This window comes from Limnohabitans sp. TEGF005 (genome assembly GCF_055394835.1).
In genome coordinates this window covers 1,366,552-1,589,668 of the sequence record NZ_AP029226.1, presented here as the reverse complement: position 1 = coordinate 1,589,668, position 223,117 = coordinate 1,366,552, and the positions used below count along the sequence as shown (strand labels likewise).

Here is a 223,117-nt window from a genome sequence, read left to right as displayed (position 1 = left end):
CCCCGTTTTCAGGGCCACCTTCGTGGGGCTGAATGGTGGGCTGTTTGCCATGTCAGTCATGCGCTGCGTTGACCCCGAGACGCTGTTTTAGAAACTGGGCAAAACCGGCATCAATGTAAGCGTCAGGGGGCAATTCATCGGTGAGCAAGGCCGAGTCGGTCGCCGCCATTTCGGAGGTGATGTTGTCTTGTTGTACCCATTGAATCGCCATCAAGCCGACCACCAAGGCCAGCAAGGGCAGAGCCGAACCCAGAATGCTCCAAAGGTTCAAGCCTTCGTCAGAGGGGCCGGTCAGCGTGCCGTTGTGGTTGATCTGGGCGTTTTTAACCAAACGCGATTGCACCAATGGCTTGCGTTGTGCCATTGCCAAATGACGTGCGACGCGGAGACGTTCGGTGATGTCATGGGGCAAGCCCGGTGTTGCCAGTGTTAATTGGCTAGAAAAGTACTGTCCCAAGCGGTCGACATCTTGCTCGGTCGGTGTGTTTGGGTGTTTCATGGTCTGATTCCTTGTGTTCCCAATGTTTTACTCAGGGCTTGAATGGCCCTTGAACAATGGGTTTTGACGCTGCCTTCTGAGCAGCCCATCACTGCAGCGGTTTCTGCAACATCCAGCTCCTCAGAGTAACGCAGCAGGAAGGCTTCTCGTTGACGTGGGGGCAAAGCCATCACGGCAGTTTCGATGTGTTCTAAAGTCTGAAGTCGATCCACCCATTGTTCTGCGCTTTCCGAGCTTGCATCGCCGGAGGTGTAGGCTGTGACTTCCAATAAATCAAAATCGCCATCCCCGTCGCCCGAGTTGAAGTCACTCAAATTGGTGAACAGTGCATTTCTTGTTTTTTGCCTGCGAAACCAGTCCAGCATGGTGTTGGACAGGATGCGCTGAAACAGCAGCGGCAGCTCGGCAACAGGCTTGTCTGCGTAGTTGGTGCACAGCTTGATCATGCTGTCTTGCAAGATATCAAGGGCCGCATCTTCGTTCCGGACATGGTAATAAGCGCGTTTGAACGCCTTTTTTTCCATGTTTTTCAGAAATTCTGAGAGTTCAGAGTCGGATGCCAACTTTTTTCAGCGCTCGCATCAGCGGTGCTTTTGCCTGTATTTGAGGGGGTGAACTCGTTAGCCGCAGGGCTGAAGTTCGAACGGTGAGAATTATGGCATCAGTGGCTTGGTCCGAATCTGTTTTGAAAGTGCTTTTTACAAATGCGATAATGCGCGATTGCAATTGAAAAAAAGCAAACGGATCACCGTCCGGCACTTTTACAGTTTGGTGCCCATGTCTGTGGTCTTAAGTCCCAAAGCCACTCCATAAGAGTCGAGCCCAGGGGCACCCAAGGTTTTTCGTTAGAGAAATTCACAAAGGTTGAATATGGAAATGAACAAAGCCGAATCGGCATCTACACCTGCGGGCGCTCAAGAATTGCGCGGTGCAGAAATCCTTGTCAAAGCGCTTCAGGCTGAAAACGTGCAGTACATCTGGGGTTACCCCGGTGGTGCCGTTCTGCACATTTACGACGCTTTCTACAAGCAAGACACCATTCAGCACGTTTTGGTGCGCCATGAGCAGGCCGCTGTGCATGCGGCCGACGGTTTTGCCCGAGCCACAGGCGAAGTGGGCGTGGCGCTGGTCACTTCTGGCCCCGGTCTGACCAACGCCGTGACCGGTATTGCGACGGCCTACATGGACAGCATCCCGATGGTCATCATCAGCGGGCAGGTGCCCACTGCGGCCATCGGTCTGGATGCGTTCCAGGAGTGCGATGCCGTAGGCATTACCCGCCCGATCGTGAAGCACAACTTCTTGGTCAAAGATGCCAAAGACATGGCCGAGGTCATGAAAAAGGCTTTCCACATTGCCCGCAGCGGCCGCCCTGGCCCTGTGGTGGTGGACATTCCTAAAGACGTTTCTTTCAACAAGGCGCTTTACACGGGCTATCCCGACTCGGTTGAGATGCGCTCCTACAACCCCGTGCGCAAAGGCCACGGCGGTCAGATCCGCAAGGCTTTGCAGCTGTTGATGGCGGCCAAGCGCCCTTATATCTACACCGGTGGTGGTGTGTTGATGAGCGAAGCCAGCGGCGAATTACGCGCTTTGGTGGACATGCTCAATTACCCGGTGACCAACACCTTGATGGGCCTGGGCGCTTTTCCGGCCAACGACCGCCGATTCCTTGGCATGCTGGGCATGCACGGCACGCTTGAAGCCAACAACGCCATGCAAAACTGCGATGTGCTGCTGGCTGTGGGTGCCCGTTTTGACGACCGTGTGATTGGCAATCCCAAGCACTTTGCCTCTGTGGACCGCAAAATCATCCACATCGACATCGATCCGTCCAGCATTTCCAAGCGCGTGAAAGTTGACGTGCCGATCGTGGGCGATGTCAAGGATGTATTGACCGAGCTCATGGGCATGATCCGCGAGTCGGGCCTCAAGCCTGACGCGCAGGCCCTCGGCCAGTGGTGGGAGACCATCGAAGCCTGGCGCAGCCGCGATTGCATGAAATACGACAACAGCAACAGCTTGGTCATCAAGCCCCAGAAAGTCATTGAGACTTTGTGGGACATGACCAAGGATGCCGATGCGTACATCACGTCCGACGTGGGCCAGCACCAGATGTGGGCAGCCCAGTACTACAAGTTCAACGAACCACGCCGTTGGATCAACTCCGGTGGCTTGGGCACCATGGGCGTGGGCATTCCCTACGCCATGGGCATCAAGCTGGCCAAGCCCGACAGTGAAGTGTTCTGCGTGACGGGCGAAGGCTCGGTGCAGATGTGCATTCAGGAACTGTCGACCTGCCTGCAATACAACACCCCCATCAAGATCGTGGCGCTGAACAACCGCTACTTGGGCATGGTGCGACAGTGGCAAGAGATTGAATACTCGGGTCGCTACAGCCACAGCTACATGGACGCTTTGCCCAATTTTGTGAAGCTGGCCGAAGCCTATGGCCACGTCGGCATCTTGGTTGAAAAACCCGAAGATGTGGAGCCCGCGCTGCGTGAATCACGTCGGCTCAAGGACCGCACGGTGTTTCTGGACATCCGCACCGACCCCACGGAGAACGTGTTCCCCATGGTGAAGGCGGGTAAGGGCATCACCGAGATGCTGCTGGGCTCGGAGGATCTGTAATCATGAAACACATCATTGCTGTACTGATTGAAAACGAAGCGGGTGCTTTGTCCCGTGTGGTGGGTTTGTTCTCGGCCCGTGGCTACAACATCGAGTCACTGACCGTTGCCCCGACCGAAGACCCAAGCCTGTCTCGCATGACCATCCAGACCGCTGGCTCTGACGATGTGATCGAGCAGATCACGAAACACCTGAACCGCCTGATCGAGGTGGTGAAAGTGGTGGACCTGACCGAAGGTGCTTACACCGAACGCGAGCTGATGCTGGTGAAGGTGCGTGCCGTGGGCAAGGAACGCGAAGAAATGAAACGCATGGCCGACATTTTCCGTGGCCGTGTGATTGATGTGACCGACAAGAGCTACACCATTGAGCTCACCGGTGACCAGTCCAAGAACGACGCCTTTTTGGAGGCGATCGACCGCAGCGCCATCTTGGAGACCGTGCGCACGGGTGCGTGCGGTATCGGGCGCGGCGAGCGCATCCTGCGCGTCTAAACCCACTCATTGAACCTGTTTATTCCTAAGGAGAACCCTGTGAAAGTTTTTTACGACAAAGATTGCGATCTGAGCGTCATCAAGGGCAAGACTGTTGCCATCATTGGTTACGGCTCGCAAGGCCACGCACACGCCCAGAACCTGAACGACAGCGGCGTCAAAGTGGTCGTCGGTCTGCGCAAAGGCGGCGCATCGTGGGACAAAGTCGGCAAAGCCGGTTTGACCGTGATGGAAGTCAATGACGCTGTCAAAGCCGCCGACGTGGTCATGATCTTGTTGCCCGACGAGCAAATTGCCGACGTGTACAACAACAACGTCGCTCCCAACATCAAGCCCGGCGCATCGCTGGCGTTTGCCCACGGTTTTAACGTGCATTACAACCAGGTCGTTCCTCGCGAAGACCTGGACGTGTGGATGGTCGCGCCCAAGGCCCCTGGCCACACCGTGCGCAACACTTACACCCAAGGCGGCGGCGTGCCCCACTTGGTGGCGATTCATCAGGACAAGAGCGGCAAGGCCCGTGCTTTGGCCCTGAGCTACGCCATGGCCAACGGTGGCGGCAAAGCCGGCATCATCGAAACCAACTTCAAAGAAGAGACTGAAACCGACTTGTTCGGCGAGCAGGCTGTTCTGTGCGGTGGTGCGGTCGAACTGATCAAAATGGGTTATGAGACTTTGGTCGAAGCCGGTTACGCCCCTGAAATGGCTTACTTCGAGTGCTTGCACGAGCTGAAGCTGATCGTTGACCTGATCTACGAAGGTGGCATCGGCAACATGAACTACTCGATCTCGAACAACGCTGAGTACGGCGAATACGTGACAGGTCCTGAAGTCATCAACGAGCAAAGCCGTGAAGCCATGCGCAATGCCTTGAAGCGCATTCAGACTGGTGAATACGCCAAGATGTTCATCCTGGAAGGCAAGACCAACTACCCAAGCATGACCGCTCGTCGTCGCTTGACATCCGAGCACTCCATTGAAGTGGTGGGCGCTCAATTGCGCGCCATGATGCCTTGGATTGCCAAAAACAAGCTGGTTGACAAGACCCGCAACTGATCTCGCCTTGTCAGGTGATTTCAAAAAAGGCCACTGCGGTGGCCTTTTTCAATGGGCGCTCACACTGGCTTAAACTCGTGTGATCGAGGTTTGAGCAGTGCCCCCCCTTACAGGAACAGAAGATGAACAACGACAGCGAAAAATCTGAAGACATGGATGCACCCATGCCTGCGCGCAAGCCCTCCAAGGGCATTTACATGTTGCCCAACATGATCACCTTGGCCGCCTTGTTTGCCGGGTTTTACGCCGTGGTCATGGCGATTAACGGTCGTTTTGATCTCGCCACGGTCGGCATCTTTTGCGCCATGGTGCTGGACAGTCTGGATGGCCGTGTGGCCCGCATGACGAACACCCAAAGCGCGTTTGGTGAGCAGATGGATTCGCTGTCCGATATGGTTTCGTTTGGCGCTGCGCCCGCATTGATCGCATATGTCTGGACGCTCAAAGAGCTGGGTCGTTGGGGTTGGATTGCTGCTTTCGTTTATTGCGCTTGCGCAGCCTTGCGTTTGGCCCGTTTCAATGTCAATACTGCCGTGGTGGACAAGCGTTATTTTCAGGGCCTCCCATCACCCGCAGCAGCAGCCTTGGTGATGGGCTTTGTGTGGATCATGTTTGAAAACGCGGTCTCTGCCAAAACAGTGGCTTGGGGCATGTTTGCGGTGTGCCTGTTTGCAGGCTTGACCATGGTGACCAATGTGCCGTTTTACAGCTTCAAGGACATGCACATGAAAAAGAGTGTGCCTTTTGCAACTTTGGTGCTGGTGGCTTTGGGGATTGCCGTGGTCAACATCGATCCACCCACAGTGCTTTTCGCGGTCTTCGTGGGCTACGGTTTAAGCGGTTATGTGATCTATATCTGGCGCAAAGCCAAAGGCCAACCCACCAGCATGATCAGCACATCCACCGATGAGCCGGAAGAGCGCGGGCTGCACCAGTGACGTCACGCACAAGACAAAGTCGGTTTTGAACTGTGCTACAGTATTTCTATGAAATTTTCTTTGTTTGCGCTACTGCTACTGCCCAACGGGCGGGATGTGTAGCGCACGCAAACATTTTCCCAAAAGGCCCGTATGCCATCCGCAACGGGCCTTTTGCATTTTTGCTTGGACTTGCGGGTTTTTGACCAGGAGTGAATATGACTGACAAACTGATTATTTTCGACACCACCTTGCGTGACGGCGAGCAGTCGCCGGGCGCATCCATGACCCGCGACGAGAAGCTGCGCATTGCACGGCAACTGGAGCGTCTGCGCGTGGACGTGATCGAAGCCGGTTTTGCGGCCAGCTCCAATGGCGACTTTGAGGCAGTGAAGTCGATTGCCGATGCGATCAAGGACTCCACCATTTGCTCGTTGTCCCGCGCCAATGACCGTGATATTTCACGGGCTGCTGAAGCGCTCAAAGGGGCTAACAGCGGCCGTATTCATACTTTCATCGCGACATCACCCTTGCACATGGAGAAGAAGCTGCGCATGACACCCGACCAGGTGTTCGAGCAGGCCAAGCAGTCTGTGCGTTTTGCGCGCAATCTGGTGGGCGATGTCGAGTTCAGCCCGGAGGACGGTTACCGCAGTGACATGGACTTTCTGTGCCGCGTGCTGGAAGCCGTGATCGCCGAAGGGGCCACCACCATCAACGTGCCCGATACCGTGGGTTATGCGGTGCCGGAGTTGTATGGCCAGTTCATCAAAACCTTGCGCGAGCGCATCCCCAACTCCGACAAAGCCATCTGGTCCGTGCATTGCCACAACGACTTGGGCATGGCGGTGGCCAACTCATTGGCGGGTGTCAAGATTGGCGGCGCACGTCAGGTCGAGTGCACGATCAATGGTTTGGGCGAACGTGCGGGCAACTGTTCGCTGGAAGAGGTGGTCATGGCGGTTAAAACACGCCGCGACTATTTTGGTTTGGATGTGGGCATCGACACCAGCCACATCGTGGCGGCCAGTCGCATGGTCAGCCAAACTACCGGCTTTGTGGTTCAGCCCAACAAAGCGGTGGTCGGGGCTAATGCCTTCGCCCACGCTTCTGGCATCCACCAAGATGGCGTACTCAAGGCTCGCGACACCTACGAGATCATGCGTGCCGAGGACGTGGGCTGGACCACTAACAAAATTGTGCTCGGCAAACTCAGTGGCCGCAATGCCTTCAAGCAGCGTTTGCAGGACTTGGGCGTCACCTTGGACAGCGAAACCGAAATCAACAACGCATTTGCCAAATTCAAGGAACTGGCCGACCGCAAGAGCGAGATTTTTGACGAAGACATTTTGGCCCTGGTGGGTGATGAAAGTGTCACCGTTGAGAAAGAGCAATACGGTTTTGTGTCGATGGCTCAGCACAGTGAGACCGGCGAACGACCTCATGCTGCGGTCGTCTTCACTGTCGGTGGCAAGGAGGTTCGCGCTGAGTCGGATGGCAATGGCCCGGTGGATGCCTCGTTGAAGGCCATTGAGTCGCATGTCAAAAGTGGCGCGGAAATGGTGCTTTATTCCGTCAACGCCATCAGTGGCTCGACCGAGAGCCAAGGCGAAGTAACCGTGCGCTTGCAAAACAGCGGCCGTGTCGTCAATGGTGTGGGGTCCGACCCGGATATCGTGGTCGCATCAGCCAAGGCCTATCTGAGTGCACTCAATAAATTGCAGAGCAAAGCGGATCGGGTCGCTGCACAAGGCTGAAATTAGCCATTTGGTTGTAATATCTGGCTTCAATAAAGTCACGCAAGTCATTGTTCTTGCGTGACTTTTTTTATTTGAGTACACTTGGCGACAATTTACCAAATCAGTGACTCAAGATGTCTTTAATGCGATTCGTTTCCTTGCTCCCTTTGCAAGTTTCTGGCCGATGGGCTCAAGGACTTGTAACCGCCTTGACCGCAGGCGCGTTGTTTGCTGTATCCGCTTCGCCTACCGCCGCTTGGGCACAGAACAAAACCGCAGCAGCCAGCAAGCGGCCAGCCGCATCGGCGGTCAAAACCGTTCATAAGACCAAGGCCAGCGTCAAAAAAACGACCAAGAAACGGGTGCTTGTGTCGGCACAAACAGCAGTTCCCATGCGTGCTTCTTACGGACAGATGGCGGGTCTTCATGCCGCATCTGACCCCTTGGACTTGCGATCCAGCGTGGCGTTGGTCATTGATCAAGACACGCGCGAAGTGCTGTTTCGTAAAAATGACCACGCTGTGCTGCCTATTGCCTCGCTGACTAAATTGATGACCGGTTTGGTCATTTCTGAAGCGCATTTGTCCATGTCCGAGATGATTGCCATCACTCAAGCTGATGTCGACACTGAAAAGGGCAGCTCCTCTCGTTTGGCTGTGGGCACTGTGCTCAGCCGTGGAGATTTGCTGCACTTGGCCTTGATGTCCAGTGAAAACCGTGCTGCTCATGCGTTGGGCCGCAGCTTCCCTGGTGGGCTAGACACCTTTGTGTCGCGCATGAACGCACGGGCCCAGGCTTTGGGCATGTCCGATACACGCTATGTGGAGCCCACAGGGTTGTCCAGCCGCAACCAATCCAGCGCCAGTGATCTGGCCGTTTTGGTCGGTGCCGCCTACAAAGAGCCAGTGCTGCGGGAATTGTCCACTTCGCACGGTCGCGAGATCGAAGTGGGCCGCCGCACCCTGCAATACAACAACACCAACCGCTTGGTGAAAAGTGCCGAGTGGGACATTGGCTTGCAAAAAACCGGCTACATCTCCGAAGCTGGGCAATGCCTTGTCATGCAAGCGCAAGTGGCCGGACGCAAGCTGATCATGGTGTTCCTTGACTCTGCAGGCAAACTCAGCCGCATTGCCGACGCAGAACGTGTCCGCCGTTGGGTTGAAAAATCATCCGGAGCGCCGGGCGTCAGACATTCGGCTTTGGCCGATCGGTTGCCCGGTTGACGCGGCGGGTGACACCCTAAAAAAAAGGCCTCAACGAGGCCTTTTTTTATGACTGCATTGAATCAATGGTCGCCGTGATAACCCAGCGTTTTGGAGATATCGAGTGCGGTGGCCTGCAGTTTGGGAAGCCAGGCTTCGTCAAGACGGTCTGCCGGGGCAGAGATGGACAGACCTGCCAATAATTTGCCTTGGTCGTCGTAGATGCCTGCCGCAATGCAACGCACGCCCATTTCAAGCTCTTCATTGTCCCGAGCAATACCGTATTGCTTGACGCGAGCCAGTTCTCTTTCCAAGACTTGTTGTTGCGTGATGCTGTTGCGTGTCTGGCCTACCAAACCCGTGCGGGTGGCATAGGAGCGAACGCGCAAAGGGTCGTCTGCCGCCAAGAAAAGCTTGCCCACCGAGGTCAGGTGCAAAGGCGCTCGCCCACCGATGGCCCGTACCACTTGCATGCCGGAACGTTCGCTGTAGGCGCGTTCGATGTAAACGATTTCGTCGCCTTGTCGCATGCTGAGGTTCACGGGCTGCTGAATGAGCTTGTGCAGTTCGCGCATGGGTGTCAGCGCCGCATCGCGCACGTTCAAGCGCCCTTTGACCAGATTGCCCAGTTCCAGAAGTCGCATGCCCAAACGGTAGTTGCCTGCTTCTGGACGGTCTACAAATCGGCCTGTGGCCAAGTCATTCAAGATGCGGTGTGCTGTTGAGGGATGCAGGCCCGTTTTCTGGCTGATTTCTTTCAGGGAGATGGCTTCTTCTCGGGAAGCGAGCACATCAATCAGCGAGAACATGCGCTCAATGACCTGGATCGTGGGCGTCGGCGTGAGGGCAGGGTCTTTTTTCATGGTGTCCGTGAGCAATCGATAAATTTTACACTGTGAAAATTGTAAGGTTGTTCATGTCAAGGTTTGCCATTGGCCCTGTACCCGTATTTCGCAAGGGCTGAACCTTGATTTGTAGTTCATTTTGGGGCTGCTCTCGATCCAGTAACCCAGGTAAACATACGGCAACTCGAGCTTTGCAGCTTGTTGAATTTGCCACAGAACGCCATAAGTGCCGAAGCTGGCCTTGTCTTCTGGCTCGTAAAAAGTGTAGACCGCCGACAAGCCATGGTTCAAGACATCCACAATGCTGATCATTTTCAGAGACCCCAAAGTCCCCTCTGATGATGGCATTCGAAACTCGATGATGCGGGAGTTGACCCGGCTTTGCAGCAAAAATTGGTTGTATTGGTCCACGCTGTCGTGGTCCATGCCGCCACCCGGGTGGCGACTTGTTTGGTAGCGCAAATACAAGGCGTAATGATCGGGGTCGAATTGCAAGTCGAGTACACGAACCTGCAAGTCCTGATGACTGCGCCAAGCGCGGCGTTGGCTGTGGTTTGGCTTGAACTCTGCAACTTTGACACGCAAAGGTTGACAGGCTTGGCAGCCATCGCAATAAGGGCGATAAGTGAACACGCCGCTGCGCCGAAAGCCCTGTTCCACCAGGTCGGAGTAGACCTCGTTTTGAATCAGGTGGCTGGGTGTCGCAACCTGTGAGCGCGCTGAGCGGTCAGGCAGATAGCTGCATGCGTAGGGTGCCGTGGCATAAAACTGCAAGGCCTGGATGGGGAGGTCTTTGAGATGGGTCATGCCGCGCTGTCCAAAGTCGTTAACGCATCCCAAGACAAAGATTGCTGCGCCCAGGCAATGGGGGGCTTTTGGCGTGCCTGCTTGAGCTGCGCCAAAAAGTCAGTGCGCGGTATTTCTTGAGCGCCCAGCGAGGCCAAATGCCGGGTGTTTTGCTGACAGTCGATGACCTCAACGCCGTGTTGCAGGCAAACACTGACCAAGCTGGCCAAGGCCATTTTGGAGCCATCTGTCACGGTGGTGAACATCGACTCCCCGAACACGGCATGGCCCAAGGCCACGAAGTAAAGGCCTGCGACCAACACGCCGTCTTGCCAGACTTCGGCACTGTGTGCATGACCTGCACGGTGCAGGTCTTCGTAGGCCCCGACCATGGCCGGCACAATCCAGGTGCCGCTTTGCCCGGGCCTGGGTGAAGCACTGCACCGTCGCATGACTTGGCTGAAGTCGCGGTCAAAAGTCAATGAAAAACCAGGCTGGCGCAAGCAGCGTTTCAGTGTTTGACGCAATGAGCGGTGGAACCGAAAACGCGCCACATGCAACACCATGCGGGGATCAGGACTCCACCAGAGCACGGGTTGGCCAGCACTGAACCAGGGAAAAATACCTTCGCTGTACGAAGCCTGCAGCCTTGCGGCAGACAAATCATGGCTGGCCGCCAGCAAGCCTGGGGCGGGTGATTCTGCACCCCAGGCCAGGTGCGCTGGGGGCAGGTGTTCGTCAGCTTCGATCCAGCGCAGGTCGGGTGTTTGGGCGGCACGTGGCATGGGTGCATTACACATGAAAAGCGAGCTGCTGCGGCTGGCTGGGGGCGCGTGTCGGGCGGTTTTTAGGTTTATCCTCAAATCCATCACACCTGTCCCGCAGTTTTCTGCGGGGCCTTCAATGGACATGCCCGCCCTATGACTTCGCCCTTTCACAATGGACTTCGACCTGTCTGGCCCGCGCCTCCCCAAGTGCAAGCCTTGATGACCGATCGCCATGGCGGCGTGTCTCAGGCCCCTTGGGACAGCATGAATTTGGGCGACCATGTGGGGGATTCTCCGCAAAGCACACAGGTCAACCGTCAGCGCCTGCACGACACCTTGGGCACTCGGCCCGTTTTTTTAAAACAAGTTCATGGCGTTCAATCCGTTTTGCTGGACAACGCCAGCGAAGACGGCGCAGAAGCCGACGCGTGCATTTCGGTCGCCCCAGGGGTGGCTTGCACCATCATGGTGGCTGATTGTTTACCGGTTTTGATGTGCGACGCCTCCGGGCGCTGGGTGGCTGCTGCGCATGCGGGCTGGCGCGGACTTGCCGGCGATACAGGCCATGGGGTACTTGAGGCCTTGCTGGCCGCCTCGCCCCTGTGCGACACAGAACCTGACGGTATTTTGGTGTGGCTTGGCCCCTGTATTGGCCCTCAGGCTTTTGAAGTGGGGGCGGAGGTGGTGGCGGCTTTTTGTGACTGCGATCCGGCAGCAGCCGGCTTGTTTAAGCCTTTGCCGAATAACAAGTGGTTGGCTGATTTGGCGGGTTTGGCCAGGTTGCGCTTGCACAGCCTGGGCGTGACGCGTGTTTATGGCAACGACGGTGATGCTGCGTGGTGCACCGTGACTCAGGCGTCAACGTTCTTTTCCCACAGACGAGACAGTCCTGTCTTCGGGCACTCCGGACGCATGGCTGCTTGCATCTGGCTCGGGTCGTGATGCGGGGGGGGATGCGGGTGGTGCGGCTTCAGGCGCTGTCATCTCTTCGGCTTGTCGCCGTGCTTTCCGGCGCAAGGGCGTTCCCATCAAGTAAACCACCAAGGACATGGGCAGCACGCCGTATAAAAGAAAGGTAATGATGGCCCCTAAAACGCTGCCTTGGGTGCTGAAGGCTTCGGCCAGACCCATCAGCAAAGTCACATAAAGCCAGGCGATCACGATCAGGTACATTTTTTGGTCTTTGTAATTTAGGTGACATCAATTTGACAGATACTCGAGGTAATCGATATCAAAAAAACAATTTTCAGGAGACAAGGCATGAGTTCATCCAAGCCGGAATTTTGGGCCCAAATGAGTGAAGGGTTTCAGCAAAATCTGTCCAAAAGCTGGGGGCAGGCCATGCAGCACTTTCAGTCCATCGATCTGGGTGGTCTCAAGCCTGGCGCCGATCCGGCTGGCCCGCAACTCAAATTCTCGCCTGAAAAGCTCCAAACGCTGCAAGGGCAATACTTTAAAGACGCCTCAGACCTGTGGAATCAGAGCTTGCACAACAGCTTGCAGGTCAAGGACCGTCGGTTTTCAAGTGAAGCCTGGGCGTCCAACCCGGTAGCCGCCTTCAATGCGGCCACGTATTTGCTGAATGCCCGCACGATGATGGGCTTGGCCGATGCGGTGGAGGCCGATGAAAAATCCCGGACCCGAATCCGTTTTGCCATCGAGCAATGGGTGGCCGCCGCTGCGCCCAGTAATTTCCTGGCTTTCAATGCCGAAGCGCAAAAGAAAGCCGTCGATACCCAAGGTGAAAGCATTGCCAAAGGGTTGAAAAACCTGATGCACGACATGCAGCAGGGGCATGTCTCAATGACCGATGAAAGCCTTTTCGAGGTGGGTAAAAACGTTGCCACCACCGAAGGTGCCGTGGTGTTTGAAAATGAGTTTTTTCAGCTGATTGAGTACAAACCGCTGACCGCAAAAGTCTATGAAAAGCCATTTTTGCTGGTGCCACCCTGCATCAACAAGTTTTATATCCTCGATCTTCAGCCTGAAAATTCGCTGATCCGCTATGCGGTCAGCCAAGGTCACCGCACGTTTGTGGTGAGCTGGCGCAACCCCGATGAATCGATGGCCCAAAAGACCTGGGACGACTACATTGAGCATGCAGCGATCCAAGCCATCCACACGGTGCAGGGCATCACCGGTGCACCCAAGATCAATGCCTTGGGTTTTTGTGTGGGCGGCACGATCCTGTCTACTGCGCTTGCCGTGTTGGCCGCGCGTGGCGAAAAGCCGGTGGCCAGTGCCACCTTCCTGACCACGCTGATCAACTTCACCGACACTGGCATTCTGGATGTGTTCATTGACGACAACTTCGTCAAATTCCGTGAAATGCAAATGGGTCAGGGCGGTTTGCTCAAAGGGCAAGACTTGGCCTCCACCTTCAGCTTTTTGCGTCCAAACGACCTGGTTTGGAACTACGTTGTGGGCAATTACCTCAAGGGTGAAACCCCCCCGCCGTTCGATCTGCTTTACTGGAACAGCGATTCGACCAATCTGCCAGGTCCGTTTTACGCTTGGTATCTGCGCAACACCTACCTGCAAAACGACTTGGTCAAACCGGGCAAAGTCACGGTCTGCGGCGAGAAAATTGACTTGGGCAAGGTCGACATGCCGGTCTATATTTATGGTTCACGCGAAGACCACATCGTGCCGATTGGCGGCGCTTACGCCAGCACACAGGTGTTGCCGGGCAAGAAGCGTTTTGTCATGGGCGCCTCAGGGCACATTGCCGGTGTGATCAACCCACCTGCGGCCAAGAAACGGAGCCATTGGTTGAATGACGGCAGCAAATTCCCGGTCGATGTGAACGAATGGATTGCCAGCGCCCAAGAAATGCCTGGCAGCTGGTGGACAGATTGGTCGGACTGGCTCAAGGGCCATGCCGGCAAGCAAATCACTGCACCCAAAACCTATGGCAAGGGCACTCAGTTCAAAGCCATCGAAGCGGCGCCAGGCCGGTATGTGAAAGCCAAAGCCTGATTTTTATTCACACAACGGAGACCTAGAAAATGGAAGACATCGTTATCGTTTCGGCTGCTCGCACTGCGGTGGGCAAGTTTGGTGGCTCACTGGCCAAAACCCCTGCCACCGAGCTGGGCAGCATTGTCATCAAGGCCCTGCTTGAGCGCAGTGGCTTGCCCATGGACGCCATTGGTGAAGTCATCATGGGCCAGGTTTTGGCCGCAGGCGTGGGTCAAAACCCAGCCCGTCAGGCCATGATGAAAGCCGGTCTGGCCAAGGAGACGCCAGCGTTGACCATCAACGCTGTGTGTGGTTCGGGCCTGAAAGCCGTGATGTTGGCTGCGCAGGCCGTGGCCTGGGGCGACAGCGAAATCGTGATCGCCGGTGGCCAGGAAAACATGAGTGCCAGCCCGCATGTGTTGAACGGCAGCCGTGATGGCCAGCGCATGGGCGACTGGAAGATGACCGACACCATGATCGTGGACGGTTTGTGGGACGTATACAACCAATACCACATGGGCATCACCGCCGAAAACGTGGCCAAGGCCCAGGGCATCACCCGCGAAATGCAAGACGCTTTGGCCGCTGGCAGCCAGCGCAAGGCGGCTGCCGCTCAGGATGCGGGCAAGTTCAAGGACGAAATCGTGGACGTGCTGATTCCTCAGCGCAAAGGTGACGCGCTGGTGTTCAACACCGACGAATTCATCAACAAGAAAACAAGCGCCGAAGTGTTGGCCGGACTGCGCCCTGCTTTTGACAAGGCGGGCAGCGTCACAGCAGGCAATGCCTCGGGTCTCAATGACGGTGCTGCTGCTGTGATGGTCATGACGGCCAAAAAAGCCGCAGCTTTGGGCCTCAAGCCTTTGGCCAGAATCGCCGCTTTTGGTACCAGCGGTCTGGACCCCGCCCACATGGGCATGGGCCCTGTGCCTGCTTCGCAAAAAGCACTGGCCCGTGCAGGCTGGAAGGCCCAGGACGTGGATTTGTTCGAACTGAACGAAGCCTTTGCCGCACAAGCTTGCGCCGTGAACCAAGCGCTGGACATCGATCCGGCCAAGGTCAACGTCAACGGCGGTGCGATTGCCATCGGTCACCCCATTGGGGCATCCGGTTGCCGCATTTTGGTCACCTTGCTGCACGAGATGCAACGCACTCAGGCCCAGAAAGGACTGGCCGCGCTGTGCATTGGCGGCGGCATGGGCGTGTCGCTGGCCGTTGAGCGCATGTAAAACCCCCCAACCACTCAAACGGCGTGTCCTGGCGCACTGCTTAACGTATAAAAGCAGCCAATCATCACCGGTTGAGTGGGTTTTAATGATTTCACTTCACTCATAACAAGGAGACAAACCATGAGTCAAAAAGTAGCTTACGTCACAGGTGGCATGGGCGGTATCGGTACCGCTATTTGCCAGCGCCTTCACCAAGAGGGCTTCAAGGTCATCGCCGGTTGCGGCCCGACCCGCGACTTCACCAAATGGCTGGACGAGCAAAAAGCCCTGGGCTTCACGTTTTATGCCTCGGTTGGCAACGTCGGTGACTGGGATTCCACCGTGGAAGCCTTCAGCAAGACCAAAGCCGAACACGGCAGCATTGATGTGTTGGTCAACAACGCCGGCATCACCAAGGACCGCATGTTCTTGAAGATGAGTCGCGACGACTGGGATGCCGTGATGAACACCAACCTGGACTCCATGTTCAACGTGACCAAGCAAGTGGTCGCCGACATGGTGGAAAAAGGCTGGGGCCGCATCATCAACATCAGCTCGGTCAACGGCGAAAAAGGCCAAGCAGGTCAGACCAATTACTCGGCTGCCAAGGCTGGCATGCACGGCTTCTCGATGGCTTTGGCACAAGAGTTGGCCACCAAGGGCGTGACGGTGAACACCGTGTCACCCGGCTACATCGGCACCGACATGGTCAACGCCATTCGTCCTGATGTGTTGGAAAAGATCGTCGCCACCGTGCCCGTCAAGCGTTTGGGCAAACCCAGCGAAATCGCCTCCATCATTGCCTGGCTGGCCAGCGAAGAGGGCGGTTACGCCACTGGCGCTGACTTTTCCGTCAACGGCGGCTTGCACATGGGCTGATGCTTTGGCATCAACCCCCCCAAAAAAACCCGCCTCGGCGGGTTTTTTTTGCGCCCGCACACTGTGCAGGCCTTGGCCAATGCGGTCAGTTGCCGACTTGCTTGCCTGTTCCCACCATCTGCATGGCCGATGCGATCAGGCCAGAGACTTCGCTCATATTGCCCGGCACGATCAGCGTGGTCTTGGCATCTTGTGCAACTTTGCCGTAGGCCTGCACGGCTTGCTCAGCCACTTTGAGCTGCACCGCCTGCTCGCCGCCGGGTTGGCGGATGGCTGCGGCAATGCGCTCAATCGCTTGAGCGGTGGCGTTGGCCATTTCGGTGATGGCGGCGGCATCGCCTTGGGCTTTGTTGATGGCGGCTTGCTTTTCGCCTTCAGAGCGGGCAATGAAGGCCTCGCGCTCACCCGTGGCGATGTTGATTTGCTCTTGGCGACGACCTTCAGAGGCCGCGATCAAGGCGCGTTTTTCGCGTTCTGCCGTGATCTGCGATTGCATGGCGTGCAGGATTTCGCTGGGCGGGGTCAGGTCTTTGATCTCGTAGCGCAGCACCTTAACGCCCCAGTTCAAGGCGGCCTCATCGATGGCCGCAACCACCTGGGCGTTGATGATGTCGCGCTCTTCAAAGGTCTTGTCCAGCTCCAGTTTGCCAATCACGCTGCGCAGACTGGTTTGGGCCAACTGGGTCACAGCCACGATGTAATTGGACGAGCCGTAGCTGGCCAGTTTGGGGTCGGTCACCTGAAAGTACAGAATGCCATCGACCTGCAACTGCGTGTTGTCGCGCGTGATGCAGATCTGACTGGGCACGTCCAGGGGAATTTCTTTGAGGCTGTGCTTTTGGATCACGTTGTCCACAAACGGCACCACAAAATTCAGACCCGGTGTGAGGCTGGCGTGGTATTTGCCCAGCCGCTCAACCACCCAAGCGTGCTGTTGTGGCACGACCTTGACGGTCTTGATGATGAACAGGACGGCAATGACCAGGAAAAGAATGGCGATTTCCATGTGAAGACTCCCTTTTTGATAAATCAGTGATCAGATTTTTTCGAGCACCAGACGGTTGCCCTGAATCGCCTGAATGCGGTGCAAGCCTGGCGATGGTTTTGATGGGGGCGTGTTCACCGCTGTCCAGTTGGCGCCCCGGTGTTTGACTTGCGCCAGGCCTTGCGCATCCCACGCATCGACCTGAACCGTTTCACCCACATCCAGGTGCTGCGCCGTTTCGCGGGCGGCCGGTGGTTCAGTTTGGCGCTGGCGGTAGGCGTTCCACACCACCACGGCCAAGCCACCCACGGCGGCAGCCACAACCACTTGCACTGTGAAACTTGCCCCCGCATGCGCGACCACGGCCCCAGCCGCTGCGCCAAGGGCCAGCATCAGCAGATAAAAAGTACCGGTCGTCAGCTCCAGGGCAACCAAGGCACCGGCCACGAGCCACCAGATCGTCGGGTTGTTCATCGTCGAATTCCTTCTTGTTGAAAGCGTTTGGCATCATGCTACCTTTTGTTCGCGTTCGGGTACGCCTTGGCCGTGTCAAGCCAAGGATAATCAAGCCCATGCAATTTCCCGATATTCAACGCTGGCGCCTGTCGGTGGCCCCCATGATGGACTGGACAGACCGTCACTGTCGTTTCTTTCACCGCCTGCTGACCCGTCACACCTTGCTCTACACCGAGATGGTGACCATCGGCGCTTTGCGCCACGGCAGTGTTCAGAGACACCTGCGCTTCAATGCCGAAGAACACCCTGTTGCCTTGCAGCTGGGTGGCAGCGATGCGGGCGATCTGGCCCATGCGGCCAAGTTGGGACAAGAGTGGGGTTATGACGAGATCAACCTCAACTGCGGTTGCCCTTCCGACCGTGTGCAACGCGGCGCATTTGGCGCGTGCCTGATGAACGAGCCGCGCACGGTGGCCGATGGCGTCAAGGCCATGCTCGATGTGGTCGATGTGCCCGTGACCGTCAAGCACCGCATTGGCATTGACCGCATTGAAAGCTACGACTTTGTGCGCGATTTTGTGGGCACCGTCAGCGATGCGGGTTGCAAGGTGTTCATCGTGCACGCCCGCAATGCCTGGCTCGATGGCCTGAGCCCCAAAGAGAACCGCGAGATTCCGCCGCTGCGCTATGAACTGGCGTACCAGCTCAAAAAAGACTTTCCGGGTCTGGTCATTGCCGTGAACGGCGGCATCAAGACCAACCCAGAAATCGCGCTGCACCTGCAAGATGCCGATGGCGTGATGGTTGGGCGTGAAGCGTATTACAACCCCTGGCTGCTGGGCAGCTGGGACGCCGAGTTCTACGGCGATAACCACGAGGTGCCCAGTCGCGAAGCGGTTGAAGAAGCGATGGTGGCCTACATGGAACGGGCGTTTGCCGAAGATGCTTGCCCTTGGTACGCGATTGCCCGCCACATGCTGGGGCTTTACCACGGACAACGGGGTGGGCGTTTGTGGCGGCAGGTCTGGAGTGACCACAAGCTGAAGCCCCTGCCTCCGCGCGAAGTCTGGCAGTTGGCCCGCGCTGCGTTGGCGCGGGGTGCGGTCATCACCGACTGACTTATTGCGCGGCCTGCAAGCCGTTCATGAAGTGGGCTGACATGCGCTGTGCAGCCAGCTCGGGCTGACGGCTCGTCAAGGCCTGAACAATGGCGGCGTGTTCGGCCAGCGACTGCTCGATCCGGCCCTCTTTGAACAGCGAGCTGTGCCGGTTGAGCTTCATCACCTTGCGCAGGTCGGCCACCATCTGGTCGCGCCAGCGGTTGTCGGCCAACTCCAACAGCAGCATGTGGAAGGCTTCGTTGATCTCGAAAAAGCGGTCACGGTCTGCCGTGGCGTTTTCCAGATCCTGGTGCAAGGCGCTGATTTGGGCCATCTGTTCGTCGCTGGCGCTTTGGGCCACCACGCGGGCGGCGTCTGACTCCAACAAGGCCAGCAGGTGGTAGACATCGCGCAGGTCTTTTTCGCTGACCTCGGTGACATAGGCGCCTCGACGCACCTTCATGGTCACCAGTCCCTCAGCGGCCAGCACTTTCAGGGCTTCACGCAAAGGCGTGCGGCTGATGCCAAGGGCCTCAGCGATGCGCAACTCATCAATCCAGCTACCGGGCTCGAGTTCACGCGCAAAAATCCGCTGCCGCAAGAGTTCGGCAACTTCTTCGTACAGAGCACGGGGGGCGAGTGACAAGGCAGACATGGCGTGATGGGGCAGGGCGTTAATCAGCGGGGGGCGGGCGTTTCAGATGCTGAATTGTAAGCCGGTTAAAATATTTTGCATCAATAATTATGAATCACGGTATTTGTAAGCCGGTCGGCAGCCTGTAGCTGCCAAAATCTGAGCAAGTCACTTTTGTCCCGAAAGCACAGCGCCATGACGTCCAAATCCTTTGAATTCAACGCTTCCAACTTGGAAGCCTGGCAAAAAGCAGCGGTCAAATCCGCCCCCGGTGGCGATGTGAACGCCCTGAACTGGAAGACCCCCGACGGTATCGTCGTGAAGCCGCTCTACACAGCAGAAGACACGCAGCACTTGGCGTACGTCAACACGCTGCCGGGTTTTGAGCCTTTCTTGCGCGGGCCGCAAGCCACCATGTACGCGGTGCGCCCCTGGACGATTCGTCAGTACGCTGGTTTTTCTACCGCCGAAGAATCCAACGCGTTTTACCGCAAGGCTTTGGCCGCAGGCGGGCAGGGCGTCTCGGTCGCGTTTGATTTGGCCACGCACCGCGGATACGACTCCGACCACCCCCGCGTGACAGGCGATGTGGGCAAGGCCGGTGTGGCCATTGATTCGGTCGAGGACATGAAGATCCTGTTCAACGAGATCCCGCTCGACAAAGTGTCCGTCTCGATGACCATGAACGGCGCGGTGCTGCCCGTGTTGGCGGGCTACGTGGTGGCTGCCGAAGAGCAAGGCGTGTCACAAGACAAACTGAGCGGCACCATTCAGAACGACATTCTGAAAGAGTTCATGGTGCGCAACACCTACATCTACCCGCCTGAGCCGTCGATGAAGATCATCGGCGACATCATCGAGTACACGGCCCAGAACATGCCGAAGTTCAACTCGATCTCGATCTCGGGCTACCACATGCAAGAAGCCGGGGCCAACCAGGCACTCGAGATGGCCTTCACCCTGGCCGACGGCAAAGAGTATGTGAAAACCGCCATTGCCAAAGGCATGGACGTGGACGGTTTTGCCGGTCGTCTGTCCTTTTTCTGGGCGGTCGGCATGAACTTTTATCTGGAAATCGCCAAGATGCGTGCGGCCCGCCTGCTGTGGTGCCGCATCATGAAGGGCTTTGACGCCAAGAACCCCAAGAGCCTCATGTTGCGCACGCACAGCCAGACTTCGGGCTGGTCGCTCACCGAGCAAGATCCTTACAACAACGTGGTGCGCACCACGATTGAAGCCATGGCGGCCGTGTTTGGCGGCACGCAGTCGCTGCACACCAACTCGTTCGACGAAGCGATTGCGCTGCCCACAGAATTCAGCTCACGCATTGCGCGCAATACCCAGCTCATCATTCAAGAAGAAACCCACATCACCAACGTGATCGACCCTTGGGCTGGCAGCTACATGATGGAGAGCCTGACACAAGAGATGGCCGACAAGGCCTGGGCCATCATCGAAGAAGTCGAAGCCATGGGCGGCATGACCAAAGCCGTGGGCAGCGGCTGGGCCAAGCTCAAGATCGAAGCCGCCGCTGCTGAAAAGCAGGCCCGCATCGACTCGGGCAAAGACGTCATCGTGGGCGTCAACAAATACAAGCTGGCCAAGGAAGACCCGATCGAGACTTTGTCGATCGACAACGTCAAAGTGCGTGATGGCCAGATCGAGCGTTTGAAGCAAATCCGCGCGACCCGCGACAGCGCCAAAGTGCAAGCTGCTTTGGACGCCTTGACCGCCTCAGCCGAATCGGGCCAAGGGAATTTGCTCGATTTGTCGATTCAGGCTGTGCGCCTGCGTGCCACTGTGGGTGAAATTTCCGATGCACTTGAAAAAGTGTTTGGCCGTCACCGCGCCGACACCCAAAAGGTGACGGGCGTTTACGCAGCCGCCTACGACGACGGCGAAAACGTGGGAGACACCATGGAATATTGGAACCAGCTCAAAGCCGATATCGCCGAATTCGCCGAACAACAAGGTCGCCGTCCTCGCGTGATGATTTCGAAGTTGGGCCAGGACGGTCACGACCGGGGTGCCAAAGTGGTTGCCACCGCGTTTGCCGATTTGGGTTACGACGTTGACATGGGCCCCTTGTTCCAAACGCCAGAAGAGTGCGCACGTCAGGCCATTGAAAACGATGTGCATGCCGTGGGCGTGTCCACCTTGGCGGCAGGCCACAAAACCTTGGTGCCCGCCATCATTGCCGAGCTGAAAAAGCAGGGCGCCGATGACATCATCGTGTTCGTGGGCGGGGTCATTCCACGCCAAGACTACGACATGTTGTACGAAGCGGGTGTCAAGGGCATCTACGGCCCTGGCACACCGATCCCGGTCAGTGCCAAAGACGTTCTGGAGCAGATCAAGAAGGCGCTCGGGTGAACCCAGACCAGTTGCTTGAAGGCTTGTTGCATGGCAACGCTGCCATGCAGCGCCGCGCCATGGCCAAAGCCATTACGCTGCTCGAATCAACCCGTTCGGACCACCGAGGGCTGGCAGATGAGCTGCTCACGGCCATGCTGCCGTACACCGGCAAGTCTTTTCGCCTGGGGATCAGCGGTGTGCCGGGCGTGGGCAAGTCCACCTTCATCGAAGCGCTGGGGCTGCATTTGATCGGCCAAGGCCATCGCGTGGCTGTGTTGGCGGTAGACCCGTCCAGCACCGTTTCAGGCGGCTCCATCTTGGGTGACAAGACCCGCATGGAATTTTTGAGCGTGCACGACCAAGCCTACATTCGTCCCAGTCCGAGCAGCGGCACCTTGGGCGGTGTGGCCGAAAAAACCCGCGAATCCATGCTGGTGTGTGAGGCCGCAGGCTACGACGTGGTGATTGTTGAAACCGTGGGTGTGGGCCAGTCCGAGACCGCCGTGGCCAACATGACCGACATGTTTGTGCTGATGCAATTGCCCAATGCAGGCGACGATTTGCAGGCCATCAAAAAAGGCGTGATGGAGATCGCCGATCTGGTGGTCATCAACAAGGCCGACATCGACGCCATCGCCGCCACCCGCGCCCAGCTGCAGATCACCAGCGCTTTACAGCTCTTGGGCATGCACGGTGGCTCGGGCCACGCGCATGCAGACGACACGCTGTGGCATCCCAAGGTGGTGCAGATCAGCGCCTTGCTGGGCCAGGGCGTGGACAGTTTCTGGGCTGCCGTCAGCGAGTTCAAAGACCTGCAAACCCGCAACGGCCGCTTGGCCTCACGCCGCCAACACCAAGCCCTGTCGTGGATGTGGGAACGCATCGATGCGGGCCTGAAACAAACCTTTCGGGCGCAGCCGTGTGTGCAAACGCTGCTGCCCCAACTCAGCCAACAAGTCGCAGCGGGCCAACTGGCCGCGTCGACGGCTGCCCGTCAACTGCTCGGCGCTTACCAAGCGCAGGGTTAATTTGAAATCTTCCTGGAGAAAAGAGAGCCACCATGCAAGACATCATTGAACAACTGGAAAAAAAGCGCGCTGCGGCCCGCTTGGGCGGCGGGCAAAAGCGCATTGACGCGCAACACGCCAAAGGCAAGCTCACCGCCCGCGAGCGCATTGAGGTGTTGCTGGACGAAGGCACCTTTGAAGAGTGGGACATGTTTGTCGAACACCGTTGCACCGACTTCGGCATGCAAGACAACAAGATTCCTGGCGATGGTGTGGTCACCGGCTACGGCATGATCAACGGCCGTTTGGTGTTTGTCTTCAGCCAAGACTTCACCGTGTACGGGGGGGCTTTGTCTGAAACGCACGCCGAGAAGATTTGCAAAATCATGGACCAGGCCATGAAGGTGGGTGCACCTGTCATCGGCCTGAACGATTCGGGCGGTGCCCGCATTCAAGAAGGTGTGGCCTCGCTTGGCGGTTATGCCGACGTGTTCCAGCGCAACGTGATGGCCAGTGGCGTGGTGCCGCAGATCAGCATGATCATGGGGCCATCGGCCGGTGGCGCGGTGTATTCGCCAGCGCTGACCGACTTCATCTTCATGGTCAAAGACACCTCTTACATGTTTGTGACCGGCCCTGAGGTGGTCAAAACCGTGACGCACGAAGAAGTGACCGCCGAAGAGTTGGGCGGCGCTTTGACGCACACCACCAAGAGCGGTGTGGCCGACATGGCGTTTGAAAACGATGTCGAAGCGCTGCTGATGCTGCGCCGCTTGTACAACTACCTGCCTTTGAACAACCGCGAAAAAGCGCCTGTTCGAGCCAGTGGCGACCCATCCAGCCGCTTGGACATGAGCTTGGACACCTTGGTGCCCGAGAACCCCAACAAAGCCTATGACATGAAAGAGCTCATCGTCAAAACTGTGGACGATGGGGACTTTTTTGAGCTGCAGCCCGACTACGCCAAAAACATCTTGATCGGCTTTGCCCGTATGGAAGGCCAAACTGTGGGCATCGTGGCCAACCAGCCGCTGGTGCTGGCCGGATGCCTCGACATCAAGAGCTCCATCAAGGCCGCCCGCTTTGTGCGCTTTTGCGATGCCTTCAACATCCCTGTGATCACCTTTGTCGATGTGCCCGGCTTCATGCCCGGCACCAGCCAAGAGTTTGGCGGCATCATCAAACACGGTGCCAAGTTGCTGTACGCGTACGCCGAGTGCACCGTGCCGAAAATCACCGTCATCACGCGCAAGGCCTATGGCGGTGCGTATGACGTGATGGCTTCTAAGCACCTGCGTGGCGACGTCAACTTCGCCTGGCCCAATGCCGAAATCGCGGTGATGGGTGCCAAGGGCGCGGTGGAGATCATCTTCCGCGAAGACAAGGGCGATCCCGAAAAGCTGGCCGCCAAAGAAGCCGAATACAAAGCCCGTTTTGCCAACCCCTTTGTGGCGGGCGCACGCGGCTTCATCGACGACGTGATTCAGCCGCACGAAACCCGCAAGCGCATCTGCCGCTCGCTGGTCATGCTCAAAGACAAGAAGATTGAAAACCCATGGCGCAAGCACGGGAACATTCCACTGTGATTGCCAAGGAGAAGAACAAGATGTTTACCAAAATCCTGATTGCCAACCGTGGCGAAATCGCCTGCCGCGTCATCGCCACTGCCCAAAAGATGGGCATCCAAACCGTGGCGGTTTACTCTGAAGCCGACAAAGAAGCGCGCCATGTCATGCTGGCCGATGAGGCCGTTTTGATTGGCCCTGCCGCATCGCGCGAGTCGTATTTGGTGGCCGACAAAATCATCGCCGCGGCCAAAGCCACCGGCGCACAAGCGATTCACCCCGGCTATGGTTTTTTGAGCGAGAACGCCGAGTTCTCCAAGCGCTGCGAAGACGAAGGCATTGCCTTCATCGGTCCACGCCACTTCTCGATTGCCGCCATGGGCGACAAGATCGAGTCGAAAAAGCTCGCGGGTGCGGCGGGTGTGAACTGCATTCCCGGTGTCAATGACGCGATTGAAACCGCCGAAAAAGCGGTCGAAATTGCCAAGGGCATTGGCTACCCCGTCATGATCAAAGCATCGGCGGGCGGCGGTGGCAAAGGCCTGCGCGTGGCCTTCAACGACAAGGAAGCTTTTGAAGGCTTCACCTCTTGCCGCAACGAAGCACGCAACAGCTTCGGTGACGACCGTGTGTTCATCGAAAAATTCGTTGAAGAGCCGCGCCACATCGAGATCCAGGTGCTGGGCGACAGCCACGGCAACGTCATCTATTTGAACGAACGCGAGTGCTCGATCCAGCGCCGTCACCAAAAAGTGATCGAAGAGGCGCCATCGCCCTTCATCAGCGACGCCACCCGCAAAGCCATGGGTGAGCAGGCTGTGCAATTGGCCAAGGCCGTGAAATACCAAAGTGCGGGTACGGTCGAGTTTGTGGTCGGCAAAGACCAGAGCTTTTACTTCCTGGAGATGAACACCCGCTTGCAGGTGGAACACCCTGTGACCGAAGCCATCACGGGCCTCGATTTGGTGGAGCAAATGATCCGCGTTGCGGCCGGTGAAAAGCTCACGCTGACCCAAGCCGATGTGAAACGCGACGGCTGGGCCATTGAATGCCGCATCAACGCCGAAGACCCGTTCCGCAATTTCTTGCCATCGACAGGTCGCTTGGTGCGTTTCCAAACGCCCAAACAAACCATGTTCCAAGCCAACACCGCTGACTTGCTGGGTGTGCGCGTGGACACCGGCGTGCAAGACGGCGGCGAGATTCCGATGTTTTACGACTCGATGATCGCCAAGCTCATCGTGCATGGCAAAGACCGCAACGATGCGATTGCCAAAATGCGCGAAGCCTTGAACGGTTTTGTCATTCGGGGCATCAGCTCCAACATCCCCTTCCAAGCGGCCTTGTTGGCGCACCCGCGCTTTGTGTCGGGCGACTTCAACACCGGCTTCATTGCCGAGCAGTACAGCAAAGGCTTCCGCGCTGAAGACGTGCCGCACGACGATCACGACTTTTTGGCCGCACTGGCGGCCTTTGTGCGCCGCAAGTCACGCCAACGTGCCGCCAACCTCAGCGGTCAATTGCCGGGCTACGACGTCAAGGTTGGCCAAGACTATGCCGTGGTTGAGTTGGGGCAGGGCGGCAACAACCGCTATGTGTCGGTGCATGTGGACGAATTCACCGGCAAACCGGGTGTGGCGCAAATCACCGTGGATGGCAAAACCTATGCCATCGAAAGCAATTCCCGTTTGAACGACATCCGCATCGAAGGCACTTGCAACGGCAAGCCTTTTACAGCGCAGGTCGAGCGTGGCACGCTCAAAAACCCCTTGGCCTTGCAAGTGCAGCACAACGGCACCCGCATCGAAGCACTGGTGATGTCGCCCCGCATGGCGGAGTTGCACAAGCTCATGCCTTACAAGGCGCCACCTGATCTGAGCCGCTTTGTCTTGTCGCCCATGCCCGGCTTGCTGGTCGAGGTGTCGGTGCAACCGGGCCAGAAAGTGCAGGCCGGTGAGCGTGTGGCTGTGATCGAAGCCATGAAGATGGAAAACGTGTTGTTTGCTGCGCAAGACGGCGTGGTCAAACAGGTGGTTGCCGCCAAGGGCGAGTCGCTCACGGTGGACCAGATGATCGTGGAGTTTGAATAAATGACGCGCCCCTTCAAAGTGCTGGGCGTTCAGCAAATCGCCATTGGCGGGCCTGACAAAGCGCGCCTGCAAAAGCTCTGGGTTGACATGTTCGGCCTCGAAGTGACCGGCACCTTCAAAAGCGAACGCGAAAACGTGGACGAAGACATCTGCGCCATCGGCACCGGCCCGTTCAAGGTCGAGGTCGACTTGATGCAACCGCTGGACCTCGATAAAAAACCCGCCGTGCACACCACACCGCTCAACCACATTGGTTTGTGGATAGACGATCTGCCGGTGGCGGTCGAATGGCTCACGTCGCAAGGCGTGCGCTTTGCGCCCGGCGGCATCCGCAAGGGCGCGGCCGGCTTCGACATCACCTTTTTGCACCCCAAGGCGAACGAAGAGTTCCCCATCGGTGGCGAGGGCGTGTTGATCGAGTTGGTGCAGGCCCCTGCCGAGGTGGTCAAGGCATTTGCAGCTTTGGCGGCCAACGCGCACTGACGAGTTGTCTGCGCTGAAACTTCGAGCGCACAAGAGGGCCTAGAGGGCCTAGAGGGTCTAGAGGGTCTAGAGGGCCATACCAACCCGCCAGCTAAACCCCGCTGCCCTGTCATGCCCGCGCACGCGGGCATCCATGAGTGCCGAAGGCACGAACTCCGATGAAGTCGAGGGGACGCTCGAAGGCATGTATCCCGATGAAGTCCAGGTGACGGTTGAATGCATGGACCCCCGATCGAGGCGGGGGTGACAGTCGTCTGTCATACCGCCTTGTTGCAACACCACCTTGCCAGTGAAAGCCCACAGACCTGTCATGCCCGCGCACGCGGGCATCCATGAGTGCCGAAGGCATGGGCTCCGATGAAGTCGAGGGGACGCTCGAAGGCCTGTATCCCGATGAAATCCAGGTGACGGGCGAAGGCATGGACCCCCGATCGAGTCGGGGGTGACTGTCGTCTGTCATACCGCCTTGTTGCAACACCACCTTGCCAGTGAAAGCCCACAGCCCTGTCATGCCCGCGCACGCGGGCATCCATGAGTGCCGAAGGCATGGACCCCCGATCGAGTCGGGGGTGACCGATGCTGGTCAGTCGCACCCTCTTGTCAGCTGCGGCCTCTTGTCAGCTGCGGCCTCTTGTCAGGCGAGGTTTTGGCGGGCTTTGGCTTTGGCGAGTGCCGCTTCGATGATGGCGCGTTTGCGCTCTGCTTCGGGGGCGTTTTCAGTGCCTTTGGTGTGCTCTGCCAAGTCGGCCAATTTGTGCTCGGCCTTGGCTTGCTGTTGGCGTTGATGGGCGGCTTCTTCTTGGACCAAGCGGTGCTGGCGCGATTCGAAGCGTGAGCGCGCAGTTTGCGCCAGTGACGGTGACCAAGCGGCCCAGCCGGTTTGGGCACCCGTGACGTTTTCCAATGCAATGCAGTCCACCGGGCAAACGGGAATACACAGTTCGCAACCAGTGCACCAGGGCTCAATCACGGTGTGCATGAGCTTGTTGGCCCCCAAAATCGCATCGGTCGGGCAGGCCTTGATGCACAGCGTACAACCAATGCACCACGCCTCATCAATGAGGGCCACATGGCGTGGCCCCTCGGTGCCATGCTCCGGGTTGAGTGGCATGACGGCTTGGCCTGTCAGGGCCGCCAATCGCTCGATGCCCGCTTGGCCTCCGGGTGGGCATTGGTTGATGGGCGCCAGCCCCTCGGCCATGGCCTGGGCGTAACTGGCGCAGTCGGGGAAGCCGCAACGCGTGCACTGCGTTTGGGGCAGGGCGTTGTTTAGCAATAGAAAAAGCGCCTGGGTCTCAGGCGCTGTTCGTGGCAAAGCGGGCATGGGCCTTAGGCTTTTTTCTTCGGATCAACCCAAGTGGTTTTAACCGAGGTGCTGGGCACAGCTTTCGCCGTGACCTTGTTGGGCGCTTTGGTGCTGGCCTTGGCAACCGCCTTGACCGGGGCTTTCACGGCCGCTTTGTTGGCGACTTTGGCCGCGGGCTTGGCCGCAACTGACACCGGTTTGGCCGCAACCAGGTTGGCCGCAACCGGGGTCATGACCTTGGGCGTCGCCACGGTCTTGGCCTCGGCCACTGCAGCCACCACAGCGGCTTTGGCCTTTGCTTTGGGGGCATGGCTCAGGATGAACTTGACCAGTTGCGGGTAGACCACATCGCGCCAGCGGCGGCCGCTGAAGATGCCGTAGTGGCCCGCACCAGGCACTTCCAAATGCAGGCGCTCGCTTGCGGGCACGCCGCTGCACAAGTCTTGCGCGGCGCGTGTCTGGCCGGAGCCGGAGATGTCGTCCAGCTCGCCTTCCACGGTCATCAGGGCCGTGCCCTTGATGTCTTGCGGGCGCACGCGTTCGACTTTGCCGTCCACGCCTTTCACATCCCAAGTGCCGTTGACCAGTTTGAAGTCCTGGAACACGGTTTGGATGGTTTCCAGGTAGTAGTCGGCGTCCATGTCGAGCACGGCGTTGTACTCGTCGTAAAACTTGCGGTGCGCTTCGGTGCTGGCGTCGTCACCTTTGATCAAGTCTTTGAAGTAGTCGTAATGGCTGGTGGCGTGGCGATCGGGGTTCATGGCCACAAAGCCGGTGTACTGCAAGAAGCCTGGGTAGACGCGGCGACCAGCGCCTGGGAAGGACGCGGGCACGCGGTAGATCACGTTGTTCTCAAACCACTCAAAACTCTTGTTGGTGGCCAGGTTGTTCACCGAAGTGGGCGACTTTCGGGCATCGATCGGGCCGCCCATCATGGTCATGGTCAGCGGGGTTTTTTCGCCACGGCTGGCCATCAAGGACACCGCAGCCAGAACAGGTACGGTCGGCTGGCAAACGCTGACCACATGGCAGTTGCCGTAAATGGATTGCAGGTGGCGAATGAATTCCTGCACATAGTTGATGTAGTCGTCCAGGTGGAATTCACCGTCCGCCAAGGGCACCAGACGGGCGTTTTTCCAGTCGGTGATGTAGACCTTGTGGTCTTGCAACATGGTTTTGACGGTGTCACGCAGCAAGGTGGCGTAGTGGCCCGACAAAGGTGCCACGATCAGCACGGTGGGTTGGGCCTTGAGCTGGGTAAGTGTGGCGGTATCGTCAGAGAATCGTTTGAAACGACGCAACTCACAGAAAGGCTTGTCGATTTCGATGCGCTCGTGCACAGCGACATCGGTTTTGTTGACCTTGATGGTGCGGATGCCGAACTCTGGCTTTTCGTAGTCCTTGCCCAGGCGGTGCATGAGGGCATAGCCAGCCGAAGCCCGTTGGGCCATGGGCGTTTGAGAAATCGGGTTCAGTGGGTTGCTGTACAGCTTGGCTGCAGCTTGTGCCAGATCGGAAAAAGGCTCCATGATCGAGCGTTGTGTTTCAAAAATCTGATAAAGCATGTGACAGTTTCCCTTGCAACAAAATGGTGCGCTGCAGCAATACTACAGGAGACCACCCGGTATTTTTTGAGTTTGGCCCCTAATCGGCAGTCACCTTCCGGACCGCCCAAAAAGAAACCGCCCCGTCAGGGGCGGTTGCAAGCCGGATGTCAGTCTTGCTGACCGTCAATTCAGACGACTTTGGCGATCGATGCGCAGACGTAGTCGATGTTTTTGCTGTTGAGCGCAGCCACACACATGCGACCGGTGTCGGTGCCGTACACGCCAAACTCGTTGCGCAGGCGCACCATCTGGTCTTTGGTCAGGCCTGAGTAGCTGAACATGCCGATTTGGGTGGTGATGAAGCTCATGTCTTGCTGCACGCCTGCGGCTTTGAGGCTGTCCACCAGTTTTTGGCGCATGGCCTTGATGCGCACGCGCATTTCAGCCAATTCGCTTTCCCACTGAGCACGCAGTTCGGGGTTGTTCAAGACCGCGGCCACGACCGCACCACCGTGGATGGGTGGGTTGGAGTAGTTGGTTCGGATGGCGATCTTCAATTGCGACAGCACGCGCGAGGCTTCTTCTTTGTCAGAGGCCACGACCGACAGGGCGCCCACGCGCTCGCCGTACAGGCTGAAGCTCTTGGAAAACGAGGTGGACACAAAGATGTTCAGGCCCGCAGCCACGAATTTGCCGATCACAGCACCGTCTTCGGCGATGCCATGGCCAAAGCCTTGGTAGGCCATGTCGAGGAAGGCGGTCAAGCCCTTGGCCTTGACCACGGTGATCACTTGGTCCCACTGCGCATCGGTGATGTCATAGCCGGTGGGGTTATGACAGCAAGCGTGCAGCACCACGATGGTGCCCGCAGCGGCGGCATTCAGGCTGGCCAGCATGCCCTCGAAGTCCACGCCACGCTTGGCCGCGTCGTAATAGGCGTAGGTGTCGACTTCAAAACCGGCGTTCACAAAGATGGCGCGGTGGTTTTCCCAGCTGGGGTCCGAAATCAAGACTTTGGCATTGGGGCTGACTTTCTTCAAGAAATCGGCACCGATTTTCAGTCCGCCAGTGCCGCCAATGGCTTGCACGGTGGACACTCGGCCAGACTTGACCACATCGGAGTCAGCGCCAAACACCAGCGCCTTGACGGCGTTGTCATAGGCCACGATGCCGTCAATCGGCAAGTAACCGCGGGCGGTTGGGGTGGCCATCATGGTTTTTTCGGCCGCTTGCACGCACTGCAGCAAAGGCAGTTTGCCGTTGTCGTCGAAATACACGCCCACACCCAGGTTGACCTTGTTGGGGTTGGTGTCTGCGTTGAATTGTTCGTTCAGACCCAAGATCGGGTCGCGGGGGGCCATTTCGACGGCGGAAAACAGAGACATGAAGGTTTCCTGTAAAACGAGGTAAGCGCAGAACGCGAAGGTGTCGATTTTACAGGCCCCAAGCCACTGAAAAGCGCTTCGTCTGCATTCGAAGCAAGTTCATAAAAAGGATTTTGCGCATAAAATATGCGCATATTTGATGGAGTTTTGCATGTTGCGCTTTGAAGATGCCCCTAAAAAACCAGCCAATTTGTCGCTCAATGCCGAGGTGCTGGCCATGGCCCGTGAATTGGGCATGAATGTTTCCAAAACCGTAGATGCTTTGCTGACCGAAGAGGTCAAGCGCCAGTATTGGGCGCGTTGGCAGTTGCAAAATCAGGATGCGATTGCCAGCTACAACGCTCGGATTGAGCAAGAGGGCTTGCCCTTGGATGCTTTTCGGAGCTTCTGATTCATGGCCCAATTTGATGTTTATGCCCACCCTGATGCCAGGATGCGCGAGCGCACGCCGTATTTGCTGGATGTGCAAAACACCTTTCTGGACCGCATTGCCACACGTGTGGTGATCCCTTTGCGTGGTGTCGAATTTGCACCTTTGCCCATGCGTGATCTCAACCCTATTTGCACGGTAGAAGGGCAAGCTGTTGTTCTCGACACTGCCGCACTCGCCGCTGTACCTTTGCGGTGGTTGGGCGCGCCGCTTTTGAATTTGCGTGCACAGTCCCCCGAGGTGGTCAATGCTCTCGATATCCTGTTTGGCGGCTATTGACGACAGGTTTTTTGATGCTTGCGCACGCACGGTGTTTAACCCACCTGGCCTTTCCACCTGAAACGAGTTCCCATGTCTGAAATCATCCCTCTGGCAGAAGTGGCGGCAATTGCGCCCTCTGGACAGTTCGTCAGCTATCCAGGCTCGCCCTTCGAGCTGTACCAACCTTATCCGCCCGCAGGCGATCAACCTGTGGCCATCGAGCAATTGGTCGAGGGCGTGCACGACGGCGAGGTGTTCCAAACCCTGCTGGGCGTGACGGGCTCGGGCAAGACCTTCACCATGGCCAATGTGATCGCGCAGCTCGGGCGGCCGGCCATTGTGTTTGCGCCCAACAAAACGCTGGCGGCGCAGCTGTACAGCGAGTTCCGTGAGTTTTTCCCGAAAAACGCGGTCGAATATTTCGTCAGTTATTACGACTATTACCAGCCCGAGGCCTATGTGCCTCAGCGTGATTTGTTCATCGAGAAAGACTCGGCGATCAACGAGCACATCGAGCAAATGCGCCTGTCTTGCACCAAAAGCATCATGGAGCGGCGCGATGTGGTGATTGTGGCCACGGTGTCGGCCATTTACGGCATTGGCGAGCCCGAGAGCTACCACCGCATGATCATGACGCTGCGCACGGGGGACAAGCTGGGTCAGCGCGACGTGATCGCGCAGCTGATCCGTATGCAGTACCAGCGCAACGACATGGAGTTTTCGCGCGGCAAGTTCCGGGTGCGGGGAGACACGATTGACGTTTTCCCGGCGGAGCATTCCGAGTTGGCCATCCGCATTGAGTTGTTTGATGACGAGATTGAAAGCCTGCAATTGTTTGACCCCTTGACGGGCCGCATCCGCCAGAAGATCCCGCGTTTCACGGTGTATCCCTCCAGCCATTACGTCACGCCGCGAGACAAGGTCTTGGCCGCCGTGGAAACCATCAAGGTCGAGCTGGCACAGCGTCTGAAAGAGTTGGTGGGCATGGGCAAGTTGGTCGAGGCCCAGCGCCTGGAGCAGCGCACCCGTTTTGACCTGGAAATGTTGTCTGAAGTGGGCCACTGCAAAGGCATTGAAAACTACACCCGGCATTTGTCGGGCGCAGCCCCCGGCGACCCGCCCAGCACCTTGACCGATTACATGCCGCCCGATGCGATCATGTTTTTGGACGAGAGTCACCAGATGATTGGCCAGCTCAACGCCATGTACAACGGCGACAAAGCCCGCAAGACCACGCTGGTGGAATACGGCTTTCGGCTGCCCAGTGCGTTGGACAATCGGCCGCTCAAGTTTGAAGAGTTTGAAAAGCGCATGCGCCAATGCATCTTCGTATCGGCCACACCCGCCGACTACGAAAAGACCCACGCTGGCAAGGTGGTCGAGCAAGTGGTGCGCCCCACCGGCTTGGTCGATCCGCAAGTTGAAGTGCGCCCGGCCACCCACCAGGTGGACGATGTGCTGCAGGAAATCCGCATCCGGGTCGAAAAGAACGAGCGTGTCCTCATCACCACCTTGACCAAGCGCATGGCCGAGCAGTTGACGGATTACATGAGTGACAACGGCGTCAAGGTGCGCTACCTGCACAGCGATGTGGACACGGTGGAGCGGGTGGAAATCCTGCGTGATCTGCGCCTGGGCGCTTTCGACGTGCTGATCGGCATCAACTTGCTGCGCGAGGGATTGGACATTCCCGAGGTGTCGCTGGTCGCCATTTTGGATGCCGACAAAGAAGGCTTCCTGCGTGCCGAGCGCAGCCTGATCCAGACCATTGGCCGTGCCGCGCGTAATTTGAATGGCCGGGCGATTTTGTACGCCGACCGCATCACCGAGTCGATGAAAAAAGCCATGGGCGAGACCGAGCGCCGCCGCATCAAGCAATTGGCACACAACGAGGCCATGGGCATCACGCCCAAGAGCATCGTCAAAAAGGTGAAGGACCTGATCGACGGCGTTTACAGCGAAAAGTCGGGCAAAGAAGCCGAGCGCCTAGAGCAGGCTGCTTTGCAGCGGGCAAAGGTCGAGGACATGACCGAAAAAGACATCGCACGCGCCATCAAGCAGCTTGAAAAGCAAATGATGGAGCACGCCCGTAACCTGGAGTTCGAAAAAGCCGCGCAAGTCCGCGACCAGCTGGGCATCTTGAAAGAGCAGGCCTTTGGTGCCACAGGTGGCGACAACATCGTGCCTTTGATTCGGGCTTGAATAACCCTATAACCTGAGTGATTTGATCGGGATTGGGCTATACTTGACTCGTTTAGTCGGGAACCTGCTCAGGCAGGCCACAGACCGAGTCCCCATCCACATCAGGAGTCTGCCATGCGTTTAACCACCAAAGGCCGTTTTGCCGTCACCGCCATGATCGATTTGGCTTTGCGTCAAGACGCAGGCCCTGTGACTTTGGCTGCGATCAGTCAGCGTCAACAAATTTCACTGTCCTATCTGGAGCAGTTGTTCGGCAAACTGCGCCGCCACAACCTGGTCGAATCCACGCGTGGCCCTGGCGGCGGTTACACCTTGGGGCGCAAATCCACAGAGATCACGGTGGCTGACATCATTTTGTCGGTGGATGAGCCCATCGACGCCACCCATTGCGGTGGCAAAGAGAACTGCAATGGCGGCGATGGCCGCTGCATGACGCACGACCTGTGGGCGTCGCTTAATTCCAAAATGGTTGAGTTTTTGGACTCCGTTTCACTGCAAAAGTTGGTGGACGACCAATTGGCCAAAGGCCTTGTGGTGGAGTCCAAACCCAATATCAAACGTGCCATTTCTCCCATGCCGGTCGTTAAACCGATCCGTGTGAATGTGCCCAACTCGGTTTTCGACCTGGGCAATATGTTCGCCAAATCCTGATCCTTGAAGAAGTACAGACCATGACCACACCCCACTTTCCCATTTACCTCGACTACGGCGCGACCAACCCTTGCGATCCTCGCGTGGTGGACGCCATCGTGCCCTGGTTGCGTGAGCACTTTGGCAACCCTGCATCGCGCACCCATGCTTGGGGCTGGGAAGCCGAAGCGGCGGTTGAAAAAGCCCGTGAACAAGTGGCCGACTTGATCGGAGCCGATTCCCGCGAAATCGTCTGGACCAGCGGTGCCACCGAATCCAACAACCTCGCCATCAAGGGTGCAGCGCACTTCTACAAGTCGCGTGGCAAGCACCTGATCACGGCCAAGACCGAGCACAAAGCGGTGCTCGACACCATGCGCGAACTGGAGCGCCAAGGCTTTGAAGTCACTTACCTCGACGTGCAGGCCGATGGTCTGCTGAACATGGACGCACTCAAGGCCGCGATTCGCCCTGACACCATTTTGATCAGTGTGATGTTCGTGAACAACGAAATTGGCGTGATCCAGGACGTGACCGCGATTGGTAACTTGTGCCGTGAAAAAGGCATTATTTTCCATGTTGATGCAGCGCAAGCCACGGGCAAGGTCGAGATCGATATGACCCAGCTGCCCATCGACCTGATGAGCTTGGCCTCCCACAAAACCTACGGCCCTAAAGGCATTGGTGCCTTGTATGTGCGCCGCAAGCCCCGCATTCGCCTGGAAGCGCAAATGCATGGCGGCGGTCATGAGCGCGGCATGCGCTCGGGCACTTTGCCCACGCACCAATGCGTTGGCATGGGCGAGGCTTTTCGCATCGCCAAGCTGGAAATGGCCCAGGACAACGCCAAGGCGCGTGCCTTGCACGACCGTCTGATGAACGGCCTGAGCGATATGGAGCAGGTGTTTCTGAACGGTCACGCCACTCAGCGCGTGCCGCACAACATCAACATGAGCTTCAACTTCGTTGAAGGCGAATCGCTCATCATGGGCATCAAGGGCCTGGCCGTGTCGTCCGGCTCGGCTTGCACCTCGGCCAGCCTGGAGCCCAGCTATGTACTGCGTGCCTTGGGTCGCAGCGACGAACTCGCTCACAGCAGCCTGCGCATGACGATTGGTCGCTGGACCACCGAAGAAGACATCGACTACGCGATCAAAACCATTCGCGAGAACGTGGCCAAGTTGCGCGAACTCAGCCCTCTTTGGGAAATGCACCAAGACGGCATTGACTTGAGCACCATCCAGTGGGCCGCTCACTGATTCGAACACCTTCAATCGCACATTGAACTGAATACGGAGAAACACCATGGCTTATTCTGAAAAAGTGGTTGACCACTACGAAAACCCCCGCAACGTCGGCTCGTTCGACAAGGGCGACGACAGCGTGGGCACCGGCATGGTCGGCGCCCCGGCTTGTGGCGACGTCATGAAATTGCAGATCAAGGTCAACCCGCAAACCGGGGTGATCGAAGACGCTCGCTTCAAGACTTACGGCTGCGGCTCGGCCATTGCTTCCAGCTCGCTCGTGACCGAATGGGTCAAGGGCAAAACGCTCGACGAAGCAGCGGCTTTGAAAAACAGCCAGATTGCCGAAGAGCTGGCACTGCCGCCCGTCAAGATCCATTGCTCCATCCTGGCCGAAGACGCCATCAAGGCGGCTGTGGACGACTACAAAAAGAAACACCTGAACTGACATGGCCATCTCACTGTCTGCCGCTGCTGCGCGGCATGTGACCCGGTATCTGGCCAAACGTGGCTCGGGCGTGGGTGTGCGTTTGGGCGTCAAAACCACCGGCTGCTCTGGCCTGGCCTACAAGCTCGAATACGTGGACGAAATTGCCCCGGAAGACGTGGTGTTTGAAGGCCACGGCGTCAAGGTGCTGGTAGACCCCAAAAGTCTGGCCTACATCGACGGCACCGAGTTGGATTTCGTGCGTGAGGGCCTTAACGAGGGCTTTCGCTTCAACAACCCCAACGAGCGTGACCGCTGCGGTTGCGGCGAATCGTTCCGCGTGTGATCTCCCTCCAAGCCAACGACTTCGAGCTGTTTGATGTGCCTGTGCAGTTTGCACAGGACCGCGCACAACTGGACGCCCGCTGGAAAGCTTTGCAACGCGAAGCCCACCCTGACCGTTTTGCTGCCGAAGGGGCGGCGGCGCAACGCATCGCGATGCAATGGTCGGTGCGCATCAATGAGGCCTATCAGCGCCTGAAAGACCCGCTCAAACGGGCTGCTTATTTGTGTGAATTGCAAGGCGCGCCTGTGCAGGCCGAGAACAACACGGCGATGCCCGCAGCCTTTCTGATGCAGCAAATGGAATGGCGCGAAAACCTCGAAGACACCGACAGCGCCCAAGGCCTGGAAGCCTTGGCCAATGAAGTGGCTGCTGAACAACGCCGTGTGCTGCAAGAGCTGGCCCGACTGCTGGACGAGTCCAAGGATCCCGCGCAAGCCGTGGGGCAGGTGAGGGCGCTCATGTTCATAGAGCGCTTCACCCAAGAAGTGGACGCTAAACTTGACCGATTGACTTGAATCTCCCTGATTGACCATGGCGTTACTGCAAATTTCTGAACCGGGCCAGTCGCCCGACCCCCACCAGCGCCGCATTGCCGTGGGCATTGATCTGGGCACCACTCACTCGCTGGTGGCTTCGGTGCGCAACGGCGTGTCTGAATGTTTGCCTGACGACGATGGCCGGGTGATCCTGCCGTCGGTGGTGCGCTTCATGCCCGGGCAGGGTCGTCAGATCGGTTTTGACGCGGTGCACTCTGCTGCTGCCGATCCGGTCAACACCATCGCCTCGGTTAAGCGCTTCATGGGGCGCGGTCTGAACGACATCGCAGACCGCAGCAAATTGCCCTACGAGTTCACCGCCAGCGAACAAGGGATGCTCAGCATCCAGACCGTGCAAGGCCCTAAATCCCCGGTCGAAGTCAGTGCCGAAATTCTCGCCACCCTTCGTTACCGCGCCGAAGACACTTTCAACGACGATCTGTACGGTGCGGTCATCACCGTGCCCGCCTACTTTGACGACGCTCAACGCCAAGCCACCAAAGATGCGGCCCAGCTGGCCGGGCTGAACGTGTTGCGTCTGATCAACGAACCCACAGCGGCGGCCATTGCCTATGGCTTGGACAACGCCAGCGAAGGCGTTTACGCCGTGTTCGATCTGGGCGGTGGCACCTTTGACATCTCCATCCTTCGCTTGACGCAAGGCGTCTTCGAGGTGCTGTCCACGGGCGGCGATTCTGCTTTGGGCGGTGACGATTACGACCGGGCGCTGGCTGATGCCGCATTGGCCAAGCAACCTGGCTTGCAAGTGGTCACAGCCGAGGACAAAACTTTGCTCAAGGCGGCAGCCCGCGCTGCCAAAGAAGCCTTGACGAGCAAAGACACAAGCAGCTTGACTGTGGCGCTTTCGACGGGCCCCTTGTCGGTGCAAGTCAGCCGCACTGACTTCGAGCAAGCCACACAGGCGCTGACGGCTCGCTGCATCACTGCCGTGCGCAAAGCGCTGCGCGATGCGAAATTGGCCAAAGACGATGTGCAAGGCGTGGTCATGGTGGGTGGCTCCACCCGCATGCCGCAAATTCAGCAGGCCGTGGCTGACTTTTTTGGTCAAGCCCCTCTCAACAACCTCAACCCCGACGAAGTTGTCGCTTTGGGCGCGGCCATTCAGGCCAACCAGTTGGCAGGCAATAACGCCGCTGGTGAATTGCTTTTGCTCGATGTGATCCCGTTGTCGCTGGGCATCGAGACCATGGGCGGCTTGGTCGAGCGCATCATCCCGCGCAACCAGACCATCCCAACCGCCATGGCGCAAGATTTCACCACCTACCAAGATGGCCAAACCGCGCTGGCGCTGCATGTGGTGCAGGGCGAACGCGATCTGGTGCAAGACTGCCGCAGCTTGGCCCGCTTTGAGCTGCGCGGCATTCCGCCCATGGCTGCTGGCGCTGCCCGCATCCGTGTCACCTTCACGGTGGATGCCGATGGGCTGCTGAGTGTGGGGGCCAAAGAACAAATCAGCGGTGTCGAAGCGCGCATCGACGTCAAGCCTTCATATGGCTTAAGCGACGAGCAGATCGCCACCATGCTGCAAGAAAGCTTCACCACCGCGCAAGCCGACATGAAGGCGCGCGCCTTGGTCGAAGCGCGGGTGGATGCCGACCGCATGCTGTTGGCCACACGCAGTGCCTTGAATGCCGACGGTCAGTTGCTGCAAGCCAACGAGCGAAGCGCCATCGACGCCTTGATGGCCACATTGCAAACTGCAGTGCAAACCGAGCAAGACGCCAAAGCACTTGAAGACTGCACTCAGGCCCTGGCCAAAGGCACTGAAGCTTTTGCCGCTGAACGCATGAACCACAGCATCCAAAAAGCTTTGACTGGCCAAAACATCCAGACCCTGTAAAAGTACGACACGCCCTCAGTTCAAAGACACCTATGCCCGTCATCAAAATCCTGCCCCACCCCGAGTACTGTCCCAACGGCGCAGAAATCACTGCGCCTGCAGGCACCAGCATCTGCGAAGCGCTGCTCGACAACAAGATCAACATCGAGCACGCTTGCGACATGAGCGCAGCTTGCACCACTTGCCATGTGGTGGTACGCGATGGCTTCAAAAGCCTCAATGAGATCGAAGAAACCGAAGAAGACCTGCTTGACCGAGCCTGGGGTCTCGAGCCCAACTCACGCCTGAGCTGCCAGGCCTTTGTGGCCAAGCAGGATCTGGTGATCGAGATTCCGCGCTACACCATCAACCACGCCAAAGAACTGCACTGATCGGGAGAGCGGCCATGCGCCAAATTGTTCTGGACACCGAAACCACAGGCCTGTCGGCCGAAGGCGGTGACCGCATCATTGAACTCGGCTGTGTGGAGCTGTATGCCCGCAAGCTGACCGGTAACAACCTGCACTTTTACTTCAACCCTGAGCGTGATAGCCATGAAGACGCGCTCAAGGTCCACGGCATCAGCAATGAGTTTTTGCGCGACAAGCCCAAGTTTGCAGAGTTGACCGAAGAAATTCTGGCCTACCTGAGCGACGCTGAAATCATCATCCACAACGCCGCGTTTGACGTGGGTTTTTTGAACAAAGAGCTCGAACGTGTCGGTAAAAAACCGTTCAAGACCCATGTCAGCAGCGTGATCGACACTTTGGCCATGGCCAAGGAAATGTTCCCGGGCAAGCGCAACAGCCTAGATGCGCTGTGTGACCGTCTGGAGGTCGACAACTCAGGCCGTACCCTGCACGGCGCCTTGCTTGATGCCGAATTGCTGGCCGACGTGTACATCAACATGACGCGCGGCCAGGAAGCCCTGCTGATTGATGCGGGTGATGCGCCAAGCAATGTGCAAACCATTGTGGTGCCGGTGGACTTAAGCACCTTTGTGCTGCCCGTGTTGCCAGCCAACGCGCAAGAGTTGGCCGCCCATGCCGATGTGTTGAGTCAGCTCGATAAATCCAGTGGCGGCAAAACCATTTGGCGACACACCGAAGTCGCTTGAATTTCATGCAGTACGGTGCATGATTTTTCGTGAGGCGTTCTGAATAGGGCATTTTTTTATGCCATAATTCAAGTCTTCGCTGCAAAGCGATAGGGCGGTTAGCTCAGGGGTAGAGCACTGCATTCACACTGCAGGGGTCGCAAGTTCGAAACTTGCACTGCCCACCAATAAATACCCAATTGAATCAAGCACTTAGAGGAAACTCTAGGTGCTTTTTCTTTGGTTCAAAGTAGTACGGGCCGGGTTGACGCCCAGCTACTCAGCCCAGCGAACCCGACTGAAAATGCGCTATTGGCTTTTTTGATGCCCGCACGGGTGCCGTCAAAACTGCGTTAGCTGTGCAACTGGGTTGCAGGGAGTCAGGCGATGATTTTGAAAATCAATTCCGATAGCGGCTGTTCGTTGCCAAGAAATGATGCTTGCATCACTGGGTAAAGCGCAGCTTGATCCAAAGCTGAAAAATCCAAAGAGTAGCCTGCGTGCTCAGCTACTTGTGAAATGAAAAGTCGTTGTACTCGACCATTGCCTTCGCGAAAAGCATGGATCGCATTGATCTCTGACAAGTAGTGGGCCAATCTGCTGGCAAAAACTTTGGGCGCCAATTCGAGCAAATATTTTTCTGCAGCCAGGGCACTGAAAACGGTGTTCGAGTAAGACTGGATTTGGCGCACATTGCAAAACCGACTGTCTCCCCTGATGATGTCCACGCTCCTGACTTCACCCGCCCAATCGTAGACATCCTGAAAAAGATACTGATGAATTTTGCACAGATGCGCTAAGTCAAAAAAGCCCTCGACTGGGTCTTGCGTGAGCTCCAAAAGGCGAATAGCTGTGAAGTCACCTTCATACTCATCAAGCAGGTCTTGATCTGTTATTCCAGCTTTGTTTTTGAGAACTGCCGTACCAGGGATGCAATAGACATCATCCGCGTCGTAGCGCGACATATTTGGCCCGAACTTCGTTGAGCAAATCAGCAGTTGTTTTTTGCCCATTCACATATGCCTGCAGCGAAGGCTTGAGACTTTCACTTGGGCTGAGCTTTTCAATTCGCAGTGTAGCCAGCATATTTGCAACGTTTTTCTGGCGCGCAGACTGATTCAGAGCCGGATTTGTCATGGCAAGTCCCGTTTAATTTGGTTCGCATTTTAACTTTCCAGAGCCTATTTGTCACCGTTATTCCACCGACTTGGCAGCGGGGTTCAGTGGGGCTTTGGCCCCGATTGGAGCCCCCCAAAAGTAGCTTGTAGATTGAAAAAATTCAGCTGTGAAAAAATTTGGCGGAATAATTTTGCGTTGATCAATTTTACGATCAACCCCTGTTTTCGCCAATCCACTGACTTCGTCCGTTGACCTTGAGCCTGACTGATGCTTTGTATGGCAGGTTTGCAGTGCCCTTTTCAGGGCCATTTCCCCTTTGCATCACCTTGAACGGTCAAATTTGACGGTTATGATGGTTTGAATCGAGGAAAACACCATGGCGCTGGCAATTGAAACTCTAAAAATAAGAACCAAACTGACATTGTTGGTTATGCCTTTGTTGGTATCTTTGTGTGCTTTGTCATTGGCCAAAGTCTGGGTATTTTGGGCAGAAAAAAATCAATATGCGTTGAGCGCTTCTGTGGTGTCCGAAGTGGCCACACTGGGTCAATTGGTGCATGAGTTGCAGTCAGAACGGGGCATGACGGCAGGCTTTGTGGCCTCACGCGGCAGCGAAGCCACGGCAACGGCTCTCAAAAGCCAGCGCACCAAAACCGATGGCATGTTGACGCAGGCCACTGAGTCGGTGATCCACTTGATCGATACGGCCTCCAGCCGTGGATCTTCGGATGCAAGCATGGCCTCATTGCGCCAAGCATTGACCGCCAAACGCCAAGAAATTGATGCTTTAACTTTGTCCGGTGGCGCTGCTGTTCAGTGGTACTCCGGCAGGATCAGCGGCCTCATCGACACCATTGACACTGCAGTGGCTGACGCGCCCTCCGTGGATTTCGCACAACGTATTCGCGCTTATGCCTATTTGGTCAGTTACAAAGAGTTCGCGGGTCGTGAACGTGCAGCCATCAATGCAACCTTGACCGCCAACAAACCGCTCGGTGCCGAGCCCCTGGCGCAATTGATCGGCAACATCGCACGCCAAGAAAATTTTGACAAACTTTACCGTCAAACAGCCAGTGAGGCCGATGTGCAAGCCCTGACGCAGGCGCTTGACAAGCCCGCAGTGAAAGAAGCCTTGTCGATGCGCAACGAGGTTTTGAAACAAGCGGCGGACGGTGATTTTGGCATCGCTCCATCCGCTTGGTGGGCTGCGGTTTCCGAGAAGATGAACATTCTCAAATCTCAAGACGACTTGCTGACGAAGCAGCTCAGTGAGCATTCGCGCTCGTTGTCAGATCAAGCGGCATTGAGCTTTTTGTTGGCCAGTGTGCTGATGACAGTTTTGACCGTGTTGTTTTTGGCGATGACGTTTTGGATCACGCGCAGCATTCAAAAGCCGCTGCAATCGCTGCAAAGCTCCATGAACCAGATCGCTGAAACTTTTGACTTGTCGCACAGAGTCAGTGTTCGCGGTTCTGATGAAATCGCGATGACTTCGGCATCGTTCAACCGCATGATGCAAGTGATTGGCGATGCTTTGGTTGAGGTGAACACTGTCATGGCTTCGTTGGCGCAAGGTGATTTTTCCAATCCGGTGAGAGCCTCTCTCACGGGTGATATGGACAAACTCAAAACCTCGGTGAACACCAGTTTGGCCCAAGTGGAGTCGACCATCGCCACCATGAATCAGGTCATGCAAGCCTTGTATGCGGGCAATTTTGCCTATGCGGTTGAAGTCAATGCGCAGGGCGAATACGGCAAAGCGCTCAACAACGCTCAGCGCGCCATGTCCTCTTTGGAAGGCATGTTGGGCGACATTGGCCAAGTCATGCGCCAAGTCGCGAACGGTGACTTGAGCCACCGCGTCAATGCCGATGGTTTGGGTGACTTGTTGGTCTTGCGTGAGAACATCAATGCGTCCTTGGATGCGCTTGTGAAGTCCATGCGTGAGATCAGCCTCAATACCCGTCAGCTTGCAAGTGCGTCCAAGGAAACCGCGGAAGCGATCAGCCAAATTGCGGATGGTGCCCAAAACCAGACCCACGCCATCAGTCAAGTTGCGGTCGCCGTGAAGCAATCGAGTCAGGCCATCGTGGATGTCTCTAAAAGCACCGAAATGGCCTCTGAAAAATCGCGTGAATCCGTGCTGCGTGTTCAGGCCGGGGTTGAAAAAATGGAGATGATGGTTCAGGTTGTGACCGCGATCGCCAGCAACTCAGAAAAGATCAGCAAGATCACCGAGGTGATTGAAAAGATCGCTAACAAAACCAATTTGTTGTCTCTGAACGCCGCTATCGAAGCCGCCCGTGCTGGCGAGCATGGCAAAGGCTTTGCAGTGGTTGCCGATGAGGTGGGCAAGCTGGCCGTGAGCAGTGCCGCCAGCTCTCAAGAAATTGCGCTCCTGGTGCAGGCTGCGTCGGGCGAAACGGCTAAAGCGGTGTCCGCTGTTAACGAGGTCAGCCGCGACATGGTGGCCGTGGGCGAGATGTCTAAATTGACAGACAGCTTGCTGCAGCGCATATCTTCTTCATTGGAACAGCAAGCCAGTGCCGTTGAGGAAATCAATGCCAACCTCTCTGGTTTAAACCACATTGCCAACAGCAATGCGGCGGCATCAGAGGAGATGACGGCCAGTGTCATCTCGCTGTCCAGCAGCGCAGACGCCACACGCCAAGAGGTTGCACGCTTCAAATTTTGAGGAACCCGGTCAATAAGGTCATAGGCCGACAAGCCTTGGTGTCGGGATCGGGAAAGTTGCAGTAAGCTACAAGGTTTCCCACGTAACTTGTTGTCGTTCATGGACAGTCCGCTTCCTTCCATTCCAGCCAAACGCTACTTCACCATTGGTGAAGTGGGTGAATTGTGTGGTGTCAAGCCACACGTTCTGCGCTATTGGGAACAGGAATTCACCCAGCTTCGGCCTGTCAAGCGCCGAGGCAATCGCCGTTATTACCAGCACCATGAAGTGCTGATGATCCGGCGCATTCGTGATCTGCTTTATGACCAGGGCTTTACCATCAGCGGCGCGCGCAACAGGCTGCAAGAGTTGGTGCAGACCAACAGGCAATTGCAACGAGGTGAATCCGATGGGGTTGATTCAGACGATGCCTCGTCGATCCAGGGCGACCCCTCTGAACACATGGCGCTAGCCGATGTCGAATGGGGCGGTCATGGGGGAAATGTTCCGTCGCTAAAAAATGAGTTGATTGAAATTCGCGCCTTACTCACTCTTTGAACACGAATTTCTGCGGTTATAATTTGAAGCTTGTCGGCGTGTAGCGCAGCCTGGTAGCGCACTTGCATGGGGTGCAAGGGGTCGCGAGTTCGAATCCCGCCACGCCGACCATTTGATCTGATAAAGGCTTCTAGCTAGTGATAGTTAGAAGCCTTTTTCTTTGTCGATCAATGGCTTGGCTTCTAACCCACTTGTATTTTTTCAATGAACCCACCCACTAGCGGTCATGTCTATGTTGTCGATGACAACCCGGACATCCGTTTTTATTTGACCGATTTGTTGCGGCAAATGGGTTACAGCATTGAAAGCTTTGAAAGCGCGCACGCGTTTTTGCAGCAGTCTTTCGACCTCTTTCCGGCCGTGCTGGTGCTGGATGTGCGCATGCCCAACATGTCCGGCATTGAGTTGCAGGAAAAGCTGCGGGCACTTGGCCGTCACACCCCCATCATCTTCATCAGCGGGGAGAGTCAATCCGAAGAAATCATCCGAGCTATGAAGGGCCAGCCCATTGAGTTTTTATGGAAGCCCTTTCAGATTCAGGCGCTGATCGATGCCATCGAACGTGGCTTGGCCGTAGATGCTCTCAACAGGCAAGTCTTCATTCAAAAAAACGAGATACGCCGCAAATGGCTCACCTTGAGTTCGCGCGAGCGTGATGTGTGTGCCTTGATGCTGGAAGGGCACACCAACAAAGGCATTTCTGAGCGACTGGACATACTGCCTGTTGCCGCCGACCGAAAACTGACCATCTAAACCTAGGAGTGCCGACTCAAAATTGACCAGGGTGTTCAACTGGCCTGCTGAAATATTCAGCAGGAGAGATAGAAGGTGATCACCATGGAAATGATAGGTAAGGTCAGGCGCATGAAGTTGCGCGAGCAACTCTCCAACAGCGAGATTGCCAAGCGCACGGGACTGTCGCGCAACACGGTCAAAAAATGGCTCAAAGCCCCTGGCGACCAGGCTCCCAAGTACAAAAGGCAAAGCGGATTCACCAAGCTCAGCGCGTTTGAGGCGACGTTGGTGCAGGCACTCAAAGCCGATTCCCATCGACCCAAACATGCCCGGCGCAGTGCGCGGGCGCTGTTGGCGCAGTTGCAGGCGCAGGGCTATCGGGGCGGCTACAGCCGATTGACGGATTTCATTCGGGGTTGGCGCGAGCAAGAGGGCAAGGCGGCATCCAAGGCGTATGTGCCTTTGAGTTTCGAGCTGGGCGAGGCGTTTCAGTTTGACTGGAGCGAGGAAGGGTTGCTCATTGGCGGGGTGTACCACCACATGCAGGTCTCACATCTCAAGCTGTGCGCCAGCCGGGCGTTCTGGGTGGTGGCTTACCCCAGCCAGGGACACGAGATGTTGTTTGACGCGCACACCCGCAGTTTTGCGGCGCTGGGCGGTGTGGCGCGCCGGGGCATTTACGACAACATGAAGACGGCGGTGGACAAGGTCAAGAAAGGCAAAGGTCGCATCGTCAATGCCCGCTTCAATGCGCTGTGCAGCCACTACCTGTTCGAGCCGGACTTTTGCAACGTGGCCTCGGGTTGGGAGAAAGGGGTGGTGGAGAAGAACGTGCAGGACAGCCGCAGGCGTATCTGGATAGAGGCTGGCACCAAGCGGTTTGGCTCGTTTGCTGAGCTCAATGCTTGGTTGGCTGAGCGCTGCCGCTCGATCTGGGCCGAAACACCGCACCCTGAGCAAAAGCAGTTCACGCTGGCCGAGATGCTGGATTTGGAGCATGAGCACTTGATGAGCATGCCCGAGCCGTTTGATGGGTATGTGGAGAATCCGGCCCGGGTGAGCAGCACCTGTTTGGTCAATGTGGCGCGCAACAAATATTCGGTGCCGTGCGAGTGGGCTGGGCAGATGGTCAGTACAAGGCTGTATCCGGGCCGAGTCGATGTGGTGGCCCAAGACGCCATCGTGGCCAGTCACGCAAGGCTGACCAACCGGGCGCAAATCAGCTACGACTGGCAGCATTACATCGACCTGGTGCAACGCAAGCCGGGGGCGCTGAGGAATGGCACACCGTTTCTGGACTTGCCGCCTGCGCTGTTGAAGCTGCGGCAATCGCTGATGCGCCATGCTGGAGGTGACCGGGTGATGGCCCAGGTGCTGGCCGTGGTGCCGCAAGCGGGGCTGGACGCTGTATTGGTGGCGGTGGAGGTTTTGCTGGAAGGCGCCACCCCCAACGGTGGCATCAGCGTGGAGCATGTGCGCAACGTGTTGGCGCGCTTGAGCAGTCCACCGATGCCGCAGCAAGCCGAAACATCGCTGCAGCTCAGTGAGGTGCCGATGGCCAACACGGCGCGCTACGACGGCCTGCGGTCCAGCGTGGAGGTGACGCATGACTGAGTACAAGCCAACACAGCGGGACATCCAGGCCGAACTTAAAGGGCTCAGACTGAGCGGCATGGCCATGGCATGGGCGGATCTGGTGGAGCAAGGTGGCAATGCCGAGCTGCAGGCATCTCGCTGGCTGATCGAGCACTTGCTGCAAGCCGAAGCAGTCAACCGCCATATGCGATCGATTGCGCATCAAACCAAGGCCGCGCGGTTCCCGGTGCACCGGGATTTGGCGGGCTTCAACTTTGAGGCGTCACAAGTGGACCGGGCATTGGTGCACAAACTGGCCGATCTGTCGTTCACGCAGGATGCGCAAAACGTGGTGCTCATAGGGGGGCCGGGGACGGGCAAAACGCACCTGGCCACGGCGCTGGGCATCTCGGGGCTGACGCAACACGGCAAAAAGGTCAGGTTCTACTCGACGGTGGACCTGGTCAACGCGCTGGAACAAGAGAAGGCTCAAGGCAAGGCAGGTCGGCTTGCGTTGAGTTTGTCGCGCATGGACTTGGTGGTACTCGATGAGTTGGGGTATTTGCCGTTCAGCCAAGCCGGAGGGGCACTGCTGTTTCACTTGCTGTCCAAGCTGTATGAACGGGTGAGCGTGCTGATCACGACGAACCTGACGTTTGCCGAATGGTCTAGCGTGTTTGGGGATGCCAAGATGACGACGGCGCTGCTGGACCGGTTGACGCACCACTGCCACATTGTGGAAACGGGCAATGAGTCCTACCGATTCAGGCACAGCTCCAATGAGGCGAGGGGCCGAATTAAAGCCAGGGAGCAGGCAAGAAAAGCGGAGAGAAAGGGGATGCGGGACGACAATTAAACTTATAGTTATCCACAGCCAGCGGAGATAAAAGCTGGCTCAAGCCCCTGGTCAAAATTCAATCGGCACAGGTGGTCAATATTGGATCGGCGTCAACACTTAGGCAAAGCGCTCGTCAGGAGAATGAACCCGCTCACTATATTTGTACTACTTGCTATGAAAGCGGTAGAAAGTCGATCTTGGGGCTTCACATTCTTGAGCGTGGCGGCTATTCAATGTGGATCTGCCCAGTCTGCAAGACAGCTGTTTCTACTGGGACTAGGGGATCGCCTACTGCTGAGCTAGCAGTGGAATAAAAATTTAAACAATCTTTAAGATGAAAAGTAACAAACTCATTACAAAGCGTTCGCTTCTCTATTCACTGATTGCACTTAGTGTCATCTCAACTCTTGGCTGCAAGGATCGCTATCAAGAGGGATACGACGCAGGTTATGCCGAAGGGTTCTCGCAGGCAAAGATCGGTGTTGAAAAACGCTGCGAGGAACGTCTTGATGAAGAGAAAAAATCTTGCCGAGATAGAAGCTACTCATCAGGCTATTCAAGCGGATATTCGACTGAAGTTTGTGGCGGCGCTGGCGTTACTGCAAACGGTAAACACTATGAGGGCGGCAAAACTGGCTGCGTTCGTGTTCACAGCGATGGTCGTGTAGTCAGGTACTAACTAAACCACTAAACTTTCGACTTTAGTGGTGGCGCAAAGAAAAAGGGGCTACGTTTTCACGTAACCCCTTGATTTCATTAGCCTATTTGGCTCCTCGACCTGGGCTCGAACCAGGGACCTACGGATTAACAGTCCGGCGCTCTACCGACTGAGCTATCGAGGAATAGCTTCGAATTATAGAGGTGTTTTTGGCCTGTTTTGAGAGGGGCGGCAAGATTTTTTAAGATTGTCGCGAATCACGTATCAATTCGCTCAAGTAACGTGCTGCATCCATGGGATGGCTGCTGCCGGTGATGGCCCTGACCACGGCTATTGAGCCCACCCCGCTTTGCATGACCCGTGGAATGCGCACCTCATCGATGCCGCCAATCGCAACCAAGGGCGTGTGTTGCATGAGCTTGGCGTAGGCCTGTAAACGCCCTAGGCCTTGCGGTGCCGTTTGCATGCGCTTGAGGGTGGTGGGGAATACGGCGCCCAAGGCGATGTAGCTGGGGCTGACCGCATCGGCGCGCAACATCTCGGCATAGCCGTGGGTGCTCAAGCCCAGCCGCAGGCCAGCTTCACGTATTTTTTCAAGGGGCGCTTCGTCCATGTCTTCTTGGCCGAGGTGTACGCCGTAAGCGCCTTCGTCGATGGCGATTTGCCAATGGTCGTTGATGAACAGCAGCGCACCCGTGCCCTGCACGGCTTGCACGGCGGCCCTGACTTCTTGGCGAATGGCCTCTGTATCGTCTGACTTGAAGCGCAACTGCACCGTGGGCACCCCTGCACTGGCCATGCGGCCCACCCATTGCGCGTCGGGCAACACGGCGTAGAGGCCGAGTGCATCAGGGCATGCAGCGAAAGCATGTGCCCGGGGCGTAGCCGCGATGCCGAAATCTGATGGGTGGCAGGGCCAATCGTTGGCTGAAAACTGGCCTGTACGTTGCGTTTGTGCAGTCCATGCTTGTGCCACACATTGCGCGTCATGCTCTAAAAATCCGAGCATGCGGCAGCCTTGCAAAACGCCTGCGGTCTCTGGACTCAGGGCAGCATCGTGGGTATGAACTGCTTGCGCGTAGGGCAAAGCATCTCCCGCCAGCATGGCCGCGTGTTGTGTGGCCAAGGCGTGGGCGATGTGTTGTGGTGTTTGCAGAGGGGGGCTCATGCGTGGTTCCAGAACGGTGTGCCCAGCACCGGTGTGCTGGGTTGGGCGTTGTCCTGCGCTTGCATGGCGCCCGAGCGGTAGGCTGCTCGCCCCGCGTTGACGGCATCTGAAAATGCCTTGGCCATGCTGACCGGGTCTTGTGCCAAAGCCACTGCGGTGTTGAGCAGAACGGCATCAAAGCCCCATTCCATGACCTGGCAAGCGTGTGAGGGCAGGCCCAAACCGGCGTCCACGATCATGGGCACATCCAGGCGTTCGCGCAGGGTGCGCAGGGCGTGTGGGTTGATGGGGCCTTTGCCTGTGCCGATAGGAGCCGCCCACGGCATGACAGCTTGGCAACCCACATCGACCAAGCGCTGGCACAGTACCAAATCGTCGGTGGTGTAAGGCAGCACCTTGAAGCCCGCTTGGATCAAACGGCTGGCGGCCTCGGGCAAGTTCAGTGTGTCGGGTTGCAGCGTGTAGTCGTCACCAATGAGTTCGAGCTTGATCCAGTCGGTTTCAAAGACCTCACGCGCCATCTCGGCCGTAGTGATGGCTTCTTGCATGCTGTGGCACCCTGCGGTGTTGGGCAGCACGGGCACGTTAGCTTGGCGCAGCAGGTTCCAAAAGCTTTGCGAAGCCTCACCGCCGCTGCCGGTTTGGCGGCGCAGCGAGGCGGTCAGCATGGCGGGTTGCGAGCGTTCGATGGCTTGCAACAGCACGCTGGGTGATGGGTAACGCGATGTGCCCAGCATCAAACGGCTGTGAAAGGTTTCGCCGTACAGCGTGAGGGGGTTAGCAGGGAGTGTGTGGGTGGTCATGGTGTTGCCGGAGGGTTGCCAGAGTGTTGTCAGGTTGTGGACATGGGGTGCTTAGCCGCCGGTGATGGGCGAAATCAGCTCGATTCGGTCATCGTGGGCCAGGGCGTGCGCGGCGTATTGGCCGCGGGGCACAAATTGCAAATTCACAGCGGCCGCAAAAGGGGGCTGAACACCAGCAAGCGCCACGGCATCGGCCAGGGTTGCGCCTTGCGGCAGGGTGTAGGGTGCTTGGTTGATCAGCACTTGAATGGGGGTGTCAGACATGTTCAAACTTGAGTTGGAATTGTGTGGCCAAGGTGGTGGTGTGGTGTTGAACCCACTCGATCACCACGTCGAGCATGGCCGGTGAGATCAAAAAACCATGGCGGTACAGGCCGTTGATTTGCACGGTGCGCTCGCCCAAACAGCGAATGGCGGGCAAATTGTCGGTCAGGGTGGGACGCGCCTGTGTGCTGACCTCCAGGATTCGAGCTTCGGCAAAGCCGCTGTGTACGGTGTAGGCGGCGCTGAGCAATTCCAGCGTCGAGCGCACGCTGGCGGGCGACAGGTCTTCGGTTTCTATCTCGGTCGCGCCAATCACGAACACATGCTCTTCTTTGGGCGCAATGTAGATCGGGTAACGCGGGTGAATCAAGCGGGTGGGGCGTTGCAGCGTGACGGCGGGGGCGTGCAAGCGAATGACTTCGCCGCGCACGCCGCGCAGTTGTGACCACTCGGTGCGAGCGCCCAAGCCTCGGCAGTCAAACACCCAGTCGGGTTGACCTGATTGACCTGGCTGAAAGTCTTCGGGTTGGCGTGGACTGTTCCAGTGCAGGGCGACTTTTTGCTGCTCCAAGCTTTTGAGCAAAGCGGCCAGCAGTTGGCGGTTGTCGAGCTGGCCTTCGCCCGGCAAGTACAGGGCTTGTGCAAAGCGGTTTTCCAATGCAGGCTCGTGTTGTCGCAACCCTTCGGGGTTCAAGGTTTGAGCTGCAGCCAGGGTGGGCAGTTGCTGGCTTGTGCGGTGTATCAATTGTTCAAAGCGTTTGGCCTCGGCTGCATCTTGGCGGTGCCACAGCACCAGCGTGCCGTTTTGTTGAAAAAACACGGGTTCTGACAAGGGGGCAATCAACTCGGGCCAGCGCTTGAGGGCATGTTGCCCCATCTGCACCACGGGCAGTTCGGTGATGGCCGATTCGGCCAACGGTGCCAACATGGCCGCTGCCACACGGGCTGCCGCGCCTTGTGCATCGGGGCCTTGGGCTTCGAACACCGTGACGTGGTGGCCAAGTTGCGCCAATCTGTGAGCCAGCAAGCGGCCCATCAGGCCCGCACCCAGCACCACGCTTGAAATCTGTGTGCTCATTGAACGAGGTCCTTTGCAATTTGCGGATAATGCCGCCCATGAACCATTCTTACCGCTATGCACGCGTGCTCACCATTGCTGGCTCGGACAGCGGCGGTGGTGCCGGCATTCAAGCCGACCTGAAAACTTTTGCGGCCTTGGGCTGCTATGGCACCAGCGCCATCACGGCCTTGACTGCGCAAAACACCGTGGGCGTGCAAGGCATTCATGCCGTGCCGGCCGAGTTTTTGAAAGCGCAAATCCAGTCCGTGTTGGACGACATCGGTGTCGATGCGGTCAAGATCGGCATGTTGCATGCACCCGGCATTGTCGAAGTGGTGGCCTGGGCCATCGACCATTACCAATTGACCAACGTGGTGCTGGACCCTGTGATGGTGGCCACCAGCGGTGACCGTTTGATTGCCAGCGAGACCGTGCAAGTGTTGGTGCATGAGTTGTTTCCCCGCGTGAGCGTAATCACGCCGAATTTGGACGAGGCTGCGCTGCTTTTGGGGCGTGATATTCCCAATGCCGAGGCCTTGGACATCGCTGCGCAAGATTTGTTGGCGATGGGCGCTCGCGCTGTGTTGCTCAAGGGCGGGCACTTGGCGGGCGATGAGGTGGTGGATTTGCTGGCCGATGCCAGCGGCCCTTTGCAGCGCTTGGCGTCCCGGCGCATTGCCAGTCGCAATGTGCACGGCACGGGTTGCACCTTGTCGTCGGCTATCGCGGCGCATTTGGCCTTGGGCCATGGTTTGAGCGAGGCGGTGAGCCTGGCACGTGCCTTTATTTTGGGGGCCATTGCGCAAGGCGCAGACGTGACCACGGGCCAGGGTCACGGCCCGTTGAATCATGGGTTTGCGCCTGTGCCGCTTCATCGCATTACCAAACCACCGTCGACCGTCAACACCTGACCGGTGACAAAGCGGCTCCAGTCGGACGCCAAAAAAAGCACCGGCCCTGCCACATCGTCGGGGGTGGCTAAACGGCCCAGCGGGGTCTGTGCGATCAGCGCCTCTTTGACGGACTCTTTGGTGGCGCGGCTGGAGTCGGTTGGGCTGACCAGACCGGGTGCCACGCAATTGACACGAATGCCCAATGGCCCCAATTCGGCAGCCAAGTTGCGGCTGAACCCTACCAACGCCGCTTTGGCCGTGGTGTAGTCGTGGTATGCGATGCTGGGGCGGTCCACTAAGTCGCTGGTGAGGTTGACGATGCTGCCTTGCCCGCGCTGCTTGAAATGTGGCAACACCGCTTGGCAGGTGTTGTAGGCCGCAAGCACCGCGCCATCGAATTGCGTTTGATAAGCCTGCCAGGGCAAATCCCCAAAGCGTGTGCGGTGGTCGGGGTCGAACGTGTAAGGGCTGAAGGCGTTGTTCACCACCGCATCAATGCGACCGGTTTCGCGCAAGGCTTGCGCCACCATCGCGTTTACGGCTTCAGCAGAGCGCACGTCGGCTGACAGGGCCCACGCATCGCCGCCGAGTTGTTGACACCGCGACACCACGTCTTGCGCGGCATCGTGGTTGCTGAGGTAGTTGACCAGCACCATGGCGCCCTGACGTGCAAACGCCTGGGCAATGCCAGCGCCAATGCCGCGGCTGGCACCGGTGACCAAGATCACTTGGCCTGCAAAGTGGCGTGGGGTGGCGTTCATTTTTTGGTGGTGGTTCTTGTGGTGGTTTTTGCACCTAGGGTGAACGTAGGCAATAAATCCTGACTGACCACATCGCTGATTCGGATGTCGCGTTGAATCACGCCAAAGGCTTTGTAGGCGTTGGCTCCTTTTTGCAGGCCAGCCATGTCGAAGGCACCCAAGCCACGTTGCTCGGTGATGGCCGACACGCTGGATTCGTTACGCAGTCGAATGATGTCCAGATTCATGCTGATGTTCTGGCCGTCGATGGCGTATTTCACGGCCAGTTTGGCCGCTTCTTCGGGCGACTGCATCATCCATTTGGCGCTGTCTTGGTAGGCGTGCAGAAAACGTTTGAGAACGTCTTTTTTCTGTTGGTAGGTGTCTTCACGCACCACAAAAAAGTCGCTGGAGATATTGAGGTGGTTTTTGATTTCCATCACATTCACACCGCCCAGGCCTTTTTGGCGGCCCACCAAAAGACCGGTGTCGGTGGCGGCTGTCGCGTCTACTTGACCTTGCATCAGCGGGGCGAAGTTGAGCAAGCCCGTCACAACCACAGTCACGTCGGCTTCAGTCAGGCCCGCCTGGTTCAAAAGCACTTGCAGGTTTTGACGGGTGCCGCTGGACAAGCTGTAAACGCCAATGCGTTTGCCCTTGAGGTCTGCAGGTTTGAGGATGTTTTGTGTTTTGAGCGACACCACGTTGAAGACGTTTTGTGGATAGATGTCGTAGATGGCGCGCAGCTTTGCACCCTTGTCCAGGGCGGTGAAAAACGAGCCGGGGTCGGTGAAGGCGACATCGGCTTGGCCACTGAGAATGTTGCGCAGCGCATCGCCACCCCCTGCACCCGGCACGTAGCCGAGCTCAATGCCACGGGCTTTGAAAAACCCCTTGTCCTCTTCAACCAGCAAATTGGTGATTTCGGTGATGGGCTTGCTCCAGCCGGCCACGACCACTTTTTCAAGCTGGGGTGCGGTTTGTGCCCAGCTCACGGCAGGTGCCGCGAGCGCCATGGCGCAGCTGACGGCGAGGTGAGCGATTTTGCGCGTCCAAGGGTTTGAGGTGAGGCAATTCATTAAGGCGTCCTGGTTGAAAAATCGGAAGAAGGGTTGAGCAAATAGCGCTCTAACCCTTCGCAAGCTTTGTAAAACGCGAGCCCGCACACGGTGATCACCGTGAGCACCGCAAACATCAGTGGGGTGTCCATAGAACCCTGTGCTGCAATGATCAATGCGCCCAAGCCCCGGCTGGCGCCAATGAACTCGCCCACCACTGCGCCCACCCAGGCCAGCACTGCCGCCACGCGCACACCCGCCATGATGTTGGGCAAACCGGCGGGCAGTTTTAACCGCCACAAGGTTTGCCAAGGGCTGGCGCGCAGCATGCGAAACAATTCCAGCTTGTTCGCGTCGACCTCTTGCACGCAGGTGGCGGTGTTCTCGAGCAGCGGGAAAAAGCAGATCAAGGCGGTCATCACCACCGTGGGCAAGGTGCCAAAACCAAACCACACAATGAACAGTGGGGCCAGTGCCAGCTTGGGCACCACTTGGCTGATCACCACATAAGGCATGAGCACGCCACGCAGCCGTGCCGATTCGCCCAGCGCCACGCCGCCGGCAAAGCCCATGCTGGCCCCGAGCAGCAAGCCCAGCACCACCTCGGTCAGCGTGTGTGCGATGTGCGGCCACAGGTAGCCGCTGCTGAGCCCTTGCCAAAGCGACCGTGCCACCACCGACGGTGCAGGCAGCACCAAAGGCGAGGTGTGGCCCACTCGCACGGCCACTTCCCAGGTGGCCAAGCAGGCCAAGCCCAAAAGTGTGGCAAAGAGGGCATCGCGTTTCATGACAGCGTGGCGTCCATGGCGTGTCGCAGCTGTTCGCAAAGCGCGTTGAAAACGGGGGTGTAGCGCATGGCCGTTTGGCGTGGACGTGGCAAATCGATGTGCAAGGGCGCATGCATGCGCCCTGCATGCATGAGGCTGACTTGGTCGGCCAGATACACGGCCTCGGCCATGTCGTGTGTGACAAACAGCACGGCGGTGCCGTGCTGATGGCACAGCGCCAAAAAGTCGCGCTGCAGCTCATCGCGCGTGATGGCGTCGAGCGCGGCAAACGGCTCGTCCATGAACAACACGGCCGGGCGAGTGATCAATGCCCGGGCAATCGCCACGCGGCTTTGTTGTCCGCCCGAGAGTTGCTGGGGTTTGTCGTCCCGCAGGGCGGCCAGGCCCATTTGCGCCAGCAGTTGTTCGCCATGGGCCCGCTGATCGGCGGTGACAAGCCCGTGCAAGCTGTGCGGCAAAAGCACGTTGTCTAAGACACTGAGCCAATGCAGTAGGGTGGGGGACTGGAACACAAAGCCCATGTCCGATGTGGGTTGCTGCACAGTGCAGCCCTTGAGCTGAACCTGCCCTTGCTGGGGGGTGAGCAAGCCAGCCGCGAGTTTGAGCACCGTGGTTTTGCCGCAGCCGCTGCGACCAATCAGGCAATGGATTTCGCCAGGTGCGAGTTGCAGGCAAACGTCACGCACCACCTCGCCCCGATCAGGGTAGGCAAAGTGCAGGGCCTCGAGTTGCAAAAAGGGCATGGTCAACATGTTCAATGCCTCAAACCTCGTAGGGTGTGAAGCGCTCGGCCGCCAGTTCGGTGGAAGCGTCGATGTCCACCATGCGCACCAGATCGAGCAGACTGAAGCGGCCATCGTGGTGCCAGCCTGCTTGCGGCGCAGTCATGGCACCTAAAGCACACAGGCGTGTCACACCGGCTTGCCCCAGGCATTCGCCCAAATGCAGCAGTTCTTCAGGCGCGACAGCCAGACCCACAGTTTGCAGAAAATCGCGCTGTGCTGCGATCAAGGGCATGACTTCGTCCAGCGTTTCCACAGCCACCACCAGGACATGGCGGTTCAGGGGGCCCGCCGTGAGCGGCAATGGTTTGTTGCTGAACACCACTCTGCTGGCGTATTGACCTGCGCCGCTGCCCAATACGGTGTGGGTGGCGTCGTTCAGTGCGGTGAGCTCATGCACCTCACACCAAGCGCCGGCTTGGGCGGCTTCTTCGAGCGAAAGCATGCGGCGTGGCAGTTTTTGCTGCAAGCCGGACAGTTCGTGCGCCAGGTGCTGCGCAAAGTCTTTTGGTGTGACGGGCGCTCCGCTTTGGACGTAAAAAACATGGGGTGAATAGCAGCCTTGCTGGTCGTAGCGCGCCACATCCAGCGAAGCCTGACGCGCTACGCCAGGCCCTTTGAGCACCGACAGTGCTGCGGCCGACACCATGCCAAAGCTGAGTTTGTGGCCATGTGGCAAAAAGCGGGCGGTGACCGGCACTTGGGCCTGCATGGCCTGCAAGGCCGCGTTGCCACCGTAGGCCAGCACCACGTCGGCCAATGCGAAGGCGGTGTGCTCGTGCGAAGCCCCGCTGGGCCACCACACCACGGCAAAGCAATCGGCCCAACGCGGTTCAACCTCTGCCAGCAGGCGCGCAAACAGGGTGGCAAAAACCGGCTCGGCACTGGAGACCTTGCCAATGGAGCCCGCCTTGACCAAGAGGCCCGAGACAAAACTCCACATCGGCAAGGCGGGCACATTGCCTGCCCACACATGCACTAAAAGCTCTGGCCCAAAGGCCCGAGCCCAACCGCCGGCTGTGCGGGGTTGAAACTCGTCCAGCACTTTGGGGTTGGCGAAGTCTTCGGCCACAAAACGTTGCAACTGCAAACCCCGGAAAGTTTGCAGATAAGCGTTCAAGTTCAAACGCAGCATCTCGGCGTCAAAGCCAGTGGCTTGGGGCAGCAGGCGTTCGAGCTGTTGTCGGTAGGGGTCTTGGCTGTCGAGCAGGCGTGCGGTGGCTTTGTCCAGCACGCACACGATGTCCGAGACGGTCATGGTTTTCAAATGCAGGCGGCTGGCGTGCTGCACACGCTGTGCCAACGCGGTGATTTGTCCGGGGCTGAGTTGCGGCAACTCGACCCACAAGGGTGCCTGGGGGGTGCCCAGGCTCAGGCGATGCCATGTGACTTCGGCATCGTCGAGACCCGGTAAATAACCTGCTTTGAACACCGGGCCGTTCATGCTGTTGCCACTCTTAAAAATTGGTCTACCGCCATTGAGCAGCCTTTGGCTTGTGCGCCTTGGGCTCGGCCTAGCAAGACAAACCCATCGTCGCTGGCTTGCCCCACGTCTTCTGTCAGGATGGTGACCACTGAATTGAAGTTGGCCAAATCGGTATGGGCCAAGATGCCGCGTTCGCCAGAGGGGACATCTTGCCCTGTCAGCGGGTCGACCAAGCGCGAACGAATCCAGTGTGAGCCACGTTTAACAGCGGGCAAGCTGTGGTTTCCCGCGTCGTAAAACTGGGTGCTCAATTCGGTCATGCCGTACATGTTGATGCACTGCTCACGGCGCACGCCAAAGGTGGTGCTGAGTTGGTCGTAAAAAGACGCCATTGGCACTTCGCGCGATTGGCCTTTGAAGCCACCGGTGTCGAGCAAGCGGCTGCCTTTGGGCAAGCCAAATGTTGTGCCTCGCTCTTGCAGTGCGTCCATCAAATGCACAAAGCTGTAGCTGGCGCCCAGCAGTGCAAAGGGCTGACCCGAGTCATGAGCTTGTTGCAGTGCCTCGCACAAAGCATCGGTGCGCAGGCCGTTGGCGTCCAGGTAGTACGCGCTGTCGGGCGTGCCAAAGTGCTTGATCGCCAGCGCCAGGTAGTGTGCCAGCGAGGAGTTAGGCATCAGGTCTTCGGTCGGAAACAAGATGCCCATGCGCAGCTTGGCATCGCCTTGCATGAAGTGCCGTGAAAAGTTGTGCAGCATGGAGGCGTCGTACACCGCCACAGTGGGGTGAAAGTGGCGACCCTTCACATCGCCACGCGTGGTGCCGCTGGTCATAAAGGTGCGTGCACAGGTGTCGGGCGGCACACAGCTCAGCGTCAAATCTTTGAATGCGTTGATGGGCACAGCCGGAATGTCTTGCCAGCGTTTGACCACCCGCGGGGTTTTGCCGCGTCCTTGGCAAAACTTCTGGAACGGACGGTTGTGTTCAAACTGGTGGGCAAACAATTTCAGTGCGAGCGCATTGAAGTCGTCGTCGCTCGCCGTTGGCCGTGCAATGAATGCCAGCAATTCTGTGATCAGGGCGTTCATGCGATGGCAGGCAGCTTGGGCGCACTGGTTTCGAGGGACTGCAGCCAGAATGAGGCTAGAGCAGGGGAGAGTGGTGTCTGTGTGGTGTTTGCCATTGCTTTTATCAAGTAAATGGCAGTTCGGCGAGGCCTGTGCAACCGCCATCAATGGGGTTGCCCTGTCTAGGCCAGCTTCCCTGCGCGAGGATTACCTCAATCAGGTTCAAAGGGACTTTCTCAGTCGAAGACCTCACGGCCCCCAACACCCCTAGCGAATGCGCCGCAGTTTTGCGGCGCATTTGGATTCTATGCGATGCCCAGCCGCTGGTGCAGCAAGGTGGACGTTGTCGTGTATTGCAGCAGTGTCTTTTCGGCGGGCCTAAGCAGAGCGACCGCACCAAATGCGGCCAGCGTGGCTTCGTGGAAGCCGCAGAGGATGAGCTTCTTTTTGCCGGGGTAGGTGTTGATGTCACCGACCGCAAAAATGCCCGTTTCGGACGTGCCAAAATTTTCGGTGTTGACCACCAGTTGCTTGCGTTCCATGGCCAGGCCCCATTGCGCCACCGGCCCCAACTTGGGCGACAGGCCCAGACAGGTTTGCAGCACATCCAGGCTGAGCCATTCGGTGTCGCCTTGTGGGTTGAGCAGCTCCAGTGCTTGGAGGTGGCCGTTGGCCGTGCGCAAGCCCGTGGGTTGGCCGGCCACAAAGCGCATGCTGCTCTCGGCGCAGGCTTGGCGCATCTGCGCAATCAGATCGGGGGCGGCGCTGAATTGGTCACGACGGTGCAGCAGCGTGACGCTGGCCGCAGCTTGTGGGCCTTCGATGGCGCTCAGGCAGGTTTGCAAGGCCGCGTCGCCTTCACCGGCCACGACCAGATGCTGGCTGGCCCAGCGCTCGGGGGCGGGGTGTTCGGCAAAGACTTGGCTGCCTTCAAAGGCGCTCAGGCCATCGAGCAGCATGCGGCGCGGCACAAATGCACCGACGCCTGCGGCGATGAACAAGGTGTTTGTGTGGAATGTGCAGCCCGAACCGGTGCTGACTTTGAGGCGCTGATCGGGCAGGTGCTCGATGCTGTCAACTTGCTGGCCCAAGTGCAGCGTGGGTTTGAAGGGCGCAATTTGCTGTTGCAAGCGTTCGACCAACTCGCTGCCGGTACAAAAGGGGATGCCCGGTATGTCGTAAATGGGTTTGCCCGCATACAGCTCAGCGCATTGGCCGCCCACATGAGGCAGTGCGTCCACCACATGACAGTGGATGCCTTGCAGGCCGAGCTGGAAGACCTGAAACAGGCCCACGGGGCCTGCGCCAATGACCAACGCTTCGGTATCGATGGGGGCGGTCATGGGGCAAAGTTCACAAAAAAGCCGGACAAAAGACCAAGTGGCTTGGCCTTTGAGGCTCAGCGAATCAGTTGTGAGAGTTTGCCGGTCTTGTCTTTCCAAGCGTCGGCTTCGGCCATAGGGGCCTTGCGCTTGGTGATGCTTTTCCAGCCGGGCAACAAAGCCAATTCGGCGTTCAACTTGGTCATGTGCTGCTGGTCGGCGGGCAGGTCTTCTTCGGCATAAATCGCGTTGACAGGGCACTCGGGGATGCACACGGCGCAGTCGATGCACTCATCGGGGTCGATGGTCAGGAAGTTGGGGCCTTCACGGAAGCAGTCCACAGGGCAAACGTCCACACAGTCGGTGTATTTGCACTGGATACAGGATTCGGAAACAACGTGGGTCATGATGGACTCGAAAAATGAGACCGCGCCTTCAGGAGGGCGCGAAAACGTGGATTTTAATGGAGATCAGTTCACCAACACCGCGCCTGAGGTCTTGTGGCTGGCCGTGTCCACCAGCACCAGAGCACCCAGGGTGCGCGACTGGGCAAAGGGCAGGGTGACCAAGGGTTCTTGCAAAGCCAAGGTGACGTGGCCGATGGCGTTGGGGGCCAACTCGGTGGCTTCTTCTTCGGCCAGGGTGTTCACATTCAGGCGGTGCACCACGCGCTGCACCTTGACTTTGACCCAGCGGTGGCCGTGCAGCGCCCAATACAGGCGACCTGCGACCAAGGGTTCATCGTCCATCCAGGCGATGGTGGTGCTCAATTGGCGCAGGCCTTCGGGCGAACCTTCTGCGGCCAAGAGCCAGTCGCCACGCGAGACATCCACCTCGCGGTCGAGCACGATGCCTGCGCTGTGGCCTGCGGCCTTGCCCTGCGGCTGGCGGGTGGCCGACAGCACTTGAGAGACCACGGCGGTCTGCCCGCTTGGGAAAACCTTGACGGTCTGGCCCGGCTCGATGCTGCCGGTGGCCACGCGGCCCCAGAACACACGGCGGCCCTGAGTGGTCACGCCGGAGTCGTGGAATTTTTCGACCCATTGCACCGGGAAGCTGAAGGCCACTTCGGTCTCGGCGGGAGTGGCAGGCAGGTCTTCGAGGATGCTGAGCAGGCTGGGGCCGGTGTAGCCGCACCAGTCGCTTTGGCCATGGTTCTCTTTGTCCACCACGTTCCAGCCCTTGAGCGCCGACACGGGGACCATGGCGGTCACGGTGATGCCAGCTTCTTTGGCGAACTTGTTCAAAGCGCCCGCGATGTTGTTGTAGGCCACAGTGGCATCGGCCACGGCGTCGAGCTTGTTGATCGCAAACACGATGGAGGGCACGCGCAGCAGCTTGACCAGCAGCGAGTGGCGGCGGGTTTGTGGCAGCAGTTGCAGATCGGGGTTGGCCCAGTCGAGCTTGATGGCGTCGACCAAGACCACGGCGGCGTCAGCGCTGGATGCGGCGGTGACCATGTTGCGGGTGTACTGCTCGTGGCCGGGCGCATCCCCAATGATGAATTTGCGTGCTTCGGTGTTGAAGTAGCGGTAGGCCACGTCGATCGTGATGCCTTGCTCGCGCTCGGCGCTCAAGCCATCGGTCAGCAGGGCCAAGTCGGTTTCACCCGAGCGCTGCACACCCGCCAAGTGGTCTTGCAGCACGGCCTTGGTGTCCACCAGCAGGCGGCCGATCAGCGTGCTCTTGCCGTCGTCGACCGAGCCGCAGGTGATGAACTTGAGGGCTGAAAAGTGTTGGTTGTTGCTCATGAATGTGTGTTCCCGCGTGATCAGAAATAGCCGTCTTTTTTGCGCTTCTCCATCGAAGCTTCGGACGTCTTGTCGTCCATGCGCGTAGCGCCGCGCTCACTCACATCAGCGGCCAGTGTCTCGATCACGATTTGCTCAGGTGTGGCGGCATCGCTTTCGACCGGGCAGGTGCAGGTGATGTCGCCCACGGTGCGGAAACGCACATCACGCACCACCACTTCTTCACCGTCTTTGGGCGGTGTCAGCTCGGTCACCGGCACCAAGAGGCCACGGCGGTCCACCACCTCGCGCTTGTGCGTGTAGTAAATCGTGGGCAGTGCGATTTTTTCGCGGGCAATGTATTGCCACACGTCCAGCTCGGTCCAGTTGCTGATCGGGAAAACGCGAAAGTGCTCGCCCGGCTGCAACTTGTGGTTGAACAGCGTCCACAGCTCGGGGCGTTGGGCTTTGGGTTGCCACTGGCCAAAGCTGTCGCGGTGGCTGAAGATGCGTTCTTTGGCGCGGGCCTTTTCTTCGTCGCGGCGGGCGCCACCGATCAGCGCGTCAAAGCGGAACTCTTCAATCGCCTCCAGCAAGGTCACCGATTGGTGCACATTGCGGCTCTCGCCCGGATGGGCCAGGCGCACGGTGCCGCGTTTCATCGAGTCTTCGACATTTCGCACGATGAGCTCGGCACCCAACTCTTTGGCTCGCGAGTCGCGAAAGTCGGTCACTTCCTTGAAGTTGTGGCCGGTGTCGATCATCAAGAGCGGATAAGGTATGCGCCCTGCGCCAAAAGCCTTCTCGGCGCACCGGAGCATGACCAGCGAATCTTTGCCGCCCGAAAACAGCAAGGTGGGGCGCTCGAAAGCGGCGGCGACTTCGCGCAGGATGAAGATGGTTTCTTCTTCCAACGCGTCCAGGTGGCTGTTGCTCAGGGTGTGCAACTCGGTTTGTGTGATGGCTGTCATATGGTTTTGAAGTTTTTTGACCCGTCATTCCCGCGAATGCGGGGATCCAGAAGTCGGAGGCATGGATCCCCGCATTCGCGGGGATGACAGCTGTGTGACGGGTTGGCAATTCAGTGACGGGTTGGCAATTCAGTGACGGGTTGGCAATTCAGTGGCGGGTTGGCTGTTCAGTGGCAGGTTTGGCAATTCAGTTGAAGGTTGGCTGTTCAGTCAGGGGATTCATTTCTTGACGTGCAAGCCGCACTCTTTGGCGGTTTCGTCTTCCCACCACCAGCGACCAGCGCGGAACTCTTCGCCCAGGCTGATGGCCCGTGTGCAGGGGGCGCAGCCGATGCTGGGGAAGAACTGATCGTGCAGTGGGTTGTAGTCCACTTGGTTTTCAGCGATGTAGTGCCAAACGTCGCCCCAGGTCCAGTTGGCCAAAGGGTTGAACTTGGACAGGCCCACGGCGGCGTTTGTGCTGCCGTTCTCAGAGGCCTTGGCGACTTCGCTGTCGTCTTGCAGTGGCACCTCGGCGCGGGCGGTTGATTGTTCCTGGCGCAAGCCGGTGATCCAGGCGCGTTGGCCTTTCAGGGCGCGGCCCAGTGGCTCCATCTTGCGCACGCCGCAGCAGGCTTTTCGCAAGTCCATGCTTTGGTAAATCGCGTCTTGGCCTTTGTCGCGTACGAACTGGATGACCGATTCGGTCACTGGGCGAAAGACGTTGATGGGCGCGCGTGAATGGGCCTGGGTGCGCTCGAGCAAGGCCAGCGTCTCGGTGTGCAAGGCACCGGTTTCGAGCACAAAGACCGGAATGTCGAGCTGCAGGCTGTTGATGAGGTGGGTGATCACCACGTCTTCGGCACCTAAGCTGGAGGCTTGGGTCACGGGCGTGAATTCGGTGGCCGCGCGTTGCAGCAAGGCTTGGGTTTCGGCCAGCTTGGCGGCGAACTGTGGGCTGGCTTTGGCGTTTTGCTCGGTGGCTTTGGCCGGGGCCTTGCGGGACGATATGAGGCTTGAAGTCATGGTTTCATCAGGCCATTTCTGCAAAATGGGGTTGTGTACCGACAGCAGAGCCTTGGTAGAACCCGGCAAAGCGGTCGAACTGGCGTTGTGCAGCCGAGGCATCGAGGCCTTCGCGCAGCACGGCCACGTCAAAACCGGTGCGCTGCATTTGCACCAGTTGGTCGATCAGCACGTCGCCTGTGGCACGCAGTTCACCAGCAAAGCCCAAACGGCGGCGCAGCAAAAAGGCTTGGCTGTAAGCGCGGCCATCGGTGAATTTGGGAAACTGCATGTCGATGCGCGTCACGCCGTTCAAATCGAGCGTGCGCGGGTCCACGTCGTTGGCCAGCGTCAGGACGGCAGGCGATTCAAGGGCTTGGTGTTCTTGGGCGGTGATGATTTTCATGGTCTGTTTTCCCGTGTTCAGGCGGTCTGGGCATCGGCAGCGGGATGACGCGCTGCATTGGCCGCAGCCTTGAACGGGTCTTGGCCCACACGGCGCAGGGTTTCAATGAAGTATTCGTCGCGACCTTGCTCGGGCTGGCGCAGTGCTTTGTAGGTGTTGAGGATCGCTTCGATCACGTCGGGCACTTCGAACGACGAGAACGACGGGCCAACCACTTTGCCAGCGCCTGTGGGGCCTGACAGTGCTTTGCCATCCGAGCCACCCAGCGTGACCTGGTACCACTCCTTGCCGTCTTTGTCCACGCCCAAGATGCCGATGTGGCCGCTGTGGTGGTGACCGCAAGAGTTGATGCAGCCGCTGATGTGGAAGTCGATGTGGCCCAGGTCATCGAGCTCGTCAAGGTCTTGGTAGCGCTCGGTGATGGCCGCAGCCAGTGGCAGCGAACGGGCATTGGCCAGTGCGCAATAGTCACCGCCGGGGCAGGCGATCATGTCGGTCAGCAGGCCGATGTTGGGCTGGGCGAGCCCCAACGCCTTGGCTTCGAGCCACAGTGCGTGCAGCTGGTCCAGGCGCACCCAGGGCAGCACCAGGTTTTGGGTGTGCGTGACGCGTGCTTCGCCAGCGGAGTACTTGGCCACCAAAGCGGCAGAGGCCTCCAGCTGGTCGGCGGTGGCGTCGCCGGGGGCTTGGCCCATGCGCTTGTAAGACAGCGTCACAGCGCGCAGGGCTGGGTTTTGGTGGGGCTGGACGTTTTGCGCGATCCAGCGGGCAAAGGCGGGCGTTTTGGCTGCTTCGATGCTGACGTCGGCTTCGGCCTTTGCGATCCAGTCATCCGCCTGCTCGGCCTTGTCAGTGGGCAGGTTCAGGGCAGGGGCCACGAAGCAGGCGGCGACGCGGTCGAACTCGGCTTGCGGGATGGTGTGCAGGCCGCCGTCCTTGACCAAAATGTCCTGGTACTCAGACGCCACTTCGTCAAAGTAGCGCTGGCCTTCGGCCTTGACCAAAATCTTGATGCGGGCCTTGTACAGGTTGTCGCGGCGGCCCCAGCGGTTGTAGACGCGGATCACGGCTTCGAGGTAATTCATGATCTGGTTCCAGGGCAGGAACTCGCAGATCACGGTGCCTACCACGGGCGTGCGGCCCATACCGCCCCCCACCAGCACTTTGAAGCCCACTTCGCCAGCGGCGTTTTTGACCATCTGCAGGCCCACGTCGTGCCAGCCGATGGCGGCGCGGTCTTCGGCAGCGCCGGTGATGGCGATCTTGAACTTGCGCGGCAAAAAGGCGAACTCGGGGTGCAGCGTGCTCCACTGTCGGATCAGCTCGGCATAGGGGCGTGGATCGACCACTTCGTCCACGGCCACACCGGCCAGCGCATCGGTGGTGGTGTTGCGGATGCAGTTGCCGCTGGTCTGGATGCCATGCAGGTTCACACTCGCCAAGAGGTCCATCACATCGGCGGACCGGGCCAACGGAATCCAGTTGAACTGCACGTTTTGGCGGGTGGTGAAGTGACCGTAGTTGGTGGTCAGCTTGGGTGCCAGGCCAGCGATTTTGTCTTGCGTGGCTTGGGCTTCGGCCAGCAGAGCGGCGTCGGGCGTGTCGTAGTCGCGGGCGATTTGGGCCAGCACTTTCAGTTGAGGTGCCGAAATTTCGCCATAAGGCACCGCCACGCGCAGCATGGGGGCGTAGCGCTGCACGTACCAGCCGTTTTGCAGGCGCAGAGGCTTGAATTCATCGCCCGTGAGTTGGCCGGCCTGAAAGCGCTCCAGTTGGTCGCGGTGTTGTGCGGCGCGGGCGCGAACGAACTGTTTGTCAAATTCGGTGTATTGGTACATGGTGTAACGACAGGTCAGAAGAGATTCAGATCAAAACCAGTTTGGTGCCAGCCCAGGCCAGCAAAACGGAAAGCAGGGAACGGATCACACGGTCTGGTGTGTGGTGCGTCAGGCGCGAGCCCAGCCAGATGCCGGGCAAAGAGCCCGCCAGCAGCTTGGCCAGCAAAGGCCAGTCCACCGAGCCCAGCGATGCGTGGCCAAGGCCTGCAACCAGAGTCAAAGGCACGGCATAGGCAATGTCTGCCGCCACGATGCGGGGCAGTGGCAGCATGGGGTAGAGCAAAAGCAAAACAGTGACGCCAATGGCCCCCGCGCCGACCGAGGTGAGCGTGACCAAAGTGCCGATCAGAGCGCCAAACAGCACAGGCAGGCTCCAGTGGCGAGGTGTGCTGGCCAGGGCTTCGTCTTGTGCGGCCAAATGCCGCGGCACTTGTTTGCCGCGCACGGCTTTGTAGAGCATGGCCGCCGCAGTGAGCAACAAGGCCACGCCCAAGGTGGTGGTCATCAAGGCTTGCACTTTGGGATCGGCAGGGCCCACCCAATGCAAAAAGCCCAAAGTCGCCAGGCAAGCCGGGATGCTGCCCGCGCTGAGCAAACCCACCACGCGCCAAGGCACGATACGCTGACGCGCAAAGCTGATGGTGCCGCCCAGCTTGGTGAAAGCCGCAAAGAGCAAATCGGTGCCCACGGCCATATAGGGCTTCACGCCAAAGAAAAAGATCAACAGCGGCGTCATCAACGAGCCGCCACCCACCCCCGTCAAGCCCACGATGGTGCCCACGAAGAAACCTGCAAAGACATAAGCCAAATCAACCATGGAGGCGACTGTAAGGGCTCTTTATGCCCAAACAAACGATTTTTTAGTTGGTTATATATGCCGGTTGCTTATAAGAAGTGCGGGCATGACAAACATCTGTCACCCCAGCCTGTCATACCAACCCTGCCCGTCATACCCGGCTTGACCGGGTATCCATCCAAACCGAAGGCATGGACCCCCGATCAGGTCGGGGGTGACAGGTCGGGGTGGGTATGACAGGCTGGGGTGGGCATGACGGGCCGGGGTGGATATGGCGGCTGGGGTGGGTATGACAGGCGACAGTTCAAGTCATTCATGACAGGTGTTTTGTGTGTCAACTCCGCGACAGGCCAAAAACTGGCTGGTACAGTCACGGTTTTGACCGTAGCCTGAGGACTCATTTTATGAACCGCCTTATTGCCACTGGCCTGCTGACAGCCGCCGCCGTGGTCCCTGTATTTGCCCAAAGCCCGATCAAGATCGGTGAGATCAACAGCTATTCCGCCATTCCCCAATTCACCCAGCCTTACAAACAAGGCTGGCAGTTGGCGGTCGAAGAGGTCAATGCCCAGGGCGGTTTGCTGGGCCGCAAGGTCGAAGTCATTGCCCGAGACGACGCGGGCAAGCCTGAAGAGGCGTTGCGCCACGCCATCGAGCTGACGTCCAAAGAAAAGGTCGATGTGCTGGCCGGGGGCTTTTTGTCCAACATCGGCTTGGCACTGGCAGACCATGCCCACAAAAACAAGCGTCTGTTTGTGGCGAGCGAGCCATTGACCGATGCCATCGTCTGGGACAAAGGCAACCGCTACACCTTCCGCCTGCGCCCCAGCACCTATATGCAGGCGGCCATGTTGGTTGAAGAGGCGGCCAAGTTGCCCGCCAAGCGCTGGGCCACGATCGCACCCAACTACGAATACGGTCAAAGCGCCGTCGCCAGTTTCAAGGAACTGCTCAAGGCCAAGCGCCCCGATGTGGAGTTTGTCAGCGAGCAGTGGCCAGCCCAAGGCAAGATCGACGCGGGCAGCACGCTCACGGCCACCATGGCCAGCAAGCCCGACGCCATTTTCAACGTGACCTTTGGGGCCGATTTGGCCAAGCTGGTGCGCGAAGGCAACCAGCGCAATGTTTTTCCCAAGACGCCAGTCGTCTCGCTCCTGTCGGGTGAGCCCGAGTACCTGGAAGTGCTGAAAGACGAAACCCCCAAGGGCTGGATCGTGACGGGCTACCCTTGGGACCAGCTCGACAACAAAGAGCACGCCAGTTTTGCGGCCAACTATTACAAAAAGTTCAATGAGAACCCCAAGGTCGGCTCGGTGGTGGGCTATGCCACCATGCAGGCGATTTTTGCGGGCATCAAAAAAGCCAATTCGACCGACAACGAGAAGCTGGTCATCGCCATGCGCGGCCTCAAGTTCAGCACGCCTTTTGGCCCGGCCGAGTTCCGCGCGATTGACCAACAGTCCACCATGGGCGCTTATGTGGGCAAGCTTGACCAGCGCGGTGGCAAAGGCACCATGGTGCAGTGGCGCTATGCCGACGGCAAGGCTTACCAGCCCACCGACGCGTATGTGAAGTCGCGCCGCCCGGCCGAGGCGATGAAATAAACGGGCCGCTCACAGCGGCTCAAGCGCTGGCCAAACCCCATTGTTGGGCACTGCTGCCTTCCCAGAAATCGGCAAAAGGACTGGGCAGGGGGGGCTTGCTGCCTTGGGGTGACAGCAACTGGTCCGGTGCCAAGGTGTCCACCATGCTGGCCAAGCTGCGTGCTTGGCCTTGACCGTTGCGCACCATCAGGTGCTGAGGGCTGATCTCGCTGGGGCTTTGGAGTCCGGCGGCGCCCAGCAAGTCGGCCAAGGCGTGCATGGTGTTGGCATGAAAGTAAAACACCCGCTCGGCTTTGTCGGTGACCACAATCGCGCGCTGGCGCACCGGGTCTTGCGTGGCCACGCCGGTGGGGCAGTGGTCGGTGTGGCAACTGCGTGACTGGATGCAACCGAGCGCAAACATGAAGCCACGGCCCGCGTTGCACCAATCGGCCCCCAGGGCCAGGCAACGCGCCATGTCAAACGCAGAGATCACCTTGCCCGAGGCCCCGATCTTGATGCGGTCACGCAAACCGGCCCCGACCAAACTGTTGTGCACCAAACGCAGACCGTCGCGCAAAGGCATGCCCACATGGTCCGCAAATTCGATGGGTGCAGCGCCTGTGCCGCCTTCGCCCCCGTCCACCACCACAAAGTCCGGTGTTTGCTGGGTCTGAACCATCGCTTTGACCAGAGAAAACCATTCAGCCGGGTGGCCCACGCACAACTTGATGCCCACCGGTTTGCCGCCCGACAACTGGCGCAATTGCGTCACAAACGCCAACAACTCCAGCGGGCTGGCAAAGGCCGAGTGCCGAGCCGGAGAGACGCAGTCTTGGCCCATGGGCACGCCCCGGGCTTCGGCGATTTCAGCGCTGACCTTGGCCTTGGGCAACACGCCACCGTGGCCGGGCTTGGCCCCTTGTGAGAGTTTCACCTCGATCATCTTGACCTGAGGCGACTTCGCCTGCAGCGAAAAGCGCTCGGGGTCAAAGCGGCCATCGGCTGTGCGACAACCAAAATAGCCCGAGGCAATTTGCCAAATCAGGTCGCCCCCATGCTGGCGGTGGTGCACCGAGATGCTGCCTTCACCGGTGTCGTGCGCAAATTGGCCCATAGCCGCCCCCCGGTTGAGCGCCTGGATGGCATTGGGTGACAGCGCCCCAAAGCTCATGCCCGAAATATTGAGCAGTGACAAGCCATAGGGCTGTGTGCACTGCGCTGCGCCCACCTGGATGCGAAACGAGGCCGGGTCGGGTTGCACGGGCAGCAAAGAGTGTGCAAGCCATTCCGTGTCTGTGCTGTACATGTCCTTGACGCTGCCAAAACCGCGTTTGTCGTTTTGCATTTTGGAGCGGGCATAAACCATGGCCCGCTGGTTGCGCGAAAACGGCAGTTTTTCCTCGTCATCCTCTAAAAAGTATTGGCGCAATTCGGGGCGAATGTATTCGAGCCCATAACGCAGTCGGCCAGTCAAGGGGTAGTTGCGGCGCACCGCCTGTTTGGTTTGGGTGAAGTCGATCCAGCCCAGCACAAAGAGCACCGCAAAGCAGGCGCTGGCCCACGCCGAAACTGGCCAGGCCACGATGGCTGCAGGTGCTGTGACCAGCCAGGGCAGATAGCGGGAGAAAGACTGACGGGCCATGAACTGCACTCCCAAAAACACCCATCGTAGATGGTGTTGGTGATTTTGGTGGATTTTTATGCGTGAATGTAGCGTTCTGCTGCCAGATGTTTGGCCAGTGACGGGGCCAAAGGCAAGGGCGTTTTGCACAACCACGCGGCGGTGAGTTCACCGCACAACACGGCCAGGCTGATGCCGCGTGCGCCCATGCCCGAGCAGAGCCACAGACCCGGCAGACGTTGGCTGTCGATGGGCCCCACGGCAGGCAGGCGGTTGGGCAGGGTGCAGCGCAAGCCGGCCCAGCCATGGATGTGGGCCGGGCCAAACTGCTGCTGCATGGCCGCACCCAAGTCGGGCAGCAGGGTGGCCAGGCGCAATTGGTTGGCGGCGTGGTCTTCTTCGCGCACGGGCGCTTGTTCGCAGTTGCGCTCAAAAGTAGAGCCGATGAACCAGCCCGACTGGCCGTCTGGCGTGGGCACACCGCTGATAAAACTGCCGTGACCGTTGACCGGAAAGGGCGGCAGCAGCTGGCGCTGGGCGTCGTTCAAATCGTGCATATGGCCAAAACTGACTTGCCCACGCAAAGGGTTCAAGGGCACTGCAAAACCGGGCAGGGGTTGCAGCAAAGCCAGGCTGTCAAAGGCGCTGGCCACCACCAGCAAGGGGGCTTGGCCCAAGGTCTGGCCTTGGGCATCGGTCACGGTCCACAGGTTGTCGCGCCGTTCAATGGTTTGGGCTTTGTGCTGCCAAAGGACCTGCACACCCGGTGTTTGCAGTTGCGCCGCCACCAGTTGGCGGGGCCTGATCCAGCCCGCTTGTTCATGCCAGAGCGCAGGCGTTCCGAGGGGCAGACCCGCTGCCGCGACTTGTTCAGCGCTGGCCTGCGTGCTGCCTTCGTGGGTGCTTTCAGGGGTGCTGTCTTGGGTGTTGTGGTGATCGAGTTTGGCGGTGGGCAGCCTGCGTTTGCCTGCCAGGTTGTGTTCCAAAACGCCTGTCGGGGCCCAGTCTGTGCCGCGTTGCAGCAGCGTTTGAGCACGTTGCAGCGTGGCCTGAACCCCCGCCCGCGTGATGCGCGAGAGCACGTTGTCGTCGGGCGAGACATGGGGGGCGGCCAAACCCGCAGGCAGACCCGATGCGCCAGCGCCAATCCCTTTTGCCTGGTCGATCACTGTGACCGCCCAGCCGCGCAAGGCCAAGCTGTGTGCCACAGCCGAACCTGACAGGCCTGCACCGATCACCAGGGCTTGGCGCGGCCCGAGCCCGGCAGGGGTGGAGCCGGGATGCAAAAGGGGTGGAATCAAACTCAGCTGGCAGAAGGCGGCACGTAGCCTTGGGCGGCGTCAGCGCCGGAGCCAAAGAAGTGGTTTTCCATCTGGCGGGCCAGGTATTGGCGGGCACGCAAATCGGCCAGGTTCAAGCGGTTTTCATTGACCAGCATGGTCTGGTGCTTGAGCCAGTCGGCCCAGGCTTGCTTGCTCACACTTTCCCAAATGCGCTTGCCCAAATCGCCGGGGTAGGGCGGAAAGTCCAGGCCTTCTGCTTCGGTGCCGAGTTTGATGCATTGAACGGTGCGTGCCATGGTGTCTTTCAGCCTTGATCTGTCTTAAGAAGCACTGGTTATACGGATATAAAATTTCAGTATTTCCAGTTTGAAGCGGTTCACATGAAAATACGGGCTGTTTTGCGACAGAGACGATTTTCTTGTGGTCTTTGAGGCCGCAACTGTAGCAAGCTTTCTGTATCCCCTCAGTGGCGACGGGGCTCATGTCCCTGCCAAAACACCTAAAAATCAAATGAGTGCTTTTCTTGAAGAACGCGTTTTGAGCGTTCACCACTGGACTGACCGTCTGTTCAGCTTCACCACCACACGCGATCAGGCCCTGCGTTTTTCAAACGGGCACTTCACCATGATCGGTTTGCGCGGCGACAACGGCAAACCACTGTTGCGTGCTTATTCGATTGCCAGTGCCAATTACGAAGAGCACCTGGAGTTTTTGAGCATCAAGGTGCCCGACGGTCCGCTGACCTCCAAGTTGCAACACATCCAGGTGGGCGACACCATTGTGGTCGGCCGCAAGCCCACAGGCACCTTGCTGTGCGACTACCTCTTGCCCGGCAAAAACCTGTACCTCATGTCCACCGGCACGGGTCTGGCGCCGTTCATGAGCATCATCCGCGACCCCGAAACCTATGAGCGTTTTGAGAAGGTCATCCTGGTGCACGGCGTCCGGCAAGTGAATGAATTGGCGTACCACGACTACATCACACAAGAACTCCCGGCCAACGAGTTTCTGGGCGAGATGGTCAGTAAGCAACTGCTTTACTACCCCACCGTGACCCGCGAGCCCTACAAAAACCAGGGCCGCCTGACCGATTTGATCGAAAACGGCAAGCTGTTCTCTGACTTGGGTTTGTCCAAGCTCGACCCCGAAACCGATCGTGTGATGATCTGCGGCAGCCCCGGCATGCTCAAAGACCTCAAGCGCATTTGCGAAGAGCACGGCCTGAAAGAAGGCAATACCAGCACCCCCGGCGCGTTCGTCATCGAGCGCGCATTTGCCGAATCCTGACCATGAACCTGAACTCACTGACCCACTCGCGCCTTCTGGTCCTGATCGCTTTGTCGGGCACCGGCATGTTGGTCTTTGGGCTCTATTTGCAGCATGTGGTGGGCCTGAACCCTTGCCCCATGTGCATCGTGCAGCGCTATGCGCTGATTGGCGTGGTGGTGTTCGGCGCGATGGGTTGGCGCCTGCGTGGCTGGGGGCTGACAGTGGCGGCTTTGTTGCTGGCGATGACGGCCGGCTTTGGTGGCTTTACGGCAGCACGCCAAAGCTGGCTGCAGTGGTACCCGCCTGAAGTCGTCACCTGTGGGCGCGACTTTTACGGCATGGTCGAAAACTTCCCCATCAACCGCGCCATCCCCATGATCTTCAAAGGCAGCGGCGACTGCACCAAGGTCGACTGGACCTTTTTGGGGGGCTCCATTGCCAACTGGTCGTTCGTGGCGTTTGTGGTGTTTGCGCTGGCGGGCTTGTTGATCGCACTCAAGTCACGTAAGTGAGTGGCATTGCCGTGGTGAACTTGAGTTCTTCCATGGCGAAACTGGAGCTGACGTCGGACAAGGGCACCTGCTGAATCAGCTGTTTGTAAACCAGGTCGTAAGCGGCAATGTCGGGCACCACCACCTTGAGCAGGTAGTCCACATCCCCGCTCATGCGGTAAACCTCGACGATTTCCCCAATGCCCTGCACTGCAGCGCGAAACCTCTCCAGCCAAGGCACGTCATGGTCGCGGGTGCGAATGGCCACGAACACCGTCACGCCCAAGTTCACCTTTTGCCTGTCCACCAAGGCCACCTGTCGGGCCAGAATGCCCAACTCCTTGAGCCGCTGAACGCGCCGCCAGCATGGCGTCGGTGTCAGGTGCACGGCGGCCGCCAATTCGTTGATGGGCCAGTCGCTTTGGGTTTGCAACAATTCCAGAATCTTGCGATCTATGGCATCCAGTTTCTTCTTCATGGCTGTATTGTAGAAAAATATGCCTCGAATCAAGCATTTGATGCATCACATTGCAATTTCATGCTTCAAATTTGGTGGCAAACTTCTGTCATCAATCCGCAGAGTCGCACAACATGAAAAAAATCGGTCTGATCGGTGGCATGAGCTGGGAGTCCACGGCCCTTTACTACCAAAACATCAACCGCGAAGTGGCGCGGCGTCTAGGTGGTTTGCGCTCGGCGCGGGTGCACCTCGTCAGCCTGGACTTTCAGGAAATCGCCGATCTGCAAAAGCAGGGCGACTGGCTCCGCATGACAGAAATCTTGCAAACGGCCGCCCGCCAATTGGAAAGCAGCGGGGCAGAAGTCTTGCTGATCTGCACCAACACCATGCACCGCATCGCGCCTGAGGTTCAATCGGTGACCTCGCTGCCCTTGCTGCACATTGCCGACGCCACGGCCGATGCGGTTCTTGCTGCCGGGCTGCATAAGGTCGGTTTGCTGGGCACCCGATTCACCATGGAACAAGCTTTCATGCGCGACCATCTGGCCGCACGCGGGATCGCGTGTCTGGTGCCCGATGAAGCAGGCCGGGCCGAGGTGCACCGGATCATTTTTGAAGAGCTGTGTCGAAGCGTGGTGCTGGAAAGTTCACGTCAAAAATTGATCGCGCTGGTGCAGCAGCTGGTCGCACAGGGCGCGCAAGGGGTCATTTTGGGATGCACCGAATTGACCATGATCCTGCAGCCCGATGATGCTGGCGTGCCCAGCTTTGACACCACCGCGCTGCACGCCATGGCGGCAGTTGATTTTTCTTTGTCCTGAGACACACCATGTGCCAATTGATGGGCATGAGCTGCAACAACCAGGCAGCCACTACTTTTTCTTTCACCGGGTTTTCGGCACGCGGAGGCCTGACATCGGACCACGTAGACGGCTGGGGCATTGCTTTTTATGACGGCAAAGGCTGTCGCGTGTTTCAAGACGACATGCCCGCCAGCGCATCGCCGCTGGCCGATTACGTGCGAGAGCACCCCATCAAATCCAAGGTGGTGGTGGCGCATGTGCGCAAAGCGACGCAGGGCGATGTGCAGTCGGCCAACTGCCACCCGTTTCAACGCGAATGGTTGGGGCGTACTTGGGTGTTTGCACACAACGGTGACTTGCGCAATTTTGAGGTGCCAGTGGGATGTCAGGACACCCCCGTGGGCACGACCGACAGCGAGCGGGCCTTTTGCACCCTCATGAGCCGTTTGCGCAATCACTTCAAGGACCGGCAAGAGTCACCCGAATGGCCCGAACTGGCACCGATCTTGGCCAACATCAGCGCTGAGTTGGCTGGGTACGGCAACTTCAACATGTTGCTCAGCGATGGGCATGCCGTGTTTGCGCATTGCTCCACGCATTTGCATCAATTGACCCGGTGCCATCCTTTTCCCCATGCGCGTTTGGTCGACCGTGAAATGAGCCTGGACCTGGGGCCACTCAATGCCGAAGGCGACGTCATGACCTTGCTGGCCACCGAGCCCCTGACGTTGAACGAGCCCTGGCAGGCCCTGCAGACAGGCGAGTTCCGCGTTTATGTGGACGGCCGTGAGGCCTGGCGCGAAGTGAACCCCCAAACCCGAGCCTTCGCCGCAGCCGTGTCCGACCCGAACTTGTCGCACCCGACCTAAGTCGTCATACCCGCGCATGCGGGTATCCATGGCAGTCGAAGGCCGGACCCCCGATCTGGTCGGGGGTGACGGGTTCAGAATGCATGGACCCCCGATCTGGTCGGGGGTGATATTTCTTCCGATCCACTCGGGATGACGTTCTCGCTCAGAGCTTTTTCACCAGCACCTGGCTCTTGCGGTCCCAGTTGTATTTGCGTTTGCGGGCTTCGGGCAGCCAGTCGGGGTCCACTTGCACAAAACCGCGTTTGATGAACCAGTGCATGGTGCGGGTGGTGAGCACAAAGATGCTTTTGAGGCCCATGGCGCGGGCGCGTTGCTCTACGCGCTTGAGCACTTTCTCGCCATCGCCCTGACCTTGTGACTGGGGCGACACGGTGAGCGCGGCCATCTCGGCCGTTTTGGCTTCTGGGTAGGGGTAGAGCGCCGCGCAGGCAAAGATCACGCCGTCGTGGTCGATGATGGTGTAGTGGTCCACATCGCGCTCGATCTCGGTGCGGTCGCGCTTGACCAGGGTGCCGTCTTTCTCGAATGGCTCGATCAGCTGCAAAATGCCGCCCACATCGTCGGCTGTGGCCTCGCGCAGCTCTTCGAGTTTTTCGTCCACGATCATGGTGCCGATGCCGTCGTGCACATACACCTCCAGCAGCAGCGCACCGTCTACAGCAAAGGGCAAGATGTGTGAGCGCTCTACGCCTTCTTCGCAGGCTTTGACGCAGTGCTGCAGGTAAAAGCCGATGTCGGTCGGCTCGGTGGGGTTGGGTAATGAGGCCAGCAACTGCTTGGCGGCGGCCAAGGGCAATTCGGTGTCAATGGGGTTGTCATCGCTGGCCGGGGCGTGCGGCTCGATGCGGATGCCCGGGATTTCAGTCACAAAAATCAGCTTGTCGGCCTGCAGTTCGGCGGCCACGCTGGTGGCCACTTCTTCCATGGTCAGGTTGAAGGCCTCGCCGGTGGGCGAAAAACCAAACGGCGACAGCAGCACCATCGCGCCCATGTCCAGGGTGCGCATGATGCCGTCCACATCGACCTTGCGCACCAGACCCGAGTGGATGAAATCCACGCCGTCCACAATGCCCACCGGGCGGGCTGTGATGAAGTTGCCCGAAATCACCCGCACCGTGGAGCCCGCCATGGGCGTGTTGGGCAAACCTTGGCTGAAGGCCGCTTCGATCTCGTAGCGCAGCTGGCCAGCGGCCTCTTGCGCACAGTCCAGCGCCACGCTGTCGGTGATTCGTATGCCGTGGGAGTATTGGGGGTTGTGGCCTTTGGCGGCCAGTTGTTCGTTGACCTGCGGGCGAAAGCCGTGCACCAGCACGATCTTGACGCCCATGCTTTGGATGAGTGCCAGGTCTTGCGCCAAGTTGTGCAGCTTGCCCGCCGCAATGGCCTCGCCCGCAATGCCCACCACAAAGGTCTTGCCCCGGTGCATGTGGATATAGGGCGCCACCGACCGGAACCAGGGCACAAAGGTGAAGTTGAATACAGTGGACATGGGCAATCTGGGTGCGGCAAAGGTGGCAGGGCGTCGGGCTGGGATAATCCCGGGCTGTTCTTGCATTGATTTTCACAGAAGTTTCCGCCTTGTCTGACACCCCCCTCCAAATCGAGTTCCCCGAAGGCCTGCCGGTCTCGGCCCGCCGTGACGAAATCATGGCCGCCATGGACCAGCACCAGGTCATCATCGTCTGTGGTGAAACCGGCTCGGGCAAGACCACGCAGCTGCCCAAAATTGCCTTGGCGCTGGGGCGGGGCAAGCTCAACGCCAAGCCCGGCGAACGCGCCCGCATGATCGGCCACACCCAGCCCCGGCGCATTGCGGCCAGCTCGGTGGCCAAGCGCATCGCTGAAGAACTCAAGACGCCGCTGGGCGAGGTGGTGGGCTTTAAGGTGCGGTTTCAAGACCGTTTGAGCAAGAACGCGTCGGTCAAACTCATGACCGACGGCATCTTGCTGGCCGAAACGCAGACCGACCCGCTGCTGCAGGCCTACGACACCATCATCATCGACGAGGCGCACGAACGCAGCCTGAACATCGACTTTTTGCTGGGCTACCTGCGCCAGATCCTGCCGCGTCGGCCAGACCTGAAGATCGTGGTCACCTCGGCCACGATCGACGCCGACCGTTTTGCCAAGCACTTTGCGTCTCGCAACGGCCCAGCCCCGGTCATCATGGTGTCCGGTCGCACCTTTCCGGTTGAGCAGCGCTACCGGCCGTTCGAAGAATCGCGCGACTACGGCCTGAACGATGCGATTGCTGACGGCGTGGACGAACTTTGGCAAGGTGGGGCAGGGGGCGACCTCCTGATCTTTTTGCCCGGTGAGCGCGAAATCCGCGAAGCTGCCGACCACCTGCGCAAACACCTGGCGCACCAGCCCCTGACGCGCAATGCCGAAGTGCTGCCGCTGTTTGCCCGCTTGTCGCAAGCCGAGCAAGACCAGATTTTTGAAGCCTCCAATGGCCGCCGCATCGTGCTGGCCACCAACGTGGCCGAAACCTCGCTCACAGTGCCCGGTATCCGTTATGTGATCGACGCCGGTACCGCCCGCGTCAAGCGCTACAGCCTGCGCAGCAAGGTCGAGCAGCTCATGGTCGAGCCCATCAGCCAGGCCGCTGCCAACCAGCGTGCGGGCCGTTGTGGCCGAGTGGCCAATGGCATCTGTATTCGTCTGTACGACGACAAAGACTTTGCCGGTCGCCCGCGCTTTACCGACCCAGAAATCCTGCGTTCGTCTTTGGCGGGCGTCATCTTGCGCATGAAGTCGCTGCACCTGGGTGTGGTGGAAGACTTTCCCTTCATCGAAGCGCCGTCTAAACGCGCCATCACCGACGGCTATCAACTGTTGGCCGAACTGGGCGCGGTGGACGACGACAACGAACTCACCCCCATCGGCAAAGAGCTGGCCCGCCTGCCGCTGGACCCGCGTGTGGGCCGCATGATTTTGGAAGCGCGTGGCCGCGAAGCGCTCGACGAAGTGCTGGTGATCGCCAGCGCCATGAGCGTGCAAGACGTGCGCGACCGCCCCATGGACGCCCAAGCCCAGGCCGACCAGCAACATGCCAAGTTCGACGACGACAAGAGCGAGTTCACGGGTTACCTGAAACTGTGGAAATGGATTCACGATGCCCGTGGCGGCCCAACGGCCCATGGACACCCGGTCAAGCCGGGTGTGACAAATAGGGGGCAGCTGGGTGTGACCAAAGGCGCGGGCTTGCCTGCAACCTCTGGCATGCCCGCCCCCTCTGTCATGCCCGCGAACGCGGGTATCCATGCCCCCGCTTCCACCCACAAACTCAGCAACCGCCAATACGAGCAACTGCTGCGTCAGAACTTCATCAACATCCGCCGCGTGCGCGAGTGGCGCGACACGCACACCCAGCTGCTCACCGTGGTGGCCGAGCACAAGTGGCGCATCAACACGCAGCCTGCCAGTTACGAGCAATTGCACCTGTCCATGCTGGCGGGCCTGCTGGGCAACGTGGGCTACAAGCTCGAAGACGAAGAAGCCTATTTGGGCGCACGCGGCATCAAGTTCCACAAGCACCCCGGCGCGCACTTGAGTAAAAAACCGGGCCGCTGGATCGTGGTGGCCGAGCTGGTGGAAACCACGCGCCTGTTTGGCCGGGGTATTGCGGCGATTGAGCCGCAGTGGCTGGAGCAAGTTGGGGCGCACCTTCTGCGCAAACAAGTGCTCGACCCGCATTGGGAAAAGAAGTCGGCCGAAGTGGTGGCGCTGGAGCGGGCCACGCTGTATGGCCTGGTCGTCTACAGCGGGCGGCGCACGGCTTACAGCCGGGTGGACTTGCACGGCGCACGCGAGATTTTCATCCGCGAAGCGCTGGTGGGCGACCAGTGGGAGACCAAGCTGCCTTTCCTGGCCGCCAACCACAAGATGATCGCCAAGGTCGAAGAGCTGGAGCACAAGTCGCGCCGCCAAGACGTGCTGGTGGACGACGAGCTGATCTACGCCTTTTACGACCAGCAAATCCCGCCCGAGGTGTGCAGTGGCCGCCTGCTCGAAGACTGGTACCGGACCGAGATCGCCAAGCAGCCGCGCTTGCTGTTGCTGACCCGTGAAGAGCTGATGCGCCACGAAGCCGCAGGCATCACCACGCTGGCCTTTCCCAAGCAAATCCGTTTGGGCGGCACCGACTGCCAGGCCTCGTATCTGCACGAGCCGGGCGACGCCCGCGACGGCGTGACCGTGACGGTGCCTTTGTTTGTGCTCAACCAAGTGAGCGAAGACCGCTGCGAATGGCTGGTGCCCGGCTTGCTCAAAGACAAAATTCAGGCCCTGCTCAAAAGCCTGCCCCAGCGCCCGCGCAGCCGCTTTGTGCCACTGCCCGAATCGGCCACGCGCCTCGCCGCCGAGTTGTCGGTGCCCGAGCTGTTTGGCAGTGGCTCGCTCACCGATGTGTTGCTCAAAAAAGTGCGCGACGAAACCAGCCTGGACGTGAAGCGAGGCGATTTCAAACTCGACATGCTCAGCCCGCACCTGTTCATGAACCTGTGCGTGGTCGACGAGCATGGACGCCAGTTGGGCATGGGCCGCAACCTGGGCGCACTCAAAGGCGAGCTGGGTGCCAAAGCGCGTGGCGCCTTCCAGGCGCTGGCGCAGTTGAAGGTGGCTTCTTCTGTCATGCCCGCCTCCAATGTCATACCCGCCTCCAATGTCATACCCGCGAACGCGGGTATCCACTCCCCAGATGGAGACCCGATCAAGTCGGGTGTGACAAAAGAATTTGTCATACCCGCGAACGCGGGTATCCATGCCCGCACAGGCACAGCGCCCGCCAAAGCCACAGCACCGCCCAAGCCCCTGGCCCCCCAGCGCTACACCAGCTGGACCTTCGGCGAACTCCCCGAGTTGATGGAAATCAGCAAAGGCGGGCAGACCCTGATCGGATTCCCCGCGCTGGTGGACATGCAAGACGCCGTGACCATCGAAGTGTTTGACGAGCCCGACGTCGCCGCCCACAAAAACCGAGCGGGCCTGCGCCGCCTGTTTGCGCTGCAGATCAAAGACGCGCTCAAGTACCTTGAGAAAAACATCCCCGACCTGCAAAAAATGGCCGTGGCGTACATGCAAGTCGGGCGGTCGCCTGACGGGGCAGGCGGTGGCACGGCAGACGAGTTGAAAGCCCAAATCATCGATGTGGCACTCGACCGCGCCTTCTTACTCGACCCACTGCCCAACGACGAAGCCACCTTCAAGCGCCGCATCGAAGAAGGCCGGGGCCGCTTGACCCTGATTGCCAACGAAGTTGCCCGACTGGCGGGCAGCATCTTGCTGGAGTTTGGCGCGGCCACCCGCAAGATCAAGGACACCAAAAACGCCCCTGATGCCACGGCAGACTGCGCCCAGCAACTGCAACGCCTGATGCCCAAAAACTTCATGGCCGCCACCCCATGGCCGCAGCTGCAGCACTACGCACGCTACCTCAAGGCCATCACCCTGCGCCTGGACAAATACCGCGCCGACCCCGCCCGCGACGCCCAGCGCCTGACCGAGCTGAAACCGCAAGAACAACGCTATTGGCGCTTGGTGGCCGAGCGCAAAGGCGCACAAGACACCCGCATGCTGGAGTTCCGCTGGCTACTGGAAGAGCTGCGCGTGAGCTTCTTCGCGCAAGAGTTGCGCACCCCGCAGCCGGTGAGCATCAAGCGGCTGGAGAAGGCTTGGGGGCAGTTGACTTATTGAGATTGCGCACGTTTAGTCATTCACAGATAAACATGGTTTTCAAGAACACTTTTGAGAGTGCAGGTTAGAAATCGTGATTGATGAATTTTTCAGGTGTATCAGTTGTCGTGCAGGTGTTAATAAAGTCGGTTATTTTTTGGCCACTTTATTTCCATCAGCCGCGAAAAAATGGATCCGAAGGTGCCTCGGCTTCATTTGTGTGGCTGCTTAAACCTGCATTGGCTGCGCCACCAGCTTCACTCCCAGTGCTGTGCAGACGCGGGCAATCGTGTCAAAGCGCGGGTGCGATGTGGGGCGCAGGGCTTTGTAGAGGGCTTCGCGGGTCAGGCCCGAGGCGCGGGCCACTTCGGTCATGCCGCGTGCGCGTGCAATGGTGCCCAGCGCGTGGGTCAGCTCGGCAGGATCGTTTTCTTCCAGCACCAGCGTCAGGTAGTTGGCCACGTCCTCGTCGGTCTTGAGGTATTCGGCCATGTCGAAGTCGGGCAGGTCGGCGGCTTTGATTTTTTGGGTCATGGTCAGTCACTCCGTGAGGGTTTGGCTCAATGCAATGGCTCGGACAATGTCGTCAGACTGCGTGGACTTGTCGCCACCGCCCAGCATCACGATCAGCATGCCGTTTCGCTCGATGTAATACATGCGCCAGCCGGGTCCAAAGAATTCCCGCATTTCGCTGACGCCTTCGCCTACAGGGGCCACATCGCCCAGTAAGCCACGCTGGACTTTTTCGAGCCGTCGGGTCAGTCGGATGCGTGTCATGCCGTCCCTAAGCTCGGCTAACCACTCATCAAACTCGGGCATGCGCTTGATCGTGTACATTGTGATTGTAATCAGTTGTTCACACTTTGCAAGTGTACTGGAGACAGCAGTGTTTCAATGGGGTGATTTGCATCTGCGGACCTTAAAGGGTTGGCAGGTGTTGCACTTCACTTTTGAATCCGCCCCGTTTTGTTGCAGCCACTTGATGATTTTTTCTGGTCTGCGCGGATGAGTCGGTTGGAGGCCAATTTTAGTGGGGATGGGGAGTCAAGCGCACTGCCGAATAACGCGGGTTTGCACCGCTCAGGCACACTACACACCATTTTTCACATCCCCAGCTGCTGGGGTGCCGCCATTCCCAGGGACCACCGCATGGAAATCAAAGTCAATTTTCTCGACAAACTGCGCCTAGAGGCCAAGTTTGACGACTTCACCTTGCTGGCCGATCAGCCCATTCGTTACAAGGGCGATGGCTCTGCGCCGGGGCCGTTTGATTATTTTTTGGCCTCGTCGGCTTTGTGTGCGGCGTATTTTGTGAAGCTGTATTGCGAGACGCGTGGCATCTCCACCGAGCACATCCGCCTGTCGCAAAACAACATCGTCGACCCTGACAACCGCTATCTGCAGACCATCAAGATTCAGGTGGAGTTGCCAGCGGACATGTCCGACAAAGACCGCCAAGGCATTTTGCGGTCCATCGACCGCTGCACGGTGAAAAAAGCGGTGCAAACCGGGCCGATCTTTGTGGTGGAGGCGGTGGACAACCTGGACGCCGACGCACAGGCCTTGCTCACGCTCAAGCCCGATGCGCTCACGCAGACCCGCATCGCGGGCAAGGACCTGCCACTGGAGCAGACCATCGCCAACATGACGGCGGTGTTGGCCAATTTGGGCATCAAGATCGAGATCGCATCGTGGCGCAACTTGGTGCCCAACGTCTGGTCGCTGCACATCCGCGACGCGCATTCACCGATGTGCTTCACCAACGGCAAAGGCTCCAGCAAAGAAAGCGCCTTGGCCTCGGCGCTGGGCGAATACATTGAGCGGCTGAACAACAACCACTTTTACGCGGGCGTGTTTTTTGGCGAAGACCTCGCGCAGGCCGACTTTGTGCACGACCCCCAGGAGCGCTGGTTCCAGCCGGGCAAGCGCGATGCGCTGCCCAAGGGCTTGTTGGACGCGCATTGCTTGCGCATTTACAACCCCGATGGCGAGCTCAAGGCCTCGCACCTGTTCGACACCAATTCGGGCAACACCGAGCGCGGCATTTGTGCGCTGCCCTATGTGCGCCAGTCCGACGGTGAGGTGGTGTATTTCCCGTCCAACTTGGTGGAAAACCTGTTTGTCAGCAATGGCATGAGCGCGGGCAACACGCTGGTCGAAGCGCAGGTGCAGTGCCTGTCAGAAATTTTTGAGCGGGCCGTCAAGCGCGAGATCTTGGAAGGCGAAATGGCTTTGCCCGATGTGCCAGCTGCCGTGTTGGCCCAATACCCCGGCATCGTGGCAGGCATCGAGGCCTTGGAGGCGCAGGGCTTTCCGGTCTTGGTCAAAGACGCTTCGCTGGGCGGTGTGTACCCGGTGATGTGCGTGACCCTGATGAACCCGCGCACGGGCGGTGTGTTCGCTTCATTTGGCGCACACCCCCGTATGGAGGTGGCGCTGGAGCGCAGCCTGACCGAGCTGCTGCAGGGCCGCAGTTTTGAAGGGCTGAACGACTTGCCTGCGCCTACCTTCATCAGCAACGCCGTGACCGAGCCCAACAACTTTGTCGAGCACTTCATCGACTCCAGCGGCATCGTGTCGTGGCGCTTTTTCAGCGCCCAAGCCGACCACGATTTTGTGGCGTGGGACTTTTCTGCGCAGGGCAACGATGCCACCGCCAAGGAGGCCGCCACGTTGTTTGGCATCTTGCAGTCCATGGGCAAAGAAGCCTATGTGGCGGTGCACGACCAACTCGGCGCTACCGCCTGCCGCATCTTGGTGCCGGGCTATTCCGAGGTCTATCCGGTCGATGACCTGATTTGGGACAACACCAACAAAGCGCTCTTGTTCCGCGCCGATGTGCTGAACCTGCACCGCTTGGACGACGAGGCCCTAGAGGCCTTGTTGGACCGCTTGGAGAACAACGAGCTGGACGACTACCTCGATGTTGCCACCCTGATCGGCATCGAGTTTGACGACAACACGGTGTGGGGCCAGTTGACGGTGATGGAGCTCAAGCTTTTGATTCACCTGGCTTTGCAGCAGTTGGAAGAGGCCCACGAACTGGTGGGTGCGTTCTTGCAATACAACGACAACACGGTGGAGCGCCGTTTGTTTTACCAAGCCTTGAACGTGGTGCTGGAGGTGAAGCTGGGCGAGGACTTGGCTTTGGCGGATTACGCCGTCAACTTTCGGCGCATGTTTGGCGACGAGCGCATGGATGCGGCCATCGGCTCGGTCGACGGCAGCGTGCGCTTTCATGGCCTCACGCCCACCAGCCTCCAGTTGGAAACGCTGGACCGGCACCAGCGCTTGCTGGACAGCTACAAAAAACTGCACGCCGCGCGTGCGCAGGCGGCAGCAAAGCGGGCTTTGGCTTAAACCAGCGCACCGGCCCAGCGGGCAGCCATGCTTGGCCGAAGTGGCCAAATTGGCCGCCCATGAGAAAGGCACCCGAGGGTGCCTTTCTTTGGTGTTGGCCTTGGCCGGGTGGCGGCGCAAGCCTGCTCACTTGCCAAACAACTTCATCAAGTGCTGCCACCCGCGCAGCAACAGGCCCGAGCGTTCCACTTCGGTTTGTGCCACCAGCGGGGCTTCGCCCACGGGTTTGCCGTTGGCCGTGGCGATCACTTTGCCGATCACCGCGCCTTTGGCCACAGGCGCTTGCAGGTCGGCAATCAGTTCCACCGTGGTTTGCACGGTCTGGCCGCGCGGCACTGTCAGCATCCACGGTGCGCCCAGCACGGCGGGGGCGCTGTCGGCTTTGCCAAAGCTGATTTTGGCCGTGCCCACGACTGCCCCAGGCTGGATGGGGGTGGTCTTTTCAAAGCTGCCAAAGCCCCAGCCCAGCAAGGTGCGCGATTGGTCTGCGCGTGCTTGGGGGCTGTGCGTGTTGAGGATGACGGTGATCAAGCGCATGTCGTTGCGCTTGGACGAGGTGACCAGGCAGTAGCCCGCTTCTGCGGTGTGGCCGGTTTTCAGGCCGTCCACGCTGGGGTCGGTGTAGAGCAGGGCGTTGCGGTTGCCTTGTTTGATGCCGTTGTATTTGAATTCGCGTTCGGCGTAGATGGGGTAGTACTCGGCACCGTCGCGGATGATGGCGCGGGCCAAGATGGCCAGGTCTCGCGCAGACGATTTGTGTGCTGGGTCGGGCAGGCCGGTGGGGTTGGCGAAGGTGGTGTGCGTCATGCCTAAGCGTTGGGCTTCGGCGTTCATGAGCTTGGCAAAGCCCGCCTCGGAGCCCGCCATGTGTTCGGCAATGGCTTTAGAGGCATCGTTGCCCGACTGGATGATGATGCCGCGCAAGATGTCGATGACCGTGGCCTGGCTGTTCAGGGGCAGGTACATGCACGACTCGGCGCTGGTGCCTCGGCACCAAGCGTTTTCGCTGACGGTGACCAGGTCGGTGGGCTTGAGTTTGCCCGAGCGCAGCGCTTGTTCGACGATGTAGCTGGTCATCATCTTGGTCAGCGATGCGGGGGGCAGTGCTTCGTTGGCGTTGGCCGAGGCGAGCACTTGGCCGGAGTCGTAGTCCATCAGCAGCCAGGCTTTGGCGGGCAGCGCGGGGGCGTTGTCGGCCAATGCGGTGTCTGCGGCCAGTGGCGGCAGCGCGTTCACAGCAGCCGCAGCTTTTTTAGGAGGCGTGGCCTTTTTAGAGGGCACAGCCTTTTTGTGAGGCGCGGGCTTGGTGGCTTTGGGGCCAGCCGCAAAGGACGAGGCACTGGGCGCCAGAGCGCCTGCAGCGATGGCGAAGAGGACAGGAAGGAAATAGGAGATTTTGATTTGCATGGGGTTTATACCGACAGAGCGCCGATTGTCGCCGATGGGTGTTGCTGATTTACCAGGCGCTTTAGCCCTGCGCACCCATCAAATAGTCCACCTTGCCCACGTCCACGCCGTTGTGGCGGAGGATGGTGTAGGCCGTGGTGATGTGGAAGTACATGTTGGGCAGCATCCAGCTGGTCAGGTAGTCCTGACCTTTCAGGGTGCGGGTTTTGCCCGGACCTGCGGGGAAGGTGATCTCTTTGTCTTCGGTGCCGTCCAGCGCGGCAGCGGGCACGGTGGCTATGAAGGCCAGGGTTTTTTGGATGCGCTCTTGCAGTTGTGCCAAGGTGGTTTCGGTGTCATCAAACTTGGGCGCTTCGATGCCACTCAAACGGGCCACACCGTTTTTGACCGCATCGCAAGCGATCAGCACTTGGCGCGTGAACGGAAACATGTCCGGGGCCAGACGGTAGGTGGTCAGTGCCATGGGGTCGATCTTTTTGGTTTCGACGAACTGCTCGGCTTTGGCCAAGATGTGGCTCAGGTTGGTGAGCATGCGGGTGCAAACGGGCAAGCTCGCGCTGGACATGGAAAGGGTCATGAGGTGTCTCCGGATTGGAATCAATGAGGTTCGGGCGAAAGGCCCGAGCGCTCTTTTTGGTATTGGTCGTAAGGGGGCAGCTTGTTGTCAGGCGTGGTGCCGCTGCCCACGGCTTTGGCTTTTTGCTGGGCACGGATTTCTTCGTACACGGCTTGCGTTGACACCAGACCACAACCAGACAGGGCCGTCAGCAGCGCCAATGCCAAGAGGGGCTTGCAGGTCGATGGCATGGGGACTCTAGACAGGTTGCAGCGCTCAGCTCTGACTGCGGCCATCAGCCGATTTCGGCGATCAGTTCGATCTCGACACAGGCACCCATCGGGATTTGTGCGACGCCAAAAGCGCTGCGGGCATGGGCGCCAGCTTGTGGGCCAAACACCTGGCCCAGCAGCTCGCTGCAGCCGTTGGTGACCAAGTGCTGCTCGGTGAAGTCGCCGGTCGAGTTGACCAGGCTCATCACTTTGACGATGCGTTTGACTTTGTTCAGGTCGCCGACGGCGGCGTGCAGCGTGCCCATCAGGTCAATCGCCACGGCGCGGGCGGCTTGTTGGCCTTCTGCGGTGCTGATGTCTTTGCCCAGTTGACCGGCCCAGACTTTGCCGTCTTTTTTGGCGATGTGGCCCGACAAAAAGACCAGATTGCCCGTTTGCACAAAGGGCACATACGCCGCTGCGGGGACAGCCACGGGAGGCAATTCGATGTTGAGGGATTTCAGGGTGTCGTAAACGCTCATGGTCGTGCTTTGTGTTGTGGGGATGGGTTCCTGCGTTCGCAGGAATGACAGATCAGCGGGAATTGTCGCTGAATTCAAGCGCTGAGGTGAGCTCGCATCGGCCAGTCCGAATCAGTGAGTCGCTGTTCGCCTTTGGGAAGCCCGCATGCGCGAGGCGGTGCTCATTCGTCCAGTGGTGCCACCGTCACGGCCACTTCGAGTGTGTGCGCCCCGCCGCCTTGCAGCACGCCGCGAAGAGGTGACACATCGGCAAAGTCGCGGCCCACGGCCAAGCGCACATAGTCTTCACCGGGACTGGCCAAGCCGGTGCGGTCATTGGTCGGGTCCAGGTCCAGCCAGCCCTGGCAGGCGTGGCTGGCCAATTCGGGCAAATAGACCGAAGCCCAAGCGTGCGAGGCGTCGCTGCCCACCAAGCGAGGTTGGCCTGGTGGAGGCTGGGTCAGCAGGTAGCCGCTCACGTAGCGGGCGGGCAAGCCCAGCGAGCGCAGGCAGGCCAACATGATGTGGGCAAAGTCCTGGCACACGCCGCGCTTTTCGGCCAGCGCTTCGAGCGCCGGGGTGTTGATGTCGGTGCTTTCCGATTCGTAGCGGAAGTCGCGGTGCATGCGTGCCGTGAGTTCTTGGGCGGCTTGCACCAAGGAGCGGCCGGGCGTGAAGCTGCTTTGCGCGTAGGCCAAAAACGCTTCGTGTACCGGCGCATGGTGCGAGCCGAAGACAAAACCGCTGTGCACATCGCCCGGCTGCCCGCCCCGGTAGCGGAAATGCTCGCGCACCGATTCCCAGCTTTGGCGGGCGTTCGTGGCGCTGGTGGTCCCCGTGGCGATCGCCGAGGTGATGATTTCGCTGTGCGCCCGAACCATGAGGCCATCGTGCGGCTTGGTCAGCGCCCAATACGAGCGGTGGTTCAAAAAAGCGTCGATGTTGTGTTGCACCGAGGCCGCTGGCTCTACCTGCATCCAGTGGCTGATGACTTTTTGGCAAGGGGTGTCAGCCGGTTGCAGGTGGGCCACATGCTGCGCGGTTTGCACCTGCGGGCTGTAGTGGTAGCGGGTCTCGTGGGTGATGGCCAGGCGCATGGTGGGTCAGTCGGTTCAAGCGCCAACGCTGTAGCGGGCTTCGCCGCTGTGCGTGAAAAACAGGCCGCACAGCTGGTCTGACACATCGCGGGCTGCCGTTTGGCAATGCGCCAGTGCGGTGTGCAGCGGCAAAGGGCTGTCGGCTTGGATGGGTTGACGGCTCGCCAGGCTGGTCAGCGGCCACAACGCCTCGGGTGTCAGCTCGATCAGGTGCGGCACCAGCTCAGCCAGGGGCAAAGTGGCACCGTCGGCCAGCTGGCCCATGCGCCGCAAGCGTGAGCGCAGGGTGTGCGCCACCCAGCCGAGGGATCGGGGGTTGTCGGAGTTGGTGACCAACAAATCCATCAAGGCCTGGGGCGTGCGGCTTTGCTGGTACTGAGCATGGAAGCTGATGGTGCTGTCAAACAGGTCGAGCACGGCGTCAAACCCGGCTTGCTCGCCGATCAGGCCCAGTTGGACAGCCTCGCTCAAGGCGCTGGACAAAAATTCCAGCCGTTCGATGTGGCGGCCAATTGAGAGCAAACGCCAGCCGTCGTCGCGGCTCATGCGGTCGGTTTGCGCCCCGGTCAGGGCGGCCAGCATCTGGCTGGTGTCGGCCAGCAGGCGCTGCACTGCCACGGTGTCGGGCGTGCTTGGGGCGCTGGACTCGGCGTCCGTGCGGTCCTGGGCAGGCTTGAAGAAACGCGATTCGGCTTGTTCGAGCAAGCGCCAGTGTTCGGGCGACAGGCGTTCGCGCACCGACGCAGCTGCCAGCCGCACCGCACGCAAATTGAAGCCGACGCTGGTGGCCAGTTCTTTGTCCCACAAGCCCGCGATCAATGAGCGCTCAAACACCCGGTGTGCTTGTGATGCGGCAGGCACGCCTGCCCGCACCAGACCATGGCGCGTGGCCATGCGGGTGATGAAGTTCAGCAGGCAAGGCAGGTTCTGGTTTTCGCTGCCCAAAATTTCCAGGCTCAATCGCACCAGGCGCATGGTGTTTTCGGTGCGCTCGGTGTAGCGGCCCATCCAGAACAGGTTTTCTGCTGCGCGGCTGGTCACCAGCCGCTGGCGCTGCGACGACGTGTCGCCCGTCAAAGGGCTTTGGCTGGGGGATGGGGGCGGGCTTGTCGACTGAGATTGAGACTGGTTTTGTGATTGAGACTGACTTTGTGACTGTGACTGTGACTGTGACTGTGACTGCGCGGGCGATTGCACCCAGACATCGGCGCTGCTGCCCCCGCGCTGCATCGAGGCAATCCCTTCGCGGGTGCCCAGTCGTGCCAAGCCGCCGGGCAACACTTGCCAGCCACCTTGCGCGTTGGCCACAGCAAACACCCGCAGCACCACAGGACGCGACTGGATGGCGCCCGCAGCCTCAGCGCCACTTGCGCTGTCGGCGGTGTTGGTGGTGTTGGTGGTGTTGGGGCCAGCTTGCCAAGTGGGCTGGTGCGACAGCGGCAACCAGGATTGCAGGGTGTGGGCGTCGGGGTCGCGCAAGATGCGACCCGCCCATTCGTTTTGTTCTTGCCGCGACAAAGCATGGCCCAGCACGGGCTCAAAGCTTTGGCGGTCGGTGTTGTAAGGGTAGGTGGGCTTGATCACGCAGCTTTGGATGCGTGGCAACACGTCTTGCAGTGCAGCCGCTTCGCCACACCACCAGCTCGGGATGGCGGGCAGCTGCAGGGCTTGCCCCAGCAGATCTCGCGCCAATGCCGGCATGAAACCCAGCAAGGCGTTCGATTCGAGAAAGCCCGAGCCCGGTGTGTTGGCCACCAGCACATGGCCGCTGCGCACCGCTTGCAACAAGCCGGGCACGCCCAGCGTGGAGTCGGCACGCATTTCCAGCGGGTCGAGCCAGTCGTCGTCCACGCGTTTGAGCAAGCCGTGCACGGGCTGCAGGCCTTGCAGCGTTTTGAGGTACAGCTTCTCGTCACGTACGGTCAGGTCGTTGCCTTGAACCAAGCTCAGGCCCAAATAACGGGCCAGATAGGCGTGCTCAAAATAGGTTTCGTTGTAAGGGCCGGGCGTGAGCAGCGCGATGTGCGCACCAGCGCCTGCCGGGCTGCGGGCCTTGATGCCGTCGATCAAGGTGCGGTAGGTCTCGGCCAGACGCTGGACCGGAAAGGCCTCGAAGGCCTGCGGGAACTGGCGCGACACAATTTGCCGGTTTTCCAGCAAATAGCCCAGACCCGAGGGCGCCTGCGTGCGCTGCGACAACAACCACCAGCAGCCGTCAGGGCCGCGCGCCAAATCGAAGGCCGCCAAAGACAAATAGCGGCCTCCCACGGGCGGCACGCCATGCATGGCGGGCAAATAAGCGGGGTGGCCTTGCACCAGCGCAGCGGGCAATTGCCCATTGAGCACCAATTGCTGAGGCCCATAGGCATCGGCCATGATGCGTTCGAGCAGCTGCATGCGCTGCATCACACCCGCCTCGATTTGTTGCCAGTCGGCGTGTCCCAGCATGAGCGGAAACAGGTCGAGCGACCAAGGCCGCTGCGGTTGGTCAGAGGCGGCATACACGTTGTAGGTGATGCCGTTGTCGCGCACTTGGCGCTGCAGGTTGGCCATGCGGGTGTTCAGCTCGGCTGTGCCCGGTGTGGCGGCTGTGTTTTGCTGCTCAATGAAGGTGAGCCATGCGGCGCTGAGCGTGGCGGGTTTTTCGGTGCGCGCGCTGGCGTTTGCCGCCGATGTCGTGCCCTGACCTGAAACCGCCCCGCGCAGTTCGTCCCAATGCCCGTCAGGCGCACGCTCTTGCTGAAGCGCCGCCCATTTCATGGCGTGCGCTTGCGTTGTGCTGTCAGCTTGGGACGATGGCTCATTCATCCGGTCAATTGTCGCTGATCACACCCGCCTCAAATCCAGCGTGTACGGGAACTCGGGGCTGGCGTGCAGTGTGGCGTTGGGGCCGAGTGCAGCCAGTTGTTTCATCGCGCCGGGGGTGTGCCCCATGCGGAAGAAGCGGGCCATGCGGCGGCTTTCGGCCTCGTAGGCGTTGACCGGGAAGCCCTCGTAGCTGCGGCCGCCAGGGTGAACCACATGGTATTGGCAACCGCCCAAAGAGCGCTTCATCCAGGTGTCCACCAAGTCCACGGTCAGCGGGGCGTGCATGCCAATGCTGGGGTGCAGCGACGAGGGCGGGTTCCAGGCCTTGTAGCGCACGCTGGCCACGTATTCGCCCACCACGCCCGTGGGCTGCAAGGGCAGGGGCTTGCCGTTGACCGTCACGGTGTGGCGGCTGGGGTTCATGCCCGTCACATGCACCTCGATGCGTTCGAGCGACGAGTCCACATAACGGGCCGTGCCGCCTGCACTGTTTTCTTCGCCCATGACGTGCCATGGCTCCAGCGCATTGCGCAGGGTGAGCACCGCGCCATCGACACGCAGCTCGCCCACCAGCGGAAAGCGGAACTCGAAATGGGGCGCAAACCAACCTGGATCGAAGTGAAAACCCGCATCGCCCAGCTCGGTGAGCACGTCGTCAAAGTCTTTGTGAATCCAGTGCGGCAGCATGAAGCGGTCGTGCAGCTCGGTGCCCCAACGGGTCACGGGGGCCACATAAGGCTCGTCCCAGAAACGGGCCACCAGCGCACGCAGCAGCAGCTGCTGCACGATGCTCATGCGGGCGTGTGGCGGCATCTCAAAGGCCCGCAACTCCAGCAGACCCAAGCGGCCTGTGCTGCTGTCGGGTGAGTACATCTTGTCGATGCAAAACTCACTGCGGTGGGTGTTGCCGGTCACGTCCACCAGGATGTTGCGCAGGGTGCGGTCGACGATCCAGGGGGGCATGTCGGTGCCGTATTTCTGCCGGTTTTTCAGTATTTCGCGCAGCGCGATTTCGAGTTCGTAGACCTGGTCGTTGCGTGCTTCGTCCACGCGCGGGGCTTGGCTGGTGGGGCCGATGAACATGCCGCTGAACAAATAGCTCAGGCTCGGGTGGTTATGCCAATAAAGGATCAGGCTGGCCAGCAATTCGGGACGGCGCAAAAACGGGCTGTCTGCTGGCGTTGCCCCGCCCATCACCATGTGGTTGCCACCGCCGGTGCCGGTGTGGCGGCCGTCGGTCATGAACTTTTCGGCCGACAGGCGCGTCTCGAAAGCCGCTTGGTACAAAAACTCGGTGTGGTCCACCAGCTCGGTCCAGTTGTGGGCCGGGTGGATGTTGACCTCGATCACGCCGGGGTCGGGCGTGACCTGCAAAAGTTTGAGGCGCGGGTCACGCGGTGGCGGGTAGCCTTCCATGACGATTTTCATGCCCAGCGTTCTGGCCGTGGCTTCGACGGCGCTGACCAAGGCCAAGTAGTCTTCGAGTCGCGCCAAGGGCGGCATGAAGACGTACAACACGCCAGATTTCTCACCTTGTTGTTGCGCCTCGGCCTCGGCCTCGGCCTTGGGGCCATTGGCACGGCGCGGGTCACGCACTTCCACGCACAGGGCGGTGCGCACCACGGAGGCATCGGACTCGAACTTGGCTGCAGGTGCTGCTGGAGCCGTTGCCGGAGGCTTTTGGGCGTGGCGCGGCTGCATCGTCACCGGGGCGGCAGCTGGCAAGGCGCTGCGGGGCGAAAACGGGTCTTGCTCGATCATGTGCCAGCGGTCGGTCGGTGCGGCCCAGGGCAAGGAGTCGAGTGGCAATCGCCAGCCCATGCTGGAGTCGCCGGGCATCAGGTACATGCGCTCGTCGCGCAGGAACCAGCGGCCGGTTTGCCAGGCTGCCGCGCTCAGATCGGGGGCCTTTGACGAGGTGGCTTCCTCAACGGCTGGTTCAGCAGGTTGCAGAGGCAGCACATAACCCACAGGCTGGTCCAGCCCTTGGCTGAAGATGCGGCGCAAACGGATGCGCTCCATCTCGTCGTCCAGCTTCGCGTCAAACGGGTCCACGTTCACGGGCAGGCGGCGTTCGCGCCACAGGTAATACCAAGTGTCCTCGTAGCCGGGTAGCACGGTGTCGCTGGGCAGGCCCAGCTGCGCGGTCAGCCCTTGCATGAAGCGTTGGGCATCGGCGCTGGTGTAGTGGCTGGGTTCGTGCTCGTCGGCAAACACATCGGGGTCTTGCCAGCAAGGCGTGCCGTCGGCACGCCAGTAAATGCTGAGCGCCCAGCGCGGCAGTTGTTCGCCCGGGTACCACTTGCCTTGGCCAAAATGCAAGAAACCGCCTTGGCCGTATTGCTGGCGCAGTTTGTGAACCAACTCGGTGGCCAGGCCCCGTTTCGTGGGTCCCAATGCATCGGTGTTCCACTCGGCACCGTCACGGTCATGGGTGGACACAAAGGTCGGCTCGCCGCCCATGGTCAGGCGCACGTCTTGCGCCACCAATTGCGCGTCCACCTGGTTGCCCAGGGTCAGCACATCGGCCCATTGTTCTTCGCTGTAGGGCTTGGTCACACGGGGTGATTCGTGGATGCGCGTGACGCTCATCTCGTGGTGAAACTCGACCTCGGCCTTGTCCATCACGCCCTCGATGGGGGCGGCGGCTGAGGGTTGCGGTGTGCAGGCCAGCGGGATGTGGCCTTCACCGGCCAAGAGGCCCGAGGTCGGGTCGAGCCCGACCCAGCCTGCGCCGGGCAAATACACCTCACACCAGGCGTGCAGGTCGGTGAAATCGACTTCGGTGCCGCTGGGGCCATCGAGCGATTTCACATCGGGGGCCAGCTGGATCAGGTAGCCCGAGACAAAGCGGGCCGCGATGTTCATGTGCCTGAAAAGTTGCACCAACAGCCAAGCCGTGTCACGACAGGAGCCGCTTTGGAGGGTCAGGGTTTCTTCGGCGGTTTGCACGCCGGGTTCCATGCGGATGGTGTAGCGGATGTCCTGGTGCAGGCGTTGGTTGATCTGCACCAAAAAATCAATGGTGCGCTGGCGCTTGCGGTCCATGCTGGCCAGGTATTTTTTAAACAGCGGTGTTTTATGGTCTTTGTCCAGATAGGACTGAAGCTCTTCCTTGACCATGTCCGAGTACTTGAAGGGCACTTCTTCGGCCGAAGGCTCTAGAAAGAAGTCAAAGGGGTTGAACACCGCCATCTCGGTGACCACGTCCACGGTGACTTTGAAAGCCGTGGTCTTTTTGGGGAAGACCAGCCTGGCTTGGTAATTGGCAAAGGCGTCTTGCTGCCAGTTGATGAAATGTTCGGCGGGCTCGACCTTGAGGCTGTACGACAGGATGCGGCTGCGGCTGTGCGGGGCCGGACGCAAGCGGATGACTTGCGGGCCGAGTTGCACGGGGCGGTCGTATTCGTAATGGGTAACGTGGTGCAGGGCAACGTGTATCGACATATTTCTAACTGCGCAACAGGGGCTGCACGCATGACAAATGCAGCTTGGGCGGTTACAACTAGCAAGACACGCGCCAGGATGCGGACCCGGTCGAGCCAGCCAGTGGGCGTGGTCGATTGCAAGGCCCGAATTAAAAGAGCGCCAAAGCGACTGTTCAGAAAACCGGCCAAATCAGGGAGGCTGTCATGAAGCGATGCTGCACGCAGGGTGCTGGCCGGGCGCAAGCGTGTGCCATGCGGAGCCGCCCATGCTGTCCATGACATGGGCCCGTGGCCTGGGCTTGGGGCTGTTGGCCTGGTGTGCGGGGGTGGCGCTGCAATTGCAACAAGAGGCGCTGTGGCCGCTGGGGGCTTATGCGGGCTTGTGGGTGTTGGCGCTGGTTTTGGCGTTGTCGCTAAGTGGTCTCTTGCTTCGCTTTGGGGTTTGGCCTGTCGGGTGGCGCGGCCTCACTTGGCGCTTGGTTTAGGGCCCTGTTTTGTGCACTGCTTGGTGCACTGTTTGGTTTGTGCTGGCGTTTGCTGCCACTGGTTTGCATGCCTGGTCACGGTCTGACGCCATCGACCCGGCGCTGGAGGGCCAAGACCTGGATGTGGTGGGCGTGGTGCAGGCCATGCCGCAGCGTCAAGACCTGGGTTGGCGCTTTCGCTTTGAGCTGGAACAAGCCTGGCGGGTCGACAAGGTGGGCGAATGGCATGCTGTAGATTTGCCTCAATCCGTGCCCTCGCAGGTTTATCTGGGTTGGTACGGGCAAGACGGCACACACGACAGCGGCTGGAACACCTCGCCCTTGCCTGAGCCCGTGAAAGCGGGTGAGCGCTGGCGCTTGCGGGTGCGCCTGAAGGCCCCGCATGGCAACCTGAACCCACGGGGTTTTGACTATGAGTTGTGGCTTTGGGAGCAGGGCATTCGCGCCACGGGCTATGTGCGCACGGGGGCCAAAGACCCCATCCCGGTGCGCGTGGGCACCACCTGGGCGCACCCGATTGAGGGCTGGCGGCAGTCGGTGCGCGACCGTTTGCTGACCCATTTGTCGGCGCAGAGCAGCACTGCAGATGCCGTCTCGGCCAAACAAGTGGGTCAATGGGCGGGTGTGTTGGCGGCTTTGGTCACGGGCGACCAGGCCGCGATCGACCGCAGCGACTGGGACGTGTTTCGGGCCACAGGCGTGGCGCACTTGATGAGCATTTCGGGGCTGCATGTGACGATGTTTGCCTGGCTGGCTTCGGCCTTGGTGGCGTGGTGCTGGCGAAAGTCCGCTTTGTGGGGCTTTGCGGGCGCTTTGCGCTGGCCTGCTGTGCATGTTGGGTCGGTGTCTGGCTTGATGTTGGCGTGGTTTTATGCCTTGTTCAGCGGTTGGGGCGTGCCAGCGCAGCGCACGCTCTGGATGCTGTTGGTGGTGGTGTTGCTCAAAATCTCGGCCCGTCAATGGCATGGGGCCTTGGTCTGGCTGCTGGCTGGTGCGGTGGTGTTGGCGCTGGACCCTTGGGCTGTGTTGCAAGCGGGCTTTTGGTTGAGCTTTGTGGCCGTTGGGGTGTTGATGGCCTCCCAGCGACGCACCGACTTGGTGCTCAAAGGGCTGCCGCACCGATCGGGTGCGAAAAAAGTTCCCATTTGGGGAATTTCCGCACTGCATGCTGCTTGGGGTTTGCTGCGCGAACAAGCCGTCATCACTTTGGCCTTGGCACCGCTGACCTTGCTGTTTTTTGGCCAAGTGTCTGTGGTGGGCCTGCTGGCCAATATGCTGGCGATTCCATGGGTGACTTTGGTGGTGACTCCGCTGGCCTTGCTGGGGGTGGCTTGGTCCGGAGCCTGGGACCTGGCGCTCTGGGCGCTGCAGCCCATGACGGCCTGGCTCGGCTGGCTGTCAACGTGGCCCTTGGCCAGCGTGTCCACCGCCATGCCGCCTTGGGGTCTGGCCATGCTGGCGCTGGTCGGTGCCGTGGGCTTGGTGCTCAGGCTGCCGTTGTCCTTCAAAGTGTTGTGCCTGCCGCTTTTGTGGCCCGTGTTGTTTTGGACGCACCCGCGCCCGCCAGTGGGCGCTTTCGAGCTGTTGGCGGCCGATGTGGGGCAGGGCAATGCGGTGCTGGTGCGCACCGCCACGCACAGCCTGCTGTACGACGCGGGGCCGCGCTATTCGGCCGAAAGCGACGCTGGGCACCGGGTGCTGGTGCCCCTGCTGGCACAAATGGGCGAGCGCCTTGATGTGCTGATGCTCAGCCACCGTGACAGCGACCACACGGGCGGCGCAGCGGCGGTGTTGGCCATGCAACCCGAGGCGGCTTTGTGGTCCTCGCTGGAAGATGAACACGCTTTGCACGCCTTGCGGCCCGGCTGGACGCGTTGCCAAAGCGGGCAGTCCTGGGTGTGGGATGGTGTGCTTTTTGAGGTGCTGCACCCGCCTGGCAGTACGCAAATTCTTGGCGCAGCGCCTTCTTCTTCTTCTTCTTCTTCTTCTTCTTCGGGGCCATTTGGCCCACGAGAAGCCTCTAAAAAGCCTAAACCGAATGAAGTCAGTTGTGTCTTGCGCATCGGCAACAGGCAGGCTTCGGCCTTGTTGACGGGCGACATCGAGGCGGCCCAAGAGCTGGTTTTGGTGCGCGCGGGCCTGGCACCTGTCGATGTGCTCTTGGTGCCGCATCACGGCAGCAAAACCTCGTCGACGCTGCCTTTTATACAGGCGCTGCAACCCCGGCTGGCGCTGGTGCAGGCGGGTTACCGCAACCGCTATGGGCACCCGGCAGAACCGGTACTCGATCGCTACCGCGCCGAGGGCATTGCATTGGCGGAGTCCGCCCGCTGCGGCGCCGCTCGCTGGCACAGTGCTGCACCCGCGCAGGTGCAATGTGAACGGGTCCTGTCCAAGCGCTATTGGCACCACGTCATCGCGCCTTGATGCATCTGTCCTATCCGGCACATTTGTCATGCCCAGCACATTTGTCATATCCGGCACATTTGTCATGCCCGGCTTGACCGGGTATCCATGGCCGTCGAAGGCATGGACCCCCGATCGAGTCGGGGGTGACAGCGTTTTGGTCATGCCCAGCACCTTTGTCATACCCAGCACATTTGTCATACCCGGCTTGACCGGGTATCCAAGGCCGTCGAAGGCATGGACCCCCGATCGAGTCGGGGGTGATAGCTTTTTGGTCATGCCCAGCACCTTTGTCATGCCCGGCACATTTGTCATACCCGGCTTGACCGGGTATCCATGGCCGTCGAAGGCATGGACCCCCGATCGAGTCGGGGGTGACAGCGTTTTGGTCATGCCCAGCACCTTTGTCATACCCAGCACATTTGTCATGCCCGGCTTGACCGGGTATCCAAGGCCGTCGAAGGCATGGACCCCCGATCGAGTCGGGGGTGACAGCGTTGGGTGAGGCTGACAGCATGAGTCGGGGGTGATGCGCTTCGGTGGATTTGACTCGGATCAACCGGAGCGGGTATGCATCTTGCTATGCTGTCATCAGGAGTGACGAGCTATGCGCCAATTCGATGAAATGTACAGCCGCTTGCCTGCCGCAGGCGATTCGGGGGAAGTCAGAGACCATTACTTGGCCTATGCCCGCTGGTTGCAAGCGCAAGACAGCCAGACCATGGCTTCGCGCCGTGAAGAAGCCGAGATGATTTTCCGCCGTGTCGGCATCACCTTTGCGGTCTACGGTGACAAGGACGAAGACGGCTCTGGTACCGAGCGCCTGATCCCGTTTGACCTGATCCCCCGTGTGATTGCGGCCCAAGAGTGGAAGCACATGGAAGCCGGATTGGTGCAACGCGTGACCGCACTCAACCGATTCATCCACGACGTGTACCACGGGCAAGAGATCCTTCAAGCCGGTGTGATCCCGCGAGAACAGATCGAAAACAACGCCCAGTTTCGCCCCGAGATGGTGGGGGTGGATGTGCCCAACCAGATCTATTCGCACATCAGCGGCATCGACATCGTGCGTGCCCCCGACAGCGCAGGCAAGGGCGAGTACTACGTGCTCGAAGACAACCTGCGCGTGCCCAGCGGTGTGAGCTACATGCTCGAAGACCGCAAGATGATGATGCGACTGTTCCCCGATTTGTTCAGCCAGCACCGCGTGGCCCCTGTGGCGCATTACCCCGATTTGCTGCTGGAAACCTTGCGCGCCAGCAGCCCCGCCACCACGGCCGAGCCCACGGTGGTGGTGCTCACGCCCGGCATGTACAACAGCGCTTACTTTGAGCATGCTTTTTTGGCGCAACAAATGGGTGTGGAACTGGTCGAAGGGCAAGACCTGTTTGTCAAAGACAAATTTGTCTACATGCGCACCACACGCGGCCCGCAAAGGGTGGATGTGATCTACCGCCGTGTGGACGACGACTTTTTGGACCCGAATGTGTTTCGCCCCAGCTCGACCTTGGGCTGCGCGGGCCTGATGGACGCCTACAAGGCCGGTCATGTGGCCATTTGCAACGCGGTGGGCACGGGCGTGGCCGACGACAAGTCGATCTACCCCTATGTGCCGGACATGATCAAGTTTTACTTGGGTGAAGAGCCCATTCTCAAAAACGTGCCCACTTTCATGTGCCGCAAGCCCGACGATTTGCAATACACGCTGGCCCATCTGAAAGACTTGGTGGTCAAAGAAGTGCACGGCGCAGGCGGCTACGGCATGCTGGTGGGGCCTGCGGCCAGCCAAGCCGAGATCGAGCGATTCCGTGGCGCACTGCTGGCCAACCCTGAGGGCTACATCGCCCAGCCGACCTTGAGTTTGTCCACTTGCCCCACCTATGTGGACAGCGGCATCGCACCGCGCCACATCGACCTGAGGCCCTTTGTGCTGAGTGGGCGCACCGTGCAGATGGTGCCCGGTGGCTTGACGCGGGTGGCGCTCAAAGAAGGCTCTTTGGTGGTGAACTCGTCGCAAGGCGGGGGCACCAAAGACACCTGGATTTTGCAGGACTGAAAAGGGGAGAACACGCATGCTTTCAAGAACCGCCGACCACCTGTTCTGGATGTCCCGCTACATGGAGCGGGCCGAAAACGAAGTTTCGCCAAAACGCTGCCGGGCGCGAAGCGCTTGCGGGGTTTTCGGCCTTGAAGGAGTTGCCTGATGTTGTCCCGTACTGCCGACCACCTGTTCTGGATGTCCCGCTACATGGAGCGGGCCGAAAACACCGCACGCATGTTGAATGTGAGCTACGAGACATCGCTTTTGCCCCAGTCTGCCGCCGCGGTGGAGGCCGGTTGGGAAGGCATCTTGTCCATCAGCGAGCTCTTGCCCTCGTACCAGATGCGCTACAAAACCATCACGCCACGCGACGTCATGGCCTTCATGGTGAAAGACGCAGACAACCCCTCGTCCATCATCTCTTGCCTGCGTGCGGCCCGCGAAAACGCCCGCGCCGTGCGCGGCACGCTCACCACCGAGGTGTGGGAAACACAAAACCAGACCTGGCTCGAAGTCAACCGCATGCTCAAAAGCGGTGAATTCGAGCGCGATCCGGGCCAGTTTTTTGAGTGGGTCAAGTTCCGCTCGCACCTGTCACGCGGCGTGACGGTGGGCACCATGCTGATGGACGAGTCGCTGTACTTCATGCGCATGGGCACGTTTTTGGAGCGGGCCGACAACACGGCGCGGCTGGTGGATGTGAAGTTCCACGCCATGAACAACGATTTTTTTGGTGCCCCCAACTACAGCGGCGTTGAGGCCGAAGTGACGCAGGAATACGACTTCTACCACTGGAGCGCGATCTTGCGCAGCGTCAGCGGTTTTGAGGTTTACCGCAAGGTTTACCGCGACGTGATCCGCCCCGAACGCGTGGCCGAATTGCTGATCTTGCGCCCAGACATGCCCCGCTCACTGCACGCCAGTTTGAACGAGGTGCTGTCGAATTTGAAGCTGGTCTCGCACGACCCCGACAGCGACACCTTGCGCCATGCAGGCCGCTTGCGCTCGGAGCTGGCCTTTGGCCGCATCGACGAAATTCTGGCCACCGGTCTGCACGCTTATCTGACGCAATTTTTGGAGCGTGTGAACGGCTTGGGTGGGCGCATCAGCCGGGAATTTTTGATGCCGCAGGCGGCTTGATTCAGCCCAGCGTCAAGACCACCGGCGTGTGGTCGCTGGGACGCTCGTTCTTGCGCGGGGCGCGGTCGATCACGCAGGCGCTGGCCCGGGCTTTGAGCGATTCTGAAATCAAAATGTGGTCGATTCGCAGACCGCGATTGCGGCGGAATGCAAATTCGCGGTAGTCCCACCAGCTGTAGCTTTTTTCGGGCTGCTCAAACAGCCGAAAGCTGTCGGTCAGGCCCAAGCCGATCAGCGCTTGCAGTTTCTCGCGCTCGGCGTCGGTGCAGTGGATGGTGCCAGCCAGCGCCACCGGGTCCCACATGTCGAGCTCGTCAAAAGTGATGTTGTAGTCGCCCAGCAGCACCAGGTTCGGGTGCTTTTGCATTTCGCTGGCCACCCAGTCGCGCAGCGCGTCGAGCCAACGCATCTTGTAGACAAACTTGTCGCTGTCGGGGGCTTGGCCATTGGGGAAATAGCCGCAGATCACCCGCACTTCACCCCCTGCGCCATCGGGGTAGGTGGCGGCGATCACGCGTGACAAGTCGTCTTCAAAGCCCGGGATGTTTTTGACCACATCCGTGCCAGCGGCTTTTGAAATCAGCGCCACACCGTTGTAGGTTTTCTGGCCAAACCATTGGGCTTGGTAGCCCGCTTCGGCCAAAGCGGCCACGGGAAACTTGTCGTCAGTGAGCTTGAGTTCTTGCAGGGCCAGCACATCGGTGGGGTTGGCCGCCAGCCAGTCCAGCACCTGCGGCAGGCGCACAGACAACGAGTTCACATTCCAGGTGGCGATTTTCATGAGGTCTTTAAAAGGGGTTGCGCTCAAATGTGAAAGGCAGCCAGGCCACCCACCACCATACCGATGCCGCCTGCTGCGTACATCACATATTCCAGCCATTTCTTTTTGGACAGCAGGGCAATCGCAGCCATGGCAATGGCCACTTGCAACACGGTGGTGGCTTGCGCCCAGCGGTGGTGCTGGTGCATTTGTTCGTCTGACTGTTCATCCCAGTGTTTGGACTCGGCTTCGAGTTTTTCAGCGGCGACTTTGATCTCTGATTTTTCGCTCTTGTAGCGTTTAACTTCGTCCAGATAGAAGTCTTTTTTGAGCGGCGTCAGCTCCATGGCCAGTTCACTCAGGTTTTGCTTGCTGCTTTTGGCTTGGTAATAGTTCCACTGGTTGGAAGCTTCGGTCTTTTTGATGGCCGCATTGTTTTTGTACAAGCCGGCATTGGCCTGTGTGGCCCCGCCCATGTAACCAAACAAAGCACCCACGGTGGCGATGATGGCGGTGAACATGGCAATGCTGTTGGTGTGTGCGCCGCCATGGCCTTGAGTGGCGTGTTCCAACTCGTGGTCATGTGGGCCATGAACGTGAAAACCGTGTCCGGACATGCTTGACTCCTTAAGGCGTGTGTTGGTATGTTGCAAAGCTGAATGCCAGGCCATTGCCCGCCACATGCGATGTGCGCTCGACTTCTTGCCAGCCAGCGCCCAGCTCAGGCGCAAAGGCATCGCCTTCAAAATCCTGCTCGATTTCCGTGACGACGGCACTGGAGGCCAGCGGTGCTGCTTGGGCGTAAATTTCGGCGCCACCGATCACCCAGGCCTCTGCGGCGTCGGGGCATTGGCGCATGGCGTCTTCAATGGAGCCAGCCCGCACAGCACCTTCGGCATGCCAGTCTGTCTGGCGCGTCACAACGATGTTGAGGCGACCGGGCAGGGGGCGAAATCGTGGGGGCAATGAATCCCAGGTTTTGCGACCCATGATCACGGGCTGGCCCAGCGTTGTGCGTTTGAAATGCGCCAGGTCTTCAGGCAGGTGCCAGGGCAGCTGGTTGTTGGTACCGATCACGCCATTGCGGGCGCGGGCATAAATCAAATGGAGTTTCATCACGGGCGGGCGCTCAGGCCAAAAAGGGGTTCAGACCAGCGGGCTCAGACGGCGACCGGCGCTTTGATGGCGGGGTGGCATTCGTAACCCACGACCTCAAAGTCTTCAAACGCGTAATCCAAAATCGAATCGGGTTTGCGTTTGATGTTCAAGGTGGGGTAGGCCATGGGCGTGCGGCTCAGTTGCAGTTCCACCTGTTCGTGGTGGTTGCTGTAAATGTGGCAGTCACCACCGGTCCAGATGAAGTCGCCCACATCCATGTCGCACTGCTGGGCCACCATGTGGGTGAGCAGGGCGTAGCTGGCGATGTTGAAGGGGACACCCAAAAAGATGTCGGCGCTGCGCTGGTACAACTGGCAGCTCAGGCGTGGCTTGTCGCCAGGGTTTTGCGGTGGTGCGACATAAAACTGGAAGAACGCATGGCAAGGCATCAGCGCCATTTGGTCAAGCTCGGCCACGTTCCAGGCGCTGACGATGATGCGGCGCGAATCCGGATTGGTTTTCAGCGTGTCCATGACCTGCTGAATCTGGTCAATGTGCCCGCCGCCTGGTGTGGGCCAGCTGCGCCATTGCACCCCGTACACCGGACCGAGCGAGCCATCGTCGCGCGCCCATTCGTCCCAGATGGAGCAACCGCGCTCTTGCAGCCATTTCACGTTGCTGTCGCCACGCAAAAACCACAGCAATTCGACAATGATGGCCCGCAAAAAGACTTTTTTGGTGGTGACGAGCGGAAAGCCTTCGTTCAGGTCAAAGCGCATCTGATGACCAAACACGCTGCGCGTGCCGGTTCCGGTGCGGTCACCTTTTTGCACGCCCGTCGTGTAGACGTGGCGCATGAAGTCTTCGTATTGGCCGCGGATGGGGCGGGGGCGGGCAGGGGTGTTCATGGGGCGTAAGTTTAAGGCAGTCGTGGCACCGCAACACCCGATTTCAACCCGAATTCAGCCCTGTCCCACCGTTTTTGGTGCAAGCCTGAGAGGCTCAGATTTCGAATTTGCTGACTTCGTGGCGGGTGGAGTCTGCAATTTTGGACAGCTCCATCACGGTGGCGGTGATCTCTTCTGATGCGGCAGCGTTGCTGCGTGCAATGGCGTCCAGGCTGGAAATGTTGGAGTTGATTTGCTCCACAGCGGTGCTTTGCTCTTCCAGTGCCGACGAAATGCGTTGGAGCATGTTGTCGGTTTCGCGCGAGCCTTGTTCGATCTGGTGCATGCCGTTGTTCACGTGCTTGACGGTTTCGACAGCGCGCTGGGTCTCGGCGACCGCTTGCTGGACCAGTCGGGCAATTTCTTGCGAGCTTTCGGCGCTGTTAGCAGCCAGTTTGCCCACTTCTTCGGCGACCACAGAAAAGCCCTTGCCATGTTCGCCCGCACGGGCGGCTTCGATGGCCGCATTGAGTGACAGCAGGTTGGTTTTGTTGGCGATCTTTTCGATCACTTCGGTGATCTTGTTGATCTTTTCCGAGTTGGATGCAATGGAGCTGACCACTTCGACCATCTGCTCCATTTGTTTCATGCCGTCGCGCATGATGCTCATGGATTCTTGCGACTTCTGGCTGGCGACCGTGGTGTTGCGCGATACGTCGCTCACGGCATCGGTCGTTTGACGAACCGCAGACGCCAGTTGTGAGATGGCATGGGTCTGGTTTTGCGCACCGTCCGAGATCTGGCCGATGGCTTGGCTGGTTTGGTTGGCGGCGGCAGCCACCTGCTGGCTGTTGGTGTTGATGGCCCGCATGGCGAGCGACAAGGACTCCAACGACATGTTGATGTTTTCTTTGAGCAAGGCCAACTCACCGTTGCCTTGAGCTTGCACGCGCTGCCTGAGGTTGCCTTGCGCCACTTGCTGGAGGACTCTGGCCACATCACCCAACATGTTCTCGAGGGTGTGCATGGCGTTGGTGGCCTGTGTCATGGCGGCTTTGTACTCGCCTTGGGCATCGGCTTGCACGCGTTGCGAGAAGTGGCCGTTTTCCAGGGCCGCCATCACTTGGATCAAGCTGCGGGTGGTGCTCTGAATGGCATCGGCCGAGTTGTTCACCGCGAGTTTCATGTCGGCCAGATCGCCTTTCAAGTCGGCCTGAATGCGAGGGCCGAAGTTGCCGGCTGCCAAGGCATTGACGACTTGGTTCACTTCTGTGACTGCCGACTGCTGCGAGGCGATCATGCGGTTGATGGCTTTGGCGGTTTGACCGACTTCGTCTGTCTGGTCCACTTCGATGCGCAAGGAGAAGTTGCCGGTTTTTTCAATGTCACCGACCACTTTTTGGACTTGCGTCAGCGGGGTGGTGATGGAGCGGATGATGGACAAAGCCAGCAGCAATCCGCCAATCAGGCCCGCCGCAACGATGGCCATGGTCAAGTTGCGGTTGAACTCGTAAGTTGCTTGGGCCGCATTGAATTCGTTGTTCGCTTCGGTCAACTGGGCTTCGATGAACTCCGACAGCAGTTCGATCACCACGTCGATGGCCGGGTACAGCTGTTTTTCTGAGAATTCGGCCAATTCGTCGCGGTCTTTTTTTGCCAGCAAGCTTTGCAAGGCGTTGAGTTGAACCTCGAGTTTTTCAAACCCGGCTTCGATGGAGGTGACCAGCTTCTTTTCTTCACCCACAAAGTCGTCTGTGGGGTGTGCGGCCCATTTGTCTTTCACGGTTTGGCGTGCGTTGGCCAAACGAGTTTGCGCGTCTGCCCACGACATCTGCTTCGAACGGACCTTGATGGTGGTGTCAATGACGTTCAGGGTGTATTGGTCTGAAATGATTTTCAGGTCACGCAAATGCACCAAGTGGTCGCTATTGACAAACTTGAAACTGGCGATGGCCTGGGTCATGCCATTCAGACCAATGAGGCCCACCACCAAAGAAACCAGGCTGATGCAGATCACCAGCACCAAAAGTCGGACAGAAACGCTGAAATTCTTGAACATGGCGGCAGTTTTCTAATTGAATCTAAAACATTCTAACGATAAGTTGTTGATATTGTTAATATTTTTAAATTTGGCATGTTGAATATGCAGCAGTCCCTGCCTGCGGCATGGGCCATGGGCCATGCGTGTGGCCTGGACGGTCTGATCGGTGGACCGGGCCACTGCCGTTAAAGCTGAAGGCCCAGATTGAACTGGCGCACACCCAGTTCGTCCATTTGCCGTTGTTCATAACGTTGCACGTCCTTGGCCACCGCTTTGGCGTCTTGGTCGGCCAGTGATTGCATCTTGTGCAGCTCGATTTCGGCTTGCACGCGCTTTTTGCGCGTTTGCGTCAAGGTGGCCTGCGCTTTGCCCAAGTCGACCACCACGCGTTGCTGCAAAGTGAGCAGTTGCGCCATGAACTGACGGTGGTTCATGCTCGCTTGCATGCCCATCACGGTGGCGTTGCTCTGGGTTTCTTGCAGGCGGTATTCGTCGTAGAGGTTGCACAGGCGCTGGTGGCTGGCTTGCAGCTGCTCAACGCGGGCCACGGCCTGGGCGATTTCGGTTTGCACCTCGTTCACCGTGTCCTGGGCTTTGCGAACCAGTACGGGCCAGCAGTTTCGGGCTTGTCGCATCAGTGGCTTTCTGGGGGGGGCTTAGCTGTTCATCAATGCCTGGACGTCGCGGCGCGTGGTGGCAGCGTCCTGGCCGGTGTGCATGTCTTGTTGTAAAAAATGTTCCATCGCCGAGCGCAAGCGGATGGCTTGGTCCAGGTCCGGGTTGCTTCCGGCTTCGTAGGCACCCACCTGGATCAAGTCCTGGTTTTGCTGGTACAGCGACCACAGCCGCCTGAAGCGGTTGGCCAGTTTTTGGTCTTCTGGCGACAGCAGGTTTTGCATCACCCGTGAGATCGAGCCGTTCAGGTCAATCGCAGGGTAGTGCGCGGCATCGGCCAGCTTGCGCGACAGCATGACCTGGCCATCGAGCGAGGCGCGTGCGATGTCCACGATCGGGTCGTTGGCGTCATCGCCTTCGGCCAGCACGGTGTAGATGGCGGTGATTGAGCCCACGCCATGGCGGCCCACGCCTGCCCGCTCAATCAGGTTAGGCAGCAAGGCAAACACCGACGGCGGGTAGCCCTTGGCGGTGGGCGGCTCACCCACGGCAAGGCCGATTTCGCGCTGGGCATGGGCCACGCGGGTCAGGCTGTCCACCAGCATCAAGACGTTTTTGCCCTGATCGCGAAAGTACTCGGCGATCACATGCGTCATGTGCGTGGCTTTCAGGCGCAGCACGGGCGATTCATTGGCGGGGGCGGCAATCAGCACCGACTTGGCCAGACCCACAAGCCCCAGGGATTCTTCGATAAAGGCCTGCACTTCACGGCCACGCTCGCCAATCAGGCCAATGACCACGACATCGGCTTCTGTAAAACGCGTCATCATGCCCAGCAGCACGCTTTTGCCCACGCCAGAGCCAGCGACCAGGCCCAGGCGCTGCCCGCGCCCGATGGTTAGCATGCCGTTGATGGCTTTCACGCCCACGTCCAGAATGTCCCGAATCGGGCCGCGCTCCATCGGGTTGATGGGTCGCCCTTGCAAGCTCAAGATGTCGGTGCACTCCGGTGCCGGTTTGCCGTCCAGGGGTTGGCCCCGACCGTCCAGCACGCGCCCCAACAGCGCCGGCCCCAATGCCACCTGCGAGGTGTGGCTGATGACGCTGACCTTGGCACCCGGGCCAATGCCTTGAGGCTCGGTGAAGGGCAGAAGGTACAGCGTTTCGTCGTTGAATCCGACCACTTCGGCCTCGACGCGGTGGCCAAACTGGCCCAGCACCTCGCAGCAAGCGCCCAGTGGGGCCATCAAGCCGCGTGTCTCCAGGCGCATGCCCACCAAGCGCACCAGGGTGCCGCTGCGTTGTGGGTCTGGCGTGCGAAGTTCGCCGACCAGTTGGCTGACTTCGGCGTCAAAATTCATCATGGGGTGTCGTCATCGGCGGGCGATGCTGGCTGAGAAGAGGTTTTCATTTCGGTGTCTTCAACATCGATCACCTGGCGGTTCCAGTCGCGGCTGGGCGTGTCAGCGGGCATGGCTTCGGCCTGGTCTTTGACCAACGAGGACTGTTGCATCCAGGCTTCGGGCTGGGCCAACAGACGCCGGGCCAGCGGTTCGAGCCGGTGTTCAATCAGGTCTTGCACCACGGTGTCGTTGACGCGAACGCGCACGCTGCCTGGGCGCAACTGGGCATCGGCCTCCAGTTGCAGGTGTTGGGTGGCCGACTCGCCCATGGCTTTGAGGCGCTGCAGGTCTTCGGGGTTGACGCTCACGTTGACCGACTCGGGCGGGTGGTCCAGCTGCTGAACGCAGGCCTGAATGAGGTTGCTCACGGCCTGACCAGACAGTTGCAGTTCGGCCCGCACCAATTGCTCGGCCACATGCAGGGCCAGGCGCTTGAGGGGCTCAAAAAACCGCTGCGGGTCTTGTCCGATGCTGCGCAACTCAATGCCCAGGTGGCGAATGAGTTCACGTTCTTTGGCGCGTTCGGCATCGTGCTCGGTGCGCATTTGCGCCTGACCTTCGAGAAATCCTTTTTCAAAGGCTTCGTCGCGCAACTGAGCGAGTTCGGCCTCGCTCCAGGGTGAGGGGGCCAAACCGTCTTCGGCAGGCAACAGGTCGTCGCCATGGGCAGCGGCCTCGGCATCGCCTGGCGTGGCCAGATCGGCATCGGGCGGGGCGTTCAGCAAGCCATCGGTCGGCTCTGCCTTTGGGGCCATTCGCCAAGGCCCAAAGGATTGAGCCGAAGCCTCGTCCCATTGGGTGCGCAAAAAGTGGGGTGCCTGCACCTTGCTGTTGAGCAAGGGGTTGGTGCTCCAGTCGCTGGCGGTGGGCGCTTGCGGCGTGTCAAACGAAGCCATCGCCGCCTCCCGCCAACACCAGCTCGCCCGCATCGGACAGCTTGCGTGCCAGACGCATGACGTTCTTTTGCGCTTCTTCCACTTCGGTGATGCGCAAGGGGCCTTTGGATTCCATGTCGTCGACAAACATGACGCGTGCACGTGCCGACATGTTGTCCAGGAATTTGTCTTTGACGTAGTCCGGGGCACCCTTGAGGGCCAGCATGAGCAGGTCGGGCTCTGCGGTGCGCATGATGGCCTGAATGCCCCGGTTGTCCACGCTCACCAGGTTTTCGAAGGTGAACATGTTGTCCTGAATGCGCTGCATCAAATCGCCGTCGATCTGCGACAGACCGGACATGATGGACGATTCGAGTTCGACCTTGACCGAGTTCATGATCTGGGCCGCGGCCTTGATGCCGCCGAAGCTGGACGATTTGGACGAGGAGTTCGTGGCGAACTGCTTCATCATGATTTGCTCCAGCTCTTCCATGGCAGACGGTTGCACCGTCTCCAGGCTGGCAATGCGCTGGATGATTTCGGGGCGAGATTCGCCGGGCAAGAAGTTCAACACGTCAGCGGCCACGGTGTACTCCAGCACCGACAAGATGATGGCCACCACCTGGGGGTGTTCACCCCGGATCATTTCGGCAATCGAGCGGGCATCCATCCATTTCAGGATCTCCAGGCCCTTGCTGCCCTGGCCCGGCATGATGCGGCTGAGCACCGAGGCCGCTTTGTCGTCGCCCAAAGCGCGCTTGAGCACTTTTTCGACATAGTCGCCTGTGCCCAGGCCCAGGCTGGTTTGCTTTTTCAGCATGGTGACGAACTCGTCAAGCACGATGTTCACGGCTTCTTGCGACAAGTCGGACACCGACACCATGGCCGCACCCAAAGATTGGACCTCTTTGGGGCTCATGAAGCGAATGATTTCAGAGGCCTGCTGTTCACCCAGCAACAGCATCAACACCGCAGCACGTTGGGTGCCCGTCAGCTCGGCCAGCTCCTTGGCCAATTCTTCGGTCATCGCGACCGCCAAATTGGCCGCAGGCGCTGCAGGGGCGTCCTTGCCATCTTTGACGTCTTTGTCATCGGGTTTTTTGGTGGCCATGGTCGTTGTTCCTTGTTGTTCTTTTTCAGTTGACCTTGATCATGCCCTTGAGCACGTTGGCCACGCGGCCCGAGTCTTCGGCCACCAGCATGCGGATGAGGGCCACTTTGTCGTCGTAAGTGTTGGCGGTGTCCAACATGTCCATCGAGATGCTCGACTTCTTGGGCTTGAGCTTGGCCTTGATCTCTTGCAGGCTGTCGCCTTCGCCGATCTGGATCATGCGCATGTCGTCTTCGCTCAGTTCGCCATCGCTCAGCGCGGCCTTGGCCTGTTGCTCTTCGGCGGCATGGTTGGCGTACACGTTACGCATGATGGGTCGGATCACGATCAACATGAACACGATGAAACTGATGGCGAGCAAGCCACTCTTGATGCCTGTTTGCACGGCATCTTCCAGGTACCAAGGAATGGTTTCCAAAGTGGCTGTGGGTTCGAACTTGGCTGGCACCACCGACACGTTATCGCCGCGTTGCTGGTCAAAACCCACTACGCCACGAACCACTTGCAGCATTTGTTCGAGCTCTTGCGGTGTGAAGGCCACCGAGGTCGGGGCATTGGGCACCACGGGTGCGTCTTTGGCAGGTGGTGGAGCAGGGCGTTCATTGACCACCACGGCCACGCTCACCTTCATGATGCCGCCCGTTGCATTGCGCACATGGCGCACGGTGCGGTCGAGCTCAAAGTTGCGTGTGGACCGGCTGCTGAGTTTGCTGCCCGATTCGCTTTGGCCTTTGTTGCCATCGACCTGGGTGTTGTTGGTGGTGGTGGGATCGGCGGGGGGCGTGTTGGCCAAAGAGCCCGGAACGCCCTCAGCGGCGCGGCTGGCGGCACGGTCTTCGGCCAGCACTTCGGAGCGGGTGCGGGGGCCTTTGTCGCGGTTGTCAAAGTCTTCGGTGGTGCTTTCGATCTGGGTGAAGTCCAACGACAGGTTCACCTGCGAGCGCACATTGGCCTCGCCCACCATGGGCGACAGGATTTCCATGATGCGGGTGCGGTACACCTCTTCAAGGTGTTGTTTGTGTTGCTCTTGTGCAGAGGTCAGGCCCAGCTTTTGTTCGGTTGCCGATTCGGTCATCAGCTTGCCCACGTTGTCGACCACGGTCACATGGTCTGGCGCCAGGTACGGCACGCTTGAAGACACCAGGTGCACGATGGCCTGCACTTGCGAGGCCGACACGGCGCGGCCCGGATAAGGCGCCAGCACCACCGAGGCTTTGGGTGGCGTGCGGTCACGCACAAACACGCTTTGCTTGGGTGTGGCCAAGTGCACGCGGGCACTTTGCACACTGCCAATTTGCATGATGCTTCGGGCCAACTCTTGCTCCATGGCCGCATTGACCTTGACCTGTTCCATGAACTGGCTGGTGGTCATGGACGATTGTTCTTTCAGACCGTCAAGGCCTGTGGCACCGGCTTTGGGCAAGCCTTGCGAGGCCAGAAAAATCCGGGCTTCGTGAAAGCGCGGGCTGGGCACGGTCAGCTGTCCTGTGGTGGGGTCAATCTTGGGGCTGAAATCAGCGGCCTTGAGCGATTCGTAGGCTTTTTGCTGGTCGGCCTCTTGCAGGCCAGGCATCACGGGGCGGTAAGGGGTGACGTTCATCCAGGCATAGATCAGACCAAAAACCACCAGCACCACCAACATGACGATCAGGGGCAAGACCCGGCGCACAGAAGGCTGGTTGATGACTTTGGCGAATGAATCTGAAAACCCTTTGGTGTGCCAGGGGCTCAGGCTGTTGCTGGCTGCGGCGTCTTTTTCTGGCGCACCGGGGACGGTGGCGACCGCGGTGTTGCCTGGGATGGTGGCCGGGGTGTTGGCAGCCGCTGGGGGCGCTGTCATCATGCCGGGGTTCATTGTTGCGATTGCTGCAGCCATGTTTGTTCTTCTTCAGTTCAGGGGGGTCAGACAGGCATGTTCAAAATGTCTTCGTAGGCTTTGAGCACTTTGTTGCGGACCTGCAAGGTCGCCTCAAAAGCCAATGAAGATTTCTGCATGCCCAAGACCACATCGGTCAAGGCCATGTCTTCGCCCCGGTCAAAGGCTTCGCGCATGTCCGATGCTTGGACTTGCAGTTGGTTGACTTGGCCGAGCGCACCCGTGACCAATTCAGAAAAACCTGTTTTTTGAACACCGCCCGTAGCGCCCGCACCGCCGGTCAAATCACCGATGCCGGACATGCCCCCTGTTTTGCCCGAAGCTTCGCTCTGGTGGCTGCGCAGGGTTTGCAGCATCGACTGGATGCTGGCTGGAGAAATGGCTTTGTCGATCATGCGTGTCTCCTTCAGTAAGCGGCGCTGGCCATGCCCAGACCGTGCTCACGCAACTGGGCCAGTTTGTAGCGCAGGGTGCGTGGGCTGATGCCCAGGCGTTTGGCCGCTTCTGTTTTGCTGGGGGTGTTGGCCAACGTGGCCATGATCACTTGGTGTTCGTTGATGCGAGCTGCGCTGTTCAGGTTGGTGGGCAGGGTGCTTCCTTCGTCAGAGGGGGCACTTGCACCGAACTCACTGCTTTGTGCGGTCTCTGTCATGAATGGCGCGACAGCGCGGGGTGCCTCTGCATCGGCCATTACGGGTGTCGGGCTGGGTGCTGGCACGTTTGTGCAGCTGGTCAACCAGTCGTCAAACATCAGGTGGGCCGGTGTGACTTGGTGGTCGGAGCACAGCACCATGGCGCGGCGCATCACATTTTCCAGCTCGCGCACATTGCCGGGCCAGGGGTATTGCAGCAACAGGCTTTGGGCCTGCGGGTTCAGCTGCCAGGGTTTTTTGTCGTGTTGCAGCAAGCACTGCATGGCCAGTGGCACGATGTCGCCAGGGCGCTCGGCCAGTGGCAGCAAACGCATGCGGAAGGTGGCAATGCGGTAATACAAGTCTTCGCGAAACTCACGCTCGGCAATGGCTTTTTTCAGGTCTTTGTTGGTGGCGGCCACGATGCGCACATTCAGCTGAATGAGGTTTTGACCACCCAGGCGGGTAAGTTGGCGCTCTTGCAGCACGCGCAGCAACTTGCTTTGCAGGTGCATGGGCATTTCGCCAATTTCATCCAGAAACAAGGTGCCGCCCTGGGCTTGTTCAAACAAACCCTTTTGCTCACGGTGGGCCCCTGTGAAGGCGCCTTTTTCGTGACCAAACAATATGTCTTCGATCAGGTTTTCCGGCATGGCCGCACAGTTCAGCGCGACAAACGGACCTTGGGCACGGCCAGAGGCTTCGTGCAGCACACGGGCCAACACTTCTTTGCCCGAGCCGGTGGGGCCGACCAGCAGTGCGGTCACATCGGCTTGGGCCACTTTTTGGGCCAATGCCAACAGGTGCTGGCTGGCGGGGTCCACAAACACCACGTTGCGCACGGGCTGGTGTGTCTTTTGGCTGGCCGCCGGGTTGAGTTGGGTCAGCAGACGCAGCCAAGAGGCCGGGCGCACGTCTTGCGCGGCCAGCACCGTCAGGGCACCGGCTTGGGTGGCTTCTACGGCCAGGTCCAGTTCTTGGCGGTCCACGCGGCAAACCACCGGTGTGCTCAAGCCTGCGTCCTGCAAGAGTTGTTGAACGGCTTTGAGTCGGGTCACGTCGAGCGTGAGGTGCAAGACCACCATGGCCGCATCGGCGGCGTGGGCCAGCAAATTGTCCAGCGTGGTCACTGGCATCACGGCCCAGCCACTGACCTGCAAGGCTTGGCTGTGCTCGGGGCTCAGGGCTCTTTCGGGGTCCAGCCAAATGGCCAGAGGGGTGGATGCGATGGGTGACTTCACGGCGTTGGCCTCATGTTCTGATGAGACTAACTAAGCAACCCTTGTGCCAACTGATTTTGTTATTTCTAAAGGTTTAAAAAATCAAAAAAGGAACACTTAAATATTGGCAAGTCTATTGGTAAATTGACACCGGCTTGACGAAAGATTGACAGCGGTTTGGGGCGGCTTAAGTGCGCTGCGAGTGCCTGTGCATCAACGCGGTGTTGCCGGGGTTTTGGCATGAAACACCCGGCAAAACTGCCCGTCTACCCGCAGCACTTCCAGAGATGGCAGCAGACGAGACTGAAACCCCATGCCTCGGCAGGCATATGGTGCCGAGGGGATGTGGGTGATCGCGAAATGTTGGCATTGCCAGCAGTTCGGGCCGCGTTGCTGAGGATGGGTGGGGGAGGTCATTCAGTCGCGCAGCAATTCCAGCGCAGCCTGCCGATTGAGGTTGGCCTGCGCTTGAATGGCCAATTGGGGCATTGAGCCCAAGTGTTGCAGGGCAAGCTGGCTGTGCGCTTGGGCGCACATGGCCATCAAAAACTGACGGGTGATTTCAGCGGTGTGTGGGGCAAGCGGATGCATTGGTTTTTCGGTGACGGCGTTCAAGTTCAAGGCTTCAAGCCAGGCCAACGACTGTGCAGGGGGGCGAGACACCCTGTCAGAAAATCGTCGACCATTCGGCATGCGGGCGATCAACTCAGATTGAGCAAAAGCTGTGCCAAAACAGGAAAAATTGAACGAAAAAAAACCTGCAAACCGTGACGGTTTGCAGGTCTGCGCAGAGCGCTGAAATGCTTAGCCTTGCAGCAACTTCAGCACCGATTGGGGTTGCTGGTTGGCCTGCGCCAGCATGGCAGTGGCCGCTTGCGAGATGATCTGCGTGCGTGCCAACTCGCTGCTGGCCTTGGCGTAATCGGCATCCATGATGCGGCTGCGCGACTCGGAGGTGTTCAGCGACACGTTGGCCAAGTTGTCGACCGCGTAATTCAGGCGGTTGATCACCGCACCCAAGCCGGCACGCTCGGTGTTGACGCGGTTGATGGCCACGTCCAATTGGTTCAGAGACGTGTTTGCGTCTGTGTTGTTCAGAATCGTCAGAGCCCGCAGATTGGTCAAAGCGCCGTTGTCTTTGGTCAGGGTGATGCTGGACGCCGTTGAGAAGCCCGTCCCGGCTGTTGCGGCCGTGAATGTTAAAACATTGCCTGTCCGTGTCACCCCAGCAGTGCCCATGGGGGTGTCCGCTGCGGTCAGCAACTTTGCCGCAATGCTGGCAAGGTTGGTTGCGTTGTCAGCGCTTGCCAAATCAGCGGCCAATACGGTGTAAGTCTTGGTTTCACCGCCAGCGGTGAACGAAATCACGTCATCTGCCATGTAAATTCCGCTAAGTGTCAGCGTCGAAACTTGGGCTTGTGCTGCGACCGCAGGAGGGCCTGTCACCGCAACAACGTTGGGTGTTGTGATGGCGAACGCTGCCAGCCCTGGATCAGCACGGTAGCCCATGTCTGAAATCGTGTGCGTGATGATTTGGCCGTTGTTAGCGCCGACCTGAAACTCAAATTTGCCAATCGTGCCATCGTCGTTGGTGGTTGAGCCGTTCAGAAAAGCCATACCGTTCCACTCGGTGGTGTCGGTGATGCGGTTGATTTCTGTTTTGAGTTGTTGAAACTCAAGGTCCAAATAGCCACGGTCAACAGCTGTGTAGGTGTCGTTGGACGACTGAACGGCCAACTCACGCATGCGCTGCAGCATGTTGGTCATCTCGATCATCGCGCCTTCAGTGGTCTGCAACATCGACACCGCATCGTTGCCGTTGCGCACGGCTTGGTCCAAACCGGTGATTTGTGCAGTCATGCGCGACGAAATCGCCAGGCCGGCTGCGTCATCTTTGGCCGAGTTGATGCGCTTTCCGGTGGAAAGCTGTTGCATGGCATCGGCCAGATCACGGTTGTTTTTGACCATCGCGTTTTGCGAGACCAATGACTTGATGTTGGTGTTGATAACAGACATGGCGGTGACTCTCTAGGTGAGTTTCAGATAAGGGGTTGAGCAGTGCCGACTCGGTGAGTCTTCAGTGCAGTTGGGTTGAAGCCGCAACGGGCATCTGCTCGGAGACCAGTTCTTGCAGCGACAAAAACTCGTCACGCAAAATGTCGTCTTCAGGGTAGGCCGCAATGGCTTTTTTGGCCATCAGCAGCGCTTTGCCGGGTTCGCACTGGCAGCGCAGTACGCGAATCAGGTGGCGCCAAGTAAAGGGCGTGGTGTGTTGACCTTGTTGGGTCATCAACTGGGTCAGCAGCTGTTCGGCTGTGGTCCAGTCACGTTTGATTTCGGCCAGCAGGGCGCTGATGGCCAAAATGTCTTCGCTCTCGGGATAGAGGCTCAAGCCCGCCGCAGACAAAGCGTCGGCCAGCTCAATGTGGTTGCTGCCGACCAAATCGGCCATGGTCTGGCGAATTTCTGCCGCTGAGAATCGGGACACTTCGCGCATGGTCAAAAATTGGCCAGACACGGACTGCGACAACATGGCTTGCAAGAGTGTGGACATCACGGGCTCCAATGACGGTGTCAAAAAAGTTTCGGTGACAAGGGGTCAAAACCGAAGATGCAACCATTCAAGCAATCCCTGTGCCAGCTTTTCTTTAGCCCTGAACGCGCTTTTTTTGCTAAATATTTGGAAAAAACCCGCGGGAATCTGGTTTTTTAAAGGTGAGGGTGTCGAAATCCCGTGCCACTGTTGGATTTGGCAAGCTTTGAGCCATCCCGTGTGGCAAAGCTTTGCCGCTATTGGTTTAAGTGGTGTTTCAGCATCCTGTGCACTTGCAGGCGTAAAAAAGCGGCCAAGCCCTGATGGGTTTGGCCGCCGAAGGATGCTGTCTTTAGGCCCTAAGAGCCTGCGATGCTCAGGCGCGCTTTAAGCCACCTTGAGCGCTGGCGCGATGCCCACGCGTTGCAATGCGCTGAACGCTTCTTGTAGCTCGGGGTGTTTGGGGTGTGTGGCCAAGCCTTGAGCTGCGGCTGTCATGGCGCGGGCATCGTCGCCCATACAGCGCAGCACGCGCACCCACTGGCCCCAAGTTACAGCCTGAGCGGCGTGGCCTTGCAGGGCTATCAACTTTTCCAGTGCCGTGCTGGCGGCCGGCCAGTCTTGTCGCACTTGGGTGACCAAAGCGCGAATGACCAAAATGTCTTCACTTTGCGGAAACCGTTGCATGGCCTCATGCGAGAGCGCATCGGCCTCGGTCAAGCGGTTTTGGCCCACCAGGTCGGCAATGGATTGCCGGATTTTGGTCGGGCTCAGCTCTTGGGTCGCACTTGTCAGCAGGGCGGAATAAGAAGTTTTGGCCAAAAAGGCGGGTGCGGCGTGCAGCATAGGGCTCCTTGGAGGAAAGTATGTCGGCAAAAAATGGCCTCCACACCTTTTCGCAGCAAAGAACATGCCAAAGCCTTTTGAGGCTTAACTGAGCAACGCCAGTACGTAATACGGCTGTTGGTTGGCTTGGGTCAGCATGGCCGAGCCAGCTTGATCTAGGATCATGGTTCTCGCCAGATCTGCTGTGGCCTGAGCGTAATCGGTGTCCATGATGCGGCTGTAGGATTCACCCACGTTTTGCGATACCTGCATGGCGTTGTCACCGGCATGCACAAGCCGGTTCATGGCCGCACCCCAAGTGGCTCGGGCGGTGCTGATTTGGTTGATCGCATCGTCGATGGAGGTTAGCGCGGTGTCTGCGTTGGCACCCGTGTTAACCGCGCGAGCGGTGGTCAGGGGTTGCGCAGCCAGGTCGAAATCCGCATAGGTCACGGCAACGCCGTCGTTTGCCGCGGCACCTACATGGTATGTAGCGACACCACTGTTATTGCCCAAACTGCCGTCCAACAAGTAGATGCCGTTCCAAGTTGTGTTGGCCACGGTATCCCTGATCTGCGCTTCGAGTTGTTGAAATTCGCTGTCAAGCGCTGTGCGATCGCTGCTGTTGTTGGTATCGTTGAGCGCCTGCACCGCCAACTCTTTCATTCGGTACAACATGTCTTGAATACCGCCGGCAGCGCCATCTGCTGTTTGCATCATGGAAATCCCGTCATTGGTATTGCGTACTGCCATGTTCAAGCTTTGAACTTGTGTGGCCAGTTTTACACTGATGGCTGTACCTGCTGCATCGTCAGACGCTGAATTTAGCCGTTTCCCGGTGGACAACTGCGCAGTAGCAATGCTCATGGCTCGGTTATTCAATCCGATGGCTTTTTGAGCGGCCAGCGCACTGGTGTTGGTATTCACAATAGACATGGACAGGCTCCCGTCATGAAACGTCGAAGGGCAGCTTTGTGATCTTTGAAACCGAAAGCCATGAGCCTTCAGTAAAAAGAGCCTGGTTCAAACTGAACCAGGCTCTGATCAAAGATCAATCAACGCAGGAGCGAGAGAACAGACTGAGGTGCCTGGTTCGCTTGTGCCAACATCGCAGTAGCCGCTTGCGAAATGATCTGCGTACGTGCCAGCTCGGTGGTGGTTTGTGCGTAATCAGTATCCAAAACTTGACTACGTGAAGCTGTTGTGTTTTGCGATACGTTGGCCAAATTATCTGCAGCGTAGGTTAGGGTGTTAATACCCGCACCGAGAGTTGCACGTTGGCTGTTCATGGCATCCAAGGCGGTATCGATAGCTGTGATCGCTAAGTTAGCGTTTGTTGAGTCTGTAATATCAGTGCCATCAAGGTCAGCTAGTTCGCCGGCCGTGCTCATATCACCGATAGCAACAGTAATAGCCTGGTCAGCGTTTGCACCGACTTGGAATACATAAGAACCATCGGCTCCTGTACCGCCTGTTGCATCAAGTGCGTTTTCACCGTTCCACTGTGTCGCACCACCGATTCGATCGATCTCGGTCAACAATGACTGATATTCAGTATCGAGGTAGCCTTTCTGGTCAGCACTAACTGTGTCGTTGGCTGATTGGACTGCAATTTCACGCATACGTTGCATCATGTTTGTTTGTTCAACCATCGCGCCTTCTGCAACAGGCCATATCCAGAACAACGCCATCGAAGACAAGTCCAAAGCGCTGGCCCGTGCCGGTCGCATTGTGGTGGGTTTGCAAGGGGCGCTGGATTTTGAGCGCGGTGGTGAATTGGCTCAAAACCTGAATGAGCTGTATGCGTACGTCACGCGCAGGCTGTTTCACATCAATGCCTACAACGACCTGGCCGCCTTGGAAGAAGTCAAAACTTTGATCAAGGACATTTCCCAAGCTTGGCAGACCCTGCCCAGCTTGCTGACCGATACCAGCCGCAAAACACATTACGCGAACTGAAACAGGTTGCGATCCTTGTTGGTCTGCCCGACAGGGATCGAACCTGTGACCCACAGCTTAGAAGGCTGTTGCTCTATCCAACTGAGCTACGGGCAGAATCTGGAAACACAAAAGGCCCTTACGGGCCTTTTTTGTTCAAAGTAGCAGGGTGGATTTTTCAGAATCTACCCATGTCTTTGTTTTTGAATTGCCTGAATACATTCAGGTGAATGGTCGGAGCGGCGGGATTCGAACTCGCGACCCTCTGCTCCCAAAGCAGATGCGCTACCAGGCTGCGCTACGCTCCGACAAGCGATATTCTAACCCTCAAACAGCCCTTTCTTGACGACGTCGTTAAAAAAGTCGCATTGGATTCACATTCAAGTCGTCTTTTTCATATGCAAGGCCGTCAACGTGAGCGGGGACGGTGTTGCCACCCCCAAACGGCGTGCTTTTGCAGACCATTTGGAGGGGCTGCAAAGCGTCAGCTGCCGCGAGTGATGGGCATGTCCACCTCACCAGGCAAGGCCAGTTGTTTCGCCAACTCGAGCTTGGCCAAAGAGTTGCGGTGCACTTCGTCCGGACCGTCGGCCAGCCGCAGCGTGCGCTGGTGGGCATAGGCATAAGCCAGCGGGAAGTCTTGCGACACGCCGCCGCCGCCGTGGGCCTGGATGGCCCAGTCAATGATTTGACAAGCCATTTGAGGCGCAACGATCTTGATCATGGCGATTTCGGCTTTGGCGACCTTGTTGCCCACGGTGTCCATCATGTAAGCCGCCTTGAGCGTCAACAAGCGGGCCTGCTCGATCATGCAGCGCGACTCTGCGACACGTTCTTGCCACACGGTCTGACGCGCCACTTCGCGGCCAAAGGCGACCCGTGTGTTCAGACGGTGACACATCAATTCCAACGCACGCTCTGCAATGCCGATGGTGCGCATGCAGTGGTGAATGCGGCCAGGACCCAAGCGGCCTTGTGCGATCTCGAAGCCACGGCCTTCGCCCAGCAAAATATTCTCGGCTGGAACGCGGACGTCTTTGAGCAAGACTTCCATGTGGCCATGCGGCGCATCGTCGTAGCCAAAGACCGACAGCGCGCGGACCACCGTGATGCCGGGGGCGTTAGCGGGCACCACAATCATGGATTGCTGCTCGTGGCGGCCTGCATCGGGGTTGGTTTTGCCCATCACGATGTACACAGCGCAACGCGGATCACCGGCACCGGACGACCACCATTTGCGGCCATTGATAACGTAGTCGTTGCCATCGCGGCGGATCTCGCATTCGATGTTGGTGGCGTCGGACGAGGCCACATCGGGCTCGGTCATCAAAAACGCCGATCGGATTTCACCGCGAAGCAGGGGTTCCAGCCATTCGTCTTTCAGGTTTTCGCTGGCGTAACGCTCCAGCGTTTCCATGTTGCCGGTATCAGGGGCTGAGCAGTTGAAGATTTCTGCGGCAAAGGGCACACGACCCATGATCTCGCAAAGCGGGGCGTATTCGAGGTTGGACAAACCTTGCGGTGCGCGTGTGGACTTGGGCAGGAACAAGTTCCACAGGCCCGCAGCCTTGGCTTTGGGCTTGAGCTCTTCGACAATTTGGGTCGGAACCCAGGCGTTGCCTTTGGCGCGGTTTTCGGCAATCTCCGCGAAGAAGCGAGCCTCGTTCAGGTAAATGTGCTCGTCCATGAAGGCCAGCAAGCGGGCTTGCATGTCTTTGACCTTGGGGGTGTATTCAAAATCCATGGTCTATCTCCTAGGGTTGGGATTCGGCTTGATCAAAAAGGTTCAGGCTTTGCTGGCAAAACGCCACGCCAACTCGGCCATGGGCCTGGCGCCTGCGCCCGATGTTTTGGCTTGGTCGCTGGAGGCAGTGCCGTCTTCGACGCGTTTGGCAATGCCTTGCAAGATGGCCGCGATGCGGAACATGTTGTAGGCGAGGTAAAAATTCCAGTCTTTGGCCAGCGCTTCAGGCGTCGTGAACCCCGTGCGATCGCAATAGCGGCGGATGTATTCGGCTTCTGAAGGGATGCCCAGCGCGGCCAGATCGAGCCCGCCGATGCCCCTGAACGTACCCGGGCTGATGTGCCAGGCCATGCAGTGGTAGCTGAAATCAGCCAAGGGGTGGCCCAGTGTGGACAACTCCCAGTCGAGCACGGCCAAAACGCGGGCTTCGCTCGGATGGAACATCAGGTTGTCCAGTCGGTAGTCGCCATGCACGATGCTCACCAGCGAATCGTCTTGGGCACTGGCCGGGATGTTTTGGGGCAGCCATTCGATCAGCTGGTCCATTTCGGGGATGGGCTGGGTGATGGATGCGGCGTACTGCTTGCTCCAACGGCCAATCTGGCGCGCGATGTAATTGCCCGGTTTGCCGTAGCTGCTCAGACCTTGTTTGGCGAAATCAACCTTGTGCAGTGCCGCCAGCACGCGGTTCATCTCGTCGTAGATGGCAGCGCGTTCGGCCTGGCTCATGCCCGGCAGGGATTGGTCCCACAGCACGCGGCCTTGCACGAATTCCATGACATAAAAAGCCCGGCCAATCACCGATTCGTCGTCGCAAAGCACGTGCATCTCGGCCACCGGCACATCGGTGCCATGCAGGCCCTTCATGACGGCGAACTCCCGTTCAATGGCGTGTGCCGAAGGCAGCAATTTGGCCACCGGGCCGGGTTTGGCCCGCATCACGTATTGACGCGCTGGGGTGATGAGTTTGTAGGTTGGATTGGATTGGCCGCCCTTGAACATCTCCACGCTCAAGGGGCCCGCAAAACCGGGGAGTCTGGCACTGAGCCAGGTTTCCAACGCCAGGATGTCAAAGGCGTGCGTGCCCGAGACAGGTCGGGTCCCCACGAAATGGTCAAAAGCACTCATGGGGTACCTGTGTCCGCTGAGTTCAGCGGTGATGGGTTAAAAAAAGAGCGTGTCAGTGATCCGCGTTCACGATGGCCAGCAAGGCGTCGCGGTCCAGTACCACCAAACCACCGGGTTCGATGCGGATGATCAGCTCGCGCTCCATTTGCTTGAGCTCCTGGTTCACGCGTTGGCGCGAGGCACCCAGCAACTGCGCTAATTCCTCTTGCGCCAGTTGCAAACTGATGCGCACGGCTTTGGCGTCCGACAAACTCGGCACCCCATAACTGCGCAACAAGTGGTTGAGCTGTTTGGCCAACCGCGCACGCAAGGGCAGGGTGTTGAGGTCTTCCACCAAACCATACAGCTGGCGAATGCGGCGTGACTGTAGTCGCAACATGGCTTCGTAAAACTCGACGTGCTGTGACAGGATTTTTTTGAAGTCGGCTTTGGCCACATTCAGTGTGGTGGTGTCGCCGTGCGCATAGCAATCGTGTGTGCGACGGTCTCCGTCGAAGATCGACACATCGCCAAACCAGATGCCGGGCTCCACATACGTCAGCGTGATCTGCTTGCCCGACACCGAGGTCGAGCTCACGCGCACTGCGCCCTTGGCGCAGGCAATCCACTGCTCGGGTGGATCGCCCCGTGCAGCGAGCATGTCGCCGTCTTTGTGACGTTTGACGTAAGCGCATCGAAGTATGTCGTGACGAAGTGAAGGTGAAAGGCTTGAGAACCAGCGACCACTGTTGATCGCTTCTCTTTCCTCCATTGTCAGAATCGGTTCGTCCATGCTCTGTCCTTTGAGTGACTGGTGTTCGGTTTTTTGTCGCCTGGGGGACCAGGCGGCTTTATTCGTATTGGGGTTTTTGCTTGTTCAAAAACGCCGCAATGCCAATGCCGGCATTGTTGTGATGCAGGTTTTTGACAAATTGGTCACGTTCACGCGCCAACTGTGCATTCAGGGTGCTGCCGTCGGCATCGGACAACAATTCCTTGATGCTGGCCAATGCATTGGGGGCGCGGGCATTGAGTTGTTCGCACAGCTGCAAAGCCTGCTGCAGCGATTGGCCAGCATCGGCCAAGCGGTTGACCACGCCCAGTTGCTGCAGGCGCTCGGCACCGATGCGTTCGCCGCACATGAGCAACTCGGTGGCCAACTGGCGCGGCACAGCGCGTGACAGGCTCCAGCTGCCGCCACCGTCAGGGGACAGTGCAATGCCGCTGTAGGCCATCACAAACACGCTGTTGCGGGCCGCGACGATCATGTCGCAAGCCAGTGCCAGAGAAAAGCCGGCACCCGCCGCAGGCCCTTCGACCGCCGCGATGACCGGCTTGGGGAATGTGCGAATCGCTTCGATCCAGTTGTGCAGGCCTTCAATGCTTTGCGCTTGGTGCTCAGGCGGCAGTTGGCGGTTGTTTTGCAGTCGCTGCAAATTGCCGCCTGCGCTGAAGATGCCGTTGGCCCCGGTAATGACCACGCTGCGCACATCGGGGTTGGACTCGGCCACGCTCAGGGCTTCCACCCCAGCGGCGTACATCTCTGGCCCGAGCGCGTTGCGAAATTCGGGGTTGCTGAGCGTCAGGATCAGGGTTTGACCTTCGCTGGTGCCGATCAGTTGTGCAGTCATTTTTTTTAATCAGTTGGGGACAGAGCTAAAGATCTGTCCCTCAAATTCATCAGATCGGGACAGAGCCAAAGATCTGTCCCTCAAATTCATCAGATCGGGACAGAGCTAAAGATCTGTCCCTCAAAGTCGTCATTCTTCGGTGTGCATCAGAGACAAGCCGATCGCACCACGGCGGCGCAGCCAAGGGCTGGGGCGATAACGGGTGTCGCCATAAACGGTTTGCAAGTTGAACAACACCTCGAGGATGCTGTCTGGCCCCAGTCGGTTGCCCATGGCCAATGGGCCCATGGGGTAAGCCAATCCCAAGGTCACAGCGGTTTCCAGATCTTGTGGTGTGCAGATGCGCTGCTGGCAAATGTCAGAGGCGATGTTGACGATGGTGGCCACCACACGTTGGGTGACAAAACCACCGCTGTCGCGGATCACCGAGACCGCTTTGCCATCGCGGGCAAACAGGGCGTGAGCCGCGTCGCGCATGTCGGTGCGTGTGGCGGGGTTCGTGGCCAAGACACGGCGCTTGGTGGCGGCGTCGTCGAACAGCATGTCGATGCCCACTGTGCGGGCCGGGTCCAGGCGCTCGACCACGGCCACGGTGGTGATGTCAAAGCCCAACGGTGCAACGATGGTCAGTGCATCGGGCGATGGAGATGCGCCGGTTTCGACTGTGGCACCCAGATTCTTGAGCAGCTGGAGAAGTTCCATGCGGCGGGCCGCGCGGGGCGAGACCCACACGGGCGGGATGTTGTCGACCACGGGCACGGGGGGCTCAGCGGGCACTTGCGCCACGCCGTCCACGTATTTGTAGAAGCCTTCGCCGACCTTTTTGCCCACCACACCACCGGCCAGACGCTGGGCGGTGATGACGTTCGGGCGGTAGCGCGGCTCTTCGTAATATTGGTGGTAAATGGCCTCAATGACATGGTGTGACACATCCAGGGCGGTCAGATCAAACAGCTCGAACGGGCCGAGTTTGAAGCCGACCTGGTCGCGCAGGATGCGGTCAATCGTTGCGAAATCGGCAATGCCTTCGCTCACGATGCGCAGCGCTTCGGTGCTGTAGCCACGACCTGCGTGGTTGACGATGAAGCCGGGCGTGTCTTGTGCCTGCACAGGGGTGTGGCCCATCTGGCGTGCAAAGTCCGACAAGCGCTGGCAGACAGCGGGGTCGGTTTTGAGGCCGGCGATCACTTCGACCACCTTCATCAGTGGCACAGGGTTGAAAAAGTGGTAACCCGCAAACTGGCCTGGGCGTTGCAGTGCTGCGGCAATCGCGGTGACTGACAACGACGATGTGTTGGTCACCAGCACGGCTGTGGGAGCCAGTATTTTTTCGAGCTCGGTGAACAGGCTTTTCTTGATGTCGAGCTTCTCTACGATGGCTTCAACCACCAATTCGCACCCGGCCAGGTCTTGCATGCTGCTTGCGCCCAGCAAACGGCTTTTGTGAACTGCGACGGCTTCGGCCGTCAGTCTGCCTTTCTCTTGCAACTTGTCCCATTGCTGGAAAACGGCATCGCGTGCTTTCTGAATGGCGTCGGCTTGGGTGTCGTAAAGCCAGACTTGACTGCCTGCTTGTGCGGCGATTTGGGCGATGCCCCGGCCCATGGCGCCGGCACCGATGATGGCAACTTTGGAGAATGCGAGAGTCATGGTTGTAAAAGTAAATCGAAGATTGAAATAACAGGGCGCGCTTAACGGCGAACTTGCAAGGCGCCTGGGTTGACGATGTTGGTCGGAGTGCCCTTGATGAAGTTCACCACGTTGTCGAACGCCGTGCCGAAATACAACTCATAGCTGTCTTTTTCGACGTAGCCAATGTGAGGTGTACAAATGCAGTTTTCCAGGCGCAGCAAGGCGGAGCCTTGCAAAATGGGTTCGGATTCGAAGACATCGATCGCAGCCAAACCGGGTCGGCCCCGATTCAAGGCCCCGATCAAGGCATTGGGCTCGATCAATTCGGCGCGGGACGTGTTTACAAACAGGGCCGATGGCTTCATTCGGCCCAAATCTTCGCCTTTGACGATGCCTTGAGTGGTTTCGTTGAAGCGCAGATGCAAAGACAACACATCGGCTTCTTCAAAAAATGAAGCGCGACTGCTTGCGGCACGGTAGCCGTTTTGGATGGCTTTGGTGCGCGACTCGTCGCTGCCCCAGACCATCACATCCATGCCAAACGCCTTGCCGTAGCCGGCCACCAATTGACCAATTTTTCCGTAACCCCAGATGCCCAGAGTTCTGCCTTTGAGGACTGTGCCTAAGCCAAAGTTGGCAGGCATTGAGCCCGCTTTAAGGCCCGATTGCTGCCATGCACCATGTTTGAGGTTGCCAATGTACTGTGGCAAACGCCGCGTAGCAGCCATGATCAAGGCCCAGGTCAGTTCAGCCGGTGCCACGGGTGAGCCGACACCTTCGGCTACGGCCACACCGCGTTCTGTGCAAGCCGCCAGATCGACGTGACCGCCCAAACGACCTGTCTGGGCAATCAATTTCAAGCGCGGTAGTTTTTCAATCACGGCACGCGTCAGTTGGGTGCGCTCGCGGATCAGCACGATGATGTCGGCGTCTTTCAGTCGCACAGACAATTGGCCTATGCCTTTAACCGTGTTGGTATAGACCTTGGCTGGAAAATTTTCGAGTTTGACCGCGCAGTCGAGTTTGCGCACCGCATCTTGGTAGTCGTCAAGGATCACAATGTTCATCCCTACATTGTGCCCTGACGAGGCGGCCCGGTTCAGTCGCCGGGGGCTGCTCTTTGGGTTAAGCGCTGGCTTGTGCTGCTTCGATGGCCGCTAAGCGGTCCAATTCAGCGCAGACATCGGCCATGCGCCCGGAAATCACCATCCGACCGGCCCCTTTGACACGTTGATCACTCTCTGCAACCCGCAAGACACGCAAGGCAGGAACAGCAGCAGTGGCCGGGAATCGGTGTGGATGGGCTGAGGTTTTGAGGGCCTGGGGCGTGCAAGCCGGTCTGCGCGAGGTCCAGACGGGCCTCAAGTAAGCGTTTCCGCGCTGGGGCTTGGCCACCGAAGGTGTGGCCCGGTTGAAATTGGAGAAGCCTTGAAAAAGACCTGAAAGAGCAAGCAGAGCGATTCCCATGTGAAACCTTTAAAAAGCATGGAGGTTGGACACAGGCAGGATTGCTGAAGAGCCTGTTGCTTCAGGGCTGACAGAACCATCTCGTCAGCGCCCGCCACCTGGAGCAACAAGCCAGTGCTTTACATCAAAAGCGTGTTGCGGATGAGTCCTACAGCCAGGCCTTCGATGTCAAAAGGCTCCTCGGGGTTCACCACAATGGTTTGGTAATCGGGGTTTTCGGGCAGCAATTCGATGCCGGTGGCGGTCTTGCGCAGGCGTTTGACGGTGACTTCGTCGCCCAGTCTGGCCACAACGATCTGGCCATTTCGGACTTCTTTGGTCGATTTCACGGCCAACAAATCGCCGTCCATGATGCCTGCGTCGCGCATGGACATGCCCCGAACCCGCAAAAGGTAGTCGGGTTGTTCGGAAAACAGCGTGCTTTCCAATTGGTATGTTCGGTCAACATGCTCTTGCGCCAAAATAGGCGAGCCTGCGGCCACGCGGCCGATCAATGGCAAACTCAATTGGCCCAAGCCGGGCAGGGTGAGGCTGAACAGGTCTGATGGGGCGCGCAGGTGATTGCGGTTGCTGCCTTTCAGGCGAATACCGCGCGAGGTGCCGCTGACCAGTTCGATGGCCCCTTTGCGGGCCAGGGCCTTGAGGTGTTCTTCTGCTGCATTGGCCGACTTGAAGCCCAGCACGCTGGCGATTTCGGCACGCGTGGGTGGCGCACCGGTGTTGGCAATGGTGTTCTGGATCAGTTCCAGAATTTCCTGTTGCCGGGCGGTGAGTTTGGGGCTGTCGGTCATGGCGGTCTCCTTGTGGGGACTGGTTAAACTGTTGTTTCATCCAGTGACTGTATTTTTAACCAGTTTTTGAGGCGATGCAAGTGTTGGACACAAAAAAAATGAAGAAAGTGGTGGTTTTGGGCACAGGCGGCACCATCGCCGGCACAGCGGCCAGCGCCAATGACCACACGGGCTACACCGCTGGCCAGTTGGGTGTGCAGCATCTGCTGGACGCCATACCCGGTCTGAATGACGTTCTGCAGGGTGATTCACTGCAGTGTGAGCAGGTCGCCCAGCTTGACAGCAAAGACATGGACCACGCCACTTGGCAAGCGTTGGCGCAGCGCTGCGCCCACTGGCTGGCACAGCCTGACGTGGGTGGCATCGTCATCACCCACGGCACCGACACACTGGAAGAAACCGCTTGGTTTTTGCAGCAGGTGCAGCGCACCACCAAGCCTGTGGTGCTGACTTGTGCCATGCGTCCGGCCACCGCCTTGACCCCCGATGGCCCACAAAACCTGCTGGACGCTGTTGCCGTGGTCCTCGACCCGATGGCGCGTGGCGTGCTGGCCGTCTGCGCAGGCCGCATCCACAATGCCCGCGAGGTGCAAAAAATTCACCCTTATCGGCTCGATGCTTTCAGCTCCGGCGAATCCGGCCCCCGTGGCTGGGTGGAGCAAGGCCGTGTGCGCTGGGCCGACCCCGGCAGCTGGCCGATGGCGCATGTCCATGCCAGCCAAGCGCTGGCATTGAGTGTGGCCGATTGGCCCTGGGTGGCGGTTTTGGACAGCCATGCAGGCAGTGATGCCCGCCAAGTCCAGGCCCTCCTGGCTGCGGGCGTGAAAGGACTGGTCGTGGCAGGCACGGGCAACGGCACCGTGCACCAAAGCCTGTTGTCGGCACTGTCCCAGGCGCAGGCCCAAGGCGTGGCTGTGCGTTTGACCTCCCGTTGCGCCGAAGGTCAGATCGTGGGGCAAGCCGCCGCGCTGCAAACGGCACCTGCGGGGCTCAATGCGTACAAGGCGCGGGTGAGTCTGATGTTGGATTTGATGGGCTAAATACCCACAAGGCCCTGAAACAACAAAGCCCCGCAATGCGGGGCTTTGTTCGTTGGGGCCGCTGAAAAAATCAGTCAGCCAGTGCCGCAAATGCGCGGGCTGTGATGTCTTCCACGCTGCCGGTGCCGCTGATGGCGCGGTATTTGGGGGCTGCCGCTGCATCGGCTTTGGCCCAGTTGGAGTAGTAGTCCACCAAAGGGCGGGTCTGGGCGCTGTAAACATCCAGACGCTTTTTGACGGTTTCTTCCTGGTCGTCGGCGCGTTGCACCAAAGCTTCGCCCGTCACATCGTCCACGCCTTCGACTTTGGGTGGGTTGAACTTGACGTGGTAGGTGCGGCCCGAGGCGGGGTGCGAGCGGCGGCCGCTCATGCGGTCGATGATGGCGTCAAAGGGCACATCGATTTCGAGCACGTAGTCGAGTTTCACGCCTGCGGCCTTCATGGCGTCGGCCTGGGGAATGGTGCGGGGGAAGCCGTCAAACAGGAAGCCATTGGCGCAATCGGCCTGGGCGATGCGTTCTTTGACCAGGTTGATGATCAGGTCGTCGCTGACCAGACCGCCTGATTCCATGACCGCTTTGGCCTCCAGGCCCAAGGGGGTGCCGGCCTTGACGGCGGCACGCAACATGTCGCCCGTGGAGATTTGGGGAATGTTGTATTTCTGGCAAATGAAGGTTGCTTGTGTGCCTTTGCCGGCGCCAGGTGCGCCCAACAGAATCAGTCTCATGGGAAGGTCCTTATCGTTTGAAATCGTTTCTGCCAGCCAAGCCCGAAGGCCTGCTGCATGGTTACTTTTGAGAATATCACGCCAGCCTCAAAGTTGGCTTACGGGGAGAACCCCGGTTTTCAGCTCATGTCAACAGCAGTTGCCGCACCCGATCCAGGTCTTCGGGGGTGTCGACTCCCGGACCGGGTGATGCGGCGGTGACATGCACTGCGATCCGGTGGCCGTGCCACAGTGCGCGCAGCTGCTCGAGTGATTCCATGGTTTCCACTGGCGCGGGGGGCAGTGTGGGGAACAAAGCCAGAAAACCGGCCCGGTAGCCATAAATCCCGATGTGGCGCAGCGGTGCCGGGCTAGGCAGGGCCTTGAAACCCGAGTCCGACTGGCCATCGCGCCACCACGGAATGGGCGCGCGGCTGAAATACAGTGCCATTTGCCGGGCGTCCATGACCACCTTGACCACGTTGGGGTTGGTGAATTCTTCCAATGAGCCGATGGCGTGCGCTGCGGTGCTCATGCTGGCATCAGGCCGCTCGGTCAGCACGCGGGCCACCTCGTTGATGAGCGCGGGGGGGATCAGCGGCTCGTCGCCTTGCACGTTGACCACCACCGCATCGGGCGCAAGGCCCAGCAGCTGGCAAGCTTCGGCCAGGCGGTCGCTGCCGCTGACGTGGTCTTTTCGGGTCAGCAAGGCGCGTATGCCGTGCGCTTCACAGGCCGCCACGATGCGCTTATCGTCAGCGGCCACCACCACCAGACTGGCGTTGGACAGCATGGCACGTTGCGCCACGCGCACCACCATGGGCAGTCCAGCGATGTCGGCAAGAGGTTTGTCGGGCAAGCGGCTCGAAGCCATGCGTGCCGGAATTACCACCGTAAAACCCGCAGCAGAGCCTGCGGGGGGCAAAAAATGGGTCATGGCTGGGGCTCAGAGCGCGGGACGCAGGGCCGCGAGTTTCTCGATTTCTTCGTCACTCAGTGTGCGGGCCTCGTTTTCCAGCAGGATCGGAATGCCGTTGCGCACCGGGTACGCCAGGCGAGCGCTGCGCGAGAGCAGTTCCTGGTGTTCCCGGTCGAAGTCGAGAGGGCCTTTGGTGACTGGGCAAACCAGTAATTCAAGCAATTTGTTGTCCATGCTGTCAATGATAACGGCCCCCAAGCCAGGGGTGTTTGGGAAAGGTCAGTGCTGCAAAAGTTGCTCAATGCGCGCATCCAGCGCCGACCAAAAACCGTTTTCTGGCGTGATGACCAGAGGGATCGCCAGGGCGCCGGGTTCGTGCGGCCAGAGTTTGGCGGCGTCTTTTTCGGTGCAAACCCAAGTGCGGTCGGGGTTGGCTTTCCAGTCTTGGTAGTCGTGGTGGTCAGGCAGGGCGGTGGTGCTGGTCAGTTGCAACCCCGATTGGCGCAGCATGTCGAAAAATGCTTCAGGCCTGGCCAGTCCGGCCACCGCGTGCAGTGGGCGGTTTGTCAATGCGCTCAAGGCAAGGTGTCGCCCATCCGAGGTCAGGGCGTGGTCTGCCAGTTGCCGTGGGGCCTGGTATTGACCTAGTGGGCGGTCACCCGAAATGGATGGACCGGTGTGCAGAACCCAATCGACCGGGCGTGGCCAGGCTTCGCGCAGGGGGCCTGCAGGCAACAACCAGCCGTTGCCCACGCCGCGCTCGTCCATCACACAAATCTCGATGTCACGCGCCAAGGCCAGGTGTTGCAAACCATCGTCGCAGATCAAAATTTGCACCGTCGGATGCGCGTGGAGCAAGCCCAGCGCCGCATCGGCCCTGGCTCGCGCCACCCAAACCGGCACGCCAGTGCTTTGGTGAATCAGCAAGGGTTCATCGCCCACATCCAGTGGGTGGCTGTCGTGCGTCACGGCACGGGCGTCCTGCGTTTTGCGGCCGTGCCCGCGCGAGATCACCCCGACCTGCAAGCCCTTGGCCAGCAAGTGCCTGGCAAGGGCCATGGTGACCGGGGTTTTGCCTGCACCGCCTGCCACCACATTGCCGACCACGATGACCAAGGCGGGTACGCGCCGGGTTTTGAAGATGCCCGTGGCGTAGGCCATGCGCCGCAGTGTCGTGAGTGCGCCATAAATGGCCGCCACCGGGCGCAAGGCCCACGCGAGCGGGCCGCGCCGCTGCCAAACCCGGGGCAAATGCTGGTGAAGGAATGCGGACAGGCCCATGCCGATCAAGAGCCCGGCACTTCGGCCGATTGGGCCGCAAAGGTGATTTTGGACAAGCCACTGCGGCGTGCCGCCTCCATGGCGTTGATCACGCTTTGGTGCGTGGCCGATGCGTCGGCGCTGATGACCAGCATCGCGTCTTTGTGGACCAGTGGCGTCAGGACCGCCACCAAATGACCGACCGAGCTGCCCCCGACGGGTGACTTGTTGATGGCGTATCGCCCTTGTGATGTGATCGTCAAGACAATTTGGCGCGGGCGCTGGCTGGATGCACTGGCATCGGCCACGGGCAGGTTCAGCTGGATTTCGGTCAGGCGTGACCAAGTGGTGGTCAGCATCAAAAAGATCAGGACGACCAAAAGCACGTCAATGAATGGGATCAGGTTGATCTCGGGTTCGGGGGACGAGGGCCGGGGTCTGAAATTCACAGCCAGCCTTTATGCGCGCAAACGGCTCAGATGCCGGGCAAAGGTCTCGGCGGTCACTTCCATGGCCAGCACATGGCGGTCCACCACGGCGCGAAAGTAGCGCCAGAACATCAAGGACGGGATGGCCACAACCAAGCCGAACGCGGTGTTGTAAAGCGCCACCGAAATACCATGTGCCAGCAGGGCAGGCTGGTTGTTGGCCGCCGTGTGCGCCCCAAAAATGTCGATCATGCCGACCACGGTGCCCAGCAAACCGAGCAGTGGGGCGGCAGAGGCGATGGTGGCCAGTGCAGGCAGGTAGCGCTCAAGCCCTTGTGTTGCCAAACGCCCCGCCATTTGCATGCTGGCTTGGATGTCTTCGCCAGAGGCTTTGGGGTTGTCATGCAGGCAACGCAGCCCGCTGGCCAAAACCGGCCCCATGGCACCTGCTTTGTCCAAGGCCTGGATCATCTCTGGCACGGGGACACCGCGTTGGCTTGCCTCGATGGTTTGCGCGAGGATGTGGGCGGGCATGACTTTGGCGCTTTGCAGCTGAACGCAGCGCTCCAGGATCAGGGCCAGGGCCAGAATGGAACACAAAATCAAGGGCCAAATGGGCCAACCTGCGGCTTGTATGATGGACAACAAAAAAATACCTTCCCGTTTTTGGGTCTCGAACGAGGCTGATTATCGGCGAATGCCTAGGGTGCCCCATCACCACGGCTTGGAAGTTTGCTTGGTGCCGAGATTTCTGTGGATAACTTTGTGAAGAACTTGGCCTGTTGTGCTGTTCAGCATACTCAGGTGTATATTAATTCTCCAAAATTCAACCCGTCATTTTAAAAAAATAATGAATGAAATCAATGACTTGTAATTTTGTAGTGATGTCGCTTGCTTCGCATTGGCCAAAACCAGCCCAGGGCATGGCTTGTGGAGTACTTTGCCTCAGCTGGCTTGGTTTAGACGCCTGAAACACCCTCCAAACGCCGATGAAACCTCAATACCATGCCTGTGAATGACGATTTGAAGCCCCGCGCGTGGACAGTTTCAGCGCTGTGCCGCGCCATGGCTGACACGCTGGATGCCCAGTTCAACCCTGTCACGGTGCGTGGGGAGGTTTCGGGCTTTTCGCGGGCCGCCAGTGGCCATTGTTATTTTTCGATCAAGGACGACACGGGCCAGATCCGTTGCGCCATGTTCCGCCGTGCCGCCAGTTTGATGGACTTCGCCCCCCGTGATGGCGAACTGGTGGAGGTGCGTGGCCGTTTGGGGGTGTACGAAGCCCGGGGCGATTTGCAATTGGTGGTCGAGTCTATGGCTCGGGCCGGGCAGGGCGCACTGTTTGAGCAGTTTTTGCGCCTCAAGGCCAAGCTCGAGGCCGAAGGTCTTTTCGATCCCGCACACAAACGCTTATTACCGGCCCAGCCCCGAGCCATTGGCGTGGTCACTTCGCCGGGCGCAGCCGCTTGGCACGACGTGATGACCGCCTTGCAGCGGCGCGTGCCGCACATTCCCGTGCTGATGGCGCCGGCCTTGGTGCAAGGCGTGAGCGCTGCGGCCACGCTGGCACAGGCGCTGCTCAACCTTTACGCTTTTACGGCAGAAGACAACCCGCTCAGCCCGCCTGTGGATGTGATCTTGCTGGTGCGCGGCGGCGGCTCGATGGAAGACCTGTGGTCTTTCAACGACGAAAACCTGGCCCGCGTGATCGCCCAAAGCCCGGTGCCCTTGATTTGCGGCGTGGGCCACGAGACCGACTTCACCATTGCCGACTTTGTGGCCGATGTGCGCGCCCCCACACCCACCGCTGCTGCCGAGATGGCGGCGACCGACCGTGGCGTGGCCCTGGAGGCCTTGTCGGTGCTGGAACACAGGTTGACCCGGGGCCTGCTGCGTCAGCAAGACCGGCAAGCCCAGCGGCTGGACAGCGTGGCCGCCCGCTGGGGTGTTGGCCTTGCCCGTCAGCAAGAACGTCAAGTTCAGCGTCTGAACGCCATGGCCACCCGTCTGAGCCGACCACAAGCTTTGCTGGGCCAACACAGTCAGTGGCTGGACCGGCTGGCGCACCGTTTGCAAGCGGGCGTACAAAGCCAAGCCATCGGCAGTGGCCACCAGCTGACCCGCCTGGAAGACCGCCTGAGCTTCAATCGCGGTCAGCAAGTGCAACAACGTGCCCAGCGCTTAGAGCGGGCCGCTTTGCGGTTGTCATCGGTGGACCCGCGCCAAGTGCTGGAACGCGGTTATGCCTGGCTCAGCGATGAGCGTGGCCAAGCCCTGACCCACGCGGCCCAGTTTCAAGCTGGCCAAGCCGTTCGAGCCACTTTGGCAGATGGCGAAGTGCCTTTGAAGGTTCAGGGCTGATCGGTTCATTAGGGAAGCTTTGTTTTTTCGGGATTGTCTCCTGGCGGCCGAATGGCGGCATGGGCTGAGGCCGATTTTTGGGGATGCAGGTAAGCCGTCATGGGGCGAGCCTGGGCACCTCATGAGGGAATACCCAAAATCGGTGCCCAGGCCCGCCCCATGACGGCGATGGGCCATGAGCGCACGGGCTTTCAATAGCAAGTGCCCAAAATCGGTTCCCATTTCTCGCCCCATAACGGCGATGGGACATGAGCGCGTGTGCTTTCATCAACAAGTACCCAAAATCGGTGCAAAGCCCCACACCATGACGGTGGCCGTTGGGGTGGCTGAGTTTTCAGTGACCTGCCCCTGCAAAGGGCGATCAGTCAGCCTCTAAAATGCATGGGTCTACTTTCAACCCGCAACAACAAAAGGACATCCCCATGGAACACACCTTGCCCGCACTGCCTTATGCGATCGACGCTTTGGCTCCTCACTACAGCCAGGAAACCCTGGAGTTTCACCATGGCAAGCACCACAACGCCTACGTTGTGAACCTGAACAACCTGCAAAAAGGCACTGAATTCGAGAGCATGAGCCTCGAAGAAATCATCAAAAAGTCCAGCGGCGGCATCTACAACAACTCGGCCCAGATCTGGAACCACACCTTCTTCTGGAACTGCATGAAGCCCAACGGTGGCGGCGAGCCCACAGGCGCTTTGGCCACGGCCATCGATGCCAAATTTGGCAGCTACGCCGCTTTCAAAGAAGCCTTCGTCAAGAGCGCCGTGGGCAACTTTGGCTCCGGCTGGACATGGCTTGTGAAAAAAGCCGACGGCTCGGTGGACATCGTCAACATGGGCGCCGCTGGCACCCCTCTGACCACTGGCGACACCGCCTTGTTGACCGTGGACGTGTGGGAACACGCTTACTACATCGACTACCGCAACATGCGCCCCAAGTTCGTCGAGACTTTCCTCGACAAGCTGGTGAACTGGTCGTTTGCCGAGAAGAACTTCGGCTGATCGAAGGTTTCTCGATGTCAAAAAGCCCGCTGATGCGGGCTTTTTGCTTTGTGGGCCGAAGGTAAATGCGACCTCTGTGCCAGTGGATTGAAGAGAGCCAACAGTCTGCTGCTTGGACCCTGGATCGACAAATGAGGTCGACAAATGAGACCGACAACCGAGCTGAGCATGGGCTGGGGCCGGGCGCCGATTTTGGGTACTCCCTCTGAGGTGCCCGGCCCCAACCCATGCTCAGCGTTCCACGATGCACAGATGCACAGATGCACAGATGCACCGAGCACCGAGCACCGAGCACCGAGCGTCAAGCAGAGTCAGCGAATCATCATCCCCCCATCCGCCACGATGGTTTGCCCCGTCACATATTGCCCAGCCGGGCTGGCCAGAAACACCGCCACCCCGCCAATGTCGTCGGGCTCGCCCATGCGGCGCAGCGGGGTCTCGCTGTTGTACTTGGCACTCAGTACCGGGTCTTCGTGCAGCGCCTTGGCAAAATCGGTCTTGATCAAGCCCGGCGCGATGCAGTTCACGCGGATGTTGTCCGGCCCCCATTCCACGGCCAGGTTGCGTGCCAGTTGCATGTCGGCGGCCTTTGACATGTTGTATGCCCCAATGATGGCCGAGCCGTGCAGGCCGCCAATCGACGACACGATCACGATGGCTCCGTCCTTCTTGGCCTTCATGTCCGGGTAGACCATGGTGCACAGCCAAGTGTTTGACAGCACGTTGTTGCGCATGACTTTGTCGAACACCTCGTCGCTCATGCCTGTGGTGGGGCCGTAATAGGGGTTGGTGGCTGCATTGCAGACCAAGATGTCGATCGGACCCCAGGCCGCGCGGGTCTGGTCGATCAGGTTTTGCAGCTGCTCTTTGCTCGAAATGCTGGCGGCCACCGCCATGGCTTGGCCGCCCGCAGCTTGAATCTCTTGGACCACCCCTTCGCAGGCGTCTTGTTTGCGGCTGGACACCACCACCTTGGCGCCTTGCTTGGCCAGTTGGTGGGCAATCGATCGGCCAATGCCCCGGCTGGAGCCTGTGACGATGGCGACTTTGCCTTGCAGATGGAACAGCGACATGAAAAGGGCTCCTTGTTGAATGCTGGGCAGTCTGCCCGTGTGCGGCGCACAGGGCTGTCTTGCGCGTGTCAGTCGTTTGGCATGGGCCTATGGGGCCATCGGCCACAATGGAACGCAAACCAATCAGGTGTGAGGTGGATGTGGAACAAGTCGATGCAGTGGTGATCGGGGCGGGCGTGGTCGGTCTGGCCGTGGGGCGGGCGCTGGCGCTGGCGGGTCGCGAGGTGATGGTGCTGGAGTCGGCAAACGCCATCGGCACCGGCACCAGCTCGCGCAACAGCGAGGTCATTCACGCGGGCATTTACTACCCGGCGGGCTCGCTCAAGGCGCGGCTGTGCGTGCAGGGCAAAGGTCTGCTGTACACCTATTGCGCCGAGCGCGGCGTGGCGCACCAGCGGCTGGGCAAGCTGATCGTGGCCACGCGCCCCGAGCAAGTGCCCACGCTGGACGGCATCGTGGCTAAGGCGGCGGCCAACGGCGTGCATGACCTGCAAAAACTCAGCGCCGCCCAAGCCAGGGCATTGGAGCCCGCACTGGCCTGCGAAGCGGCTTTGCTTTCGCCCAGCACGGGCGTGGTGGACAGCCACGGCCTCATGCTGGCCTTGCAAGGCGACTTGGAAAACGCAGGGGGGCTTTTGGCGCTGGTCTCGCCCGTGCAGCACATTGGCCTCCAGCAAGGCACGGCCACGCACCCGATCCGCGTGAGCACGCAAGACGGCACCGAACTGGCCTGCCGCACATTGGTCAACGCTGCGGGTCTTAACGCGGTGGCTCTGGCGCGGGGCATGCAGGGGCTTGCGCACAGCCTGCTGCCGTCCGCCCATTACGCCAAAGGCAACTATTTCACGCTGGCGGGCAAGGCCCCGTTTTCGCGCTTGATTTACCCGGTGCCCGAGGCGGCTGGCCTGGGCGTGCACCTCACGCTTGACCTGGGCGGGCAGGCCAAGTTCGGGCCTGATGTGCAGTGGGTCGATGACCCCGCCGACCTGCAAGTGGACCCGCGCCGGGGCGATGCCTTTTATGCCGAGGTGCGCCGCTATTGGCCCGATTTGCAAGATGGCGCTTTGCAGCCGGGCTATGCGGGCATGCGCCCCAAGATCAGTGGCCCGCATGAAGCGGCAGCCGATTTCATGATCCAAGGCCCTGCCGAGCATGGCGTGCCAGGCCTGGTGAACCTGCTGGGCATCGAGTCGCCGGGCCTGACCAGTTCACTGGCGATCGCCGACGAGGTCTGCGCTCGTCTGGCTTGAGCACTTGCCAGCGGGGCTTCAGCGCTTCATCTGCTGCAACGCACTGGCCACTTCGGTGACCAGGGCCGGGCCTTTGTAAATCAGCCCGGTGTAGATCTGCACCACGTCGGCCCCGGCTTCGATTTTGGCAATGGCGTCGTGACCGCTCAGGATGCCGCCCACGCCGATGATGGGGAAGTCTTTGCCCAAAGCCGCACGCAATTGGCGGATCACGCGGTTGCTGCTTTGCAGCACAGGTGCGCCGGACAGTCCGCCCATTTCGTCGGCGTGCTGCAGGCCACTCACCGCGTCGCGTGCCAGTGTGGTGTTGGTGGCGATCACGCCGTCCATGCCGTGCTTTTGCAAGGTGGCGGCGATCACGCCCACTTGGGTTTCGTCCAGATCGGGGGCGATTTTCAGGAACATGGGCACCCGGCGGCCGTGTTCAGCAGCCAGTTCTTCGCGCCTTGCGACCAGTGCGCCCAGCAGGCCGTCGAGCGCTTCGTCGCTTTGCAGGGCGCGCAGGTTCTTGGTGTTGGGGCTGGAGATGTTCACCGTCACGTAGTCGGCATGCGGGTACACGCCCGCCAGAGCGATCAAGTAATCGTCGGTGGCGTTTTCGATGGGCGTGGCGGCGTTTTTGCCGATGTTCAGGCCCAAAATGCGGCCCTGCTGGCGGAATTTGGAGCGCTTGACGTTGGCGATGAAGGCGTCGAGTCCGTCGTTGTTGAAGCCCAAGCGGTTGATGAGGGCTTGCGCCTCAGGCAGGCGAAACATGCGGGGCTTGGGGTTGCCCGGTTGCGCTTTGGGCGTGACGGTGCCCACTTCGACAAAGCCAAAGCCCATGGCACCCAGACCATCGATGCAGCGGGCGTTTTTGTCCAGACCTGCGGCCAGGCCCACGCGGTTGGGGAAGTGCAGGCCCGCCAGTGTGATGGGTTGCGCCACAAAGGGTTGGCGATAAACGCGGTCGAGCGGGGTGTTTTGGGTGCGTGCCAGGCCCTCGATGGTCAGTTCGTGGGCTTCTTCGGCGTCCATCTTGAACAAAAACGAGCGGGCGAGGGCGTAGGGGATCAGGGACATTGGATAATTCCGGCCAGCAAAGGCTGTGACAACAATGGTGTTGATTGTCGCAAACCCGGCGCAGCTTTCCTTTTTTACCCAGACCCGACCCCATGACACAAGACGAACTCAAAGCCCTGGTGGGCCAAGCCGCCCTGAAATACGTTGTTCCCGGCGAGATCGTCGGTGTGGGCACCGGCTCCACGGTCAACAAATTCATCGATGCACTGGCCACGATGAAAGACCAGATCAAGGGCGCGGTGTCCAGCTCCGAGGCCTCGACCGTGCGTCTGAAGGCCTTGGGCATTCCGGTGTTTGACAGCAACGAGGTCGAGAGCCTGTCGGTCTACATCGATGGTGCCGACGAGATCGACCACCAAGGCCACATGGTCAAGGGCGGTGGCGCTGCCTTGACCCGCGAAAAAATCGTGGCGGCGCAGTCCAAGCAGTTTGTCTGCATTGCCGACGAGAGCAAGTTGGTTCAGGCTTTGGGCGCTTTCCCATTGCCGGTGGAGGTCATTCCCATGGCCACAGCCCGCGTCATGCGCCAGTTTGCCGCCATGGGGGGCACGGCTGCTGTGCGCCTGAAAGACGGCCAGCCGTTGGTGACCGACAACGGCCAGCACATCGTGGACGTGAAGGGCCTGCAGATCACCGACCCGGTGGCCTTTGAAAACACCGTGAGCCAGTGGCCCGGCGTGGTGACAGTGGGCGTGTTTGCCTTGCAAAAAGCCCAGGTCTGTTTGCTGGGCACGTCTGAAGGCGTGAAGACCCTCAACTATTGAGGCTCAAGCCCGGCGCAGCAGCAAGCGCAAATCGGGACCGATGCGCTGCGCGTCATGAAAGGCCAGCTTGACCGAATCACTCAGGGCGGTCAGCGCAGGCAAATGGGCCATGCCTTGTCCGGGCCCCAGCAGTTGGGGGGCCAGGTAGACCAAAAACTCGTCCACCAGCCCCTCGCGTATGAATGAGCCGTTGAGTTTGTGCCCGGCCTCCACGTGCAGTTCGTTGATCTCGCGTCGGGCCAGGTCGCGCAGCATGCCCGCCAAATCGACCTTGCCGCCGGGGCCGGGGCAATCGATCACGGTCACGCCGCGAGCCGTCAGCGCAGCGCGTTTGTCGGCTTGATCGCTGGTGGCGGTGTAAACCCAAATCTGCCGTGCGTGTTCCCCAGCGCCTTGGGTGTCCAGCAGTTTGGCCGTCAGCGGCATGTCCAAGCGGCTGTCCACCACCACCAAGTGCGGCTGGCGTGGCACCTCAAGGCCACGCACGTTCAGTTGCGGGTCGTCTTCGAGCACGGTGCCGATGCCGGTCAGGATGGCGCAGGCGCGGGCTCGCCAGGCGTGGCCGTCGGCGCGGGCTTGGGGGCCGGTGATCCATTGGCTTTGGCCGTTTGCCAGCGCCGTTTGCCCATCCAGCGAGGCGGCCACCTTCAGGCGCACCCAAGGCAGGCCACGTTCCATGCGGCTGAAAAAGCCCACATTCAACTCGCGCGCTTGCAAGGCGATGTCACTGTCGGGGGCCAGGGTTTCGGTCAGTACACCGGCGGCGGCCAATCGGGCCATGCCCTGGCCCGCGACTTGGGGGTTGGGGTCGGTCATGGCGGCGACCACGCGGCCTATGCCCGCTGTGGCCAAGGCATCGCAACAGGGGCCGGTGCGGCCTTGGTGGGCACAGGGCTCCAGCGTGACCCAGGCGGTGGCCCCTTGTACGCTCTGACCGCGCTCAGCGGCGTCGCGCAGCGCCATGATTTCGGCGTGTGGCCCGCCAGCGCGTTGGGTGTGGCCTTGGCCCAGCAGCGTGCCATCGGCGGCGGTGATCACGCAGCCCACACGCGGGTTGGGTGAGGTCAGCCACAGGGCTTTGCGAGCCAGATCCAGGGCGTGTTGCATGGGGGTGGGGTGAACGGTCGAAGTGGGCACGGCGGTCAACAAATGGGTGGATGCGGTGGCGCAGCCAATTGGCCGCACAGACTAGGGCGAGGATACGCCAACCCACAGAGGGATGGTCGAGGTGCTGCTGTGCCATTCGATGCGGGTGCTGGCCTTGCTACTTTGCTCGGCATTGTTGCTAGTGCCTGTTCCGCTGGCCACCCATTCCACGCTGACTTGCAGGTCGATCACCAAGCCGTCGCCCCGAGGGGTGCTGCGCGTTTGTCGGGTGTAGCGCACGCCTTGCACCTGGATGTCATCTTGACCGGGGCACAGGGTGGCGTTGGCCTGTGCATGCAAGCAGTCCATGGCTTCCTGGGCCAGGTGTTGTGCCACGGTGTGATGGCGGCTTGCGCTGGCCATGTGGAGGGTTTTAAGGGTCAACTGCGTTGCGCCGACCAGCCCGATGCCCAAGACGGCCGAGGCGATCAGGGCTTCGATCAAGGCCATGCCTTGCTGGGCGGGTGCGTGGTTTGTCATGGCGTGCCCTCGCTCCAGCTGCCATTGACGCGCTGGACCCGTGTCGCATCGATGCCTTCGGGCCAGTCGAGGCTGTAGGCATGGCGGCCTTCAGGGCGTGCCAGCACGGTGCCCGAGCGCCACTCGGGCATGCCCGATTCCACCACCAGCTGGCCTTCGATGGTCCCCGCTTGCCAGCCCCGCATCTTTTCGTCGTCGCAGCCGGAGTCGAGCAAGACGCTGCCCACAACGCGCACGCGGTTGCCCATGTGTGGGCAGCGCTGGGCACAGGCTTGGGCAGAAAACACCAGCAGGGCTGGGTGAGCTGATGTGCCCACACTTTGCTGCCAGTCGGCGGGGCTGTCGATCCAGTAAACAGAGCGCGGGGGTGTCGTTTGCGCTGTCAAACCGTTGCGTTCTTGGTCGCTGGACCAGGCTTGCAGTTGTTGGTCTGTGATGTCGCCCAGTACGCTTCGCCAGGCGGTACGTGTGCAGGGGCTGCGCGGCACTGCCGTGTTGGGCGCTGTTTGCACGCCCCCGCCGGGCAAGCTGATGGGGCTGATGGCCAGACAGGCATTTTTTTCGGCACTGGAGATACTGCCGTTGTGGTCGGTGTCCACCACAAAGTGCGTTTGCACGGCAGGCGCTTTTGCTGTGCCGCTGCAGGCCTCACCGTTTTGGGTGAGGGGGCACACGCGCAGGCTGGCCCCCGCTGCTTCGCTGACACAGCCGTTCAGCACCAGCGCCGCAGGCGCCGCCAAACCCGGTGCGGGGGCCACAAAGGGCACGAACAAGCTTTCACGCGCGCGTGCCTGGCTGTTTTGGCCAGCGATGCTGGCGCTGGCATGCACCGTGAGAACGTGCGGTGACTGAACCAGATCGCGCACGGCAGTGGCGCTCAGTGCGGCCTGGGGCAGGGCGGGATGCGGCATGACGCTCAGGGCGCTGCATTGCCACTGTGGGCCGCTTATTCCCGCAGGGCAGACGGTGCGCGTGGTCAACAGCGCATGGGCATTGAAGCTGCTGTTCGCAATCACGGCCTGTGCATTGGCCAAGGCCGCATCGGCCGCCAGTCGCGCCTGGCTGGCGTGTGCGTGGTTGTGGCTGGCCAGTTGGTCGATCAACACACTGCGAGCGCTGTAAAAACTGGTCAAGCTGGCCAGAATCACCAGGCCGATGGCCACCAGCAAGGTGATGGCCCCACCTTGGGGCCGTGAGGGATGGTGCTTTGTCATGGGCAAAACAGCGCCTGCTTGCTGGCGGGCAAGTCGTTGCGCAAATGGATGGTTTGCGACAGGCTGACCTGTCGAGAGGCATCGCCGGGCCACTGCGCCGTCAAGTCCATTTGAACGCTGCGATGCAGCCAGCCATTGCGCATTTCGCAGTGCAGTTGCCAGTTCAGCGCGGTGATGCTCAGATTGGCGCTGTCGGTGATGGCTTGCCAACTCCCGCTCGAGTTGCATGTCCTGCGTGCTTGCAATGCGGTGCCGACCTGACGAAAGCCTATGCATTCGTCGTTGTCCCGCTGGCCATTGTGGTTGCGGTCATGGCTGAAGTCGATCCTGCTGCCCTCGATGCTGAAGTCTTGCCCATCTTGGCAAAACGGGTCATTGCAAGCCGTGGGGGATCGGGTTTGCCAGGCATTGGCTGTGTATTGGGCCTTGCGCAGTTCTCTGGCCATCCAGTCCGTGGCCGAGCGCAGGTCGGTGTGCAAGTGGCTGTCTTGCAAGGCAGCACGGTGACCGCGCAAGTGGTTGGCCAGCATGGCGCTGCCTGCGGCCAGAACGACCAAACCCACCGACATGCCCACGAGCAGTCCTGTCAGTGTTTCGCCTTTTTCAAGCGGGTGTTGCTTGTATGTCATCGCCGCCAGCAGCGAGCAGGGTCGCTGTCAGGGTGTTCGCCCGCACCGAAGATGGCTGTCGCCGTGCCCTGCCAGCTCAAGCGCAAAGTGCTGCAGTCGCGGTCTGCCGCCTGGCCAACCAGGCCCACGGCCTGCGCGGTATAGCCATCGGCTGTGGCATCTGACAGGGTGATTTGGTAATGTCCCAAAGGGGATCGGTCGCTGGCCCAGCCCAAGGCCGTCAGCGAGTCGGCGTAGCTTTCATGTGTGCCGCGCCAACGTGCTTGTTCCATTTGCAACTGGAGCAAGGCCGCTTGCCCATCGGTGCGTCTTGCCTGGCGTTGTTGTTGCTGGTAAGCGGGCAGGGCCAGCGCAGCGAGCACGCTCATCAGGGCCAAGCTGATCAGCAGTTCGGCCAACGTCCAGCCTTTGCTGCGTGTGCTGCATGTGCTGCGTGTGCTCAACGGGGTGTTTGGACCCCTCCGTGGCATTGGCATGCGTTGTCTCCCTGGTGTGCTGATGGATTGTGGTCTTCTGTATTCACCTTGTACAGTCCGCAAAGATGCAGCAACTTGTTTGGGCATGGCTGTCCAAAATCACCCGTGAGAAAACCATGCGCTCTTTCTTCACATGCCGTCAAGCTCCCTGTGACCGCTGCAGCGCGCGGGGTTTCACCCTGCTGGAGGCTTTGGTGGTGCTGGCTTTGCTGGGCATTCTGGTCGCCATGGCAGTACCTGCTTTGTTGGACGTGCGGGCACGGCATCAGCTGCAAGCCCAGGCTGAAGGGTTTCTGGACAGTTTGGTCCTGGCCCGTTCAGAGGCCTTGCGCCGTCAGCAGCGGGTGAGCCTGTGCGCAAGGGCGACCGATGGCACATGCGATGCCAACGGCCATTGGCAGCAAGGCTGGCTGGTGTTTGTGGATGCGAACGACAATGGCCTGCACGATTCAGGGGAGGTGGTGGTCGAAGTGCATGCACCTGTGCCACCGGTCGTGCAATTGGGTGTCACCAATACGGTGAAGGCGTACTTTTCTTATGGTGCCGAGGGCCGCAGCATGAGCACAAACGGGGCTTTCATGGCTGGCACATGGCGCTTTTGCCAGGCCTCGTCGTCGGTGGGTTGGCAGGTGGTCAGCAATGCCTTGGGCAAGCCCCGGATACAGAAATACACACCGCCGAGCTGCCCATGAGCTGGTGCCCGGCCTGTCGGCAGGGTGATGTTGCGCGTCAGCTTTGAACTTCGTCCACCAGCGTCTTGAAGGCGTCAATGTCTTCAAAGTTGCGGTACACGCTGGCAAAGCGCACATAGGCCACTTTGTCGAGTTTTTTCAGCTCGCGCATGACCAACTCGCCGATGTGGTGCGATGCCACTTCACGGTTGCCCGGGTTGAGCAGCTTTTCTTCGATGCGCTCGATGGCACCGTCGACCTGTTCTGTGCTGACAGGCCGCTTGCGCAGGGCCAGGTTGAGGCTGGCACGCAGTTTTTCGCGTTGATACTCGATGCGTCGGCCGTCTTTTTTGACGATGGCCGGAAAGTTGACTTCCGGCTTTTCGTAAGTGGTGAAGCGCTTTTCACACGCCCCACATTGACGGCGACGGCGGATGAAATCCCCGTCTTCGGCCAGCCGTGTCTCGACCACTTGGGTTTCGAGGTGACCGCAAAAAGGGCATTTCATCGCGCCGACCGATCAGCCGTAGACCGGGAAGCGGCTGGTCAGGGCGTGCACCTTGGCGCGCACGGCGGCCAGATTGTCCTCGTCCCGCGGGTTGTCCAGCACGTCGGCGATCAGGTGGGCCGTGGCGCGGGCTTCTTCGTCCTTGAAACCGCGGGTCGTCATGGCCGGTGTGCCGATGCGCACGCCGCTGGTCACGAATGGCTTTTCTGGGTCATTCGGGATGGCGTTCTTGTTGATCGTCATGTGGGCGTTGCCCAAAGCGGCTTCGGCCACTTTGCCCGTGATGCCTTTGGCACGCAAGTCCACCAGCATGACGTGGCTTTGCGTGCCGCCGCTCACGATGCGCAGACCGCGCTGGGTCAAGGTTTCGGCAATGATTTGCGCGTTCTTGATCACCTGGGCTTGGTAGGCTTTGAACTCGGGCGCCAGCGCTTCCTTGAAAGCCACAGCCTTGGCTGCGATCACATGCATCAGCGGGCCGCCTTGCAGGCCGGGGAAGATGGCGCTGTTGATGGCTTTTTCGTGCTCGGCCTTCATCAAGATGATGCCGCCGCGAGGGCCGCGCAGGCTCTTGTGGGTGGTGGAGGTCACCACATCGGCGTGGGGCACGGGGTTGGGGTATTGGCCCGCGGCAATGAGACCGGCGTAGTGGGCCATGTCGACCATGAAGATCGCGCCAACTTCTTTGGCCACTTTGGCAAAGCGTGCCCAGTCGATGTGCAGGCTGTAGGCCGAAGCGCCAGCGATGATCAGCTTGGGTTTGGTTTCGCGGGCTTTGGCTTCCATCGCCTCGTAGTCGATGGCTTCGTTCTTGTCCAGGCCATAAGACACGACGTTGAACCACTTGCCCGAAATGTTCAGCGGCATGCCGTGCGTCAGGTGACCGCCTTCGGCCAGGCTCATGCCCATGATGGTGTCGCCGGGTTTCAAGAAGGCCAGAAACACCGCTTCGTTGGCCGATGCGCCGCAATGGGGCTGGACGTTGGCGGCTTCGGCGCCAAAAATTTGCTTGATGCGGTCAATGGCCAGTTGCTCGGCCACGTCCACATGCTCGCAACCACCGTAGTAGCGCTTGCCTGGATAGCCTTCGGCGTATTTGTTGGTCAACTGGCTGCCTTGCGCGGCCATGACAGCGGGCGAAGCGTAGTTTTCGCTGGCAATCAGCTCGATGTGGTGTTCTTGACGCGCGTTCTCGGCCTGGATGGCGGCAAAGATTTCGGGATCGGTTTGTTCAATCAGGATATTACGGTTGTACATGGCAGTCCTTCAAATGATGGAACCTTGGCAGGCGACTTGTGAAAAGTCCCCGACAAGGGCTGCCCAGGCGAACGGCTGAAAACCCGTTTCTGGGTTTGTTGACCAGTTCCGGGCTGTGCGCTTCCCAGTGGTTCTGGGGTGGCCCAACGGCCGCCGCGCTCCACGTCAGAGTGATCCCGCCTTGTGTTTCGAAGAGGGGGCTCCTATCGCCAGTCGCGCACCGCGTTAGTGTAGCCGAGGCCTGCTGGCTTTCCATGGCCCCCAAGCGGGCCAGACTCAAAGTTGAGCGCGCAGGCCCTTGGCAGCAAGCGCCGCCGTGCTTTGTCTCTCGGTCACTTTGTCGAGCAGTTGTTGCTCGGCCAGGACCCGTTCCACATATTGGCTTTCAGAGGCTTGTCCGGACGATGAACCGTAAAGCCACAAAGCTTCCTCCAGGGTTTCGGTTTGCTCAATCAGCCCTTGCAAATGCCTCACCCCCACCCGCACATTGGTCAAGGGGTCAAAGGCCGACAACTGCCCGCCAAATTGGCCCAAAGCCTCGGCATGGGCTTTGACCTCAATTTGCATCAGGCCCACCGCCCCTTGGCTGCCCGACGCAAACGGGTTGAAGCGGGACTCTACGGCCATGATGGCCAGGATCAAATGGGGTGCCAGCTGGCTGCGTTCACCCAAAGACCATGCTTCCGCAACCATGGCACCCAGTGGCTCTGCGGAAACACGGTACTTGCGACTGAGCCAGCGGGTCACGGCCAGCTGGTCGGGTGTCAGGTTTTTCAGGTTTTTGGTGGTGGCACGTGTCGCCGCATTGTTGACCACTGGGGTTTCGACGGTGTCGGTTTGCCGAATTTCGAGCCAACCCAACAGCAACTCGCTGGCAGATGCCTGCAGGTTAGGGCGAGCCCAAAAAGTCACACTGACCAACACCACGGCCAGGCCGAAAACAGCCAAGCTGTGGCGCATGATTTCGACAAAACCTTCCCGGACATCGGCGGCCCAGATCTGCAGGCCCAAAACCAGGCGGGACATGTTCAATCGCGCGGTCATAGAACTTCCTCTCATGGTCAACGTGGTGATGGGCATCACGGGGCGTTTGTGTGTTTGTGGGGGGACGCGGCCTGCAGCGCATTCGTTGCGCTGCGGGCAAGGCCAAGGTGTTGGCAACGCTGTCGGTGAATTTCTGATTGGAAAGTGGGCGAATTCTAGGAATATTTAATATCCAGTCAAGAATATCAAGATGGTAAATGATTCTATTTGGAAATAAAGAGGTGTTTCTTCCCTTGAAATCCGAAGAGATTGCCAGCGATTGCACTGAAGGAGCCTGTGTGGGCCAAATCCCGGCGAAAATACGAGGTTGTCGATAGCCGCCTTGAAAAATTGTGCAAGGATGCCCGGCCCCGACACTGATGCCGTATTTGGCATGGACTGTGTTTTAAAGTTTTTACCGTGACTTCATCTTCTAAGCCCCTTGACCTCGCCGCTCTTGACCAGTTGACCGGAGGGGCCTTCCAAGCCGTTACCTCAGGTGAGCGCAGCGCCCGCTTGCGCGAATGGCTTCTTTCCGAGCCCTCGGCCGAAGTGTTGGCTGAGGTGTATCGCGAGATGTCCACGCGAGACAAAGGCGCGGCCAAGCTCCTGAAGGAAAAACTCGACGAGCTCAAACGCTTGCACGGTCAAGACGCCCTGGCCAGTGACTGGGCCCAAAAAGCCGAGCAAATGCTGCAGGCCCCGCGCCTGAACATTGCCGATGCCATGGCTTGGCAGCGCGATGCAGCCAAAGCCGGTGCGCCTTTGTCACGCGAGCCGTTGGCCAGCTTGAAGGCCCGCTTGGCTGAAGTCGTCAAAGGCGTCGAGGATTTGCAGCACCAGGTGATGGTTCAGCGCGAAGCAGCCGTGTTGCTGGCGCAGCGCATCGAAGTCCTTTCGACCAAGCCGATTGCAGAAGCGCAGGCCGGTCTGGCGGGTTTGCAAAGCGATGTGGCCCAGTGGCAGACCCAGGCCCAGCAGCTGACCACCAACGCCGTGTGGCCCAGTGTGGACATGAAATTTCCGACCCAGCTGGACTCGGCGCTCAGCCAATTGCAGGCGGTCTGGGATGGTTTTTCTGCGGCTTTGACGCTGGCCCAGCAGGCTCAAGCCGACGCGGCGCTTGCCTTGCCTTCGGTGCCCGTGTGGGCCGATGAAATTCGCCGGTTGCGAGGTGAAGTCGTGGCCGAAGTGCAGACACCCGCCTCAGCTTCGGGTCCAGGTGCCGCTGAAGCGGGCAAAGAGCCCAAAGCCGCCAAACCCAAGATGGACGCGGCCCAGCGCCAGGCCCTGCGCGAGCAAGCCAACAAGGCCGTGACCGATGTGCTTGAAGCGCTTGAAAAACAAATCGCAGAAAGCCAGGTTCCAGCCGATGCCGCTGCTGCTTTGCACGCCGTGCTCAAGACCCACGGCAAGAATTTGGACACCACACTGGACGAGCGCGTGCACAACGCACTGACGGCCGCTGGCGACAGCGAAGGCTGGCAACGCTGGCGTGCAGACCAGGTTCGTCAAGACCTGGTGGCTCAGGCCGAGTCGCTGCTGGATGCCGAAAAAGCCCCCACGGTGGGTGGCCGCAAGATGCAGGACAAGTTGCGCCAACTGCGTGACAGCTGGAAGCAAACCGACCAAGGCGGCTTGCCCAACCACGCTTTGTGGAAGCGCTTTGACGCCGCTTGCAACGATGCCTATAAAACTGTTTTGGCCTGGCTGGAACAGATGAAAAAAGAGTCTGCTGACCACCGCGCCCAGCGCGTGGCCTTGATGGACGAAGTCAAAGCCTGGACCGCGGCCAACGCCGAAAGCGACGACTGGCGCGCCCAACTGCGTGCTTTGCACCAGTTTGCAGACCGCTGGCGCAATGCGGGTCACCTGAGCGAAAAATCGTTTGGTGAAATGCAGTCGCAGTGGAAAGCCATCTTCAAAGCCGCAGCTGCGCGTCTTGAGGCGGCCCAAAAAGCCAGCGTCGAGCGCCGTCAGGCCTTGATCAACGAAGCCCGTGAAGTGGGCGCTGCGCCCGCCTTGCGCGTGGACGCTGTCAAAGCGCTGCAGCAGCGCTGGCAGGTCGAAGCCCAGTCGGTGCCACTGGACCGCAAGACAGAACAAAAATTGTGGGAAGTGTTCCGCGCACCGCTGGACGAAGCTTTCCAGCGCAAAGGCACTGACCGCCAAGCCTCGGCCGCTCCGTTGACCGCCCGCGACCGCGCCGTGATCGATGCGTCCAAAGCGCTCGACGAGGCCAATGCCGCTGGCGATGCCGCCAAGATTCGCGCGGCCATGGCCGCACTCGATGCCGCTTTGCGTGGCCAGGCCGAAGCGGTGGCCGCTACGCCCGTGGCGCCCGTGCCAACACAGACGCCTGCCGCAGCAGCCGAAACCTCAGAGGCTTCGGGTGACGCAGCCCAAGCGGCTGTTCCATCTGAGTCCAGTGCCAGCACCGAAACAGCCGACGGTCAAGCCGAGGCTGCAGAGCTGCCAACAGGCGGTGAAGAGGCCGCTGGGTCGGAAACCCAAGAGGAAACCTCAGAGCAAGAAGCACCTGCTGAAGCGGCCGCCCCGGTGGTGGCCCCTAAACCGGCCAAGCCGGTGGTGGCGGTGCGCGGCGACGACCGCCCTGGTCAAAAGAAGACCGAAGCCGGTACAGGTCGCGACGGCCGTGATGGTCGCCGAGACGGCCGTCCGGGTGAGCGCGGTGCCCGTCCAGGTGGCGACCGTGGTCCGGGCCGTCCGGGTGAGCGTGGTGGCGATCGCTTTGGTGACCGAGGTCCGCGTGGTGAAGGCCGTGATTTCCGTGAAGACCGGGGTCCGCGTCTCGGTGACGCCGCTTTCCGCGCCCAACGCGAAGCCATGGAGCGTGCCGAAATGTCGTTGCGCAAACTGGCCGCACAAGCCCATGGCGAAACGCTGACCAGATTGATGAGTGCTTGGCAAGAGCGCCAAGCCGACGCACTGCCCAGCGCACAAGAATTGGGCCGCGCCATCAACGCGTCCACCCGTCAAGCTTGGGCTCAAGCCGTCAGTACACAAGCCAAAACGCCGGCAGCAACCGCTTTGCTGCGCTTGGAAATGGCCGCAGAAGTGCCTACGCCAGCCGACAAGCTGAACGAGCGCCGCGCGCTGCAATTGCAGTTGCTGACCCAGCGCAACCAACCTGGTCCTCGCGAAACTTGGGGTCAGGACGTGGCGCAAGTGTTGTCCGGTCCGCACGAAGAGACCACAGCACGCCGTTTGCAAAATGTCCTGAAAAACCTGTTGCGCGGCTGATCCACACTGCCCTGGGCGATACCAAAGCCCATTCAATAAAACGGCCGCTTCATGAGCGGCCGTTTTTTCTGGTGCGTTGAGGCGCTAAAAATGGTCGCGGGGCAAATCGAGTCGTTCAGAGCGGACATCGCTCACGTCGCCAACGCCAACGCCAACGTCACCCACAGCATCGCCATCCCGTGTCAGCCTGAACACCTGCGCCCGCAAAGGGGCATGGTCCAGCGACCAGTCACTCAAGACATGACGCACGGCGCTGCCCAGTGCGTGGTCTGCGGGTCGGTGGGTGTGGCCGTGGATCAGCTGGTCTGCCTCAGCCTGTTCAAGCCAGAACAGGCTCATTTCAAGATCGGCATCAGCAAAGCTCATGCCTTCGTGTTTTTGTGACTCGCTCAGGGCGCGTAAGTTGCGTGCGAATTCTTGGCGTTCTGCCAAAGGCTTGGCCAAAAACGCATGTTGCCATTGGGGGTTGCGGGCCTGCAGTCTGAAAGCCTGGTAAGGCTTGTCGTCCAGACACAAGGCATCGCCGTGGCTGAGCAAAATGCGTTGCTGGCCCAGCGTTAACAAGGTGGGGTCGTTCAGGGGTTGCACACCACAAGCCGACAAAAAATCGGGGCCGACCAAAAAATCCCGGTTGCCGGGCATGAATGCCACATGAGCGCGTTGTGCTGTTTGGCGCAACACTTCTGCGCAACGTTGCAAAAACGGGTCTTGGACTGCGGCGTCATCGCCGACCCAGACCTCAAACAGGTCACCCAATATCAACACCGCCTGTGCAGGGGTGTTGGCCATGTAGCTGCGCCAGGCTTCAAAAGTGGCCTGCTCAGAGGCCTGCAAGTGCAGGTCCGAGATCAGGTCCACGGTGTGCCATGCCACTGGCGCTGTCAGCCGACCGATGGTCGGCGGTGTGGTGCGCGGGTCAGCGGACATGGCTCAGTCGATCAGATGGCGACGGCTTTTTCGATCACGACGTCTTCTTTGGGCACATCGGCATGGCCGCCTTTGCTGCCGGTTTTCACGCCCTTGATCTGGTCGACCACTTCGGTGCCCTTGACCACTTTGCCAAACACGGCATAACCCCAGCCTTGTGCCGAAGGTGCGGTGTGGTTCAAGAAGCCGTTGTCGGCCACGTTGATGAAGAACTGGGCTGTGGCCGAGTGCGGGGCCGATGTGCGGGCCATGGCCACGGTGTAGTTGGCGTTTTTCAGGCCGTTGTTGGCTTCGTTCTCGATGGTGGCATCGGTTGGCTTTTGTGCCATGCCGGGTTCAAAGCCACCGCCCTGAACCATGAAGCCAGGAATCACACGGTGAAAAATCGTGTTGTTGTAATGGCCTTTGTTCACGTAGGCCAGAAAGTTTTCGGTCGATTTGGGGGCTTTTTCAGCATCCAGTTCGAGGGTGATGACGCCGTAGCCGGTGATGTGCAGTTCTACTTGGGGGTTGCTCATGGTGTTACTTCAACAAAGTGATGGATTGAATGAGGACCGGTGTCCGGGGGACATCGGAAGGAAAAGGACCGCCCGCACCTGTGGGGGTGGTCCTGATTTTTTGGACTACGTCCATGCCGGACGTGACTTTGCCAAAAACGGTGTAGCCGAACAACTGGGGGGCATTCAGCAGCTGGGCGCGTGCCACTTTTTCGTAAACGCGGCCCTGGTATTCAAATTTGGCCACCGGATCGCCTTCGGGGATGGGCGTTGGGTCCAAAAACGCGTTGTCCACCACGTTGATGAAAAACTGCGAGGTGGCCGATTGCGGGTCGTTGGTGCGTGCCATGGCCAAGGTGCCCGTGGTGTTCTTCAGACCGGCAGCCAGTGACTGGCGGCCTTCGTGTTGCACGGGCGCGCGTGTTTTCTTTTCTTTGTACTGCGCGTCGTAGCCGCCACCTTGCACCATAAAACCGGCAATCACCCGGTGAAACACCGTGCCGTCATAGTGCTTGTCGTTCACATACTGCAAAAAGTTGGCCACGGTCTTGGGGGCTTTGTCAGCGTAAAGCTCGGCTTCGATGTCGCCTGCCGAGGTGCTGATGCGCACTTTGCTGATGCCCCCTGTTTGGGCCTGGCTGCTCAGGGGCAATGCCAGCGCCAAGGGCAGGGCAATCGACACGGCAAAAGTGGTCAAAAAACGAAAACGGTTCATGTTGTCCTTCAAGCAGGCGTGGTTTGACTCAAGCAGGGTTCGGTGGCATCAAGGGGCCGAAGCCTTCAAAAGCTGCTCGGCCGCCAGCCGCTTGTTTGCCGCGCGAGGCTGCGCGGCAGGGGCTTTGCTGGCGTTTTGGTAGGCCTCGATGGCCAGGGCAATGTACACATCCCCCAGGTTTTCCTGGGCGATGGCGTAATCAGGGCGAGCGCGCACGGCGGCTTGCAGCGCCGTCAACGCCTCGGCGTAACGGTTTTGACGGGCTAACAGGGCGGCCAGGTTGTTGTGCGGTTCGGGCAATTCGGGAAATGACTGGGTCAACGCCTGCAGCGTCTCCATGGCGGCTGCCGTCTGGCCCAGGCCGTCCTGGATGCGGCTGAGCAACAGACGCATTTGCGGGTCGGTGGGTTGAGACTTCAGGTGTTGCTCGGCTTGGGTTTGGGCCTTTGCCCATTGTTCTGACACGACAAGGCGGTTCACATCGCTGTAGACGTCCGCTTTGACGCCTGCACTGAATGCCAGCAAAAGACAAGACAGGACGACGGGGAGGAGTGAGTGCATGCGCGCCAAAAGGTTCGAATCTGGGCTGCCAAGAACTGGGAGCGGGGCCCCTGTCGGGGATATACTGGACGGTCATTGTAGCGGAGGCCATGCGGCCACACCGCTGCCTTCGAGACCTGCTGCCCATGTGTAAGGCGGCTGCTTTTAAGCTGAATCTCCTGCTTCCCTCTTGCCCTTTCAGCCCTCGGTGCTGATCGTTGCCTTGTAGGTTTTTTGTGTTCCGAAATTTCTTTGATTTGACATGAGTCTGCGCATTTTCAACACGCTGAGCCGTGCTGTGTCCGAGTTTTCGCCTGCCGAGCCTGGCCATGTGCGCATGTACGTTTGTGGCATGACGGTGTATGACCTGTGCCACTTGGGCCATGCCCGCTCGATGATCGCGTTTGATGTGGTGCAGCGCTGGCTCAAGGCCAGTGGTTACAAAGTGACCTATGTGCGCAATGTGACCGATATTGACGACAAAATCATCAAACGTGCACTCGAAAACGGCGAAACCATCCGCAACCTGACCGACCGCATGATCGACGCGCTGCACCAGGATGCCGACGCTTTGGGCATTGAACGCCCTCAGCACGAACCCCGCGCCACCGACTACGTGCCGCACATGCTGAGCATGATTGGCACGCTGGAGCAAAAAGGCCTGGCGTACCGCGCTGGCAACGGCGATGTGAACTACGCCGTGCGCAAGTTCCCGGGTTACGGCAAGTTGTCGGGCAAGTCGCTGGACGAGTTGAATGCGGGTGAACGCGTGGCCGTGAACACGGAAGAGGGCGCGAAGAACGACCCTCTGGACTTCGTGCTCTGGAAAAGCGCCAAGCCCACTGAGCCCGAAGACGTCAAATGGGCCAGCCCCTTCGGCACGGGCCGTCCGGGTTGGCACATCGAGTGCTCTGCCATGGCTTGCGAGCTTTTGGGGCAGACCTTTGACATTCATGGCGGCGGGGCCGACTTGCAGTTTCCGCACCACGAAAACGAAATTGCCCAAAGCGAAGGCGCCAACGGGCAGCCGCTGGCGCGTTTTTGGATGCACAACGGCTTTATCAATGTGGACAACGAGAAGATGTCTAAGAGTCTGGGCAACTTCTTCACCATCCGCGATGTCCTGAAAGCGTTCGACGCCGAGACCGTGCGCTTTTTCATCGTGCGCAGTCACTACCGCAGTTCGCTCAATTACAGCGATGTGCACCTGAACGACGCCAAAGGCGCGTTGAAGCGCTTGTACACCGCCCTTCAAGCAGTGCCGCCAGCCGACGTGCAGATCGATTGGGCCGACCCTTTGGCAGCCCGCTTCAAAGCCGCCATGGACGAAGACTTTGGCACGCCCGAAGCGGTGTCTGTGTTGTTCGAGCTGGCCAGCGAAGTCAACCGCAGCGGCTCGGCCGAGCGTTCTGGTTTGCTGAAAAGCCTGGGCGCATTGCTGGGCTTGTTGCAAACCGATCCGACGGCGTATTTGCAAGCCGGTGCCGGGCTGGACGAAGCCGCCATTCAGGTGCAAATTCAGGCCCGGGCAGACGCCAAAAAGGCCAAGAACTTCGCCGAGGCTGACCGCATTCGGAACGACTTGTTGGCTCAGGGCATTGTGCTCAAAGACTCGGCCGCCGGGACCACTTGGGAGGCCGCGCAGTGACGGTGGTCGCCATTCCTGATGTGATTCCCGTCACGCCCGCTTATTGGGCAGAGGCCTGTGCACACCTGGCCAAAAAAGACCGGGTCATGAAAAAGCTGATCCCCCAGTTTGGCGATGCCATTCTGGAAACCCGAGGCGATGCGTTCGTGACCTTGGCGCGCTCCATCGTGGGCCAGCAAATTTCGGTGAAAGCTGCCCAATCGGTCTGGGACCGATTTTCGGTGTTGCCCAAGCGACTCACGCCGGCCGCTGTGCTTAAGCTCAAGGTGGACGACATGCGAGCCGCCGGTTTGTCGGCCCGCAAAGTCGAATATTTGGTGGACCTGGCCATGCATTTCAGCTCGGGCACGGTGCACGTCAAGGCCTGGCAAGAGATGGACGACGAAGCCATCATCGACGAACTGGTTGCCATTCGGGGCATTGGCCGCTGGACGGCCGAGATGTTCTTGATCTTCCACCTCTTGCGGCCCAATGTGCTGCCGCTGGACGATGTGGGCCTGATCAATGGCATCAGCCGCAACTATTTTTCGGGCGAACCGGTCAGCCGCAGCGACGCCCGTGAGGTGGCCCAAGCCTGGAGTCCTTATTCGACCGTGGCAACTTGGTATATTTGGCGCTCGCTGGACCCCGTGCCAGTGGCGTATTGAGGGCTGGACGAGGCGTCCACCCGGATCATGAACAGAGGAGTAAAACTTGGCCAAAAAAACATTTCTCGACTTTGAGCAACCCGTTGCCGAACTCGAAGCCAAGATCGAAGAGTTGCGCTACGTGCAGTCGGAGTCGGCGGTGGACATCACCCTCGAAATCGAGCAGCTGAGCAAGAAAAGCCAGCAACTGACCAAAGACATCTACAGCGACCTGACGCCTTGGCAGGTCACCAAAATCTCACGTCACCCTGAGCGCCCTTACACGCTGGACTACATCAACGGCATCTTCACCGACTTTGTCGAGATGCACGGCGACCGCCACTTTGCCGACGATCTCTCGATCGTGGGCGGCTTGGCCCGTTTCAATGGCCAGGCTTGCATGGTGCTGGGCCAGCAAAAAGGGCGCGACACCAAAGAGCGCACTTTGCGCAACTTTGGTATGAGCAAACCCGAGGGCTACCGCAAAGCGCTGCGCCTCATGAAAACCGCCGAAAAATTCAAGTTGCCGGTGTTCACCTTTGTGGACACGCCAGGCGCCTACCCCGGCATCGACGCCGAAGAGCGCGGTCAGTCTGAGGCCATTGGCCGCAATATTTTTGAGATGGCGCAGCTCGAAGTGCCCATCATCACCACCATCATTGGCGAAGGCGGCTCCGGTGGCGCATTGGCCATTTCGGTGGCCGACCAGGTGCTGATGCTGCAATATTCGGTGTACTCGGTCATCAGTCCCGAAGGCTGTGCCTCGATTTTGTGGAAAACCAGCGACAAAGCCGAGGTGGCTGCCGATGCCTTGGGCATCACCGCGCACCGCCTGAAAGCCTTGAACCTGGTCGACAAAATCGTCAACGAACCCGTGGGCGGCGCACACCGTGACCCAGAGCAAATGGTGTCTTTCCTCAAACGCGCCTTGGGTGATGCCTGGCGTCAAGTGGCTGACCTCAAGCCCAAAGAGCTGCTGGAGCGCCGTTATGAGCGCCTGAACAGTTACGGCCGCTTTACCGACACCAAAGCGGGCAAGTAAGCCCGCAGCAAAGCCTTCGGGCTTCACCATGGCGCAATCACCCGAACAGGCCCTGGCTGATTTCAGCCCGGGCCTTCCTTTTGCAGTGGCTTTCAGCGGCGGTGCCGACTCGACCGCCTTGCTCTTGGCCTGCGCCCGCCGCTGGCCGGGGCAGGTGAGGGCGGTGCACATTCACCACGGCTTGCAAAATGCGGCCGATGATTTTGAGGCGCATTGCCGGGCGCTTTGCTTGCAGCTGGGCGTGCCATTGGCCGTGCGCCGCGTGCAGGCCCACCATACCCCCGGCCAAAGCCCCGAAGACGCCGCCCGCAAAGCCCGTTACCAGGCGCTGGCCGAAGCGGTGCGCACCGAATGGCCCGAGGTGCAAGACGTGGCGCTGGCCCAGCATGCCGATGACCAGATCGAAACCTTGCTCATCGCCTTGTCGCGCGGCTCAGGCCTGCCCGGTTTGGCCAGCATGCCCGCGCATTGGCAGCGCCTGGGCTTGCACTGGCATCGGCCATGGCTGGCCGTGCCGGGGGCGGCCTTGCGCGACGACTTGCAAAGTCGGGGCCAAAGCTGGGTCGAGGATCCGAGCAACATCGATGAAAAGTTCACCCGCAACCGCATTCGTGCTCGTGTGCTGCCCGCCTTGGCCGATGCGCTGCCCGCGTTTCGGGACACGTTTGCCCGCAGCGCCGCGCACGCCGCGCAAGCACAAGAAGTCTTGAATGAGGTAGCCGCTCAAGACCTGTTGCTCATTGGCGTGCCGCCGCGCATTGAAGCCTTGCAGTCGCTCAGCCGCGCTCGTCAGGCGCTGGTGCTGCGCCATTGGTTGCGACTGCATCACGCCAGCACGCCCAGCACAGCCCAGCTCCATGAGCTTCTTGACCAGGTGGCCGCTTGCACCACCCGAGGCCATCGTTTGCACTTGAAAGTGGGGCAAGGCTTTGTTCAGCGGGAAGGGGCTTGTTTGTCATACACAACTTGATCTTGGCCATGCCTTTTTCGGCGCTGGTGGCCCGCGTCGGCGGGTTCGACAAAGCCCTGATCAAGCCCGGCTCGGCGAATGGCATAGAACTGTCTTGTCGCCGGGCTTGTCGGTCACGAAGGGGGCTGCTCGGTTGGTACAATTGACGGGCTTTGCCGGGGCCTAAACCCCTTTTAACGTTGGCAGTACGGGATTCGATTGTTTTTGAAACCTGCGCCTGCTTTCTTTTTATCTTCAGAACTACACATGGCTTTGATCGTTCACAAATACGGCGGCACCTCGATGGGCTCGACCGAGCGCATCCGCAATGTCGCCAAGCGCGTGGCCAAATGGGCGCGTGCTGGCCACCAGATCGTGGTGGTCCCCAGCGCCATGAGCGGCGAAACCAACCGTTTGCTGGGCTTGGCCAAAGAGCTGGCGCCCGCCAAACCCGGCGACGCCTACAGCCGCGAGCTCGATATGCTGGCCTCCACAGGCGAGCAAGCTTCGTCGGCCCTGTTGGCCATTGCACTGCAATCCGAAGGCCAGCCTTCGGTCAGCTACGCCGGTTGGCAAGTGCCCATCAAGACCAACAGTGCCTTCACCAAAGCCCGCATCGAATCGATCGACGATGCGCGCGTTCGGGCCGACCTGAACGCTGGCAAGGTCGTGATCATCACAGGCTTTCAGGGTGTGGACGGCGATGGCAACATCACCACCCTCGGCCGTGGCGGCTCTGACACCTCGGCCGTGGCCGTGGCTGCAGCCCTTAAAGCCGACGAATGCTTGATTTACACCGACGTGGACGGCGTGTACACGACCGACCCTCGCGTGGTGCCCGAAGCGCGTCGCCTGCAAACCGTGAGCTTTGAAGAAATGCTGGAGATGGCATCGCTCGGCTCCAAAGTCCTGCAAATCCGCTCGGTCGAATTTGCCGGCAAATACAAAGTGCCCATGCGTGTGCTGTCGAGCTTCACGCCTTGGGACATCGACATCAACGAAGAAGCCGCATCCGGCACCCTGATCACTTTTGAGGAAGACGAACAAATGGAACAAGCCGTCGTTTCCGGCATCGCATTCAACCGCGACGAAGCCAAAATCTCCGTGTTGGGCGTGCCTGACAAGCCTGGCATTGCCTACCAAATTTTGGGCGCAGTGGCCGATGCCAACATCGAAGTGGACGTGATCATTCAGAACCTGAGCAAAGACGGCAAGACCGACTTCAGCTTCACCGTTCACCGCAACGACTACGCCAAGACCATTGACCTGCTCAAGGAAAAAGTCTTGCCTGCATTGGGTGCTGCCGAAGTGGCTGGCGACGCCAAAATCTGCAAAGTGTCCATCGTCGGCATTGGCATGCGCAGCCATGTGGGCGTGGCCAGCAAGATGTTCCGCAGCTTGAGCGAAGAGGGCATCAACATCCAGATGATTTCCACCTCTGAAATCAAGACCTCGGTCGTGATCGACGAAAAATACATGGAATTGGCTGTGCGTGCACTGCACAAAGCCTTCGATTTGGATCAAGCCTAAGTTATAATTTGACCCACTGGAAACGTGACCGAGTGGCCGAAGGTGCTCCCCTGCTAAGGGAGTATGGGGTGTAGAGCCTCATCGAGGGTTCGAATCCCTCCGTTTCCGCCAAGACCAAACCCTAAGTGATTCATTCACTTGGGGTTTTTTCTTTTGTGCTCCAGCCAAGTCACCATTTGTGTAACCACTTGGCTGATCGAATTGTTGGCGATCGTGAATTTTGCTAATTACCTTGACACAGCCAACCTGCGCCTTTCCATCGTTAATTCCGTCGACAGCTATGTAATTTGTAAATAGAAGATAGCTCTAAAAAGTCAGTTGTCTACTTTTCAATGTGTTAGCCAAGTTTCACAATCTCCCCGGCCTGTGGTTCTTCTTTGTAGTAGTTCAATGTAAAGCTTTAAAGCACCGCCGCTTGCCTTTTCCAGTGGATTGGTCTTGCAATAATTGTCCATCCACATAAATTGAATCGCCCCGGGTTTGAACTGACCCCCAGAAGTTGGACAAACTTAAAGGGGTTTCATGAGGAAGTACCAAACCGAGTTCAAGCTCAAGGTTGTCAAGAGCTTTTTGGAAGGGGACGGCGGAGCGAAGCTACTGGCGCGGCATTGGTTAGTGCCTGAGGAGAAGATCCGCACCTGGGTGAGCCACTTCCGCCTGCACGGCATTGACGGGCTACGACCCAAGCGCAGCAAGTACAGTGCGCAGTTCAAGTTGCAGGTGCTGTCCCATCAGGACCGTGAGCAGCTTTCTAGCCGGCAGGTTGCGGCGATCTATGACATCCGCAATCCCAACCAAGTCGTGACCTGGCGACGCAAACTTGATGAAGGCGGCGTGGAGGCCCTCGGGACCTGGGAACAAGAGCACTCCAGTATAAAGAATGAACAACGAGGCCCAGTGCCGCCAAGCGCGGCCATCACCGATTCGGCGCAGGCCTTGCGCGAAGAGAACGAGCGACTACGCGCGGAGGTGGCGTACTTAAAAAAATTGCAAGCCTTGATTCGGTCCACGATATCAGCTGCGTCGACAAAGCGCGTCTGATTGCCGGATTGAGGCAGCAATATAAATTGGCGGACTTACTGCGGGTAGCAGGCTTGGCACGTAGTACGTTCTATTACCAGTGCCACGCTGCGCAGCGAGCAAACCCACAAAGCGCCATGGAGCCTAAGATCCGCGCCATCTATGAAGAGCACAAGGGTCGCTACGGATACAGAAGAATTACGGCGGCGCTGAGCAATTCAATGGCGGAACCGGTCAACCACAAGTGCGTACAACGGCTGATGCAGAAGATGGGGCTGCGCGCGGTGATCCGGGCGAAGAAGCGCTCCAGGCATGTCTCTGGTATGAGCGATGAGCAAGTGCCGAACGTACTGGAACGCGACTTTTGTGCAACCGCGCCAAACCAGAAATGGGCGACAGACATCACCGAGTTCAATGTGCATGGTAACAAGCGCTATCTGTCGGCCTGCATGGACCTTTACAACGGCGAGATCGTCGCGCACAAAATGGCCAGACGTCCCGTTTACGAGCTGGTTGCCAGCACTCTGCAGGAAGCGCTTTCGCGGACCGAGTGCACTGCGGGGCTGATCGTTCACTCTGACCAAGGCTGGCACTACAAGATGCAGCCCTATCGAGCGATGCTTGCGCAGCGTGGAGTCAAGCAAAGTATGAGCCGCAAGGGGAACTGCTTTGACAACGCGGTAATTGAAAGCTTCTTCGGCACCCTAAAGGCCGAGTATTTTCATCTTGCACCACCCAATAGCGTTGATGAACTTGAAGCAGGCGTGCATGATTACGTCCGCTACTACAACCATGAGCGCATCAAGCTCAGATTGAAAGGACTCAGCCCGGTGGAGTACCGGCTGAGAAGCACCGCTTAGTTGGCGGAAGCTCAACCGTCCAACTTCTGGGGGTCAGTTCAAATCCGGGGCGATTCAGAAAGCCCTGGCCGGTTCTACTGAAGAAGAGCAGTTCTGCTGATCGACTTGTCAAAAGGCTGAAGGCGAGGGCGGCTAAAATCTACCCTTAGCGTTTAGATGTTCCTTTCAAGCGCGGCCTTTGCCGCGCTTTTTTACTTGTACACACATGGTTCAGATCACTCTTCCCGACGGTTCATTGCGCGAGTTTCCAGGCCCGGTCACGGTGGCCGAGGTCGCGGCTTCAATTGGCGCAGGCTTGGCCAAGGCCGCGCTGGGGGGCAAGGTCAATGGCCAATTGGTGGACACCAGTTTCAGCATGACCGCCGATTCCAAGCTGGCCATCGTCACGGCCAAGGATCCCGAAGGCCTTGAGTTGATCCGTCATTCCTCCGCTCACTTGCTGGCCTATGCCGTCAAGTCTTTGTTTCCAGAGGCGCAAGTCACGATCGGGCCGGTGATCGACAACGGCTTTTATTACGACTTTTCGTACAGCCGCCCGTTCACGCCAGAAGATTTGGTCGCGATTGAAAAACGCATGAGCGAACTGGCTGCGAAAGACGAGCCGGTGTTGCGTCGTGTTTTGCCCCGTGACGAGGCTGTCGCGCACTTCAAGGCGATGGGCGAAAACTACAAGGCCGAGATCATCGGCAGCATTCCGGCAGACCAAGAAGTCAGCCTGTACCGCGAAGGTGATTTTGAAGACCTGTGCCGTGGCCCACACGTGCCCAGCACCGGCAAGCTCAAGCATTTCAAGTTGATGAAGGTGGCCGGTGCATATTGGCGCGGCGACAGCAAGAACGAAATGCTGCAGCGCGTGTATGGCACTGCTTGGGCCAGCAAGGAAGACTTGCAGCTGTATTTGACGCGCCTAGAAGAGGCCGAAAAGCGCGACCACCGGAAGCTGGGCCGCGAATTGGACTTGTTCCATATCGATGAGCACGCCCCCGGCCTGGTGTTCTGGCATCCCAAGGGCTGGACCGTCTGGCAGACTGTGGAGCAGTACATGCGTCAGGTCTACCGTGACAGCGGTTATCAAGAGGTTAAAGGCCCCCAAATTCTGGACAAATCCTTGTGGGAGAAAACCGGTCACTGGGACAAATACCGCGACAACATGTTCACGACCGAGTCGGAAAAGCGTGACTACGCGCTCAAACCGATGAACTGCCCTGGGCACATTCTGATCTTCAAGCAAGGCATCAAGAGTTACCGTGATTTGCCTTTGCGATATGGCGAGTTTGGCCAGTGCCACCGCAATGAGCCATCGGGCGGCTTGCACGGCATCATGCGTGTGCGTGGCTTTACGCAAGACGACGGGCACATCTTTTGTACCGAAAACCAAATCCTGCCTGAGTGCGACACCTTCACCAAGGTGCTCAAGAAGGTGTACGCCGATTTCGGCTTCACCAACATCCTCTATAAAGTGTCAACCCGTCCGGCTGCACGCATTGGCTCCGATGAGTTGTGGGACAAGGCCGAAAAAGCCTTGATGGACAGCCTGCGTCACTCGGGTTGCGACTTCGTGATCTCTGAGGGGGACGGTGCTTTCTACGGTCCGAAGATCGAATACACCCTGAAAGATGCGATTGGCCGTGAATGGCAGTGCGGCACGATTCAGGTCGATTTCAACTTGTCCGAGCGCTTGGACGCCGAATATGTGGCCGAAGACGGCTCACGACAGCGTCCCGTGATCTTGCACCGCGCCATTGTGGGCAGCATGGAGCGTTTCATCGGTATTTTGGTCGAACAGCATGCTGGTGCCTTGCCAACTTGGTTGGCGCCTATTCAGGTGTCTGTCTTGAACATCACCGATGCACAGTCTGATTACTGTCGCGAAATCGCTGCAAAACTGCAAAAATCAGTGTCAAATCAAGGCCTTAGGGTCGATTTGGACCTGCGTAACGAGAAAATCACGTATAAAATACGTGAGCATTCGTTGCAAAAGCTGCCTTACATCCTCGTCGCAGGCGACAAGGAAAAGGCAGCAGGTACCGTCGCAGTGCGCGCCCGAGGCAACAAAGACCTCGGTGTGATGTCGATCGATGCGTTCATTGAACTCATTGCTGCCGACATCGCTTCTAAAGCCTGAAGGTGATTTTCGCCACAAGCTTTGGCCCGTGGGCACAAAGATGGATGAGCTGCATGTCGCAGTTTTGTTCCGTAAAGGATTGAGTCATCGCTACCGAATTTCGTGATCGTCGCCACCGCGAAGAACGTAAACACCGTTTGAACCGTGAAATCATGGCCCCTGAGGTGCGTGTTTCCGGCCCTGAAAATGAGCCATTGGGCATTTTGTCCTTGGCCGAAGCCCTGCGCATGGCAGGTGAGATGGACGTGGATCTGGTTGAAATTGCCGCCACTGCCAACCCACCTGTTTGTCGTCTGATGGACTACGGCAAATTCAAGTACCAAGAGCAAAAGCGTGCGGCAGAAGCCAAAGCCAAGCAAACGGTCATTGACATCAAGGAAGTTAAATTCCGTCCCGGTACCGATGATGGTGACTACAACATCAAGATGCGCAACATCCGCCGCTTTTTGGCAGATGGCGATAAATGCAAGATTACCTTGCGTTTCCGTGGCCGTGAGATTACCCACCAAGAATTGGGCATCGCATTGCTGAACCGGATTCGCGACGAATTGGCCGATTCCATCATCGTCGAGCAGTTCCCTAAGCTCGAAGGTCGTCAGATGATCATGATGATCGCGCCAGGACGTAAAAAACCGGCAGGTGGCAAAGCAGCAGATGCTGCAGCGCCGACAGAATCGGTTTGACAAGAGTTTGATCTGCCCTCGGGTGGGTCAAATCAAAAGCCTCCTTCGGGTGGCTTTTGTTAAAAGTGGCTCGGGGCCAACAAGGCTGCAAAGATTTTGCAGACGCCTCACGAGCACAATTAAAGGAGCATTGACATGCCCAAGATGAAGACCAAAAGCAGTGCTAAAAAGCGCTTCCGTGTTCGTCCCGGTGGAACCGTTAAACGCGGCCAAGCCTTCAAACGTCACATCCTGACCAAGAAGACCACCAAAAACAAGCGCCACCTTCGCGGTGCAGTGGCTGTGCATGAGACCAATATGGGTCACATCGCACAAATGCTGCCCATGGCTGGCCTGTAATTACTGACGAACAAGGAGAAGAAATATGCCTCGCGTTAAACGTGGTGTAACGGCACGCGCCCGTCACAAGAAAGTCCTGGCCCTTGCAAAAGGTTTCCGCGGTCGCCGCGGTAATGTCTTCCGCATCGCCAAACAGGCGGTGATGAAGGCTGGCCAATATGCCTACCGTGACCGCCGCACCAAAAAGCGTGTGTTCCGTCAGTTGTGGATTGCCCGTATCAACGCCGCTGCGCGTGAATGCGGTCTGACCTACAGCCAGTTCGCCAACGGCCTGAAGAAGGCGGCTATCGAAATCGACCGTAAGATGCTGGCGGATATCGCCGTGCACGACAAGGCCGCTTTTGCTGGCATCGTGAACCAAGTCAAGGCCAAACTGGCTGCAGCTTGAGTCCATGAGTGAGATGTGCCTTCGGGCTCATGTCACGCACTCGATCAAAGGGATTGGGGCTCACAAAAGCTTCAATCCCTTTTTTATTCCCCTATTCACAGATCAATCACCGATCTCCCACACCATGAACGAGCTGGACACCCTGGTCGAATCTGCACGCCAGAGTTTTGCGCAGGCACTGACACCTGCTGACCTCGAAAACGCAAAAGCCCAGTTTTTGGGCAAATCCGGTCGCATCACAGAGTTGATGAAGGGCATGGCTGCTCTCAGCGTGGAAGATAAGAAAACCCGTGGTGCGGCCATCAACATCGCCAAGCAGGCGATTGAGGGCGCGTTGAACGACCGCCGCCAAGCCTTGGCCGACGCCGAACTGCAGGCGCAGCTCAAGGCCGAAGCGCTGGATGTGACACTTCCAGGCCGCAGCGGCAATGTGGGCGGTTTGCACCCCGTCTCACTCACGCTCGAACGCGTGGAGCAAATTCTTGGCTCCATGGGTTTTGAAGTGGCCCAAGGCCCTGAGATCGAAACCGACTGGTTCAACTTCACCGCGCTCAATACGCCCGAAGACCACCCAGCCCGTTCCATGCACGACACCTTCTACGTCGAAGGCGGTCACTTGCTGCGAACCCACACCAGCCCAATGCAAATCCGCCACGCGGTGCAGCACGTTAAGCATTACCGCAACCAACTTGATGCGGGCCAGGGCATGCCTGAAATACGCGTCATCGCACCCGGTCGCACTTACCGTGTGGACAGCGACGCCACCCATTCGCCCATGTTCCACCAGTGTGAAGGCCTTTGGATCGGCGAGAACGTGAGCTTCAAGGACCTCAAGGTCGTGGTCACCGATTTCTGCCGCACTTTCTTTGAAAGCGACGATCTGGTTTTGCGCTTTCGCCCCAGCTTTTTCCCCTTTACCGAACCCAGCGCTGAGATCGACATCCAGTTCCAAAACGGTCCATTGGCCGGTCGCTGGCTTGAAGTGGGCGGCTCTGGCCAAGTGCACCCCAACGTGGTGCGCAACATGGGTCTCGACCCCGAGCAGTTCATCGGCTTTGCCTTTGGCATGGGCATGGACCGTTTCACGATGCTGCGCTACGGCGTGAACGATTTGCGCCTGTTCTTTGACGGCGACGTGCGTTTCCTGAGCCAATTCCAGTAAGCCTCTTCCTGTTATTCCCGAACGCTGACCTGGTGAGTGCACGGCAGCGAAACGAAGTGAGTTCTGAAAATGCAATTTCCTGAATCTTGGTTGCGCGAGTTCTGCAACCCGTCCCTGACGACCCAGCAACTGGCCGACACCCTGACCATGGCCGGCCTTGAAGTGGAAGAGCTTGAGCCCGTGGCCCCGCCATTCACCAAGATCGTGATTGGTGAAATCAAGGAAGCCGTGCAGCACCCCAACGCCGACCGCCTGCGCGTGTGCCAGGTGGATGTGGGGCAGGGCAGTCTGCTCAACATCGTCTGTGGTGCGCCCAATGCCCGCGTGGGCATTCGCGTGCCTTGCGCCATGGTGGGCGCTGAATTGCCCCCCGGCGAAGACGGCAAACCTTTTGTCATCAAGGTCGGTAAGTTGCGTGGTGTCGAGAGCCAGGGCATGCTGTGCTCGGCCAAAGAACTGAAAATTGCGGATGACCACGGTGGCTTGCTGGAGTTGCCCGCAGATGCACCTTTGGGGCAGGACATTCGACAGTATCTGAATCTGGACGACACGCTGATGACGCTCAAGCTCACGCCCAATTTGGCGCATTGCCTGAGCGTGTATGGCATCGCCCGTGAAGTCGCGGCACTGACCGGTGCGCCGTTGAAAGCCCCGACTTTCCCGGCTGTGGCCAGTCAGATCAACGACAAATTGGGCGTCCAGGTACTAGCCAGCGACTTGTGTGGTCGTTTCAGTGGCCGCGTGGTCAAGGGCGTGAACACCCAAGCACAAACACCTGCATGGATGGTCGACCGTTTGGCCCGTTGTGGCCAGCGCAGCGTCAGTCCCTTGGTCGACATCTCCAATTACGTGATGTTCGAGTTCGGGCGTCCCTCGCACATTTTCGACCTCGACAAAATCCATGGCGGTCTGCAAGTGCGTTGGGGCAAGTCGGGTGAATCGCTCAAGCTGCTCAACGGCAATACCGTGACCGTGGACGGGCAAGTGGGCGTGATTGCCGACGACAGCCAGGTCGAGTCACTGGCTGGCATCATGGGTGGTGACGCCACTGCGGTGTCGAATGACACGCAAAACATCTACATCGAAGCCGCTTTTTGGTGGCCCAGCGCCATCGCCGGCCGTTCGCGCCGCTACAACTTTTCGACCGATGCTGGGCACCGTTTTGAGCGCGGGGTTGACCCGCAGCTGACGGTGGAGCACATCGAGCGCATCACCCAACTGGTGTTGGACATTTGCGGCACGCCCGAGACAAAGGTCGGCCCCATCGACGACCAGATCTTGAACATCCCTGCGACCACCCCCGTCACGCTGCGCGTGGCCCGTGCGGTCAAGGTCATCGGCATGCCCTTGACCCAAGCGCAATGCGCTGACGCATTGCGTGGATTGGGCCTGCAAGTGAGCGAAGGTGAGGGCACGGTCACCGTGACGCCGCCGAGCTTCCGCTTTGATTTGCAGATCGAGGAAGACCTGATCGAAGAAGTCGCCCGCATGGTGGGCTACAACAACCTGCCCACCAACCCCCCGCTGGCCCCCATCACCGCCAAGGTGCGCCGCGAGACCGAGCGCAGCCCGTCTGCTGTGCGCCGCGCTATAGCGGCTTTGGGCTACCAAGAAACCATCAATTACAGCTTCGTCGAAGAAAACTGGGAACGTGATTTGGCGGGCAATGCCAGCCCGATCCGATTGCTCAACCCGATTGCCAGTCAGATGAGTGTGATGCGCTCGAGCCTGATCGGCTCGCTGCTGCAGGTCGTCAAGTTCAATGCCGACCGCAAGGCTGACCGCGTGCGCGTGTTCGAGCTGGGCCGTGTGTTCCTGCGCAACGCGGCCATGCAAAGCACCGACACCACCGTGGAAGGATTTGATCAACCCATGCGCGTGGCTGGTATGGCCTGGGGCCCCGAGGCACCTCTGGGTTGGCAAGGCAAGTCCCGCAACGTCGACTTTTACGACGTGAAGGCCGATGTGGAAAAGTTGTTGGCCCCGCGCAAAGCAGAGTTTGTGGCCGCTGAACACCCCGCACTGCACCCCGGCCGCTCGGCCCAGGTGCTGGTGGATGGCGAGCTGGTTGGCCATGTGGGCGAATTGCACCCCCGGTGGCGTCAGGCGTGGGAACTGCCCAGCGCACCTGTGGTTTTCGAGTTGTCGCTGGATGCGGTCATTGCACGCCTTGTGCCTGTGGCCCAGGCGGTGGCCAAGCACCAATCGGTCGAACGTGATATCGCGGTCATCGTGAACGAACAAGTGACGCACGCCCAACTGATGCAGGCCATCCACACGGCGCCGACACAAGGCTTGCTGCGTGATGCTGTTTTGTTTGACATCTACCGCCCCAAAGCCGAATCGGCTGGTGGTTTGGTCGTGGGTGAGAAAAGCCTGGCTGTGCGCCTGAGCTTGCACAGCGACGAGGCCACACTGACTGAGGCACAGATCGAATCGGTCATGAGCGCCGTGCTGGCTCAGTTGACGCAGCAAGTCGCTGCCCGATTGCGCTCCTGAGGTCACCATGCAAATCAGTTTTGAATCGCTGGAAACCCCTGCGCTGACCAAGGCGCACCTCGCCGATTTGCTGTTTGAGCAGATCGGTTTGAACAAGCGCGAGTCCAAGGACATGGTCGATGCGTTCTTTGACTTGGTTGTGGACAGCCTGATCTCGGGTGATGACGTCAAGATTTCCGGGTTTGGCAACTTCCAGATCCGCACCAAGGCAGCACGTCCCGGACGCAATCCAAGGACCGGAGAATTGATTCCCATTGATGCACGTCGTGTCGCCACCTTCCATGCCAGCCATAAACTCAAAGCCTTGATTCAGGGCGATACCGATGAAGACGAAGGCGTGGAGATGGTGGGCCGCTGAATCCCTCACATCAGGAGCTCAGCATGTTGTTCAAATTCAAATCTCAGGCGACCAGCGACCTCATCATGCTGGAAGCAGATGCCCGCCGCTTGCTCAAAATCATCCTTGGTGATGACCCTGTCAAAGGGATTGTTCAATCTAACGATTTGTCGCGAGCGATCGCGGCACTCGAATCGGCGGTGGCGCAAGATGAGTCAGACAGAAAACAAGGCGCAGAGAAGGCCCAGACCCTGATTTCTGGTGAGGACGATGAATCCGTGCCTTTGAACACCGTCAGCTTGGCTCAGCGTGCAGCACCCATGCTCAAACTGCTCAAGCGCTGTTTGGTTGAAAAGTCTGACGTGGTTTGGGGCGTTTGAACAAGACCCCAGACCCGGCCCATCGTTTTTGAGGGTCAGCGTGTGAAGGCAGCGCCGCTCAATTTGTAGCCCGCTTTGAGTTGGCGTTTGGCAAACCAGCCCACATTCATTTCCAGAACGTAGCGCACGGGCTTTTCCGAGCAGTGAGAGTCATCGCTTTGGGGTTTCATGTCGGCGATGTTCACAATGGTGCCATCGTCGGCGACAAAGGCCGCAGACAGTGGAATTAAGGTGTTTCTCATCCAGAAGCACTGCGTGGCCGGTTGTTCAAATACGAACAACATGCCTTCGTGCTGGGGCATTTCCTTGCGCCACATCAGGCCAATTTGTCTTTGTTCGTTGGTCTGGGCAAGCTGCACATCCAGCACGTGCATGCCCGCATTCAGCTTGGTCCGAGGCAATTGCAGCTGTGGCGTTTCTTGGGCGAAGACGGACAAAGTCAGCGACGCCAAGGCCAAGGCCAAGGCCAAGGCGCATGTGCGATGCAATTTGCGACCGGGCAATAAAGCAAATAGAGCAGTGAGGTTCATGTTGAGAAGCAAGCTGGTCCGTATAACAAGCTTCACAGGATAACGGCTTGGCGGTGCTTTTTGGCCTTGGGGTCTGCCACCAAGCCCATGAATTTCATGCGCCAGGGTCTGGGCTTTTTTCAGCGGTCTGCAAAGCCGCCTCTGGATTGGCGTTTTCAGCCAGGATGTTTGCAGCCATCAGCCCTTTTGAACCTTCCGTTAGCTCAAAACTGACCCTGGAGCCTTCTTTCAGGCTCTTGTACCCTTCAGACTGGATGGCTGAAAAGTGGGCAAAGGCGTCAGGGCCGCCCCCATCGGGCTGGATGAATCCGAAACCTTTGGCATCGTTGAACCATTTAACCGTACCACTGGGCATACGATGTCTCCGTTATTGTTGGCCTCAGTGTGAATCGCGCTTGTCAATTTTGTCAATGTGAGGTTTTCCCGGGGGAGGCAGATTTTGGACTGCTGGCATCAAAGTCTTTTCAGACCCCGGTCTCAAAGGGCTTGAAAGGCTCGATAGAATGAAATCATGGCAACGAAAAAACCTGCAAATCCCACGCTGCCGACCGTGACACCCCGAACGCCCGATGGTGGCAATTCGGTGGTGCTCGAACGACGCGCCCAAAAAATTGAACCGCCCCAGATGTACCAGGTGGCGATGCTGAACGATGACTACACCCCCATGGAATTCGTGGTGATGGTGATACAAGAGTTTTTCAGCAAAGACCGCGAAGCGGCTACGCAAATCATGCTCAAGATCCACCTGGACGGCAAAGGCATTTGCGGGGTTTATTCCCGCGACGTGGCGGCGACCAAGGTCGACCAGGTGCTGGATGCTGCCAAACAGGCCGGCCATCCGCTGCAATGCGTCAGTGAACCTATTGAATAGTGGGGCTTACCCCCCACATCGTCTTTATCTCTCTCAGCAAGGCAAAAAGGAAATCACATGATTGCCCAAGAATTGGAAGTCAGCTTGCACATGGCCTTTGTAGAGGCCCGTCAGCAGCGCCACGAATTCATCACCGTTGAGCACCTGCTTTTGGCTTTGCTGGACAACCCCAGTGCAGCGGAAGTCTTGCGTGCGTGTGCGGCCAACATCGACGATCTGCGCAAAGCCTTGAGCAACTTCATCAAGGACAACACGCCCCAGGTCGCTGGGACAGAAGAGGTCGACACCCAGCCTACCTTGGGCTTTCAGCGGGTCATTCAACGCGCCATCATGCATGTGCAGTCGACAGGCAGCGGCAAAAAAGAAGTGAATGGCGCCAACGTGCTGGTGGCCATTTTTGGCGAAAAAGACTCGCATGCGGTTTATTACCTGCACCAGCAGGGCATCACCCGCCTGGATGTGGTCAATTTCATCGCCCATGGCATCCGCAAAAGTGACCCGCCAGAAGCTGCCAAATCGGCCGAAAACCCCACCAGTAACGAAGGCGAAGAGGGCAGTGCTGGGGGTGATCGCAGCGAAAAAGCATCGCCTTTGGAACAGTTCACGAACAACCTGAATCAAGCAGCCAAGGAAGGGAAAATTGATCCCCTGATCGGCCGCGAGTACGAAGTTGAACGCACGATCCAGATTTTGTGCCGCCGCCGCAAGAACAACCCGCTGCTGGTGGGCGAGGCGGGCGTGGGCAAAACCGCGATTGCCGAGGGCCTAGCCTGGCGCATCACCCAAGGCACCGTGCCCGAGATCTTGGCCGAAGCGACGGTGTATTCGCTCGATATGGGCGCATTGCTGGCGGGTACCAAGTACCGCGGTGATTTTGAGCAACGCCTCAAAGGCGTTTTGAAGTCGCTCAAGGACAAGCCCAATGGCATCTTGTTCATTGACGAAATTCACACGCTGATTGGTGCAGGGGCTGCTTCGGGTGGCACCTTGGATGCCTCCAACTTGCTCAAACCTGCGCTGTCCAGCGGTCAGCTCAAGTGCATTGGCGCGACCACTTTCACCGAATACCGTGGCATCTTTGAAAAAGACGCTGCTTTGAGCCGCCGCTTCCAGAAAGTGGACGTGGTCGAGCCCACCGTGTCCGAGACTGTGGACATTCTCAAAGGCCTCAAAAGCCGTTTTGAAGACCACCACAGCGTCAAGTACACGATTGCTGCTTTGCAAGCTGCGGCCGAGTTGTCCGCCAAGTTCATCAATGACCGTCAGTTGCCCGACAAGGCGATTGACGTGATCGACGAGGCCGGTGCCGCCCAACGCATTCAGGTCGCATCCAAGCGCAAAAAGACCATTGGCAAGGCCGAGATCGAAGACATCGTGGCCAAGATCGCCCGCATTCCGCCAGCCAACGTGTCCAACGACGACCGCAGCAAACTGCAGACCATCGAGCGCGACCTCAAGTCGGTGGTGTTCGGCCAAGACAAAGCCCTCGAAGTGCTGGCGTCGGCTGTCAAGATGGCCCGTTCGGGCCTGGGCAAGACCGACAAGCCGATTGGTTCTTTCTTGTTCTCTGGTCCTACAGGCGTGGGCAAGACAGAAGCGGCCAAACAACTCGCCTACATTTTGGGCATTGACCTGATCCGCTTCGACATGTCCGAGTACATGGAACGTCACGCAGTGAGTCGCCTGATCGGTGCGCCCCCGGGTTATGTGGGTTTTGACCAAGGTGGCTTGCTGACCGAGGCCGTGACCAAGAAGCCGCATTGCGTGCTCTTGCTCGACGAAATCGAAAAAGCCCATCCGGACATTTACAACGTGCTCTTGCAGGTCATGGACCACGGCACCTTGACCGACAACAACGGACGCAAGGCCGACTTCCGCAATGTGATCATCATCATGACTACCAACGCGGGTGCCGAGACCATGAACAAGGCCACCATTGGCTTTACCAACCCGCGCCAGGCAGGTGACGAGATGAGCGACATCAAACGCTTGTTCACTCCCGAGTTCCGCAACCGCCTGGATGCCATGGTCAGCTTCAAGCCGCTGGACGAGCAGATCATTTTGCGTGTGGTGGACAAGTTCTTGTTGCAACTGGAGCAGCAACTGAGCGAGAAGAAAGTGGAGGTCACCTTCACCGACAAATTGCGCAAGTTCTTGGGCAAGAAAGGCTTCGATCCGCTCATGGGTGCACGCCCGATGCAGCGCCTGATTCAGGACACCATCCGCAAGGCATTGGCTGACGAACTGCTGTTTGGACGTTTGACCGATGGCGGTCGTCTGACGGTGGACATCGACGACAAGGACGAGGTGTTGTTGGACATCACGCCCACCCCCAAGAAGGAAAGCCGTGCTTCACGGTCTGAGCCCACAGAGCCCGAGGAAGCCACGGCCAACTGACCCTCTGTCGGTCTGCGCCGCAAGGCAACAAAAAAGGAGGCCCTAATGGCCTCCTTTTTTTATGCGCCGGGCATGAAGGCGTTCTCGCTCACGCTTGAGCTTCGCGCAACACGCGGTGCCGCGTTGTGTGCACTCAGGTCAATTGACCATAACCAGCTTGCCTTTGACGCTGCGCGAGCCCATCAAGGTGTAGGCCGCCTTCAAGTCGTTCATGGGCATCGTGCGGTCAATGACGGGTTTGATCTTGCCTTGCCCGTACCACTGCGCCAGTTCGCCCATCATGGCCGCATTGGCTTGTGGTTCGCGCCTGGCGAAATCACCCCAAAAGACCCCTACCAAGGATGCACCTTTGAGCAAAGGCAGGTTCAAGGGCAGGGCGGGGATGGGGCCACCCGCAAAACCCACCACCAGGTAGCGCCCGCGCCAGGCGATGGCGCGAAACGCTGGCTCTGCCAGATCGCCACCCACAGGGTCATAGATCACATCCGGGCCACGGCCTTCGGTGAGTGTTTTCAGGGCTTCGCGCAGGTTCTCGCGGCTGTAATTGAGGGTGGCGTCAGCGCCAAGTGACTTGCAAAGGGCGCATTTTTCGTCGGTTGACGCCGCTGCAATCACTATGGCCCCCATGGCCTTGGCGATCTGGATGGCGGCAGTGCCCACACCTCCAGCCGCGCCCAGCACAAGCACCGTTTCACCAGCTTTCAGGCCTGCACGGTCCACCAGTGCGTGGTGAGAGGTGGCGTACGTCATGATGAAGGCGGCACCATCGACGGCCGAAAAACCTGCGGGCAAGGGCATGCAGAGCTTGGCGGGTGCCAAGGTGTGGGTGCCAAAGCCGCCTGTGCCCGACAGGCAGGCCACGCTTTGTCCCACTTTGAGGTGTGTAACCCCGTCGCCAATGGCTTGCACCACACCCGCGTATTCAGAGCCCGGCACAAAAGGCAGCTCGGGCTTCATCTGGTATTTGTTTTGAACGATCAGCAAATCCGGAAAATTCAGGCTAGCGGCTTCAATTTGAATCAGGACTTGACCAGGCCCCGGCGTTGGCGTGGGCAGTTCTTTCCAGGTGAGCGCGTCAACCCCGACCGGGTTCTCGCAAAGCCAAGCGTGCATGCAACTTCTCCTTGTTGGGTTCTTTGTTTGATGGCATGCATCTTAGGCAGTCGACGTGGCTCGGCCATGTCCCCCGAGCGACCAATTCCAGACTGTCAAAAACGGCCAATGATCGATCAAAAGGCGGGGGCTGCCGCCTACAATCAAAACAATTGAACGGGACACAGCATGAAAATTCTCATTTCCAACGACGATGGCTTTCGCGCCGAAGGGATCGTGGCCCTTTATGAGGCGCTGAAAACCATTGCCGAAGTGGAAGTGGTTGCGCCCGAGCACAACAACAGTGCCAAATCCAACGCGTTGACCTTGCACACCCCTTTGTATGTGCACCGTGCGGAGAATGGCTTTCGCTACGTCAATGGCACGCCCGCTGATTGCGTGCACATTGCGCTGACCGGCTTGTTGGGCTATCGGCCCGACCTGGTGATTTCCGGCATCAACAACGGCGCGAACATGGGTGACGACACCCTTTATTCGGGCACCGTGGGCGCGGCCATGGAAGGCTATCTGTTCGGCATTCCTGCCATGGCGGTGTCTCAAATCGACAAAGGTTGGGCGCACGTCGACTCTGCAGCCGCCAAAGTCAAAGAACTCGTTCAACAAATGCAGGCGGGTGATCTGGTGGCGACCAAGCCGTGGCTGTTGAATGTGAACATTCCCAACTTGCCCTTGGCGCAAATCAAAGCCGCCAAGCTTTGCCGTTTGGGCCGGCGTCATGCTGCTGATCCCGTGATCACCCAGGTTGATCCTCGTGGCCAGACCATGTACTGGATCGGCAACGCGGGCCCTGCAATGGACGACAGTGAAGGCACTGACTTTCATGCTGCGGGTTTGGGCCATGTGGTGGTGACGCCGCTCAAGGTCGACTTGACCGATCACGCGCACCTCGACCACTGGTCACACACGCTGGACCGTTTAGCCGCCCAAGGCGCTGCATGAGCCAACGCCCAGGGTTTCCGGTCAAGTTGTCTCAAACAGGGGCATCTGGGCCTAGCACCGCCAAACCTTCGGCTTCGGCGGCACCTGTCCGCGTTGCATCGACCGTGTCCACGCCCACGTCCATGCTTTTGCCCAGAACCGCATCCGCTATGTCCGGCCTGGGTTTGGACTCCGGGGCTGTTCGCGCACGCATGGTTCGAAAATTGGCAGAGCAGGGCGTCAAAGACACCCGTGTCCTCGATGCCATGGGCCAAGTGGAGCGGCATCGTTTTGTCGAAAGCGGCTTGGTGAACCAAGCCTATGAAGACACCAGCTTGCCGATTGGCCTGGGACAAACCATCTCCAAGCCCAATGTGGTGGCGCGCATGATTGAACTGCTTTGTCAGGACGCGCCCGGAAAATTGGGACGCATTCTCGAGATTGGTACGGGCTGTGGCTACCAAGCCGCCGTGCTCAGCCATGTGGCCACCGAGGTCTATAGCATCGAGCGCCTGCGCGGCTTGCACGAAAAGGCCAGAACCAACTTGCGGCCTTTCAGGCTGCACAATGTGCACTTGATTTTTGGGGATGGCATGCTCGGCTACCCCAAAGGGGCACCCTATGCGGGCATCATCTCGGCAGCCGGCGGAGACGCTGTGCCGGACACGTGGCTGGAACAACTGGCTGTGGGTGGTCGCTTGATTGCGCCGACCATCACACCTGCAGGGCACCAAGCCTTGGTGGTTATTCTGAAAACGGCACAAGGGTTCGAACGCCAGGTTCTCGAAGCTGTGCATTTTGTGCCTCTAAAATCAGGTGTTGCCTGAACAAGTAAATACCGATGACTACATCTTTTCATTCTCGTCCCTTGGTTTTGATGGCTATGGCTGTGGCGCTGCTCAGCGCATGCTCTTCTGCGGTGCGTGTACCTGCTCCGGTGGAGGACCGGACTGGCATGGGCCGTTCGTCTTCTTCAACCCAGGCAACGCCAGCGGCAGAGCTTGCCAAGCCCATGCCCGGCAGCGAAAACGCAGGAAAACCAGGTTATTACACCGTGCAACGTGGCGACACCTTGACCCGCATCGGTTTGGACAATGGGCAAGGGGCGCGTGATCTGGCCCGCTGGAACAACCTGACCAACCCCGATGTGATCGAAGTGGGCCAAGTCTTGCGTGTTGCGCCACCGGGCGGTGCGGTCGAAACTGCTGGCGTGGTGGTTCGCCCGATTGCACCAGCGGCGAATTCATCGGCCAATGCCACACCGGCCAAAATAGAATCCGCCCCAGCTTCAACGGGTGCGGCCAATGACGAAGGTTTGGGCTTCATCTGGCCTGCCAGCGGCTCGCTGATTGCTGGCTTTGACGAAGTCAAAAACAAAGGCTTGGACATCTCCGGCAAAGCCGGTGATCCCGTCAGCGCCGCTGCAGACGGCCAGGTGGTTTATGCCGGTTCAGGCTTGAGGGGTTACGGCAACTTGATCATCCTCAAGCACAACAACACCTTCTTGACGGCTTACGCGCACAACCAGGCGCTGTTGGTCAAGGAAGACCAAAAAGTACGCAAAGGCCAGAAGATCGCCGAAATGGGCAAATCCGACTCGGACCGAGTCAAGTTGCACTTTGAGGTGCGCCGGCAAGGCAAGCCCGTGGACCCCGCCAAGTTGTTGCCAGCCCGTTGAGGCGCCCAAGCAATGGCCTGGCCCGTCCTGGTTTTTGACATCGAAACCTTGCCGGATGTGGCCGGGTGGCGCAGGCTCAACCCGGCATCGCCTGATTTGACCGATGCCCAGGTGCATGCCCAATGGAAGGCAGAGCGGGCCGAGCTGGGTAAAAGTGACTTCATGCCTTTGTATTTGCAGCGGATTTTGGTGATCAGCTGCGTCTTCCGCAATGCCGAGGGGCTGCGCGTTCATTCTTTTGTCGACCGCGATGGCCAAAGCGAAGGCCGCATTGTCCAAACGTTTTTCAACACCATCGAAAAGCACGAACCTCAACTGGTCAGTTGGAATGGCAGCGGGTTTGACTTACCTGTTCTGCATTACCGTGGCTTGCAGCATGGCGTGGTGGCTGACAAATACTGGGACATGGGCGAGGGCGGGAACGCCAGTGACCGCGAGTTCAAGTGGAACAACTACATCTCGCGTTACCACCTGCGGCACCTGGACCTGATGGACTTGTTGGCCAAATACACGCCCAAAAACAACGCGCCCATGGACGCAATGGCCAAACTTTGCGGCTTTCCCGGCAAGTTGGGCATGGACGGCTCGCAAGTGCACGCGCAGTTTCTGGCCGGTAAAACCGAAGACATTCGGCGCTATTGCGAGACCGATGTGATGAACACCTATTTGCTGTATTGCCGCTTTCAGAAGATGCGCGGCGGCTTGACCGAGGCTGAATACGATCAGGAAATTCGCTTCGTCAAAGAAAATGTCAGCGCCTTGGCTGCGCAAGAATCTCATTGGCAGGAATATTTGCAAGCCTGGAACTGAGTTTTTCAACCCAAAGGGTGAGGCGTCACGCCAAGCCTGGCCCGACATGCTGAGACAATCGGGGCATGAGCGAACATGACCTACCCCTTTCCCCATCCCCTCTAGCAACAGAAAACCATTGCAGCCCCGACTTGCCAGAAGGCTGGTTGCGAGTCAACTCTTTGGACATGGATGCCCAGGGCATCGCCCGCAGGCCCGATGGCAAAGTGGTTTTTATTGAGGGTGCCTTGCCCTTTGAGGTGGTTTCGGTCCAGGTCGGACGCAAGAAAAGCAGCTTTGAGCACGGCATCGTGACCGAGATTCACCACGAATCGTCGCAACGCGTGCGGCCTGGCTGCCCCCACTTTGGTCTGCACACAGGCTCTTGCGGCGGCTGCAAAATGCAGCACCTGGAGATCTCCGCCCAAGTGGCTATCAAGCAACGCGTGCTTGAAGACAACTTGTGGCATTTGGGCAAAGTCAAAGCTGAAACCATGCTGCGCCCCATTGAGGGGCCGACTTGGGGTTACCGTTACCGTGCCCGTTTGTCGGTGCGTTATGTGATCAAAAAGGGCGAAGTGCTGATTGGCTTTCACGAGCGCAAGAGCCGTTACATCGCTGACATGAAGGTGTGCCCGGTGTTGCCGCCCCATGTGAGTCAAATGTTGCTGCCGCTGCGTGCGCTGATCAGCCAAATGGAGGCCCGCGAAACCCTGCCTCAGCTGGAGTTGGCCTGCGGCGATGAGGTGACGGCTTTGGTTTTACGCCATCTGGAGCCCTTGAGCGAAGGCGACAAAGCCTTGCTGCGCGCGTTTGCTGCTGAGCAGAATGTGCAATGGTGGTTGCAGCCCAAGGGGCCCGACACGGTGCAGCTGCTGGACGAGGGCGGCCCGCAGCTCAGTTACGGTCTGCCAGACTTTGGCATCACCATGCCCTTCAGGCCCACCGATTTCACCCAGGTCAACCCCTTCATCAACCGGGTTTTGGTGTCCCGTGCCTTGCGTTTGTTGAACGCACAAAAGCACGAACGCGTGATCGACTGGTTTTGCGGTCTGGGTAACTTCACTTTGCCCATCGCCACGCAAGCGGGGGAGGTGCTGGGTATTGAAGGTGCCGAGACGCTGGTCGCTCGATCCCGTGACAACCACGCCCGCAACCAGGCCAATCGCCCGCAAGGCCAGGCATTGGCGCCGACCCAATTTGTGGCCCGCAACCTGTTTGACATGACGCCCGAGATGCTGGTGGCCGATGGCACAGCCGATAAATGGCTGGTGGATCCACCGCGTGAAGGCGCTTTTGCCTTGAGCAAAGCACTGGCCGAGCTGAACGAGAACCGCGATTTGCGCCAAGGCTGGACGCCTCCTCAGCGGATTGTGTATGTGAGTTGCAACCCGGCGACCTTGGCCCGTGACGCGGATATTCTGGTGCACCGCGCGGGCTATCGCTGTGTGAATGCCGGGGTGATCAACATGTTTGCGCACACGGCGCACGTGGAAAGCATGGCGGTGTTCGAGTTGGCATGAGTTACTGGCCGACAAGCTTGCGCTGAGTTGCACCGCACCAACAACAAAGGCTCCCGAGGGAGCCTTTGTTTTGAGGGGGATATGACCGAGGTCAGTCGCGTTCGCCGCCCATGATGCCCAGCAAGGCCAGCAGGCTTTGGAACACGTTGAAGATGTCCAGGTACAAGGCCAAAGTGGCGCTGATGTAGTTGGTCTCGCCGCCGTCGATGATTTGCTTCAAGTCATACAACATGTAGGCACTAAAGATGCCAATGGCCATGACAGAGATCACCATCATGCCGACTGTGGAGCCGACAAAGACGTTAATGACGCCGCCGATCATGATGGCCAAGGCCCCCACAAACAGCCATTTGGACATGCCCGAAATGTCACGTTTGATGGTGCTGGCCAAGCTGGCCATGACAAAGAACACGCCCGCCGTGCCGGCAAAGGCGGTCATGATCAGGTCAGCGCCGTTTTTGAAACCCAGCACCATAGCGATCATGCGCGAGAGCATCAGGCCCATGAAGAAGGTGAATGCCAGCAACACGGGCACGCCCGCAGCCGAGTTTTTGGTCTTTTCGATGGCAAACATGAAGCCGAAGGCCCCTGCCATGAAAACCACCAGACCCACACCGCCGGAAAGCGAACGGGTGATGCCGGTGCTCACGCCCAGCCAGGCCCCCAAAACGGTGGGCAGCAAGCTCAAGGCCAGCAGCCAATACGTGTTGCGCAGAACGCGGTTGCGCGTCGCCAGATCGGTGCCGTGGCCCCAGTCGGTGGTGTTGAGTGTGCGAAGGTCGCTCATGAATGTCTCCTGTTCAAACCCTGATTTCAGGGCAATTGCATTGTAGGGTGAGGGTGGTTGCCATCAGCTTGCCCCCGTAATTTCCGGCAGATGATGGGGTTATCCAGGTGAAGCAGTTTTGCGCTGGGGGTGTGCAATCGGTCTGGCCTTGGCCGTGTATCCTTGCCGTCTTTCAACTCAGCCTCACAAATACCCATGAAAACCCAAGCCACCCTCGAACTGTCCGATGTCAAAGCCATTGCTGCAGCGGCCGAAGCCGAAGCCCTTAAGAACAACTGGGCAGTCAGCATCGCCATTGTGGACGCGGGAGGCCATTTGTTGCACTTTGCCCGTCTGGATGGCGCAGCCCCTGTGTCCTCGCACATCGCCCCGGCCAAAGCCCACACGGCCGCTTTGGGTCGCCGCGAAACCAAAGGTTACGAAGACGTCATCAACGGTGGCCGCACCTCCTTTTTGTCTGCGCCCACGATCAAGGGCATGCTCGAAGGTGGCGTGCCGATCATGAAAGACGGTTTCTGCTTGGGCGCTGTCGGCGTGAGCGGCGTCAAGTCGAATGAAGATGCCCAGATCGCCAAAGCAGGCATCGCAGCCATTGGCCTGTGACCGTTTGACCGGTTCATACAGGCCCAGGCCTGTTTGAACGGATGTCAAAATGCAAAAAAGCCCGCTGAGCACAGCGGGCTTTTTCTATGGGGCGGCGCGATTACTTGGCGCTCAATACCCAAGCGGCCAGTTTCTTGGCTTCGGCCTCGTTGACCTGAGGATTGGCGGGCATGGGGATCGGGCCCCAGACGCCAGAGCCGCCTTTGATGATTTTGGCGGCCAGCTTGTCCACAGCCGCTTTGTCTGCTTTGTATTTGGCCGCAACATCTTTGTAGCTGGGACCCACCAATTTTTTGTCAACCGCATGGCAAGCCATGCAGTTTTTGGATGTGGCCAATGCCAAATCGGCCAAAGCGGGGGCTGCGCTGGCCACAGTCAGGGTCAGGGCAAGTACGATTTTTTTCATGTCGTTTCCTTGTGGAGTTGGATAAGGGGTCGATCAGTGGCCGTCAAGGCGCTGGACGGTGGAGTGTAGCCGGATCCCCTTGCTGTATAGATGTCGACTTGTCTTGGCCTGATCCGCGACCCGGTCTATGGGTGTGGGCCATAATACTGTGACTTTTTTCATGAATTCCTGACAGGAGCCTTTGATGCCCGCTTACCGTTCCAAGACATCCACTGCCGGCCGCAACATGGCGGGTGCCCGCTCTTTGTGGCGTGCCACGGGCATGAAGGACGATGATTTCAGCAAGCCGATCATCGCCATTGCCAACTCGTTCACCCAGTTTGTCCCGGGCCATGTGCATTTGAAGGATTTGGGCCAGCTGGTGGCGCGTGAGATCGAAGCAGCAGGTGGTGTGGCCAAAGAGTTCAACACCATTGCCGTGGACGACGGCATTGCCATGGGCCACGACGGCATGCTTTATTCGCTGCCCAGCCGCGACATCATTGCCGATTCGGTCGAGTACATGGTCAACGCGCATTGTGCCGATGCGATCGTCTGCATCTCCAACTGCGACAAGATCACCCCCGGCATGCTGATGGCCGCCATGCGCTTGAACATCCCCGTGATCTTCGTGTCGGGTGGCCCGATGGAAGCGGGCAAAGTGCGCCTGGCCAACCCACAGACGCAGGTCATGGAATTCAAGAAGCTCGACCTGATCGACGCCATGGTGATGGCGGCCGATGACAAAGTGAGCGATGCCGATTTGGCCGAAGTCGAGCGCTCGGCTTGCCCGACCTGCGGTTCGTGCTCGGGCATGTTTACCGCCAACTCGATGAACTGCTTGGCCGAAGCGCTGGGCTTGGCCCTGCCGGGCAACGGCACGGTGTTGGCCACACACGCCGATCGCGAAGAGCTGTTCAAGCAAGCGGGCCGCACGATTGTCGATTTGTGCAAACGCTATTACGAGCAAGAGGACGCCTCGGTCTTGCCGCGCTCCATGGGTTTCAAAGCGTTTGAAAACGCCATTGCCCTGGACATCGCGATGGGGGGCTCCACCAACACCATCCTGCACATCCTGGCGATTGCCCAGGAAGCTGAAATTGAATTCACCATGGCTGACATCGACCGCATGTCGAAAATCGTGCCCCAGCTGTGCAAGGTCGCACCCAACACCAACAAATACCACATCGAAGACGTGCACCGCGCGGGCGGCATCATGGGTATCTTGGGCGAGTTGGACCGTGCCGGCAAGCTGCACACCGATGTGGGCACTGTGCTGGGCAAGACGATGAAGGAAGTCTTGGACGAATGGGACATTGCACGCAACCCCAGCGAGGCGGTCAAAAAGTTTTACATGGCCGGCCCAGCAGGCATCCCGACTCAGGTGGCTTTCAGCCAGAACACCCGTTGGCCGAGTCTGGACACCGACCGTGCCGAAGGCTGCATCCGTTCATTGCCCCATGCGTTCAACCAAGAAGGCGGCTTGGCTGTGTTGCGCGGCAACATCGCGCTGGACGGTTGCGTGGTCAAGACCGCGGGTGTGGACGACAGCCTGATGGTGTTTGAAGGCCCCGCCCATGTGGTGGAGTCGCAAGACGAAGCGGTTGAAAACATCTTGAGCGACAAGGTCAAGGCGGGCGACATCGTGGTGGTGCGCTACGAAGGCCCCAAAGGCGGCCCTGGCATGCAAGAAATGCTGTATCCCACCAGCTACATCAAGTCCAAAGGTCTGGGCAAAGCCTGTGCCTTGCTGACCGATGGCCGCTTTTCGGGCGGTACATCGGGTTTGTCGATAGGCCATTGCTCTCCCGAAGCAGCAGCGGGCGGCACCATTGGCTTGGTCAAAAACGGCGACCGCATCCGCATCGACATCCCGAACCGCAGCATCAACGTGCTGGTGAGCGATGAAGAACTGGCCAAGCGCCGTGTCGAGCAAGACCAGTTGGGTTGGAAGCCCGCGCTGCCACGCCCGCGCAAAATCTCGGCGGCGCTCAAAGCCTATGCCTTGCTGGCCACATCGGCTGACAAAGGTGCCGTGCGCGACTTGTCGCTGCTCGATTGATACAGCCCTGCGGCATGACCGGCGATTGGTCTGTCATGCCGCATCCGCGCAAACCCCATGCTGATTCACCCTCAAATTGACCCTGTCGCCCTGCAGTTGGGGCCATTGGCCGTGCATTGGTATGGCTTGACTTACTTGGCAGCTTTCGGCCTTTTTTACTGGCTGGGCACGCGTCGTCTGGGGCATTTGCCCTTCAAAAACCTGTCGCAATGGCAAAAGCGTGACATCGAAGACATCCTGTTTTTGGGGGTGTTGGGCGTCATCCTTGGTGGGCGTATTGGCTATTGCCTGTTTTACAAACCGGCTTATTACCTGGCCAACCCGCTGGAGGTTTTTGCGGTCTGGCAAGGCGGGATGAGTTTTCATGGTGGCATGCTGGGCGTGATCGCTGCCATGCTGTGGTTTGCGTTCTCGCGTAAAAGGCCGTTTTTGCAGGTCATGGACTTGGTGGCACCTTGCGTGCCCACAGGACTTGCCGCTGGCCGAGTCGGTAATTTCATCAATGGGGAACTGTGGGGCCGGGTGGCCGACCCGTCCTTGCCTTGGTCCATGCTGTTTCGCGGCGCGGGCGATGCGCCGCGCCACCCCTCGCAGATCTACCAGTTCCTGATGGAAGGGCTGTTGTTGTTTGTGCTGCTGTGGCTTTATGCCCGCAAGCCGCGCCAGCAAGGGCAGGTTGCGGCTGCTTTCTTGTTCGGCTATGGCGTGTTTCGCTTCGTGGCTGAATACTTCCGCGAACCCGATGCCCATCTGGGCCTCTTGAGCCTGGGCATGAGCATGGGACAGTGGCTGTGTGTGCCCATGATTTTGGGTGGCGTTGTCTTGTGGCTGTGGTGCGATCGCCGGGCGGCCTGAGGGCGCAGTGCCAAGCGGTTTTCAGCGGTCCAGTGCCAGGACCGTGCTTTCCTTGATTTCTTCCATCACCACATAGCTGTTCGACTGCGCGGGTACCGGGATCTTGTCCAGGATATCGCCCAGCAGTTGACGGTAATCGCTCATGGCCCGCAGCCGCGCCTTGACCAGGTAGTCAAAGCTGCCCGAGACCAAGTGACATTCAAGTACCTCGGGCATCAGGCCCACCTCGCGCCGCACGGTCTCAAACACTTGGGGCGATTTTTGCGACAGCGTGATCTCGATGAACACCAACAAGGGTTTGCCCAGTTGCACCGCGTCCACCCGCGCGTGGTAACCGGTGATCAGGCCTTGACGTTCGAGCCGCTTGATGCGCTCTGAACAAGGCGAGGTGGACAGGCCCACCTGTTCACCCACTTCGGTGACCGACATGCGGCCATGGCGTTGCAGCAGGTCGAGGATTTTGAGGTCGGTGCGGTCGGGTTCAGACATTGTGTTGTGAAGACCTGCAATCAGGCCAGTTTCGCAGTTGATTTTGCTGATATTAAACACTAAATCAGAAATTAATTCTGTCTTCAATCCATACCATCACCAGATCTCAAGTCAATAGCGAGGCTGACATGAAAGTTGTGGTGTTGGGTGGTGGCGTGATCGGGGTGAGCACCGCTTGGGCGCTGCTGCGCCAAGGGGCAGAGGTCACCCTGGTGGACCGGCAGAATGGCGTGGCGATGGAGACCAGCTTTGCCAACGCGGGCCAAGTCTCGCCGGGCTATTCAACGCCGTGGGCGGCTCCGGGCATCCCGCTCAAAGCCCTGAAATGGTTGTTTCAGGCCCATTCGCCACTGGCCATCCGACCCGATGGCAGCCTGTTTCAGATGCGCTGGATGGCGGCCATGCTGGCCAATTGTTCGTCCAGTCGCTATGCCATTAACAAGGAGCGCATGATGCGCCTGTCCGAGTACAGCCGCGATTGCTTGCGGGCCTGGCGCGCCGAAACCGGCATTGACTACGATGCCCGCAGCCAAGGCACGTTGCAGCTGTTTCGCAGTCAGGCCCAATTGGATGCCGCAGCCCGCGATGTGGCTGTGTTGCAGGAATGCGGCGTGCCCTTTGAGCTCTTGGATGCTGCTGGGGTGATCGCTGCCGAACCGGCCTTGGCATTCGCCAACGCGCCCATCAGCGGCGGTCTGCGCCTGCCCAATGACGAAACCGGCGATTGCCATTTGTTCACCCGCCAGTTGGCACAACGGGCCTGTGCTCAGGGCATGACGCTGCGCAGCGCTTGCACCGTGCAGGCGCTGGAGGGCGATGGTCAGCGCATGACAGGGGTTCGCCTGGCCAGTGTGGATGGCGGCGGGTCTGAATTGTTGCAAGCCGACGTGGTGGTGTTGGCCGCCGGCAGTTATTCGCATGATTTGCTGCTCCCTCTGGGGCTGGACATTCCGGTTTATCCGGTCAAAGGCTACTCTCTGACCATGCCGCTGCGCGATACCTCGCTGGCCCCGCAGTCCACCGTGCTGGACGAGACTTACAAAATTGCATTGACCCGTTTGGGCGATCGCCTGCGTGTGGGCGGCATGGCCGAGTTGGCTGGTTTTGACCTGAGTCTGAACCCCAAACGCCGCGCCACGCTGGAGAAGGTCACGCGCGAACTGTTCCCAGGCGGTGATCTGAGCCAAGCCCAGTTCTGGACCGGGCTACGTCCGATGACGCCGGATGGCACACCGCTGGTGGGTGCAACGCCGCTGCGTGGGCTTTATCTCAACACCGGTCACGGCACCTTGGGCTGGACCATGGCTTGCGGCAGTGCACAGCTGCTGGCCGATCTGATCTCGGGGCGCCAGCCGGCCATCCGCACCGACGGGCTCGACATGGGGCGCTACGGTGCACGCTGAGCACAAGCCACCCGGGCTGGCTCGGTTGAGCGCCTTCAAGCTGGCCGTCAGTGCTGTTCGATGTGACCCATTTGGATGGTTCGCAGCAAGGGGCCGTGAAACTGCGGGGCCTGAGGCCGCATTCACTGCTTTAACGGTTTTATCGGCTTTGGATCAGGGTAAGTCCTGAGGCTTAAAAGTGTGGCGTTTCGCCGACATGGTTCGTCGGATTGCTTGTAATTACCCATAATTATCGGAAATTACAGAAAGGCACTGATGGCCGGACACGTCAACTCCATGCATGACCAAGTGGCGCAGCAACTGCGCGACCTGATCTTTGGTGGTGACTTGACGCCGGGTGCCTTTGTGGACGAAACCCGGCTGTGTGAGCAGCTGGCCATTTCGCGAACCCCGCTGAGAGAGGCCCTCAAGGTGCTAACGGCCGAAGGTCTGATCCGTCACGAGCCCCGGCGCGGCTGTTTTGTCAACCAAGTCACCGAGCAGGATCTGGACGAGATCTTTCCGGTCATTGCCTTGCTTGAAGGGCGCTGCGCCTTCGAGGCAACGCAGCAGGCCAGCGACGCCGACATTGCCACGCTCGAAGAGCTGCACCACCAGCTTGAAGACAGCGCGGCACAAGGCTTGATCCCCCAGTACTACGCGGCCAACTACGCGATCCATGAGGCCATCATCGCCATGGCGGGCAACAAATGGCTGGCCCAGGTGATCGGCGATTTGCGCAAGATCCTCAAGCTGGCCCGTTTGCAACAGCTCAATGCACCGGGGCGTTTGAGCCAGTCTCTCGAAGAGCACATGGCGATTTTTGCAGCCCTCAAAGCACGGGACGCCGAAGGGGCCGATGCGGCCATGCGCATTCATTTGACGAGACAGCGCGAGGCTTTGCGCTTGCTCGCCCGCCAGAGCAAAAGCCGCATCAGCGCCGCCAACACAGAACACGACAAGCACGGGGTTTCAACATGAACACATCTGAGTGGATCGGCCGAACGGTGGCGGGTTGGCTGCCTGCAGGCAAGCGCCAAGGTGCCAGCAAGGCACCAACGACTGACAACAAGCCAGAAAGCCGCACGACCAAGCCCGCAGTCGGCAAGGAAGCGCTTGTTCGCTCCTCACGCGAGCGGCTCAATGCCACTTTGCGCCAAAAAGAAGAGGCTTTGTCGCCCCGCGTTTTGCGCCGAACCTTGATCGAGTTACAGGCGATCGTGGACCCCAGTGTCAGCGAGGTCGAAGGCGGCAAACGGGCGCGGGGTGTGGCCCAGTGGTACAGCAAGGCCACGCCCGAGCAGCGGGAGGACTGCTGGCTGCTGATGAGCGAGCAGTTTGCGCCAGATGCAAGCAAGGTCAAGGCTGCGCGTGAGCAGTACGAAGCGGCCGTGGGTACACCCGACGAAGGTGTTGCCGAGATCCGTTTGCGCAAGGCCCTGGTGTCGCCACGGACCCGTTTACTCCAACGTTTTGCGGTGTTCCCCGAAGGCATGCGTTTTCTGGTGGATCTGCGGGCGCAACTGCTGCCCGTGCTCAAAGGCAATAAGCGGCTTTTGGCCCTTGAGGCCGAGTTGGAAAACCTGTTCACCACTTGGTTCGATGTGGCGTTTTTGGAGTTGCGCCGCATCAGCTGGGATTCGCCTGCCAGTCTGGTCGAAAAACTGATCAAGTACGAAGCGGTGCACGACATCAAGAGCTGGGGCGACGTCAAGAATCGGCTTGATTCAGACCGCCGTTGCTACGGATTCTTCCACCCACGCTTGCCCGATGAACCGCTGATTTTTGTGGAAGTCGCGTTCATGGACGAGATGGCCTCCAGCATCAGCCCGCTGCTGGACGAGTCGGCGGCGGCGGTTGATCTGAGTCGCGCCACGACAGCCATTTTTTATTCCATCAGCAACACACAGACGGGCTTGAAAGGGGTGAGCTTTGGCGACTCCCTGATCAAGCGGGTGGTGGAAACTTTGCGGGCAGATTTTCCCAAACTCAAAGTCTTTGCCACTTTGTCACCCATTCCCGGATTGCGCTCCTGGCTCACGAAAAACGCTGCCCGCATGTTGGATCAGACACCGGAAAAAATGCGAGGTCAGTTGGGTCTTGCTGTCGGATTCGAGCCGCCAACCGCCGCGCATGTGCTGTCTGCCCTTGACACGGTGGTCACACTGGATGACCGCTCAGCGCTGCGTCAATGGTTACTGGCTTGTGCTGCGCAATACCTGGGCAAGGAGCTGACCGATGATCGGCCTACCGATCCTGTGGCCCGCTTCCACTTGGGCAATGGTGCCAGAGTGGAACACATTCACTGGGGGGCCGATTTGTCGACCAAAGGGCTCAAACAATCCTGGGGTTTGATGGTCAATTATTTGTACGACTTGCGCAAAATTGACAAGCACCGTCAAATGCTGGCGACTGGTAAGGCCCCTGTGTCCAGTGATGTAGACAAGCTGTTTTTGTGACAAAAAGACCCGCTTCCATTTTTATAACCGAGGAGACAAACCCATGAAAAAATCCATTCACACCTGCAGCGACCGCCGCGATTGGCTCAAGTGGGGCCTTGCGGCATCTGCCAGTGCTGCCATGCCCACTTGGGCGCAATCGGCTTGGCCCACCAAACCTGTCACGATGGTGGTGCCTTTCCCCGCCGGAGGCGGCACCGACGCTTTTGCGCGGCCCATGTCGGCTCAATTTTCCAGGCTGACTGGCAAACAGTTGATCGTCGACAACCGGGGTGGCGCAGGGGGCACCTTGGGGGCCGGTATTGCGGCCAAGGCGACACCCGACGGCTACACCTTGTTCATGGGTGCCGTTCACCACACCATTGCGCCCAGCATGTACCCTAAGCTGGACTACGACCTCGAACGCGACTTGATTCCATTGATCCAGGTGGCCAGCGTGCCCCAAGTGCTGGTGGTCAACCCCAAGAAGGTTCAAGCGGCCGACTTCAAAGCCTTTTTGGATTTTGTCAAAAAGAACCCTGGCCGTCTGAATTACGGCTCAGCCGGGGGCGGCACCTCGCACCATTTGGCGGGCGAGTTGTTCAAGCTGCAAACCAACACCTTCATCACCCACATTCCTTATCGCGGTGCAGGCCCGGCCTTGCAAGACCTGATTGCGGGCAACGTGGACATGATGTTTGACGGCTTGGGCTCTTCGGCTGCGCACATCAAGGGCGGCCGCATCAAGGCCATGATGGTGTCTGGCAGCAAGCGCAACCCGGCTTTCCCGGATGTGCCTTGCTCCGCCGAGTTGGGTTTGCCCGATTACACCGTGTCAACTTGGTATGGCGTGTGGGCCCCAAAAGGCACGCCCGCTGATGCCCAAGCAAGGGCCATTGAAGAAATTCGACGCGCTTGCCTGACCGACGAAGCCAAAGCCGTGTGGGCGGGGCAGGGGGCCGAATTTCCCAACCTGACCACGACCCAATTTGATGCCTTCATCAAAAAAGAGCTGGCCAAGTGGTCGCAGGTGGTCAAGGCCTCCGGGGCCAAACTGGACTGATTTTTTAACGCACCTTTAACAACCTGGCCATCCGGGTTGTGCCCGCTTTTTCAATGTTTTGATCTGATGTCATGAGCAATCACAATCTCTTTTCTGCCCTGCGGGCCGCTTTTCCGACAGACCTGACAGCGGTGGCAGTCGAAACCGATGAAGGCCTGAGCTACAGCTGGCAAGACCTCGACCGCGCCACGGCCATGATGGCCAACTTGCTGCAATCGCTCAACTTGCCAGAGGGCAGTCGGGTGGCCGTGCAGGTCGAAAAATCGGTTGAGGCCATGATCTTGTACTTGGCTACTTTGCGCGCCGGGTATGTGTTTTTGCCGCTGAACACTGCTTACCAAAGTGCCGAGATTGAGTATTTCATTGGCAACGCCGAGCCTGCGGTGGTGGTCTGCAGCGGTGCTCATTTTGGTTGGGTCAGCAAGATCGCGTTCAAGGCGGGCACACAGCATGTCTTCACCCTCAACGAAGACCGCACGGGCAGTTTGCTCGACCGTGCTGCGCGCCACAGCGACCAGCACAAACCCGTGGTGCGCCAAGCCGATGACTTGGCCGCCATCCTCTACACCAGTGGCACAACTGGTCGCAGCAAAGGCGCGATGCTCACGCACGGCAACATGCTCAGCAATGCGCTCACGCTCAAGGATTATTGGGGTTGGACGAAGACCGGGGGGCCAGAAGGCCGAGGCGATGTGTTGATCCACGCGCTGCCGATTTTTCATGTGCACGGCTTGTTTGTGGCCATTCACGGTGCACTGATCAACGGCAGCAAGATGATCTGGATGGCCAAATTCGATCCCCAGCGAGCCATCGCCAACATGGCGAAGGCCACCGTGTTCATGGGCGTGCCGACACTGTATGTGCGAATGTTGGCCGAAGCTTCGCTGAACAAGGCGGCTGTCAAGAACATGCGCTTGTTTGTTGCAGGCTCCGCGCCCTTGCTGATCGAGACGTTCACCGAGTGGCAAACGCGCACGGGTCACACCATATTGGAGCGCTACGGCATGAGCGAAACGGCCATGCTGACCTCCAACCCCTATGCGGCTGACGATCGGTATGCCAAACAGTCAGAGCGGCGAGGCGGCACGGTGGGCTTTCCATTGCCCGATGTGTCTTTGCGTGTGCGCGGAGAAAACGAGCAAAACATGCCTGTGGGCGAGATTGGCGATATTCAGGTCAGGGGCCCCAATGTGTTCAAGGGCTATTGGCGCATGCCCGAAAAAACCGCCGAAGAGTTCACGGGCGACGGTTATTTCAAAACCGGCGATGTGGGCAAGGTCGACGAACGAGGCTATGTGACGATCGTGGGGCGAAGCAAAGACCTGATCATCAGCGGAGGCTACAACGTGTACCCGGCCGAAATTGAGGGCTACATCAATGAAATGCCCGGTGTGACTGAGAGCGCGGTGGTGGGCGTGCCGCACCCGGATTTTGGCGAGGTGGGCGTGGCGGTACTCATTGCCAAATCCGGTGCCGATCTTCAGCCTGATGCGATCGTGGCCGAGCTCAAGGCCAAGCTGGCCAACTTCAAGATTCCCAAGCGCTGTTTTGTGGTGGCCGAGTTGCCACGAAACACCATGGGCAAGGTGCAAAAGAACCTGCTGCGTGAACAATACAAGACCTTGTTCACAAGCTGATCTGTGCTTTGGGCGTGCTTGTCAAGCCAGCCCAAAGTCCAAGCCTGTTCAAGTGGCAGCGGTGCCTGAAATCAGCGCAAAACCAGCACCGGTGTGTGAGAGTGCGTCAAGACCTGTTGGGTTTCGCTGCCCAGCAGCAAGCGTTTGATGCCTTTGCGACCATGCGAAGCCATGACGATCAGGTCGGCATTTTGCTTTTTAGCAGCGGCAATGATGGCGTCCGAAACAACATCGGATTTGACAGTGACCACTTTGGTTTCTACGCCTTTGGCTTTGGCGGCTTTTTCCACGGCAGCCAATTGCACACGGGCTGATTCAGTCCACTGCGTTTCAACGCGCGAGATCTCATCTGCCGACAGGGGAATGCTGCCCTCAAAATAGGCTTGAGGGTAACGCGGCACCACCTTGAGCGCGACCAATTCCGCGCCACAAGTCGCGGCCAACGCAATGGCGCTGGCAACAGCTTTTTTAGACAAGGCAGAACCATCGGTGGCCACGAGAATGCGTTTGTACATGAAGTGCTCCTGAGGGTTGTAAAACCCCAGCTTAAAAGACCTCCGTCCCTCATCAATTGATGCACATCAAGCTTTGTTCGCTGCCGATGTCGTATCGTTGGAACATGACTCAAGTCAATGTTTTGCCCGACATGCCCGATGCGCCTGCTGACTTCTTGGCTGGGCAGGCGGCGTTGCCTATGCAAGGCGCAGACCGCTTGACGCTCTTGGACGATCCGCAGGAATGGGCGGCTTTCAGCTTGCCTGAACAAGACAGCTCCGGATGCTGGAGTTCGAGTGTGGTGTTCGAGGGCATGCACTGCGCAGCCTGTGCCATCACGCTCGAAGATGCCTTGCGTGCCGTGCCTGGTGTTGCCTCGGTGCAAATCAGTTCAGCCAGCCACCGTGCAAGGGTGGTGTGGTCGCCAGAGCAAACACGACCCTCTGAGTGGATGCAATCTGTGGAACGGTTTGGCTACAAGGCCATTCCCGCCAACGATGCCCATGCCCATGAACGACGCCGCCAGGAGGCGCGTCGCATGGTGTGGCGCTTGTCGGTGGCGGCCATGTGCATGATGCAGGTCATGATGTACGCCACCCCGGCTTATTTGTCACAGCCGGGTGAGATATCGGCCGAATCCATGCATTTGCTGCGCTGGGCTTCGTGGGTGCTTTCATTGCCTGTGGTCTTTTTTTCGTGCGCGCCGTTTTTTGCCAGTGCCTGGCGCGATTTGCGCGAGCGTCAGGTCAGCATGGACTTGCCTGTGGCTTTGGGCATGGTGGTGACTTTTGTGGTCAGCAGCTTGGGTACTTTTGAACCGAATGGCCCATTTGGTGCTGAAGTCTATTTCGACTCACTGACCATGTTTGTTTTCTTTTTGCTGTTGGGGCGCTGGCTGGAACTGCGTTTGCGTGACCGCACGGCAGGGGCTCTGGAAGCCGTGCTCAACCGTCTGCCCGACAGTGTCCGCAAACGACAGCCCAATGGCACATGGGCGCTCATTTCAATCAGGCGTCTGGCGGTCGGTGATGTGATTGAGGTCTTGCCCGGGGAAGCCTTTGCGGGCGATGGACGCGTGTTGTCCGGACAGACGCAAGTGGACGAAGCTTTGCTGACCGGTGAGTCCTTGCCCCTGACTCGGCAAGCCGGTGACCGCGTCATTGCGGGCAGCCACAACCTGAGCGGTACCCTGGAAGTCCAGATTGAGCAGGTGGGTGCCTCTACCCGCTACGCCCAAATTGTGGCTTTGATGGAAAGCGCGTCGGTGTCCAAACCGGCCATGGCTTTGTTGGTCGACCGCTGGGCCAAGCCTTTTTTGGTGGCTGTGTTGCTGGCATCCCTGGGGTCGGCCATTTACTGGTGGCCCACCGATCCGGCGCGTGCCTTGATGGTGGCAGTGGCGGTGCTGATCGTGACCTGTCCATGCGCCTTGTCACTGGCTACCCCAGCGGCGATGCTGGCCACAGCTGGGGCACTGGCCCGCAGCGGCGTTTTGGTCCGCAGGTTAGAGGCTTTGCAAAATCTGGCCAGCATCGACACCGTCATTTTTGACAAAACAGGCACCTTAACCCGTGACGCGCTCCAGGTCGTGCGCACCCACACCCGTTCAGGTGTCCAGCCTGAACAGGCGCTGGCTTGGGCATCGAGTTTGGCCCGGCACTCTTTGCACCCGGTATCCCGTGCACTGTGGTCTGAGGCCAGGCAACAAGCAGAGGCAGCAGGTGAATTGCCCGCATTGGAGGCTTTACTTGCCCAAAAAGTCTCTGAGCAAGCCGGGCAGGGCGTTTGTGGTCTGTTGTGCAGCAACGGCGGTGCTGCGGTGTCATTGCGGCTGGGTTCGGCTGCTTTTTGCCAAGCCCCAGTTTTTAACGGCTACCATTTGCAAGTCAGCTTGGCCGACGATTCGGGCTGGCTGGCCACATTTGAATTGGCAGAAGAGGTGCGATCTGAAGCCGCCGACGTTGTTCAGGCATTGAATGAAATGGGTCTGACGCTCAAGATCTTGTCGGGTGATGGTCAAGCCGCCGTGACGCAGGTGGCCCAATCGGTCGGCATTGCCGATGCCCAAGGCGGTTGCAATCCGCAAGACAAATTGCAGGCACTCAAAGTGTGGCAGGCGCAAGGCCACAAAGTGGCCATGGTCGGCGATGGTTTGAACGATGGCCCGGTCTTGGCGGGTGCCGACGTGTCGTTTGCGCTGGGCCAAGCTTTGCCATTGGCGCAGTCGAAAGCTGATTTTGTACTGATGGGCGGGCAGTTGGGTGTTTTGGTGAGCACGGTGTTGCGCAGCCGTCATACCTTGCGCGTGGTCAAACAGAATCTCGTTTGGGCCGCCTTTTACAACGCGGCCTGTGTGCCTTTGGCTTTGATGGGCTTGTTGCCTGCCTGGGCGGCGGGTTTGGGCATGGCACTCAGTTCCCTGCTGGTGGTGTTAAATGCACTGCGTTTGGCGCAAGGATTGAGCCCTGTTCCAGCGCTTCAATCAAACACATCGCAGACATCGCCCACATGAGGAAAGCACGATGGACATTCTTTATTTATTGATCCCTTTGTCGGTTGCTTTGGTGTTTTTCATCCTGGCGGGCCTCTGGTGGGCCATTCACAGAGGCCAATTTGAAGATATTGAGGCCGAAGGCGAGCGGATTTTGCGCAACGATTGATTTTGATCAAGTGTCTCAGGTGTACACCGGGTCAAACTCTTAAGCAGTTTTTAAAAAAGAAGAGGTGAAAATGAAATTTGCCAATATGCAGGCGACTTCGTACAACGACACCGTTGTGCGCCAGTTCGCCATCATGACGGTGGTTTGGGGTGTGGTGGGCATGCTGGTTGGCGTGATCATCGCGGCCCAGCTGGCCTGGCCCGAGCTGAATTTGGGCATTCCATGGCTCAGCTATGGCCGCTTGCGCCCCTTGCACACCAATGCGGTTATTTTTGCGTTTGGCGGTTGCGGCTTGTTTGCGTCGGCTTATTACGTCGTGCAGCGCACTTGCAACGTCCGTTTGTTCAGCGACAAGCTGGCGGCGTTCACCTTTTGGGGCTGGCAACTGGTCATCTTGGCTGCGGCCATTTCGCTGCCTTTGGGTTACACCCAAGGCAAGGAATACGCTGAGCTGGAGTGGCCCATTGACATTCTGATCACCTTGGTGTGGGTCAGTTTCGCCATCGTTTTCTTTGGCACCGTGGGCACGCGCAAGGTGCGACACATTTACGTGGCCAACTGGTTCTTTGGGGCGTTCATCATCGCGGTGGCCTTGCTGCACTTGGTCAACAGTGCCGCATTGCCCGTGGGCGCTTTCAAGTCGTATTCGGCCTATGCCGGTGTGCAAGACGCCATGGTGCAGTGGTGGTATGGCCACAACGCCGTGGGTTTCTTCCTGACCGCTGGCTTCCTGGGCATGATGTATTACTTCATTCCCAAGCAGGCAGAGCGTCCCGTGTATTCGTACCGCCTGTCGATCGTGCACTTCTGGGCCCTCATCTTCACTTACATGTGGGCCGGCCCTCACCACCTGCACTACACCGCTTTGCCTGACTGGACCCAGTCGATTGGCATGGTCTTCTCGCTGATTTTGTTGGCCCCCAGCTGGGGCGGCATGATCAACGGCATCATGACCCTGTCGGGCGCATGGCACAAACTGCGCGATGACCCGATCTTGCGTTTCCTGATCGTGTCCTTGTCGTTCTATGGCATGTCGACCTTCGAAGGTCCGATGATGTCCATCAAGACCGTCAATGCCTTGTCTCACTACACCGACTGGACGGTCGGCCACGTTCACTCCGGCGCTTTGGGCTGGGTGGGCTTGGTGACCATGGGCTCCATGTACTACCTGATTCCCCGTCTGTTCGGTCAGAAAAAGATGTACAGCGTCAAAGCCATTGAAGTCCACTTCTGGACAGCCACCATTGGCATCGTGATTTACATCGCCGCGATGTGGATTGCCGGTGTGATGCAGGGCCTGATGTGGCGCGCAGTCAACGCCGACGGCACCTTGACCTACACCTTTGTTGAGTCGGTGAAAGCCACTTACCCCTTCTATGTGCTGCGTCTGCTGGGTGGCTTGTTGTACCTGGGCGGCATGTGTGTGATGTTGTGGAACGTGTTCAAGACAGCGACCCAGGGTCGTTCTGTTGAAGTCCAGATTCCCAACCTGACAGCTCACGCCTGAGGAGAAATAGAAAATGGCTGAAAACCAAAAATCGGGCGGTCTCTCCCATGAAAAAATCGAGACCAACAACTTCCTGATGATCGTGCTGATTTTGATTGTGCTACTGGTCGGCGGCATGGTCGAAATCGTGCCTCTCTTTTTCCAGAAGTCCACAACCCAAGCTGTGGAAGGCCTCAAGCCCTACACAGCCTTGCAAGTGGCAGGTCGCGACATCTATGTGCGTGAAGGTTGCTACAACTGCCACTCGCAGATGATTCGGCCATTCCGCGCAGAGACATTGCGTTACGGTGCCTATTCGGTGGCTGGCGAATTTGTGTACGACCATCCCTTCCAGTGGGGCTCCAAGCGCACAGGCCCTGACTTGGCACGCGTGGGTGGCCGTTACAGCGATGAATGGCACCGCATTCACCTGAACAATCCGCGTGATGTCGTGCCTGAATCGAACATGCCCGCCTATTCATGGCTCGAAAAGAACCCTGTGAACGGTGCCAGCTTGCCCACTCACATGAAAGGCTTGCGCACTTTGGGCGCACCTTACAGCGACGAAGAGATTGCCAAAGCGTCTGAGGACGTCAAGGGCAAAACCGAAATGGATGCAGTCATCGCCTACCTGCAAGGCATGGGCATCCATCGCAAATAAACGGAGCAAATCATGGACATCAACATACTGCGTTCCATCGTGACCGTGATCACTTTTGCCATCTTCCTTGGCATCATCTGGTGGGCCATGTCGCGTCGCAACCAAGCCAACTTTGACGAAGCCGCACAGTTGCCGTTTCGCCAAGATGACTGAATTGTCCTCAGCACATAACAAATCAAAGGAATCGAAATGAGTGACTTCATCAGCAATTTCTGGCACTTGTACGTGGCCGGTATCACGCTGGTCAGCATCATCGCCTGTCTGATCCTGCTCTGGTTCAGCGGCAAAGCCAAAGCCATGACCGCCAACGACAACACCACGGGCCATGTATGGGATGGTGATCTGCGTGAAATGAACAACCCTTTGCCACGTTGGTGGGTGGGCTTGTTCATCATCACCATCGTGTTCGCCTTCCTGTACTTGGCCATGTATCCCGGGGTGGGCAACTTGGCAGGAAAGTTTGGCTGGACCTCAGCGGGTCAATACGACGCAGAGGTCGCCAAGGCCAATGCCGAAGTGGCACCCTTGTATGCCAAGTTTTCTGCCATGTCACCCGAGGATGTGGCCAAAGATCCTCAGGCTCAGGCCATTGGTGACCGCTTGTTCATGAACAACTGCGCACAGTGTCACGGCTCTGACGCACGCGGCAGCAAGGGTTTCCCCAGCCTTGCGGATGCTGACTGGTTGTACGGCGGCACGCCCGAGATCATCAAAGCCACCCTGGTTCAGGGGCGCAATGGCAACATGCCTCCGATGGCCGCAGCGGTGGGCACGCCAGACGACGTGCGCAACGTCGCGCACTATGTGCTCAGCCTGTCTGGCAGCCCACACGACTCTTTGCGAGCCTCTTTGGGCAAATCCAAGTTTGGTGCTTGCGCTGCTTGTCATGGCATGGACGGCAAAGGCAACCATGCACTGGGTGCACCCAACTTGACCGACGACATTTGGCTGCACGGCTGGGGTGAAAACGCCATCGTCAACATGGTGAACAACGGCAAAGTCAACCAGATGCCCGCACAGGCAGCCAAGTTGACCGAAGGCCAGATTCATGTCTTGGCGTCCTATGTCTGGGGCTTGTCTAACAAGACGGCTGCAGCCAACAAGTAAGGCATTCAAACCGTCTGCGTCATTGAATCAGGACACCCCTACCGGGTGTCTTGTGCATTTAAAGGTAAGTGTTTTGGACTCCAAAGAAAATCCTCCTCGCAAAGTCGTGCCCATCGTCCCTGTGAACGATGCGTCGAATGCTGGGGATGACGTACAGATGGTTTCTCTGTATGCCGCGACCCAAAAACTGTATCCACGCACCGTGCATGGCATTTTTGCCAAATGGCGCTGGATCACGGTGTTCTTGACGCAACTGGTTTTTTACGGTTTGCCATGGATCGAATGGGGTCAACGCCAGGCTGTGCTTTTTGATTTGGGTGCACGCCGTTTTTATATCTTTGGTTTGGTGCTTTACCCCCAAGACTTCATTTACCTGACGGCGATCCTTGTCATCGCTGCGTTCTCACTTTTTCTGTTCACGGCGGTGGCGGGTCGCTTGTGGTGTGGTTATGCCTGCCCACAAACGGTGTACAGCGAAATATTCATGTGGGTCGAACGCAAAATCGAAGGCGATCGGTCGGCCCGCATCAGGCTCGACGATGCGAGCATGTCAACGGAGAAACTGTTTAAGAAGTGGTACAAGCACATCGTCTGGTTGGCGATTGCCATGTGGACAGGTTTCACGTTTGTCGGTTACTTCACGCCCATCAAAGATTTAGGCATGGAATTTTTCCTGGGCAACATGAGCTCGTGGGAAGTTTTTTGGGTGTTTTTCTATGCCTTTGCCACCTACGGCAATGCCGGTTTCATGCGCGAGCAGGTGTGTAAATACATGTGTCCCTATGCGCGCTTTCAGAGCGCCATGTTCGACAAAGACACCCTGATCGTGACTTACGATGCCGAGCGCGGTGAGCCACGGGGTGCACGCTCGAAAAAGGCCGATCCAGCTTCTCTGGGCCTCGGCGCATGTGTCGACTGCAGTTTGTGCGTTCAGGTGTGTCCGACTGGCATCGACATTCGCAAGGGTTTGCAATACGAATGCATTGGCTGCGGCGCCTGTGCAGACGTGTGTGACACGGTGATGGACAAAGTGGGCTATCCACGCGGATTGGTCAAATACTCGACCGAAAACGCCATGCAGAACCACTGGACGGCAGAGCAAACTTGGCGTCATGTGTTCCGTCCTCGTGTTTTGATCTACATCGGCATTTTGGTGCTGGTGGTGGCGGCTTTGTTCACCAGTCTGGGCTTGCGCAAACCATTCAAAGTAGATGTGGTCCGCGACCGCGCTTCGTTGGCCCGAATTGTGGCCGGAGGAAAAATTGAAAACGTCTATCGACTGCAGATCATGAATGCGGCCGAAACGCCCTTGAACTTCCGCCTGACGGCGCAAGGCTTGCCCGATTTGTCACTGGTTACCGACAGTGATGTGCGTGTGGCACCGACCGAATCTCTTTGGGTCTCGGTCCGTTTGCAGTTGCCTTATGACGCAGCACCTTCTGGTTCGCACCCGATTGTGTTCACGATACAGTCGGTGAAAGAGGGCGGGCAGGTGCTGGCCGAATTGCAGGAAAAATCCGTTTTCCTGGTGCCTCGTTGATATTTTCACAAAGGTTTGAGCATGTCCAATCCCCGTGTTTCCAATTTGCCCAAGCAGCCTTGGTGGTCTTATGGCCACGTCTGGCTTGTGATTGCCGGTCCTTTGGTGGTGGTGGTCGCTTCATTCATCACCTTTTATCTGGCTGCGAATGGCCAAGACCCCGTGTTGAGCCAGTCCAGCGTTGATGTCAACGCCAATGCGGCGGATGCACGAACCACACTCGCACCCGCAATGCAAGCCAGAAACCATGCGGCCACGGGCACATTGCCCTCGACCGATTCAAAAAACAAACCCTGAACGGGTTGCAGGAGACCGACATGTGGGCAAAACGAATGATGTGGATTGCATGGCCAGCATTCCTGGTGGCGGGTCTCCTCGAGGTGCTGGTGTTCGCACTGGTCGACCCGCAGGATTTGCAATGGTTTGGGCACTCGTTGTCCTTGTCTCGTCAAGGCGTTTACACCTTGGCTTTTTTCGCCTTCTGGGCCTTGACCATGGTGTCGAGCGGACTGACCACGCTGTTGGCCATGTCTCCCTTTGAGGTCAATCGCTGTCCTGTGCCTGGAGACCAACGGCCGAGCGACTGCTCTCGTCAAGGCGGAAAAGGCTGCTGAAAAGGCTGAATTGCGCCAGGCATTCAAGCCTGGCGCAGGGCTTTATTGGCAATGGTGGTTGCTGTTCACCAAGCGTTGCAAGCCATCCGTGTCCAAGATGCGCACATGCCGTTGCTTGACCTCGACGGTGCCGTCTTCGACAAATTTGGAAAATGTTCGGCTCACTGTCTCAAGTTTGAGCCCCAGGTAACTGCCGATTTCTTCGCGGGTCATGCGCAAGACCAGTTCTGATTGCGAAAACCCCCGTGCGTGCAAGCGTTGCACCAGGTTCAGTAAAAAGGCGGCCAAGCGCTCTTCGGCCCGCATGCTGCCCAAAAGCAGCATCACACCATGCTCACGCACAATCTCTCGGCTCATGATTTTGTGCACATGGCTTTGAAGTGCTGTTACTTCACGTGAGATCTCTTCAATGCGGTCAAAGGGCATGACGCAGACTTCGGCGTCTTCCAGAGCAACGGCGTCGCAGCTGTGTTGGTCGTTCACGATGCCGTCCAGACCGATGATCTCGCCCGCCATCTGAAAGCCCGTGACCTGGTCGCGTCCGTCTTCGGTGGCCAGACAGGTTTTGAAAAAACCGGTTCGAATGGCGTACAGCGAGGTGAACTTTTCACCGTTGGTGAACAAGGTGGCTCCACGTTTGATTTTCCGACGGACAGCCACCAGATCGTCCAGGCGGTTCAAGTCGTGGTCGCTCAGACCCATGGGCATGCACAACTCGCGCAAGTTGCAATTGGAGCAGGCGACGTTGATGAGTTGGGGATTCATGGTTTATCTCATGGTGCGGAAATGGATTTGCCTTGGATCAAGCTGTTAGCTTAAACCTAAAAAACAATCAAATTTGAGGGTCTACCCGGTTCAGGCCAAAAATCACCAATAACCAGTAGTCAGTTGACTTGAGTCAATACTTCGGGTGATGCAAACGGGCAAAGTCGACGCCTTGTTTTGAACACGATCGAACTTAATAAGGGGCAGACACATGTCCGTCATCACGCCTGAATTGCTGACACGTTTTGATGTGCCTGGCCCACGCTACACATCGTACCCAACGGCAGACCGTTTTGTAGAAGCCTTTGCTGAGGCTGACTACGTGCAAGCATTGGCTCAGCGCCAATCTGGCGTGGTCGGCAAGCAAACGCCCTTGTCTTTGTATGTGCACATCCCGTTTTGCGAGTCGCTTTGCTACTACTGTGCTTGCAACAAAATCATCACCAAACACAAAGAGCGGTCTGCTGATTATTTGCGCTACCTGAGCAAAGAGATTGAGTTGCACACCCGGCATTTGGGGCGGGGGCAGTCGGTCAGCCAGTTGCATCTGGGCGGCGGCACACCCACATTTATGAGCGATGACGAATTGCGTCAACTCATGAGTATGCTGCGCCAGCATTTTGAATTCGTGCCGGGCGGGGAGTACTCGGTCGAAGTCGACCCGCGCACCGTCGATGAAGGCCGATTGGCCGTTTTGGCAGAGCTGGGATTCAACCGCCTGAGCTTTGGCGTGCAGGACTTTGACCCTGCTGTTCAAAAAGCGGTTCACCGCATCCAGCCAGCCGATCAAGTCTTTCAGTTGGTCGATGCCGCCCGCCGCCTCGGCTTTGAGTCGATCAATGTCGATCTGATTTATGGTTTGCCGCTGCAAACGCCTGAGTCCTTTGACCGCACCTTGGCACAGATCAACAGCCTGCGCCCGGACCGCATCGCCCTTTACGCCTATGCGCATTTGCCCGAACGCTTCAAGCCCCAACGTCGCATTCATGCCCAAGAACTGCCCTCGGGCGGTGACAAGGTGGCGATGCTGTCGCGTTCGTTGGATGCATTGACCGATGCGGGTTATGTGTACATCGGCATGGACCACTTTGCCTTGCCGCAGGATGCTTTGGCGGTGGCAAAGCGACAAGGTCGTTTGCACCGCAATTTTCAAGGCTACAGCACACAGGCCGACTGCGACCTGATCGCTCTGGGCGTTTCATCGATTGGCCGCGTGGGCGCAAGCTACAGCCAGAACGCCAAGACCATGGAAGAGTATTGCGACCTGCTGGATCAGGGGCACTTTCCGGTGGTGCGTGGCTTGACTTTGACCCGCGATGACCTGATCCGTCGTTCGGTCATCATGGCGTTGATGTGCCAGGGACATTTGGAGTTCGAGGCCATCAATCTGGCTTGGCTCATTGACTTCCAAACTTTGTTTTCCAAAGAACTGGCCCAGCTGGAATCCATGCAAAGCCAAGGCCTGGTGCAGTTGAGTAATACCGGCATTCAGGTCACACCGATGGGTTGGTTTTTTGTACGAGGTGTGGCCATGGTGTTTGACCGTTATCTGCAAGCCGACCGCAACCACACCCGCTTTTCTAAAATCATCTGAGTGATTGCGTTGAACGGGTGTCCGACCACCTTGAGTGCTGCTTCGCAGACAATGCGGTCATCGAGCAACAAGTGGACCTTCTATGCAAAGTTCTTTGGCCATGACGGCCTTGATGATGGGCGTGTTGGGCGGCCCCCATTGCGTGGCGATGTGTGGCGCAGCCTGTGCGGGCCTTGGCCAGGCAGCGGGTGAGCGGCGCAACCAGGCTTTGTGGGCCTTTCAAATCGGCCGCTTGGCCGGGTATTCGTTGCTGGGCGCAGTGGCTGCGGCCAGTGTGCAGGCGTTGGGGTGGCTAACCACGCAGTCGGCCGCCATTCGACCGGTGTGGACTTTGCTGCATTTGGCGGCTTTGGCGCTCGGCTTGTTGCTCATGCTTCAGGCCAGACAACCTGTGTGGCTCGACGACGTGGCACGCCGACTGTGGGCTCGTGTCCGAGCCTTCAACACCCGATGGGGGCGCGCTGCGCCCTGGATGGTGGGCGGTTTGTGGGCCTTGATGCCCTGTGGCCTGCTGTATTCGGCCGTGATGGTTGCTGCATTGACCAGTCAGCCGTTAGAGGGAGCGGCCACCATGGCCTTGTTCGCGCTGGGCAGCAGCCTCAGTCTGTGGGCCGGGCCATGGTTGTTTTTGCGCATGCAATCCTTGGGCGATGGGGCATGGGGCATGCGCGTGGCGGGCTTGGCCTTGGCTGCCGCGTCGGCATGGGCCTTGTGGATGGGCCTCGTGCACGATCAAGCGCCTTGGTGCGTGACACCCTGATCTGATGCCTTACGCTCTTAAGGCGATTCGGGCGTTAGCGACACACCTTCCCATTTTTGGGGATATCAGGCGGACAAACCCTTGTAGAGCATGTAAGCGGCCAGCACGTACAACACGCTGGCAAACACGCGCTTGAGTTGTTTCACGGGCAGTTTGTGGGCTGTGGCCGCACCCAGAGGGGCCATGAGCACGCTGCAAACGGCAATCACCACCAACGCAGGCAGCCACAGGTAACCAAAGCTGTAATCGGGCAGATTTTGGACGTTCTGGCCACTCACGATGTACCCCATCACATTGGCCAACGCAATTGGAAAACCCAAGGCCGCACTGGTGGCCACGGCGTTGTGAATGGCCACGTTGCACCAGGTCATGAAAGGCACGCTGATGAAACCGCCACCAGCACCCACCAGGCCAGACAGCAGACCGATCAGACCGCCTGCGCCCAGCAAACCGCTGAAACCCGGCACTTGGCGCGTTGGCGCGGGCTTTTTATCCAGAAACATCTGCGTGGCCGAAAAGCCCACAAACAGTGCAAAAAACAAGGCCAGGTAAGTGCCCTTGGCAAACGCAAAAATACCCAAGCTGCCGATCAAGCTGCCGATCACGATGCCCGGGGCCAATCCTTTGACCAGGTCCCAGCGCACGGCCTTTTTCTTGTGGTGAGCCCGCACACTCGACACCGAGGTAAAGATGATCGTGGCCATAGAGGTGGCAATCGCCATCTTGACCGCCAGATCAGGCCCAACGCCACGCGCACCCAGCAAATAAGTCAGGAACGGCACCATGATCATGCCGCCGCCAATGCCTAAAAGCCCTGCCAAAAAACCGGTGCAAAGGCCAAGAACAGCCAATTCGGCCAACAGCAGAGGTTCGATGATCATGGTATCGGGGGGGGGGGTAATGGAAGTAGAAGGTGTCTGCGAGTGCCACCGGACCGGCATCCTGAACCGGGGTTCAGGTGGGCGAGGGCAGACTGGCGTTGGGTTCATCTGACGCGAGATGATCACGCTCACCAGCCAATGTACCAAGCCCGGGCTCTAAGAGCATTGGTTCAAGGAAATATAAAGCCCGGCATGCACCGCAGACAGCGCGATTGTAGGTCTTAATTTAAACCCGCAAGCAGACCAAGCCTGTCTTAAATCAACTGCCCATCTTGTTCCAGAACCTGATCGAGTCGTTTGAGCAACTGGCTTAAGCGGTGCTGGGATTCTTGAGGAATATCAGATACAGCTGCAGTGGCAAGCGTTGTGCTGGGCGCTGCCTCTGGCGACTCAAACGCCAGGTTCAAGGCGGCCAGAACAGCAATCCTGTCGCGCGCCTTGATCTTGCCCGCATCGCGAATTTTGCACATGGCCACGTCCACTTTGCTGACCGCTGAAAGCAAGCGTTCTTCGCCTCCTTCAGGGCAACCCAAAATGTAGCTTTGGCCCATGATCTGGACATCTAATTGTTTGTTGCTCATGCTGAAGCCTCAGGAGATGCAGGGGCAGATGTGGGCAAGCGCTCGATCAAGGCATCCACGCGGGCTCGGGCTGCAGCCAAACGGGACTTGAGCTGGTCGCGCTCCAAGGTGAGTATTTGGACTTGCTGAGCCAGCAAAGCGTTGGTGCGTTGAAGCTCTTCGTGGCGCAGCAACAAATGATCCACACGCTCGGCAATTTGATCAATGGTGTCGGAATGGGCCATGGCAGACAAAGAAAAGTGGTCTCACATTGTAGTGGCTGGGGCCGTTTGTAGGCTGGCCGACAGGTTCCAACTTAAAATAGCCGCTGTTGGTGCTCGCGATGCCAGTTCACGGCGCGCAGTTCAACGGGAAGCAGGAGGGAAAAGCCACCACGGCCCACCTAACCTGCGCTGCCCCCGCAACGGTAAGCAGACGGGTTTTCAGTCAAACGAAAACCCAGCTTTCATCTCAAACCACTGGTCGCCCTGAAACAGGCCGCCGGGAAGGTGATGAAGGTCGCTCTGTCAGCCCGGATACCGGCCAACAAGGTGACCTGTCGCAAGACTGGTTTTAAAGCCCATGCACTGTCGGGGAAGGCGGTGAGGGCGTTTTACTTGTTAGTTTTTTATGATTTTTTCAACTCCTTTTGCCCGGGTGGGCGTTGCTTTGGCCTGTGCGGTTTTAACTTGCGCACAAGCTGAGACCCTTGTACCTGATGTGGTGGTTACCTCTACACGTTTTGCCCAAGATCTAACCCCATTGCCTCAGGGTGTGAGTGTGGTGACTGCCGATCAAATTCGCAGTTCCGGGGCCGCCACCGTGAACCAGGTCTTGATGACTGTTTTGGGTGTGGCTGGACGCCAAGATTTCTACGGCGGGGGTGACTACAACTTGGACTTGCGTGGCTTTGGTACAACTGCCGACAGCAACCAAGTGGTGATTTTGGATGGTATTCGCCTCAACGAGGGTGACTTGGGAGGCACGCGTTTGGCAGGCATCCCAATTGAGGATGTGGTGCGGATTGAAGTTCTGCGTGGCAACGGAACGGTGCTTTATGGTGAGGGTGCAACGGGTGGGGTGATTGCCATCACCACGAAGGCGGGACAGGGCCGAGCCCGTGAAAATCAAATTTCGGCATATGGTTCAGTCGGTTCAATGCGCTCGAGTGAGCTCAGAACCAACGCCACATTGGCATCTGAAGGCTTCACTTTGGACCTCAATGGCCAAAGCAAAAGCAGCCACAACCACCGCGACAACTTTCGCTCGCAATTTGATGGCGGCGGAGTGACCGCTCAATGGTCGGGCGAAACGACTCGTATGGGGATTCGTCATTCTCGCGATGCTTTGAGCACAGGCTTGCCAGGTTCTTTGAGCGCGGCGCAATACGTTCAAAACCCACGGCAAGCCTCAACAAGCACAGACCACGCTCAAATTAAAAATAATTTGAATGGTTTGTTTTTGACAACGGATTTGGCGGGCTGGTCTATCTCCCTTGATGCGGGTTGGCGCGAGAAAACCCTCAATAGCACCAACTATGTCTACGACGTCGATGCGCAACAAATGTCGGTACGTGCGCAAAAGAGCTTTGATGTAGGCACGATCAAAAACACGCTTTCTTTGGGCCAAGACCATGGCGAGTGGACTCGAACGGCTTATGGCAGTCAAGCAAGCCAAAAATCCAAAGCGCTCTACCTGAAGAATGACTTGTCTCCTTGGCAAGGTACTCGGGTGTCTGCTGGCTTGCGCACTGAAAAAATGGACAAGCTTTCTGGCTCAACTGCCTTACAAAAAACCCAAAACGCATGGGACCTCGGTGTCAGTCAGCGCCTAAATACCCAATGGACCGGTTGGGCGCGCGCAGGCAACAGTTTCCGCTTGGCCAATGTGGATGAATTTTCATACACCAACCCCAATGTGGCCATTCGTCCTCAGACCTCTGAAGACCTGGAGGCAGGTATTCGCTGGGCAGATGGCTCAACTCGCTCAGAGCTGCGGGCTTACCGAAGTGCCTTAACGGACGAAATTGGCTTCGATCCAGCGGCCAGGGGCGGTAGCGGAGCGAACATCAATTTAGCCCCAACATTGCGACAGGGTTTGGAGTGGGATGGCGATGTACGACTCAATACCCAATGGGCTTTCGGCGCTCATCTGGCCGTCAGACAATCGGTTTTCCGTTCAGGCGCATATTCAGGCAAGGATGTGCCTTTGGCGCCGCGTCACACCTTGGCGCTTCGAACAGAATGGACACCTGCGCAAAAACACCGTGTTTTTGCCAACATAAACGTCGTTGGTGTGCAGCATCCAGACTTTGCCAACCAATGCAAAATGTCCAGTTACACCACCTTGGATGCACGTTATGCCTACCAAGCAAAGCATGTCGAATATTCATTGGGAGCCAAGAATCTGCTGAACCACCGCTTTTACACTCAGGCATATGGGTGCAGCGGTGGTCAAACAACGAGTATCTACCCAGAAGCTGGACGAGTCGTGAATTTGGCCGTTCGTTTGCATTATTAACACCATGCCTCAAACCCTCGGCCCCAAACGCATCGTCTGCCTCACCGAGGAGACCACCGAGTGGCTTTACCTGTTGGGGCAGGAAAGCCGCATTGTGGGCATCAGTGGGTACACGGTTCGGCCGCGTCGGGCGAGGGAGGAAAAGCCCAAAGTCAGTGCCTTTTTGAATGCCAAGATCGACAAAATCCTGGCCCTGCAACCTGACTGCGTGCTGGGCTTTTCTGACCTGCAAGCCGACATCGCAGCACAACTTATACGGGCCGGCGTGCAGGTCACAGTATTCAACCAGCGAAGCGTGGACGAGATTTTTTCGGTCTTGTACCAAGTCGCGGCCATGGTGGGCTGTGCCGATTCGGGGCAGACACAATTGGCTGCCATGCGTACACGTTTAGAAGCCATCAAGGCAGAAGTGGCCGCATTGCAAGCCACTGGCAAACGCCGCCCCCGGGTGTTTTTTGAGGAATGGGACGAACCCCACATCAGCGCCATCCGTTGGGTGTCTGAGTTGTTGAGCATTGCCGGGGGGGACGACGTTTTTCCCGAGCTGGCCGGTCAATCGTTGGGCAAAAATCGCATCATTGCCCATGGTGATCAGATCGTGGCGCGTGCCCCTGACATCGTCATCGGCTCTTGGTGCGGCAAAAAATTCCGTCCCGAAAAGGTCGCGGCCAGAGCAGGGTGGCAAGACGTACCCGCCGTGCGCAATCAACAATTGTTCGAGATCAAGTCGGCCGATATATTGCAACCCGGCCCGGCGGCCCTGACGGATGGTGTTGAACAGATGCACCGTATTGTTCGGCTATGGATGTTGACCCATGGCTGAGCCAGTGTGCAAAGAATTCATCACTGGCGGTCAGCGCAGCGGCAAGTCGCGCCGAGCCGAAGATGCGGCATTTGAGTGGCTGGCCGCAAGCCCTGCGCACAGTGCCCTGATGTTGGCAACCGCCCAAGCTTGGGATGGTGAAATGCGCCAACGCATTGCCCGCCATCAGGCGGACCGAGCCGTGCGTTTGCCCGGCATGCGCACCCTGGAAGAACCCCGGCTTTTGGCCCAGGCCATCACCCAACACAGCCAAGCTCATGTACTCATCGTGGTGGACTGCCTGACCCTTTGGTTGACCCATCTGAGCATGCCATTGAACCCTGCAGATGCACTGAACGAGGCAGAAATTTTGGCCGCCACACAAGCCTTGTGCCAAGCCATTGCACAGGCCCCTGGCCCTGTGGTGCTGGTGGGCAATGAGATTGGCATGGGCGTGATTCCGATGGGGCAGGACGTGCGTCAATTTGTGGATGCACTGGGACGAATCAACCAAAATGTTGCCGCTGTATGCGATCGCGTGACCCTGATGGTGTCGGGTTTGCCACTTGCTCTGAAAGCTGCGACATGAGCAGCTTGCGCCTGGTTTTTTTCATTTTGACCGCTGCCGCACTGGGCTTGCTTGCACCTGCTGCGCTGGCTGCGCTGCAGGTCACCGACGACAAAGGGATGGTGGTGAACTTTGAGAGTGCGCCCATGCGCATCGTCAGCTTGCTGCCCTCGCTGACTGAGACGGTTTGTGAACTCGGACATTGCCAACGTCTGGTTGGTGTAGACCGTTACTCCACCTTTCCCACCAGCCTGAAACTGTTGCCACAAGTGGGCGGGGGTCTTGATCCCAATATCGAGGCCATTGTGGCCCTGCGGCCCGACGTCGTGCTGGTGGCGGCTTCTTCGCGTGCGGTAGATCGTTTAAGGTCTTTGGGCCTCAAGGTGCTGGCCCTCGAGCCCAAATCGCATGCCGATGTGCAGCGTGTGATGCTCAAAATTGGGCAATTACTGGAAGTGCCTGATGCCCCCAAAATTTGGCGTGTCATCGATGCGGGCGTGGCAGCGGCAGCGCAATCTTTGCCGCCCAGCGTGCATGGCAGTCGGGTCTACTTCGAGGTTGATCCCGGTCCCTATGCGGCGGGCGAGTCGTCTTTCATTGGCGAAACCCTGACCCGTCTGGGCGTCAAAAACATCGTGCCCGCTGCATTTGGGCCGTTTCCCAAGCTCAACCCAGAATTCATTGTGCGTGCCGACCCCGACTTGATCATGGTGGGCGAAAACACCGTCCAAGGCATGGCTCAGCGTCCCGGCTGGGCTAGCATGCGCGCCCTGCGCGAGCAGCGTTTGTGCGTGTTTCCGGTCGCCGAGTCCGATATTTTGGTGCGGCCCGGTCCCCGCATGGCTGAGGGGGCCCGCCTCATGGCCCGTTGCCTTGCACAAAAGGCGGGCAACACTCAGCCCTCCGGCATACACAAGTCCTTAGGCATGCCCAAGCCATGAGCGCCAATCTGGCCGTGCCAGTCTCAAGGCCTCAAGGCCACTCGCAGCCTGTATTTGGGCTGGTAGCCGCCCTGCTTTTGGTGGCCACGGTGCTCACGGTGTTGGGCATCGGGGTGGGTAGCACGGGTTTTGAAAACTTGCTTCAACCCTTGCTGCACCCGCAGGCCGATCCCTCTGCCACAGCCATGGCGCAGCAAATTATTTGGGAAATCCGTTTGCCGCGCACGCTGGGCGCTTGGGCTGCAGGGGCCTTGCTGGGGCTGGCGGGTGCGTTAGCGCAGGGTTTGTTTCGCAATCCACTGGCCGATCCTTTTTTGTTAGGCAGTGCTTCTGGCGCCTCTTTGGGTGTGGCGTTCGCACTGGCAGCGCTGGGCAGCGGGGGCATGTTGGGTTTGGGCAGCACGATGAACAGCGGTGTGGCGGTGAGCGTGTTTTCGAGCAGCTTGTGGGTGAGGTTGGGATTAACGGGCGCGGCTTTTGGGGGCGCTGTCTTGGCCGTTTTGTTGACGTTGCTTTTGGCCAGCGGGGTGCAGCACACGCTGCGGTTGTTGTTGGCCGGTGTGGTGGTGGGCGTGGTGTTGGGTGCCTTGACGCAAATGGTGTTGCTGTTTTCGCCGGATTCCTTGCAGGCCATGCAGGCCTTTATGCTGGGGTCAACCAGCTTTGTAGGCTGGACTTCTTTTGTCTTGATGGGCTCGGTTTGGCTTGTGTGTGTTGCACTGGCTTGGCTGTTGGCCAGAGTGCTGGATGGTTTGAGCCTGGGCGATGCCACGGCCCGTAGCCTGGGTCTGCCTCTTGGGCCGATGCGTGCCGCCTTGGTGGGGGTGTTGGCTTTGGCGACGGGAACAGCGGTTGCACAAACTGGCTTGATCGCATTCATTGGACTGGTAGCCCCGCATTTGGTGCGCTCTTTGGTCAACACCACCAGTGGGCGAATGATGTGGCTGGCCAGTGGCACGGGCGGCGCTTTGTTGATGGCCGCAGACACCTTGGCGCGTGGCTTGATCGCCCCGCAAGAACTCCCGGTGGGCGTTCTAACGGCGGCACTGGGCGGTGGCTATTTGTTGTGGTTGATGCGTCGCAGTACTCACTTGTCGCGGGGGGCAGGCTTGTGACTTCCAAACCCCACACAACTGACATAGCCCACACGGCGCTTTTGGGCGCACTGCCCGATGGTCAAATTGCCTTTGCTGCGTTGCAGTGCGTTGGCTTGGGCGCACGACTGGGCGGCGTTGCTATTTTGAAAGACCTTGATCTGGCCTTGCCACGCGCACGCTGGACCAGCATTGTTGGGCCCAATGGCGCGGGCAAATCCACCTTGCTCAAAGCGCTGGCGGGCTTGTTGCCGCACACAGGTGAGGTGTTGCTGAACGGACGACCTCTTGCGCAATGGCCCCACAAAACCCGTGCCTGCCAGTTGGCTTGGCTCGGTCAAAACGAAACCAGCGCTGACGACCTGACCGTTTGGGACGTGGCCATGTTGGGTCGCGTGCCGCACCAAGCTTGGTTCAGCCCGCCCAGCCTGACCGACCTGGCCGCGGTCGAGCGCGCGCTGCGGGCAACCCAGGCTTGGGATTGGCGTGCCCGTTCTTTGGGGCAATTGTCCGGAGGCGAGCGCCAGCGTGTTTTGTTGGCGCGTGCCTTGGCGGTGGAGTCCGAAGTGCTGCTCATGGACGAACCCCTGGCCAACCTCGACCCTCCGCACCAAGCCGATTGGTTGGCGCTGGTGCAAGCCTTGATAGCACAAGGTAAAACGGTGGTCAGCGTGTTGCACGAAGTTTCCATGGCCCTGCAAGCCGACCAATTGGTGGTGATGGCCCAGGGCCGCATTTGCCACCAAGGTGCGTGTTCCGATGCCACCACCCACCGGGCTCTGGAGGCGGTGTTTGACCACCGCATCGAAGTCCATGCGCTGCAAGACCAATGGGTGGCCTTGCCTAAAAATGCAACTGTCAAGGTACCCCATGAACATTGAAACCCCGCCCACCGAGAAGCCCTACGAAAAATCTGATGGCGAGCGTCGAGGCTTGGTCATCGTCAACACCGGAGACGGCAAAGGCAAAAGTACTGCCGCTTTTGGCTTGGCCCTGCGTGCGCATGGCCGTGGCAAGGCTGTCAAGATTTACCAATTCATGAAAGTGCCGACGGCCCGGTTTGGCGAGCACCGCATGTTTGAGCAATTGGGCATCCCAATTGAAGGTTTGGGCGATGGCTTCAGCTGGAAAAGCCAAGACCTCGAGCATTCAGCGCAATTAGCCCGCGATGGCTGGGAAAAAGCGCGTGCCACCATCCTGAGTGGCGAGCAATTTTTGGTGGTGTTGGATGAAATCACATACCCCTTGATTTATGGCTGGCTGCCTCTGGAGGGGGTGCTGCAAACCCTGCGCGAGCGGCCTTCGCATGTGCATGTTTGCCTTACCGGTCGCCGTTGCCCACCCGAGATCATTGAGTTGGCGGATACCGTATCCGAAATCACGATGGTCAAGCACGCCTTTCAGGCCGGCATACCGGCTCAACGTGGCATAGAAGACTGAAGCACATGGACGGCCTCAGTTTTTTGACGACTCAAACCCTTCCCAAACTACAGCAGATTTCAGCATGACCGAACTCATCATTTGCACCACTTGCCGCACCGTGTCCACCCCGAATGACCAACGTGCTGCGGGCGAAATTTTGTTTGATGCCGTGCAAGCGGCACAAGCGTTTGGCGACCAACCTGAATGGGAAAACGTGCAAGTGCGCGCCATGGCTTGTTTAAGCGGTTGTTCACGCTCTTGCACGGCGGCTTATCAAGCGACCGGCAAACACAGTTATTTGTTTGGTGATTTGACAGCAAGCGACGATGTAGCACGGCAGTTGCTCAACTGTGCTGTGCTGCACCACCAGTCCGTGGATGGGAGTTTGCCGCGTGACAAACGCCCCGCAGCCTTGGTGCCCAGCATGATCGCCCGTTTGCCACCTGTGCTTTAAGCCTGGGCACTTTAGCCAGCAGTTGCGCCGTTCCGCACCCTTAGCTCCTAACAAGATGACACTCCAAACGGTCACTTTGTCCCTGCTGAGCCTGCCCGACTGGCTTGTTGTTGCAGGCGCTGTGATGGTGGCCTTGGCCATAGACCTTGGGTTTGGCGAACCCAAGGGACGCTGGCACCCGGTGGTCTGGATGGGGCGCTATTTGAACCTTGCCGAACCTTATGTGGCTCCGATAGTGGCCATGAAAGGGTCTTAGAAAGTTGCCGGAAAATTGGCTAAAAAAATGACCGAAAAGGTGGCCACAAAAGTCGCACGCTCTCTGAACGAGTTTCTCAGAGGTTGCTTCGCTTGGACTCTGGGGGCCTTGTTGGTGCTTGTTGTTGCAGCGCTGGCCAATGGGCTGGTGTTGCAAGGTGCTTGGCTGCATCAGCAACCCTGGCTGCAAATGCTGTTGCTGGGCTTGCTGCTCAAGCCCATGCTGGCCTGGCGAATGTTGCGCGACGAGGTGCTGGCTGTGGAGCAAGCGCTGGCTGAATCGCTCGATGCTGGACGCGAGCGTGTAGGCTGGCTGGTCAGCCGCGATGTCTCGGCGCTGGAAGCCACCCAAGTGCGCGAAGCCGCGCTGTCTACCTTGGCTGAAAACCTCAACGACTCGGTAGTGGCCCCTTTGTTTTGGTTTGCGGTGGCCGGTTTGCCTGGCGCGGCCCTTTATCGTTTTGCCAATACCGCAGACGCCATGTGGGGTTACCCCGGCGAGCGCCAAGGCCGCAATTGGGCCTGGGCAGGCAAGTGGACCGCCCGCGTGGACGATGTCTTGTCTTGGGTACCCGCCCGACTGACCGCTGTTTTGCTTGGGCTGCCGACCTTGTGGCGCGGTATGACCCGGGTCATGCACAACGCGGGCCTGACGCCCTCACCCAATGGAGGTTGGCCGATGGGGGCTTTGGCCGTGGGTTTGGGCATTCGTTTGGGCAAAACCGGGGTTTACCAACTCAACCCGCAGGGCAGGGCCCCACTGGCGGCAGACACCGCCATGGCTTTGCGCGTTTGTGGGCAGGTGGTGGCAAGTTTGGCGGCTGTGGCTGCTTTCGTGGTCATCGTGACCGTGCTGGGCGGCTCTTTGCAGTGGCCCTTGCTATCCACAGGGTGGGGTGTTTGATGTCCGTTTTGCAAACTTCGCTGCAGGCACCCAATGTGCTGATTCAGCCCGTCCGTCAACACGGTGGCACCGATGTGCTGGGTCCGGTTCGTTGGGACTTTTCAAGCAACGCCAACGCCTGCGGGCCCTGCCCGGTCACGCTGCATGCTGTGCAACAAGCCAACCCGCAACGCTACCCGGACCCTGGTTACACCCACTTGCATAGTGCTCTCGCTGGCTTGCATGGGGTGGCTCCCGAGCGGGTGCTGCTGGCGGCCAGTGCCAGTGAATGCATTCAACGCATCACGGCGTGGCGCTGGCGTGCGGGTGACCGTCATTTTTGGACTCCGCCGCACGCTTATGGCGATTACACCCATGCCGCCCAGGCCTGGGGCTTGCAGACCATCCAATTGACAGACTTTTCAACCAGCGCCAACCGTTCAACATTTTTGGCGGATTCTGTGGCAACGCTTGCTGGGTCAAAGCATCATGGCCAATTGCGTTGGCTGTGCGACCCCGGCAGCCCTTTGGGTCAAAGTGAATCAGCGCAAACCTTGGCTACCATCTTGTCGGGCTTACCTGATACCACTTCGAATCAATCTGGCTTGACCCTTCAAGCCTCCCAAGTGACCTTGGTCGTGGACCGGGCTTACGCGCCTTTGCGCTTGCAGGGCCAAAGCGCCTTGAGCGCTGAGCAACTCGAGCAAGTTTGGCAACTCTGGTCACCCAACAAGGCGCTGGGCTTGACGGGCGTACGCGCTGCATACGCCATTGCTCCTGTGGGTGCAGAGGCCGATGTGTTGGCACTCGATGCTTTGGCCGCTTCTTGGCCTATCGGGGTTCATGGCGAAGCCATGCTGCAGGCGTGGACGCTGGCTGAGACCCAGCAATGGGTCGCGCAAAGCCGCCCAAGGCTGGCCCAATGGCTGCGGGCCCTGCGCGAAACACTGCAAAACCACGGATGGACCTGCGCTCCCACCGACACCCCTTATTTCTGTGCAAAGCCCCCATTGCCATTGGATGCCCGCGTGCTGCGTCGGCAAGGCATCAAGTTCCGCGACGCCACCTCGTTTGACCTGCCAGGCTGGTGGCGCATGAGTGCGCAGTCGCCCGAAGCTTTGGCTGCGCTAGATGCGGCATTGAAGGAGGTATCCGCATGACTGCTGTTTGCGTGATGGTGCTGGGCACCACCAGTGGCGCCGGCAAAAGCTGGCTCACCACGGCGCTGTGTCGTCATTACGCGCAACGCGGACTCAAGGTGGCCCCATTCAAGGCGCAAAACATGAGCAACAACGCCCGCGTGGTGGCGGGTGTGGCCAACGCCCACAGGCAAACCCAAGCTGGCGAAATCGGCAGCGCACAATATTTTCAGGCGCTGGCCGCCCGGGCAGAGCCCGAGGTGCGCATGAACCCCGTGCTGCTCAAACCCGAAGCCGATACCCGCAGCCAAGTGGTGTTGATGGGCGAGGTTAACCGCGAACTGGGCGACACCCCTTGGCGCGAACGCAGCGAAAAAGTCTGGCCCTACATCACTGCGGCTTTGGATGCCTTGTGCGCAGAAAATGATGTGGTGGTGATCGAGGGGGCAGGCTCTCCTGCCGAGATCAACCTGCACGCCAGCGACATCGTGAACATGCGCGTGGCCCGGCATGTGCAAGCCCGGTGTTTGCTGGTCACCGACATTGACCGGGGTGGCGCGTTTGCGCACCTTTACGGCACTTGGGCCCTGTTGCCCGCCAACGAGCAAGCCTTGATAAAAGGCTTTGTGCTGAACAAATTCAGGGGCGATGCACGCTTGCTGGCCCCCGCACCCGAGATGCTGCAACAGCTCACGGGCGTGCCGGTAGTGGCCACTTTGCCTATGTGGCGGCAACACGGTTTGCCCGAAGAAGATGGCGTGTTCGACGACAGCGCGCGATCCTTCGGTGTCGTGCACACCACGGTGGCTGTGGTGGCTTACCCTCGCTTGAGTAATCTGGACGAGTTTCAGCCACTCAAAAACGTGCCGGGCATCCGCCTGGTATGGGCGCGAAGCCCAGCCGACTGTGCCGGGGCCGACTGGATCGTGTTGCCCGGCTCCAAAGCCACTGCGGCTGATTTGCAATGGCTGCGTGCCCAAGGCTTGGACCATACCGTGGCCGCTCATGCAGCCAAAGGGGGCAGGGTGTTGGGCATATGTGGCGGATTGCAAATGCTGGGCGAAGCCCTGATTGACCCGCACGGCATTGACGGCAATGCACCGGGCCTGGGCTTGTTGCCCCTGGTCACCGTTTTCGATCCCCTCAAAACCGTCACGAGAACCCAAGCGACTTTTTCCGAAGTCACCTGCCCTTGGCATGCCTTGTCGGGCGTTGCTGCCACTGGCTACGAAATTCACCACGGCCAAACCGCGCAACACCCGGCCATGGCCCTGGCAGGCGATGTCGCCCGCGAAGTCATGCCCGGCCTCGGCTGGCAAAACGCTGTGGGCAACGTGTTGGGCTGCTATTTACACGGCTTGTTCGAAGACGCTGCGGTGTTGCAAGCCCTCTTTGGCACCCAAGCCCCCACACTGGACAGCGTCTTTGACGGCTTGGCCCAGTTTCTTGAAACTCACATCGAACCCGGTGTACTTGACGCTTTGATTCAAAAGGATTGACCATGACTTTTTCTGCCCCCGCCATCCCGGATATCTCGCAAACTGAGTTATCCACCCGTTTGCAGCAAAAGCTGGACAACAAAACCAAACCTCTGGGTTCGCTGGGCCGAATCGAAGCATTGGCACAACGCATTGGTTTGATTCTGGGCACCGAAACCCCGGCACTGGAGTCTCCGCAATTGGTTGTTTTTGCTGCTGACCACGGCTTGGCCGCACGCGGCGTGTCGGCTTTCCCAAGCGACGTGACTTGGCAAATGGTCGAAAACTTTTTGTCAGGTGGGGCTGCCGTGAGCGTGCTGGCGCGTCAGCACGGCATTGGCCTGACGGTGGTGGATTGTGGCGTGCAGCACGACTTTGCGCCGCGCCCAGGCTTGCTTGACCGCAAAATTGCCGCTGGAACCGCCGATGCCCTAGAGGGCCAGGCAATGACCGAAGCCCAGTGCGACCAAGCGCTGAGCCAAGGTGCCCAATTGCTGAGCAACTTGCCGGGCAACGCCTTGTTGTTGGGTGAAATGGGCATTGGCAACACCTCGGCGGCCTCGCTTTTGATGAGCCGCTTGGCCGGGCTGGACATTGTGGATTGCACGGGCGCAGGCACCGGACTGGATGCCGAAGCGGTGCAGCGCAAGATTGGTGTGTTACGCCAGGTTCTGGCCCGCCATGCCCACGCGCAAACCCCCTTGCAGGCTTTGCAAGCCTTTGGCGGGTTTGAAATCGCCACGATGGTTGGGGCCGTGTTGCAAGCCGCCCATGAGCGCCGGGTGGTGGTGGTCGACGGTTTCATTGCCAGCGCGGCGGTGTTGGTGGCCGGTGCCATTCAATCCAACGTGCTGCAACGCTGCGTGTTTGCGCACCGCTCTGGCGAGCGTGGCCATGCCCTCATGCTGGCGCACCTGAAGGCTGAACCCTTGCTGGATTTGGGCTTGCGTTTGGGCGAAGGTTCCGGTGCGGCCATGGCCTGGCCTTTGCTGCAAAGCGCCTGCGCGATCTTGAGTCAGATGGCCAGTTTTGAATCGGCAGGCGTGTCACGCCAAGATGAAGCCAACCCCAACCCCAACCCCATCGCCGCTTGAAGATGAATTTTTTGCGTCATTTTTTGCTGGCGGTGCAGTTTTTTACCCGCATCCCCGTCACGAGCAAACTGGCTGCGTGGGTGGGTTATTCCCCCGCCATGTTGCGGGCCAGTGCCGCTCATTTTCCGGCAATGGGCTGGATTGTTGGCGGCTCGTCTGCGGGCGTGTTTGCCGCGTTTTGCTGGGCCTTGCCCCCGCAAGCGGCCAGTGTTTGGGTGGCGGCGATCTTCAGCACGGCCTTCAGCGTGATGTTAACCGGGGCGTTTCACGAAGACGGCCTGGCCGATACCGCCGATGGTCTGGGTGGGGGCTTCACCCGCGAGCGTGCACTCGACATCATGAAAGATTCGCGCATCGGCACGTACGGCGCCATCGCCTTGGTGTTGGCGGTGCTGGCCAAAATCAGCCTGCTGGTGTTGCTGGCGCAAATTCACCTGCAGTGGGTGCTGGTGGCTTTGTTTGCGGCCCATGTTTCATCGCGCTACACGCCTTTGTGGCTGATTCGCTGCTTGGGGCATGTAGGGGACACGCCGCAATCCAAGTCCAAACCGCTCGCCGACAGCATCGGGCTTGCAGCCTTGGCAGCAGGGGGGCTTTGGTGGCTATTGTGTATGGGCGTTGCGGCACTTGTTTTGCCGTGGGCTGCGTTGCTTGCGGCTGTGTTGGCCGCTTTCGCTGCGGCCGTGTTCATGGGCTGGCGTTTGCACAAACGCTTGCAGGGCTACACCGGGGATGGTCTGGGGGCTACCCAGCAACTGTCCGAAATCGCTTTTTATTTGGGGCTGTGCCTAGCGGCATCGGCAGCACCGTCATGAAGCTGTGGTTGTGCCGTCACGCCCCAGTGCAGCTGGATGCGGGTATTTGCTATGGCAAGACCGATGTGCAAGCTGATCCGGCAGGCACTCGGCTTGCCGCCGATCAACTGGCTCAAGTGTTGCCCCAAGGCTGTCCGGTATGGGCATCGCCTTTGACCCGCACCCGTCAACTGGCCGATGCCCTGACCGGCTTGCGACCTGACTTAGGCCCGGTGGTTTGGGACGCGAGTTTGCAAGAGATGGATTTTGGCCATTGGGAAATGCAAACGTGGGACAGCATCGGGCAGCCTGCGGTAGATGAATGGGTCGACAACTTTGCCCACTACCCCGTGGGCGGCGCAGAAAGCACTCAAGACGTGATCACGCGTGTGGCTTTGATGCTGGTCAAAGTCCAAGCCCTGAACTTGCCTGATGTGGTTTGGATCACGCATGCCGGCGTGATCCGAGCGGTGCAGTATTTGTTGCAGGCCCCTCACATGCAAGCTTTGTCTTGCGATACTTGGCCAGTCAATGCCCCGAAGCCAGGTGCTTATTGCTGCATTGACCTTGCTGGTTTAAATCGGCTGAAAACCAGCCCGACTTAAAACGCTTGCCGATAACGCTTGCCAATTGCAAACGGTTTTATCCATTCCCAACACTTCCACCATCAATAGCCCCATGCAACTCAAAATCGTCGTTTACTCCAAGTCCGCATGCCCACAATGCGAGTCCGCCAAGATGCTGCTCAAAACCAAGTCGCTCGATTTTGAAGAAATCAAGATCGACGGCGAGGCCGAGCGCATGGCTTTTTACGAAAAGTGCGGTCCATCGGTCCGCCAGATGCCGCAGATTTTCATCAACGACCAACGCGTGGGTGGCCTGGCGGGCTTGCAAGCCGCGTTGGGTCAGCTCGGTCGCTGAGGCGCGACCCGGCCCTTCGCCATGGCCGCATCAGCCATTTTGGGTTTCACCTTGGCTTGACCTGCTTGATCCAGGCACAACAAGGTGTCCACATAGTTCATGAACCGGTTCAGGTAGTCCGGCGATACATCGCGCATGATGCCCAGTGAGCGCAGCACCAGCATGTGAGAGTTGATCGGCCCGGCGTTTTGGGGGGCTTGAGCAATGGCTTGCGAAACCTTCTTTTGCACGCTGATCTGGCCCAGCTGCTTGCGAAATTGTCGAATCCGCGGGCTCTCTGTGCGCCAGTCACCTGGTTTGCGCGTGTTGGCGTCGGCCGTGGGCGGTTTCATGTCGTCCAGTAAGTCAGCCAAGGGCGAACGCGTGGATTTGACTTCTGTTGCCGTGCCATGGGCGGCTGCCCGTTGCGCTGCCTCAAACCTCGTTTTCAAGCGATCAATGGCTTGCGCCAGTTTGTCGCAAAGCAAGCCCTGAGCAGGACCTTTTTGTTGGCGCGCCCGTTCAGCCAATACACCGATGTAATGCCAAGCCACCAAATCAAAATGCGCGGCACCAGACGCCCGCAGTGTGGCTTGCAGCTCATCCAGCTTGGTCAGGGTTGACGGGGCTTCGGTCATGTCGCGTTGCTCAGTTTGGCTTGCTGTTGGCCTGCGCTGCATCGACGGTATTGGCGGCTTTGGGTACGGGTGCCATTTCAACGCGGCGGTTCTGGGCACGGGCTTTGTCACTGGTGTTGGCCACCAGGGGTTGTTCCTGGCCAAAAGCGGCGGCAAACAGCATGGCTGAGGGCATGCCTTCTTCGATCAAGGTGCGCGTCACCTTGAGTGCCCGTTGGGCCGACAGTTCCCAGTTGTCTTCAAACTGGCGGTTTCGGTTGCCGACCGCCTTGTCGTCGGTGAAGCCACTGACCATGAGTATTTCGTCACGAGACTGCAGATAGCTGCGCAGCGGTACCACCAAGCTTTTGAGCAACTTTCGGCCCTCGGGTTCCAGCTTGTCCGAGTTCAACTCAAACAGCAATTTGCCGCTGATGCCGATGCGGCCGTTGTTCAGGGTGATGCGGCCACTGGCCAACGGAATCGCCAGCGCTTGTTCCAGCGAAATGCGTTTTTGCTCTTCCACTTGGCGTTTCTGCACCTCGTCTTCGAGCTTGGAGGCCATCTCAAGTTGCGTGGCCATGACGCCCACCAGCAACAGCACAAAGGCGCCCAACAGACCCGTCATCAGGTCGGCAAATGAGATCCAGGTGGGTGCGGTCGAATCGACGTCTGCGTCGTATTCCTGCATCAAGCGGCTCCTTCGGCCTGGCGCTGTTGCAGGGCTTCGAGCACGTCTTTCTGGCTGCCAATGCTCAGGTCAATCATTTCGCGGGCCTGTGCCACGTAATAGGCCAGTTGTTCGTCGCTGCGCGTCATCGACTTGTCAATGGCTTGTTCGATGCGCTGCAGGTTGTTCATGAGCTTTTCATTGGTCTCACTGAACGCCCGCACTGCAAAGCCGAAGGTCTCACCCAGGCTGGCCACATCGACCGCACTGGCCGTGACCTGCGCTGCAATATCGCTCAGCTTGCCGGTTTCGGCAGCCACATGTTCGTGGAACTGGCCACTGGTCTGGGCCAACGATGCTTTGCTGGAAACGAGCAATGCGTCAATGACACCGCGCTGTTCGGTGGATGCGTGGTTGATCGCGTCCAGCAAGGTGCTGAGTGTGCCCAGGATGCGGGTGCGCTCTTCGAGCAGTGCGTTGTCTCGCGCCACACTGACCGAGATTTCCTGGCGCAGTTGGCCAATGACCTCGGCAGCGGCCTTGGGCGCTTCGGAGGCGGTTTCGATCAAACGAGTGATCGGTTCCTCCAGCGCCGTTCCGAGTGTGGTCAGGTGGGTGGTCACGGTGCTTTGCAGTTCGGCCAGACGGGCCACGGCGGCGTCGCCCCGCAGCGCTTCTTGCTCGCGGAGGGTCGATAGTTCTTGGCGCAACACAGCGGCCAGTTCTTCGGCGCGTTGTTGATGTTGACCGGCCCATTGCGCCTCAGATGCGATGCGCTCTCGCATCAGCGTTTCGCTGCTGGCCATCAGGCGCGTCACTTCAGACAGGGTCTGTGTGGCCTGGGTTTGCGTGTGGGTGGTGATGTCTTGTGCTGTGCGGGTCAAGGTGTCGCAAATCGCTTGCTGTTGTGCCAGCGTCTGTGCGCTCGCGCTTTGCCATTGTTGGTCCAGGCTGGCGGCGGTGGTTTCGAGTGAAGCTTTCCAGGTGTCCAGTCGCACTTGGTCGGCCGCACTGCGTTCGTCGTGCAAGCGCGTGATGTTGGCCAGTGTCTGACTCGCGTGGGTTTGGGCGTGCGTCTGGATGGCTTGGGCTGTTTGGCCCAGCGCGTCGCAAATGGCTTGTTGCTGCGCCAGTGTTTGTGTGCCCGAGGCTTGCCATTGGCCGTGCAGTGCCGAGGCCATCTGCTCCAGTGCGGCTTGCCAGGCTTGCAGGCGCTGCTGGTCTGCACCACTTTGCTGGGCCAGTTGCTGCGCTTGTGCGGCGCTGACCTGTTCAACCAAGCTATGGGCGCTGCGCTCGAAATGTTGGCTGAAGGCGTCCAGGGTTTGGCCGACGCGCTCGGTCATGCGTGTGCTGGCCAGTTCGTGGCGGCTGAGCGTTTCGGCGCTGCTCTGTGCCAAGGCAGCGGCGGTGCTTGTCATCTGCGTGTTGAGCTCGCCCAGTTGCTGTTGCGTGTTGTGCAGCAGGCGCTCGTTCATGCTGTGGGCCTGCTCGGCCAGTTGCGTCATGGTTGATTGCACCACCGGGCGAATGCCATCGCTGGCCAATTGCATGCTTTGGCTCAGGCTGGTGCGCAGCGACTGGTCTACCGATTGCGCAAGGCCCGTGTAGGTCGCTCGCACTTCTTGCTGGAAGCTTTGTTGGTTGTCCAGCAAACGGTCACCCAGTTGTTGGCTGGTTTGGGCCATATGCGCCATCATGGCCTGCAGCTGCTGCACGACTTGGGGCAGCGCTTGCGATTGCTGCTGCAATGCCTTGAAAGTTTCTTGCCTCTGGTGCGTCAGTGAAAAGCCACGCAGGCTGGTGGCGATGTGCGCGTCCAACACTTGCGCCATTTGTGCGCGTTCTTTGCGCACCAAGCTGCTCATCAGGCCCAACATGGCGGAGGTCGCCACGCCCGCCACCGAGGTGCCAAAAGCCAGGCCCAAACCCTTGATGGGTTCAGAAAATGCCGCACGAATACCGGCTATGTTGGTGGAGCCCTCTAGTGCAAACACAGCCCCGTTGAGGGTCACGACCATGCCCAAAAAGGTGCCCAACATGCCCAGCATGACCAACAAACCCACCAAATAAGGGGTGAGGGCAGGGCCAGGCAGGCCGACACGCTCGCCCTCGACGCGCTGGCGCACCGCGCTTTGCAGGCCTGCGGGCAGGGTGATCAACCAGTCGTTCAGGTTTTGAAGGTCTGCTGGAATTTCTGCCAGTGCCCGGCCCAAGCTGTGGCTGGCCGTCCGGTATTGGCGCAACTCCATGGCACCAAAAACATAGACACCCCCGATCAAAGCGGTCATGACCAACACCAAAAAGTGGCTGCTTGCCACAGCTGCGGCGACCCAGACGACGGCCAATGCGCCCAGTCCAAAGGCTGTTTCGAAGGAATATCGTTTCATTGTTCTTGTGGTGTTTCTTGGTTGAATGCTTCAAGCAGGCCGAGTGTGGGTTGCAATCGGGTGTCCAGCTCGGCCAGCAAAGCTGAGCGCATCGTTTGGCGCAGCGGCATGAGCCAAGCGTTGACACTTGACTGTGCGCTTGGTGCATCCTCTGAGCCCTCGGCCCGGAGTTCGGTTGCTTGCTTGAGGTGCTGTTTGATGGCTTGCACAAAGCGCTTTTCGAGCAATTTGGGCACCTTGGCGAGCAGTGCCGCTTCGCGCTCACTGAGAATGCTTTCAAAAGCCGTATCCAGCGTCGCCAATTGCTGCAAAGTGCCGGCACTTTTGCTCAGCTGTCCGCGCACTTGCGAGCGCAGTTTCTGAACAGTGCTTTCCATTTGCCGCTGATGTGCGGCATAAAAGCGCCGGTAGGGTTCAAAAGCGGTTTTGACCTCGATGGGCTCATCCATTTCCGGCAACGGCATGTCTATTCGTGCAAGACCGGAGCCTGGTGGTGCGCCTTGCATGATGGATTGCTCCAGCTGGGCACGGACTTTGTCCACATGCTTACCCAGGGCCTCGGCGGTCATCATGGCCGCACGGCGCATGTGGGCTGGCTGTGGGTCTGGCCTGGGCTCCGGGTTCAGCAAGCCGTGCAAGGCAATGGCTTGGCGAAAGTTCAGCCAATCGCCCAGCTTTTGTCCGACATCGCCCCCTGCAGGGGCGGCATCTGTCAAGGCGTTTTCGGACAGAAAACGCACCAGTCGTGAGCTGTTGAAGTGGGCACGCGGCAGGGCTCGCGTCATAGGTGAATGGGCTCGGATTCAAAAAGGCAGAGCGGCAGCGCTCTGGGGGTGAAGGGCACCAGGCCAATGGCAAGGGGCAGCCGAATCAGCGAAATCATAATTTTACCCGCCGAAGTCATGGACCCCCGATCAGGTCGGGGGTGACGAGGCACGGGGTAGCGACCCCCGATCGGGTCGGGGGTGACGAGGTATGAGGTATGGACCCCGATTAGGTCGGGGGTGGCGAGGCACGGGTTCACGCCTGTCTGTCATACCCGGCTTGACCGGGTATCCATGAACCCTGCATTCAGGCCGTTTTCGGCTTGTAGTCGCAAAAAGCAGCCACCGCGCACTGCCCGCACTGCGGTTTGCGCGCCTGGCAGACATAGCGTCCATGCAGGATCAGCCAGTGGTGGGCGTCAACCAAATACTTGCCCGGAATGCGCTTGAGCAGCTTTTGCTCGACTTCGAGGGGCGTTTTGCCTGGGGCCAGACCCGTGCGGTTGCCCAAGCGGAAGATATGGGTGTCCACCGCCATGGTCGGCTCGCCAAAGGCCGAGTTCAGCACCACATTGGCGGTTTTACGGCCCACACCCGGCAGGGCTTCAAGGGCTTCGCGCGTGCGGGGTACTTGGCCGCCGTGTTGTTCGACCAACATCCGGCAGGTTTCCAGCAGGTGTTTTGCCTTGCTGTGATAAAGGCCGATGGTCTTGATGTAACTCTCCAGGCCTTCCAGACCAAGGTCCAGGATTTTTTGCGGCGCACCCGCCACGGGAAACAACTTGCGCGTGGCCTTGTTCACGCCCACGTCAGTGGCCTGCGCCGACAGCAGCACGGCGGTCAACAGCTCGAACACGCTGGTGTATTCCAGCTCGGTGACGGGCATCGGGTTGGCCGCTTGCAAGGTGGCAAAAAAAGATTCAATTTGAGCGGGTTTCATGAGGCGTCCGGATGTTGGCAAAATGTCGGCCAAGTCAACACGGGAAGATACACCATGCCTTTGCAATTTGCCGATCGCCTGAACAACGTCGAAACCTCCGCCATCCGCGAGCTGTTCAAGCTCTTGGGCAAGCCCGGCATCATCAGCTTTGCGGGTGGATTCCCTGACAGCGCGATGTTTGACGTGGACGGCATCCGTGAAGCCAGCAACGCGGCTTTGACGCAAGACCCCGGTGCGGCGTTGCAATATGGCGCAACCGAAGGCTACGGCCCGTTGCGCGAACAATTGGCCCACTTCATGGCCCAAAAGGGCGCTCAAGACGTGACCCCGGATCAGTTGATCGTGACCACCGGCAGCCAGCAGGCGCTCGATTTGATCGGCAAAACCATGATCAGCCCTGGCGACAAGGTGATCGTGGAAGGCCCGACATTCCTCGCCACCATCCAGTGCTTTCGCCTCTATGGTGCAGAGCTCATCAGCGCCCCTGTGGACGGCCACGGTGTCAAAACCGATGAGTTGGAAAAGTTGATCGCCGAGCACAAACCCAAGTTCGTTTACCTGATCCCCACTTTCGGCAACCCCAGCGGAGCCTTGCTGAGTGCTGAACGACGCCAGCAGGTTTTGCAAATGGCCGTGAAGCACCAAACCCTCATCGTCGAAGACGACCCCTATGGCGATTTGTATTTTGGCGAAGTGCCTCCGCCCAGCTTACTGGCCCTGAGTGCGTCTGTGCCCGGCAGCCGTGAGCTGCTGGTGCATTGCGGGTCTCTGTCTAAAGTGTTGTCACCCGGTTTGCGTGTCGGCTGGATGATCGCACCGCCTGAATTGCTGGCCCGCGCCACCATGTGCAAGCAGTTCAGCGACGCGCACACCAGCACCTTTGCCCAAGCCACTGCAGCGCAATATTTGCTGGCTGGCCGCATGCCCGCCACGCTCGACAAAGTGCGCGCCGTTTATGCCAAACGTGCTCAAACCATGGGTGATGCTTTGCGCAAAGATCTGGGCGATGCCATCGAGTTTGTGCAACCGCAAGGTGGCTTGTTTGTCTGGGCCCGCCTGACGGGCGCAGGCGGCAAGATGGCCGATGGCAATGTGTTTGCCAAACGTGCCATCGACAACGGCGTGGCCTTTGTGCCCGGCACACCGTTTTTCTGCGCCAACCCCGACAACGCCACCTTCCGCCTGAGCTTTGCCACTGTGGGCGAAGACAAGATTTTGGAAGGCGTCTCGCGTCTGGCCAAGGCGCTTTGATTTGACGCCCACCTGTTTTAAGCGATGACCACAGAACTGTCCCTGGATGTTGATGGCACTGAAGTCTTGCTGCAGGGGCAGGGGGATCAGGTCATCCTTATGCTGCATGGCTGGCCCGATACCCGTGCCTTGTGGGATGACACAGTGCTGGCCCTCAGGACTGACCATGTTTGTGCGCGGTTGACCTTGCCGGGCTTTACGCGTGGTCCGGTGTCTGCCATCTCACTCGACGAGATGAACCAATTTTTGCGCCGCGTGATCAACCGCATCAGCCCGGGGAAACCTGTGACGCTGATGCTGCACGATTGGGGATGCGTGTTTGGTTATGAATTTGCCATTCGTCACCCCGAGCGCGTGGCCCGTGTGGTGGCGGTGGACGTGGGCGACCACAATTCGTCACGTTTGCAGCGCAGCTTGGCACTGCGTGAAAAGTTCGCGGTTTTCGCCTACCAGTACTGGCTCGCTGTGGCCTGGAAAATTGGCCGTTCTTTCAGCCCGGGCATGGGCAATCGCATGACCCGTGCCATGGCCCGATGGTTGCGTTGCCCAACAGACCCGGCCAGCATCACCTACCGCATGAACTATCCCTATGCCATGAAGTGGTTCGGCGCAGCCGGTGGTTTCAGGCGTGCCGCCCCGGTGCAGTTGCCCATGCCCATGCTGTATGTGTATGGCGCACGCAAACCCTTCATGTTCCATTCACCAGAATGGCTGGACAAATTAGCTGCCCGCCCGGACTGCGCTGTGCAGGGCCTAGCTTGTGGGCACTGGGTCATGGTGTCAGAGCCCGAGGCGTTTCAGGCCCGTGTGCGCCAAT

At 58.9% G+C, this 223,117-nt stretch carries 216 protein-coding genes, 6 tRNA genes, 1 other RNA gene, 2 pseudogenes and 3 riboswitches (1 of these 228 cut by a window edge); of the genes and pseudogenes, 114 read left to right on the top strand and 111 right to left on the bottom strand.

Features of this window, described 5'->3' with window-relative positions:
- Positions 1 to 52: 52 nt before the first annotated feature.
- A complete protein-coding gene (locus ACZ5RG_RS07645; RefSeq protein WP_298597310.1) occupies positions 53 to 499 on the bottom strand; it encodes a DUF3619 family protein in 447 nt (148 codons plus the stop codon).
- Positions 496 to 1,062 (bottom strand): RNA polymerase sigma factor, encoded by a 567-nt coding sequence (locus ACZ5RG_RS07640; RefSeq protein WP_464446719.1) that lies wholly within the window; start codon positions 1,060 to 1,062, stop codon positions 496 to 498. Before ACZ5RG_RS07640 ends, ACZ5RG_RS07645 begins: the two co-directional genes overlap by 4 nt.
- A 307-nt stretch (positions 1,063 to 1,369) precedes the next feature.
- On the opposite strand from ACZ5RG_RS07640, the gene ACZ5RG_RS07635 reads away from it, so the two are divergent.
- The 6 genes from ACZ5RG_RS07635 (at position 1,370) to ACZ5RG_RS07610 (ending at position 8,565) form a co-directional block, all read left to right on the top strand.
- Positions 1,370 to 3,133 carry an acetolactate synthase 3 catalytic subunit gene (locus ACZ5RG_RS07635; protein ID WP_298597304.1) on the top strand — a complete coding sequence of 588 codons (1,764 nt, stop codon included), beginning with the start codon at positions 1,370 to 1,372 and terminating at the stop codon, positions 3,131 to 3,133.
- A 2-nt stretch (positions 3,134 to 3,135) separates the two neighbouring features.
- A complete protein-coding gene (gene ilvN, locus ACZ5RG_RS07630; protein WP_019429372.1) occupies positions 3,136 to 3,627 on the top strand; it encodes an acetolactate synthase small subunit in 492 nt (163 codons plus the stop codon).
- Positions 3,628 to 3,666: 39 nt separating this feature from the next.
- Positions 3,667 to 4,683, top strand: coding sequence for a ketol-acid reductoisomerase (gene ilvC, locus ACZ5RG_RS07625; protein WP_312259839.1), 1,017 nt, complete (start codon positions 3,667 to 3,669; stop codon positions 4,681 to 4,683).
- Between the two features lie 122 nt (positions 4,684 to 4,805).
- Positions 4,806 to 5,621 carry a CDP-diacylglycerol--serine O-phosphatidyltransferase gene (gene pssA, locus ACZ5RG_RS07620; RefSeq protein WP_019429374.1) on the top strand — a complete coding sequence of 272 codons (816 nt, stop codon included), beginning with the start codon at positions 4,806 to 4,808 and terminating at the stop codon, positions 5,619 to 5,621.
- Between the two features lie 197 nt (positions 5,622 to 5,818).
- Entirely contained in the window at positions 5,819 to 7,357 is a 1,539-nt protein-coding gene (locus tag ACZ5RG_RS07615) for a 2-isopropylmalate synthase (RefSeq protein WP_019429375.1), read from the top strand.
- Positions 7,358 to 7,482: 125 nt separating this feature from the next.
- Positions 7,483 to 8,565, top strand: coding sequence for a serine hydrolase (locus ACZ5RG_RS07610; RefSeq protein WP_464446718.1), 1,083 nt, complete (start codon positions 7,483 to 7,485; stop codon positions 8,563 to 8,565).
- A 62-nt stretch (positions 8,566 to 8,627) separates the two neighbouring features.
- On the opposite strand, the gene ACZ5RG_RS07605 is transcribed toward ACZ5RG_RS07610, so the two are convergent.
- Genes ACZ5RG_RS07605 through aat form a run of 3 tightly spaced genes read right to left on the bottom strand, consistent with a single transcriptional unit; the run spans position 8,628 to position 10,960 of the window.
- Complete coding sequence (locus tag ACZ5RG_RS07605) at positions 8,628 to 9,407, bottom strand: IclR family transcriptional regulator (RefSeq protein WP_298597292.1); 780 nt, start codon at positions 9,405 to 9,407, stop codon at positions 8,628 to 8,630.
- Between the two features lie 51 nt (positions 9,408 to 9,458).
- Complete coding sequence (locus tag ACZ5RG_RS07600) at positions 9,459 to 10,196, bottom strand: arginyltransferase (protein WP_298597289.1); 738 nt, start codon at positions 10,194 to 10,196, stop codon at positions 9,459 to 9,461.
- Positions 10,193 to 10,960, bottom strand: a complete 768-nt coding sequence (gene aat / locus ACZ5RG_RS07595; RefSeq protein ID WP_315136599.1) for a leucyl/phenylalanyl-tRNA--protein transferase — start codon at positions 10,958 to 10,960, stop codon at positions 10,193 to 10,195. The genes ACZ5RG_RS07600 and aat overlap by 4 nt, the downstream gene beginning before the upstream one ends.
- Before the next feature lie 135 nt (positions 10,961 to 11,095).
- On the opposite strand from aat, the gene pgeF reads away from it, so the two are divergent.
- The 4 genes from pgeF to phbB all read left to right on the top strand — a co-directional run bounded on the left by pgeF (position 11,096) and on the right by phbB (position 15,990).
- On the top strand, positions 11,096 to 11,884 hold the full coding sequence (gene pgeF, locus ACZ5RG_RS07590) for a peptidoglycan editing factor PgeF (RefSeq protein WP_464446717.1): 789 nt from the start codon (positions 11,096 to 11,098) through the stop codon (positions 11,882 to 11,884).
- Between the two features lie 318 nt (positions 11,885 to 12,202).
- Entirely contained in the window at positions 12,203 to 13,921 is a 1,719-nt protein-coding gene (gene phaC, locus ACZ5RG_RS07585) for a class I poly(R)-hydroxyalkanoic acid synthase (RefSeq protein WP_464446716.1), read from the top strand.
- A gap of 29 nt (positions 13,922 to 13,950) precedes the next feature.
- Positions 13,951 to 15,132: an acetyl-CoA C-acetyltransferase gene (locus ACZ5RG_RS07580; RefSeq protein ID WP_298596216.1), complete on the top strand. Its 1,182-nt coding sequence runs from the start codon at positions 13,951 to 13,953 to the stop codon at positions 15,130 to 15,132.
- Positions 15,133 to 15,252: 120 nt separating this feature from the next.
- Positions 15,253 to 15,990, top strand: a complete 738-nt coding sequence (gene phbB / locus ACZ5RG_RS07575) for an acetoacetyl-CoA reductase (RefSeq protein WP_464446715.1) — start codon at positions 15,253 to 15,255, stop codon at positions 15,988 to 15,990.
- An 85-nt stretch (positions 15,991 to 16,075) separates the two neighbouring features.
- Here the strand turns inward: phbB and ACZ5RG_RS07570 are convergent, their stop codons facing one another.
- Both ACZ5RG_RS07570 and ACZ5RG_RS07565 read right to left on the bottom strand, forming a co-directional pair.
- Positions 16,076 to 16,996 (bottom strand): SPFH domain-containing protein, encoded by a 921-nt coding sequence (locus tag ACZ5RG_RS07570; RefSeq protein WP_019429385.1) that lies wholly within the window; start codon positions 16,994 to 16,996, stop codon positions 16,076 to 16,078.
- Between the two features lie 30 nt (positions 16,997 to 17,026).
- A complete protein-coding gene (locus ACZ5RG_RS07565; protein WP_315136607.1) occupies positions 17,027 to 17,449 on the bottom strand; it encodes an NfeD family protein in 423 nt (140 codons plus the stop codon).
- Between the two features lie 98 nt (positions 17,450 to 17,547).
- On the opposite strand from ACZ5RG_RS07565, the gene dusA reads away from it, so the two are divergent.
- Positions 17,548 to 18,549: a tRNA dihydrouridine(20/20a) synthase DusA gene (dusA, locus tag ACZ5RG_RS07560; protein ID WP_464446714.1), complete on the top strand. Its 1,002-nt coding sequence runs from the start codon at positions 17,548 to 17,550 to the stop codon at positions 18,547 to 18,549.
- A 1-nt stretch (position 18,550) separates the two neighbouring features.
- On the opposite strand, the gene ACZ5RG_RS07555 is transcribed toward dusA, so the two are convergent.
- Positions 18,551 to 19,186 carry a GntR family transcriptional regulator gene (locus ACZ5RG_RS07555; protein WP_298596224.1) on the bottom strand — a complete coding sequence of 212 codons (636 nt, stop codon included), beginning with the start codon at positions 19,184 to 19,186 and terminating at the stop codon, positions 18,551 to 18,553.
- 174 nt (positions 19,187 to 19,360) lie between these two features.
- Here ACZ5RG_RS07555 and scpA point away from each other — a divergent pair, with 174 nt between their 5' ends.
- From scpA to ACZ5RG_RS07530, 5 genes are read left to right on the top strand one after another with little or no spacing between them, the layout of a single operon-like run.
- Positions 19,361 to 21,538, top strand: a complete 2,178-nt coding sequence (gene scpA, locus ACZ5RG_RS07550; protein WP_019429389.1) for a methylmalonyl-CoA mutase — start codon at positions 19,361 to 19,363, stop codon at positions 21,536 to 21,538.
- Positions 21,535 to 22,548: a methylmalonyl Co-A mutase-associated GTPase MeaB gene (gene meaB, locus ACZ5RG_RS07545; protein WP_464446713.1), complete on the top strand. Its 1,014-nt coding sequence runs from the start codon at positions 21,535 to 21,537 to the stop codon at positions 22,546 to 22,548. Before scpA ends, meaB begins: the two co-directional genes overlap by 4 nt.
- 32 nt (positions 22,549 to 22,580) lie before the next feature.
- Positions 22,581 to 24,113 carry an acyl-CoA carboxylase subunit beta gene (locus ACZ5RG_RS07540; RefSeq protein ID WP_298601122.1) on the top strand — a complete coding sequence of 511 codons (1,533 nt, stop codon included), beginning with the start codon at positions 22,581 to 22,583 and terminating at the stop codon, positions 24,111 to 24,113.
- Between the two features lie 20 nt (positions 24,114 to 24,133).
- The gene (locus ACZ5RG_RS07535) at positions 24,134 to 26,182 is read left to right on the top strand and encodes an acetyl/propionyl/methylcrotonyl-CoA carboxylase subunit alpha (protein WP_315236298.1); all 2,049 of its coding nucleotides are present in this window, start codon (positions 24,134 to 24,136) and stop codon (positions 26,180 to 26,182) included.
- Positions 26,183 to 26,665, top strand: coding sequence for a VOC family protein (locus ACZ5RG_RS07530; protein WP_464446712.1), 483 nt, complete (start codon positions 26,183 to 26,185; stop codon positions 26,663 to 26,665).
- 634 nt (positions 26,666 to 27,299) lie between these two features.
- On the opposite strand, the gene rsxB is transcribed toward ACZ5RG_RS07530, so the two are convergent.
- From rsxB to ACZ5RG_RS07515, 3 genes are all read right to left on the bottom strand, one after another.
- The gene (rsxB, locus tag ACZ5RG_RS07525) at positions 27,300 to 27,989 is read right to left on the bottom strand and encodes an electron transport complex subunit RsxB (RefSeq protein ID WP_298597432.1); all 690 of its coding nucleotides are present in this window, start codon (positions 27,987 to 27,989) and stop codon (positions 27,300 to 27,302) included.
- Between the two features lie 5 nt (positions 27,990 to 27,994).
- Positions 27,995 to 29,536 carry a polyhydroxyalkanoate depolymerase gene (locus ACZ5RG_RS07520; RefSeq protein WP_464446711.1) on the bottom strand — a complete coding sequence of 514 codons (1,542 nt, stop codon included), beginning with the start codon at positions 29,534 to 29,536 and terminating at the stop codon, positions 27,995 to 27,997.
- 170 nt (positions 29,537 to 29,706) lie between these two features.
- Positions 29,707 to 30,903, bottom strand: coding sequence for an amino acid aminotransferase (locus tag ACZ5RG_RS07515; RefSeq protein ID WP_464446710.1), 1,197 nt, complete (start codon positions 30,901 to 30,903; stop codon positions 29,707 to 29,709).
- 151 nt (positions 30,904 to 31,054) lie between these two features.
- Between ACZ5RG_RS07515 and ACZ5RG_RS07510 the strand changes: the two genes are divergently transcribed.
- The 12 genes from ACZ5RG_RS07510 (at position 31,055) to ACZ5RG_RS07455 (ending at position 40,103) form a co-directional block, all read left to right on the top strand.
- Positions 31,055 to 31,294 (top strand): type II toxin-antitoxin system CcdA family antitoxin, encoded by a 240-nt coding sequence (locus ACZ5RG_RS07510; RefSeq protein ID WP_026036545.1) that lies wholly within the window; start codon positions 31,055 to 31,057, stop codon positions 31,292 to 31,294.
- A 3-nt stretch (positions 31,295 to 31,297) separates the two neighbouring features.
- Complete coding sequence (locus tag ACZ5RG_RS07505; protein WP_315236308.1) at positions 31,298 to 31,612, top strand: CcdB family protein; 315 nt, start codon at positions 31,298 to 31,300, stop codon at positions 31,610 to 31,612.
- Positions 31,613 to 31,684: 72 nt separating this feature from the next.
- Positions 31,685 to 33,796 carry an excinuclease ABC subunit UvrB gene (gene uvrB, locus ACZ5RG_RS07500; protein WP_315136630.1) on the top strand — a complete coding sequence of 704 codons (2,112 nt, stop codon included), beginning with the start codon at positions 31,685 to 31,687 and terminating at the stop codon, positions 33,794 to 33,796.
- Between the two features lie 114 nt (positions 33,797 to 33,910).
- On the top strand, positions 33,911 to 34,447 hold the full coding sequence (iscR, locus tag ACZ5RG_RS07495; protein ID WP_019429400.1) for a Fe-S cluster assembly transcriptional regulator IscR: 537 nt from the start codon (positions 33,911 to 33,913) through the stop codon (positions 34,445 to 34,447).
- A 20-nt stretch (positions 34,448 to 34,467) separates the two neighbouring features.
- Complete coding sequence (locus tag ACZ5RG_RS07490) at positions 34,468 to 35,685, top strand: IscS subfamily cysteine desulfurase (RefSeq protein WP_298597214.1); 1,218 nt, start codon at positions 34,468 to 34,470, stop codon at positions 35,683 to 35,685.
- A gap of 46 nt (positions 35,686 to 35,731) precedes the next feature.
- Positions 35,732 to 36,118 carry a Fe-S cluster assembly scaffold IscU gene (gene iscU / locus ACZ5RG_RS07485; protein ID WP_019429402.1) on the top strand — a complete coding sequence of 129 codons (387 nt, stop codon included), beginning with the start codon at positions 35,732 to 35,734 and terminating at the stop codon, positions 36,116 to 36,118.
- Position 36,119: 1 nt separating this feature from the next.
- Entirely contained in the window at positions 36,120 to 36,443 is a 324-nt protein-coding gene (gene iscA / locus ACZ5RG_RS07480) for an iron-sulfur cluster assembly protein IscA (RefSeq protein ID WP_019425275.1), read from the top strand.
- Positions 36,443 to 36,958, top strand: a complete 516-nt coding sequence (hscB, locus tag ACZ5RG_RS07475) for a Fe-S protein assembly co-chaperone HscB (protein ID WP_464448187.1) — start codon at positions 36,443 to 36,445, stop codon at positions 36,956 to 36,958. Before iscA ends, hscB begins: the two co-directional genes overlap by 1 nt.
- A 16-nt stretch (positions 36,959 to 36,974) precedes the next feature.
- The gene (gene hscA / locus ACZ5RG_RS07470; RefSeq protein WP_464446709.1) at positions 36,975 to 38,840 is read left to right on the top strand and encodes a Fe-S protein assembly chaperone HscA; all 1,866 of its coding nucleotides are present in this window, start codon (positions 36,975 to 36,977) and stop codon (positions 38,838 to 38,840) included.
- 32 nt (positions 38,841 to 38,872) lie between these two features.
- A complete protein-coding gene (gene fdx / locus ACZ5RG_RS07465; protein ID WP_019429405.1) occupies positions 38,873 to 39,211 on the top strand; it encodes an ISC system 2Fe-2S type ferredoxin in 339 nt (112 codons plus the stop codon).
- A gap of 14 nt (positions 39,212 to 39,225) precedes the next feature.
- Positions 39,226 to 39,936: a DNA polymerase III subunit epsilon gene (dnaQ, locus tag ACZ5RG_RS07460; RefSeq protein WP_298597225.1), complete on the top strand. Its 711-nt coding sequence runs from the start codon at positions 39,226 to 39,228 to the stop codon at positions 39,934 to 39,936.
- 92 nt (positions 39,937 to 40,028) lie between these two features.
- A tRNA-Val gene (locus ACZ5RG_RS07455) sits at positions 40,029 to 40,103 on the top strand.
- 192 nt (positions 40,104 to 40,295) lie between these two features.
- On the opposite strand, the gene ACZ5RG_RS07450 is transcribed toward ACZ5RG_RS07455, so the two are convergent.
- Complete coding sequence (locus ACZ5RG_RS07450; RefSeq protein ID WP_315137120.1) at positions 40,296 to 40,928, bottom strand: Fic/DOC family protein; 633 nt, start codon at positions 40,926 to 40,928, stop codon at positions 40,296 to 40,298.
- Complete coding sequence (locus ACZ5RG_RS07445) at positions 40,858 to 41,052, bottom strand: antitoxin VbhA family protein (protein WP_464446708.1); 195 nt, start codon at positions 41,050 to 41,052, stop codon at positions 40,858 to 40,860. The genes ACZ5RG_RS07450 and ACZ5RG_RS07445 overlap by 71 nt, the downstream gene beginning before the upstream one ends.
- Positions 41,053 to 41,542: 490 nt before the next feature.
- Here ACZ5RG_RS07445 and ACZ5RG_RS07440 point away from each other — a divergent pair, with 490 nt between their 5' ends.
- The 7 genes from ACZ5RG_RS07440 to ACZ5RG_RS07410 all read left to right on the top strand — a co-directional run bounded on the left by ACZ5RG_RS07440 (position 41,543) and on the right by ACZ5RG_RS07410 (position 48,093).
- Positions 41,543 to 43,729, top strand: coding sequence for a methyl-accepting chemotaxis protein (locus tag ACZ5RG_RS07440; RefSeq protein ID WP_464446707.1), 2,187 nt, complete (start codon positions 41,543 to 41,545; stop codon positions 43,727 to 43,729).
- Between the two features lie 99 nt (positions 43,730 to 43,828).
- Positions 43,829 to 44,266 carry a MerR family transcriptional regulator gene (locus ACZ5RG_RS07435; RefSeq protein ID WP_312259856.1) on the top strand — a complete coding sequence of 146 codons (438 nt, stop codon included), beginning with the start codon at positions 43,829 to 43,831 and terminating at the stop codon, positions 44,264 to 44,266.
- Between the two features lie 34 nt (positions 44,267 to 44,300).
- Positions 44,301 to 44,377: transfer RNA gene (locus ACZ5RG_RS07430), tRNA-Pro, on the top strand.
- A 93-nt stretch (positions 44,378 to 44,470) separates the two neighbouring features.
- Positions 44,471 to 45,019 (top strand): response regulator transcription factor, encoded by a 549-nt coding sequence (locus ACZ5RG_RS07425; RefSeq protein ID WP_464446706.1) that lies wholly within the window; start codon positions 44,471 to 44,473, stop codon positions 45,017 to 45,019.
- A gap of 84 nt (positions 45,020 to 45,103) precedes the next feature.
- Positions 45,104 to 46,615 carry an IS21 family transposase gene (gene istA, locus ACZ5RG_RS07420; protein ID WP_298596769.1) on the top strand — a complete coding sequence of 504 codons (1,512 nt, stop codon included), beginning with the start codon at positions 45,104 to 45,106 and terminating at the stop codon, positions 46,613 to 46,615.
- On the top strand, positions 46,608 to 47,432 hold the full coding sequence (gene istB, locus ACZ5RG_RS07415) for an IS21-like element helper ATPase IstB (protein ID WP_464446705.1): 825 nt from the start codon (positions 46,608 to 46,610) through the stop codon (positions 47,430 to 47,432). The genes istA and istB overlap by 8 nt, the downstream gene beginning before the upstream one ends.
- A 316-nt stretch (positions 47,433 to 47,748) precedes the next feature.
- On the top strand, positions 47,749 to 48,093 hold the full coding sequence (locus ACZ5RG_RS07410) for a hypothetical protein (RefSeq protein ID WP_464446704.1): 345 nt from the start codon (positions 47,749 to 47,751) through the stop codon (positions 48,091 to 48,093).
- An 87-nt stretch (positions 48,094 to 48,180) separates the two neighbouring features.
- On the opposite strand, the gene ACZ5RG_RS07405 is transcribed toward ACZ5RG_RS07410, so the two are convergent.
- From ACZ5RG_RS07405 to ACZ5RG_RS07385, 5 genes are all read right to left on the bottom strand, one after another.
- A tRNA-Asn gene (locus ACZ5RG_RS07405) sits at positions 48,181 to 48,256 on the bottom strand.
- 57 nt (positions 48,257 to 48,313) lie between these two features.
- Positions 48,314 to 49,240, bottom strand: coding sequence for a thiamine phosphate synthase (gene thiE / locus ACZ5RG_RS07400; protein WP_464446703.1), 927 nt, complete (start codon positions 49,238 to 49,240; stop codon positions 48,314 to 48,316).
- Positions 49,237 to 50,043, bottom strand: coding sequence for a thiazole synthase (locus ACZ5RG_RS07395; protein ID WP_464446702.1), 807 nt, complete (start codon positions 50,041 to 50,043; stop codon positions 49,237 to 49,239). The genes thiE and ACZ5RG_RS07395 overlap by 4 nt, the downstream gene beginning before the upstream one ends.
- Positions 50,044 to 50,094: 51 nt before the next feature.
- Positions 50,095 to 50,307 carry a sulfur carrier protein ThiS gene (gene thiS / locus ACZ5RG_RS07390; protein ID WP_312259861.1) on the bottom strand — a complete coding sequence of 71 codons (213 nt, stop codon included), beginning with the start codon at positions 50,305 to 50,307 and terminating at the stop codon, positions 50,095 to 50,097.
- Complete coding sequence (locus ACZ5RG_RS07385; protein ID WP_315137135.1) at positions 50,300 to 51,385, bottom strand: FAD-dependent oxidoreductase; 1,086 nt, start codon at positions 51,383 to 51,385, stop codon at positions 50,300 to 50,302. Before ACZ5RG_RS07385 ends, thiS begins: the two co-directional genes overlap by 8 nt.
- Positions 51,386 to 51,414: 29 nt before the next feature.
- Here ACZ5RG_RS07385 and thiD point away from each other — a divergent pair, with 29 nt between their 5' ends.
- A complete protein-coding gene (gene thiD / locus ACZ5RG_RS07380; protein WP_464446701.1) occupies positions 51,415 to 52,278 on the top strand; it encodes a bifunctional hydroxymethylpyrimidine kinase/phosphomethylpyrimidine kinase in 864 nt (287 codons plus the stop codon).
- Here thiD and ACZ5RG_RS07375 read toward each other — a convergent pair.
- The 14 genes from ACZ5RG_RS07375 to ACZ5RG_RS07310 form a co-directional block, all read right to left on the bottom strand.
- Positions 52,239 to 53,021 carry a 3-oxoacyl-ACP reductase gene (locus ACZ5RG_RS07375; RefSeq protein ID WP_315137140.1) on the bottom strand — a complete coding sequence of 261 codons (783 nt, stop codon included), beginning with the start codon at positions 53,019 to 53,021 and terminating at the stop codon, positions 52,239 to 52,241. The genes thiD and ACZ5RG_RS07375 overlap by 40 nt on opposite strands.
- Complete coding sequence (locus tag ACZ5RG_RS07370) at positions 53,018 to 54,016, bottom strand: ABC transporter substrate-binding protein (protein ID WP_312259887.1); 999 nt, start codon at positions 54,014 to 54,016, stop codon at positions 53,018 to 53,020. Before ACZ5RG_RS07370 ends, ACZ5RG_RS07375 begins: the two co-directional genes overlap by 4 nt.
- A gap of 62 nt (positions 54,017 to 54,078) precedes the next feature.
- Positions 54,079 to 54,846, bottom strand: coding sequence for an ABC transporter permease (locus ACZ5RG_RS07365; protein WP_464446700.1), 768 nt, complete (start codon positions 54,844 to 54,846; stop codon positions 54,079 to 54,081).
- Positions 54,843 to 55,598: an ABC transporter ATP-binding protein gene (locus ACZ5RG_RS07360; protein WP_315137146.1), complete on the bottom strand. Its 756-nt coding sequence runs from the start codon at positions 55,596 to 55,598 to the stop codon at positions 54,843 to 54,845. Before ACZ5RG_RS07360 ends, ACZ5RG_RS07365 begins: the two co-directional genes overlap by 4 nt.
- A gap of 10 nt (positions 55,599 to 55,608) precedes the next feature.
- Complete coding sequence (locus ACZ5RG_RS07355) at positions 55,609 to 57,072, bottom strand: acyl-CoA reductase (RefSeq protein ID WP_315137149.1); 1,464 nt, start codon at positions 57,070 to 57,072, stop codon at positions 55,609 to 55,611.
- Positions 57,069 to 58,142 carry a LuxE/PaaK family acyltransferase gene (locus ACZ5RG_RS07350; protein WP_315137151.1) on the bottom strand — a complete coding sequence of 358 codons (1,074 nt, stop codon included), beginning with the start codon at positions 58,140 to 58,142 and terminating at the stop codon, positions 57,069 to 57,071. Before ACZ5RG_RS07350 ends, ACZ5RG_RS07355 begins: the two co-directional genes overlap by 4 nt.
- Before the next feature lie 155 nt (positions 58,143 to 58,297).
- Positions 58,298 to 58,400: riboswitch (TPP riboswitch) on the bottom strand.
- Positions 58,401 to 58,426: 26 nt separating this feature from the next.
- On the bottom strand, positions 58,427 to 59,464 hold the full coding sequence (locus tag ACZ5RG_RS07345) for an NAD(P)/FAD-dependent oxidoreductase (RefSeq protein WP_464446699.1): 1,038 nt from the start codon (positions 59,462 to 59,464) through the stop codon (positions 58,427 to 58,429).
- Between the two features lie 56 nt (positions 59,465 to 59,520).
- Positions 59,521 to 59,850 carry a ferredoxin FdxA gene (gene fdxA, locus ACZ5RG_RS07340; RefSeq protein ID WP_019429442.1) on the bottom strand — a complete coding sequence of 110 codons (330 nt, stop codon included), beginning with the start codon at positions 59,848 to 59,850 and terminating at the stop codon, positions 59,521 to 59,523.
- Positions 59,851 to 59,913: 63 nt separating this feature from the next.
- Positions 59,914 to 61,194: a sulfate adenylyltransferase subunit 1 gene (locus ACZ5RG_RS07335; RefSeq protein WP_464446698.1), complete on the bottom strand. Its 1,281-nt coding sequence runs from the start codon at positions 61,192 to 61,194 to the stop codon at positions 59,914 to 59,916.
- A 20-nt stretch (positions 61,195 to 61,214) separates the two neighbouring features.
- A complete protein-coding gene (cysD, locus tag ACZ5RG_RS07330; RefSeq protein ID WP_464446697.1) occupies positions 61,215 to 62,144 on the bottom strand; it encodes a sulfate adenylyltransferase subunit CysD in 930 nt (309 codons plus the stop codon).
- Between the two features lie 219 nt (positions 62,145 to 62,363).
- Entirely contained in the window at positions 62,364 to 63,149 is a 786-nt protein-coding gene (locus tag ACZ5RG_RS07325) for a phosphoadenylyl-sulfate reductase (protein WP_464446696.1), read from the bottom strand.
- 7 nt (positions 63,150 to 63,156) lie between these two features.
- On the bottom strand, positions 63,157 to 63,534 hold the full coding sequence (locus ACZ5RG_RS07320; protein ID WP_464446695.1) for a DUF934 domain-containing protein: 378 nt from the start codon (positions 63,532 to 63,534) through the stop codon (positions 63,157 to 63,159).
- A gap of 17 nt (positions 63,535 to 63,551) precedes the next feature.
- Entirely contained in the window at positions 63,552 to 65,372 is a 1,821-nt protein-coding gene (locus tag ACZ5RG_RS07315; RefSeq protein ID WP_464448165.1) for a nitrite/sulfite reductase, read from the bottom strand.
- A 25-nt stretch (positions 65,373 to 65,397) separates the two neighbouring features.
- Positions 65,398 to 66,189 carry a sulfite exporter TauE/SafE family protein gene (locus tag ACZ5RG_RS07310; protein WP_315137167.1) on the bottom strand — a complete coding sequence of 264 codons (792 nt, stop codon included), beginning with the start codon at positions 66,187 to 66,189 and terminating at the stop codon, positions 65,398 to 65,400.
- A gap of 383 nt (positions 66,190 to 66,572) precedes the next feature.
- Here ACZ5RG_RS07310 and ACZ5RG_RS07305 point away from each other — a divergent pair, with 383 nt between their 5' ends.
- The gene (locus ACZ5RG_RS07305; protein WP_464448164.1) at positions 66,573 to 67,772 is read left to right on the top strand and encodes an ABC transporter substrate-binding protein; all 1,200 of its coding nucleotides are present in this window, start codon (positions 66,573 to 66,575) and stop codon (positions 67,770 to 67,772) included.
- 19 nt (positions 67,773 to 67,791) lie between these two features.
- Here ACZ5RG_RS07305 and ACZ5RG_RS07300 read toward each other — a convergent pair whose 3' ends face one another.
- From ACZ5RG_RS07300 to ACZ5RG_RS07290, 3 genes are read right to left on the bottom strand one after another with little or no spacing between them, the layout of a single operon-like run.
- Positions 67,792 to 69,396 (bottom strand): FMN-binding glutamate synthase family protein, encoded by a 1,605-nt coding sequence (locus ACZ5RG_RS07300; protein ID WP_464448163.1) that lies wholly within the window; start codon positions 69,394 to 69,396, stop codon positions 67,792 to 67,794.
- A 56-nt stretch (positions 69,397 to 69,452) separates the two neighbouring features.
- Positions 69,453 to 70,676, bottom strand: a complete 1,224-nt coding sequence (gene mnmC1 / locus ACZ5RG_RS07295) for an FAD-dependent 5-carboxymethylaminomethyl-2-thiouridine(34) oxidoreductase MnmC1 (RefSeq protein ID WP_464448162.1) — start codon at positions 70,674 to 70,676, stop codon at positions 69,453 to 69,455.
- 2 nt (positions 70,677 to 70,678) lie between these two features.
- Positions 70,679 to 70,954, bottom strand: a complete 276-nt coding sequence (locus tag ACZ5RG_RS07290) for an oxidative damage protection protein (protein WP_298598058.1) — start codon at positions 70,952 to 70,954, stop codon at positions 70,679 to 70,681.
- 214 nt (positions 70,955 to 71,168) lie between these two features.
- On the opposite strand from ACZ5RG_RS07290, the gene ACZ5RG_RS07285 reads away from it, so the two are divergent.
- Both ACZ5RG_RS07285 and ACZ5RG_RS07280 read left to right on the top strand, forming a co-directional pair.
- Positions 71,169 to 71,945: a ferredoxin--NADP reductase gene (locus tag ACZ5RG_RS07285; protein WP_298598055.1), complete on the top strand. Its 777-nt coding sequence runs from the start codon at positions 71,169 to 71,171 to the stop codon at positions 71,943 to 71,945.
- Positions 71,942 to 72,439 (top strand): disulfide bond formation protein B, encoded by a 498-nt coding sequence (locus ACZ5RG_RS07280; RefSeq protein ID WP_464448186.1) that lies wholly within the window; start codon positions 71,942 to 71,944, stop codon positions 72,437 to 72,439. The genes ACZ5RG_RS07285 and ACZ5RG_RS07280 overlap by 4 nt, the downstream gene beginning before the upstream one ends.
- Here ACZ5RG_RS07280 and ACZ5RG_RS07275 read toward each other — a convergent pair.
- Positions 72,423 to 72,896 (bottom strand): Lrp/AsnC family transcriptional regulator, encoded by a 474-nt coding sequence (locus tag ACZ5RG_RS07275; protein ID WP_019429456.1) that lies wholly within the window; start codon positions 72,894 to 72,896, stop codon positions 72,423 to 72,425. The genes ACZ5RG_RS07280 and ACZ5RG_RS07275 overlap by 17 nt on opposite strands.
- A gap of 113 nt (positions 72,897 to 73,009) precedes the next feature.
- Here ACZ5RG_RS07275 and ACZ5RG_RS07270 point away from each other — a divergent pair, with 113 nt between their 5' ends.
- Complete coding sequence (locus ACZ5RG_RS07270) at positions 73,010 to 73,699, top strand: aspartate/glutamate racemase family protein (protein WP_464448161.1); 690 nt, start codon at positions 73,010 to 73,012, stop codon at positions 73,697 to 73,699.
- Between the two features lie 8 nt (positions 73,700 to 73,707).
- Positions 73,708 to 74,550 carry a class II glutamine amidotransferase gene (locus tag ACZ5RG_RS07265; RefSeq protein ID WP_464448160.1) on the top strand — a complete coding sequence of 281 codons (843 nt, stop codon included), beginning with the start codon at positions 73,708 to 73,710 and terminating at the stop codon, positions 74,548 to 74,550.
- A 145-nt stretch (positions 74,551 to 74,695) separates the two neighbouring features.
- Here ACZ5RG_RS07265 and argA read toward each other — a convergent pair whose 3' ends face one another.
- Positions 74,696 to 76,042 carry an amino-acid N-acetyltransferase gene (gene argA, locus ACZ5RG_RS07260; protein WP_312259883.1) on the bottom strand — a complete coding sequence of 449 codons (1,347 nt, stop codon included), beginning with the start codon at positions 76,040 to 76,042 and terminating at the stop codon, positions 74,696 to 74,698.
- An 89-nt stretch (positions 76,043 to 76,131) separates the two neighbouring features.
- Here argA and hrpA point away from each other — a divergent pair, with 89 nt between their 5' ends.
- Entirely contained in the window at positions 76,132 to 80,250 is a 4,119-nt protein-coding gene (gene hrpA / locus ACZ5RG_RS07255) for an ATP-dependent RNA helicase HrpA (protein WP_464448159.1), read from the top strand.
- Between the two features lie 207 nt (positions 80,251 to 80,457).
- On the opposite strand, the gene ACZ5RG_RS07250 is transcribed toward hrpA, so the two are convergent.
- The gene (locus tag ACZ5RG_RS07250; RefSeq protein WP_298596442.1) at positions 80,458 to 80,763 is read right to left on the bottom strand and encodes an addiction module antidote protein; all 306 of its coding nucleotides are present in this window, start codon (positions 80,761 to 80,763) and stop codon (positions 80,458 to 80,460) included.
- A 6-nt stretch (positions 80,764 to 80,769) separates the two neighbouring features.
- Positions 80,770 to 81,066: a type II toxin-antitoxin system RelE/ParE family toxin gene (locus tag ACZ5RG_RS07245; protein WP_464448158.1), complete on the bottom strand. Its 297-nt coding sequence runs from the start codon at positions 81,064 to 81,066 to the stop codon at positions 80,770 to 80,772.
- A gap of 312 nt (positions 81,067 to 81,378) precedes the next feature.
- Here ACZ5RG_RS07245 and ACZ5RG_RS07240 point away from each other — a divergent pair, with 312 nt between their 5' ends.
- Positions 81,379 to 83,589, top strand: coding sequence for an OsmC domain/YcaO domain-containing protein (locus ACZ5RG_RS07240; protein ID WP_464448157.1), 2,211 nt, complete (start codon positions 81,379 to 81,381; stop codon positions 83,587 to 83,589).
- Between the two features lie 126 nt (positions 83,590 to 83,715).
- On the opposite strand, the gene ACZ5RG_RS07235 is transcribed toward ACZ5RG_RS07240, so the two are convergent.
- The 7 genes from ACZ5RG_RS07235 to ACZ5RG_RS07205 form a co-directional block, all read right to left on the bottom strand.
- Positions 83,716 to 84,996: a D-alanyl-D-alanine carboxypeptidase family protein gene (locus tag ACZ5RG_RS07235; protein WP_315137194.1), complete on the bottom strand. Its 1,281-nt coding sequence runs from the start codon at positions 84,994 to 84,996 to the stop codon at positions 83,716 to 83,718.
- Positions 84,997 to 85,057: 61 nt separating this feature from the next.
- A complete protein-coding gene (locus tag ACZ5RG_RS07230; protein WP_464448156.1) occupies positions 85,058 to 85,573 on the bottom strand; it encodes a DUF1993 domain-containing protein in 516 nt (171 codons plus the stop codon).
- A gap of 20 nt (positions 85,574 to 85,593) precedes the next feature.
- A complete protein-coding gene (locus tag ACZ5RG_RS07225) occupies positions 85,594 to 85,848 on the bottom strand; it encodes a hypothetical protein (RefSeq protein WP_464448155.1) in 255 nt (84 codons plus the stop codon).
- Positions 85,848 to 86,306, bottom strand: a complete 459-nt coding sequence (locus tag ACZ5RG_RS07220; RefSeq protein ID WP_298596461.1) for a RidA family protein — start codon at positions 86,304 to 86,306, stop codon at positions 85,848 to 85,850. The genes ACZ5RG_RS07225 and ACZ5RG_RS07220 overlap by 1 nt, the downstream gene beginning before the upstream one ends.
- A gap of 161 nt (positions 86,307 to 86,467) precedes the next feature.
- Positions 86,468 to 87,382: a transglutaminase family protein gene (locus ACZ5RG_RS07215; RefSeq protein WP_464448154.1), complete on the bottom strand. Its 915-nt coding sequence runs from the start codon at positions 87,380 to 87,382 to the stop codon at positions 86,468 to 86,470.
- A gap of 15 nt (positions 87,383 to 87,397) precedes the next feature.
- Positions 87,398 to 90,142: a circularly permuted type 2 ATP-grasp protein gene (locus ACZ5RG_RS07210; protein ID WP_464448153.1), complete on the bottom strand. Its 2,745-nt coding sequence runs from the start codon at positions 90,140 to 90,142 to the stop codon at positions 87,398 to 87,400.
- A 66-nt stretch (positions 90,143 to 90,208) separates the two neighbouring features.
- Positions 90,209 to 93,637: a transglutaminase family protein gene (locus tag ACZ5RG_RS07205; protein WP_464448152.1), complete on the bottom strand. Its 3,429-nt coding sequence runs from the start codon at positions 93,635 to 93,637 to the stop codon at positions 90,209 to 90,211.
- A 247-nt stretch (positions 93,638 to 93,884) separates the two neighbouring features.
- On the opposite strand from ACZ5RG_RS07205, the gene ACZ5RG_RS07200 reads away from it, so the two are divergent.
- From ACZ5RG_RS07200 to ACZ5RG_RS07180, 5 genes are all read left to right on the top strand, one after another.
- Positions 93,885 to 94,103, top strand: a complete 219-nt coding sequence (locus ACZ5RG_RS07200; RefSeq protein ID WP_464448151.1) for a hypothetical protein — start codon at positions 93,885 to 93,887, stop codon at positions 94,101 to 94,103.
- Between the two features lie 9 nt (positions 94,104 to 94,112).
- A complete protein-coding gene (locus ACZ5RG_RS07195) occupies positions 94,113 to 96,530 on the top strand; it encodes a DNA internalization-related competence protein ComEC/Rec2 (RefSeq protein WP_464448150.1) in 2,418 nt (805 codons plus the stop codon).
- A gap of 586 nt (positions 96,531 to 97,116) precedes the next feature.
- On the top strand, positions 97,117 to 98,568 hold the full coding sequence (locus tag ACZ5RG_RS07190) for a circularly permuted type 2 ATP-grasp protein (protein WP_464448149.1): 1,452 nt from the start codon (positions 97,117 to 97,119) through the stop codon (positions 98,566 to 98,568).
- A gap of 16 nt (positions 98,569 to 98,584) precedes the next feature.
- Entirely contained in the window at positions 98,585 to 98,716 is a 132-nt protein-coding gene (locus ACZ5RG_RS07185; RefSeq protein WP_464448148.1) for an alpha-E domain-containing protein, read from the top strand.
- Positions 98,716 to 99,693 (top strand): alpha-E domain-containing protein, encoded by a 978-nt coding sequence (locus tag ACZ5RG_RS07180; protein ID WP_464448147.1) that lies wholly within the window; start codon positions 98,716 to 98,718, stop codon positions 99,691 to 99,693. Before ACZ5RG_RS07185 ends, ACZ5RG_RS07180 begins: the two co-directional genes overlap by 1 nt.
- Before the next feature lies 1 nt (position 99,694).
- On the opposite strand, the gene xth is transcribed toward ACZ5RG_RS07180, so the two are convergent.
- From xth to ACZ5RG_RS07090, 18 genes are all read right to left on the bottom strand, one after another.
- Positions 99,695 to 100,474 carry an exodeoxyribonuclease III gene (gene xth / locus ACZ5RG_RS07175; protein ID WP_464448146.1) on the bottom strand — a complete coding sequence of 260 codons (780 nt, stop codon included), beginning with the start codon at positions 100,472 to 100,474 and terminating at the stop codon, positions 99,695 to 99,697.
- A gap of 23 nt (positions 100,475 to 100,497) precedes the next feature.
- Complete coding sequence (locus ACZ5RG_RS07170; protein ID WP_298600816.1) at positions 100,498 to 101,070, bottom strand: DUF4337 domain-containing protein; 573 nt, start codon at positions 101,068 to 101,070, stop codon at positions 100,498 to 100,500.
- Between the two features lie 10 nt (positions 101,071 to 101,080).
- Positions 101,081 to 101,569 (bottom strand): dihydrofolate reductase, encoded by a 489-nt coding sequence (locus tag ACZ5RG_RS07165; RefSeq protein ID WP_464448145.1) that lies wholly within the window; start codon positions 101,567 to 101,569, stop codon positions 101,081 to 101,083.
- A gap of 44 nt (positions 101,570 to 101,613) precedes the next feature.
- A complete protein-coding gene (locus tag ACZ5RG_RS07160) occupies positions 101,614 to 102,459 on the bottom strand; it encodes a thymidylate synthase (protein ID WP_298600813.1) in 846 nt (281 codons plus the stop codon).
- 94 nt (positions 102,460 to 102,553) lie between these two features.
- Positions 102,554 to 104,497, bottom strand: coding sequence for a HAMP domain-containing methyl-accepting chemotaxis protein (locus ACZ5RG_RS07155; RefSeq protein WP_464448144.1), 1,944 nt, complete (start codon positions 104,495 to 104,497; stop codon positions 102,554 to 102,556).
- Between the two features lie 167 nt (positions 104,498 to 104,664).
- Positions 104,665 to 105,114 carry a flagellar FliJ family protein gene (locus ACZ5RG_RS07150; RefSeq protein ID WP_464448143.1) on the bottom strand — a complete coding sequence of 150 codons (450 nt, stop codon included), beginning with the start codon at positions 105,112 to 105,114 and terminating at the stop codon, positions 104,665 to 104,667.
- A 21-nt stretch (positions 105,115 to 105,135) separates the two neighbouring features.
- Complete coding sequence (locus tag ACZ5RG_RS07145) at positions 105,136 to 106,458, bottom strand: FliI/YscN family ATPase (protein WP_464448142.1); 1,323 nt, start codon at positions 106,456 to 106,458, stop codon at positions 105,136 to 105,138.
- Positions 106,455 to 107,393: a FliH/SctL family protein gene (locus ACZ5RG_RS07140; RefSeq protein WP_464448141.1), complete on the bottom strand. Its 939-nt coding sequence runs from the start codon at positions 107,391 to 107,393 to the stop codon at positions 106,455 to 106,457. Before ACZ5RG_RS07140 ends, ACZ5RG_RS07145 begins: the two co-directional genes overlap by 4 nt.
- Entirely contained in the window at positions 107,380 to 108,483 is a 1,104-nt protein-coding gene (fliG, locus tag ACZ5RG_RS07135) for a flagellar motor switch protein FliG (RefSeq protein WP_464448140.1), read from the bottom strand. The genes ACZ5RG_RS07140 and fliG overlap by 14 nt, the downstream gene beginning before the upstream one ends.
- A gap of 25 nt (positions 108,484 to 108,508) precedes the next feature.
- Positions 108,509 to 110,359, bottom strand: a complete 1,851-nt coding sequence (gene fliF, locus ACZ5RG_RS07130) for a flagellar basal-body MS-ring/collar protein FliF (protein ID WP_464448139.1) — start codon at positions 110,357 to 110,359, stop codon at positions 108,509 to 108,511.
- Positions 110,360 to 110,385: 26 nt separating this feature from the next.
- Positions 110,386 to 110,754 carry a flagellar hook-basal body complex protein FliE gene (fliE, locus tag ACZ5RG_RS07125; RefSeq protein WP_464448138.1) on the bottom strand — a complete coding sequence of 123 codons (369 nt, stop codon included), beginning with the start codon at positions 110,752 to 110,754 and terminating at the stop codon, positions 110,386 to 110,388.
- An 11-nt stretch (positions 110,755 to 110,765) separates the two neighbouring features.
- Positions 110,766 to 112,232, bottom strand: coding sequence for a sigma-54 interaction domain-containing protein (locus ACZ5RG_RS07120; RefSeq protein ID WP_464448137.1), 1,467 nt, complete (start codon positions 112,230 to 112,232; stop codon positions 110,766 to 110,768).
- A 396-nt stretch (positions 112,233 to 112,628) separates the two neighbouring features.
- Positions 112,629 to 112,826 carry a hypothetical protein gene (locus tag ACZ5RG_RS07115; RefSeq protein ID WP_464448136.1) on the bottom strand — a complete coding sequence of 66 codons (198 nt, stop codon included), beginning with the start codon at positions 112,824 to 112,826 and terminating at the stop codon, positions 112,629 to 112,631.
- 189 nt (positions 112,827 to 113,015) lie between these two features.
- Positions 113,016 to 114,227 carry a flagellin N-terminal helical domain-containing protein gene (locus ACZ5RG_RS07110; protein WP_464448135.1) on the bottom strand — a complete coding sequence of 404 codons (1,212 nt, stop codon included), beginning with the start codon at positions 114,225 to 114,227 and terminating at the stop codon, positions 113,016 to 113,018.
- 61 nt (positions 114,228 to 114,288) lie between these two features.
- The gene (locus ACZ5RG_RS07105; RefSeq protein WP_464448134.1) at positions 114,289 to 114,765 is read right to left on the bottom strand and encodes a hypothetical protein; all 477 of its coding nucleotides are present in this window, start codon (positions 114,763 to 114,765) and stop codon (positions 114,289 to 114,291) included.
- A 366-nt stretch (positions 114,766 to 115,131) separates the two neighbouring features.
- Positions 115,132 to 115,590, bottom strand: a complete 459-nt coding sequence (locus tag ACZ5RG_RS07100) for a hypothetical protein (RefSeq protein ID WP_464448133.1) — start codon at positions 115,588 to 115,590, stop codon at positions 115,132 to 115,134.
- An 84-nt stretch (positions 115,591 to 115,674) separates the two neighbouring features.
- Positions 115,675 to 116,505: a flagellin gene (locus tag ACZ5RG_RS07095; protein WP_464448132.1), complete on the bottom strand. Its 831-nt coding sequence runs from the start codon at positions 116,503 to 116,505 to the stop codon at positions 115,675 to 115,677.
- Between the two features lie 119 nt (positions 116,506 to 116,624).
- Positions 116,625 to 117,200, bottom strand: a complete 576-nt coding sequence (locus ACZ5RG_RS07090) for a flagellin (protein ID WP_464448131.1) — start codon at positions 117,198 to 117,200, stop codon at positions 116,625 to 116,627.
- A gap of 1 nt (position 117,201) precedes the next feature.
- On the opposite strand from ACZ5RG_RS07090, the gene fliS reads away from it, so the two are divergent.
- A complete protein-coding gene (gene fliS, locus ACZ5RG_RS07085) occupies positions 117,202 to 117,528 on the top strand; it encodes a flagellar export chaperone FliS (protein ID WP_464448130.1) in 327 nt (108 codons plus the stop codon).
- A 19-nt stretch (positions 117,529 to 117,547) separates the two neighbouring features.
- Here the strand turns inward: fliS and ACZ5RG_RS07080 are convergent.
- The 10 genes from ACZ5RG_RS07080 to lexA form a co-directional block, all read right to left on the bottom strand.
- Positions 117,548 to 117,624 (bottom strand) — tRNA-Arg (locus tag ACZ5RG_RS07080).
- Between the two features lie 114 nt (positions 117,625 to 117,738).
- Positions 117,739 to 117,815: transfer RNA gene (locus ACZ5RG_RS07075), tRNA-Pro, on the bottom strand.
- 176 nt (positions 117,816 to 117,991) lie between these two features.
- Complete coding sequence (locus tag ACZ5RG_RS07070) at positions 117,992 to 119,251, bottom strand: acyl-CoA dehydrogenase family protein (RefSeq protein WP_464448129.1); 1,260 nt, start codon at positions 119,249 to 119,251, stop codon at positions 117,992 to 117,994.
- A gap of 42 nt (positions 119,252 to 119,293) precedes the next feature.
- Positions 119,294 to 120,379, bottom strand: coding sequence for a phosphotransferase (locus ACZ5RG_RS07065; protein ID WP_464448128.1), 1,086 nt, complete (start codon positions 120,377 to 120,379; stop codon positions 119,294 to 119,296).
- 52 nt (positions 120,380 to 120,431) lie between these two features.
- Positions 120,432 to 121,151, bottom strand: a complete 720-nt coding sequence (locus ACZ5RG_RS07060; protein ID WP_026036857.1) for a Crp/Fnr family transcriptional regulator — start codon at positions 121,149 to 121,151, stop codon at positions 120,432 to 120,434.
- 58 nt (positions 121,152 to 121,209) lie between these two features.
- Positions 121,210 to 121,989 (bottom strand): oxepin-CoA hydrolase, alternative type, encoded by a 780-nt coding sequence (locus ACZ5RG_RS07055; RefSeq protein WP_464448127.1) that lies wholly within the window; start codon positions 121,987 to 121,989, stop codon positions 121,210 to 121,212.
- Between the two features lie 129 nt (positions 121,990 to 122,118).
- The gene (locus ACZ5RG_RS07050; RefSeq protein ID WP_464448126.1) at positions 122,119 to 123,639 is read right to left on the bottom strand and encodes a 3-hydroxyacyl-CoA dehydrogenase; all 1,521 of its coding nucleotides are present in this window, start codon (positions 123,637 to 123,639) and stop codon (positions 122,119 to 122,121) included.
- Between the two features lie 41 nt (positions 123,640 to 123,680).
- Positions 123,681 to 124,688 (bottom strand): D-2-hydroxyacid dehydrogenase family protein, encoded by a 1,008-nt coding sequence (locus ACZ5RG_RS07045; protein ID WP_298597625.1) that lies wholly within the window; start codon positions 124,686 to 124,688, stop codon positions 123,681 to 123,683.
- A gap of 58 nt (positions 124,689 to 124,746) precedes the next feature.
- Positions 124,747 to 125,088 carry a hypothetical protein gene (locus tag ACZ5RG_RS07040; RefSeq protein WP_315137241.1) on the bottom strand — a complete coding sequence of 114 codons (342 nt, stop codon included), beginning with the start codon at positions 125,086 to 125,088 and terminating at the stop codon, positions 124,747 to 124,749.
- 119 nt (positions 125,089 to 125,207) lie between these two features.
- Complete coding sequence (gene lexA / locus ACZ5RG_RS07035; RefSeq protein ID WP_298597620.1) at positions 125,208 to 125,879, bottom strand: transcriptional repressor LexA; 672 nt, start codon at positions 125,877 to 125,879, stop codon at positions 125,208 to 125,210.
- A gap of 74 nt (positions 125,880 to 125,953) precedes the next feature.
- On the opposite strand from lexA, the gene ACZ5RG_RS07030 reads away from it, so the two are divergent.
- Positions 125,954 to 126,919 (top strand): asparaginase, encoded by a 966-nt coding sequence (locus ACZ5RG_RS07030; RefSeq protein ID WP_315137245.1) that lies wholly within the window; start codon positions 125,954 to 125,956, stop codon positions 126,917 to 126,919.
- Positions 126,920 to 126,989: 70 nt separating this feature from the next.
- Here ACZ5RG_RS07030 and adk read toward each other — a convergent pair whose 3' ends face one another.
- The 6 genes from adk to ACZ5RG_RS07000 form a co-directional block, all read right to left on the bottom strand.
- Positions 126,990 to 127,646, bottom strand: a complete 657-nt coding sequence (gene adk, locus ACZ5RG_RS07025) for an adenylate kinase (protein WP_298597614.1) — start codon at positions 127,644 to 127,646, stop codon at positions 126,990 to 126,992.
- A 124-nt stretch (positions 127,647 to 127,770) separates the two neighbouring features.
- A complete protein-coding gene (gene kdsB, locus ACZ5RG_RS07020) occupies positions 127,771 to 128,562 on the bottom strand; it encodes a 3-deoxy-manno-octulosonate cytidylyltransferase (RefSeq protein ID WP_464448125.1) in 792 nt (263 codons plus the stop codon).
- 9 nt (positions 128,563 to 128,571) lie between these two features.
- Positions 128,572 to 128,778: a Trm112 family protein gene (locus ACZ5RG_RS07015; protein WP_019431125.1), complete on the bottom strand. Its 207-nt coding sequence runs from the start codon at positions 128,776 to 128,778 to the stop codon at positions 128,572 to 128,574.
- A gap of 45 nt (positions 128,779 to 128,823) precedes the next feature.
- A complete protein-coding gene (gene lpxK, locus ACZ5RG_RS07010; protein WP_464448124.1) occupies positions 128,824 to 129,834 on the bottom strand; it encodes a tetraacyldisaccharide 4'-kinase in 1,011 nt (336 codons plus the stop codon).
- The gene (locus ACZ5RG_RS07005; protein ID WP_298597604.1) at positions 129,831 to 130,253 is read right to left on the bottom strand and encodes an ExbD/TolR family protein; all 423 of its coding nucleotides are present in this window, start codon (positions 130,251 to 130,253) and stop codon (positions 129,831 to 129,833) included. Before ACZ5RG_RS07005 ends, lpxK begins: the two co-directional genes overlap by 4 nt.
- Before the next feature lie 9 nt (positions 130,254 to 130,262).
- Positions 130,263 to 130,880 carry a MotA/TolQ/ExbB proton channel family protein gene (locus tag ACZ5RG_RS07000; RefSeq protein ID WP_464448123.1) on the bottom strand — a complete coding sequence of 206 codons (618 nt, stop codon included), beginning with the start codon at positions 130,878 to 130,880 and terminating at the stop codon, positions 130,263 to 130,265.
- Between the two features lie 357 nt (positions 130,881 to 131,237).
- Between ACZ5RG_RS07000 and xseA the strand changes: the two genes are divergently transcribed.
- Together xseA and ACZ5RG_RS06990 are read left to right on the top strand one after the other, a co-directional pair.
- Positions 131,238 to 132,593, top strand: coding sequence for an exodeoxyribonuclease VII large subunit (gene xseA / locus ACZ5RG_RS06995; protein ID WP_464448122.1), 1,356 nt, complete (start codon positions 131,238 to 131,240; stop codon positions 132,591 to 132,593).
- A gap of 422 nt (positions 132,594 to 133,015) precedes the next feature.
- Complete coding sequence (locus ACZ5RG_RS06990; RefSeq protein WP_464448121.1) at positions 133,016 to 133,597, top strand: superoxide dismutase; 582 nt, start codon at positions 133,016 to 133,018, stop codon at positions 133,595 to 133,597.
- 311 nt (positions 133,598 to 133,908) lie between these two features.
- Here the strand turns inward: ACZ5RG_RS06990 and ACZ5RG_RS06985 are convergent, their stop codons facing one another.
- Positions 133,909 to 134,670 carry an SDR family NAD(P)-dependent oxidoreductase gene (locus ACZ5RG_RS06985; RefSeq protein ID WP_464448120.1) on the bottom strand — a complete coding sequence of 254 codons (762 nt, stop codon included), beginning with the start codon at positions 134,668 to 134,670 and terminating at the stop codon, positions 133,909 to 133,911.
- 107 nt (positions 134,671 to 134,777) lie between these two features.
- Here ACZ5RG_RS06985 and ACZ5RG_RS06980 point away from each other — a divergent pair, with 107 nt between their 5' ends.
- On the top strand, positions 134,778 to 135,920 hold the full coding sequence (locus ACZ5RG_RS06980; RefSeq protein ID WP_464448119.1) for an NAD(P)/FAD-dependent oxidoreductase: 1,143 nt from the start codon (positions 134,778 to 134,780) through the stop codon (positions 135,918 to 135,920).
- Positions 135,921 to 135,938: 18 nt separating this feature from the next.
- Here ACZ5RG_RS06980 and ACZ5RG_RS06975 read toward each other — a convergent pair whose 3' ends face one another.
- Complete coding sequence (locus ACZ5RG_RS06975) at positions 135,939 to 136,982, bottom strand: quinone-dependent dihydroorotate dehydrogenase (RefSeq protein WP_464448118.1); 1,044 nt, start codon at positions 136,980 to 136,982, stop codon at positions 135,939 to 135,941.
- A gap of 92 nt (positions 136,983 to 137,074) precedes the next feature.
- Between ACZ5RG_RS06975 and rpiA the strand changes: the two genes are divergently transcribed.
- Positions 137,075 to 137,746, top strand: coding sequence for a ribose-5-phosphate isomerase RpiA (gene rpiA / locus ACZ5RG_RS06970; protein WP_312261606.1), 672 nt, complete (start codon positions 137,075 to 137,077; stop codon positions 137,744 to 137,746).
- Between the two features lie 3 nt (positions 137,747 to 137,749).
- Here rpiA and ribD read toward each other — a convergent pair whose 3' ends face one another.
- The 5 genes from ribD to ACZ5RG_RS06945 form a co-directional block, all read right to left on the bottom strand.
- Positions 137,750 to 138,853, bottom strand: a complete 1,104-nt coding sequence (gene ribD, locus ACZ5RG_RS06965; RefSeq protein ID WP_464448117.1) for a bifunctional diaminohydroxyphosphoribosylaminopyrimidine deaminase/5-amino-6-(5-phosphoribosylamino)uracil reductase RibD — start codon at positions 138,851 to 138,853, stop codon at positions 137,750 to 137,752.
- A gap of 81 nt (positions 138,854 to 138,934) precedes the next feature.
- Positions 138,935 to 139,372: a type IV pilus modification PilV family protein gene (locus ACZ5RG_RS06960; RefSeq protein WP_298603050.1), complete on the bottom strand. Its 438-nt coding sequence runs from the start codon at positions 139,370 to 139,372 to the stop codon at positions 138,935 to 138,937.
- A complete protein-coding gene (locus ACZ5RG_RS06955; RefSeq protein WP_464448116.1) occupies positions 139,369 to 140,586 on the bottom strand; it encodes a hypothetical protein in 1,218 nt (405 codons plus the stop codon). Before ACZ5RG_RS06955 ends, ACZ5RG_RS06960 begins: the two co-directional genes overlap by 4 nt.
- Positions 140,583 to 141,215 carry a PilW family protein gene (locus ACZ5RG_RS06950; RefSeq protein ID WP_464448115.1) on the bottom strand — a complete coding sequence of 211 codons (633 nt, stop codon included), beginning with the start codon at positions 141,213 to 141,215 and terminating at the stop codon, positions 140,583 to 140,585. Before ACZ5RG_RS06950 ends, ACZ5RG_RS06955 begins: the two co-directional genes overlap by 4 nt.
- Complete coding sequence (locus ACZ5RG_RS06945; RefSeq protein ID WP_464448114.1) at positions 141,212 to 141,658, bottom strand: type IV pilin protein; 447 nt, start codon at positions 141,656 to 141,658, stop codon at positions 141,212 to 141,214. The genes ACZ5RG_RS06950 and ACZ5RG_RS06945 overlap by 4 nt, the downstream gene beginning before the upstream one ends.
- A 149-nt stretch (positions 141,659 to 141,807) precedes the next feature.
- Between ACZ5RG_RS06945 and ACZ5RG_RS06940 the strand changes: the two genes are divergently transcribed.
- Positions 141,808 to 142,383: a GspH/FimT family pseudopilin gene (locus ACZ5RG_RS06940; RefSeq protein ID WP_464448113.1), complete on the top strand. Its 576-nt coding sequence runs from the start codon at positions 141,808 to 141,810 to the stop codon at positions 142,381 to 142,383.
- A 37-nt stretch (positions 142,384 to 142,420) separates the two neighbouring features.
- Here ACZ5RG_RS06940 and nrdR read toward each other — a convergent pair whose 3' ends face one another.
- The 3 genes from nrdR to ACZ5RG_RS06925 all read right to left on the bottom strand — a co-directional run bounded on the left by nrdR (position 142,421) and on the right by ACZ5RG_RS06925 (position 145,171).
- Positions 142,421 to 142,870 carry a transcriptional regulator NrdR gene (gene nrdR, locus ACZ5RG_RS06935; RefSeq protein WP_464448112.1) on the bottom strand — a complete coding sequence of 150 codons (450 nt, stop codon included), beginning with the start codon at positions 142,868 to 142,870 and terminating at the stop codon, positions 142,421 to 142,423.
- Between the two features lie 12 nt (positions 142,871 to 142,882).
- Entirely contained in the window at positions 142,883 to 144,127 is a 1,245-nt protein-coding gene (gene glyA, locus ACZ5RG_RS06930) for a serine hydroxymethyltransferase (protein ID WP_464448111.1), read from the bottom strand.
- Positions 144,128 to 144,181: 54 nt separating this feature from the next.
- A riboswitch (ZMP/ZTP riboswitch) is annotated at positions 144,182 to 144,354 on the bottom strand.
- Between the two features lie 49 nt (positions 144,355 to 144,403).
- Positions 144,404 to 145,171 (bottom strand): lytic transglycosylase domain-containing protein, encoded by a 768-nt coding sequence (locus ACZ5RG_RS06925; RefSeq protein ID WP_312261621.1) that lies wholly within the window; start codon positions 145,169 to 145,171, stop codon positions 144,404 to 144,406.
- A 399-nt stretch (positions 145,172 to 145,570) separates the two neighbouring features.
- Here ACZ5RG_RS06925 and ACZ5RG_RS06920 point away from each other — a divergent pair, with 399 nt between their 5' ends.
- Positions 145,571 to 148,414 carry a DUF349 domain-containing protein gene (locus ACZ5RG_RS06920; RefSeq protein ID WP_464448110.1) on the top strand — a complete coding sequence of 948 codons (2,844 nt, stop codon included), beginning with the start codon at positions 145,571 to 145,573 and terminating at the stop codon, positions 148,412 to 148,414.
- A gap of 84 nt (positions 148,415 to 148,498) precedes the next feature.
- On the opposite strand, the gene ACZ5RG_RS06915 is transcribed toward ACZ5RG_RS06920, so the two are convergent.
- From ACZ5RG_RS06915 to ACZ5RG_RS06900, 4 genes are read right to left on the bottom strand one after another with little or no spacing between them, the layout of a single operon-like run.
- Positions 148,499 to 149,341: a UDP-2,3-diacylglucosamine diphosphatase gene (locus tag ACZ5RG_RS06915; protein WP_464448109.1), complete on the bottom strand. Its 843-nt coding sequence runs from the start codon at positions 149,339 to 149,341 to the stop codon at positions 148,499 to 148,501.
- Positions 149,342 to 149,352: 11 nt separating this feature from the next.
- Positions 149,353 to 149,859 carry a peptidylprolyl isomerase gene (locus tag ACZ5RG_RS06910; protein ID WP_019431269.1) on the bottom strand — a complete coding sequence of 169 codons (507 nt, stop codon included), beginning with the start codon at positions 149,857 to 149,859 and terminating at the stop codon, positions 149,353 to 149,355.
- Between the two features lie 4 nt (positions 149,860 to 149,863).
- Entirely contained in the window at positions 149,864 to 150,553 is a 690-nt protein-coding gene (locus tag ACZ5RG_RS06905; protein WP_312261628.1) for a peptidylprolyl isomerase, read from the bottom strand.
- A gap of 48 nt (positions 150,554 to 150,601) precedes the next feature.
- Positions 150,602 to 151,114 carry a tetratricopeptide repeat protein gene (locus tag ACZ5RG_RS06900; RefSeq protein ID WP_298597860.1) on the bottom strand — a complete coding sequence of 171 codons (513 nt, stop codon included), beginning with the start codon at positions 151,112 to 151,114 and terminating at the stop codon, positions 150,602 to 150,604.
- Between the two features lie 241 nt (positions 151,115 to 151,355).
- Between ACZ5RG_RS06900 and cysS the strand changes: the two genes are divergently transcribed.
- The 15 genes and pseudogenes from cysS to ACZ5RG_RS06825 all read left to right on the top strand — a co-directional run bounded on the left by cysS (position 151,356) and on the right by ACZ5RG_RS06825 (position 166,681).
- Positions 151,356 to 152,741 carry a cysteine--tRNA ligase gene (gene cysS / locus ACZ5RG_RS06895; RefSeq protein WP_464448108.1) on the top strand — a complete coding sequence of 462 codons (1,386 nt, stop codon included), beginning with the start codon at positions 151,356 to 151,358 and terminating at the stop codon, positions 152,739 to 152,741.
- Positions 152,738 to 153,388 (top strand): DNA-3-methyladenine glycosylase family protein, encoded by a 651-nt coding sequence (locus tag ACZ5RG_RS06890; RefSeq protein WP_298601077.1) that lies wholly within the window; start codon positions 152,738 to 152,740, stop codon positions 153,386 to 153,388. Before cysS ends, ACZ5RG_RS06890 begins: the two co-directional genes overlap by 4 nt.
- A 46-nt stretch (positions 153,389 to 153,434) precedes the next feature.
- Entirely contained in the window at positions 153,435 to 154,409 is a 975-nt protein-coding gene (locus ACZ5RG_RS06885; RefSeq protein WP_298601074.1) for an acetyl-CoA carboxylase carboxyltransferase subunit alpha, read from the top strand.
- A gap of 28 nt (positions 154,410 to 154,437) precedes the next feature.
- Positions 154,438 to 155,379, top strand: a complete 942-nt coding sequence (tilS, locus tag ACZ5RG_RS06880; protein ID WP_464448107.1) for a tRNA lysidine(34) synthetase TilS — start codon at positions 154,438 to 154,440, stop codon at positions 155,377 to 155,379.
- A gap of 246 nt (positions 155,380 to 155,625) precedes the next feature.
- On the top strand, positions 155,626 to 156,888 hold the full coding sequence (locus ACZ5RG_RS06875) for an aspartate kinase (protein ID WP_464448106.1): 1,263 nt from the start codon (positions 155,626 to 155,628) through the stop codon (positions 156,886 to 156,888).
- Positions 156,889 to 156,906: 18 nt separating this feature from the next.
- Positions 156,907 to 156,999 (top strand) — tRNA-Ser (locus tag ACZ5RG_RS06870).
- A gap of 411 nt (positions 157,000 to 157,410) precedes the next feature.
- Positions 157,411 to 158,768, top strand: a pseudogene (locus tag ACZ5RG_RS06865) (IS3 family transposase).
- Positions 158,769 to 158,973: 205 nt separating this feature from the next.
- A complete protein-coding gene (gene thrS, locus ACZ5RG_RS06860) occupies positions 158,974 to 160,893 on the top strand; it encodes a threonine--tRNA ligase (RefSeq protein WP_464448105.1) in 1,920 nt (639 codons plus the stop codon).
- 86 nt (positions 160,894 to 160,979) lie between these two features.
- Positions 160,980 to 161,576, top strand: coding sequence for a translation initiation factor IF-3 (gene infC / locus ACZ5RG_RS06855; protein ID WP_081499342.1), 597 nt, complete (start codon positions 160,980 to 160,982; stop codon positions 161,574 to 161,576).
- 135 nt (positions 161,577 to 161,711) lie between these two features.
- On the top strand, positions 161,712 to 161,915 hold the full coding sequence (rpmI, locus tag ACZ5RG_RS06850; protein WP_019428895.1) for a 50S ribosomal protein L35: 204 nt from the start codon (positions 161,712 to 161,714) through the stop codon (positions 161,913 to 161,915).
- 25 nt (positions 161,916 to 161,940) lie between these two features.
- The gene (gene rplT / locus ACZ5RG_RS06845; protein ID WP_026036460.1) at positions 161,941 to 162,303 is read left to right on the top strand and encodes a 50S ribosomal protein L20; all 363 of its coding nucleotides are present in this window, start codon (positions 161,941 to 161,943) and stop codon (positions 162,301 to 162,303) included.
- A gap of 124 nt (positions 162,304 to 162,427) precedes the next feature.
- Positions 162,428 to 163,465: a phenylalanine--tRNA ligase subunit alpha gene (gene pheS, locus ACZ5RG_RS06840; RefSeq protein ID WP_464448104.1), complete on the top strand. Its 1,038-nt coding sequence runs from the start codon at positions 162,428 to 162,430 to the stop codon at positions 163,463 to 163,465.
- A 69-nt stretch (positions 163,466 to 163,534) separates the two neighbouring features.
- A complete protein-coding gene (pheT, locus tag ACZ5RG_RS06835; protein WP_464448103.1) occupies positions 163,535 to 165,964 on the top strand; it encodes a phenylalanine--tRNA ligase subunit beta in 2,430 nt (809 codons plus the stop codon).
- Between the two features lie 7 nt (positions 165,965 to 165,971).
- On the top strand, positions 165,972 to 166,322 hold the full coding sequence (locus ACZ5RG_RS06830) for an integration host factor subunit alpha (protein WP_019428899.1): 351 nt from the start codon (positions 165,972 to 165,974) through the stop codon (positions 166,320 to 166,322).
- A 23-nt stretch (positions 166,323 to 166,345) separates the two neighbouring features.
- A complete protein-coding gene (locus tag ACZ5RG_RS06825; protein ID WP_298601721.1) occupies positions 166,346 to 166,681 on the top strand; it encodes a DUF1840 domain-containing protein in 336 nt (111 codons plus the stop codon).
- Between the two features lie 35 nt (positions 166,682 to 166,716).
- On the opposite strand, the gene ACZ5RG_RS06820 is transcribed toward ACZ5RG_RS06825, so the two are convergent.
- Together ACZ5RG_RS06820 and ACZ5RG_RS06815 are read right to left on the bottom strand one after the other, a co-directional pair.
- On the bottom strand, positions 166,717 to 167,211 hold the full coding sequence (locus ACZ5RG_RS06820) for a DUF192 domain-containing protein (RefSeq protein ID WP_464448102.1): 495 nt from the start codon (positions 167,209 to 167,211) through the stop codon (positions 166,717 to 166,719).
- A gap of 94 nt (positions 167,212 to 167,305) precedes the next feature.
- The gene (locus ACZ5RG_RS06815) at positions 167,306 to 167,566 is read right to left on the bottom strand and encodes a cold-shock protein (RefSeq protein WP_312261802.1); all 261 of its coding nucleotides are present in this window, start codon (positions 167,564 to 167,566) and stop codon (positions 167,306 to 167,308) included.
- Between the two features lie 156 nt (positions 167,567 to 167,722).
- On the opposite strand from ACZ5RG_RS06815, the gene clpS reads away from it, so the two are divergent.
- On the top strand, positions 167,723 to 168,082 hold the full coding sequence (clpS, locus tag ACZ5RG_RS06810) for an ATP-dependent Clp protease adapter ClpS (protein WP_019428903.1): 360 nt from the start codon (positions 167,723 to 167,725) through the stop codon (positions 168,080 to 168,082).
- A 57-nt stretch (positions 168,083 to 168,139) separates the two neighbouring features.
- The gene (clpA, locus tag ACZ5RG_RS06805) at positions 168,140 to 170,479 is read left to right on the top strand and encodes an ATP-dependent Clp protease ATP-binding subunit ClpA (RefSeq protein WP_464448101.1); all 2,340 of its coding nucleotides are present in this window, start codon (positions 168,140 to 168,142) and stop codon (positions 170,477 to 170,479) included.
- A gap of 138 nt (positions 170,480 to 170,617) precedes the next feature.
- Here the strand turns inward: clpA and ACZ5RG_RS06800 are convergent, their stop codons facing one another.
- A complete protein-coding gene (locus ACZ5RG_RS06800; protein ID WP_298601707.1) occupies positions 170,618 to 171,592 on the bottom strand; it encodes an NADPH:quinone oxidoreductase family protein in 975 nt (324 codons plus the stop codon).
- 168 nt (positions 171,593 to 171,760) lie between these two features.
- Between ACZ5RG_RS06800 and surE the strand changes: the two genes are divergently transcribed.
- The 5 genes from surE to rlmD all read left to right on the top strand — a co-directional run bounded on the left by surE (position 171,761) and on the right by rlmD (position 176,500).
- Entirely contained in the window at positions 171,761 to 172,531 is a 771-nt protein-coding gene (gene surE, locus ACZ5RG_RS06795; protein WP_298601704.1) for a 5'/3'-nucleotidase SurE, read from the top strand.
- Complete coding sequence (locus ACZ5RG_RS06790) at positions 172,528 to 173,337, top strand: protein-L-isoaspartate(D-aspartate) O-methyltransferase (protein WP_464448100.1); 810 nt, start codon at positions 172,528 to 172,530, stop codon at positions 173,335 to 173,337. The genes surE and ACZ5RG_RS06790 overlap by 4 nt, the downstream gene beginning before the upstream one ends.
- 14 nt (positions 173,338 to 173,351) lie before the next feature.
- The gene (locus ACZ5RG_RS06785) at positions 173,352 to 174,188 is read left to right on the top strand and encodes a peptidoglycan DD-metalloendopeptidase family protein (protein ID WP_464448099.1); all 837 of its coding nucleotides are present in this window, start codon (positions 173,352 to 173,354) and stop codon (positions 174,186 to 174,188) included.
- Between the two features lie 12 nt (positions 174,189 to 174,200).
- Positions 174,201 to 174,998, top strand: coding sequence for a 3'-5' exonuclease (locus tag ACZ5RG_RS06780; protein WP_298601699.1), 798 nt, complete (start codon positions 174,201 to 174,203; stop codon positions 174,996 to 174,998).
- Positions 174,999 to 175,063: 65 nt separating this feature from the next.
- Positions 175,064 to 176,500 (top strand): 23S rRNA (uracil(1939)-C(5))-methyltransferase RlmD, encoded by a 1,437-nt coding sequence (gene rlmD, locus ACZ5RG_RS06775; protein WP_464448098.1) that lies wholly within the window; start codon positions 175,064 to 175,066, stop codon positions 176,498 to 176,500.
- A 91-nt stretch (positions 176,501 to 176,591) separates the two neighbouring features.
- On the opposite strand, the gene ACZ5RG_RS06770 is transcribed toward rlmD, so the two are convergent.
- Positions 176,592 to 177,287: a Bax inhibitor-1/YccA family protein gene (locus ACZ5RG_RS06770; protein ID WP_298601693.1), complete on the bottom strand. Its 696-nt coding sequence runs from the start codon at positions 177,285 to 177,287 to the stop codon at positions 176,592 to 176,594.
- A 195-nt stretch (positions 177,288 to 177,482) separates the two neighbouring features.
- On the opposite strand from ACZ5RG_RS06770, the gene ACZ5RG_RS06765 reads away from it, so the two are divergent.
- Entirely contained in the window at positions 177,483 to 177,890 is a 408-nt protein-coding gene (locus ACZ5RG_RS06765; RefSeq protein ID WP_298601690.1) for a GlcG/HbpS family heme-binding protein, read from the top strand.
- Between the two features lie 100 nt (positions 177,891 to 177,990).
- Here ACZ5RG_RS06765 and ACZ5RG_RS06760 read toward each other — a convergent pair whose 3' ends face one another.
- Positions 177,991 to 178,296 (bottom strand): c-type cytochrome, encoded by a 306-nt coding sequence (locus ACZ5RG_RS06760; protein ID WP_298601687.1) that lies wholly within the window; start codon positions 178,294 to 178,296, stop codon positions 177,991 to 177,993.
- Positions 178,297 to 178,480: 184 nt separating this feature from the next.
- Between ACZ5RG_RS06760 and ilvD the strand changes: the two genes are divergently transcribed.
- Both ilvD and lgt read left to right on the top strand, forming a co-directional pair.
- Positions 178,481 to 180,337 carry a dihydroxy-acid dehydratase gene (ilvD, locus tag ACZ5RG_RS06755; protein ID WP_298601683.1) on the top strand — a complete coding sequence of 619 codons (1,857 nt, stop codon included), beginning with the start codon at positions 178,481 to 178,483 and terminating at the stop codon, positions 180,335 to 180,337.
- A gap of 57 nt (positions 180,338 to 180,394) precedes the next feature.
- Positions 180,395 to 181,192 carry a prolipoprotein diacylglyceryl transferase gene (gene lgt / locus ACZ5RG_RS06750; RefSeq protein ID WP_464448097.1) on the top strand — a complete coding sequence of 266 codons (798 nt, stop codon included), beginning with the start codon at positions 180,395 to 180,397 and terminating at the stop codon, positions 181,190 to 181,192.
- Between the two features lie 21 nt (positions 181,193 to 181,213).
- Here lgt and ACZ5RG_RS06745 read toward each other — a convergent pair whose 3' ends face one another.
- Positions 181,214 to 181,681 (bottom strand): winged helix-turn-helix transcriptional regulator, encoded by a 468-nt coding sequence (locus ACZ5RG_RS06745; protein ID WP_298601677.1) that lies wholly within the window; start codon positions 181,679 to 181,681, stop codon positions 181,214 to 181,216.
- 128 nt (positions 181,682 to 181,809) lie between these two features.
- Here ACZ5RG_RS06745 and ACZ5RG_RS06740 point away from each other — a divergent pair, with 128 nt between their 5' ends.
- The 5 genes from ACZ5RG_RS06740 to ACZ5RG_RS06720 all read left to right on the top strand — a co-directional run bounded on the left by ACZ5RG_RS06740 (position 181,810) and on the right by ACZ5RG_RS06720 (position 188,201).
- Positions 181,810 to 183,084, top strand: coding sequence for a D-amino acid dehydrogenase (locus tag ACZ5RG_RS06740; RefSeq protein ID WP_464448096.1), 1,275 nt, complete (start codon positions 181,810 to 181,812; stop codon positions 183,082 to 183,084).
- Positions 183,085 to 183,339: 255 nt separating this feature from the next.
- Positions 183,340 to 184,044: a GntR family transcriptional regulator gene (locus tag ACZ5RG_RS06735; RefSeq protein WP_464448095.1), complete on the top strand. Its 705-nt coding sequence runs from the start codon at positions 183,340 to 183,342 to the stop codon at positions 184,042 to 184,044.
- A complete protein-coding gene (locus ACZ5RG_RS06730; protein ID WP_312260583.1) occupies positions 184,041 to 185,522 on the top strand; it encodes a malonyl-CoA decarboxylase in 1,482 nt (493 codons plus the stop codon). The genes ACZ5RG_RS06735 and ACZ5RG_RS06730 overlap by 4 nt, the downstream gene beginning before the upstream one ends.
- A 43-nt stretch (positions 185,523 to 185,565) precedes the next feature.
- The gene (locus ACZ5RG_RS06725) at positions 185,566 to 186,564 is read left to right on the top strand and encodes a Bug family tripartite tricarboxylate transporter substrate binding protein (protein ID WP_298601669.1); all 999 of its coding nucleotides are present in this window, start codon (positions 185,566 to 185,568) and stop codon (positions 186,562 to 186,564) included.
- Between the two features lie 71 nt (positions 186,565 to 186,635).
- Positions 186,636 to 188,201, top strand: coding sequence for a malonate--CoA ligase (locus tag ACZ5RG_RS06720; protein WP_298601666.1), 1,566 nt, complete (start codon positions 186,636 to 186,638; stop codon positions 188,199 to 188,201).
- 71 nt (positions 188,202 to 188,272) lie between these two features.
- Here the strand turns inward: ACZ5RG_RS06720 and ACZ5RG_RS06715 are convergent, their stop codons facing one another.
- A complete protein-coding gene (locus ACZ5RG_RS06715) occupies positions 188,273 to 188,716 on the bottom strand; it encodes a universal stress protein (protein WP_298601663.1) in 444 nt (147 codons plus the stop codon).
- 104 nt (positions 188,717 to 188,820) lie between these two features.
- Here ACZ5RG_RS06715 and ACZ5RG_RS06710 point away from each other — a divergent pair, with 104 nt between their 5' ends.
- From ACZ5RG_RS06710 to ACZ5RG_RS06670, 9 genes are all read left to right on the top strand, one after another.
- A complete protein-coding gene (locus tag ACZ5RG_RS06710; protein WP_464448094.1) occupies positions 188,821 to 191,208 on the top strand; it encodes a heavy metal translocating P-type ATPase in 2,388 nt (795 codons plus the stop codon).
- A gap of 10 nt (positions 191,209 to 191,218) precedes the next feature.
- Positions 191,219 to 191,356, top strand: a complete 138-nt coding sequence (gene ccoS / locus ACZ5RG_RS06705; RefSeq protein WP_019428923.1) for a cbb3-type cytochrome oxidase assembly protein CcoS — start codon at positions 191,219 to 191,221, stop codon at positions 191,354 to 191,356.
- 70 nt (positions 191,357 to 191,426) lie between these two features.
- A complete protein-coding gene (gene ccoN, locus ACZ5RG_RS06700) occupies positions 191,427 to 192,863 on the top strand; it encodes a cytochrome-c oxidase, cbb3-type subunit I (protein WP_298601655.1) in 1,437 nt (478 codons plus the stop codon).
- 13 nt (positions 192,864 to 192,876) lie between these two features.
- On the top strand, positions 192,877 to 193,503 hold the full coding sequence (ccoO, locus tag ACZ5RG_RS06695) for a cytochrome-c oxidase, cbb3-type subunit II (RefSeq protein WP_298601652.1): 627 nt from the start codon (positions 192,877 to 192,879) through the stop codon (positions 193,501 to 193,503).
- 12 nt (positions 193,504 to 193,515) lie between these two features.
- Positions 193,516 to 193,656 carry a cbb3-type cytochrome oxidase subunit 3 gene (locus ACZ5RG_RS06690; RefSeq protein ID WP_298601649.1) on the top strand — a complete coding sequence of 47 codons (141 nt, stop codon included), beginning with the start codon at positions 193,516 to 193,518 and terminating at the stop codon, positions 193,654 to 193,656.
- Between the two features lie 36 nt (positions 193,657 to 193,692).
- Positions 193,693 to 194,610 carry a cytochrome-c oxidase, cbb3-type subunit III gene (gene ccoP, locus ACZ5RG_RS06685; RefSeq protein WP_298601647.1) on the top strand — a complete coding sequence of 306 codons (918 nt, stop codon included), beginning with the start codon at positions 193,693 to 193,695 and terminating at the stop codon, positions 194,608 to 194,610.
- Positions 194,611 to 194,683: 73 nt separating this feature from the next.
- Positions 194,684 to 196,150: a cytochrome c oxidase accessory protein CcoG gene (ccoG, locus tag ACZ5RG_RS06680; RefSeq protein WP_464448093.1), complete on the top strand. Its 1,467-nt coding sequence runs from the start codon at positions 194,684 to 194,686 to the stop codon at positions 196,148 to 196,150.
- A 21-nt stretch (positions 196,151 to 196,171) separates the two neighbouring features.
- Positions 196,172 to 196,447 (top strand): nitrogen fixation protein FixH, encoded by a 276-nt coding sequence (locus tag ACZ5RG_RS06675; protein ID WP_312260588.1) that lies wholly within the window; start codon positions 196,172 to 196,174, stop codon positions 196,445 to 196,447.
- Between the two features lie 20 nt (positions 196,448 to 196,467).
- Positions 196,468 to 196,764 (top strand): hypothetical protein, encoded by a 297-nt coding sequence (locus ACZ5RG_RS06670; protein WP_464448092.1) that lies wholly within the window; start codon positions 196,468 to 196,470, stop codon positions 196,762 to 196,764.
- Between the two features lie 42 nt (positions 196,765 to 196,806).
- Here the strand turns inward: ACZ5RG_RS06670 and fnr are convergent, their stop codons facing one another.
- Positions 196,807 to 197,529, bottom strand: coding sequence for a fumarate/nitrate reduction transcriptional regulator Fnr (gene fnr / locus ACZ5RG_RS06665; protein ID WP_298601639.1), 723 nt, complete (start codon positions 197,527 to 197,529; stop codon positions 196,807 to 196,809).
- 211 nt (positions 197,530 to 197,740) lie between these two features.
- Between fnr and hemN the strand changes: the two genes are divergently transcribed.
- Both hemN and ACZ5RG_RS06655 read left to right on the top strand, forming a co-directional pair.
- Positions 197,741 to 199,123, top strand: a complete 1,383-nt coding sequence (hemN, locus tag ACZ5RG_RS06660; protein ID WP_315235525.1) for an oxygen-independent coproporphyrinogen III oxidase — start codon at positions 197,741 to 197,743, stop codon at positions 199,121 to 199,123.
- An 82-nt stretch (positions 199,124 to 199,205) separates the two neighbouring features.
- A complete protein-coding gene (locus tag ACZ5RG_RS06655) occupies positions 199,206 to 199,883 on the top strand; it encodes a sulfite exporter TauE/SafE family protein (protein ID WP_464448091.1) in 678 nt (225 codons plus the stop codon).
- A gap of 65 nt (positions 199,884 to 199,948) precedes the next feature.
- Here ACZ5RG_RS06655 and ACZ5RG_RS06650 read toward each other — a convergent pair whose 3' ends face one another.
- The 4 genes from ACZ5RG_RS06650 to ACZ5RG_RS06635 all read right to left on the bottom strand — a co-directional run bounded on the left by ACZ5RG_RS06650 (position 199,949) and on the right by ACZ5RG_RS06635 (position 201,569).
- Positions 199,949 to 200,764: a sulfite exporter TauE/SafE family protein gene (locus ACZ5RG_RS06650; protein WP_298601633.1), complete on the bottom strand. Its 816-nt coding sequence runs from the start codon at positions 200,762 to 200,764 to the stop codon at positions 199,949 to 199,951.
- A gap of 29 nt (positions 200,765 to 200,793) precedes the next feature.
- A non-coding RNA gene (ssrS, locus tag ACZ5RG_RS06645) (6S RNA) lies at positions 200,794 to 200,973 on the bottom strand.
- A gap of 45 nt (positions 200,974 to 201,018) precedes the next feature.
- On the bottom strand, positions 201,019 to 201,345 hold the full coding sequence (locus ACZ5RG_RS06640; RefSeq protein WP_464448090.1) for a cell division protein ZapA: 327 nt from the start codon (positions 201,343 to 201,345) through the stop codon (positions 201,019 to 201,021).
- Positions 201,342 to 201,569 carry a DUF904 domain-containing protein gene (locus ACZ5RG_RS06635; RefSeq protein ID WP_298601629.1) on the bottom strand — a complete coding sequence of 76 codons (228 nt, stop codon included), beginning with the start codon at positions 201,567 to 201,569 and terminating at the stop codon, positions 201,342 to 201,344. The genes ACZ5RG_RS06640 and ACZ5RG_RS06635 overlap by 4 nt, the downstream gene beginning before the upstream one ends.
- Positions 201,570 to 201,639: 70 nt before the next feature.
- Positions 201,640 to 201,886: riboswitch (cobalamin riboswitch) on the top strand.
- 68 nt (positions 201,887 to 201,954) lie between these two features.
- Between ACZ5RG_RS06635 and ACZ5RG_RS06630 the strand changes: the two genes are divergently transcribed.
- The 15 genes and pseudogenes from ACZ5RG_RS06630 (at position 201,955) to ACZ5RG_RS06560 (ending at position 215,689) form a co-directional block, all read left to right on the top strand.
- Complete coding sequence (locus ACZ5RG_RS06630) at positions 201,955 to 203,844, top strand: TonB-dependent receptor (RefSeq protein WP_464448089.1); 1,890 nt, start codon at positions 201,955 to 201,957, stop codon at positions 203,842 to 203,844.
- Between the two features lie 4 nt (positions 203,845 to 203,848).
- Positions 203,849 to 204,667, top strand: coding sequence for a cobalamin-binding protein (locus ACZ5RG_RS06625; RefSeq protein WP_464448088.1), 819 nt, complete (start codon positions 203,849 to 203,851; stop codon positions 204,665 to 204,667).
- Positions 204,660 to 205,235, top strand: a complete 576-nt coding sequence (locus tag ACZ5RG_RS06620; protein ID WP_298601623.1) for a bifunctional adenosylcobinamide kinase/adenosylcobinamide-phosphate guanylyltransferase — start codon at positions 204,660 to 204,662, stop codon at positions 205,233 to 205,235. Before ACZ5RG_RS06625 ends, ACZ5RG_RS06620 begins: the two co-directional genes overlap by 8 nt.
- The gene (locus tag ACZ5RG_RS06615; protein WP_464448087.1) at positions 205,232 to 206,155 is read left to right on the top strand and encodes an ABC transporter substrate-binding protein; all 924 of its coding nucleotides are present in this window, start codon (positions 205,232 to 205,234) and stop codon (positions 206,153 to 206,155) included. The genes ACZ5RG_RS06620 and ACZ5RG_RS06615 overlap by 4 nt, the downstream gene beginning before the upstream one ends.
- Positions 206,152 to 207,270: a FecCD family ABC transporter permease gene (locus tag ACZ5RG_RS06610; protein ID WP_315137402.1), complete on the top strand. Its 1,119-nt coding sequence runs from the start codon at positions 206,152 to 206,154 to the stop codon at positions 207,268 to 207,270. Before ACZ5RG_RS06615 ends, ACZ5RG_RS06610 begins: the two co-directional genes overlap by 4 nt.
- A 65-nt stretch (positions 207,271 to 207,335) precedes the next feature.
- Positions 207,336 to 208,130, top strand: coding sequence for an ABC transporter ATP-binding protein (locus ACZ5RG_RS06605; protein ID WP_464448185.1), 795 nt, complete (start codon positions 207,336 to 207,338; stop codon positions 208,128 to 208,130).
- On the top strand, positions 208,120 to 208,689 hold the full coding sequence (gene cobO / locus ACZ5RG_RS06600; RefSeq protein ID WP_464448086.1) for a cob(I)yrinic acid a,c-diamide adenosyltransferase: 570 nt from the start codon (positions 208,120 to 208,122) through the stop codon (positions 208,687 to 208,689). Before ACZ5RG_RS06605 ends, cobO begins: the two co-directional genes overlap by 11 nt.
- Before the next feature lie 64 nt (positions 208,690 to 208,753).
- Positions 208,754 to 209,125, top strand: coding sequence for a DUF1636 domain-containing protein (locus tag ACZ5RG_RS06595; RefSeq protein WP_298599531.1), 372 nt, complete (start codon positions 208,754 to 208,756; stop codon positions 209,123 to 209,125).
- A gap of 55 nt (positions 209,126 to 209,180) precedes the next feature.
- Positions 209,181 to 210,284 (top strand): annotated as a pseudogene (gene cbiB, locus ACZ5RG_RS06590) (adenosylcobinamide-phosphate synthase CbiB).
- On the top strand, positions 210,284 to 211,423 hold the full coding sequence (locus tag ACZ5RG_RS06585; protein ID WP_315137412.1) for an aminotransferase class I/II-fold pyridoxal phosphate-dependent enzyme: 1,140 nt from the start codon (positions 210,284 to 210,286) through the stop codon (positions 211,421 to 211,423). The pseudogene cbiB and the gene ACZ5RG_RS06585 overlap by 1 nt, the downstream one beginning before the upstream one ends.
- Positions 211,420 to 212,901 carry a cobyric acid synthase gene (locus ACZ5RG_RS06580; RefSeq protein WP_298597114.1) on the top strand — a complete coding sequence of 494 codons (1,482 nt, stop codon included), beginning with the start codon at positions 211,420 to 211,422 and terminating at the stop codon, positions 212,899 to 212,901. The genes ACZ5RG_RS06585 and ACZ5RG_RS06580 overlap by 4 nt, the downstream gene beginning before the upstream one ends.
- A 2-nt stretch (positions 212,902 to 212,903) precedes the next feature.
- A complete protein-coding gene (gene cobT, locus ACZ5RG_RS06575) occupies positions 212,904 to 213,974 on the top strand; it encodes a nicotinate-nucleotide--dimethylbenzimidazole phosphoribosyltransferase (protein WP_464448085.1) in 1,071 nt (356 codons plus the stop codon).
- A 2-nt stretch (positions 213,975 to 213,976) separates the two neighbouring features.
- On the top strand, positions 213,977 to 214,789 hold the full coding sequence (locus ACZ5RG_RS06570; RefSeq protein ID WP_464448184.1) for an adenosylcobinamide-GDP ribazoletransferase: 813 nt from the start codon (positions 213,977 to 213,979) through the stop codon (positions 214,787 to 214,789).
- Positions 214,786 to 215,373: a histidine phosphatase family protein gene (locus ACZ5RG_RS06565; RefSeq protein ID WP_298597108.1), complete on the top strand. Its 588-nt coding sequence runs from the start codon at positions 214,786 to 214,788 to the stop codon at positions 215,371 to 215,373. Before ACZ5RG_RS06570 ends, ACZ5RG_RS06565 begins: the two co-directional genes overlap by 4 nt.
- 73 nt (positions 215,374 to 215,446) lie before the next feature.
- On the top strand, positions 215,447 to 215,689 hold the full coding sequence (locus ACZ5RG_RS06560; protein WP_298597105.1) for a glutaredoxin family protein: 243 nt from the start codon (positions 215,447 to 215,449) through the stop codon (positions 215,687 to 215,689).
- Here ACZ5RG_RS06560 and ACZ5RG_RS06555 read toward each other — a convergent pair.
- The 5 genes from ACZ5RG_RS06555 to nth all read right to left on the bottom strand — a co-directional run bounded on the left by ACZ5RG_RS06555 (position 215,674) and on the right by nth (position 221,049).
- Positions 215,674 to 216,306, bottom strand: coding sequence for a DUF2894 domain-containing protein (locus ACZ5RG_RS06555; protein ID WP_298597102.1), 633 nt, complete (start codon positions 216,304 to 216,306; stop codon positions 215,674 to 215,676). The genes ACZ5RG_RS06560 and ACZ5RG_RS06555 overlap by 16 nt on opposite strands.
- 10 nt (positions 216,307 to 216,316) lie before the next feature.
- Entirely contained in the window at positions 216,317 to 216,976 is a 660-nt protein-coding gene (locus ACZ5RG_RS06550) for an OmpA family protein (protein WP_298597099.1), read from the bottom strand.
- On the bottom strand, positions 216,976 to 219,345 hold the full coding sequence (locus ACZ5RG_RS06545; RefSeq protein ID WP_464448084.1) for a DUF802 domain-containing protein: 2,370 nt from the start codon (positions 219,343 to 219,345) through the stop codon (positions 216,976 to 216,978). Before ACZ5RG_RS06545 ends, ACZ5RG_RS06550 begins: the two co-directional genes overlap by 1 nt.
- Positions 219,342 to 220,130 carry a DUF3348 family protein gene (locus tag ACZ5RG_RS06540; protein ID WP_464448083.1) on the bottom strand — a complete coding sequence of 263 codons (789 nt, stop codon included), beginning with the start codon at positions 220,128 to 220,130 and terminating at the stop codon, positions 219,342 to 219,344. The genes ACZ5RG_RS06545 and ACZ5RG_RS06540 overlap by 4 nt, the downstream gene beginning before the upstream one ends.
- Before the next feature lie 286 nt (positions 220,131 to 220,416).
- Entirely contained in the window at positions 220,417 to 221,049 is a 633-nt protein-coding gene (nth, locus tag ACZ5RG_RS06535) for an endonuclease III (RefSeq protein ID WP_315137432.1), read from the bottom strand.
- 54 nt (positions 221,050 to 221,103) lie between these two features.
- Between nth and ACZ5RG_RS06530 the strand changes: the two genes are divergently transcribed.
- Both ACZ5RG_RS06530 and ACZ5RG_RS06525 read left to right on the top strand, forming a co-directional pair.
- A complete protein-coding gene (locus ACZ5RG_RS06530; RefSeq protein ID WP_464448082.1) occupies positions 221,104 to 222,300 on the top strand; it encodes an aminotransferase-like domain-containing protein in 1,197 nt (398 codons plus the stop codon).
- A 24-nt stretch (positions 222,301 to 222,324) separates the two neighbouring features.
- Positions 222,325 to 223,117 carry the 5' portion of an alpha/beta fold hydrolase gene (locus ACZ5RG_RS06525; protein ID WP_464448081.1) on the top strand. The gene runs 20 nt beyond the window's last position, so only the first 793 of its 813 coding nucleotides appear in the window; its start codon is at positions 222,325 to 222,327; its stop codon lies beyond the right edge, outside the window.

Coding starts and splice junctions, on each gene's coding strand:
- ACZ5RG_RS06760 (WP_298601687.1), bottom strand. CDS start 178,296: ATGAAAAAAATCGTACTTGCCCTGACCCTGACTGTGGCCAGCGCAGCC.
- ACZ5RG_RS07060 (WP_026036857.1), bottom strand. CDS start 121,151: ATGGACGAACCGATTCTGACAATGGAGGAAAGAGAAGCGATCAACAGT.
- ACZ5RG_RS06545 (WP_464448084.1), bottom strand. CDS start 219,345: ATGAAACGATATTCCTTCGAAACAGCCTTTGGACTGGGCGCATTGGCC.
- ACZ5RG_RS07205 (WP_464448152.1), bottom strand. CDS start 93,637: ATGTCGATACACGTTGCCCTGCACCACGTTACCCATTACGAATACGAC.
- ACZ5RG_RS06985 (WP_464448120.1), bottom strand. CDS start 134,670: ATGTCGCTGTTCCATCTGCAAGGCAAAGTCGCCATCGTCACAGGCTCC.
- ccoN (WP_298601655.1), top strand. CDS start 191,427: ATGAAATTTGCCAATATGCAGGCGACTTCGTACAACGACACCGTTGTG.
- ACZ5RG_RS06675 (WP_312260588.1), top strand. CDS start 196,172: ATGTCCAATCCCCGTGTTTCCAATTTGCCCAAGCAGCCTTGGTGGTCT.
- istB (WP_464446705.1), top strand. CDS start 46,608: ATGACTGAGTACAAGCCAACACAGCGGGACATCCAGGCCGAACTTAAA.
- ACZ5RG_RS06560 (WP_298597105.1), top strand. CDS start 215,447: ATGCAACTCAAAATCGTCGTTTACTCCAAGTCCGCATGCCCACAATGC.
- ACZ5RG_RS06950 (WP_464448115.1), bottom strand. CDS start 141,215: ATGACATACAAGCAACACCCGCTTGAAAAAGGCGAAACACTGACAGGA.
- ACZ5RG_RS07110 (WP_464448135.1), bottom strand. CDS start 114,227: ATGTCTGTTATCAACACCAACATCAAGTCATTGGTCTCGCAAAACGCG.
- rpmI (WP_019428895.1), top strand. CDS start 161,712: ATGCCCAAGATGAAGACCAAAAGCAGTGCTAAAAAGCGCTTCCGTGTT.
- nrdR (WP_464448112.1), bottom strand. CDS start 142,870: ATGAAATGCCCTTTTTGCGGTCACCTCGAAACCCAAGTGGTCGAGACA.
- ACZ5RG_RS07555 (WP_298596224.1), bottom strand. CDS start 19,186: ATGTCTGCCTTGTCACTCGCCCCCCGTGCTCTGTACGAAGAAGTTGCC.
- fdxA (WP_019429442.1), bottom strand. CDS start 59,850: ATGACCCACGTTGTTTCCGAATCCTGTATCCAGTGCAAATACACCGAC.
- ACZ5RG_RS07050 (WP_464448126.1), bottom strand. CDS start 123,639: ATGACTCTCGCATTCTCCAAAGTTGCCATCATCGGTGCCGGCGCCATG.
- thiS (WP_312259861.1), bottom strand. CDS start 50,307: ATGTCTGACACCCCCATTCAAGTGCTGATCAACCAAGCACCCTACACC.
- ACZ5RG_RS07040 (WP_315137241.1), bottom strand. CDS start 125,088: ATGGGAATCGCTCTGCTTGCTCTTTCAGGTCTTTTTCAAGGCTTCTCC.
- ACZ5RG_RS06550 (WP_298597099.1), bottom strand. CDS start 216,976: ATGCAGGAATACGACGCAGACGTCGATTCGACCGCACCCACCTGGATC.
- ACZ5RG_RS07520 (WP_464446711.1), bottom strand. CDS start 29,536: ATGCTTTATCAGATTTTTGAAACACAACGCTCGATCATGGAGCCTTTT.
- ACZ5RG_RS07225 (WP_464448155.1), bottom strand. CDS start 85,848: ATGGCCGCAGTCAGAGCTGAGCGCTGCAACCTGTCTAGAGTCCCCATG.
- ACZ5RG_RS06640 (WP_464448090.1), bottom strand. CDS start 201,345: ATGAGCAACAAACAATTAGATGTCCAGATCATGGGCCAAAGCTACATT.
- fliG (WP_464448140.1), bottom strand. CDS start 108,483: ATGGCCACCAAAAAACCCGATGACAAAGACGTCAAAGATGGCAAGGAC.
- phaC (WP_464446716.1), top strand. CDS start 12,203: ATGAGTTCATCCAAGCCGGAATTTTGGGCCCAAATGAGTGAAGGGTTT.
- ribD (WP_464448117.1), bottom strand. CDS start 138,853: ATGCAACACGCCCTGGATCTGGCTCGCAAAGCCCTGTGGCTGACCTCA.
- ACZ5RG_RS07230 (WP_464448156.1), bottom strand. CDS start 85,573: ATGACCCTTTCCATGTCCAGCGCGAGCTTGCCCGTTTGCACCCGCATG.
- ACZ5RG_RS07285 (WP_298598055.1), top strand. CDS start 71,169: ATGAGTGCTTTTCTTGAAGAACGCGTTTTGAGCGTTCACCACTGGACT.
- ccoP (WP_298601647.1), top strand. CDS start 193,693: ATGAGTGACTTCATCAGCAATTTCTGGCACTTGTACGTGGCCGGTATC.
- ACZ5RG_RS07180 (WP_464448147.1), top strand. CDS start 98,716: ATGTTGTCCCGTACTGCCGACCACCTGTTCTGGATGTCCCGCTACATG.
- ACZ5RG_RS07045 (WP_298597625.1), bottom strand. CDS start 124,688: ATGAACATTGTGATCCTTGACGACTACCAAGATGCGGTGCGCAAACTC.
- lgt (WP_464448097.1), top strand. CDS start 180,395: ATGCTGATTCACCCTCAAATTGACCCTGTCGCCCTGCAGTTGGGGCCA.
- ACZ5RG_RS07145 (WP_464448142.1), bottom strand. CDS start 106,458: ATGATGAATTTTGACGCCGAAGTCAGCCAACTGGTCGGCGAACTTCGC.
- ACZ5RG_RS06725 (WP_298601669.1), top strand. CDS start 185,566: ATGAAAAAATCCATTCACACCTGCAGCGACCGCCGCGATTGGCTCAAG.
- ACZ5RG_RS07215 (WP_464448154.1), bottom strand. CDS start 87,382: ATGCGCCTGGCCATCACCCACGAGACCCGCTACCACTACAGCCCGCAG.
- fliE (WP_464448138.1), bottom strand. CDS start 110,754: ATGATCGACAAAGCCATTTCTCCAGCCAGCATCCAGTCGATGCTGCAA.
- ACZ5RG_RS06765 (WP_298601690.1), top strand. CDS start 177,483: ATGAAAACCCAAGCCACCCTCGAACTGTCCGATGTCAAAGCCATTGCT.
- ACZ5RG_RS07395 (WP_464446702.1), bottom strand. CDS start 50,043: ATGACCACCCACACACTCCCTGCTAACCCCCTCACGCTGTACGGCGAA.
- istA (WP_298596769.1), top strand. CDS start 45,104: ATGGAAATGATAGGTAAGGTCAGGCGCATGAAGTTGCGCGAGCAACTC.
- uvrB (WP_315136630.1), top strand. CDS start 31,685: ATGTCTGAAATCATCCCTCTGGCAGAAGTGGCGGCAATTGCGCCCTCT.
- ACZ5RG_RS06655 (WP_464448091.1), top strand. CDS start 199,206: ATGCAAAGTTCTTTGGCCATGACGGCCTTGATGATGGGCGTGTTGGGC.
- aat (WP_315136599.1), bottom strand. CDS start 10,960: ATGCCACGTGCCGCCCAAACACCCGACCTGCGCTGGATCGAAGCTGAC.
- ACZ5RG_RS07160 (WP_298600813.1), bottom strand. CDS start 102,459: ATGAACACCCCTGCCCGCCCCCGCCCCATCCGCGGCCAATACGAAGAC.
- pheT (WP_464448103.1), top strand. CDS start 163,535: ATGCAATTTCCTGAATCTTGGTTGCGCGAGTTCTGCAACCCGTCCCTG.
- cysD (WP_464446697.1), bottom strand. CDS start 62,144: ATGACAGCCATCACACAAACCGAGTTGCACACCCTGAGCAACAGCCAC.
- ACZ5RG_RS06720 (WP_298601666.1), top strand. CDS start 186,636: ATGAGCAATCACAATCTCTTTTCTGCCCTGCGGGCCGCTTTTCCGACA.
- ACZ5RG_RS06650 (WP_298601633.1), bottom strand. CDS start 200,764: ATGATCATCGAACCTCTGCTGTTGGCCGAATTGGCTGTTCTTGGCCTT.
- ACZ5RG_RS06875 (WP_464448106.1), top strand. CDS start 155,626: ATGGCTTTGATCGTTCACAAATACGGCGGCACCTCGATGGGCTCGACC.
- ACZ5RG_RS06770 (WP_298601693.1), bottom strand. CDS start 177,287: ATGAGCGACCTTCGCACACTCAACACCACCGACTGGGGCCACGGCACC.
- ACZ5RG_RS06555 (WP_298597102.1), bottom strand. CDS start 216,306: ATGACCGAAGCCCCGTCAACCCTGACCAAGCTGGATGAGCTGCAAGCC.
- ACZ5RG_RS07645 (WP_298597310.1), bottom strand. CDS start 499: ATGAAACACCCAAACACACCGACCGAGCAAGATGTCGACCGCTTGGGA.
- ACZ5RG_RS07605 (WP_298597292.1), bottom strand. CDS start 9,407: ATGAAAAAAGACCCTGCCCTCACGCCGACGCCCACGATCCAGGTCATT.
- ACZ5RG_RS07450 (WP_315137120.1), bottom strand. CDS start 40,928: ATGGGCAAAAAACAACTGCTGATTTGCTCAACGAAGTTCGGGCCAAAT.
- ACZ5RG_RS07570 (WP_019429385.1), bottom strand. CDS start 16,996: ATGGAAATCGCCATTCTTTTCCTGGTCATTGCCGTCCTGTTCATCATC.
- ACZ5RG_RS06610 (WP_315137402.1), top strand. CDS start 206,152: ATGAGCGCCAATCTGGCCGTGCCAGTCTCAAGGCCTCAAGGCCACTCG.
- ACZ5RG_RS07240 (WP_464448157.1), top strand. CDS start 81,379: ATGGAAATCAAAGTCAATTTTCTCGACAAACTGCGCCTAGAGGCCAAG.
- ACZ5RG_RS07250 (WP_298596442.1), bottom strand. CDS start 80,763: ATGACCCAAAAAATCAAAGCCGCCGACCTGCCCGACTTCGACATGGCC.
- ACZ5RG_RS07435 (WP_312259856.1), top strand. CDS start 43,829: ATGGACAGTCCGCTTCCTTCCATTCCAGCCAAACGCTACTTCACCATT.
- ACZ5RG_RS07325 (WP_464446696.1), bottom strand. CDS start 63,149: ATGACTTCAAGCCTCATATCGTCCCGCAAGGCCCCGGCCAAAGCCACC.
- ACZ5RG_RS07090 (WP_464448131.1), bottom strand. CDS start 117,200: ATGCAACGTATGCGTGAAATTGCAGTCCAATCAGCCAACGACACAGTT.
- ACZ5RG_RS07170 (WP_298600816.1), bottom strand. CDS start 101,070: ATGTCCGGACACGGTTTTCACGTTCATGGCCCACATGACCACGAGTTG.
- ACZ5RG_RS07365 (WP_464446700.1), bottom strand. CDS start 54,846: ATGAAACGCGATGCCCTCTTTGCCACACTTTTGGGCTTGGCCTGCTTG.
- glyA (WP_464448111.1), bottom strand. CDS start 144,127: ATGTACAACCGTAATATCCTGATTGAACAAACCGATCCCGAAATCTTT.
- ACZ5RG_RS07490 (WP_298597214.1), top strand. CDS start 34,468: ATGACCACACCCCACTTTCCCATTTACCTCGACTACGGCGCGACCAAC.
- ACZ5RG_RS06585 (WP_315137412.1), top strand. CDS start 210,284: ATGTCCGTTTTGCAAACTTCGCTGCAGGCACCCAATGTGCTGATTCAG.
- surE (WP_298601704.1), top strand. CDS start 171,761: ATGAAAATTCTCATTTCCAACGACGATGGCTTTCGCGCCGAAGGGATC.
- ACZ5RG_RS07385 (WP_315137135.1), bottom strand. CDS start 51,385: ATGAGCACACAGATTTCAAGCGTGGTGCTGGGTGCGGGCCTGATGGGC.
- ACZ5RG_RS07350 (WP_315137151.1), bottom strand. CDS start 58,142: ATGAACGCCCTGATCACAGAATTGCTGGCATTCATTGCACGGCCAACG.
- thrS (WP_464448105.1), top strand. CDS start 158,974: ATGGTTCAGATCACTCTTCCCGACGGTTCATTGCGCGAGTTTCCAGGC.
- ACZ5RG_RS07335 (WP_464446698.1), bottom strand. CDS start 61,194: ATGAGCAACAACCAACACTTTTCAGCCCTCAAGTTCATCACCTGCGGC.
- ACZ5RG_RS06975 (WP_464448118.1), bottom strand. CDS start 136,982: ATGTCCCTGATCCCCTACGCCCTCGCCCGCTCGTTTTTGTTCAAGATG.
- ACZ5RG_RS06745 (WP_298601677.1), bottom strand. CDS start 181,681: ATGTCTGAACCCGACCGCACCGACCTCAAAATCCTCGACCTGCTGCAA.
- ACZ5RG_RS07030 (WP_315137245.1), top strand. CDS start 125,954: ATGCAAGTGTTGGACACAAAAAAAATGAAGAAAGTGGTGGTTTTGGGC.
- thiE (WP_464446703.1), bottom strand. CDS start 49,240: ATGAGCCCCCCTCTGCAAACACCACAACACATCGCCCACGCCTTGGCC.
- ACZ5RG_RS07140 (WP_464448141.1), bottom strand. CDS start 107,393: ATGGCTTCGTTTGACACGCCGCAAGCGCCCACCGCCAGCGACTGGAGC.
- lexA (WP_298597620.1), bottom strand. CDS start 125,879: ATGACCGACAGCCCCAAACTCACCGCCCGGCAACAGGAAATTCTGGAA.
- ACZ5RG_RS06635 (WP_298601629.1), bottom strand. CDS start 201,569: ATGGCCCATTCCGACACCATTGATCAAATTGCCGAGCGTGTGGATCAT.
- ACZ5RG_RS06740 (WP_464448096.1), top strand. CDS start 181,810: ATGAAAGTTGTGGTGTTGGGTGGTGGCGTGATCGGGGTGAGCACCGCT.
- ACZ5RG_RS07615 (WP_019429375.1), top strand. CDS start 5,819: ATGACTGACAAACTGATTATTTTCGACACCACCTTGCGTGACGGCGAG.
- ACZ5RG_RS07515 (WP_464446710.1), bottom strand. CDS start 30,903: ATGTCTCTGTTTTCCGCCGTCGAAATGGCCCCCCGCGACCCGATCTTG.
- ACZ5RG_RS06910 (WP_019431269.1), bottom strand. CDS start 149,859: ATGAGCAACCCCCAAGTAGAACTGCACATCACCGGCTACGGCGTCATC.
- clpS (WP_019428903.1), top strand. CDS start 167,723: ATGGCAACGAAAAAACCTGCAAATCCCACGCTGCCGACCGTGACACCC.
- ACZ5RG_RS07070 (WP_464448129.1), bottom strand. CDS start 119,251: ATGGATTTTGAATACACCCCCAAGGTCAAAGACATGCAAGCCCGCTTG.
- ACZ5RG_RS07540 (WP_298601122.1), top strand. CDS start 22,581: ATGCAAGACATCATTGAACAACTGGAAAAAAAGCGCGCTGCGGCCCGC.
- ACZ5RG_RS07210 (WP_464448153.1), bottom strand. CDS start 90,142: ATGAAATGGGCGGCGCTTCAGCAAGAGCGTGCGCCTGACGGGCATTGG.
- ACZ5RG_RS07200 (WP_464448151.1), top strand. CDS start 93,885: ATGCTGTCCATGACATGGGCCCGTGGCCTGGGCTTGGGGCTGTTGGCC.
- phbB (WP_464446715.1), top strand. CDS start 15,253: ATGAGTCAAAAAGTAGCTTACGTCACAGGTGGCATGGGCGGTATCGGT.
- argA (WP_312259883.1), bottom strand. CDS start 76,042: ATGTCCACTGTATTCAACTTCACCTTTGTGCCCTGGTTCCGGTCGGTG.
- ACZ5RG_RS07155 (WP_464448144.1), bottom strand. CDS start 104,497: ATGTTCAAGAATTTCAGCGTTTCTGTCCGACTTTTGGTGCTGGTGATC.
- ACZ5RG_RS06915 (WP_464448109.1), bottom strand. CDS start 149,341: ATGTCCGCTGACCCGCGCACCACACCGCCGACCATCGGTCGGCTGACA.
- ilvD (WP_298601683.1), top strand. CDS start 178,481: ATGCCCGCTTACCGTTCCAAGACATCCACTGCCGGCCGCAACATGGCG.
- ACZ5RG_RS06670 (WP_464448092.1), top strand. CDS start 196,468: ATGTGGGCAAAACGAATGATGTGGATTGCATGGCCAGCATTCCTGGTG.
- ACZ5RG_RS07360 (WP_315137146.1), bottom strand. CDS start 55,598: ATGTTGACCATGCCCTTTTTGCAACTCGAGGCCCTGCACTTTGCCTAC.
- ACZ5RG_RS06730 (WP_312260583.1), top strand. CDS start 184,041: ATGAACACATCTGAGTGGATCGGCCGAACGGTGGCGGGTTGGCTGCCT.
- ACZ5RG_RS06615 (WP_464448087.1), top strand. CDS start 205,232: ATGAGCAGCTTGCGCCTGGTTTTTTTCATTTTGACCGCTGCCGCACTG.
- ACZ5RG_RS07375 (WP_315137140.1), bottom strand. CDS start 53,021: ATGAACGCCACCCCACGCCACTTTGCAGGCCAAGTGATCTTGGTCACC.
- fliS (WP_464448130.1), top strand. CDS start 117,202: ATGTTTGTTTGTTCAACCATCGCGCCTTCTGCAACAGGCCATATCCAG.
- ACZ5RG_RS07410 (WP_464446704.1), top strand. CDS start 47,749: ATGAAAAGTAACAAACTCATTACAAAGCGTTCGCTTCTCTATTCACTG.
- ACZ5RG_RS07530 (WP_464446712.1), top strand. CDS start 26,183: ATGACGCGCCCCTTCAAAGTGCTGGGCGTTCAGCAAATCGCCATTGGC.
- ACZ5RG_RS07275 (WP_019429456.1), bottom strand. CDS start 72,896: ATGAAGAAGAAACTGGATGCCATAGATCGCAAGATTCTGGAATTGTTG.
- fliF (WP_464448139.1), bottom strand. CDS start 110,359: ATGGCTGCAGCAATCGCAACAATGAACCCCGGCATGATGACAGCGCCC.
- cobO (WP_464448086.1), top strand. CDS start 208,120: ATGAACATTGAAACCCCGCCCACCGAGAAGCCCTACGAAAAATCTGAT.
- ACZ5RG_RS07580 (WP_298596216.1), top strand. CDS start 13,951: ATGGAAGACATCGTTATCGTTTCGGCTGCTCGCACTGCGGTGGGCAAG.
- ACZ5RG_RS06565 (WP_298597108.1), top strand. CDS start 214,786: ATGAAGCTGTGGTTGTGCCGTCACGCCCCAGTGCAGCTGGATGCGGGT.
- ACZ5RG_RS07425 (WP_464446706.1), top strand. CDS start 44,471: ATGAACCCACCCACTAGCGGTCATGTCTATGTTGTCGATGACAACCCG.
- ACZ5RG_RS06715 (WP_298601663.1), bottom strand. CDS start 188,716: ATGTACAAACGCATTCTCGTGGCCACCGATGGTTCTGCCTTGTCTAAA.
- dnaQ (WP_298597225.1), top strand. CDS start 39,226: ATGCGCCAAATTGTTCTGGACACCGAAACCACAGGCCTGTCGGCCGAA.
- ACZ5RG_RS06710 (WP_464448094.1), top strand. CDS start 188,821: ATGACTCAAGTCAATGTTTTGCCCGACATGCCCGATGCGCCTGCTGAC.
- iscA (WP_019425275.1), top strand. CDS start 36,120: ATGGCCATCTCACTGTCTGCCGCTGCTGCGCGGCATGTGACCCGGTAT.
- iscR (WP_019429400.1), top strand. CDS start 33,911: ATGCGTTTAACCACCAAAGGCCGTTTTGCCGTCACCGCCATGATCGAT.
- ACZ5RG_RS07610 (WP_464446718.1), top strand. CDS start 7,483: ATGCGATTCGTTTCCTTGCTCCCTTTGCAAGTTTCTGGCCGATGGGCT.
- ACZ5RG_RS07305 (WP_464448164.1), top strand. CDS start 66,573: ATGAACCGCCTTATTGCCACTGGCCTGCTGACAGCCGCCGCCGTGGTC.
- ACZ5RG_RS07165 (WP_464448145.1), bottom strand. CDS start 101,569: ATGAAACTCCATTTGATTTATGCCCGCGCCCGCAATGGCGTGATCGGT.
- ACZ5RG_RS07265 (WP_464448160.1), top strand. CDS start 73,708: ATGTGCCAATTGATGGGCATGAGCTGCAACAACCAGGCAGCCACTACT.
- ACZ5RG_RS06570 (WP_464448184.1), top strand. CDS start 213,977: ATGAATTTTTTGCGTCATTTTTTGCTGGCGGTGCAGTTTTTTACCCGC.
- ACZ5RG_RS07150 (WP_464448143.1), bottom strand. CDS start 105,114: ATGCGACAAGCCCGAAACTGCTGGCCCGTACTGGTTCGCAAAGCCCAG.
- ACZ5RG_RS07320 (WP_464446695.1), bottom strand. CDS start 63,534: ATGAAAATCATCACCGCCCAAGAACACCAAGCCCTTGAATCGCCTGCC.
- clpA (WP_464448101.1), top strand. CDS start 168,140: ATGATTGCCCAAGAATTGGAAGTCAGCTTGCACATGGCCTTTGTAGAG.
- ACZ5RG_RS07270 (WP_464448161.1), top strand. CDS start 73,010: ATGAAAAAAATCGGTCTGATCGGTGGCATGAGCTGGGAGTCCACGGCC.
- xseA (WP_464448122.1), top strand. CDS start 131,238: ATGCCTGTGAATGACGATTTGAAGCCCCGCGCGTGGACAGTTTCAGCG.
- thiD (WP_464446701.1), top strand. CDS start 51,415: ATGCCGCCCATGAACCATTCTTACCGCTATGCACGCGTGCTCACCATT.
- fdx (WP_019429405.1), top strand. CDS start 38,873: ATGCCCGTCATCAAAATCCTGCCCCACCCCGAGTACTGTCCCAACGGC.
- hemN (WP_315235525.1), top strand. CDS start 197,741: ATGTCCGTCATCACGCCTGAATTGCTGACACGTTTTGATGTGCCTGGC.
- iscU (WP_019429402.1), top strand. CDS start 35,732: ATGGCTTATTCTGAAAAAGTGGTTGACCACTACGAAAACCCCCGCAAC.
- adk (WP_298597614.1), bottom strand. CDS start 127,646: ATGAGACTGATTCTGTTGGGCGCACCTGGCGCCGGCAAAGGCACACAA.
- ACZ5RG_RS07355 (WP_315137149.1), bottom strand. CDS start 57,072: ATGAACGGCCCGGTGTTCAAAGCAGGTTATTTACCGGGTCTCGACGAT.
- ACZ5RG_RS06785 (WP_464448099.1), top strand. CDS start 173,352: ATGACTACATCTTTTCATTCTCGTCCCTTGGTTTTGATGGCTATGGCT.
- ACZ5RG_RS06800 (WP_298601707.1), bottom strand. CDS start 171,592: ATGCACGCTTGGCTTTGCGAGAACCCGGTCGGGGTTGACGCGCTCACC.
- hscA (WP_464446709.1), top strand. CDS start 36,975: ATGGCGTTACTGCAAATTTCTGAACCGGGCCAGTCGCCCGACCCCCAC.
- ACZ5RG_RS06955 (WP_464448116.1), bottom strand. CDS start 140,586: ATGACAAAGCACCATCCCTCACGGCCCCAAGGTGGGGCCATCACCTTG.
- ACZ5RG_RS07065 (WP_464448128.1), bottom strand. CDS start 120,379: ATGAGTGCTTTTGACCATTTCGTGGGGACCCGACCTGTCTCGGGCACG.
- rplT (WP_026036460.1), top strand. CDS start 161,941: ATGCCTCGCGTTAAACGTGGTGTAACGGCACGCGCCCGTCACAAGAAA.
- ACZ5RG_RS06900 (WP_298597860.1), bottom strand. CDS start 151,114: ATGCACTCACTCCTCCCCGTCGTCCTGTCTTGTCTTTTGCTGGCATTC.
- scpA (WP_019429389.1), top strand. CDS start 19,361: ATGACGTCCAAATCCTTTGAATTCAACGCTTCCAACTTGGAAGCCTGG.
- ACZ5RG_RS07345 (WP_464446699.1), bottom strand. CDS start 59,464: ATGACCGCCCCCATCGATACCGAAGCGTTGGTCATTGGCGCAGGCCCC.
- ACZ5RG_RS07370 (WP_312259887.1), bottom strand. CDS start 54,016: ATGGCGCTCGCGGCACCTGCCGTGAGCTGGGCACAAACCGCACCCCAG.
- ACZ5RG_RS06830 (WP_019428899.1), top strand. CDS start 165,972: ATGCAAATCAGTTTTGAATCGCTGGAAACCCCTGCGCTGACCAAGGCG.
- ACZ5RG_RS07245 (WP_464448158.1), bottom strand. CDS start 81,066: ATGTACACGATCAAGCGCATGCCCGAGTTTGATGAGTGGTTAGCCGAG.
- ACZ5RG_RS06595 (WP_298599531.1), top strand. CDS start 208,754: ATGACCGAACTCATCATTTGCACCACTTGCCGCACCGTGTCCACCCCG.
- pgeF (WP_464446717.1), top strand. CDS start 11,096: ATGACTTCGCCCTTTCACAATGGACTTCGACCTGTCTGGCCCGCGCCT.
- rpiA (WP_312261606.1), top strand. CDS start 137,075: ATGACACAAGACGAACTCAAAGCCCTGGTGGGCCAAGCCGCCCTGAAA.
- pheS (WP_464448104.1), top strand. CDS start 162,428: ATGAACGAGCTGGACACCCTGGTCGAATCTGCACGCCAGAGTTTTGCG.
- ACZ5RG_RS07600 (WP_298597289.1), bottom strand. CDS start 10,196: ATGACCCATCTCAAAGACCTCCCCATCCAGGCCTTGCAGTTTTATGCC.
- ACZ5RG_RS07105 (WP_464448134.1), bottom strand. CDS start 114,765: ATGTCCACACTCTTGCAAGCCATGTTGTCGCAGTCCGTGTCTGGCCAA.
- ACZ5RG_RS06620 (WP_298601623.1), top strand. CDS start 204,660: ATGGCTGAGCCAGTGTGCAAAGAATTCATCACTGGCGGTCAGCGCAGC.
- ACZ5RG_RS07100 (WP_464448133.1), bottom strand. CDS start 115,590: ATGCTGCACGCCGCACCCGCCTTTTTGGCCAAAACTTCTTATTCCGCC.
- xth (WP_464448146.1), bottom strand. CDS start 100,474: ATGAAAATCGCCACCTGGAATGTGAACTCGTTGTCTGTGCGCCTGCCG.
- ACZ5RG_RS06940 (WP_464448113.1), top strand. CDS start 141,808: ATGCGCTCTTTCTTCACATGCCGTCAAGCTCCCTGTGACCGCTGCAGC.
- ACZ5RG_RS07185 (WP_464448148.1), top strand. CDS start 98,585: ATGCTTTCAAGAACCGCCGACCACCTGTTCTGGATGTCCCGCTACATG.
- ACZ5RG_RS07565 (WP_315136607.1), bottom strand. CDS start 17,449: ATGAACAACCCGACGATCTGGTGGCTCGTGGCCGGTGCCTTGGTTGCC.
- ACZ5RG_RS06815 (WP_312261802.1), bottom strand. CDS start 167,566: ATGCCCAGTGGTACGGTTAAATGGTTCAACGATGCCAAAGGTTTCGGA.
- cobT (WP_464448085.1), top strand. CDS start 212,904: ATGACTTTTTCTGCCCCCGCCATCCCGGATATCTCGCAAACTGAGTTA.
- ACZ5RG_RS07220 (WP_298596461.1), bottom strand. CDS start 86,306: ATGAGCGTTTACGACACCCTGAAATCCCTCAACATCGAATTGCCTCCC.
- ACZ5RG_RS06790 (WP_464448100.1), top strand. CDS start 172,528: ATGAGCCAACGCCCAGGGTTTCCGGTCAAGTTGTCTCAAACAGGGGCA.
- ACZ5RG_RS07315 (WP_464448165.1), bottom strand. CDS start 65,372: ATGTACCAATACACCGAATTTGACAAACAGTTCGTTCGCGCCCGCGCC.
- ccoO (WP_298601652.1), top strand. CDS start 192,877: ATGGCTGAAAACCAAAAATCGGGCGGTCTCTCCCATGAAAAAATCGAG.
- ACZ5RG_RS06625 (WP_464448088.1), top strand. CDS start 203,849: ATGCCTCAAACCCTCGGCCCCAAACGCATCGTCTGCCTCACCGAGGAG.
- ACZ5RG_RS07510 (WP_026036545.1), top strand. CDS start 31,055: ATGTTGCGCTTTGAAGATGCCCCTAAAAAACCAGCCAATTTGTCGCTC.
- ACZ5RG_RS07055 (WP_464448127.1), bottom strand. CDS start 121,989: ATGACTGCACAACTGATCGGCACCAGCGAAGGTCAAACCCTGATCCTG.
- ACZ5RG_RS07445 (WP_464446708.1), bottom strand. CDS start 41,052: ATGACAAATCCGGCTCTGAATCAGTCTGCGCGCCAGAAAAACGTTGCA.
- nth (WP_315137432.1), bottom strand. CDS start 221,049: ATGAAACCCGCTCAAATTGAATCTTTTTTTGCCACCTTGCAAGCGGCC.
- kdsB (WP_464448125.1), bottom strand. CDS start 128,562: ATGACCCATTTTTTGCCCCCCGCAGGCTCTGCTGCGGGTTTTACGGTG.
- ACZ5RG_RS06825 (WP_298601721.1), top strand. CDS start 166,346: ATGTTGTTCAAATTCAAATCTCAGGCGACCAGCGACCTCATCATGCTG.
- dusA (WP_464446714.1), top strand. CDS start 17,548: ATGCAATTTCCCGATATTCAACGCTGGCGCCTGTCGGTGGCCCCCATG.
- ACZ5RG_RS07300 (WP_464448163.1), bottom strand. CDS start 69,396: ATGGCCCGTCAGTCTTTCTCCCGCTATCTGCCCTGGCTGGTCACAGCA.
- ACZ5RG_RS06530 (WP_464448082.1), top strand. CDS start 221,104: ATGCCTTTGCAATTTGCCGATCGCCTGAACAACGTCGAAACCTCCGCC.
- ACZ5RG_RS06990 (WP_464448121.1), top strand. CDS start 133,016: ATGGAACACACCTTGCCCGCACTGCCTTATGCGATCGACGCTTTGGCT.
- ACZ5RG_RS06540 (WP_464448083.1), bottom strand. CDS start 220,130: ATGACGCGAGCCCTGCCGCGTGCCCACTTCAACAGCTCACGACTGGTG.
- ACZ5RG_RS07235 (WP_315137194.1), bottom strand. CDS start 84,996: ATGCAAATCAAAATCTCCTATTTCCTTCCTGTCCTCTTCGCCATCGCT.
- ACZ5RG_RS06960 (WP_298603050.1), bottom strand. CDS start 139,372: ATGACAAACCACGCACCCGCCCAGCAAGGCATGGCCTTGATCGAAGCC.
- ACZ5RG_RS07635 (WP_298597304.1), top strand. CDS start 1,370: ATGGAAATGAACAAAGCCGAATCGGCATCTACACCTGCGGGCGCTCAA.
- ACZ5RG_RS07015 (WP_019431125.1), bottom strand. CDS start 128,778: ATGGACAACAAATTGCTTGAATTACTGGTTTGCCCAGTCACCAAAGGC.
- ACZ5RG_RS07290 (WP_298598058.1), bottom strand. CDS start 70,954: ATGGCACGCACCGTTCAATGCATCAAACTCGGCACCGAAGCAGAAGGC.
- ACZ5RG_RS06905 (WP_312261628.1), bottom strand. CDS start 150,553: ATGAACCGTTTTCGTTTTTTGACCACTTTTGCCGTGTCGATTGCCCTG.
- pssA (WP_019429374.1), top strand. CDS start 4,806: ATGAACAACGACAGCGAAAAATCTGAAGACATGGATGCACCCATGCCT.
- ACZ5RG_RS06820 (WP_464448102.1), bottom strand. CDS start 167,211: ATGAACCTCACTGCTCTATTTGCTTTATTGCCCGGTCGCAAATTGCAT.
- ACZ5RG_RS07310 (WP_315137167.1), bottom strand. CDS start 66,189: ATGGTTGATTTGGCTTATGTCTTTGCAGGTTTCTTCGTGGGCACCATC.
- ACZ5RG_RS07095 (WP_464448132.1), bottom strand. CDS start 116,505: ATGTCTATTGTGAATACCAACACCAGTGCGCTGGCCGCTCAAAAAGCC.
- cysS (WP_464448108.1), top strand. CDS start 151,356: ATGAGTCTGCGCATTTTCAACACGCTGAGCCGTGCTGTGTCCGAGTTT.
- ACZ5RG_RS06735 (WP_464448095.1), top strand. CDS start 183,340: ATGGCCGGACACGTCAACTCCATGCATGACCAAGTGGCGCAGCAACTG.
- ACZ5RG_RS06580 (WP_298597114.1), top strand. CDS start 211,420: ATGACTGCTGTTTGCGTGATGGTGCTGGGCACCACCAGTGGCGCCGGC.
- ACZ5RG_RS07535 (WP_315236298.1), top strand. CDS start 24,134: ATGTTTACCAAAATCCTGATTGCCAACCGTGGCGAAATCGCCTGCCGC.
- fnr (WP_298601639.1), bottom strand. CDS start 197,529: ATGAATCCCCAACTCATCAACGTCGCCTGCTCCAATTGCAACTTGCGC.
- ACZ5RG_RS07190 (WP_464448149.1), top strand. CDS start 97,117: ATGCGCCAATTCGATGAAATGTACAGCCGCTTGCCTGCCGCAGGCGAT.
- ACZ5RG_RS06925 (WP_312261621.1), bottom strand. CDS start 145,171: ATGACCGCGCGATTGAACATGTCCCGCCTGGTTTTGGGCCTGCAGATC.
- ACZ5RG_RS06780 (WP_298601699.1), top strand. CDS start 174,201: ATGGCCTGGCCCGTCCTGGTTTTTGACATCGAAACCTTGCCGGATGTG.
- ACZ5RG_RS06980 (WP_464448119.1), top strand. CDS start 134,778: ATGGAACGCAAACCAATCAGGTGTGAGGTGGATGTGGAACAAGTCGAT.
- ilvN (WP_019429372.1), top strand. CDS start 3,136: ATGAAACACATCATTGCTGTACTGATTGAAAACGAAGCGGGTGCTTTG.
- rlmD (WP_464448098.1), top strand. CDS start 175,064: ATGAGCGAACATGACCTACCCCTTTCCCCATCCCCTCTAGCAACAGAA.
- ACZ5RG_RS06690 (WP_298601649.1), top strand. CDS start 193,516: ATGGACATCAACATACTGCGTTCCATCGTGACCGTGATCACTTTTGCC.
- ACZ5RG_RS06630 (WP_464448089.1), top strand. CDS start 201,955: ATGATTTTTTCAACTCCTTTTGCCCGGGTGGGCGTTGCTTTGGCCTGT.
- rsxB (WP_298597432.1), bottom strand. CDS start 27,989: ATGCCCGCTTTGCCACGAACAGCGCCTGAGACCCAGGCGCTTTTTCTA.
- tilS (WP_464448107.1), top strand. CDS start 154,438: ATGGCGCAATCACCCGAACAGGCCCTGGCTGATTTCAGCCCGGGCCTT.
- ccoS (WP_019428923.1), top strand. CDS start 191,219: ATGGACATTCTTTATTTATTGATCCCTTTGTCGGTTGCTTTGGTGTTT.
- ACZ5RG_RS07505 (WP_315236308.1), top strand. CDS start 31,298: ATGGCCCAATTTGATGTTTATGCCCACCCTGATGCCAGGATGCGCGAG.